Raw genomic sequence first — 230,686 nt, forward strand, 5'->3', positions numbered from 1 at the left:
TTATAATGATCCTGATAACTTTTTTTACACGTTTTTCTCAGAGAAAAATACATTTGCAAGATCTTTCTGCTATAATAACTCAGAAGTCCATGGAAAAATAGAAGAAGTAAGGGCAATGACTGATCAGGATCAGAGAATGAAGTTATATCAAGAGTTAGAAAAAACCATAGTACATGAAGATGCTGCTTGGATACCATTATTCTCTCTTAACAAAATATTTATAGTTCAACCTAGAGTTAAAAATCTTAAGGTTTCATGGAATGGCTGGGGAGATATGCCTTATTATAATGTAGAGATAGTAGAATAAGATATATATTATAAATGTATAATGACTACTGCTTTGCAGTGGTTATTATACATTAGCTATGGAGGTGCCGTATGAGCAGATATATAGTTAAAAAAATACTTCTCGTTATACCGGTATTAATTGGGATATCTTTAATTACATTTATATTATTAAATGTTGTTCCTGGGGATCCTGTTACATTGATGATGAAAGAACATGTGAAACCAGATGTTATTGAAAGAGTAAGACAGCAGATGAATCTTGATGATCCTGCTTATATAAGGTTTTTTAGGTTTTTATGGGGTGCGGTTCAAGGGGATTTTGGAGTTTCATATAAATTAAAACGACCAGTGGCAGATTTGCTATTTGATGCATTTCCTAACACGCTTAAACTAGCTGTGTCAGCAGCAGTTGTATCTTGGATTATTGGAATTCCCGCTGGGATATTTTCCGCAGTAAAACGAAATTCTTTTGTGGATAATATCTTTATGGGATTTTCTCTTCTTGGAGTTTCTATTCCAGTATTTTGGGCGGGATTACTCTTTCAATATATATTTTCTTTAAAACTTGGATTACTACCTGTATCAGGTTTTACCAGTTTTAAGCATTTGGTAATGCCATCTATAGTTCTTGGGTGGAGCTCTGCAGGTACTATTGCAAGATTAACTAGATCTAATCTTCTAGAAGTTATGAGGAATGATTATATAAGAACTGCTAGAGCAAAAGGCAATGCTGATATAAGAGTTATTGTAAAACATGCTTTAAAGAATTCAATGCTTCCAGTAGTTACAGTTATGGCTCTCCAAGTAGCAGGTCTTCTTTCGGGAGCAGTTATAACTGAAAGTGTATTTGGAATACCTGGAATAGGAAGAATTGCTGTTAATGCTATTCAGAACAGAGATATGCCACTACTTCAAGGATCAGTTATTTTTACAACATTTATAGTTATTTTAGGCAATCTTGTTGCAGATATTTTATATTCATTTATAGATCCACGGATAAAATATAACTGATGGAGGCGTTAATATATGGATATTATTAAAGAAGATATTAAAGATATGGAAGAAATTATTGAATCTAATTTATGGAAAGAATTATTTACATCTTTCAAAAAGAACAAGTTAGCAGTAGTTGGTTCTATAGTAATACTAATGTTTATTTTATTGGCTATATTTGCACCAATTATTGTTCGATATGACCCATATAAAGTAGATTTAGATGCTCAATTTTTGAAACCGAGTAGAGAAAATTTAATTGGGACAGATATGTATGGAAGGGATGTCCTAACAAGAATAATTTATGGTTCTAGGATTTCTTTAGTGATAGCCTTAGTTCCCCCTACAATCTCTATGATTATAGGAATTATTATGGGGATATTATCTGGGTATTATGGAGGGAAGACTGATATTATAATTATGACAATTGCAGATATTGTATTATCTTTTCCCTCCATACTTTTGGCAATGGTTGTTATGTATACTTTAGGAGCAAATTTGCTTAATATATTCATTGCATTAAGTGTAGTTGGGTGGGCTGGAACAGCTAGAGTAGTCAGATCACAAACTCTTTCTTTAAAAAACAAAGAATTTGTTGAAGCGGCAAAAGCCATTGGTGTAAAGGATTATATTATTATGTTTAGACATATATTACCAAATTGCATACCCCAGCTTCTTGTATTATTCACTTTAAATATACCAAGTTCTATTCTTTCAGAAGCAAGTTTAAGCTTTCTAGGAGTAGGAGCCCAACCTCCAGCATCAAGTTGGGGATTGATGGTATCTAATGGAAAAGAATATTTATTTAATGCACCATGGGTAACAATTTCTCCAGGAATAGCAATATTGATTATTGTGTTAGCATTTAATTTTTTAGGTGATGGTTTGAGAGATGCTCTAGATCCATATTTAAAACAATAAAGGAGGAATTGTGAAATGGTGGAAAATCAAATTTTGAATATTAGAAATTTAAAAACTTATTTTTATACTGATAAGGGAGTTGTTCCAGCAGTTGATGACGTAAGTATACAGGTAAACAAAGGACAAATAGTAGGTATTGTAGGGGAATCTGGATGTGGTAAAAGTGTGACATCTTTGTCGATATTACAATTAATAGATTTACCTGGAAAAATTGTAGACGGAGAAATTATTTTTAATGGAGAAAATCTTTTAAACTATTCCAAGGGCAAAATGAGATCTATTAGAGGTAATAAGATTTCTATGATATTCCAAGAACCAATGACATCCTTAAATCCTGCATATACTGTAGGAAAACAAGTGGCAGAAGTCATACTTATACATAATAAGAAAATTACAAAAAATGAAGCAAAAAAAATAGTTATTAATATGTTTGAACATGTTGGTATTCCTGAACCAGAAAAAAGATACAATTCCTATCCTCATCAATTATCTGGAGGGTTGAGACAGAGAGTTATGATAGCCATGGCTCTTGTTTGTAGGTCAAGGCTACTAATAGCTGATGAACCTACTACTGCTCTAGATGTAACAATTCAAGCTCAAATATTAAATCTGATGAAAAATTTGCAAAAGCAAATTGACACCTCAATAATTTTAATTACACATAACCTTGGAGTAGTGGCTGATATGTGTGATTATGTATATGTAATGTATGCTGGAAAAGTTATGGAACAAGGAGATGTCTTTGAATTATTTGATAATCCCTTACATCCATATACTGAAGGTCTGTTAAAGTCTATTCCTAGAGCAAATAATAATGATGTAAAATTAGAGAGATTATATAGTATTAAGGGAATTGTGCCAAATTTATTATACTTACCAAAAGGATGTAGATTTAGTCCAAGATGTGATTATGCAATGGACATATGCAGAGAAAAAGAACCTGAACTAGTAGATAGTGGTAACGGTCATTTGGTAAGGTGTTTTAAATATAAATAATAAGGGTGGCGAAAATATGGATAATGTAATTATGAGTGTGAAAAATTTAAAAAAGTATTTTACTGTTGAAAAAAGTGGATTGGGTAAGACTTCTGGAACTATACGTGCTGTTGATGATATAAGTTTTGATATACATGAAAAAGAAACATTAGCACTTGTAGGTGAATCGGGATGTGGGAAAAGTACCCTTGGTAGGACAATTCTTCGTCTATTAGATGCAACTGCAGGAGAAGTTTATTTTGAAGGTAAAAATATTTTTGAGTTAAATAAAAATGAGATGCGTGAGTTGAGAAAAGAGATGCAAATAATTTTTCAAGACCCTTATGCTTCTCTTAACCCTAGAATGAAAGTAGTTGATATAATTGGTGAACCCTTTATAACTCATAATGTAGCCCCAGGTAATGAAAAATTGGAAAGAGTACAAGAATTAATGGAACTTGTAGGATTGAGAAAAGCCTATGCATCAAGATATCCTCATATGTTTAGTGGTGGGCAAAGACAAAGAATAGGCATTGCAAGAGCTATTGCATTAAATCCAAAATTTGTTGTATGCGATGAACCAGTTTCTGCATTAGATGTTTCAATACAATCTCAAATAATTAATCTTTTACTTGATCTTCAAGAGAGAAAGAAATTGACATATTTATTTATTTCTCATGATCTTGATGTAGTTAGGTATTTATCAAATCGAGTTTGTGTAATGTTTTTAGGCAAAGTTATGGAATTAGGAAATACGGATGAAGTGTATAAATATCCATTGCATCCTTATACTAAATTTTTAATTGCAGCATCGCCAGTACCAGATCCTCATACTAGATATAAGGAAAAGCTTATATTAGAAGGTGATATACCAAGTCCAATGAATCCACCTTCAGGTTGTAGATTTCATACAAGATGTCCATATGTAAAGGATTTATGTAAAGGAGAAGAACCAGAAACAAAAAATATAGATGGAAGGCTAGTTACATGTCATTATCCACTTATATAATTAGTTTATTATTAAATAGTTACAAATAGATAAAAAGTTTAACAATTACAAACAAAAACTTTAAATAAGGGGGAAAACTTATGAGGGTATTTATGAGCGTTGATATGGAAGGAATTACTTCTACTGCAAAATGGGATGAGTGTAATCCTGATGAAAAGGATGACATATTTTTTATTATAAAATTATACTAGGAATATCAAAAATAAAATATAAATTTTATCCAAAGAACTCTTTCAAGAGTTCTTTTTTATCTTTTAAAATAATCACCATAAGGGAGGAGATATTAAATTTACTATGGAGAGTTATAAATTTTAGAACATTTTAGTAGTTAACTTGGTGCAATAGATTGTTGACAAAATAAGAAAATTAGTTTAAACTAAAACCAGTTAAACGTTTTACTAAAAATATTTATTAGGGAAACGTATTATTTTAAATGAGCAGTTTATAAAAAATAAAAGATTGGGGGAATTTAACATGAAAAAAATTTTGTCAATTTTACTTGTGTTGGTTTTAATTATGGGAACTCTTACAGGATGTAAATCCGAACCAACATCACCTAATAATGAAAGTAAAGATCCAAAGGACAAACTTAAAGTAGCGTTAGTTTATGCTGGATTTTTAGGGGACAAGTCATTTAATGACTCAGCACATGAAGGTGCAATGAGAGCTGTAAAAGATTTTGGCATTGAATTTAAGGAATTGGAATCTAAAGAGCCTACTGAGTGGGAATCAAATTTTGTTGCAATGGCGGCAGAAGGCTATGATTTAGTTATTGGTGTATCAACTCAGTTTCAAGAGATAATGGCTAAACATTGTCCTGAATTCCCAGATACTAAATTTGCTATTATTGATGGTGTTGTTCCTGGAGACAATATCGTATCTTCTACTTTTGCACAAAATGAAGGTTCATTCCTTGCAGGTGCAGCAGCAGCTATGTTTACTACTAAGACAGATATTACAGGTGTAAACCCTGATAAGGTAATTGGATGGGTAGGTGGAATGGATATTCCAGTTCTTTCTGATTTCTTTGTTGGTTATGAACAAGGTGCAAAATATATAGATCCAGAGATTAAAGTATTACAATCCTTTGCAGGAACATTCAATGACCCGCTTAAAGGAAAGGAACTTACAATTGCTCAATATAGTCAAGGTGCTGATATAGTAATGAATGTAGCTTCTGGCACAGGTAATGGAATACTTGAAGCAGCTAAGGAACAAGGAAAATACGCTATAGGTGTTGATTTGGATCAAGATGGTGTATATCCAGGTTCTATCCTGACCTCTATGTTAAAGAGAGTTGATAATGCAACATATCTTGCAATTGAATCAGTTGTCAACGGAACCTTCGAAGGAAATACAACAACATACCTTGATATAAGTAATGGAGGTGTTGGATTAACTGATATGTCAGTTATGAAAGAAGCTTTAGGAGACAAATTCCCCCAAGATATTGTTGATACTATAGTTGAGTTAGAGAAAAAAGTCAAATCTGGCGAAATCGTAGTTGAGGCTTATGAAGGATTCGGAAGAAAATAGTAAAATATGATAATATTTGAGGTGGTTTGTTGTATAGCAAACCACTTCTTTAAAAATTAAGGATAGTAGGTATTTAATGCTAAGTAGCGGAAAGAGGTGTTTCGATGAACGAGTATATAGTTGAAATGACCAATATATCAAAGCATTTTGGTGATGTAAGAGCCGTTATTGATGGTCAATTCAATCTAAAAAAAGGAGAGATACATTCACTTATTGGTGAAAATGGCGCTGGTAAATCTACTATGATGAAGATGCTTTATGGTATTTATGGAAATGATTCAGGAAGTATCAAAATCAATGGAAAAGAATTTACAGGATTGACCCCTGCAAAGGCTATTGCAAATGGTGTGGGAATGGTTCACCAAGAGTTTATGCTTGTAAAAGAATTAACAGTACTTGAGAATATTATTTTAGGATTTGAACCAAGAAAAAATATTACTATAGACTTTGATAAGGCAAGGAAAGATATACAAGAATATATTGATATTTATAATATGGATATCCAACCTAATAAGAGAATAAATCAGATATCACTTGGAGAAGCACAAAGAGTTGAAATTATTAAAACATTATATAGAGGTGCAGAGATAGTTATCCTTGATGAACCTACTGCAGTACTAACACCTCAAGAATGTGTTAAGTTTTTTGAGATTTTACGAAATATGAAGGCAGACGGAAAATCAATTGTATTTATCTCACATAAATTAAATGAGGTAATGGAGATTTCAGATAGAGTTACTGTTATGCGAAATGGTAAATTTGTATCATCTGTTGAGAAGAAGGATACTAATACAGCTGAGCTTGCTAAAATGATGGTAGGTCGTGAAGTTTTTCTTAAAGTAGAAAAGAAGAAATCTAACATTGGAGATGTAGTTTTAAAGGTTGACGACATTTGGACATCTGGAGAAAAAGAATTATCTAAAATTAGAGGAATTTCAATGGATGTTAAGGCTGGTGAAATTGTAGGAATAGCAGGTATTGATGGAAATGGACAAAGTGAATTAATTGAAGCAATTGCTGGATTAAGAAAAGTAGAGAAAGGAATAGTAAACCTTGATGGAAAAAATATAACCAATCTTACTCCGCTAAAGATTAGAAAATTAGGTTTAGCACATGTACCTGAAGATAGGAATCTTCGTGGTCTAAATAGAGGATTGAGTATTATGGATAATATGGTTGCTGCTAAAATAGATAAAAGACCTTTTGTAAGGGGTATAGCTCTCAACAAAAAAGCCATTGCAAGTTTTTCAAAAGATCTTATAGAAAGATTTGATGTTAGGCCAACAGACCCTAATATATTGACCCAAGCCTTGTCTGGAGGAAATGCTCAAAAGATAGTTGTTGCAAGGGAAGTAGATGCAGATGGGAAACTACTTATTGCTTCCCAACCAACTAGAGGTGTGGATATTGGAGCAATAGAATCTATTAGGAAAATCCTTAATGAAGAAAAAGCAAAGGGCAAGGCTATCTTATTAGTGTCAGCAGATCTTGAAGAAATTTTATCTCTTTCTGATAGAATTGTAGTTATGTATGAAGGGAAAATTACTGGTATTTTAAATGCTGAGGATGCAAATGAAGATAATATTGGTTTATTAATGATGGGTGGAGTTGCAAAGAATAAGGATTCAGCAGAAATGGGAGGGAGCCACTAATATGACAAAATCTACGAATAAATATTTAAATCTGCTCCTAACAACTTTAGTTTCCATATTCATAGGTGCTGTTATTATGCTTTTTCTTGGTCATAATCCTATAGAAGCATATTTCCAGCTTTTTAAAGGAGCTTTTGTTGGTAAATTAAATTTGGGCACAACATTACAAAAGTTTGTACCATTGCTTTTGACATCAATAGCATTTGTAGTATCGTCAAGAGCAGGGGTTTTTAATGTAGGAGTAGAAGGTGAGCTTTATTTAGGTGCAATAGCTGCTGCCTGGGTTGGTTTTACATTTACAAGTTTACCGGGACCACTATTGATTATACTTTGTATTATGGTTGCAGCTCTAATAGGTGCTGCTTGGTCATATATCCCAAGTTCTTTAAAAGCCTATTTAGGAGTAAATGAAGTTTGTGTAACCATACTAATGAACTATGTGGCGAAATATATTACATCCTATCTAGTAAATGGACCATTCAGTGCCAAAACAGGAGTACCACAGACTCCAACAATAGCTAATAGTGCAAAGTTGACTCAATTTTTGAAGCCAAGTCAAGCAAATACTGGACTTTTTATAGCAATTGGATTAGCAATAGTTATTTACTGGATTTTAACTAAATCTAGTTGGGGATATAGATTTACAAGTGTTGGACTAAATCCATTTCACGCTGAGTATATTGGAATTAGTCCAAAAAGGAGTATGATTCATGCAATGTATTTGAGTGGAGCTATTGGTGGAATTGCAGGAGCTCTTGAAGTACTTGGAACTTATGGATATTTTCTTGATAATTTTTCTTCAGGCATTGCTTTTGATGGCATGCTTGCAGCACTAATAGTAAAAAATGATATAAAAATGGTCCCCTTCATGGCATTTTTCCTTGCAGTTCTAAAATCTGGTGCTCTGGGAATGGAAAGATATACTGGAGTACCAAAATCAATAGTTGATACAATAATCGCTATATTTATAATATTTGCAACAATGGAAGCCTTATTTGCCTTTAACAAAAAAAGAAAGGCAAAGAATACACAAACTGTTAAGGAACAAATTTAAAGGAGGGCTAAAAAGTGAATTTTCATTCAATTTTTGATTATACATTGATATATGCTACTATAAGAGCCTCAACTCCTATTTTGTTTGCTGCTTTGGCTGCCGTAATTACAGAACAAGGTGATATTACAAATATAGGAACTGAAGGGATTATGCTTACAGCGTCATTTGTGGCTGTTTTGGTTAGTTATTCAACAGGAAGCTGGGTACTTGCACTATTAATAGCAATGATTGCAGGGATATTGACAGCACTTATTATGGCTGTTGCTCATATAAAATATAAAGCAGATATAACTGCTATTGGTACAGCGATTAACATATTTGCACTTGCTATTACCAAGTTTGGAATAAAGCAATTTCTTGGAACTACTGGGAGCTTTACAAGTCCTGAAATTATTGGAATACCTAGAGTAAATATTCCAATTTTGCAAGGTAACAAGTATCTAGATGGAATATTTAATAATTGGTCGCTGATGGAAATAGTTGGAATAATTATGGTTCTTGTTTTAAGTTTCTTGCTTTATCGCACAGTATGGGGACTTCGACTTCGTTCTGTGGGACGCTTTCCAATGGCAGCAGAAACTGCAGGGATAAATGTAAATAAAATGAAATATCAAGTAATGATAATTTCGGGAATTTTAGGTGGGATGGCTGGTGCTCATCTTTCAATAGGGTATTCTCAGATGTTTATTGAAAATATGACTAATGGAAGAGGTTTTATGGGTGTTGCAGCCATGTTCTTTGGAGGAGCAAACCCTATATTCGCATGGATAGGAAGTTTGCTTTTTGGATTTGTTGATAGTATTGGTGGAAGATTACAAGCATATGGATGGCCTTCCCAATTTGTTCTTATGCTACCTTATATTATTACAGTAGCAGTACTTGCCATTTCCTTATGGAGAAAAGCAAGAAAAGAACAAAAAAGGAAAAGTTCATTAATCTTATAGAATTAAATTATAAAGGAGTACTAATATGGATAAAAGAAAAATTATATTAGACTGTGACCCAGGACATGATGATGCCGTGGCTATTATGATGGCGGCCAAGCACCCGAAGATAAATCTTCTTGGAATTACCGTTGTGGCTGGAAATCAAACTATAGAGAAGACTACTAGAAATGCTTTAAATGTATGCCAATATTTAAATATTAATGTCCCTGTTTATGAAGGTTGTAGTCATCCAATGATAAGGACAAGACAGGTAATTGCAGAAGATATTCATGGAGAAACAGGGCTTGATGGACCAACTTTTGGTTCATTAACAAAAAAATCAGAAGATAAACATGCTGTAAACTATATAATTGATACTCTTATGGAATCAGAAGGAGATATTACTCTTGTGCCAACTGGACCATTAACTAATATTGCAATGGCAATGCGTATGGAGCCTAGGATTGTAGATAAGATTCAAGAAATAGTTCTTATGGGTGGAGCTTACCAATTAGGGAATGTTACCCCTGCTGCAGAATTCAATATTTTAGCAGATGCTGAGGCAGCATATGTAGTATTTACATCAGGAAGACCTATTGTTATGATGGGACTGGATTTAACAAGACAAGCATTATGCTATCCTTCTATAGTTGATAGAATGAAGAATATTGATACAAAGGCTGCTCATCTTTTTACAGATTTAATGAGATTCTTTGGACAACAACAAAAAGAGGTATTTGGTTGGGAGGGTGGACCACTTCATGATCCTACATGCATAGCTTATCTTATTGATCCAAGTTGTATTGAAGTAAAACCTATGTATACAGAAGTGGAAATAAGAAGTGAAAAATGTTATGGGCGTACATTATGTGATTATTTTAATACAACTAAGAAGGAGCCAAATGTATTAGTTGCAGTAAAACTTCATAAGGAAAAATTTTGGGATATAGTTGAAAATTGTATAAGATTGTATAATTAATATTATTTGGGGTGGTGAGAAGAATGATTGAACAATTAAAGATTGCCCTAGAAGAAAATAAGAATAAGTATATTTCTCGTCTTGCAGACCTTGTAGCAATAGATACTCGTGATATTGGGCATGGGATTGATGGAGGATTGGAAAAAGAAGGACAGGACTATCTAATAAATATGTTTAATAATATGGGAGCAACTGTAGTAAAGGATCAAGTAACAGAGGAAGTAATTCAAAAGAGTATTAAAGAATTTAAAGAAGGTAACCCAGGTCATAATTATGATAACAGATATAATGTATATGCAACCTTTAAAGGGAATGGTGGCAAATCAATTATGTTTAATGGACATGTAGATACTATGCCTCCTGGAGATATTAATATGTGGGATACTCCTCCCCATGAACCAACTATAAAAAATGGAAAAATGTATGGGCTTGGGGTATGTGATATGAAAGGTGGACTTGTGGCATCTGCAATGGCAGTTGAGCTTTTGAAGGATGCAGGCATTTCTTTACCTGGTGATGTTATTATTACTTCAGTAATAGATGAGGAAGGTGGAGGAAATGGATCTATAGCAGCAGCTATGAATGGGCAAAAGGCCGATGCTGTTGTGGTTTGTGAACCAACGAATTATGAACTAATTGCAGCACATATGGGTTTTATATTCTTTAAGGTTGAAATAGAAGGATTGGCAGTTCATTCAGGTTCTAAATGGTTAGGAGTAAGTGCAATAGAAAAAGCCATAAAGCTAATGGCAGCAATAGATGAACTTGAACACAGATGGCTAATGAAATACAAACATACACTTCTACCAGCACCAACATCCAATGTTGGAGTAATTGAAGGAGGTACTGCCGGTTCTACTGTAGCTGACTATTGCTCATTTTCCACTTGTGTTCATTATCTGCCTGAAATGAATCATGATGAGGTAGTTAAAGAGTATACAAATGCTATATATAGATGTTGTGAAGGAGATGAATGGCTCAAAGATCATAAACCAAATATCTCCATATATCAAGCAGGGGGATCCTTTGAAATGAACTTAGACCATCTTTTTGTAGATTCATTTAAAAGATCCTTTGAAAGGGCAACAGGCAAAGAACTAAAAATAGTTGGATCTCCTGCGGGATGTGATTCTAGAATATGGAAAAATATTGCTGGAGCTCCTACATTACAATATGGGCCTGGAAGACAAGCTCAATGTCATGCAGTGAATGAATACATTGAGTTAGAACAATATTTAGATTCAATATTAATTTATGCACAATTAATAATAGATTGGTGTAATAGATAAAAGGAGGAATTTTAATGGTAAAGAAAGTACTAATTGCAGGTGAATCCTGGATGAGCTATACTACACATGTTAAGGGGTTTGACACTTTTTATACTACTGTTTATGAAGAAGGAGTAGGTTTTATAAAAAAAGCAATAGAAAATGCTGGATATGAAGTAGATTATATCTCAAACCATTTAGCACCAGAAAAATTTCCTACTACAATGGAGGAAATAAAGGAATATTCATGTGTTATTTTGTCTGATATAGGGTCAAATACCCTATTATTACCACATAAGACATTTACAAAGTCTATTAGAACTCCGAATAGATGTGATCTTATTAAAGATTATGTAAAGGATGGAGGAGCATTTTTAATGGTAGGTGGATATATGTCATTTACTGGTATTGATGCAAAGACAAGATATGGTCAAACTTCAATTAAAGATATTCTTCCAGTTAAATGCCTTGATATGGATGATAGAGCAGAGCACCCAGAAGGGATAGTACCAGTTACAGTAAAGGAACATGATGCGATTAAAGGACTTCCAGCAGAATGGCCTCATTTTCTAGGATACAATAAGACAATAGCAATCCCAGAAGGTGAAGTACTAGCAACAATTGGAGGAGATCCATTTATAGCTGTAGGTAATTTTGGTAAGGGCAAATCAGCTGTATTTACTTCTGACTGTGCACCTCATTGGGGACCACCAGAATTTGTTAATTGGGAATTCTATGATGAATTATGGAAAGGAATTCTTGATTACTTAACAAAGTAAACTCTATTGTCCAAATTGGTAAGGAGGCATAAATGAAAATACTAAACTTTGGATCATTAAATTTAGATTATGTCTACAGTGTAGATCGGTTTGTTCGACCTGGGGAGACAAAATCTTCCAAGTCAATGCAGATTTTTTCAGGAGGAAAGGGTCTGAATCAATCCATTGCTCTAGCAAGATCAGGAGTTGAAGTTTATCATGCAGGTGCTGTTGGCAAATCAGATGGTGGAAAATTGATTGATATTCTTAAAACAAATAATGTAAATATTGATTATATAAAACATTATGATGATGTTTCTACAGGACATGCAATTATTCAAGTTGATGAAGATGGTCAAAATTGTATACTCCTTTACGGGGGAGCAAATCAAATGATAACCGAGAATCATGTAGATAGAGTTTTGGAGAATTTTACGAAGGGTGATTTTCTGATTCTACAAAATGAAATCAATATGCTGAAATATATAGTAGATGAGGGACATAAAAAAGGCCTTCAAATCGTCTTAAATCCCTCTCCAATGGATGAGAAGATATTTAGTTTAAATTTAGAGTATGTTGATTATTTTATGTTGAATGAGGTAGAAGCTGTTGATATTTGCGAAGGAGAAATAAAAGGAGATATATTAGATGCATTGAGAACTAAGTATCCTTCAGCTAAAATTATCTTAACACTGGGAGAAAAGGGAGTACGATTTAAAGATGGAGATACAGTTCTAGAGCATGGAATATTTAAAGTACCTGTGATAGACACCACTGCAGCAGGAGATACATTTACTGGTTATTTTATTGGAAGTCTTGCTAAGGGATATGATATTAGAGAAGCCTTAAGGCTTTCATCTATTGCATCTGCAATTACAGTATCTAGAAAAGGAGCAGAGAGTTCAATTCCTTATATGGAAGAGGTTCAAAATAGTAACTTAACTTTAGTATATGAGTAATAGATAAAAATCTCGGGTATTTTACCCGAGATTTTTTATTGCTAACTAAGTGGTTATAAATTATAGTAGATATCTTATTATGATGAATTTAATTTAGCAGTACTTTTTCGGACAACTAGTTTCGGAGCGTGAGTTGGTATTACGTTATTTTCTACTTCATTTTCGATAAGGTTTATGAGGTAATTAGTTGCTGTTTTACCCATTAACTCTACTGGCTGATGTACGGTAGTAAGGGGGACTTCTAGAATTTCGGATAAGTAAATATCATCATACCCAACAATGGATATATCTTTTGGAACAAATAAACCATGAGTTTGTAAACCTTTAAAAAGTCCATAGGCCATCATATCATTAAATGCAAAAATTGCAGTGAAATCTGTTTTAACTAGCTTATCTACTGCAGAAAGCCCTCCTTCAACTTGGTAATTTCCTTCTATGATTATATTTGGGTCATATGGAATCCCATTTTCTTTTAAGGCCATCTTATAACCTTTTAGACGTTCATTTGAGTCTATCAAATTATTAGGACCTGTTAAACATGCAATTCGTCTATGACCTAAATCTATTAAATGTTTTGTAGCAAGATAGCCACCTTTTAGATGATCCAAACGAGCAGTAATAATATTTGGAAAATCAAAATAACGGTCTAATGCAATAAATTTAATACCAAACCTTTGGAATAGTTCATATTTTTCTTTAAATTTTTTAGCATCACTATCCGAAGACATACAATATAATATTCCATCTACACCTTTCCCAGCAAGTATTTTAATATACTCTAAATCTCTATCATGCATATCATTAGAATTACATAAAAATACAGTCCAGCCTTTATCTCTACATTCATCTTCAATTCCCTTAGCAAGGTTTGAAAAAAAGTCATTTCTGATGTCTGGGACTATTAGACCAAGGGTCTTTGATCTTTTAGTCACAAGAGCCACTGCTAATTGGTTAGGGCTATAATTAAGATCTCTTGCAGCTTTTAGTACTATATCTTTAGTTTTTTGTGGTATATTATCTGCCCTGTTATTTAGTACTAATGAAACGGTTGTTGTGGATAAATTAGTTTTGATAGCTATATCCTTAATAGTTGCCAATAAATCACCTATTTCTATATAATTATTAAAATTACAATGTTGATAATATTATATCATAATATTAATAAATATAGTATAATTCAGATATATAAAATAAAAATAGAGGTATTCTATTATTATACTATTTCAAGAGTTCTTTTTCATCAATATGCACATAATAGTCCTAAAGGAATAAATTATAATATATAATCTTTTTAGGAGGTTTTTATATGGCAAAAATACGAAGAATATTTCCAGGAGGAAATACGTCCAATGGTTTTTATTCTTTTCATGATAATATCATAGGTTTAAATAGAAAGGCATTATATATATTGAAAGGCATGCCAGGAGGTGGGAAATCTTCTTTAATGAAGGAAATAGGTGAAAGAATTTTCCATGAAGGCTATAGTATAGAGTATCACCATTGCCCATCAGATCCCAACTCAATAGATGGGATTGTTATATGTGAACTAGACATAGCTATTGTAGACGGCACTCCACCACATACAATTGAGCCTTTATATCCAGGATTAACAGATAAAATAATAGACTTAGCACAATTTATAGATTCTCACTCTTTAGAATCTAATAAGGCAGAGATAGTTAAGGCTAAAATAAATAATAAATATGCCTATAGAAAGGCATTTAACTATTTTAAGGCTGCGAAAATTATATTTGAGGAAATAGAAGATGATAATAAATTAAAACTAGATATTAAAGGGATAAATGATGAAAGTAGAAAAGTTTTAGAAAAAATTTTTTCTAAAAGAGAGATAAAAATAATATCTAATGGATTTAGAGAAAGACATTTATTCTCTACGGCATATACACCTTATGGATTCGTAGACTATACAAATACCATATTGGAATGGGTAGAAGATATATACTATATAGACGGAACTATAGGAACAGGAAAAGACACTTTATTAAGTAGAATATTAGGAGAAGCAAAATTAAGAAATTATGAAGTAGAAATATATCATAATTCTTTGATACCAGAAAAAATTGAATCTATATTTATTAAGGAATTAGATACAATAATAACATCAAATAAATATGGGGAAAAATTTGCAAAAACAAAGGTAGATTTAAATAAATATTTAGATAATAGTAAATTAAGTAGAGAGGATTATAAGATGTTTAATGCTTTAGTAGATAAAGGAATTGAAAGTTTAAATGGAGCAAAAGAAAATCATTTTATCTTAGAAAAAGCTTACAAACCATCTGTTGATTTTTTAGGAGTGACTAAGGTTAAAGAAGAAATATTTAATGAGATTCTAAGTTATATATAAAATTAAAGGTTAGAGAAATATTTCTCTAACCTTTAATTTTATTTTTTATATTTTCAAAAAATATATTTAGTAAGCTATCTAAGTCATCAAGTGAACATCCACCTTGGATAGTTTGAGGGCTACCGCCGCCTTTAATTTCAAATTCCTCTGATACCTCTTTGAATATATCTTTAAGGTTAATATTTAAGTCTTTTGACACGCTAATTAAAAATTGTCCTTTATTTTCATATTTAGAACCATAAATTTGAATAGATTTCTCTATATTATTTAAGTGAACTGATATTTTATTAATTGTCTTTAAATCTCTATCGTCAAATATTTTAGTTACAAATGAAATTCCATCTATCTTTATAGCATTTTTTAATAAATCTTCTCCTTTATATCTAAGGAGTTCTTCTTGAATGTTTCTGTTGTTTTTTTCTAAATCTTCTTTTTGGTTATAGAGAATTTTAACCTTTTCTAATACATCAGTATCTTTTGAAGATAATAGTAAGCTAATATCTTTAATCATTTTACTTTTCCATCTATAGTCAAACAATGCTCTATTACCACAAACAAATTCAATTCTAATATTACCCTTATATTTTTCCCATTTTCTTATCTTTATAAGTCCTATTTCTCCAGTATTTCTCAAATGAGTACCAGCACAAGGAGAAAAATCTATATTATCAATTTCGACTATACGAATATTAGAATTAACAGTTGGTTGCTTTCTAATTGGAAGTTTATTTATATCATTTTTTTCAATATAATAGGATTTAATCTCGAAATTTGAAAATATTATTCTATTGGCATATATTTCGATTTTCTCAGAATCATCTTCAGATAAATCTGGCAAAGTAATATCAATATATACATAATCTTTTCCTATATGAAATCCAACAGTTTCACCATTGTAAAGTTTATAAAATGCAGCAGATAGCAGATGTTGCCCAGTATGTTGTTGCATGTTATCAAATCTATTTTCCCAATCTATATTCAGGATTACTTTATCACTATAAATATTTTCTTTCGTTACATGGATTATATCAGAATCTTCTTCATATACTTCCAATACTTGAACACCATTTATAGTACCTTTATCTCCAGGTTGTCCTCCAGATAAATGAGGATAAAAGATTGTTCTATTAAGTTTTATATAATATTTTCCATCTTTATATATTTTATCAACTATCCTTGAATCAATTTCTCGTAAATAAGGATTATCTAAATAAAGTCTATTTGTCATTTTGTTATCATTCCCTTCAATATTATATATTATATATTACCATAAAAAAACAAAAACAATAATAAAATATTAGTTCACTATGTTATAATAATATAAAATGAATTGAGGTGGTATGTATGCCAGATGGTAGCATATTGGTTTTATTAGGAGTAATACTTATGATTTGGAGTTTAAATAGGATGCATAGAAAAAAATAAGCTGGAGGGTTTTATGAATAGGCCTTTTGTGTTTATAACAATTCCATTAGCTTTAGGAATAATCATATCTTATTATTTAGAGATTAATAAAATTGTAAGTTTTATTTTACTTGTATTGACCATAGGAATTTATATTTTAAATCTTATAATGGAAAAGTCAAATGCTATAACATTATTTTCAATTCTTAGTTTATTAGGTTTAATATTTGGGAGTTATAGTTTAAATAGCAGTATTCTTGAAACAAAAGTAGATAGAAACATTATGTTAAGTGGTGTTGTTGATGAAATAATTTGCAGTGGTGAAGAACAAGGAAAATATATTGTTAAAGTTAATAAAATATTAGATAATTCAATGGATACCAGAGTAAAAGAAAAAATAGTGCTAAAGGTCATAGGGGACAAAAATATTGAATTAGGTGATGAAATAAGTTTTTTAGGTAAAGTAAAAATTCCACAAAATAATACTAATCCAATGCTTTTTAATTATAGATTAAATTTACTGTCAAACAAAATACATACAATAATGAGTGTAAGGGATTATTCTGTAATAAAAATTAAGAAAGAAGGTAAGACTTTTAGATATAAGTTAAAGGCTAATTTTATAGAAAACATAGAAAATTTATTTGATAGTAATCTAAATGTAAATAATAGTTCAATGATAAAAAGTATAATATTGGGAGAGTCCTCATATTTGGAAGAAGAGAATTTGGAGAAATATAGAAACCTAGGATTAGCCCATATATTGGCTGTATCAGGATTACATATAGGAATAATAGCTGGTTTTTTAAATTATATATTATCTCATTTAGGTATAAAAAGAAAATTAAATATAGTTATAACACTTAGTATTATTTGGATTTATGGATATCTAATAGGATTTCCACCTTCTTTACTTAGAGCTAATATAATGTTTAGTATAATCTTTTATGGGGAGTCTCTAAGAGAGCCCTATGATTCTATCAATACTTTGTTCTTTGCAATGTTTATTCTATTAATAGCAAATCCAATTTGGATTTTTAATATTGGATTTCAGCTTTCATTTATGGCAGCGTTTTCAATAATTTATTTTACACCTAAGATACAAAGAAAATTATACCCCTATAATAACAAAATAGTCTATGGATTATCTGGTATATTAGGAGTTCAGATAGGATTATTGCCAGTACAAGCCTATTATTTTAATAAGATATCAATATTAAGTATACTCTCTAATCTAATTATAGTTCCCATGTTATCTTTATCCTTAATCCTAGGGGGAATTATGGTATGCTTATTTTATACAATACCAATATTGACTTCTTTAATGGGCTGTATATTAGATTTTATTTTATCAATACAGTTTGAATTAGTAAATATATTATATAAGCTACCTATTGGTATATTGAAAGTTCCTTCACCAAACATTTTTGAGATTTTTCTATATTATACCTTTTTGCTTATAGTGTTTAAAATTATAAATATAGATGGATTTAGTTTTAATATTAAAAAATCTATTATATATTATTTGGTTATTTTAATATTATTTAATTTTTTAGTATTGTTTAATGATAAATCTATTGATATAAATTTTATAGATGTAGGTCAAGGAGATTCAGTTTTAATTAATACTAAAAGAGGAAGCTACTTAGTAGACACAGGTGGCAATGTAATGGATTCTTTTGATATAGGAAAAAATATTACACTTCCCTATTTAGAAAAAAATGGTATAAATAAACTTAGGGGTATCTTTATAACTCATTTTGATGATGATCATTGTAAGTCATTGCCGCTTTTAATGGAGAATATAGATATAAGTAATATTTTAATATCCTACAAAGACAATGAAAGTCCAGTGTATAATAAAATAAAGGAAAAAGACATACCTTTAACTATATTAAATGAAAAAGACTTAATATGGTTAGATGACAACACATCTATAGAAGTTTTAAGTCCCAATGAAGATTTAAGGAAAGCAAAATTAAATCCTAATAATTTATCCTTAGTATTTTTACTTTCATATTATAATAAGAAAATACTATTTACTGGTGATATAGAGAAGGAAGCAGAAACTATATTAGCAAATAAACTTAGAGAAAATATTGATATAATAAAAGTACCTCATCACGGAAGCAATACTTCCTCTACAGAAGAATTTTTAAATAATATAAGACCAACAATAGGAGTTATTTCAGTTGGAAGAAATAATTTTTATGGACATCCAAAGGAAGAAGTTCTAGATAGATATAATAAATTAGGTACTAGATTATATAGAACAGATAATATGGGATTGATTACAGTAAAATTAAATAAAGAAAAAATGGATATTATACCATTTATACGTGATAAATTTGAATTAATGGTTTTGTTAAAAGAAAATTTAATGGATATTATTTTATATATAGTATATTATTTAATAGCTTATATTTTAATAAAGATTTATTTACATCTAGAAGAGGGGTTGGCAGTTAATGAATTATAGCGAATTTATGAAGAGCATAAATAAGGAGAGTCTATTATCTGTATATTTATTTGTAGGAGCAGAGGAATATCTTATGAATGAGGCAATAGAATCTTTAAAGGAAAGGTATATTGATGAATCTTTAGAAGCATTAAACTATATGATAATAGATGGTAAGGAAATGAAATTTGACAATATTTTAAATGCATGTGAAACACTACCATTTATGTCATCTAAGAAATTAGTTGTTATAAGAGATATCAGTGAAATTATAGAAAATGAAGGTGATGATTTAGAAGGAAAGCTTAGCTCATATGTAGAAAAACTAGATAGCTACCTTTGCTTAATTATAATGGATAGATCTAATAAACTTAAAAAAACAAGTAAATTGTATAAGGGGATTAATAGATTAAATGGGATAGTAGAATTTAATAAGCTAAAAGGAAAAGAACTAAACATATGGGTAGAAAATAGATTAAAGAATTATAAAAAAAGAATATCTAATGCAAATTTAAACTATTTTATTCAGGAAACAGGATATAGTGATTATACTAGCATTAAAACTCTTTATGACTTAGAAAATGAATTATTAAAATTAATTAACTATGTATCTAATAATGAAATTGTAAAAGAGGATATAGATATGGTTTTAGCTAAGACATTAGATACTAATATATTTAATTTGCTTGCTAGTATAAATAAGAAGGATAGTGACTCAGCTTTAAAGGTATTTAATGAAATGTATATATCAAACGAGCCAGTTCAAAGGATACTTTCTATGATAATAAGGCAATTAAGATTAATGTTAGGATATAAATTATATAGGGAAAAAGGATACTCTGAGGGAGAAACTCAAGAAAAATTACAAGTAAAACCTTATGAATTCAAAAAAATATCTAAAGAATCCTATAACTTTACTGAAAAACAACTTGAGAAAATCTTGAATTACATTTTAGAGCTAGATATAAAACAAAAGACTAGTTCTCATGATGAAAAACTAGCCCTTGAAATGTTAATTATTAAACTAGCTTATTTGACATAAAAAAACTTCGGCCTCCCGAAGTTTTATCTACTTTAATTACATTGCATTATTTAATTTCTTCGTTAAGCGGCTAACTTTTCTAGATGCGTTATTCATATGAATAACATTCTTATGAGCAGCTTTCTTTAATTTCTTATCAATAGCCTTAAGTAATACTTTTGCCTCATCGAAATTTCCGTTATCAATAGCTTTATCAAATTTTTTAATATATGTTTTAATTTCAGATTTTCTAGCTTTATTTATAGCTGTTCTTTTCTCTGTAATAAGAATTCTTTTTTTAGCAGATTTAATATTTGCCAATAGTTTCACCTCCTCTAATCTAACAAAAAACATTTTATCACGAAGAACTATAAAATGCAAGGATATTTAACATTATAATGGATAAAATTATAATAAAAGCTTTTATTGAAGCATTAAAATATTTAAGGAAACTTTTATCAAGAGAGGAGAATTAAATTGTATCAAATTCGTACTGATCTAGCTATAGAAAACAGAGAAATATATAAAAATGAAAGGAATAAAGATTCTAGAGGTATCAATGTAGAAAAAGAAGAAAATGAATCTTATATAGTTACAAGGATAAAAGTATTAAATAAAGAAGGTAGTGAAAATTTAAATAGGCCAATAGGAAATTATATAACCATTGATGTGCCTAAACTAAATAAATCAGATGAAGATTTAAAGGACGAAATATCCCAAGTGGTAGCTAAAGAAATAAAAGGTTTAGGTAAGAACAAGGAAGATAGCAAAATTTTAATTGTAGGACTAGGAAATTGGAATATTACTCCAGATGCTCTAGGACCAAAGGTTGTAGAAAGAGTTTTAGTTACTAGACAATTTTTTGTTAATTATAATAAGGAAATAGATGAAACTGTTGCTAATGTCGCAGCGTTATCTCCAGGAGTTATGGGGATAACAGGTATAGAAACAGGGGAGATAATAAAAGGAGTAGTGGAAAAAGTTAAGCCGGATTTAGTAATAGCTGTAGATGCTTTAGCTTCAAGAAAAATGGATAGAGTGTCTACTACAATACAAATATCTGATACAGGAATAAACCCTGGATCAGGTGTAGGAAATAATAGAATGGAATTTAATGAAAATACTCTTGGAGTTCCAGTAATTGCAATAGGGATACCAACTGTTGTAGATGCAGCTACTATTGTAAATGATACCTTGGATTTAGTAATAGATTCATTAAAATCTGAATCTAAGGAGGGATCAGATTTTTATAATTTATTATCAAAAGTATCATCTGAAGAAAAATATTCTTTAATTCAAGACGTATTAAATCCTTATATGAAAAATGTAGTGGTGACGCCTACTGATATTGACGCATTAGTTGACGATTTATCCATAATAGTAGCGAATGGTTTAAACATTGCCCTACATCCAGGAATAGATTTAAAAGATGTAAATAGATATATCAGATAAATAAATTTTAGTATATTTGCTCCCCAATGAGAATATAATTTTTGTATTGAAAGTATATTAGGGAGTGTTCAACATGAGAAAATCTAGAAAATCTGATTATATTATTTTGGCATTGCTATGTTTAATAATTTTAAATATTGGTGCAATAGGTATTGGATTATATTCATCAAAATTGCATAATGTAAATAAAAAAGAATTTAAGATAACTAATATCCCATTTGAAAAAGTAAAAAATATGCTAAATATAAATATGGAAATAAGAAAAACTATAAATTCTTTTTTTCCCATGACAAAAAAATTAGATAATAAGAGAAATTCCATGGAAGAAAGGATTTCGTTGCCAGAGAATGAAGAATACAATTCGGAAAATGATATAATCATAGAGAACTTACATGAATATGAGTCATTAATAATAGTTAAAGATTCAAATGAATTAAATACAATAGATAGTATTCCAGAACCTTTGACTGCTAAGAAGTTTAAGATAGATAAAGAAAAGCCCTATATTTTAATATATCATACACACGCGACAGAGGCTTATTTGATGGCAAAGTCTAATAATTATAGAAGTCAAGATAAAAAAAATAATATGATAAGTATAGGTAATACAATAGCAACTGTTTTAGAAGCTAATGGTCATAAAGTAGATCATGTTGAAACTGTTCATGATTTACCTTCATATAATAAATCTTATTCTAGGAGCCTCAATACAATAAAAAACAAAATGGCAGAGTCTAGTAATATAAAGGTGTTATTGGATATACATAGAGATGCCATTGTAGATGAAAGCCCTAATATGGAAACTGTAAAAGCAAAATCTAAAACTGATATAGGAGGTAAATCGGTTGCTACTTTTTCTTTAGTAGTAGGTCCGGATTCTGTTAATAAGGAGCAAGTACTAGGATTTGCTAAGTATGTGAAAGCTGTTTCTGATACCTTATATCCCGGATTATGTAGAGGTATATTAATAAAACCTAGAGGAAAGTATAATCAATATTTATCAGACTATTCAGCATTAATAGAAGTAGGATATAATTTTAATACAATAGAGGAAGCAAATGAGGGAGCCAAATTAGTTGGAGAGGTTTTGTCTATGGTAATGAGTGGATTGCTAGAAGAATAGTCTTTTATAATTTTTACAAATCTGATATAATGTAAATTACTTAAGATAGCACTGGGAGGGAATACTTAATGGAAGAAAACAATAAAGATGTAAAAAATGAAACTATAGAATGGATTAAGAGTATTGTAACAGCTGTGGTTATTGCAATTTTAATTAAAGCTTTTATTTTTAATACTACTTATGTATTAGGTAATTCCATGTATCCTACTTTACATGAAAAAGATAGACTTTTTGCAAATAAAGTTTCTTTATATTTCAAAGGACCATCAAGAGGAGATGTAATAGTTCTCAAAGCACCAGATGACCCAGTTAAGGATTATATAAAAAGAGTAATAGGTATAGAGGGTGATTTAGTAGAGATTAAAGACGGTAAGGTATATGTTAATGGTTCTCTGTTAAATGAACCATACTTAGTTAATGATTCATATACCCACATATATGATGAAGATACTTGGAAAGTTCCAAAGGGACAGGTTTTTGTTTTAGGCGATAATAGAGCCGAAGGAGCTTCTAAGGATAGTCGTTATTTTGGATGTGTATCAGTTAAATCTATTAAAGGAATTACAGGATTTAGATATTTTCCAGTAGATAATAGATTTGGAAAAATTAATTAAGTTTTGCATAATATATGCAGAAATTGGATAATCTAATCTGGGTGATAATATGGAAACTAGGTTAGAAAGAAATAAAAGATTGAGAAAAGAAATTCGAAGAAAAAGAGTAAAAAGATTTTATATTTTAATTTTAATTTTATTTTTAATATTAGGCATAGAAATTGTAAATCAAAACATTATAGAATTAAATTGTTTAGATAATCCAAATATTTTTAGAGTTAATATTAGTGCAAGGAGATTAGATGTTTTGGGAGAATCCTATATAATAGATTTGTCTCTTTTGAAAAAAATTATTAAAAGACCAGTTTCTGGTCTTTTAGTTTTACATAATAGTAAATTTCTGCTATAATTGTCTAGAGTTATCTTGAAACTTCATAAGGAGGAAAAATATGCAAAGAATTAAACAAGAAAATATTAGAAATTTTTCGATTATTGCCCATATTGACCATGGAAAATCTACTTTGGCAGATAGATTAATAGAGAGAACGGGAATGTTGACTTCAAGAGAAATGCAAAATCAAGTTTTAGATAATATGGACTTGGAAAGAGAGAGAGGTATAACAATAAAGTTAAAGGCTGTAAGATTGGTTTACAATGCTAAAGATGGAGAAGAATACATATTAAATCTCATAGATACTCCGGGACATGTGGACTTTAACTATGAAGTCTCAAGGTCCCTAGCTGCATGTGAAGGAGCAATACTTGTAATAGATGCTACTCAAGGAATAGAAGCACAGACTTTAGCTAATGTATATTTAGCATTAGATCAAGACTTAGAAATATTACCTGTAATAAATAAAATAGATTTACCAAGTGCAAGACCAGATGAAGTAAAAAAAGAAGTCGAAGATATTATTGGAATAGACTGTGAGGAAGCACCACTTATATCAGCAAAGGAAGGTTTAAATATTGAAGATGTATTGGAAAACATAGTAAAGAATGTACCTGCTCCTAAGGGAGATCCAAAGGCACCTTTAAAGGCATTAATATTTGATTCTTATTATGATAGTTATAAAGGTGTTGTTTGCTATATAAGAGTATTTGAAGGTACAATAAAACCTGGTATGAACATAAAAATGATGTCTACAGGAAAAACCTATGAAGTAGTAGAAGTTGGTGTAAATACTTCAAAGCATATATCACTGGATAAATTGGAACCAGGAGAAGTAGGATTTGTAACTGCTAGTATTAAAAATGTAAAAGATGCAAGGGTTGGAGATACCATAACTGATGATGATAATCCTACTGAGAAGGCTTTGCCTGGATATAAAAAGGTTATTCCTATGGTTTATTGTGGTATTTATCCAGCAGAAGGTGAAGATTTTAATACAGTAAGAGAAGCCTTAGAGAAATTGCAAGTAAATGATGCAGCCTTAGATTTTGAGCCTGAAACTTCTGCTGCATTAGGATTTGGATTCAGATGTGGTTTTTTGGGACTTTTACACATGGAAATTATTCAAGAAAGATTAGAAAGGGAATTTGACTTAAACATAATAACTACAGCACCTTCAGTTATATATAAAGTAACAAAAACTACTGGAGAAGTCCTTCATATACAAAATCCTTCCAATCTTCCTCCCACTACAGAGATAGAGTATATGGAAGAGCCTATTGTAACTGCAAATATTATGACACCTACAGATTATGTTGGTACCATAATGGAGCTTTGTCAAAACAAAAGGGGTACTTTCTTAAATATGGAGTATTTAGAGGAAAAGAGAGTTGTATTACATTATGAACTACCTTTAAATGAAGTTATTTATGATTTTTTTGACGCACTTAAATCAAAAACGAGAGGATATGCTTCCTTAGATTATGATTTAAAGGGATATCAGCAATCAGAGCTGGTAAAAATGGATATATTAATTAATGGAGAATTGGTAGATGCATTCTCTTTAATTGTACACGAGGAAAAAGCATATGAAAGAGGAAGAACTATAGCAGAAAGATTAGTAGATGTAATACCAAGGCATCAATTTGCAGTACCTATACAGGCTGCTATTGGTTCTAAGATAATAGCTAGGGAGACAATAAGGGCTCTTAGGAAAGACGTACTTGCCAAATGTTATGGTGGAGATATTTCAAGAAAGAAAAAGTTATTAGAAAAGCAAAAAGAGGGTAAAAAACGAATGAGACAAATTGGTTCAGTAGAGGTTCCACAGGAAGCTTTCCTAACAGTATTGAAATACGATGAAAAATAATTTGCTTATAAATGACATATCTGTTATTTATATAAAACTGTAGGGAACGACCACTAAGTCGTTCCTATTTTGTTTGGAGGAATAAAATGAAAGACTTATCCTTGTATATTCATATACCTTTTTGCATAAGCAAATGTTATTATTGCGACTTTTCATCTTTTACTAATATAAATCATAAAATTGATGAATATATAAATAGTTTGATAATTGAATTAGATTTATATAAAGATAAAATAAAGGATTATAGTATTAAAACTATATTTATAGGCGGTGGAACTCCTTCCTGTATAAATCCAAGGTATATTAATAGAATATTAGAATTTATATATAGAAATTTTAATACCAGTGATTTAGTAGAAGTAACAATAGAAGCTAATCCTGGTACTTTAGACAAAGAAAAAGTACAGATATATATGGAATCTGGAATAAATAGAGTAAGTATGGGTATGCAAACCTTAGATGACACCCTATTAAAATCTATAGGTAGAATACATAGTACTAAAGATTTTTATAAAAGTTATGAAATATTAAGAAATGGGAATATGAAAAATATCAATGTAGATCTAATATTTGGACTTCCTAATCAAAGTATAGACCAAGTAATAAGCTCATTAAAAAAGGTAGTAGAGTTGGGAGTAGAACATGTATCCTATTATGGACTTATACTAGAAGAAAATACAAAGTTTTATAAATTATACAATGAAGGAAAAATATTTCTACCTGATGAAAATATAGAAAGGATGATGTACCATAAAGCTACTGAATATTTAACTAATCATGGATATAAACATTATGAAATATCTAATTACGCTTTACCTACATACGAATGTAAACATAATTTGGTATATTGGGAAGTAAGACCATATCTTGGAGTAGGTTTGAGTAGCCATTCAAATATGAGAGGAAAAAGATTTTTTAATACATCAGATATAAATATCTATATTGAAAAATTAAATATGAATAAACTTCCTGTAGAAGGTGAAGAAATAATAGATAAAGATACTGAAATGGAAGAATTTTGTATTCTTGGCATAAGAAAGATAGAAGGTTTAAGTAAGATAGAATTTAAAAATAGATTTGAAGTTGAAATAGAAAAGATATATGGTGATATAATAAAAAAACATATAGATAATGGTTTGATATTAAATGATCATAATATTAGGCTAACTAAAAAAGGACTTGATTTATCTAATTTAGTTGAAGTAGATTTTTTAAAATAATAAAAAATTTTCAATAAAGGTATTGACAAAATTTATAAGTAGTGGTAACTTTAAATCGTAAGCATTAGCACTCGATAGCATAGAGTGCTAATAAAAGGATATCTAGTATGTAAAGGATACTGAGGTGATTGAATATGCTAGATGATAGGAAACTTAAAGTTCTCTATGCAATTATTAACTCTTATGTAAGTAGTGCAGAGCCTATAGGCTCTAGAACAATAACTAAACAATATGATTTAGGTGTAAGTTCTGCTACTATAAGAAATGAGATGTCCGATTTAGAAGAGTTGGGATATTTAAATAAACCCCATTCATCTTCCGGTAGAGTACCATCAGATAAGGCATATAGATTATATGTAGATGAAATTTTAAAAAAGAAAAAACCTAAAATAGATTTAATAAAAAAGGATGAAATAAAAAGAATACTAGCTAGGGAATCTAGAGAAATAGAACAGTTAATACAAAATTCGGCAAAGGTTCTATCATCTATAACTAGCTATACGGCACTTGCCATCTCTCCACAATTAAAAGGTTCTAGAATAAAACATATTCAGTTAATACCAATTGACAATTTACAAATACTGATGGTATTAGTTACAAATACTGGAGTAGTTAAAAATTCTATTTTTAAATTAAACAAAGAAATACCAGAGGAACAAACAGTAATAATATCTAATTTTTTAAATGATAAATTAAAAGGATTATCAATAGATGAGATAGGAGATGAGATCTCAGATGGAATTATAAAAGAAATCTATGATTATAAAACTATTATAGATGGAATAATTCCTATTATAAGTCAGTCTATGGATGATGTAGACAATGTTGATTTATATGCTGATGGGATAACAAGGATACTTGATTTTCCAGAATATAGAGATTTAGAAAAAGCTAAATCTTTTATATCTTTTATAGAAGATAAAGATTTAGTAGTAGATCTTTTGTTAAACAACTCTTTATCTCAAGATATAGAGATAACAATAGGTAATGAAAATATTTATGATGCAATAAAGGATTGTAGTTTAATTACAACTACTTATAAATTAGGAGATAAAACCATAGGTAAAATAGGAATAATTGGTCCTACAAGAATGGATTATTTAGCATTGATGAACATTATGCATTTATTTTCTGTAAACATTACAGAAATTATAAATATGTTAATGAGTAAACATATCTCAAAGTAACCATAACATTTAAGAGGTGATGTAATGAGCAACAATAATGAAGGGAATAAAGATAATAAAGATTTAATGGAAGAAGATATTCAAGAGAAAGAAATGGAAAGTAAATCTGAATCATTAGAAGATAATTTGGAATCAAAAGACAAGGAAATTGAAGAGTTAAATAACAAGCTATTAAGACTCCAAGCTGATTTTGTTAATTTTAAGAAAAGAACTGAAAAGGAAAAGGAAAGTACCATTTCCTATGCCTTAGAATCTTTTGTATGTAGTCTATTACCTATAATAGATAATTTTCAGAGAGCTATGGAGTCAGAAGATAACAAAGAAAGTGGTTTTTATCAAGGTATAGAAATGATATATCAACAATTAATGAAAGTTCTTAATGAAAACAATATTGAAGAGATTAAATCTCTAGGAGAAAATTTTGATCCTAATTTTCATCATGCCGTTTTTATGGAAGAATCTGATGAATATGAGGAAGGAAAGATAACAGAAGTTCTACAAAAGGGCTATATGTTAAAGGATAAGGTTATTAGACCATCTATGGTTAAAGTTGCAAAATAAGATTATTTTAAGGAGGAGATTTTATGGGAAAAATAATTGGAATTGATTTAGGTACTACAAACTCATGTGTTGCTGTTATGGAAGGTGGAGAACCTAATATAATATCTAATATAGAAGGAAATAGAACAACACCATCTATAGTTGCTTTTACAAAAGATGGAGAAAGACTTGTTGGGGAAACAGCAAAAAGACAAGCTATTACAAATCCAGATAGGACTATAGCATCAATTAAAAGAAAAATGGGTTCTGATTACAAAGTAAATATAGATGGAAAAAATTATTCGCCAGAAGAAATATCTGCTATGATTTTACAAAAAATAAAAATGGATGTGGAGAGCTACTTAGGTGAAACTGTTACAGAAGCTGTAATTACAGTTCCAGCATATTTTACAGATAGCCAAAGACAAGCAACAAAAGATGCAGGAAAGATTGCAGGGTTAGAAGTAAAAAGAATTATCAACGAACCAACAGCTGCTGCATTGGCTTATGGAATGGATAAAGAAGAAGGGCAGCATAAGATAATGGTATTTGACCTTGGGGGAGGTACCTTTGACGTATCTATTCTAGAATTAGGAGATGGAGTATTTGAAGTATTGGCTACTCGTGGAAATAACCACTTAGGTGGAGATGATTTTGATGAAGCTTTAGTAAATTATATAGCAGATCAATTTAAGAAAGAAAATGGCATTGATTTAAAACAAGATAAAATGAGCTTGCAAAGATTAAAAGAAGCTGCAGAAAAGGCAAAGAAAGAATTATCTTCTACTATGTCAACAAATATAAATCTGCCATTTATTACTGCTACTCAAGCAGGACCATTACATTTAAATATGGATATAACAAGAGCTAAGTTTAATGAATTAACTTCTGATTTAGTAGATAAGACTTTAGAGCCTGTTAAAGAGGCATTAAAAGATGCAGGATTACAAGCTTCAGATATAGAAAAGGTTCTTTTAGTTGGAGGCTCTACAAGAATACCAGCTGTACAAGATGCAGTTAAAAAATTGATTGGAAAAGATCCACAAAAGGATATTAACCCAGATGAGTGTGTTGCTTTGGGAGCATCTATTCAAGGTGGAGTACTTGCAGGAGAAGTAAAAGATATATTATTATTAGATGTTACACCTCTATCTCTTGGTATTGAAACCTTAGGAGGAGTAACTACTAGATTGATTGAAAGAAATACGACAATACCAACGAAGAAGAGCCAAATATTTTCAACTGCAGCAGATAATCAAACATCAGTAGACATTCATGTACTGCAAGGTGAACGTCAAATGGCAAGTGACAATACTACTCTAGGCAGATTCCAATTAACTGGAATACCACCAGCACCAAGAGGAATTCCACAAATAGAGGTAACTTTTGATATAGATGCTAATGGTATTGTAAATGTAAGTGCTAAAGATTTAGGAACAGGGAAAGAACAAAAAATAACTATTACAGCATCGACTAAACTTTCTGATGAAGAAATAGAAAGAAAAGTAAAAGAAGCAGAAAGATTTGAAGAAGAAGATAAGAAGAAAAAAGAAGCCATTGAAATAAGAAATAATGGGGATAACTTGGTTTATCAAACTGAAAAGAGTCTAAAAGAATTAGAAGGAAAAATTTCAGAAGATGAAAAGTCTAAGGTTGAATCTAAGTTGGAAGAACTTAAGAAATCTTTAGAAGGGGATAATCATGATGAAATTAAACAAAAAACTGAAGAATTAACTGAGGTCTTTTATTCAATATCTCAAAAAATGTATGAACAGACTGGAGCAAATCCAAATGAAGGCGGCTCAGGACCAAAAGATGACGTAGTAGATGCGGATTATGAGGTCGTGGATGAAGACTAGATATAAATATAAATTAAGCTAAATCATTTGATTTAGCTTAATTATTTGATATAATTGTATAAGCAAATTTAAAGGTTGGTGAAATGATGAGGGATTATTATGAGATCCTAGGTATAGAAAAAAATGCATCAGATGATGAAATAAAAAAAGCATATAGATCTTTAGCAAAAAAATATCATCCTGATTTGAATCCAGACAATAAAGAAGCAGAGGCGAAATTTAAAGAAGTCAATTCTGCTTATGAAATATTATCTGACCCAGAAAAAAGATCTAGATATGATAGATTTGGTCATGCAGGTGTAGATCCGCAAGCAGGAGGATACAGTGGTGGATTTGGAGGTTTTGGTGATATATTTGAGGATATTTTCGATATATTTGGAGGAGGATTTAGTCAAAGCAGAAGGTCTGGTCCAGTAAGAGGCTCAGATTTAAGATATAACTTAAATTTAGAATTTAAAGAAGCTGTTTTTGGGACAGAAAAAGAAATACAAGTTAGAAGAACTGAAAATTGTCATACATGTGGTGGAACAGGAGCTAAACCAGGAACTGAAAAGGAAACTTGCTCAACATGTAAAGGTAGAGGAGAAGTAAGATACGCTCAGCAAACCCCTTTTGGACAATTTGTTAGGACATCAACTTGTGATGTATGTAATGGGACTGGAGAGGTAATTAAAGATAAATGTACTACTTGTGGTGGTACTGGTAAAGAAATTAAGATAAAAAAGATAAAAGTGAAAATTCCAGCAGGTGTAGATACTGGCTCTATTATTTCCATGAGAGGAGAAGGAGAGGCAGGAGAGAAAGGTGGCCCTAATGGTGATTTGTATATTTATATAAATGTGGCTGAAGATCCAATATTTAAACGCTCAGGCAATGATATATATCTATCAATACCTATTTCCTTTGTAGAAGCAGCACTAGGAGCAGAAATAGAAGTACCGACTTTAGAGGGAATAATAAATTATAGAATTGAAGAAGGAACTCAAACAGGAACAGAATTCAGACTTAGAAATATGGGTGTACCTAATGTTAAAGGTCATGGTAAAGGAGATTTATTTTTTACTGTAGTGGTTCAAGTTCCAACTAAATTAACTGATAAACAGAAAGAGCTTCTAAGGGACTTTGCAAATGAAAAAGGGGAAAATATAAAGGAACATAAAAAAGGTTTTTTTGATAAAGTAAAAGATGCTTTTAATTAACAATCACTCTAAGAGTGATTGTTTTAAAATTAAGGTAGTTTTTCTTTAGTGTTTAGGGTATAATTATTTTAGATTTTGAAAAAGGATGTGTATTTATGAATTGGACGGAGGTTCAAATAAAAACTACTGCCGAATTAGAAGACTTAGTATCAAATGTTTTATATGATGCAGGTGCTACGGGACTTGCTATAGAAGATCCAAGGGATATATTAGAATTATCTAAATCTAAGGAAAGATGGGATTTTGTTGATCCAAGTTTAATAAATTCGGATTTTGATGGTGTATTAATTAAAGCTTATTTTTCAGAAGCTGATGATTTAGAAAACAAAATTGAAGAAATAAAAAATAGAATAAAGAATGATCCTATACTAAATACAGGAAATAATGAAATTAAAATAAATATAATAGATGATAATGACTGGGCTGAAGCTTGGAAAAAATATTATAAGCCAATAAAAATAGGCGAAAGAATTTTAATTAAACCCTCTTGGGAAAAATATGTTTTAGAAGAAAATGATATATTAATTGAATTAGATCCAGGTATGGCTTTTGGAACTGGAACTCATGAAACTACTATGATGTGTACGGAAGCTTTAGAAAAACATGTAAAATCAGGAGATATAGTATATGACATTGGTTGTGGAAGTGGGATACTTAGCATAGTCGCAGCAAAGTTAGGAGCTGAAAAGGTAGTAGGAGTAGATTTAGATGAATTATGTGTAAAAGTATCAAATGAAAATATAAAATTAAATAATGTGAATAAAATTGTTGAAATTAAAGAAGGTAATTTATTAGATGTAGTTGATGGAAAAGCAAATATAATAGTTTCCAATATAATAGCAGAAATAATTGCAGGAATGACAAAAGATTTAAGAGCTTATTTAAAAGATGATGGTATATTTATTACTTCTGGTATTATTGTAGAAAAAATTGAATTAGTAGAAAAAGCATTACTAGAAAATGGGTTTAAAGTACTTGATATCAAAAGGTTAAATGGTTGGGCTTGTATTATAGCTACTAATAATTAGGTGGAAAGATATGCATAGATTTTTTGTTGGAGAAGAACAGATTTTTGATGATATAATAGAGATAATAGGAAGCGATGTAAAGCATATAAGGGATGTACTAAGGCTTAAACCAAATGAAAAAATTGAAATTTCTGCAAATGGAGTTACGTATACTTGTAATATAGAATCTTTATTAAAGAATAAAGTTATTACAAGAATAATAAATAAGACTAAGGGGATTAATGAATCTCAAATTGATATTATATTATATCAAGGGTTGGCTAAGGGTAGCAAGATGGATTTGATTGTACAAAAATGTACAGAAGTAGGAGTAAAAAAATTTTATCCAGTAATAACTCATCGTTCAGTAGTAAAAATAAAAGACATAAAAAAAGAACAATCTAAAGTTGAAAGATGGAATAGTATAGCAGATGAAGCTGCAAAGCAAAGTAAGAGAGATATTTTACCAAAGGTACAAAATATTGTTTCTTTTGATGAAATGATAGATTTATTAAAAGACGAAGATAATATAATAGTTCCATATGAAGATGAAAAAGGAACTGTAATAAAAGAGAAATTGAAGGGAATTAGCGATAAAAAAATACATTTAATAATAGGACCTGAAGGCGGATTTGAACCTAGTGAAATAGAAAAGTTAAAAAATGTAGGAGCTAATATAGTAACTTTAGGGCCACGTATACTGAGAACTGAAACAGCAGGAATTGTTGCAGCTACAATAATACTTTATGAACTTGGAGATTTGGGAGTGATTTAATGGACAAAGTAGCTTTTTATACCTTAGGATGTAAGGTGAATCAATATGAAACAGAAGCTATGGAGGAGATATTTGAAAAAAATGATTATGTTATAGTAAATAGTGATGAAATAGCTGATATATATGTAATAAATACTTGTACTGTTACAAATTTATCTGATAGAAAGTCTAGACAATTTATATCTAGGGCAAAAAAGTTAAATAAAGATGCCATAATTGCAGTTGTAGGATGTTATTCTCAGGTATCTCCTGATGAAGTGGAAAAAATAGAAGGAGTAGATGTTATAATTGGCACCACTGAAAGAAATAGAATTTTAGAACTATGTGAGAAAGCTAAGGCAGAAAATCAAAGGATAAATATCGTTAGAAATATAAAATCACAAAAAGAATTTGAGCCTATAAATATAGATGATATCAAGTCTAAAACAAGAGCTTATATAAAGATACAAGATGGATGTAGTCAGTTTTGTTCTTATTGTATTATTCCATATGCAAGAGGACCAATTAGAAGCAGGTCATTGGATGAGATTGTAGAAGAAACTCAAAAATTGGCTAGTGCTGGATTTAAAGAAGTTGTTTTAACTGGTATTCATGTTGCATCCTATGGGAAAGATACAGATAAAACTCCTTTAGTTAAAGTTTTGGAAGAAGTAGGAAAAGTAAAAGGTATAGACAGAATTAGACTTAGCTCTTTAGAGCCAACACTGATAGATGAAAATTTTATGAAATCAATACTTAAAATAGGTAAAGTATGTGATCATTTCCATCTATCATTACAATCTGGTTCTGATACAGTTTTAAAAAGAATGAATCGAAAATATACAACATCTGAATATAGAAATATTGTAAGCATTATAAGAAAATATATGCCTAATGCAGGAATTACAACTGATATAATCGTAGGATTTCCTGGGGAAACAGAAGATGAATTTAATGAAACATTAGATTTTGTAAAGGAAATTGGGTTTTCTAGAATACATGTATTTAAGTATTCTCCAAGAAAGGGAACTCCAGCATCTAAATATGAAAACCAAGTAGATGGAAATATTAAAAACCAAAGATCGGAATGTCTAATAGCTTTAGGAGAAGAATTAATGTTAAAGTTTAATTCGAAATTTATAAATTCAACGCTATCTGTATTATTTGAAGAAGAAAGCAAAGGAGAAAAAGGTAATATAGAAGGATATACTACTAATTATATTAGAGTTAAGTCTAAAAAAGATATTAATATGATTGGGAAGATAGTAGATGTTAAAATTAATAAAATAAAAAATGATTTTTTATTAGGATAGTAGATGACTTTAATATAATAATATAATAAGATAGTATATAGCAAGGAGGTGGATGAATTGACAAATTGCTTATTTTGTAAAATTGTTAATGGTGAAATACCTAGCAATTTAATATATGAAGATGAAAGAGTAGTAGCATTTGAAGATATTAACCCACAAGCACCTATCCATTACTTAGTAATTCCAAAGAAACATATACAATCAGCAGCTCATTTAGAAGAAAAGGATAAAGAGCTTATAGGACATATTTTTTTTATAGCATCTCAAATAGCAAAAGATAAGGGTTTAGATGAAGGATATAGGATAGTTAATAATTGTGGCATAGATGGAGGTCAAACTGTAGAGCATCTTCATTTTCATATACTAGGAAAAAGGAAAATGTTATGGCCACCAGGCTAAATACTAGTTGAAATATTATATATTATAATGTATAATAGTCTAGTGCAAACCCCTTATTAGGGATAGTATGAAGTACTCTTGCAGTAGAGAGAGGAGGGAGAAGTCGATGTCAGAAATTAAGGTAGGAGAAAACGAATCTCTTGATAATGCGTTAAAAAGATTTAAAAGACAATGTGCACGTGCTGGCATTTTAGGTGAAGCTAGAAAGAGAGAACATTATGAAAAGCCAAGTGTAAAACGTAAAAAGAAATCCGAAGAAGCTAGAAGAAAGAAATTTTCTAAGTTTTAATTGAGAAGGTGAAAGAATGTCCCTTAAAGAAAAACTTATGGAGGATTTAAAAGACTCCATGAAATCTAAAGATACAATAAAAAAGAATACTATCACTATGGTAAGGGCAGCGATAAAGCAAAAAGAGGTTGATGAAAGAATAGAAGTATCAGAAGAAGCCATACTAGACATTATATCAAAACAATTAAAAGAAAAAAGAATGGCGATTGAAGATTTTAAAAAAGGACAACGACAAGATTTAGTTGAACTAACAGAAAAAGAAATAGAAATTCTCTTACAATACTTACCCAAACAGCTTTCTGAAGAGGAAGTAGAAGAAATTGTAATTGAAACTATAAAGGAAATAAATGCTACATCTATGAAAGATATAGGCAGTATAATGAAAGCTGTAATGCCAAAAGTAAAAGGTAGAACTGATGGCAATATTGTAAATAAAATAATAAAAAAAGTATTTGATTAACCTGGGTCAACTCCCAGGTTTTTTGATAAATAAAATTGTTAGTTATTTTACAATTATATGGGTAATAGTATAAATAAAGATATTATCTATAAGGATATATTATATTTTAAATACATATAATTGGAGGTGCTTAAATGAAAAAAACTAAATCAATTATACTATTAATATTTATGGCAATATTAATAGTATCAAGTAATGGATATGCAGATGAAAAAAGAGATGTATATATAGTTCCAATAAAAGGTGAAATTAATAAAGCCACTTATAACTTTTTAAATCATACCATGAATAAATTGATTAAAGAGGACCCTGCAGCAATAATATTTGAAATAGACACATATGGAGGACTAATTAATGAGGCAGAAAAAATAAAGTCTCTAATTATGTATTCTCCCATACCAACTATTTCTTATGTAAATAGTAAGGCAGAATCAGCAGGGGTATTAATTACCATTGCTGCAGAAAAAGTTGTTATGGCAAATTCAGCTACTATAGGATCTGCCGAGACCATACCAAATACAGAAAAAATACTTTCAATGTGGCGAGGTCTTTTGAGGGATACAGCCCAATATCGAAATAGGAATTCGGAAGTTATAGAGGCAATGGCAGATAGAGATATTGAGATTGAAGGGTTAGTAGCTAAAGGTAAATTAGTAAACTTAACTTCGTCAGAGGCAGTTCAGTATGGGATAGCTGACTTAACAACAGATAGCTATTATGAAATGCTTAATTATTTTAATCTAGAAAATGCAAATGTACAAAGAATAGATGAAAGTCTTCAAATAAAATTAGCTAAATATATATCCAATCCTTATATAAGTAGTTTATTGTTAACTTTAGGCTTTATTGGATTGGTAGTTGAAATATTAACACCAGGTTTTGGAATCGGGGGAACAGTTAGTATAATTGGCTTCGGATTATATTTTGGAGGAAATATTTTAGCTGGGAATTCACATTGGACATCATTGGCTTTATTTGTGACAGGACTAATTTTATTAGTCATAGAGGCAATAGTGCCTGGATTTGGATTCCCCGGAATTAGTGGTATAATATTGGTAATAGTAGGTACTATATTAGCTATGGATTCATTAGGAATAGCAATATTTTCTTTAAGCATAGCCATAATAATAACAACAATAGTTACTATAATATTAATAAAGATGGGCTTTAAATCTAAAATGCTCAACAAGATTGTTTTAGATACAGAATATAAAGATGAGAAAGGATATTTATCTGTTGATTCTATGAGTCAATATATGAATAAAAAAGGAACTAGTATAACAGAACTTCGCCCTGCTGGGTTTATAGATATAGAAGGAATAAAATTAGATGCATTGTCAGATGGTGGTTTTATTCCAAAAGGTATATCTATAGAGGTGGTAAGGGTAGAAGGTTCAAAAATATTTGTTAGGAGGTTGTAATATGCCATATTTACCAATAGGGTTCGCCCTAATCATTATTATCCTTGTAATGCTTTTTTTCTCATTCGTACCAGTAGGACTTTGGATTACAGCATTTTTTTCAGGAGTTAAAATTTCTATGTCAACTCTAATAGGAATGAGACTTAGGAGAGTATCTCCGTCTAGAATAGTAAATCCAATGATAAAGGCAACAAAAGCAGGTTTAGTTATTAGAATAAATGAATTAGAAGCACATTATCTAGCAGGAGGAAATGTAAATACCCTAGTAGATGCTTTGATTGCAGCTCAAAGAGCTAATATCCCACTAGAATTTGAAAGAGCAGCAGCAATTGATTTAGCAGGTAGAAATGTACTAGAAGCAGTACAAGTATCTGTTAATCCAAAAGTAATTGAAACCCCACAAATTGCAGCAGTAGCTAAGGATGGTATTGAAGTTATAGCTAAAGCAAGAGTTACTGTTAGAGCTAATATTGAAAGGTTAGTTGGAGGAGCTGGAGAGGAAACCATTATCGCTAGAGTAGGTGAAGGTATTGTAACTACTGTAGGAAGCTCTAATTCACATAAAGATGTATTGGAAAATCCAGACAGCATATCAAAGACTGTTCTTAATAAAGGGTTGGATTCAGGAACAGCATTTGAAATATTATCTATTGATATAGCTGATGTGGACGTTGGTAGAAATATAGGTGCAAAACTATTAATGGAACAAGCAGAAGCTGATAAGAGAATTGCTGAGGCGAAGGCAGAAGAAAGAAGAGCAATGGCAGTAGCTAAAGAGCAGGAAATGAAGGCTGACGTACAGGCTATGAGGGCTAAAGTAGTAGAAGCAGAGGCAGAAGTGCCGCTAGCGTTAGCATCAGCTCTTAAAACAGGTAATTTAGGAGTCATGGATTATTATAATATGAGAAATATATTAGCAGATACAGATATGAGAACATCTATATCAAAAATAGCCGAAGACGATAAGAAACAGAAATAAGGGGGGATAATATGCCCGGTCCTTTATTATTTTTTATAATAATAATATTAGTAGATACAATTTTAAAATCAGTCAAAGATAAACAAAAGATACAAAAAAAACAATCTACAGCTTCTAGACCTTTGGCAGATCTCAAAAAAATATTGGTAGAAGAAATTGAAAAAGAAAAGCAGAGAGAAATAACAAAAAGACAAGAAAATTCTGTTCAGAGAAAAAAATATCCTTCTAATGACAAGAAATCAAAGAATATTAATGAAGAAACAAAAGAAAAAGACTTATCATGGGAAATAATAAAAGAAGAAAAACCTATAAAACAAAATAAAAATATGGATATATCAGTAAAAAATGAAAAAGAAAATCAAGAAAGAGATTTAAGAAAAGATGTGTTAAGGGGAATAATATTTTCCGAGATACTATCAGAACCAAAGAGTTTACAAAATCAAAAAAGAAGTCTGTAAAATTTACAGACTTCTTTTTTGATTGGAATAGTACCTATATTTTGGGCATAGAATTAATTGGAGGGATGAGGATGAAACGACAGATAGAAAATGTAAAATACAATATTTCAGAAGCTTTAGAATTGCCTATAGATATTATGATGGATTTACCAAGATTAACCCTTATAGGAAATGTTGAAGTTTCATTGTTAAATCACAAAGGAATCATAGAATATACAAAAGAAGTAATTAGAATAAATACAAAGGTGGGAATCTTTAAAATAACAGGAGAAGAGTTAGAGATAAAAACCATACTTTCTGAAGAAATTATTATTGTTGGATTAATAAATGATATAGAAATAATAAGCTAGGGAGTGTTGTTATGCTAGCTATAAAAATATGGAATTATTTTAGAGGATATGTTATTATTAGGGTTGAGGGTCTAACTTTGGAAAGATTGTTAAATTTAGCCGCAAATTATAATATATATCTATGGGATATAAAAAGATATAGTAATATTGTTATTGAGATGAAATCTACAACAAAAGGATTTAAAGAACTTAGGGATATAGTAAAGAAAGTTGGATGTAGAATAGAGATAAAAGAAAAAATTGGATTTCCTTTTATAATACTGAAATTAAGAGAAAGAAAAATGTTATTAGCAGGATTTTTATTATTTTTATCAATGATTTTTGTATTAACATCAACTATTTGGAAGATAGAAATAATAGGAAATGAACAAACTCCAAAAGAAGAGATAAATTCCTTACTAAAGGATAATAATATATTTATTGGCAAACTTAAATTTAATATAAATAAAGAATCCATAAAAGATATTTTAATAGATAACTATGATTACTTTTCATTTATTTCGGTAAATATAAAGGGAACAAAGTTAATTATAGAAATTAGAGAACAGGATTTGCCACCAGAAAAGATAGATAAATCCTATCCATGTCATGTAGTAGCAAAGAAAAAGGGTGTAATAGTTAAGGTGATTCCTAAAAACGGAAAGGCAATTGTAGAGAAAGGTCAAGTAGTTAATGAAGGAGAAATCCTAATTACGGGTATACTAAACAATGAAAACACTCAAGAAAACATATTAGTTCATGCAGAAGGGGAAGTATTTGCTTTAACAAGATATAGTAGTATTATTAAAGAGCCTATAATAAAAAATGAAGAAACTTACACAGGAAAAGTTTATAAGCAAAGAGGAATAAAAATTAAAGATAAAGGCATTATTTTCATGAAAGGTAACATTCCTTTTTCTAATTATAAGGAATTTGAAGTAGAAAAAGATTTAATTACTCTTGGAAAATTGGGTATAGAATTTCCTATTAAAAAAGTTGATCATGAATATAAGGAAGTAGAAACAAAAGAAATAAAGCAAAATATAGACTTTCTGAAACAATCTACTCAAATTAAAGCAGTAAAAGAAATAAATAAGGAATTATCAAAAGATGCACAGATACAATCAAAAAATACTAGATATCAAATAGAGGAGAACATATTGATAACACAAGTTGTGGTTGAAACTATAGAAAACATAGGAAGAAAACAAATAATTGGAAATAGGGAGGATTAAATTTGCCAAACAATATAGAAGAAAATAGCATAATAATAGAAAATCACGAGATTATTAGAGAAATATTTGGAGAACTTGATGAGAATATTAATATAATTAAAGAAGAACTAGGTATTAATATTGCTATTAGAGATGATAAAATAAAATTATATGGTAATAAGGTATCTATAGACTTAGGAGAAAAACTGATTTATAATTTAATAGATATAGTAAAAGAACAAGGTAAACTAGATGAACATAATTTAAGATATTCCATAAAGCTTTTGCTTGAGGGACAAAAAGAATATGTAAAAGAGCTACTTAAGGAAGTAATTTGTGTAACATCCTCAGGAAAAAGTATTAAACCTAAAACATTAGGTCAAAAAAGATATTTAGATTCCATAAGAAAAAATGATATAGTTTTTGGTATTGGACCTGCAGGTACTGGGAAAACTTATTTAGCTATGGCTATGGCAGTTCAATCATTTAAAAACAAAGAGGTAAATAGGATAATTCTTACAAGACCAGCAGTTGAAGCAGGAGAGAGTTTAGGGTTTTTGCCGGGAGATTTACAGGAGAAAGTTGATCCATATCTTAGACCAATTTATGATGCTTTATTTGACATACTAGGAGCTGAATCCTATGCAAAATATATGGAAAAAGGTTTAATAGAAGTGGCACCATTAGCTTATATGAGAGGTCGAACCCTAGATTCTTCCTATGTAATATTGGATGAAGCACAGAACACTACTAATGAGCAAATGAAAATGTTTCTAACTAGACTCGGATTTGGTTCAAAAGCAATAATTACAGGTGATATAACTCAAATTGATCTTTCTAAGGGAAAGGAATCTGGTTTAAAAACAATATCAAATATATTAAAGGATGTAAATGGTATAGACTTTATATATCTTTCAAAAAATGATATAGTTAGGCATCCTTTAGTTCAAAGAATAATTGAAGCATATGATAAATACGAAAATACAAATATATAAATCTATGAATAATAAAGAGTTTTACCAGTAAAATCGAAGATTGTATATTGGCTATTGCTTGTACATTTTACAGCAATCCTTTTTTTTATAGTGAATAGAAAAGTTCTATTTTAATTTATTATAAAAAAGAACTTTCTCTGTAAGTAAGTTTATAAATGGGTATTTTATAAATAAAGACTATAAATTGTTGGACAAGATTAAATATAGATAGAAGAAATGGGAAATCGGAGGAATAAAATAATGGATATATATATAGATAATAGGCAGGATAAAGTTCAGATTGAAGAAGAAATCAATATAATAATTGAAAAGGTAGCTAGAGAAGTATTAAGTCTTGAAAATATGTCTTTAGATTATGAAATTAGTGTATCTTTTGTAGATAATAGAGAAATAAGAGAATTAAATAAAGAATATAGAGGAGTAGATAAGGATACAGATGTATTGTCCTTTCCCATAGATGATGAATTTGATTTAGAAGGTCCAATATTATTAGGAGATATAATTATATCTCTTGAAAAAGCTCTAGAACAATCAAAAGATTTTGGACATTCATTGTATAGAGAAGTAGCATATTTAACAGCTCATTCAATTTTTCATTTATTAGGATATGACCATATGGAGGAAGATGAAAAAAATATAATGAGAGAAAAAGAAAAAGAAATAATGAAGAAATTAAGGATTTTTAAAGATAATAAAGGAGAGTAATATAATGAGAAAAAAGACTCTCATTGATAGTTTTAACTATGCAGTATCTGGTATTATAATAGCATTAAAGACTGAAAAAAATATGAGGATACATTATTTAATTGCTATTGGAGTTATAATATTAAGTCTTTTCTTTGACTTCTCAAGGACAGAATTTTTACTTCTTTTATTTTCAATATCTTTAGTAGTAGTGGCAGAAATGGTCAATACTGCTTTGGAAAGAGTAATAGATTTAATTACACAGGATTATCACCCATTAGCAAGATTAGTAAAGGATGTAGCTGCTGGTGCAGTTCTTATTGCAGCTATAAATTCTGTAGTGGTAGGATATCTTTTATTTTTTGATAGATTAAATTCTAGCACAGATATATTATTTTCAAAAATTAGAGGCTCACCTATTCATTTAACATTTGTAGCTCTATTGGTTGTAATATTGCTAACTATAGGATTGAAGGCAAAGTTTTATAAAGGAAGAGGCACACATTTTCAAGGTGGAACAGTAAGTGGTCATGCTGCTATATCGTTTTGTATAGCTACTATAATAGCATTCCTAGCTCATAATATGTTAGTAACGACCTTGGTTTACAGTTTAGCTATTCTTGTTGGAGAAAGTAGGATAGAAGGCAAGATTCATACTCTTACGGAAGTGTTATTAGGGGCTATAGTAGGAACAATAGTAGGAATTTTAGTATTTCAAATCATAGGATAAGGGGGAAAAAAATGAAACTTAAATTTAAAATTATTTTAGTTGCAATTTTTGTAGCATTATTATCTAGTAGTTGTAAAAAAGAAAAAATAGAAGAACCAGTTGCAGTAGAAAATCCTAAAGAGGAAGAAAAAGTAGATGAAGATGATTTAGCAGAAGAGGTTCCAGTAAAGATAGAAATACCTTCTCCTTTAAGTGGAATATATGCAGCAGAAGAAAAGGTGAATAGAAGACCAGTAGCTATTATGTTTGATAACCATCATGGTGCTAGATGGCAAGCTGGATTAAAGGATGCTGAAATAGTCTATGAATTTTTAGTTGAGGCTCCTTATACGAGATATATGGGTATATATTTAATAAATGATCCGGCTTCTATAGGACCCATTAGATCAGCTAGACCATATTTTATAACAACTGCATTAGAATATGATGCTGTTTATGCCCATGTGGGAGGGAGTGAGCAGGCTAAATCTGATATTAAAACATTAAAAATAGCCGATATTGATGGATTGACTAGCTCTAATAAAGTGTTTTGGAGAAAAAAACATAAAAAAATGCCACATAATCTTTATTCTAGTATGGAAGTTCTAAGAACTACCCAAGAAGAGAGAAAATATAAAATGGCTGGAGAATATACCTCATTTAAATTTAGAGAAGATGATTTAGATATAGATGGGGATATGGCCAATAAAATTATAATAGACTATAGAAAAAATAATAATACTGAGTATAATTATGATAATGAAAAGAAAAATTATACTAGAAAAAAAGATGGTAAGCTACATATAGATGAAGTAGATGAAACTCCAATTGTGGCTAAGAATATAATAATTCAAAAGGCAAAGACTAAAGTATTAGATAAAGATGGCAGACTAGAAATTCAATTAGTAGGTGAAGGGCAAGGAAAATATATAACAAATGGTAAGACTATAGATATAAAATGGGTAAAAAAATCAAGAAAGGATAAAACTAAATACTATAATCTAGAAGGAAAAGAAATAATTCTTAACCCAGGGGTAACATGGATTCAAGTAGTAGAACCAACAACTAATATTACTATAGAGTAAAAATTATGGTGCATATTTAAATATAAGTTGATTTTAAGAGGAGGTATTTTGTGGATATAAAAAGATTAATTAGAAAGGCTTTAGAAGCACAAAAAAAAGCATATGTACCCTATTCTAATTTCCATGTTGGTGCAGCATTAATTACAGAAGATGGTGAAGTTTTTACTGGATGCAATATAGAAATATCATCTTACTCACCTACATTATGTGCAGAAAGAACTGCTATCTTTAAAGCAGTATCAGAAGGGCATAAAAAGATTAAAGCTATAGCAATAGTAGGAGATGCAAATTTCACTTATCCTTGCGGAGTTTGTAGGCAAGTCATTAGAGAGTTCGGGAAAGATGCTATTATAATTATAGCTAATTCAGAAGACGAATATAGAGAGTATAAGCTAGATGAATTATTACCACATAGTTTTGGACCAGAGGATTTAGAAGACGGAAATACTAGGGGTGGAGAAAATGTATAAATCAGGATTTGTAACAGTAATAGGAAGACCGAATGTAGGAAAATCAACATTATTAAATCAAGTAATCGGTGAAAAAATATCTATAATATCAGACAAACCTCAGACTACAAGAAATAAAATTCAACTTGTATATACAGAAGAAAATAGTCAGATAGTTTTCTTAGATACACCAGGAATACAGATGCCTAAAAACAAACTTGGTGAATATATGTTAAAAATTTCAAAAAGTACCTTAGAAGAAGTAGATGTTGTTACTTTTATGGTGGACAATAGTATGGAAACTGGTTCTATGGACAATCTTATTATAGAGGATTTAAAATATATATCTACTCCTATAGTATTGCTAATAAATAAAACTGATAAACTTAATGAAGAAGAAATACTGCAGTTAATAGATAAATATGATAAAATGAATATGTTTGAAGAAATAATACCTATATCTGCAATAAATAACACTAATATAGATAAATATATTGAAGTGTTAAAAAGAATCATACCAGAAGGACCCCAATATTTTCCCGATGATATGATAACAGACCAACCTGAGAGATTTATTATAGCCGAAATAATAAGAGAAAAAGCTCTTTTAAGTTTAGAGGAAGAAGTGCCCCATGGAATTTATGTAGAAATAGATGGTATAAAAGAAAGGGAGAATAAAAATATTGTAGATGTATTTGCAAATATTTATTGTGAAAAGGATTCTCATAAAGGAATAGTAATAGGCAAGAATGGTACTAAGTTAAAAGAAATAGGACAAAATGCAAGAGTAGATATAGAGGCTTTATTAGGGAGCAGAGTAAATCTTCAACTTTGGGTTAAAGTAGAAAAGAATTGGAGAGAAAGAGACAATAAAGTAAAATATTTTGGTTATAAATAACTAGGGGAATTTTATGCTAAAAACAGAAGGTATAGTGTTAAAGGAATTAAGATATAGAGATACATCTAAGATATTAAGTGTATATACAAAGAAATATGGAAAGATATCTATTATGGCTAGAGGAGCTTACAGACCTAAATCTCAAATGATAGCAAATAGTCAACCTTTTTCATATAATGATTATCAGTTATATAAGGGCAAAAACTTTTTTTATATTACTCAAGGAGATATATTAGACTCTTTCTATTCAATAAGGGAGAGAATAGAAAGAGTAACTTATGGATATTATATGCTTGAATTAATTGATAAATCCTTACCAGAAGAACAAGAAAATGAAAAAATTTTTAAACTTTTGATAAAAGGTCTAAAGGTTTTATCTTTTTTAGATAAAGACTATTTAAAATTTATTGTAGCCTATGAACTTAAATTCATATCTTTTTTAGGATACAAGCCCTATTTAGATAAATGTGTAGTATGTGGTTCCTTAAATAAGAAGGATATTAAATTTAGTGTATATGAGGGCGGAATAATCTGTGAAAAATGTGTTATTGAAGATCCTTTTAGTATTTCTATAAATGAAGAATTATATAAGGCTATGTATAATTTATTATATACCCCATTAGAGGATATATTTAATATCATTATGTCCAATGATTTAATCTACAAATTACATGATATAGCAGTAGAATATATATTATATAGTATTGATAGAAAAAAATTTAATACATTAGACTTAATAAAAACACTAGAATAGTGGCAGAAATTAAATGATATTAGCTATTTCAGCATAATATTTTAAGTTACATAGGCTTGACAATAAAATCAATTTTTGCTAAATTAATAATCATACAAAATGCATTATTATACGATGATGAAGAAAAGTACTATACACTTCTGAGTATACTTTATAAATGAAATACTCTCTCAAGGGTATTAAATAGGGTGGAACTGCGGAAGTAACCTTTCGTCCTATGAGGGATGTAAGGTTTTTTGTTGCCACTAATTGTAAAAATAAGGAGGTTTTTATATGTATTTTCAGGACTTAATGCTGAAATTACTAGACTACTGGGGAAATAAAGGATGTATAATATTAGAACCTTATGATGTAGAAAAAGGTGCAGGAACTATGAGTCCGCATACTTTCTTAAGAGCATTGGGACCAGAACCGTGGAAAGTAGTATATGTGGAGCCTTCCAGAAGACCCGCAGATGCTAGATATGGAGAAAATCCAAATAGAGTTTATCAGCATCATCAACTTCAAGTTATACTTAAGCCATCACCAGAAGAAGTTCAAGAAATGTATTTAGATAGTTTGAGGGTAATAGGTATAGATCCTCTTAAACATGATATTAGATTTGTTGAAGATAATTGGGAGGCACCTACTTTAGGAGCTTGGGGTCTAGGATGGGAAGTATGGCTAGATGGTATGGAGGTTACCCAATTCACATATTTCCAGCAAGTGGGAGGAATTAACTGCGAATTGGAATCAGCAGAACTAACCTATGGATTAGAAAGAATAGCAATGTATTTGCAAGATGTAGATAATATATTTGATATAAAATGGAATAAAGATTTTACTTATGGCGATATTTTTAATAAGGCAGAATATGAGCATTCAGTATATAGTTTTGAAAAGGCAGATATTGAAATCTTAAGAGGACTATTTAATACCTATGAAGAAGAAGTTAAAAAGATATTAGAATGTGGTCTTGTGTTACCAAGTTATGATTATGTACTTAAATGTTCTCATACATTCAATGTATTAGATGCAAGAGGTGCTATTTCTGTATCAGAGAGAACAAATTATATAGGAAGAGTAAGAAATTTAGCTAGAATAGTTGCAGCAAAGTACATTGAACAAAGAAAAGAAATGGAATATCCTCTAATAAAGAAGGAGGGTCTTATTAATGAATAAGAGTTATTTACTAGAGATAGGTGTAGAAGAATTACCAGCAAGGTTTGTTGGTGATGCTTTAGAACAATTACAAATGAATACTTCAAATTTATTCAAAGAGGAAAGAATAAATTATAACAATATGAGAGTTTACTCTACTCCAAGAAGATTAACTTTAATAATTGATGGATTAGGAGATAAACAAGAAGATTTAAAGGAAACAGTAAAAGGACCAGCTAAAAAAATAGCATTTGATGAAGAAGGAAATCCTACAAAAGCGTTACTAGGTTTTATGAGAGGGCAAGGAATAGATATATCCTCTGTTTATGTAGAAGAATATAATGGAACAGAATATGTTTATGCAAATGTTCTCAAAGAAGGAAATTCTATAGAACAAATAATAAGTAGAGATATGTCAAAAATCATTAAATCTATTAATTTTCCTAAATCTATGAGATGGGGTGGAAAAAACATAAGGTTTGCCAGACCTATTAGATGGCTGGTTTCATTATTAGATGACGAAATAGTGCCTTTTAATTTAGAGGGAATAGAAGCTTCTAATATTACAAAAGGTCATAGATTTTTGGGAAGCAGTAGAATTGTCATAAATCATGTAAATGAATATATTGAATCTTTAAGACAGAACTTTGTAATATTAGATCAGGCGGAACGAAAAGATATAATTAAATATGGTTGTGAGAAACTAGCAAAAGAAAAGGGCGGCAATTTACAACAGGATGAAAATCTTTTAGATGAGGTAACTAATATAGTAGAGTATCCTACACCAATGATTGGTAGGATAAAGGAAGAGTATTTATCTTTGCCCGCAGATGTTATTATAACTCCTATGAAAGAACATCTAAGATTTTTTCCAGTTTTAGATGATAAAAAAAGGTTATTACCTTATTTTATTACTGTAAGAAATGGAAATGAAGATTTCATAGAAACAGTTATAAAGGGAAATGAAAAGGTACTGGGAGCTAGACTAGAGGATGCTAAATTTTTCTATATGGATGATATAAAAAGATCACTGGAATCTTATGTTGAAGACCTTAAAACAATAGTATTCCAAGAAAAACTAGGTACTTTATATGATAAGACAAAGAGAGTACAAAATTTGGCTGTAAAAATAGGTGAATACTTAGAAGTGGGAGAAGAAACTGAGAAGAATATAGAAAGAGCGGGATATTTATCTAAGGCAGATTTAGTTACAAAAATGGTTAGTGAGTTTACAGAACTTCAGGGTAAAATTGGTATGGAATATGCTAAAACTTCTGAAGAAAATGAAATAGTAGGTTTAGCTATTTTTGAACAATATTTACCTAGATTTGCTGGAGATGAACTTCCAACTACTACTGCTGGCTCAGTACTTAGTATAGCTGATAAAATGGACACTATATCTGGACTATTTGCCATAGATATACACCCAACAGGTTCTCAAGATCCATTTGGATTAAGAAGACAAGCATTAGGGATTATAAATATAATATTAGAAAAGAAGTTAAATTTATCTATAAATGAATTAGTAGAAACAGCACTTTATTTTTATGTAGAAATAAATGGATTAGCTTTCGACTATAACAAGGTTAAAGCTGAAATAATTGAATTTTTTAATGGCAGAATAAGAAATATGTTTATGGATATGGGTATTAGATATGATATAGTAGATGCAGTAATCAGTACAAATATTGACGATATATATGATATGAAAATAAGAGCAAATAAGTTAAATGAATGGCTAAAGAAAGACGGATTATCAGAGATGTTATCCGCATTTAATAGAGTATCAAATTTAGCAGAAAAGGCTATTACAAATGAAGTTCAGAGAGATTTATTAACTGAAGATGAAATAGAATTATATGAAAAATTTAACAATATGGAAGAAAAAATAGATGTTTTAATAAATAAAAAAGAATATGATAAAGCATTAGATCAATTGGTAATATTAAAAGAACCAATAGATAATTTCTTCGATAAAGTTATGGTAATGGTAGAAGATGAAAAAATAAGAAATAACAGACTAGGTCTATTGAAGAAAATATATGATAAGATGTTGCAAATCTGTGACTTATCAAAGATAGTTAATAAATAATCTACTACTTATGTATCTAAAGTAGCCGAGATATTGGGGGAGATCATTATTCAATTAAATGAAAGACAAGAAAAGATAATAGATATAGTTAAGAGAAGTCAGCCTATTACCTCTGAAGCTATTGCAAATAAATTGGAACTTACTAGATCAACCCTACGACCAGATCTAGCTATTTTAACCATGTCTGGAATATTAGATGCAAGACCAAAGGTAGGGTATTTTTATACAGGCAAGACTAGCTTATCATATATTTCAGAAAAAATAAGAAATATAAAAGTATCAGAAGTAAAATCAATTCCAATAGTAGTAGATGAGTCCACTAGCATTTATGATGCAATAGTATTAATGTTCTTAGAAGATGTAGGTTCAATATATGTTACATCTAATGGTTTTTTATCAGGTGTAGTATCTAGAAAGGACTTTCTTAGAAATGCCATAGGTGGTATGGATTTGAATAAAGTTCCAATGGGAATGATTATGACAAGAATGCCTAATATTGTATATACGGAATTAGAAGACAGTGTTTTAGATGCTGCAGTGAAATTAATTGACCATGAAATAGATAGTTTGCCTGTCGTTGATATAGATAAAGATAAAAAAAATTACAAAGTAGTTGGTAGAATAACAAAAACAACCATAACAAGATTATTCGTGGAACTAGGTAAAAATGATTAAAGGGGGTAAAATTATGGATAAAAGTTTAACAATTTATGTGTTATCGGACTCCATAGGGGAAACGGGAGAGTTATTATCTCGTGCAGCTTTAAGTCAGTTTAATTCAGGAAAATACGAAGTCAGAAGATTCCCCTTTATTACGGCTGAAGACCAAATAATAGAAATATTTGAAGAGGCTAGAAGAGAACCTAGTGTTGTAATTTACACAATGGTAATAGAGAGATTAAAAAATTTTATAAATCTGAAGGGGGAGGAATTTAATATTCCGACTGTAGATTTAATGACTCCAGCTTTAAATGCAATTGAATCTGTTCTTAAATATCAACCAAAAAGAGAATCAGGATTAATTAGAAGACTTGATGAAAACTATTTTAGAAAGGTTGAAGCAGTTGAATTTGCTGTGAAATATGATGATGGAAAAGACCCGAGAGGTATAAAAAAATCAGATATAGTATTAGTAGGAATTTCAAGAACATCTAAAACACCTTTAAGTATGTATTTAGCTCATAAGAACTTTAAAGTAGCTAATGTACCTTTGGTACCAGAGGTTCCAGCACCAAGTGAATTATTTTTAAAAGATAAAAGAAGAATAATAGGACTTATTGCTAACCCATCTAAATTAAACGAAATTAGACAGGAAAGACTAAAGGCACTAGGATTAGCAGATAATGCAAACTATGCAAATGTAGATAGAATAAATTTAGAATTGGAATATTCTAGGGAGATAATGGAAAAGCTAGGATGTATAGTAATAGATGTATCTTATAAAGCTATAGAAGAAACTGCTGGACTTGTAATAGATCATATGAAGAAAAATTTCGGAGATAAGATCTTTGAATAGAAGTGTTTAGTGAAGCACTTCTATTTTATTTGTTAAATGTTAAAAATCTTAAAAAATTTAGCATAAAAGAAGGATTATTAAAACTTATGTTGTATATATATAATATGAATAATTTAATACTCAATATTATTAACTTAGATAGCTTAACTTTATTTAAAGAGTACGCATAACTCAAAGGGGTATATATATGAATATAAGATTGAGAATTGAAAAAACAGAAAAAGACAGTTTATCTCCATATGCTATGCTTAGTGAAAATTCAAAAGGAAGAAAGCTTTTTGAAAACAAATGTACAATAAGAACTGATTTTCAAAGAGATAGAGATAGGATAATTCATTCTAAATCTTTTCGCAGACTGAAGCATAAAACTCAAGTTTTTATAGCTCCTGAAGGAGATCATTTTAGAACAAGATTAACTCATACATTAGAAGTAGCGCAAATAGGAAGAACATTAGCAAGAGCACTTCTATTGAATGAGGATTTAGTAGAGGCTATAGCATTGGGTCATGATTTGGGACATACACCTTTTGGACATACTGGAGAAAGAGTATTAAATAAATTGCACCCTAAAGGATTTAAACACAATGAACAATCCATAAGGGTAGTTGATTTTCTAGAACATAAAGATGAACGAATAGGTTTAAATCTTACCTATGAGGTAAGAGAGGGTATAATAAATCATTCAGGAGGACAAAAATCTCAGACCTTAGAGGGTCAAGTTGTAAAATATGCAGATAGAATAGCTTATATAAATCATGATATTGATGATGCCATAAGAGCAGGAGTTATTAAAAAAGATGATTTACCTAAAGAATGTATTGAAATTCTAGGAAAAACTCATGGAGAAAGAATAAATACCATGATTTTAGATATAATTGAGAATAGTATAGAAAAAAATTACATTGTAATGAGTGAAGATGTTGGTAAAGCAACAAATAGATTGAGAGATTATATGTTTGAAAATGTATATCTTAATAAAAATGCAAAATCTGAAGAATCAAAGGCAGAATATGTTTTAGAGCAGCTATATATGTATTATTTAAAAAATACAACTGCTTTGCCAGAAGAACATTTAAAAATTTATAAAAACATAGATTGTGAAATAGAGGATATTATTTGTGATTATATTGCAGGAACAACAGATAGATATGCGGTTAATCTTTTTAATAATATTTTCATACCAAAACCTTGGCAAAAATATTAAAAAAAGAAGGATTTTTGATATTTATGTCGAATAATATAATATAGTGAAAAATTATTTAATAAGTTTTGGTAGGTGAGATATTTAGGTGATAATATGACGAGTTATATAAATGATGAAACAATTGAAAAGATACGAGATGCTGCTGATATAGTTGAGATTATTTCAGATTATATCCCATTGAAAAAATCAGGTGGCAACTATGTAGGATTATGCCCTTTTCACAATGAAAAAACTCCCTCTTTTACAGTTTCAGAGACTAAGCAATTTTTTCATTGCTTTGGCTGTGGAGAAGGTGGAGATGCACTAACATTCATAATGAAAAAAGAAAACTTATCTTTTCCTGAAGCTGTTAAGGTTTTAGCTCATAAATTAGGAATTGTTATTGAAGAAGAAAGACCTAAGAATGATAAAATATATCAAGAAAGAGAAAAGGCTTATGAAATAAACAAAGAGGCTGCTAGATTCTTCTTTAATAATTTAGTTAATAATCAAAATTCATTATCCTATTTATATAAGAGAAAAATAAATAATAAGGTTATAAAACAATTTGGTTTGGGATACTCATTAAATAAATGGAATTCTTTGCATAAGTATCTTGAATCTAAGGGATATAAGAATGAAGAAATAGAGAGAGTAGGATTAATTGGCAGAAAAACTGGAAAAGATGAATATTATGATAAGTTTAGAGATAGAATTATGTTTCCTATAATTGATACTAAGGGAAGAATTGTTGGGTTTGGAGGAAGAGTACTGGATAGCTCAATGCCAAAATATCTAAATTCCCAGGAAACTTTTATATTTAATAAGGGAAATCATCTTTATGGTCTAAACTTAGTAAATAAACTTTCAGATAGAAAAAAAATTATACTAGTTGAAGGATATATGGATGTAATCTCATTATTTAATAAAGGAATAAATTATGCAGTAGCAAGCTTGGGAACAGCTTTGACTGAAAGACAAGGTAAATTACTTAAAAGGTATGGAGAAAATATATATATTTGCTATGATTCAGATAAAGCAGGAATAAATGCTACAAATAAGGCGATACAAATATTATTAAAAGAAGGTATTGAGCCTAAAGTAGTAATATTAGGAGACTATAAAGATCCCGATGATTTTTTAAAGGAGAATAATGTAGAAGAGTTTGAGCATAAATTAAATCAGGCCCTTAATCATATAGATTTTAGGATTCATATTAATAAGCAAAAATATAATATTGATGAAGTAGAAGGAAAAATAAAATTTACAATTGAAATAGCTAAAATTATAAAAGAATTAAAATCACCAATAGAAAAGGATGTCTATATAAATAAAATATCTACTGAGATGAATATTTCAAAAGAAGCAATACAGAAGGAGATATTTGGTAATAATATAAAAATCAAGGAAAATAGAAGTTTCAAAGAGAAAATTACTATTTCTCCAATTAAAACAATATTACCATCTGCTAACTTTATTGCTGAAATAGATTTAATAAAGTTGATGATTTTTGATAAAGAATATTTTGATATATTAATTAAGGAAATTCCTTTAGATCAATATGAAAATTTAGAGTGTAGGGAGATCTTAAAAATAATGATAGACCTATATAACAAAGATGAGATTCTAGATGAAAATTTATTATATGAGAAAGTGAAGGAAATACAAGGTGTAGATATTAAATTACTAGATTCAATATTTAAAAGGCGAATAAATTTCTTACCTGAAAATGTAGATCAGATGATAAAAGACTTAACAAATACATTGAAACTTAATAAGTTGGAATCAAAAAGAGATAATATAAAAAAAGAAATTGAAGAATTAGAAAAAAAACAGGATAAACATCCTAATGAAAATGAACGATTTCTTAATCTGTGTATAGAACTAACTAAATTAAATAAAGAACTAAACCTCATGAGAAATGAGGAAGGGAGGTAAACCAGTTGGATCAATTAAATAAAGACAATGAAAAAACAAATATGGCGAGAATGGAAGCAGTTAAGAAATTGATCGCTAAAGGAAAAAAGGATGGAATATTGACATATAGTGAGCTAATAGATAGTCTAGAAGAGATAAACTTAGATGCAGACCAAATAGAAGAAGTTTATCAGGGTTTAGAAAATATGGGAATTGAAGTAGTTGGGGATAAGGATGATTTACTACTGGAGAAAGATGAACTTGATGGGGATATTGATGGAGATATTGACAAGGAGGATTTAGAAGAAGTAGATATAAAAGAGGATTTGTCAGTACCTAAAGGAATTAATGTAGATGATCCTGTCAGAATGTATTTAAAGGAAATAGGAAAGATACCTTTATTAACAGGTGACGAAGAAATTGACCTAGCTAAGAGAATGCAAGAAGGTGATGAAGAGGCAAAAAAACAACTTGCAGAAGCAAACCTTCGATTAGTAGTTAGTATAGCTAAAAGATATGTAGGTCGTGGTATGCTTTTCTTGGATTTAATTCAAGAAGGCAATCTAGGGCTTATGAAAGCAGTAGAAAAGTTTGACTATAAAAAAGGATTTAAATTTAGTACCTATGCAACATGGTGGATTCGTCAAGCTATTACAAGGGCAATAGCAGACCAAGCCAGAACTATAAGAATCCCTGTTCATATGGTTGAAACAATAAATAAGCTAGTTAGGGTACAAAGACAATTAGTACAGGAATTGGGAAGAGATCCTAGTCCAGAAGAGATTGGTAAAGAAATGGGTATGGAAGTTGAGAGAGTTAGAGAAATAATGAAGATAGCACAAGAGCCAGTTTCTCTGGAAACACCTATTGGTGAAGAGGAAGATAGTCATCTAGGGGATTTTATACCTGATGATGAAGTACTAGCTCCTGCTGAGGCTGCTACATTTACTATGCTTAGGGAACAATTAATTGATGTATTAGATACTTTAACACCTAGAGAGCAAAAGGTACTTAGGTTAAGATTTGGATTAGATGACGGTAGGGCTAGAACTTTAGAAGAGGTAGGGAAAGAGTTTGAAGTTACTAGAGAAAGAATACGACAAATAGAAGCTAAAGCTCTAAGAAAATTACGTCATCCAAGCAGATCTAAAAAATTAAAGGATTTTCTAGAATAATTAAGGTTCGCTTAAGCGAACCTTAATTATAACTTTTGGAAAGGAAGAAATGAGTATGAAACTATCAGATAGACTATTAGCTATAGCAAATTTAGTACCTAAAAATTCTATAGTAGGTGATATAGGTACAGATCATGGACATATACCAACATATCTTATAGAAAATAAAATATCTAAAAAAGTAATAGGAACAGATATATCTAAAGGTTCCTTAGAGAAGATAATAGAATATGTAAAAGGGTTAGGCTTGGAAGATAAAATAGATACAAGGTTAGGAGATGGACTAGAGGTCATTAAACCTTATGAAATAGATACTTTAATTATTGCAGGAATGGGTGGACTTTTGATTAGAGATATACTTGAAAAACATAAAGAAACATCAGACTCTATAATTGATTTTATATTACAGCCCATGGTAGCTTCTAAGGAGCTGAGGGAATACTTAATAAATAATAATTTTGAAATAATAAAAGAAGAATTAGTAAAAGAGGAGAATAAGTACTATGAAATAATATATGCAAAAAAAGGTAAGTGTTTTTTAGAAAAAGAAATCTATTATGAAATTAGTCCAATATTACTACATAGTAAGCATCCTTTATTAAAAGAATTTGTGGAGAGTAAAATAATAGCATCAAAAAAGATTATTAAAGAATTAGAGGGGATAAATACAGCTAAATCTAAAGAAAGATATGTAGAATTGAACAGACTTATAAAAGAATATGAGGAGGTGATTGTAGAAATTGAAAGCTAAAGAAATAATGGAATTAATGGATAACTGGGCATCGACAAGATTAATTGAACATTGGGATAATACTGGTTTTCAGATAGGTGATTATAACAAAGAAATAAACAAGGTTTTAGTAGCTTTAGATTTAGATAGAGATGTTTATGAAAAAGCTATAAAAGAAGATTTTAATATGATAATAACTCATCATCCCCTTATATTTAAACCTATTAGTAATGTAACTACATCAACGTATAAAGGGAAACTTATACACGATTTAATTAGAAATGAAATAGTTGTATATAATGCACATACAAATTTAGATCAAGCTATAGAAGGAGTTAATGATGAATTAGCAAGGATTCTAGGTTTAAGTAATACTGAAATATTAAAATTGAGTAATCTAGATTTAAAATTAAGATATGGATATGGTAAAGTAGGAGATATAGAAGAAACAAATTTATCTGATTATATAAAACAAATTAAAGAAAAACTAAATGTTGATTATTTAATAGTATACGGGAAACAGGAAAGAACTGTAAAGAGAGTTGCATTATGTGGTGGTAGTGGTTCGGAATTTATTTATGATGCATATGAAAAGAATGCTTGTATCTATATAACTGGAGACATAAGGTATCATGATGCTCAGCTAGGAAATGAATTGGGATTAACCATTATTGATGCGGGACATTATCATACAGAAAAGATTATATTGCCTGTTATAAAAAGATATTTAGAAAAGAAAGACAATAATCTTCATATAGAGGTATATGAAAAATCAAGCCCTCTGTATAAGATATATTAAAATTAAGGGTGTGAGAATATGGAACAACTAGATTTATTGATGAATTTAGAGGAACACCATAATTCACTTAATCTATATCAAAAGGAATTATCAGATTTACAAAATAATTTAACAATTAATAATACGGAAGAAAAAATAGTATATATAGAAGGGCGATTCAAAAGTCTTAGATATAATCAAGAAAAAATAAAAGAAAGATTAAAAGAATCCAATTTAAGATTAAATGATTATAACTTTAAAATAAAAGAAGTAGAAAAAAGTTTATATAATGGACAAACAACTGATTTAAAACAACTTGAATATTTAATGAATGAAAATAACAAACTAAAAACAATAATAGATACTACAGAAACAGAAATTATAGAATTTATGAATGAAGTAGAAGATATGGACAAAGAATTATTGAAGATGGAAAATGTACTATATGAGATTAAGGATAAAAATAATAAATTAAAAGAAAAATATGAAACTAAAAGAAAAAAATTAGAATCTAAGATTTGTTTAGAAGAAGACAAAATTTTAATATTAGAAAAAAAAGTTGATTTAAATTTATTAAATAAATACAATACAATAAGAAGAAACAAAAAAACTGGAATAGCTGAAGTAAGGGATTCAATATGTTCTGGTTGTAATATGCTAATTCCCATAATATCAATGGATAAGTTAAATAGCCAAGAAGAAATAGTATATTGTGAATCTTGTGGAAGAATATTATGTAAACCATAGTAAATATATCCTTTGCATATTTTGATAATTTATGATATATTATATACGAGTAAGTTGAATGGTCGCGTGCTTAGTGCATGAGGAAAGTCCGTGCTCCGTAGGGCAGGATGCTGGATAACGTCCAGTGGGGGTGACCCTAAGGATAGTGCAACAGAGATATACCGCCAGAACTCTTTCTCAGTTCATAATAAGAATTACTACTGGGTTTGTAGTGAAATAGCTGATGAAATAACTGAAAGATGTGGCTATCTGGTAAGGGTGGAAAGGCGAGGTAAGAGCTCACCAGCATTTAGGTGACTAAATGGCTCTGTAAACCCCATCTGGAGCAAGACCAAAAAGGAACATAAAAGGTGGTAGCCCGCTACCGTTCCAATGGTAGGTCGCATGAACCTATTGGTGACGATAGGTCTTAGATAGATGACCATTTAAACAGAACACGGCTTACAGACTTACTCGTGTACATAATTTAGTGCAACCTATAAAGGTTGCATTTTTTAATTACATTTAAAAAGGTGGTATTAGTTATAGGGGTACGTATAGATTGAATTTTTTAAAAATTTTATAATCCTAAATTTAATTTTTGTATAAGAAATAAAGAAAGATATATTTAAAATTTTTAATAGAAATCATAGGTTGTATTTTACGTGCCATTGGTGCCAGTTTTAGCAAATTATATTCCAATATACAAATTTTCAAAAAAGAAAAAAGGCTGATTTTCAACGTTGTCAGCCTTTACAAAAACATAAAATGGTCGGGATGACTGGATTTGAACCAGCGACCCCAAGTCCCCCAGACTTGTACGCTACCAAACTGCGCCACATCCCGACAGAATTCTACTAATTATAATATAGAACAATTTTATTATACATTAATCTTAATAATATTGCAATTAAAAAATGGTATTTTGATTTCGTAAAGTAGTTTAAAACAGTATATAATTATGTTATACTATTGATATGATTTAGATATTGGAGGTGTGAAGTTGTTGTATTATATGCAAATTATTTTGGTATTATTATTTATATCAAGTATATTTGGATATATATTTGTAATACTTAAAGAAAAGATTTATTTGAAAAATAATATAATCATTATAGATAAAAAGATAGTAACTCAGGAACATTTAAATGAAGTAGATATGAAGGAATTTATTTTAGATGGATTTAGATTGAAAGCTGGAGATGAAATTAAAGTTATAACAAAAGAAAATAAAAAATACAATGGAATTCTTCTCGGTGCTAAGAAAAAGGATAAATCTATAATGATAGTTACACATAAAAATGAAGTAAAGTTTTTTACAATAGACAATATATTAAAATTTAAAATAGTAAGTAAGTATGGAAAGTTCTTTACTTAGAAGGGTGAAACTATGAATTATGATAAAAGGGAAAAAAATAGAAAAAGAAAAAAAGCTTTTCGTACTATAACCATATCTTTTATTCTTTTATATTTAATAATTAGATCTATCCCTTCAATACTTGTAGGTAATGCAAAAACAGTATTACCTGAAAAAGGAATGTTAATTAAAAAGATTCCTACTCAGGGTTTTGTAATAAAACATGAAACAGTAGTTAAGTCAACTGTAAGTGGAAATTTAGAAATTTCCTCTAAGGAAGGTGAAAGAGTAGCCGCTGGGATTCAAGTTGCTAGTATTAACTCTATGAATGATACTTCAACTCTTAAACAAGAACTTCTACAAATAGAAGAATCTATTTCAGCCCTAGAAAAATCTGAGATTGAAACCAAGTTAATTATAAGTGAGAAGGAAAAGGTTCAGGGATTAAAAGAATCCTTAGTTAATAAATTACAAGATACAATTATGGCAGGAAATTTTGATGAAGTATATTTACTAAAAAGTCAATTAGCTATATATGATGAAAAAAATAAAGATATTTCCTCAGCAAATACCTTAGTCGGACAGAGTCTTGAAAATTTAAAATCTAAAAAGGCTAGTATTAGTTCAGAGATTAATAATAATCATATGAAATACTACACCAGTAGTGGAGGAATTATATCGTATTTAATAGATGGATATGAAGAGATTTATATACCTAAGGATTTTGAAAACTATACTTATGATAGTTTAATTCCTAAAAAATTAGAATATACAGAAGTAAAATCCACTATATCCGTAGACGAACCTATTTATAAGATTATAGATAATTTTGAATGGTATATTGCTTTGAAAATAGAGGATTTAAAGGAAATTGAGGGATTAGAAGTTGGAAATAATATTAAAATTGAAATAGAAGGGGACAAGCGAGAATTAGAAGGGAAAATCATTGCTATAAATCCATCAAAAAACAAGGCAGTTATTATAATTAGGCTCAATACTTTCTTACATGAATTATATAATATAAGATTTTCTAAAGTAAATATTATATTATATAAGAAAGAGGGGTATAAGATACCTACTAAGTCTATAGTGGATAAGGATGGAATAAAAGGAGTATACATCAAAGATAAGAGTGGGATAGTAAAGTTTAGACCGATTATAGCTCTTGGAGAAGAAGGTAGTTATACTTTCGTTGATACTGGCGATAATAGTGGAAATATTATTATTGATGGTGAAGAACCTAGAAAAACTATTTCCTTATTTGATGAAATATTTTTAAATACTATTAATGTAAAAGATGGACAAATACTCAACTAAGATGGAGGCGATAAAAATATCTATTCAAGGTAACATAAGCATAATACAAGAAAACATAGAAAAGGCATTAAATAGAGCTGGCAGAGAAGGAGAAAAGGTGGAACTAATAGCTGTTACTAAGACAGTAGATGTTGATAGAATAAATGAAGCTATTGGAACTGGTATTTCCGATATAGGAGAAAACAAAGTACAAGAATTAGAAAAAAAATATGATATAATAGGCGATAAGGTAAATTATCATATGATAGGTCATTTGCAAACAAATAAGGTTAAAAACATTATTGGAAAAACTAAATTGGTACATTCACTAGATAGAATTTCATTAGCAAAGGAGTTAGATAAACGGTCTAGGAGTAATGACATAGTTACAGATGTTCTTATACAAGTTAATGTAGCAGAAGAGGAAAGTAAATTTGGGCTTGAAGTAGATAAGGTTTTATATTTTATAGAAGAGATTTTAGATTTTAAGAATATTAAGATCAGAGGTTTAATGACAATAGCACCTTATACAACTGATACTATGTTGTTGAGAAATGTTTTTAGGACATTATTTAATTTAAAAGAGAATATAATAAACAGAAATTACAATAATCTATCCATGGACTACTTATCCATGGGAATGACAAATGATTATGAGTTAGCAATCGAAGAAGGCTCCAATATTGTTAGGATTGGATCCGCAATTTTCGGTAAAAGAAATTATTAGGAGGGGTACTAATGAGTAATTTTATGGACAAAGTTAAGTATTTTATAGGTGTACAAGATTTAGAGGATGAAGAAATTCAAGATGATTATGACGAGTATGATGATGATTATGATGTAGCTGTGCCTACTAAAACAAAAAAGATAAATAATAAAGTTGTAAATATCCATACTAATAGTAATATGAAAATTGTAGTACATGAACCCCTTAGTTATGATGAGGCACCTAGCATAATAGATGACATAAGCTTAAGAAAGGCAGTTATTGTAAACCTAGAACAATTAGATAGTGGAGTTAAGAGACAGATATTTGATTTTATTAGTGGAGGGTTATATGCTTTAGAGGGAAACATACAAAAGGTTACAAAAGACATATTTATTTTTGCACCAAGTAATGTGGAAATTGATGGATTAAAAGAAGAACTAAAGAATAGAGGTATATTTTCTTGGTAGAAAAAGGAGTAGATTATATTAATGATACTTTTATATAAATCAATAGAAATATTAATCAAACTAATTGAAGGCCTAATTCTTGTAAGAATTGTACTTTCTTTTCTGAATATTTATAGTGAAAACCTTTTTACTAGGTTTGTTTATGAACTTACAGAACCAGTACTTGGACCTGCAAGAGAACTCATTGCTAAATTAAGGATAAATACAGGAATGTTAGATTTTTCACCATTGTTAGCTATTCTTTTTTTAAGAATAATATATGGTCTTATTGGTAAAATATTATTATAGAAGGATATTTGTATGAAAATTGACAGAGATAAATATATTTCTCATATAAGAGATAATGATAAAAAAATTAGTATGAGAAGGATAATAGACAAGGTTGAAATAGTATCAAATAATCATTCCCATGAATTTACAGATTTTTTTGATCCCTATGAAAGATTATTAGCTAGGTCAATTCTTAATAGATTTATGGAAATAGACTATTTGGAAAGTGGTGGGGTTTCACAAGCTGAAAGACAGATAATAGCTATCTATCCTAGCTATTGTAATCCAAATGATATTCAATTAAATATCATTTGCTTAAGAATAAGTGGTGATTTAGAGGGGCTATCTCATAAGGATTTTTTAGGTGCAATACTTAATTTAGGGATAAAAAGAGCAAAAATCGGAGATATTTTAGTACATGAAAATTATACTGATGTTATGGTAAAAAAGGAAATAGGGGATTTTCTCTTAATTAATTTAGAAAAGGTAGCAAATAGAAATATAAAAGTAGAGGAAAGATCTTTGGAATCTATATCAGCTGTGGAATATCTCTATAAAGAGATAAATAAAACATTATCTTCTTATAGACTTGATGTATTTATTAGTTCTAGTTATAATTTATCAAGGCAAGAAAGCATAGCTATAATAAAATCTGGGAATGTAAAGGTTAATTGGGAACCTATAAATAAGTCTGCTAAGGAGATAGCAGTTGGAGATATAATTTCTGTTAGGGGATATGGACGTTCTATTCTTCACTCTGTTGAGGGATTAAGTAAGAAGGGGAAAATAAAAGCTACTATAAGAATATTAATTTAAATGGAGTGAGACAAATGATTACACCATTAGATATACAAAGCAAGCAATTTAAAAGGTCTTTAATGGGATATAATACAAAAGAGGTTGACGATTACTTAGATGCTATAAATGATAACTATGAAATGCTATACAGAGAGAACATTGAGCTTAAAGATAAGATAGGAGTATTAACTGATCAAATTAGACAGTATAATAATTTAGAAGAAACATTAAAAAGCACTTTGGTTATTGCTCAAAGTACAGCTGATGATGTAACAAGTTCTGCAAGAAAAAAAGCAGAGTTAATAATTGAAGATGCAGAACTACAGGCTAAAAATAGAATTGATGAAGCAAAAAATGAAGTTAGGAATATAATGAAAGAATATGATTATTTGAAGAAAGAGATATTCATATTTAAAACTAGATACGAATCTTTTATTAAAGCTCAACTTATTTCTATAAATGAGTTTTATAAAGATTATGAAAACAAAAATCAATCAAATGAAATAAATCTAGATGAAGAGAACATGGATGAAAGTGAAAACTTAAAAGAAATAGACCATTTAGGGGCATAACAGCCTCTTTTTTCTTTAAATTGAAAATTTATAAAAGTAGTTGGAGGAATTTAGATGACGAGAAGTATTAAAATAGATGAGGAAATATCCATTGGAGATGGATCTTTTACTATAATTGCTGGGCCATGTGCAATAGAGAATTATAATCAAATGGATGATATTGGGGAATTTTTATCTAACTTAGGAATTAAAATATTAAGAGGTGGTGTTTTTAAACCAAGGACTAGCCCTAGATCTTTTCAAGGGTTGGGATTAGAAGGTTTTAAAATTTTAAAACAAATTAAATCAAAATATAATTTAAAAGTGATTTCTGAAATAATGGATCCAAGGGATATAGAAGAAGCACTGGAATTTATTGATATTATTCAAATAGGCTCTAGAAATATGCAGAATTTTTCTTTATTAAAAGAAGTAGGAAAGACTAATAAACCAGTTATGTTAAAAAGAGGAATGAGTGCAACTATTAAGGAGTGGATCATGGCTGCAGAGTATATTAAGATGGAAGGCAATAAAGAAATAATATTATGTGAAAGAGGAATTAGAACATTTGAAGATTATACTAGGAATACTTTAGATTTAATGAGCGTTCCAATATTAAAGCAAAAAACAGATTATCCAATATTCGTTGATCCATCTCATGGTACAGGTAAAAGGGAATTAGTGCTTCCGGCTTCAAAGGCTGCAAAAACATTGGAAGCGGATGGCGTGATTATAGAAATACATCCAGAGCCAGATAAAGCTTTATCAGATGGCTTCCAATCCCTTGATTTCAAAGAATTTGAAAAACTATACAAAGATTTAATATAAATCATATTATTTTGAAATAATGTAAATTTATTCTATCTTAAAAATTGAATGTTTATTATCCTACTGGTTATATTATTAATCAAGATATAAATAAGTAAGTATTTAACAGATGGGAGGTAAACATGGATAAAGATAAACTTTATTATTTTAAAAAAAGACTGCTGGAAGAAAAGAAAAGGCTATTGAAAGTATTAAATAATATGAATAATATGAAAGAATTTGGATCTATGGATGTCTATTATAGTGAATTATCTAATTATGATAATCATCCTGCTGATATTGGTACTGAATTATTCATGATGGAACAAGATAATGGATTTAAAAATAGTATGAAAGATACATTAAATGAGATAGATAATTCTTTGGAAGATATAAAAGACGGAAGCTATGGAATCTGCAAAGCCTGCAAGAAAAAAATTAATGAAGAAAGACTTGATCTTATACCTTATTTAAAAAATTGTATGGAATGTGCTGATAGTATTACAATAACACCAGATAGGGAAATGGATACAAGGAAATTTGTCCCCATAGATGAAGAACAAGGGACTTCCTTTAGTGATACTACAGAAGATACAGTAGAATTTGATAGGGAAGATGCATATCAAAAATTAGCTTCGTTTAACATAGTTCCTGACGATCCTTCATTTGCCACAGGTGATGATTTTGGTATTATGGATGAACAGGATGGCGATGGTGGAGATGGAGTTGAAGAAGTTGAGAATATATCCCAAGAATACTATGATGAAACTTTAAAATAAAAATTCTCTGGTGAGTATCCAGAGAATTTTTTTAAATTTCCTACCTATTGATATTAATAGGATAATAATATAAAATAGAATGTATATTCAAAGGACTAGGAGGAATTAAATTTGATATTTATTTTATCTATTATTATTATTTTATTAGATCAATTTAGTAAATATGCTGCTATTAATCATTTAAAAGAATCTGCTTCTCGTGTTATAATTCCTAATTTTTTTAGGTTGACCTATGTTGAAAACTTTGGTGCTGCCTTTGGGATTTTACAAAATAAGAAAGTATTTTTTATCATCATAACCTGTGCAGTTATACTTTCTCTTATTTTATTTTTAACAAAGAATTATTATAAGATAAATATATTTATGAGGATTGCACTTGGAATGTTATTGGGTGGTACCATAGGAAATTTTATAGATAGAATTAGATTTGGTTATGTTGTAGATTTTTTTAGTTTTAGATTATTTAATAGATATGAATTTCCTGTTTTTAATATAGCGGATATAGCTATAGTAGTTGGAACTTCTCTAATATTAATTTTAGTGTTATTTGATAGGTATGAAGTATAGGAGGATATAATGGAAATTGTTGAAATTTATGTTGATGAGGATGATAATGAAAGGTTAGATGCTTATCTTGCTAAAGAACTAAATGAAGTTTCTAGGTCTTATGTACAGAAGTTAATAAAGGAAAACTTGGTCTATGTAAATGATAAAAATATGAAATCTAGTTATTTAGTTAAAGAAGGTGATTTTATAAATGTGAAATTACCTAAACCCAAGAAGCTTGAAATAATACCCGAAAACATACCAATAGATATAGTATATGAAGATGAGGATATAGTTATTATCAATAAATCCCAGGATATGGTGGTTCATCCTGCCCCTGGTAATTATAATGGGACTTTGGTTAACGCATTATTATTCCATATCAAGAATTTGTCTTCTATAAATGGAATTATTAGACCTGGCATAGTTCATAGGTTAGATAAAGATACTTCTGGGTTATTAATTATAGCAAAGAATGACAGAGTACATAGAATATTATCTGAAAATCTAAAGGAAAGAAATATTAAAAGAGTATATATGGCTTTAGTTCATGGCGTATTGTCAATTGATGAAGGTACTATTAATGCTCCAATAGGAAGGCACGGAAATGATAGAAAAAAGATGACAGTAACTTCAAAAAATAGTAAGGAGGCTATAACTCATTATAGGGTTTTAGAAAGATACAATAAATATACACTTATAGAGGTTAAGCTTGAAACTGGAAGGACTCATCAGATAAGAGTACATATGAGTCATATTAATCATCCAGTTGTTGGTGATCCCGTATATTCTAAAGCAAAGAATGAATTTCATCTAAATAAACAAATGCTACATGCTTATAAATTAGGATTCTATCATCCAACAACTGGAGAGTACATGGAGTTTAAAACGGATTTACCTAAATACTTTAGGAATATTTTAGATATCTTAGAAAACAAGAGAAGGTAGGGATAAATATGGATATTAAGGCGGTTATTTTAGATGAAAAAGCTATACAAAGGGCAACTACTAGAATAGCTAATGAAATAATTGAAAGAAATAAAGGAACAAAAGACATTGCTTTAGTTGGAATCAAGACTAGAGGATGTCCCTTTGCTGAAAGACTAGCTAAGAAAATAGAAGAGATTGAAGGTCAGAATGTCCCTGTGTTTTCCCTTGATATAACTTTGTACAGGGATGATTTAACAGAGATTAGTGAACAACCTATAATAAAAGATACTTTTAATGTAAATATTGATGGTAAGATTGTTATACTTGTAGATGATGTCATATATACTGGAAGAACTGTTAGGGCAGCATTAGATGCCTTAGTAGATAAAGGAAGACCTTCTAGGGTGCAATTAGCTGTTTTAATAGATAGAGGTCACAGAGAACTCCCAATTAGGGCGGATTATGTTGGAAAAAATGTACCTACATCTAAGTCTGAAAATGTAAAAGTGAATTTTAAAGAAGTTGATGGAATAGATAGGGTATTTATAATTAATTAAAAAATTAACGAAAAATCTCTCCTGCGAATATAATAATTAGATATTAATATATTCATAGGAGAGATTTATAATGGATAAGATCTGGAAAAAGGAACCTATTATATCAATTAGTTTAGATACTGATTGGGCATCAGAAGATGTATTAAAATATACTTGGAGTCTAATCAGTAAGTATTCAATAAAGCCAACTTTTTTTTTAACTAATCATAGCGAAGTTTTGTTGGATTTAATCAATATAGGTTATATTGATGGAGGAATTCACCCAAATTTCTTATCAAATAGTAGTCAGGGGGGAAATTATCTGGAAGTAATAGATTATTGTAAATCAATACTTCCAGAGAGTATATCTTTTCGGTGTCATAGATATTTTGATGTCAATGATATCACTGAAATTTTTATTAAAAGAGGATTCAAATATGACTCTAATTTATGTACCTATTTACAAAATATAGAACCATTTGTTCATAGATCAGGTTTAATAAGATTTCCAATATACTTTGAAGATGGAGCATATTTATTGCACAAAGGAAATCTTAATTTTAAAAATTCTGGTGAAGGATTGTTTTGTCAGCCAGGTTTGATGGTATTAAACTTTCATCCAATGCATATTGTACTAAATTCCCCTACTTTTGATTATATGAGTAACATTAAATCAAAATTATTAAGGAAAGAATGGAATAATTTAAAATATAAGGAGTTTATGGATTTATCTTATAAAGGTTATGGGATTAGGAATTTTTTTCTTGAGTTATTAGATTTTATTAAAAAAAATGGTATTAAGACCTATACATTAAATGAACTATATACGATTTTCATAAATGGGGAAAAGTAAATATAGGGTTGTAGATAATTGCTTTACAATTATCTACAACCCTATATTTATTATTTAGTATCTTTTTATATAGAAGCTGTAAAGCTTGAGTTTAAATTGTAACAATACTTTTAAAATCATTGGTTTTTTTTATCATAATACAATTTCTCATAAAATTACTTTCGCTAATTTTCCAAGAATGGGTTTCGATATTTGCTCTGCGTATTACAATATGGTTAAATCTATCGGTAGCATATATCTTAATACCCATATTTATGCAATCCATTAAAAATTTTGTATCTTCGCCTCTAGATAAATCACTAAAACTCAAATAATCAAAGATCCTTTTTCTCATAGTTAATGTTGAGCCAGCTACATATTGAGAGTACTGATGTTCTTGATTTGGATATCTTAAGACTAAGGATTTAGAGGCTTCCATATAAGCATATAATGTATTCTTACCTACTACATCAGCATCAGTATATTTAAAGGCATTCATAGTGTCGACTAAATAATTAGGACCATAATAGTCATCATCATCAAACTTTGAAACATAAGGATATTTTGCTCTTTTTATTCCAAAGTTTATACATTTGCCTAAGGAATATTCTTCAGATAGCTTGTATATAGTGATATCGTCATATATTTTGACTATATCTGTCCAATCTTCTATATTTATAAAATCATTGTTTATTATGATAATCAGTTCTTTTTTTATATATGATTGTGAAAGATAATTATCTAAAATATTTTTTAAAGATAATGGTCTATTTGTACAGGTTATAATAGAAACCCCTTCATTTTCAGATTCTGATTTTTTTATATTTAGTTTATCTAATATAGTATTAAATCTATGTCTATATGTGTGGTGGTTAAATACTTCTCTCTGACCTAAGACTGAAAGTTTATCTTTTATATCTTTATTATTTAAGAGTAAATTTAAAAAACTATTAGTATCATCTTGGCTCTTGGATAGCAATACAATATCTTTGAAGAACTGTTCTATTCCCTTAGAATAACTACTTATAGTAGGTGTACCACTAGCCAATAGCTCAAATATTCTCCTTGAAAATGTAGTTGGACTAATATCAGTAGAATTTACATTTAAGAAAACATCATATTTTTTATATTCTGATACCATATTTTTGTAGTTTAAAGAACCTATTATATAAGGAGTATATTCTTTAGGGAATGAGTTCTTCGGGTTGTTTGAAGCTTTAAATCTATCATAGATAGCAAGATTATATTTAAATGCAGGTTTTAATACATTTTCAATATTTTTAGATCTATCAGGGAATTTACTATACCAACCGCCAGCAAAAGCTACCTTCCCTATCTTGACTTTATCTTTTCCAATTGGATTGTGTAATTTAGGTTGAGCTGCAAAGGGTAGAACGAATATATTGTTATGATTTACTATTTGCCTATACCTAAGTATACTATTAGAATCAGTCGTAAATATATAATCAAAATGCTTTGCAGTTTCAATGAAAATATTAAAATCATAAGGATCTTCTTTTGCCCAAAATACAGTGGGAATATTATTTTCATTACAATATCTAATAATAGATAAAATAGTATTATCTTTATATAAATGGAGATTAGCAATTTTATCACCCCACTCCTTGTTATAACCTTCCCAGGCAGCTTCAACAAACAAGAAATGAGGTACAGTATCTATCATTAATTGTTTCCAATTATTTATACCAAGCTGAATGAATTTGGCTTCATATTTGAAACATTCATAGCTAAATTCATCAAGTATACAAGCTACTCTAATACTATCTTGAATATGAAACTTAATAGGATTTTTTGTTTTCATTATATTTTTATCTTCTATCTTTTTTATTACATACTGTTTAAGATGCTTCTTATAAGGATTTTCCATAACGAACCTCCTAAACTTTTGCTTATAATAAACTAAATTTATATATTATTTCTAACTAAAAAAACATATCTATTCTATATTATAGATATGTTTTTTTAGTTTTATTGACACTATTTTCAATATATTTCTTATAATCTTCAGTTCTAGATAAAAAAGAACATTGTTTCATTATATATTCATTACCAATTTTCCATGTATGTTTATTTCTTTTATTTCTTACATATACATAATGATATTTATTTGTGGAGTATATCTTATATCCGATTTTCAAACAATCATTGCAGAATTTAATGTCTTCTCCTAAATTCACATTTTGAAATCGAATTTGTTTAAATAATTCTTTTTTAAACATTAAAGTAGAACCAGCTACTCTAGTTACATATTTATTTTCCATAGACATATTTTTAATACCTATAAGTTTTTTCTCTATAAAATATACAAACGTACAAGATTTTCCTACTATACCCACATTTTCTAAAGATAATGATTTTATAGTATCTGATAGATAAAGAGGAGCATAATAGTCATCATCATCAAATTTAGCTATAATAGGATATTTAGATTTTTCTACACAAAAATTCAGACATTGTCCTAAGGTTTTTTTGTTACCTAAGTTATATAATTGAATATTCTTATGGGGAAGAATTAATTCAAATAAATTATTTAAATTAGCTACATTATAGTTGAGACCAATAATTAATTCTTTCAGTTCATATTCTTGAGATATAAAATTTTCTATTATATTTTCCAGCATTCCAGTTTTATTCGTAGAACATATTACAGAGATACCTAGTTTCATAAAAATCACTCCTTAAAATATACATATTAATCTATTATAAAAAGTGTAACAATTATAGACTAAAGAAAATATTTATATTATAAGGAGGAGGTAATAATATGAACCGTAACTATTATATGGCTGTTTTTCAAACTAAAAATAAAGCGGTTTTTCTATATTCTGTACTTGAATCAATAGGCTATACAAACTTTCAGCTTATCTCTACTCCTTGCACAATAAAGGCAGGGTGCAACTATGCAATAAAATTTATTAATATAAAATATGCAGATATTTTAATCAAGGAAACAAAAGAGTTAGATATTGGGACTCCAGATATATATATTGCTGAAAATAAAGATGGCAGATATAAGTATAAGAAAATTTATATCTAGTTCATTTAAATAATTTACGAAAAAAAGATGTATTTGTTGAATCAATAGAGTTTTGAGTAATAATATTGTCTAGCTTGTGTTGTATATCTTCTTGATTGTACAATATTTGAGATAAAATAGATTCTATATATTTATAACTATCTAATATATTATCAAATTTATCCTCCAGTTCATTTATAAAATCAGATTTGATTTTCATAGATTCTGGAGGTGTTTCTTTTTCTTCTAATTCTGATAAAGAGTTTTTACAAATTATTTGAGGTTCTTTATATAAAAATGAATCTAAAAAGTATAATTTTATATTATCAGAGGGATTACAATAAATATAATTAATTTTATTTATATTTGACTTAATTTTAGCTAATATTATATTTTCATTTAAGTTTTCATGACTTTTTTCGATTAGCCAAGAATTACCATGGTCTAATGAATAGAGAAGTTCCATATTATCTTCAGATATAAATACTAATTTTAATTTATTGTTTTCCTCAAATATTATTGGAGTATATTTAATTAATTTAGTATATGGAAGCTTTATATCTTTCCAGATATATTTTTCTTTTCCACTGGAACTCATTTTTAAATATTTAACTTGTTCTTTATCATCTAATTTTTCCAGCCATAAACCATGTAGATTATCTTGAGAATCTATAAATAAAAAAGGTGGAAAATTAATATAATTATCAGAAGATATTTGTTTTGACAAGGAACTCCAAGATTTAGTATAGGGGCTGTAAAAACTATGATATATCTGAGGGGTATTCATATTACTTCTATATAATAGATGAATATTACCTTGGCTATCTACATCTACAACGAAAGGATCTGGAGTCTTATTTGATATGTATCTAATAGCATTATATTTTTCCTCACTACCATAGATAACATGTTGGATAGTCCAAATATTAGAGTTTATCAAATTAGAATAATTATATAATATATGAAGCTTATTTTTAATCATTAGAATTTCTACTTGATTATAAATATTTGATTTCATATTAAATTTTGCTATTTTAGCTTTTGACCATTCACCATTGATGTATTTATAATAGTTTAATTCTCCAGTATTTATAAGTGCAATAAGGTGTATTATATTATTTTCATCAATAAAAGTAGAATATTTTAATATGTTTTTAGTATATAAATATTCAGATTTTAACATGTTTAGTGATGAATCAAAAATCGTATATAGAATATCTTCATCTTTCGATAATTTGAATATAAATATTTCTTTATTAGAGTTAATAACAATATTAATATTTGGTTGAAACATTTATTTCACCTCCATAATTAATTAGTAGCACATTAGTATATTTATACATAATATGTTAGTGAATATGACTTTATTAAATAAAAGGAGTGAAAATAATGGCTGAATTTAATATTAATCAAGTACAAGAATTAGATTGTGATTGCATTATTGTTGACAAAGTATTTGCAAGCTGTCAGCAAAGAGAATGTTTTCCTGAAGTAGAAGTAGAAATATGCGATAAAACCTTTGGAAGCATAAGATTTAGACCTGGATTTATAGTACCTAATACATTAATAGTTACGGATACAGATACTCCAAATTTTAGAAGGGTAAGATTTACAGTAAGAATTCCTTTTCAAGTTTTAGACCCTAATGGAAATATAATAGAAGAAGGATTTTTGCCAGATATATTTAAAGATATCATATTATATATTCCAGATGCTAGGGATGAATTTGATTTTAGGATAGTAATTGAAACTAGTTCTGAAGTTTTACTTCCTCCAGTACAAACAGAAAAGAAATTAGTTTTTACAGCAGGAGTATTTATTATAATCAAGGTAATAGGTACAGTTCAACTTTTAATACCAACATTTGGTTATTGTCCGCCACCACCTCCATGTGAAGAATTTAGCCCACAAGATGTTTGTGAGCAATTTATTGAATATGCAGAGTTTCCAGATTTTTTCCCACCTCAATTAGATACGGATTGTCCTTAATATTTCCTTAGTGAATAAAGAAGAGCTAAGTTGCTCTTCTTTTTTAATGTAAATTTTTATTTGATATGAATGTTGACAAAAACACTAGGGTATAATATACTTATTAAGGAAAACCAAGGAAACTAGTTGGGAATAAAAGAGGTGAAAAAATGAAATTATCTACAAGGGGAAGATATGGACTAAAGGCTATGTTTCAATTGGCTTTATATCATGGTGATGGACCAATACCCTTAAAACAAATTGCTGATGAACAAAATCTATCTGAAAACTATTTAGAGCAATTATTTTCTACATTAAAAAAAGAAGGATTATTAAATAGTGTTAGAGGTGCTCAGGGTGGGTATATGTTATCAAGAGAACCAAAGGAAATTACAGTGGGCAGTATTCTAAGAGCATTGGAGGGAAATATGGCACCATCTGATTGTGTTATGGATGATGAATTTGAATGTTCTAGGGAAGACAGATGTGTAACCAAATTAGTTTGGGTAAAGATAAAAGATAGTATTGATGAAGTAATCGATTCCATCACATTGCAAGATATGGTGGATGATGAAAATAAATTAAATAGAAAAGAGTAAACTTAGGAGGAAAAGTCGATGGGAAAATATATATATATGGATAATGCTGCTACAACACCAGTAAAAAAAGAAGTATTAGAAGAAATGATACCTTATTTCACTGAAAAATATGGTAATCCATCATCTGTCTATTCTTTAGGCAGCTTATCAAAAAGAGCTGTAGAAGAGGCAAGAGAAAAAGTAGCAAATAGTATTGGTGCCGATAAAAAGGAGATATTCTTTACTGGAGGAGGTTCTGAGGCTGATAACTGGGCTATAAAAGGTATTGCGTATGCAAATAAGAATAAAGGGAATCATATTATAACTACTAAAATTGAGCATCATGCAATATTACACACCTGTGAATATCTACAAAAAAATGGATTTGAAGTAACTTATTTAGATGTTGATGAATACGGGTTAATTGATTTGGAAGAACTTAAAAAGGCTATAACAGATAAAACAATACTTATATCAATTATGTTTGCAAACAATGAAATTGGAACTATACAACCGATTAAGAAAATTGGGGAAATAGCAAAGGAAAAGAATATATATTTCTATACAGATGCAGTTCAAGCAATGGGACATATTAGAATAAATGTAAAAGAATTGAATATAGACCTTTTATCCATGTCAGCTCATAAATTCTATGGACCAAAAGGAATAGGAGCTTTATATATTAGACAAGGAGTGAAAATTGATTCTCTTATATCTGGAGGAGGACAAGAACGAAATAGAAGAGCAGGAACAGAAAATGTACCAGCTATTGTAGGAATGGGCAAAGCCATTGAATTAGCTTATGAAAATTTAGATGAACATAATGATAAATTAATTAAATTAAGAGATAGCTTGATTCAAAAGATACAATCAAACATTTCTTATGTAAGATTAAATGGTCATCCGACTCATAGACTTCCTGGAAATGTAAATATGTGTTTTAGATTTATTGAAGGGGAATCTTTGTTACTTAGTTTAGACATGGAAGGAATTGCTGGCTCAAGCGGTTCAGCTTGTACTTCTGGTTCATTGGATCCTTCTCATGTTTTACTAGCTATTGGACTTCCTCATGAAATCGCTCATGGTTCTCTTAGATTGTCCTTAGGAGATTTTAACACAGAAGAAGAAATAGACTATGTAGTAGAGAAACTTGTAAAAATAGTAGATAGACTAAGGATGATGTCACCATTATATGAAAAGATAAAGGAGGAAAAATAAATGTACTCAGAAAAAGTAATGGACCATTTTCAAAATCCAAGAAATGTTGGTGAAATACTAGATGCAGACGGTATAGGCGAAGTTGGCAATGCTAAATGTGGAGATATAATGAAAATGTATCTTAAAATAGAAAATGGAATTATTGAAGATGTTAAGTTTAAAACATTTGGATGTGGTTCTGCTATTGCATCATCAAGCATGGCCACAGAGTTAATTAAAGGCAAGACTATAGAAGAGGCTATGGAATTAACTAATAAGGCTGTTGCAGAGGCTCTTGATGGACTACCTCCAGTAAAGATGCATTGTTCTGTATTGGCTGAACAAGCTATTAAATCAGCTTTGTTAGATTATTCCAAGAAGAATAACGTTTATATTGAAGGGTTAGAGGATGTGAATTTTGATGATGATCATCATGAGCACGATTTTGAAGAGCTATAAAGAATATAAATATTTTTGCAATAAATTCTAATATTAGATAATACTAACAGAATTATTCTCTCCTTTTAGTGACAATATATATCATATAGATATAAAAAAGGAGATGAATAAATTGTTTAATAATGGATATAAAAACAATGCATTTTGGGGAACTATTATAGGAACATCATTAGGTATAGTTATTAGCTCAGCAATAACACCGATAAATAAGAGGAAAATGATGAAATCTGCAAGAAAAATGAGAGCTAATTTAAAAGATGGAATGAATTCCTTGTGGGGCTAGGCAGCATATGCTGCCTTTTCACAAATTTTAAAGGGGTGAAAACCATGAAGCCGCCGAGCTTTTTTATTAAATTTATTTGGACACTTCTTACTATATTATTAATATTAATCATTTATTATCTTATTAATATTGGGAATAATTTTGTATCCGATAGAAAAAAGATTAAAATTAATGATAAAAAAATTTTACCAGTAATAACAGGATTAATATTTTTGTTTTTGATTTTTAATTTATTTAAAAAATATCCAATATTATCAGAAACTTTTTATACCATAATTTTTTCTGCAATTCTAGCATATCTTTTTAATCCAGTAATTAATTTTTTAGAGTCTAAAAAAGTAAATAGATTAAAAGGAGTTCTTCTTTTGTACCTAGGAATAGTTGCATTATTTTTAATTTTGGCGTTTTTAGTAATACCAAAATCAACTACTGAAATAAAAAGACTTGTAGTATATATGCCCATGTATTTAGAGAAGGCTTCCTCAGTAATAGATGAGTTATATAATAAGTATTATTCTACTTTAGGTGACTTGCCGCCAATGTTTCAAGGAGTTCAACAAGTAGTAATGGAAAACATAGTAGGAATAGAACATATGGTAGTAAATGGACTTAAAAATTTTATTGGAGGAATAATGAATACATTTTCAAAGCTTGTAAGCTTAATATTAACTCCTATATTGACATTTTATTTTCTAGTAGATAAAGATTATTTTAAAAACACTTTAATGGGGTTTATTCCTACAAAATATAAAGAAGATTGTAAAAAACTTTGTTTTGAGATTGATGACTCCTTATCTAAATTTGTTAGAGGTAAAATAATTATGGCTGCATATGTGGGGATTGCAACCTCTATAGTCTTGCTTATTATGGGGATTGATTTTGCAATTGTAATTGGATTTATAACTGGTATTGCTGATATAATACCGTATATAGGACCTTTTTTAGGATTTTTACCAGCAGTGTTTTTTGCATATTTAATTAGTCCATTAAAGGCAATATGGATAGCCTTATTCTTTGTCTTTATACAATGGGCGGAAAATAATATACTTGCACCTAAGGTAATAGGAGAAACAACTGGAATTCATCCATTGATAATTCTTATTTCAATAATAGTTGGAGGAGGTATATTTGGAGTATTGGGAATGATTTTAGCCGTTCCAGTAGTAGCCGTTTTTATGATACTATTTAAATTTATAAGTAATAGAAGACCACCAAATATACAGAATTAAAGGTTCTCGTTATTGACAAATAGGTAATATTAAATTATAATCCAAATATATCGAATAGAGAATTTCGTCCCTAGAATAGGGACGTTTTTGCAATTTACAAAACGGATAAAATTAGATAGCTTCGAATGAACTTGGAGTCTATGGATAATCTTAAATGGAGAGGTGTATATAATGAAAAAGATGGGATTACATGAAATAAGAAAAGAATTTTTAGATTTTTTTAAAGAAAAAGAGCATTTAGTAGCATCAAGTTTTTCACTTGTACCAAAAAACGATAAATCGTTACTATTAATCGGAGCAGGAATGGCACCACTAAAAAAATACTTTACAGGAGAGCAAACACCGCCGAATAAAAGAATGGCAACATGTCAAAAATGTATTAGAACAGGTGATATTGATAATGTAGGTAAAACAGATAGACATGCTACTTTTTTTGAAATGTTGGGGAACTTTTCTTTTGGAGATTATTTTAAGAGAGAAGCTACTGCTTGGGCCTGGGAGTTTCTTACGGAAAGAATGGGAATAAGTAAAGAGGATTTATGGGTAACTATATATTTAGAAGATGACGAAGCTTTCGAAATATGGAATAAGGAGGTAGGTGTTCCAGTAGAGAGAATAGTCAGACTAGGTAAAGAAGACAACTTTTGGGAGTTGGAGGTAGGGCCATCTGGTCCATGTTCTGAGATATATGTTGATAGGGGAGAAAAGCATGGGTGTGGTTCTCCTAATTGCAAACCAGGATGTGAATGTGATAGATTTATTGAAGTTTGGAATTTAGTATTTACCCAATTTGATAAAGATGAGAATGGAGTATATCATTCACTACCAAATCCAAATATTGATACAGGAATGGGATTAGAGAGAATTACTTGCGTAATGGAAGGAACAAAGACTATATTTGACACTGAGGCTATTAGGGAAATTATTAAAAAAGTAGAAGAAGCGGCTAAAGTTAAATATGGAAATGATTCCAAAAAAGATGAATCTATAAGAGTGATTACAGACCATAGTAGAGCCATGACTTTTTTAGTATCGGATGGAGTATTACCTAGTAATGAAGGAAGAGGATATGTATTAAGAAGATTAATTCGTAGAGCAGCTAGACATGGTAAACTTCTTGGTATAGAGGAAGAATTTTTAAGTCAAATTGTTGATGTAGTAATTAATTCATGGAAAGTAGAATATCCAGAAATCAAAGAAAGAGAAGAACAAATCAAAAAAGTAATCAAGGCAGAAGAAGATAAATTCCAAGAAACTATACATCAAGGAATATCTATTTTGGAGGAGTATATAGAAGAAATAAAACTAAATAATCAGAATATTTTATCTGGAGAAAAGGCATTCAAATTATATGATACTTATGGATTTCCTCTTGATTTAACAAAAGAAATTCTTGAAGAAAAAAATTTACAAGTCGATGAAAATGAGTTCAATGCTAATATGGAAGAGCAAAGGAATAGAGCTAGAAAAGCAAGAGATGAAGGAGACAGTGGATGGGCTACAGGTAATGAACAAGACCTTTTTGAAGGATTAGAAACTACTTTTGTAGGATATGAAAAAACCAGTATTGTATCTGAAATAATAGGATTATTTACTAATAATGAAAAAGTAGATAAGTTAAAGACTGAAGAAGAAGGAATTATTATACTAAATGAATCACCATTTTATGGAGAATCAGGAGGGCAAGTAGGAGATACTGGAATAATAGAAGGCTCTGATTTTAAAGCTATAGTATTGGATACCAAACATTCTAAGGGAAACCATTTAATTCATATAGTAAGGATTATAGATGGAGTAGCTAAAGTGGGTACAAAAGTAATAGCTTCTGTAGATGACAATAGGAGGGATTCTATTAGAAGAAATCACTCGGCAACTCATCTTCTTCATAGAGCATTGAAGGATGTACTAGGAGAGCATGTTAATCAAGCAGGTTCTATAGTTATGCCAAATAGACTTAGATTTGATTTTACTCATTTTGAAGGTGTAACTAAAGAGGAATTAAAAGATATAGAAAAAATAGTAAATTCTAAGATCCTTGAGAGTTTAGAAGTTATAACTATAGAAACTTCCCTTAAAAATGCACAAGAGATGGGCGTAGTAGGACTATTTGAAGATAAATATAAGGATGAAGTTAGAGTTTTAACTATGGGTGACTATTCTAAGGAACTATGTGGAGGAACTCATGTTTCCAATACTGCAAATATAGGTTTATTTAAAATACTTTCCGAATCAAGTATTGCATCTGGAGTTAGAAGGATAGAAGCAATAACTGGTGGGTCTGTATATGAGTATATGAACAATATGGAGGATAGTATTGGAGAACTAGCTGATATATTAAAGACAAATAAAAATAATTTATTAGAAAAGGCTAGAACTTTAGTTGATGAAGCAAAAGAGAAGGAGAAGGAAATTGATAGTCTAAAAGCAAAAATGGCATCATCTATTGCTGATGAGATATTGTCATCTAAGCTGGTTGTAAGTGAAGTACCTACAATTGTTTATAAGGTAGATAATATGGATATGAACAGCCTTAGGAATTTAGGTGATGAAATAAAAAATCGTTTAGGTTCAGGAGTTGTAGTACTTGCTAGTGTAAAAGATGATAAAATTTCTTTTGTAGGAATGGTAACAAAGGATATTATAGAAAAAGGTATTCATGCAGGAAATATAATAAAGGAAGTTGCTATGAAAACTGGTGGCGGCGGCGGCGGAAGAGCAGACATGGCTCAAGCTGGTGGCAAAGACATAAATAAGGTAGATGAAGCATTGTCTATTGTTCCAAATTTAATTAAAGAACAAGCAAGATAATATAGGGTTTATATGGTATAATAGCAGTATATTAGGAGGTGTTTCTGTGAATAATAAATTTAATGAAACTATGAAATTTGAACCCCCAATTGAAAAGATTGATTCTGTAGAGGAAATAATATTGTCAGTATTCTATTCTTTGAAAGAGAGAGGCTATGATCCAGTAAATCAAATAATAGGATATATACTATCTGGTGATCCAACATATATTACTAGCCACAATAATGCAAGATCAACTATATGCCGTATAGAAAGAGATGAGCTATTAGAAGAATTATTGAAATATTATCTAATGAATAAAAGATAGTTTAGGAGTGAAATTGTTTGAAAGTAAGGAAGTTTATATGGTGGTTAAGTAGGAGGAACTTTGGATTGCAGGAAAGCAGTCATATATTGAAATATAAATTGAGTTTGATTTTGACTATTTGTTTAATTTTAACTATGCCTATTTCAAAATCCATGGCTTATTGTGATAACATTGAAGATAAAAAGGCTGTTATATTAATACTGGATGAAATTAGTTTGGAAGAAATATTAAATAGTGATACTCCAAATATTGACCTCTTGTTGGAAAATGGATTTATAGGGCTAATGAATACACGTGCAAAGTCGAGTTTATCCAATAGTGGAAGTACTTATCTTAGTTTAGGTATGGGTGTAAGAACTTTGGCTTCAATCCGAGGTGGATTAGCTTTTGAAAGGAACGAAATGTATCCCATCTCGGACTATAACTCAGTACCAGATTATGTTGCAGCCAGTGAGCTTTATAAATTATATACAGGTAAAACTCCTCCTAATGGTGAGATAATAAATATTGCTATAGGAGATATAGAAAGAACTGCTTTAAATGTGACTCCTAATAATCAGATTGGACTTTTAGGTAAAGTAGCGAAGGAAAATGGACTTGTAATTGGTGCTATAGGAAATAGCGATTTAAATAAACCTGCTAGGGAGTTTACAATGTTAGCTATGGATGAAAATGGTATAATTCCTTTTGGCTCTATTGGGGCTGACTTATTAACTGTTGATTCTGATGTTCTAGGGGGTATCAAGTTAAATCAACAAAAGCTCTTAGAGGAAGTAGATCGTATTTTACCAGATGTTAATATATTATTTATAGATTATGGAGATACTGTAAGGATACAGAAAACTAATCAACTGACTACGGATTCTGTTATGGAAGAGCAAAAGGTTAATGCTATTGAGAGAGCAGATTTATTCCTTGGTCAAGTTATGAAAAAAGTGGAATTAGAAAAAACTTTATTCATGATTATAACTCCTAATCCTTCAAAGAAAATGGTTAGTCAAGGTAACTTTGCTTTAACTCCTATAATTATTTCTGATAATAACACGGAAAAAGGATTACTAACTTCAAATACAACTCGTAGAGAAGGTTTAGTTACTAATTTTGATTTTGGACCTACTATTCTAGATTTTTTTGGAATTGCTAAAACTACGAGTTTTATTGGAGAACCAATGCAAAGAATAATCAATGAAAATCCTATAGAAGTTTTGTTTAAAAATCAAATACAAAGTTTATATTTGAGGAAGTATAGAAGTACTTTTCATTGGTCTTTTATTATTTTAGTTGGTATAAGTTTAGTTGCATTGTATTTGCCTAGGTTTACAAAATGGAAAGGGCTGCATAATAAAGTTCTCAATTATTTAAGTCTTACAGTAATAGCAATACCATTAACTATGATGACAGTCTCTTTATTTGGATATAAATCTATAATTTTTGATATTTTTTATGTTCTTATGGGAGCGTTTCTTATATCTTATATTTTAAATAAAATTTTTAGTCGAAGTTTAATAAGTATAGCAGTTTTGGGATTGGCAACGAGTATGTTTCTATTGATAGATATTTTTTTTGTGAACAAATTAATGATTATTTCTCCTTTAGGATCAGATGCTATTGCGGGTGGTAGATTTTATGGTATAGGTAATGATTATATGGGGATATTAATAGGTTCTACTTTGTTAGGCATTTTTTCATTATTTCATTTATATAAAATTAAAAATATTAATATGGCCATATCTACAATTTTTTATATGTTCTTTATAATTTTAGGACTTAGTCCTTTCTTTGGTGCTAATATGGGTGGAACACTTTCTGCTATGTTAATTACCTTATTAATCCTATTAACAATCTTCGATAAAAAACTTTCTTTTAAAAATATAATTTTTATATTTATTGGAGTTATTGTAGGAGTTATTATACTAACTGCATTAGATAGTTTGTTTAATCCAAATCCTACCCATGCAGGAAAGGCTTTGGAGTCCTTAAGGTTAGGTGGACTAAGTAAATTTTTTGAGATAATTGGTTCAAAGCTGAAACAAGTAATTTGGAATCTAACTAATGCTTCGTGGAATATTATATTATTTTCAGAAGTTATTTTAGCAGTTCTATTATATAAATATAAAAGTAAACCTTTAATGAAGATCAAGGAAATCTATCCCAGCTTATTTAAAGGATTTACTGTGATTTTATTAGGTGCAATAGTTATATTTTTATTTAATGATACAGGTACAATAGCTTCAGCTTTAATGTTAATATATTTATTTATTCCACTAGGAATTTTAATGGGGGATATAGACGGTATATAAAAGTAGTTGAATTAAAGGTATATAAGTAAAACCATTATTTATAGATAAATAATGTAATATGATATCTTGAATACGTTAATTTAGGAAGTGAAATAATTGGACAGGATTAAGTTAGGAAACACAAGTATTGAGGTATCTAAACTTTGTTTTGGTTCTCTTACTATGACTCCTTTTCAAGCAGGATTAACTGTTAAAGAAGGAGGACGTCTTATAGAGTATGCATATGATAAAGGGATAAACTTCATTGATACGGCAGAAATTTATGAAAATTATAATTATATAAGAGAGGCGTTAAGGGGTATCAAAAGAGAAGATTACCATATAGCTACAAAGACCTATGCGTATACGGAAGAAATGGCAAGAAATAGTTTGGAATTGGCATTGAAAGAATTAGATACTGATTATATAGATATTTTTTTATTACATGAGCAAGAGAGTATTCATACAGTAAGAGGACATTTTGAAGCAATAGAATATTTTTTAAAGGCAAAACAAGAGGGTAAAGTTCGAGCTATTGGGATATCCACACATAGAATTGCAGGTGCATTAGCAGCTAAAGAAGTAAAAGAAATAGAGATAATTCACCCAATAATAAATAAACACGGCATTGGTATACAAGATGGGAATATAGAAGACATGTTAAAAATTATTGAGGAAATATATAGAATGGGAAAAGGTATTTATGCTATGAAACCTTTAGGAGGAGGACATTTAATAAAGGAGGTAGAATCTGCATTTAACTTTGTAAGGGACATTCCTTTTATTCATTCTATTGCCATTGGAATGCAATCAAAGGAGGAAGTAGACGCTAATATTAATTTACTTAACAATGGTTTTATACCTGATGATTTGAAGGATAAATTAAGAACTAAAAAAAGAAAGTTAATAGTTGCGGATTATTGCATAGGCTGTGGTAGTTGTGTTAGAAGGTGTAAACAGAATGGAATAGAATTAGTGAATGGAGTTGCTACTCCAAATGAAAGATGTATTTTATGTGGATATTGTGCTAAGGTTTGTCCTGAGTTTTGTATAAAAGTAATTTAATATAGGAGTGAATAATGGAAAGAATAATGGGGTTAGATGTAGGAGATAAAACCATAGGAGTTGCTGTATCTGATTTGTTGCAGATAACAGCTCAAGGGATAACGACCATAAGGAGAGAAAGCAAGGATAAAGATTATAAGGCTTTGGAAATTCTTATAAATGAATATAATATAAAAAAAGTTGTAGTTGGACTTCCTAAAAATATGAATGGAACTTTAGGACCTCAAGGAGAGAAGACTATTAAATTTGCAGAAAAACTTAAAAATAAATATAAATTAGAAATTATATATGAAGATGAAAGATTAACGACTCAAGCTGCTGAAAAAATGCTTATATCTGGAGATGTTAGAAGAGATAAAAGGAAAACTGTAATAGATAAAGTTGCAGCTACATTTATCTTACAAACATATTTAGATAGAAAGGGGAGATAATATGATGAACGAAAAGATAATTTTACTTGATGAATTAGGGCAGGAACAGGAATTTGTAATTCTAGCTACTTTTGGGTTAGATGATGAAGATTATGCGGCTTTAATGCCATCAAATGATATAGAGGGACCTACCTATATTCTAAGGATGGATAGAGATGATATGGGGGAGTTACTTTTAGTGGGTATTGATGATGATGAAGAATTACAAGAGGCAATAGATGCTTATGAAGAAATGCAAAAAGAAAATCTTCAATAGTTGACAAAGATGGAAAATAGTAGTATGGTTAATCTAGTATTATAATCGGGTGAAAAAATGGATATTAATATAATAAAAGGGAAACTTCAAAAAGAAGGATATAAACTTACAACTCAAAGAAGAGCTATATTAAATACTATAGTAGATAATTATGAAGAGCATCTAAGCTGTGATGAGATATACAATATTGTAAAGAAAAAATACCCAGACTTAGGTATTGCTACTGTATATAGGACTTTACAGTTATTTGAAAAGCTTAATATAGTCTACAAATTAAACTTCGATGATGGATGCAGTAGATATGAGTTAAGTACGGATTCGGAAAATCATCATCATCATCATTTGGTTTGTTTAAATTGTGGAAAGGTTACAGAGGTGAAACTTGATTTATTAGAGGCTCTAGAAGAAGAAATTGAAAGTGAAGGACAATTTACTATAGTTGATCATAATGTTAAATTCTATGGATATTGTAGTGAGTGTAAAAAATAAATCCCCATGGGGATTTATTTTTTGGGCGAATATTTATTTTTAGTAGATTATAAACTTAGAAAATGGAAAAAATAAAATAAGAAGAGGAGTGATTCAGTGCGAAAACCAAATAAAATTAAAATTATTCCCTTGGGAGGATTAGGGGAAGTAGGAAAAAACATCACAGTTTTTGAGTATAAAGAAGATATTATATTGATAGATTGTGGAATGACTTTTCCTGAGGACGAAATGCTAGGAATTGATGTAGTTATTCCAGATGTGACCTACTTATTAAAAAACAGAGATAAAATAAGAGGTATAGTATTAACTCACGGGCATGAAGACCATATCGGTGCTCTTCCATATGTATTAGCAAAATTAAATTTGCCTATTTATGGTACTAAATTAACTTTAGGTTTAGTAGAGAATAAACTAAAAGAGCATAAATTAGAAAGTGTAAAATTAAATATTGTAAAACATGGAGATACAATAAAACTAGGAAATCTTGATATTGAGTTCATTAAGACCGGTCATAGTATACCTGATAGTGCAGCATTAGCTATTCATAGTCCAGTTGGAACAATAGTTCATACAGGAGATTTTAAGATTGACTATACGCCAATAGATGGGGACGTTATAGATTTAAATCGTTTTGCAGAGTTAGGAAATAAAGGGGTGTTAGCTCTTTTAGCTGATAGTACAAATGCAGAAAGACCAGGATATACTATGAGTGAGAGAACTGTAGGTAATACTTTTAGGGATATTTTTGCGAGACATAAGCATAGAATAATAGTTGCAACTTTTGCCTCTAATGTTCATAGAATTCAACAAATAATAAATGCGTCAGAGCAAAATAATAGAAAAGTAGTTTTGTCAGGTAGATCTATGACTAATACTATTAGTGTGGCTCTTGAATTAGGTTATTTGCATATACAAGAAGGGACTTTAATAGATATTAATGATATGAATAAATATTCAAGTAATGAAATAACTATAATTACAACAGGGAGCCAAGGAGAGCCTATGTCTGCATTGTCTAGAATTGCAGCGGGAGAGCATAAAAAAATAGAAATTCAACCTGAAGATTTAGTTATAATATCTGCTACACCTATTCCAGGCAATGAAAAGACTGTTTCAAAGGTAATAAACAACCTAGTAGAGAGTGGAACTAAGGTTATATTTGAAGCTCTAGCGGACGTGCATGTTTCAGGTCATGCTTGTCAAGAAGAATTAAAGTTGATACACACTTTAGTTAAACCAAAATATTTTATACCTGTACATGGTGAATATAGGCATTTAAAGAAACATGCAGAGATAGCAGAATCTTTAGGACTGTCTAGGGAAAATATATTTATTTTAGAAAATGGGAGAGTTATAGAATTTACCAAAGATTCTGCAGAATTAAATGGATTTGTGCCAGCAGGAAATATTTTAGTTGATGGACTGGGAGTTGGAGATGTTGGAAATATTGTTCTTAGAGATAGAAAGCATTTATCAGAAGATGGTTTAATTGTAATAGTAGTGACTATAAGCAAGAAAGAAGGAGTAGTATTAGCTGGACCTGATATTATCTCTAGAGGATTTGTATATGTAAGGGAATCTGAAGATCTTATGGAAGAAGCTAGAAATGTAGTAAAAGCTGTACTTGATGATTGTGAACAAAAGAATATAACAGATTGGGCAACGTTAAAATCTAGCATTAGAGATACCTTAAGAAATCATTTATATGGAAAAATAAAGAGAAATCCAATGATATTACCAATAATAATGGAAGTTTAATATAATCCCTGGTATAGATTTATACCAGGGATTTTGGTATAATAATTAAGGTTAATAAAGTTCTTTTAATACATAAGATTTTCATTTTTATAGCTAAAATATATAATTAAGAACTTAAATTTTCATTATTAGCTATATTAAAAAGGGGGATATTATATGGGGTTAAGATTGACTTTGTATTTGGGAATACTAGCATTAGGAGGAATAATTGGATATAATGATAAAGTTAGTGAAAGATTGCAAGCTAATTTAAACAAAATTCAAAATTTATGTCTTCTTTTTTTACTATTTATAATGGGAATTACAATTGGAATAAATGATGGAGTTATATCTAATTTAATTTCAATAGGATTTAAGGCAGGAATTATATCTGTTTTCACTGTTTTATTCAGTATTATATTTGTAGGATTTATTAAGAAAACTATAGTATTGGAGGGTGAAGATATTGAGTCTTAGAATATTTATTTCTGTTTTATTGGGTATAGGTGTAGGATATTTTTTCTTACCATCTACTATTTCATCAAGTATGGGTATTATTATAGATATTGGACTTATGATATTATTGTTTTTTGTAGGCATGGATATTGGAAAACAAAAAGATGTATTTGGAAAAATAAAAAAGATGGGGCTAAGGATATTATTAGTACCAATAGCAATAATAATTGGTAGTGTAGTAGGAAGTATATTGGCTGGCTTTTTAATTAAAATGCCAATAAATGAGGCTGGTGCAGTAGGTGCAGGTTTAGGATGGTATACACTAAGTTCTACGATGCTTTTAGCTGATGGATATGTAGAACTTAGTGCTTTAGCTTTTTTATCCAATGTGTTTAGGGAAATAATAGCTTTAATAACTATACCTTTAATTGCCAGATATGTAGGGAAATTAGAATCTGTATCTACTGCTGGAGCAACTGCTATGGATACTTCACTTCCAGTAATATCTAGGGCTACTGATCCTCAAACTACAATAATTGCATTTATTACGGGAGTAATTTGTACTGCTGCAGTACCTATAATATTACCGATTATTTTGAAACTATAAAAGTTAAAAATATTAGTTATTTATGTACTATCGAGGGAGGGAAAGTATGAATACAAAATACTTAACGAAAGCTAGTTTGATTGCCGCAATATATATAGTCTTAGTATTAATACAAATGTTACCAGTTCCATTTATTAATTTAACTTTTGGACCAATACAACTTAGAATAGCAGAGGGGTTGGCTCTACTTCCCTTAGTAGAATCAGCAGCAGTTCCTGGTATTTTTGTTGGATGTTTATTATCTAATTTATTATTATCCTATTTTTCTGGCTTTGGATTAGTAGATATATTAGGTGGTTCATTGGTAACTCTTGTTGCAGCATACATGACTTCTAAAATGAAGAATAAGATATTAGGAATGGTTCCACCAGTAGTATTAAATGGATTAATAGTATCTATTTGGGTATCATATTTTACAAAGGTTCCGTATCTTATTACAGTACTTGGAATAGGCGGAGGAGAGTTATTATCACTTATTATATTTGGAAGCATAATTTTATCTGTTTATGATAAGGCTACAAATTTAAAAGAATATTAAAAACAATTGATAGTGAACAGTAAATATTTCAAAAGGAGTATTAAATTTTACTGGATTTTAATTGTCAACTATTTATTGTATTATAAAGGGAGTTGTTAGAGAAATGGAAAAGACTAAAGTTAGGAATAAAAAAAGGAAAAATAAGTCAAAGGGTTTTTCGTTATTAATGATATTGTTAATTGTTTTGTCAGGAATATTTTTTGCTCAAAGATATTATAAAGAAAGTTTGGGAGCTATGAATATTGACAACCCTTCAGATATAAAGGTTATTATTCCTGAATCCAGTTCAACTACTAAAATAGCCGAAATACTATATAAAGAAGGATTAATTAGAAGTCCACTTATATTTAAATATCAGGTAAGATCTAAGGGTGTAGGAAACAAGTTAAAGGCAGGAGAATATATTTTATCTAATGGAATGACTCTTGATAATATAATAGATAGTGTTATTAAAGGTGGAAAGAGTCAAAATACTGTAAGGTTTACTATACCAGAAGGCTATGAGCTTAGACAAATGGCTGAAAAATTATCAAAGGAAGGTATTGTGGATAAGGAGAGATTTCTTAAATTAGTAAGTGATAAAGTAAATTTTGAGAATGAGTATCCTTTTTTAAAAGAATTAAATGAAAAACAAAGTCTTGAAGGTTTTTTATTTCCATCAACCTATGAAATATTTGTAGATGCAACAGAAGAGGAGATTATAAGTAAGATGTTAAAGGAATTTCAAAAAGTATATGAGAAAGATGTGGAACCAAAACTTAAAGAACTTAATTTAACATTAAATGAGGCGGTTACTTTAGCATCTATAGTAGAGAGAGAAGGAAAAGTAGATGAGGAGAGGCCATTAATGTCTGGGGTATTTCACAATAGGATAAAAAAAGGTATGATGCTTCAATCTTGTGCAACTGTACAATATGTATTAGGAGAAAGAAAAGAAAGGTTAACAAATGAAGATACTAGTATAGAATCTCCATATAATACGTATATTCATGAAGGACTTCCTCCAGCACCAATATCTTCTCCTGGAGAGGCCTCATTAATAGCAGCAGTAAATCCTGCTGATACAGATTATTTGTTTTTTGTATTAACGGGTGATGGTACCCATACATTTAGTAAAACTTATCAAGAACATTTAAATGCAAAACCAAAGAAATAAAAGGGATGATAAATTTGAATCAGATAAACGAAGAATATATTGAAGATTATATAAGGGGGTTATTACCTGATAATAATCTTCATTTAAAGATTATGGAAAAATATGCAGAGGAAAATCATGTTCCTATTGTACAGCCTGAAGTAGCACAGTTTTTGAAAGTTTTATTAAAACTAAAGAAACCAAAAAATATTTTAGAAGTAGGTACTGCTATAGGTTATTCAGCTATTTTGATGGCTGAGTATACAGGAGAACATTGTAATATAACTACTATAGAACGCCGTAATGATATGATTAAGTTAGCAGAGGAAAATATTTCTAATACAATATACAAAAGTAGAATTAAAATTTTAGAAGGAGATGCTGAAGAAGTCCTTCTTACTTTAGATGGAAAATATGATTTTATATTTCTAGATGCTGCCAAAGGTCAGTATATTGATTTTTTTAATAAATGTATTAAATATTTAGAACCTGGAGGAGTTATCGTATCGGATAATGTACTTTATAAAGGTATGGTTGCCACAGATGCTTTAGTAATTAGAAGAAAAAAAACTATAGTGAAGAGACTACGACAATTTTTACAATATATTAATGAAATAGAATGTTATACTTCTAGTATTATACCAATAGGTGATGGAGTAGCAATAACATATAGAGAGGAGTAATATCTTGGATAAAATCGAATTATTAGCACCAGCTGGAGATTTGGAGAAGTTAAAGATGGCCATAAGATATGGAGCAGATGCTGTTTATCTAGGAGGAGATAGTTTTGGTCTTAGAAAGGCATCAAAGAACTTTTCCATTGAAGAAATAGAAGAGGGAATAAAATTTGCCCATGAGAGAGGAAAAAAAGTATATATTACTTTAAATATAGTGCCTCATGATGAGGATATGGAAGGATTAGAAGAATATATAACTAAGCTTTATGAAGCAAATACTGATGCAGTTATAGTATCTGATCCAGGAATGTTTTCAGTAATTAAAAGAACTGTACCAAATCTTCCAATACATTTAAGCACTCAAGCATCCGTGACAAATTATGAAACTATGATGTTTTGGTATAATCTAGGTGTTAGGCGAATAGTATTGGCTCGTGAGTTATCATTTAAAGAAATAGAAAATATGTATAAAAAACTACCTAAGGATTTAGAAATAGAAACCTTTGTTCATGGAGCAATGTGTATGTCCTATTCTGGCAGATGTCTAATAAGTAACTATATGACTGGCAGAGATGCCAATAGAGGAGATTGTGCTCATCCATGTAGGTATAAATATAATCTTGTGGAAGAAAAAAGACCAGGTGAATATTTTCCAGTATTTGAAGATGAAGAAGGAACATTTATAATGAATTCTAAAGATCTTTGTATGATAGAGTATATTCCTGAACTAATAAATGCTGGAATAAAGAGTTTTAAAATAGAAGGAAGAGTTAAGAGTTCCTATTATGTAGCTACAGTTATTAGAGCTTATAGAATGGCAATTGATGAATATTATAATGATCCAGATAATTATAGATTTAATGAAAAATGGCTTAAAGAAATTAAAAAGGCAAGTCATAGAGATTTTACAACTGGGTTTTACTTTGGTAAACCAACTAATGAAGCCCAAGTATATACTACATCTTCTTATGTTAGGGGATATGATTTCGTTGGTCTTATATTGGATTATGATGAAGAAACTAAGATTGCAACAGTGGAGCAGAGAAATAGAATCTTTACAGGTGAAAAAATTGAAATATTTGGATCTAATAAAGATTTTATTACTCAAATAATTCAGAAGATGTGGGATGAGGAAGGGAATGAGATAGATGTTGCACCACATCCTCAGCAAATAATTAAGATGCTTATGGAGAAACCAGTAAGTAGTATGGATATGATTAGAAAAGAGAGGGAGGAATAATAAATGAAAAGACCACTACTTATTGGAATAACAGGTGGGACAGGCTCAGGAAAATCCACAGTTTCTAAAGAAATTTTTAAATCAATCCATGAGAAGAAAATTACAGTGATTGAACAGGATTCTTATTATAAAGATCAAAGTAATTTAACTTTTGAGGAAAGAGTAAAGACTAATTATGATCATCCTTTAGCTTTTGATAATGAATTGCTTGTAAAACATCTAAGGGACTTAATGGATAATAAGGCTATCGAAAAGCCTATATATGATTTTGAAAATCATACTAGAAAAAAAGAAACTATAAGTGTAGAGCCTAAAGATATAATAATATTAGAAGGTATTTTAATATTATTTGAAGAGGAAATAAGAAATTTATTAGATATTAAAGTGTTTGTAGATACTGACTCAGATGTTAGAGTTATTAGGAGAATTCTTAGAGATATTAAGGATAGAGGACGAACTCTTGATTCTGTAATACTACAATATATGGAAACTGTAAGACCAGCTCATTTACAATTTATTGAACCTACTAAAAGGTATGCAGATATAATAATACCAGAAGGTGGTTATAATAAAGTAGCTATAGATATAATAGTTGCAAAGATAAATTCTATATTGAATAATTGAGTTTAATCTCCTTAAAAGTGGAAACACTATTTAGGGAGGTTTTTTTATGTCTAGATATAGAAGAAATACTATTAATTCAAGAATGAAGTTTTATTATTTTTTTTGTATTTTGTTTTTTTCAGGTTTATTAGGGAGATTATATTATATTCAAATTTATGATAATAAGGATCTTAAATTACAATGCTTAAAGCAAAGAAGTGCAGAGATTGAATTAAAATCAAAAAGAGGGACAATATTTGATAGAAATTTAAATTCCTTAACTAATAGAGAAATAAAAAAGATTTTAATAGCTCCAAGAGAAACTATAATTAATAATGAAGAAATATTAAATAAAATAAAAGAGTGCAGCAGTTTATCTACTAAGGAAATAAATAATATATTGCATAGAAATAATAAATTAGTTCAAATTCCTTTAAAGAAAGAAATTCCACTTAAAGATATTAATAATATTTTTATTGTAGATATATTAAAAAGATATTCTAATAATAATATACTTTCTCATGTTATTGGATATATTAATAAGGCGGAAAATAGAGGAGAAGCTGGAATAGAAAAAGTATATGATGAGTTTTTAAATAAATCAGATAAATCATCCTTGTTCATAGAGTATGATAAAGATAGATCCTTAGTATTAGGGAGCTCTTATTATGCAGATAATTCTGTAACCTCAGAAGAACCAGCAGGAGTGAAGTTGACTATTGATTATAATATTCAAAGTGCAGTGGAAGAAATTTTAGATGAAAATCAAACTAAGGGCTCTGTAATAGTAGCAGATGTAGATACAGCAGAAATATTAGCTTTGGCTAGTAGACCTAATTTTAATCAAGAGCATATGGAGAATTATTTTAATAGGGAAGATATGGCTTTATACAATAAGGCTATTCAAGTTTCTTATCCTCCAGGGTCTATTTTTAAAATAGTAGTGCTGTTGACTGCATTGGAAGAAAATCTAGACATCATATATGATGATTTTTATTGTAAAGGTTATGAAAAAATAAATAATGTAAATATAAATTGTAATAGTGTGCATGGGAATATATCATTAAAAAATGGATTTGCTAAGTCTTGTAATTCTGTATTCATACAAATTGGAAAAGAAGTAGGAGCAAAAAAGATTATCGAAATGGCTAAAAAACTAGGATTTGGTGAAAAAATAAACATTGGACTTCTTGAAGAAGTGGGGGGGAATTTACCAGAAGGTGCGGAACTTTTAGGACCAGCTATAGGTAATATTTCAATAGGTCAAGGAAAAATAGAAGCTACTCCATTACAGATTACTAATATGATTTTAACTATTGTAAATGATGGAATTCAAAAAGATATGAGTATAGTTCAAGGAATAACGACAAAGGATGGTAAAGTTATAAAGGAATATAAAAAAATAGATAATAAGAGAATAATATCTGAAAGTTCATCTAAAATAGTTAAAGAATTATTGGAAGAAGTAGTACGCTCTGGAACAGCAAGAAAATCAGTAAGATTAGATGATATAGGAGCTGCAGCAGGAAAGACAGGTTCAGCAGAGGGTTTACTAAAAGGTAAACCTACAATATATGGTTGGTTTGCAGGATATTATCCTAGGGATAATCCTAAATATGTAATTACTGTATTAGTTGAGGAAGCTAATTCAGGTTCTACATCTGCGGCACCTGTGTTTGAAAGAATTTGTAGGAAACTTAAATAGGACTTGCAAGGATTAATGCATCACCACATATATTATATATGTATGGGGAGGTGTATTAGATGAAAAATATAATTTTACTAATATTTAGTGTAATATTAAAACCATTTATAATACTTTGTGGATATATGATAAACTCAAATTCATTTCCAAAACCTCTTTCTAGAGAAGAAGAAGAAAGATATTTAAAGCTTTATTCCCAAGGAGATGAAAATGCTAGGAATGTATTAATAGAAAGAAATTTAAGATTAGTAGCACATATAGTGAAAAAGTATAGTAATACAGGAAAAGATACAGAAGATTTGATTTCTATTGGTACAATAGGTTTGATTAAAGCAATTGCTACATTTAATCCAAGTAAAGGAACAAGGTTAGCTACATATGCTGCGAGATGCATAGAAAATGAAATCCTTATGACTATAAGATCAACAAAGAAAACAAAAATAGAATTATCTTTACACGAACCTATTGGGACAGACAAGGAAGGCAATGAAATAAACCTATTAGATATTTTAGGTTCAGATGTAGATGAGATAATTGATGAAGTAGATTTAAAATTACAAATAAAAAAATTATATACAGCGATAAACCAAGTATTAAAAGACCGAGAAAAAGCAATTATTGAATTAAGATATGGTTTAATAGACGGTAGTTGTAAAACTCAAAGAGAAATTGCATCTATGCTTGGTATATCTAGATCTTATGTATCAAGAATTGAAACAAGAGCTCTTGGTAAACTAAATAAAGCTTTATCAGGTAAATAAATTAATCCAGGTAACCCTGGATTAATTTATTGTAAAATCTATCTAATAGGGGATGTTATTCTTCTAAGGATATCTTCTATATCTCTAGTAAAATTAGATATAGGATGACCATTTCCTATACTAGTACTCATAGTTCTTATTCTACTATAAAGACTAGGGTCCGAGGTTACAGATACCTTCTTTATATTTCTATCTGCAGTTTTTACAGCAGCTTCTACCTTTTGCTTAAGATTAGAGCTTATTGCATTATTTGTATTTCCACGTACATCACATCCAACAATAGCTGTATTTCCATGTACTATTACGGAAGCACCAGTTACTTCAGGTAATGCAGTAACACGTCTTGCTATAGCATCTGCTCTTGTTGATAGTTGACTAATATCGTTAGTTATCATACCACTATCTAAATTAGTTCTGTTTCTCATTATATTATCATTTGTTAAAGTGTTATCTCTAACTACATTATTATTGAGATAATTATTATCTCTTAAAACACCGTCATTTAGATAGCTGTTATTTCTAACCATGCCATTATTAAGATTTGTATTTAGTCTGTCTCTGGCATTAAAAGGTGCATTAGTCATCCAACGATTATTAACATTATTGTCATATAACCTAGTTTGGGTAGACATATTTCTCATATTTGTACCTTTTGGAGTACAACCTGCCATTGCAATTATTAAAGCTATAGATAATCCTAAAGTCATAATTTTATTTTTTTTCAAATTATCCACCTCCTACAAATAGTTTTACACAGAATAGTTTTTTTATTTAAGCTAGTTTTTATGTAATTTGTATAATCTAACCATATTTATTTTTTATTTTAAAATTTTAATTACAGATAATCATAATATTAGGTTCTTAGGTTTTATGATATAATAAAGTTTAACCAAAGGAGGATAATAATGGAAATAAAATGGGATACAAAACTTTATTGTTTAATAGGACAACCAATAAATAAATCTTTATCACCAATAATACATAATAATATTTTTAAACTTTTAAATCAAAACAGTATATATTTGGCATTTAATATAGAAGAAAATGAGATAAAATCTACTATAGATGGATTTAAGGCTATGGGGGTAGAAGGATTTAATGTTACTATCCCATATAAAAAAATTATAATTAAATATTTAGATGATATCAGTAAAGAGGCTAGCGTTATAGGTGCAGTAAATACTGTAAAAAATTACAATGGAAAATTTATTGGATATAATACAGATGCAGATGGCTTTTTACAAACTTTTTATGATAACAATATAGATATAAAGAATAAAAACATTCTCATTATTGGTGCAGGAGGAGCTGCTTATGCAATAGCTTCTTCTATGGCAATAAAAGGTGTAAAGAGTATAAATATAGCTAATAGAACATTAGAAAACAGTATCCAGTTAGGAAAAAGTGTAAGTAAATTAAATAATGAAATATTAATAAATATAGTTAATTTAGATCTTAATAACTTAAATAAAAAAAAGATAGATATTATTATTAATACCACATCTTTAGGGATGTATCCTTTAGAAAATATGGTACCATTAGAATTAAATGGATTTTCTTCAAGTACTATTGTTTATGATATAATATATAAACCATGTGAAACTAGATTGATAAGAGAAGCTAAATTTAAAGGATTTAGAACGTTAAATGGATTATCTATGCTTTTAAATCAGGCAATTTTGAGTCAAAATATTTGGGGTAATTTAGATGGAAAAATAAATATAGAAATATTTAAAAAAATAGAAGGAATTTTACCTAGTTATATAGAATAAGTATTTGAGAAAGAATAATAAATTTAAAGGTGAGCAAATGGAGAAAAAAAGATTGAAACTGGGTGAACTATTACTATATGCTGGAAAAATTAATGAAGAACAATTAAAAGATGCTCTTAATATACAAAAAAAATCCGGTAAAAAACTGGGAGAAGTGTTTGTATGTGAAAACTTTGTGAAAGAAGAAGATATAATAGAGGTGTTAGAATTTCAGCTTGGAATACCTTATGTAGATTTAGATAAATACGAAATAAATCTAAATGTAGCAACAATTATTCCAGAAAGTATAGCAAGAAGATATGAACTTATAGCCATAGATAAAAGGGAAAAACTATTATTGGTAGCCATGGTTGATCCCCTAAATATTTTTGCTTTGGATGATATAAAGCTTTTTGTGAAATGTGAAATCCAACCAGTTATATCTGTAAGAGATAAAATCATTAGAAATATCGATAAATTTTATAGTAAGGAAACCACTAAAAAGGTATTGGAAGAATTTGAGGATAGTTTTTTACCTACAAATAATGAAGAAATGGAAGAAGATGAATTATTACAAGTAACTACTGCTCCTGTAGTCAAGTTATTAAACTCTATAATTGAACAAGCAGTTAGAGAAAGGGCTTCAGATATACATATAGAGCCTTATTCAGAAGATATAAGGGTAAGATTTCGTATAGATGGAGATTTAAGGCAAATTATGATATTATCAAAAAACACTCTTTCTCCTATAACTACTAGGATTAAGATTATTGGAAAAATGAATATAGCAGAAAAGAGAGTGCCCCAGGATGGTAGGGTTGAGATAAAGGTCGATGATAAGGAAATAGATATGAGAATATCCACTTTACCCACAGTATATGGAGAAAAGACCGTAATAAGATTATTAGATAGATCAAGCTTTATATTTACTAAAGAAGCATTAGGGTTTAATAAGAAGGGTTTAGAAACATTTGATAAAATATTAAGTCAACCTTATGGGATGCTTTTAGTTACAGGACCTACTGGTAGTGGAAAGACAACTACTCTATATACCATACTTCAAGAGTTAAATCAAATAGAAAAAAATATAATTACAATAGAAGATCCAGTGGAATATAAATTAAACGGAATTAATCAAGTTCAAGTAAATACAAAAGCGGGTCTTACATTTGCCTCTGGACTTAGATCTGTACTTAGACAAGACCCTGATATAGTCATGGTTGGAGAAATAAGAGATGGTGAAACTGCTGAAATAGCAGTTAGAGCAGCTATTACAGGACATCTTGTATTATCTACCTTACACACTAATGATAGTCCCTCTACTGTAGCTAGACTTATAGATATGGGAATTGAGCCTTATTTAGTATCATCGGCTATTATAGGAGTAGTGTCACAAAGATTGATAAAACTTCTTTGTCCAAAGTGTAAAATAAAGTATGAAGCAGGGTATTTAGAGAAGAAAATTTTAGGTATAGATGAAAAGGAAAAGTTAATCTTATATAAGGCTGGAGGATGTAGTTCTTGTAATAATGGGTATAGAGGAAGAAGAGCGGTACATGAACTTATGCCAATTAATGAAAACATTAGACAACTCATAGATCAAGGAACTAATATAGATGAGTTAAGGAAGCAAGCTATAAAAGATGGCATGACTACTTTACTACAATCAGCAGCGACTTTAGCAATTATTGGAGATACTTCCTATGAAGAAGTATTAAGGGTAGGATTTACATTAGGATAGGGGGAGTTAAATGAACATAATAGAATTAGTAAATTTGGATACATCAAGAAAGGCATCAGATATTCATATAACAGTTGGAATTCCTCCTGTTTTAAGAATCAATGGTCAGCTAGTTATTCTTGAGGAGGAAAGATTAAAACCTGAGGATACAAAGGTATTAGTGTATGAAACATTAAATGAAAATTTGATAAAAGAACTTGAGGAAAAGGGAGAAGTGGATACTTCTTTCTCTAGTCCAGGTATAGGCAGATATAGAGTAAATGCATATAAACAAAGAGGATCTTATGGTATGGCTTTAAGAATAATTCCTCTAGAAGTACCAACAATAGATGATTTAGGACTTCCTAAAGTAGTTAAGGATTTGTCTAGACTTCCTCGAGGGCTTATTTTGGTTACAGGGCCCACTGGAAGTGGAAAATCAACTACTTTAGCTTCTATGATAAATCAAATAAATAATGAGAGAAGATGTCATATACTTACTCTTGAAGACCCTATAGAATATCTGCATAAACATAATCAGAGTATAGTAAATCAAAGAGAAATAGGCTCAGACTCTATGTCCTTTGCAAACAGTTTAAGAGCAGCCCTAAGACAAGATCCAGATGTTATATTAGTTGGAGAGATGAGAGATTTAGAGACAATATCAATAGCTCTTACTGCGGCAGAAACAGGACATTTAGTCCTTTCTACACTTCATACAATAGGTGCTGCAAAAACTATAGATAGAGTTATAGATGTATTTCCTCCACATCAGCAACAACAAGTAAGAATACAGTTTTCATCTGTAATTCAAGCTATTATTTCACAACAATTATTACCAAAGGCAGATGACTCTGGAAGGATTGCAGCATTTGAAATCATGGTAGCAACAACGGCAATAAGAAACCTAATTAGAGAGGAAAAAATTCATCAAATAGATACGGCTATACAAACAGGGGCTAAATTTAATATGCAGACTATGGATAATTCATTATTGGATCTTTATAAAAAGGGATTGATAACTAAAGAAATTACTTTAATGCAATCAATTAATCAAGACAACATAAAAAAATATATTATATAGGTGAAATTTTATGATATATAAATATAAAGCGATATCTCAAAATGGAGAGGTAATAGAGGGATTTTTTGAAGGAAATGAAGAATCTGATGTATTAGCAATGTTGAAAGGAAATAATTATCTTCCTGTGTCAGTAGAAAAGGATATAAGTTCTGAAAATAAGATTGATATCTTTTCCAAGAAAATAAAGAAAAAGGATTTAGCTGTGTTTTGTAGACAATTCTATACAATGTTAGATGCTGGAATAGGAATAGTAAAATGTATAGATATACTAGAAAAACAGTCTGAAAATAAAAATTTAAAGAAGGCATTAGGAACGTTACATGAAAATGTTCAAAAAGGTTTTACTTTATCAGAAGGTATGAAAAAGCATTCAACCGTATTTCCATCTCTTCTTATAAATATGGTTGAAGCAGGAGAAGTTAGTGGGAACTTAGATATAATAATGGAGAGAATGGCAGTACATTTTGAGAAGGAAAACAAGTTAGAGAATAAAATTAAGTCTGCTTTAATATACCCAGTAGTATTAGCAGTAGTTTCAATTGCAGTTGTAATATTTTTGTTAGTAGCTGTCATGCCAACGTTTATAGGAATGTTTGAGTCTAGTGGTCAAGCATTACCAAAACCTACACAAATTTTACTTAATATAAGTAATTGGCTGACAGAGTATTGGTATATATTTATACCAATAGTACTAGCTTTAATTTTTGGATTTGTATTATTTAAACAAACTCCAACAGGGACAAACTTTGTAGATACATTGAAGATTAAGATCCCAGTAATAAAGGATACAAATGTAAAGATAATCACTGCAAGATTTGCAAGAACATTATCTACCCTAATGTCCAGTGGTATACCATTACTTCAATCTATAGAGATAGTATCTAGAGTAGTAGGAAATAAAATAGTTCATGATAGATTAGAAATAGCATCAGAGGATGTAAGAAAAGGAATTTCTTTATCTAGGGCAGTAAATGAAGTTGGAATATTTCCACCAATGGTGGATTCCATGATAAAAATAGGTGAAGAATCGGGCTCTCTTGATGATATTTTATATAAAACAGCAGATTTTTATGACGAAGAAGTAGAAGTAGCATTACAAAGGATGACTAGCCTAATGGAGCCTGTCATGCTAGTTATAATGGCATTAATAATAGGTTTTATAGTTATAGCCATGGCAATGCCAATGTTTGATATGGTAAATACAATACAATGATTGAGAATTATAGGAGGTAATTTTGATATCAACTTATAGTTTTAAACATTTGCGTAGTATTTAAAATTAATGTATAATGTAAAAAATATTGACATTGTAAAAGGATTATTATAGTATAAAATAAATTAAATTATCGAAATATGAATATTTCCTCGGCAAAGCTAGGGAAACCTAGTGACGCAAAGCTTGAGTCTAAAGTTATCTAAAAGGTAATTATGATCGTTCAGCTGCATAAATAGTTTTATTATTTATGCAGTTTTTTTGTACAATAAAAGATTTATACATTAGGTTTAAAGGTATAAATAAAGTAATTTTGAAGTGAAAACTTTAAATTCTTTAATTTAAAATTTACAATTTTAAATTTGTAATTCGTGGACTCCGTCCACATAAAGGTGGTGGTTTTGGGAAATAGGTAAATAAAGTTATTTAATTATATTTATAAAAAGTTAAAATAAGGGGGAATTTTTAATGTTAAAGTGGATTAACAAGAAAAAAAACAAAAAAGGCTTTACTTTAGTAGAATTAGTTGTGGTTATTGCTATATTGGGGATTTTAGCAGCTATTGCAGTGCCTAAGTTAGGAGCATCAAGAAAGAATGCTGCCATTACAGCACATAATGCTAATGTACGAACACTTATGAGTGCTGCAAATATGTATATAGCTGATAAAGGGGTACCGACAGCTAACACAAAGTGGACAAAAACAGCAGGAAACGATGGAACCGAAACGGACTGGAAGCCATACCTTCAAGAATGGCCAAAAGTACCTACAGGAACAGGAGAAGATTTAGATAATGACTATGAAGTTACATTTGATGGAGTTGGAGGAGTCGTTGTCAGTCCAGAAGCAATAGAAAAGTAGTCAAAAATGTCTTAAGGTAGCAACTACCACCAAAATCTTATCAAAATACAATTACAAATCAACAAAGGAGCAACAACATGATTATACTAATTTCTCTATACGGACTACTAATAGGTTCATTTTTAAATGTATGTATATATAGGATACCAAGGGAGGAAAGCATTGTTTTTCCTTCCTCTCATTGTCCTAACTGTGGTGCAAATCTTAAATGGTATGATTTATTACCAGTATTTAGCTTTATAGTCCAAAGAGGGAAATGTAGATATTGTGGGGAGAAAGTCTCCCCTCAGTATCCAATTATTGAACTATTAAACTCTATTATTTATTTAATTATTTATATAAAATTTGGATTTGCATTAGAATTTTTCTTTTATGCAATTATATTTTCATTACTTATTGTTATTACTATAATAGATTTACAACATATGATTATTCCAGACATATTAGTTGTTTTAATTTTAGGTATTACAATTATCTATAAAATACTTTCATACATATTATATAGTAAATCACCAGAATTACTATATAGCATTGGAGGACTAGTTTTAAGCGGAACATTATTTATTCTTATTATTATAGTATCTAAAGGTGGAATGGGTGGAGGAGATGTAGCTTTAATTGGAGCATTAGGATTTATCTTAGGTATCAAAAAAATATTTCTTACTATATTTCTATCTTTCCTACTAGGCGCAATTATTTCCGTCTTTTTATTAATTATGAAAATTAAGGGAAGAAAGGATCCTATACCTTTTGGACCGTTCATTATATTAGGATTTTTTATAGTAGTATTTTGGGGAGAAAAGTTGATTAGTTGGTATGTGAGTTTGTTGTTTTAGGAGAGTTTGAGATGAGACAAAGAAAAGGACTTACTCTTATAGAAGTTATACTTTCAATTATGCTTTTAGGTATAATTGCCATTTCCATTTTACCTATGTTTATTCATGCTATTAAGTTTTCTAAGTGGAATATTATTAGACAAAATGCAATGAGCATGGCTTATGCACAAGTGGAATGGTTAAAGACACTTGATTATAGTACTGAGTTAGAATTAAAAGGAAAATATTTTCCAGTTGGAAAAGATGGGATAAGTTTAGAAGGTGTTGTAAAAGAAGAATTATTTATGAATGATGAAAGTAGTAACCCTAAGATTATAGATGGAGTAGAATATAGATTTTTGACTAATATTTATTGGGAATCAGGGATTTCATCTACAGGAGAAACTGTGGCTAATGCATTAAGAAAAATCGATGTTACTGTTAAGGCAAAGGAGCCTTTTTCAGGTAAAGAAAAGGAATATTCTATCATAGGAACTCTTATAGCTTTTGAGGGGGAAAGAAGTCCTGATAATGCTACTCCTCTTAAGGTGAAGGCGTTTACTGGACATGATTTTACGCAGCTGACAAAAAATGTGAAGATAGAGATTTATAACGAAAGTAAAACAACTCTAAAGGATTGGGGAAGGACAGATGAAAAAGGAGAAGCTATATTTGTGAAGTTACTTGATGGAAAATATCAAGTTAGTGCAAAAGAGTGGGAAAAAGGAGAAATGATGGGCAGACCTAGTAATATCAAAGGAAGCTATCCCAATGAAGAATGGATATCCTACGATTTAATACAGATAAATAAATCAGAGGAACCATATATAGAACACAGTATATTTGTAGATTATCCTGCTTATATAAAATTACATGGGGTTTCAGAATCCATGTTACTAGGTAGTGAATTGAGGTTAGAGCCAATATATAATGCACCTGAGGGTAAGGTATTGAATCTAGATCTTAAAACTAATTTAAACAATTTAGACAATCTAAAGATTTGGAGAGCATGGCAATATAGACATTCTTTAACATATAATGATGTAGAGTATAAATTAATAGATAAAAACACTAGAAAAGTATGGGATGGGGTTTTTTCATATTATAATAATAATTTTACTATTAAGGATTTAACCTTAGGATATGTTTTAGAAAGCAAGTATAATTCTCAAAATATTTATAAATTTGAAGGTAATAATATGATAATTCTTGATATTGTATTTCCTGAGTCAATTAGTTCAGAAAAAATTGAAAGTAAAATAGGAGAACCTGCAAAATTTAAATTTTCTTTATATGATGAAGATGTTAAAATACCTTTTAATCTTCAGATGATACAAAGAGATAAGAACAGCAATACAAATAAATATAAAATTTATTTAAATGCTAATTATATTGCTATGAATGGAAAAGATATTATATTTATGTTGGATGAATCAATTTTAGATGATAACGGTATAGGAATGATAGGTGACATGAATTTTATAACATTAAAACATTCTAAAAATAATAATCAGTAAGGAGTTCTATTATGTTTACAGAAGCTTATAATAATAAAAAATATAATAAAGGTTTTACTTTAATAGAACTGATTATAGTTGTACCACTTATAGCTATTATTTTTCTTATTGCATATAATATAATTTTTGTCAGTAACAAGAGTTTTTTCTCTACTAAAAATAAATTTTCCACATATGAAGACATAAGGATATTTGAAATTAATATTCAAAAAGAGGCTAATCAAGCTAGAAAAGCTACTAAAAATCAAGATGTAATGGAAAAAATAAGTGGAAAAGAGCTTCATATATATACTGATGTTAATGGAGATAATATACCAGAAATTGTCAGATATAGGATTGTAAACAAAGAATTAATAAGAGATGTGAAATACCCAATATTGAAGGCAAATTCTAATGAATTTCCCTATGTTTATAACAGTAGTTGGTCTGATGAAAAAACAGTTCTAAAAAATGTAAAAGATATAGACTTTATAGAAGATATAGAAAACATAAGAAAACAAGATAACAATATAATTACTAAAGACATTAAGGATTATAGGAAAAAAGCTACTTTAAAATTTAGTATAAATGATGATTCTAAAACAGGGAAAATTGATTTAACCATAGTGTTGGTAACAAAGAGTAGGGCTGAAGCATACTAGAGGAGGTACTAAAGTGAAAAAGATATTAAATAATAAAGGTGTTACTCTACCTATAGTATTAATAGCCTTTGTAATCACTACAATCCTAAGTTTTGCATTAATATTTATGATAAATACTCAAATTAAAATAAATTCTGTAGATAAACAAATGAAATCATCCTTTGAATATGCTGAAGCTGGATATAATAAATATCTTTGGCATTTAAATGATAATGTTGAATTTTACTCAACTCAAGAGAGTAAAAATATGATGAATAAAGATATCTCATTTCAGGATGGATTTTATAGATTAGAGGTTAAGAAACCAGAAGATAAAGATAGATTTGTAACGATTAAATCAACAGGATGGACAAGGGAAAATCCTCATATTAAAAGAACAATAGTTGCTAGGGTTAGAAAAAAGCAATTTGTACATCATGTTTATGTAAGTGATGATGATGGCACGGCATGGTGGACATCTGGAGATGAAAGTATTGGTCCACTTCATACTAATAAAGATATTAGAATACAAAAAAAACCAATATTTTATGATACGGTAAGCTATGCTGGAAAGTTGATAAAAGGAACTGATTCAGGGCAAAATTCAACATATAATCCTGATTTTAAAGTAAAGAGTCCTTCTCAGCCGGAAAAAACAAATACTTTAGACTTTCCAGACCATAATAAAGATTTGAGACTATGGGCTGAAAAAGATAATATGGTTTTTAAAGGAAGAACTTGTATATATTTAGATGGGAATAATATTAAAATTAGAAATGGAAATGATCCTATAGATAAAATTAAAATAATTTCAGTATCATCAATAAAAAATAAAGTAATTTATGTTGAGAAAGCTGAAGGTGGTGGTACTGGGAAATTTGATGTTAAAGCAGGAAATATTTTTATATCTGGGGAATTGCAAGGGAAGTTAACAATTGCAGCAGAAAATAACATTTATATTACTTATGATGATCCCACAAATTGGTACGATTACGATGAATCTAGATTAGGAGATAAAGCCTATAAACCACCAAGACCTCCCAATGAACATAAATGGAGCAATGGTAATAAGTATAGTTATCCTGAAAAAGGCGGCATTAAATATATTAGCACTAATTTCTCTCTTTCAAATGATAAAATGACTAGAATGGCAAATGGAGATGATATGCTGGGACTAATTGCTAATAATGAAATATTGATATTACATTATGGTTGGCCAAAAAGAGCATTGGAATTAAATTTAAGTGACAATTATTGGAATTTTGAATGGAATTGGGGAGACTATGGAAAATATGAAAGAAAATATTTATCACGAGGATGGTATTATAATATTCGAATAGATGGGAGAGATTATAATGAAATATATTTATATAGTGGATATTATAATGTTTGGGTGTCAGATGAAAAATGGGGACAAGTTAGTGCAATCTATGACTTAGCACCAAAAGATGTAACAATACATGCTGCTATTTTTTCTGTTAATAATGGGTTTGGTTTTGAAGATTATAATAATGGAAAGCCTAGAGGAAAAATAACATTATGGGGAAATATTACTCAAAGAAAAAGGTTGCCTGTAGGAACATTTAATATAAACACTGGTAATTCAGTAACTGGGTATAAAAAGGAATACGCTCATGATCCTCGTATGTTTTATGATTATCCTCCCCATATATTAGAACCGACTAATGTAGGTTGGGAGATTCATGAGTGGAAAGAGAGCAAAGATTATGTAATAGAGAAACCATAAAAGGAGGTAATGGCATTGAAATTACCATCAATCTCAAGAAAAGTTTTATCCATTGATTTTGGTTCAAAAGAAATCAAAGTAATAGAAGGCAAGTATTCAAAAAATAATATTCGTATATTTAAAGGGTTTACAATATCAGTAGAACCTCATTTCTATAAAGATGGAGAAATTTTAAATAAAGATATACTAGTTACTTTATTAAAGGATAAATTAAAAGAGAATAAGATTTCTACTGACTTAGCTTATGGAATTGTAAATAGCTCTAATATCATAACTAGAGAAATCACTATACCAAAGGTTTCCAGTGAGGAAATAGCTTCTATTATTGGATATCAATTAGATGAATTTTTTCCAGTAGATACTGAAGATTATATAGTTAATCATTTAACTATAGGAAGTAAAATGGAAGATGAAGTAGAAAAGTTAAATATTCTTTTAATAGGCTTACCAAAAGACATGGTTATAAATCATCTAGAGTTAATGAAGGAGTCAGGACTTAAGCCTCAAGTTTTAGATTATCAGAGTAATGCAATTGCAAAATTATTAGGTTTTAATGATAAAGTAAATGATTTCTATAATACTAAAGATTTGGTGATAGCATCTATAGATATAGGCTATAATAGCTCTAAACTTACAATAATAAAAAATGGTAATATGGAAGTATCTAGGATTCTAGATATTGGAGCAGAAACACTATATGAAAATTTAGAAGAACTTTTTGATTATTCTCCAGAGGATATTGAAGAAAAGATAAAAGAAATTGAGGATATATCCATATATAAAGAAGAATATACGGAATACTATAGATTGTTAAATGTTGTAAGAAATACTTTAATTAATCTAATGGAAAAAATCGAAATGATCTTTAGATATTATATGACGAGAGATTCTGGAAATATAATTAATTATATTTTATTAGAAGGTGGTCTTTCTAACATTAACGGATTGGACAATCTATTTTCAAATTATTTCAATATACCTTCTATTAAACTATTATCATTAGATAAAATAAAATGGAATGAAGAACTAAGTAAATTTTCCAACGCAATAGGTGGATTAATTCGCTTTGATAGGGTGTAAATATGAGAGACTTGAACTTTTTTGAAATTTATATAGAAAAGAAAGAAATTAAGGTAGATAAAAAGATTTTATATTTTACAGTATTAATATCTGCAATTATATTATTATTGATATATACCATATACAGTGAAATAGTTATAAGGCGAGAAACTAAAACAATAAAAAATCTTAAAATTATAGCAGAAGATCCCAAGATATTAAAGAAAGTTGATGATATAAGGGAAAAGGAAATCGAAGTAAATCAATTTAGGGAATCTGTAGAAAAACTAAGATTATTAGATATGGCTATTGAAAAAAGGAATATAGTGGATAAAGATTTACTAGATAAAATCAATGACAATATTCCAAAAGAGATATTTCTTACTTCTCTTAGTATTCAAGGAGGGGATATTTACATAGTAGGTATGTCTAAAGATAAATGGGCAATTGCTGAGTTTCAAAAAGGATTGGAATCTTTAGAAGATTGTGATGAAATTTTTGTATCTAATATATCGAAGCAAGAAGAACATTATAATTTTAGTTTAAATATTACATTAGTGGGTGTGAATGATGATGGAGAAGTTGTTGAAGAAGAAAATCAAAATGAGAGAATTAACTAAAAATGAAAAAAGACTTTTAACTATTTTGTCAATTGTTATATTGATTTTAGGAAGCTATAAATTTATTATCACACCATTATCTAGTAAGATAGAAAGTCTAAAAGCACAGAAGCTAGAATATCAATCTAAAATAGACGAGATTAACCATATTCTTAGAAAGGAAAATAATATTAATAAGGAATGGGATGTCTTAAATAAAGAAAAAGCAGATATAATAGCTAAGTATTTTCCAAAACTAGATCAAGCACAGGTAATATATTTATTAAATGAATTATTAAATCAAGAAGCAGTTTCGATTGTAGATATGAGTTTTAGCAGACCTAGTTATGAAGATATAGGTAATTTTCAGGTAAAGAATATGGCTATATCGGTACCATATAATGGTTCTTATAATGGAGTTGTAGATATTATAAAAGCACTGAAAACTAGTCCTAGAAATATATTATTAGAAAGTGTATCTATGGATAGAGATAGTAAAGGAAAGATAAATGGCAATATGACATTAAAGGTATATAGTCTAGATGGCATTGTAGATACAGATAATGATGTAATATATATAGATATAGCAAATGATGAAGTTAAGAACACTCCCTTTATTCCTTATGAGGATTTTAAAGACGAACAAGTTGAAGATAATGAAGATATAAAGGATAATACAGAGTTAAAGCCTTATGTAGAAGAAATTTTATTAGATTTTGAAAATAAAAATACATATTTTTTACCTTCTCAAGAGTTGGTAAAGGGCTCAGTCACTCAATCAGCTAAAGCTAAATCAAAGAAATTTTCTTTAAGATTTGAATATGATATTGTAGCTATTGAAGAAGAAAATCGTGGTTTTATAGATGTTTCTAATGATAATATAATAATTAAATATCCTCCAAATTCTATTGGACTCTGGCTTTATTCATATGATTATTCACCTGCTACAGTTGGAGTTTTATTTCGTGGGCAAATGGGTGAGGAGATATATCTTCCTTTAACCAAGGGTATAGGATGGACTGGTTGGAAGTATATAGAGGCAAATCCTCCAGAGGATCTAAATATTTATCCTATGAGATTAGATAAATTATATGTTGAAATTCCTAAGGATAGAGATAATTGTGGTGTACTCTTGATGGATAAACTTGAAGCAGTATATACTAGAAATATTGATGAAAATGGTAAAGACATGAATGCAGGAGATTATATTTTTCATGTGGTTAAAAGAGGAGATACTATAGAAAAAATAAGTATGGAATATTATAATACCAATAAATATAAAGACGAGATATTAAAGCTTAATGAAATGAAATCTACTGATAGCTTGCCTGCTGGAAAAATTCTTGTATTAAAAAAGCGATAAGAAGGTGAATAAATGAGAAAATATAAATTAGTATCAACTATATTATTTATTGTTATAATTGCAATTAGTATAAATGTATATGCAGATAAAAATAGTCTTGATTATAAAAAAGGCTATGATGATGGTATACAAAAAGGAAGAAGAGATGGAACTTCTACTGGGAAATCTGATGCAAGGGATAAAACTAATACTATGAAAAGAGTTCTAGAATCTAATCTTAGGGACTATAGACGGGAGTTTAATATAAATGGTAAGTCCCAAGATTATATTGATGGATTTAAAGAGGCTTATGAAGATGAATTTGAGGAAGCCTATTATACTGCATATAGGTTAGAAAATGGACAAGATACTATAATTATTTATGGTGCTGAAGATTTTGGAACTATTATGGGTAGAATAGACGGTTATATTGCATACAAGGATGGAAAGAAAAATGATTGGGAGAGATATATTCCTAGTGATAGAAAAATAAAAGATATGTTTGAGCTAGATAAAGAGCTTAGAGAATATAGAGATGGATTTATAGATTTGTTTAAAAAAGCCTATAAGTTATCATTTGAAGCCGCTTTTCAAGTAGCAAAATTAGGTGAAGATGATTACTCATATGAAAAAGGGTTAGAAGATGGAGATGCATATGCTAAGGATTTAGCTACAATTAATGGAAGAAGGGATTATTTATTAGGACGTAGAAATGACTATACAAGAAATATGCCTTCTAATAGAGAAATCGTAGATATGTTTAACTTAAATAATGAGTCTAGGGAATATAGAGAAGCTTTTTTAGCAGGGTTTGAATTTGGACAAAGTAAATCTGGGGGGAAAATTGATGGCGGATATATGGTTTATTATAATGATGCATTTAGAAAGGCTAATAAAGAAACTATAGAAACACCAGACTTAAATGGTGAAGAAGGTGGTAGAGCCATAGGTAAGATGAAGGGGGAATATGCGGCAATTATAGATGTTACATTGGGGAAAACTAATTCTTGGGAGATTCATAAAGTAAGTGATAGTTCTATTTCTAGGGAATATGGTCTTGACTTTCAATCTGATAATTATAGACTAGGGTTTATAATAGGATATTGGGATGAATTTATGAAATCATATAATGAAACCTATAAAAAACTTCAACAGGACAATAATAAGGTTAGAACATATACGGAAAAGATCTCAATTGATGGCAAGAATAATATTGGAATACCTGAAGATGATAAATTTTTAGTAGATATTGAAGCTGGAACTTATTATAATGATGTAATTGTAACAATAGATAGTATACCAACATCCTATATAAATCCTAATTCTACTAGACATACTCAAGCTTCTGGAGTTTATGGACTTAAAATTATGAATGTAGCAGGTACCTTTGATAAGAATAAAAAGATTACTATTAAATTTAAATCCTATGGAAAGGATATTAAATATGGAATATATAAATATCATTATAATAATTGGATATATATCCCATCTAAACAAGAAGGAGATTATTTGGTTGCAGATATAAATTTAAATAATATTAATCGTTTTGGAAATATATATGCTGTTAGGGTGGATAATAAATTACCAATATTTCATGAATCTAGAGGACATTGGGCCAAGGATGAGATAAACACATATGTAAAGAGGGAAATTATCTATGGTTATCCAGATAAATCTTTTAAACCAGATAATACGATTTCAAGGGGAGAATTTGTAACTATGTTAAGTAGATTATATAATTGGTATCCTCCATATGACTCTACAAACATAACTAAGTTTAAAGATTACAATAAATTTGGTTATGCAGAAAAAGCAATATCCTATGCAACTTATTATAAACTAGTAAATGGATATGCCGATAATACCTTTAGACCAAATGCACCTATTACCTACAAGGAAGTTGAAATTATAATGTCTAGAATATTAAATGATAGAAATTTCAAATGGGATTATTTTGCTAATAAAATGCTTTATGAAAAAAAAGTACGATCAAATAGCAAAGATAGCATGAATAATAGAATAACTAGGGCAGAGTTTACTTATCTGTTATATCAATTAAATGAATGGCAATATTAACAATGGAGGATCTAGTATTAAAAAAGGATATACTTTAGTGGAATTAATAGTGACAATAGCACTACTTGTCATTGTCATATCCATAGGTATCCCTAGTATAAAAGTGATATTTAATACTAGAGAAAAGAAAGAATTAATAGAATTTAGAAGGAATATTATCTTTGCTAGAAATAGTGCTATAGTAGAGAATTGTATCTATGCCTTAACTATAGATGTTAATAAAAATAGATATATAATTACTAAAGACAATGGAGCAGGTATTAATATAGTAAAAAACATTAAGTTTTCAAATGGGATAAAAATTAAAGGTAATAATTTTAATGGATATACAAGATTTTATCCAAACGGTGCTCCGAATAATTCAGGAACTATTTTACTTACTAATAAGAAAATGCAAATTATAGAAATAACTATAACACCAGCAACTGGTAAAGTTAATCTTTATGTAAATGGTAGATGAAAAGAGGTATTAACTTGAATAAAAAGGGATTTACTTTAGTTGAAACTATATTAGGGTTATTTCTATTAGGGTTAATTTCAGTTGCGATTTTACCAATAATCAATATATCTTTTATTAGACTTGAAAATCATAAGATAAAAATGGAAATGTTATATATTGGGGAAATGTCAATGGAAAAAATTAAAGCATTTGATGCAAATAGTGAATCTGAATTATTTATCTATGATACTAGTGTATCTGAAATAATAAAGTTGTTTAAAGAATATGATAATATTGAAATAAATATACCTAAAAAAGAAAATGATGATAAATATTACTTAAAAATATGTAAAAGTCAGAAAATGGATTCATTATGGACAGTTTCTATATCCGTATTTCACAACAAAAAGAGGAGTAATATAAGAAATGTGGAATATAAAGGGTACATACCTTCAAAATAAAGGATTTACATTAATAGAAATAATATTATCATTGACAATATGCTCATTAATCATATTGCCTCTTTTTAGTATTTTAAAATTTTCTATGGACGCATGTACTATAGGAGATGAAAAAGATGAATTAATGTTAAATGGCAGATATGCTATTGAATATATTAAGGAAGAAGTTAAATCTGCTGACAAGATAATTTTATCAGATAAGATAGAAGGTCTAAAGAAGAAATTTCCTACTAATATAGGGTTTGTTATTATGATTATAGATGATGACAATGGTTATAATCTGTATAAATATAGTACCTATTATATGAAAAACAATAAAATTATAAGGTTAGCTTGTAATCTTAAAAATAATAAATATCCCTCTTATATTAAGTTTGATGGATATAATGAACTTTGTGGATTTGTAGATAATATAGGAGATACAACAGTTGATATAGAAAATTCTATTATTGGTTTACACTTAAAATTCAAGCATAATCATGAGAAATTAGAATTAAAATCTGATATTTATATTAGATGTCCAATAGATTAATAAATATTTGGAGGTTCTATGAAAGCCAGATGTGGATTTATTTCTGTTGTCTGTTTGATTGTTATGTGTGTACTGATGGTTATGGTGTTATACCTAGAATATATTACTGGATTAGAGAATTTAATATTGAATTCAGCTATAAATAATATTCAATCATATTATTTATCAGAAGGAAAAATATATATGATATTAAATGAAGATAAATACTACCATAACCAGTTATATCCAATTCTTGTAGAATATTTTAAAACAATGCCTTATTCAAAACCACCTAGGGATATTATAATAGAGAAAGAAGATTTAGACCTAGGTGATAGATTGGACAAAGTAGTAGTAGATATTATAGATAGGGAGAATAAAAAAGATTTAAGGCTTAGAGCTAAGAGTAATTTTAATGGTTTAAAAACCATATTAAAATCCGATATAAAATTATTTAATGAAGTTGTAGAAATGGAGATTCCAGTATTAGATACAGACTCCATAGAAACTAGATATAAAGAAAAATTAAAGGATTTATTACTAAATATATCAAATAAAATCAATATAAAGAATTGTAGTAAACCAAATAATATTTATGGTATAGATTTATTGGATTTTAATAATATAGTTCTGGATAATGAAGGTAATGATAATTTTAAGATATCTGCCTTTAGAGATACGATGTTAGTGCCATATACAGAGATATTTAATGATAAAGAAATATTTATAATTTTAAGAAGTTCCAATGACCATCCTACTAATTTCTTTGTTGGATCTACCCATACTCCAAATCAGCTTATAAAGCTTTCAGGTATTATATATGTTGAAGGAAATATAACAATATCTAAGGATTTTCAATTTAATGGTATAATAATAGTAAAAAATGGAGACATAAAAATAGATTATGATGTAAAAATTGATATTAAGGGATTGTCGATTGTTCAAAATATTACTAATAATGATTTTCTAGAAAATCCTAATATGTTTTATAGCAGACATTTTGTTTATAAATATGGTATCTATTTACCTGGATTTATTGAAACAAAAATAAATTTAATAAAAATTGATTAAAATAGGAGGGAAGATAATGAAACTACATAATCTAATAGAAGATGAAGTATTTAATGCAATCGATAGTATAAAAAATGAAGTTCAAGTTAAATGTTTATGTGAAAAATGTAAATTGGATATAGCAGCCATAGCATTGAATAATTTAAGCCCTAAATATATAGTAACTGAAGAAGGGTATGTATATGCCAAGGCAAATAGTATGAATTATCAATTTAATACTGATGTAATAGCTGCTGTAACAGAGGCAATGAAAATCGTAGGTAAAAATCCTAAACATGATTAGGTGGTAAAATTGAAAAATATTGTATTAATAGGTATGAGTGGAGTAGGAAAAACAACCATTGGCAAATCTTTATCAATTGTATTAAACAGAAGATTTGTTGATACTGATAATCTCATTGAAAATAAAAAAGCTATGAAGATTGAAGAGATTTTTAAAACATATGGGGAAGATTATTTTAGAAAACTAGAATTCCAGATTGTTAAAGAATTATATAAGGAAGAAAATTTAATAATATCTACAGGAGGGGGTATAGTATTAAATAGTAACAATATAACCATGCTCAAAGAAAATGGCATAATAATATTTTTGGAATCCTCAATAGATAATCTTGTGAATAATATTAAGAAGTCTACTACTAAAAGACCTTTATTAGATAATGGAAAAGATATATATAATGATATGAAAATTATGTATAACAATAGAAAAAAATTGTACTTATCTTCTTCAGAATTTATAATTTTTGTTGATGGAAAGTCAATTGATGAAATTGTCTATGAAATTTTAAGAAGATGTGTTAAAATTAACTCTTGAGGTAAATAATACAGACTGATATAATAAAGTGGAAAGTGGAGGAAATTTGATTATGAAGGTACTTATTATCCATGGTCCAAATCTAAATCTCTTAGAAAAGCGAGATAATTTTATATATGGTGGTAAATCCTTGGAGCAAATTAATGAACTTATTAGGAATAGAGCCATGGAGTTGGACATGGATGTTGAAATTTTTCAATCAAACCATGAGGGAGAGATTGTGGACAAAATTCAGGATGTTATAATATCTAGATATTCAGGTTTAATTATTAATCCAGGGGGATTTACCCACTATAGCATAGTAATTAGGGATGCTATAGAAATGCTGGAAGTTCCCGTAATAGAGGTTCATCTATCTAATATCTCTGGAAGAGAAAACTTCAGAAGAGAATCTGTTATAGCTCCTGTTTGCACTGGACAAATATCAGGTTTAGGGTCTATTAGTTATTTAATAGCTATGGATGCCTTAAAATTATTGAATAAGTAGAACATAGGAGGGTAAAAATATGATATCAGCAAGTGATTTTAGAAAGGGTATAACATTTGAAATGGATGGAGATGTATATCAAATAGTTGATTTTCAACATGTTAAACCTGGGAAAGGAGCAGCTTTTGTTAGGACAAAGATAAAGTCTGTAATGTCTGGAGGAACTAAAGAGGTAACATTTAATCCAACAGAAAGATTTCCAAAGGCTCAGATTGAAACTAAGGAAATGCAATATTTATATAATGATGGGGAATTGTATTATTTTATGGATACTGAAACCTATGAGCAGCTGCCATTAGAGAAGGAAGCTGTAGAAGATGCAATGGTTTATTTAAAAGAAAATGATAATGCTACTATTAGATTTTATCATGGAAAGGCTTTTGAAGTAAATGCACCAAATTTTGTTGAATTAGAAGTTACTGAAACTGAGCCAGGTGTAAAAGGAGATACTGCTTCAGGTGCTAATAAACCAGCTACTGTAGAAACAGGTGCAGTTATAACTGTTCCTTTATTTGTGAATATAGGAGATATAATAAAGATAGATACAAGAACTGGTGAGTATTTATCAAGAAAATAGGTAATAATGTTTTTAAAATATAAAATTAGGAGGGTTAAGAATGGAATATTTAATACAAAAAGTTTCTTATTTAAGAGGGTTAGCAGATGGTTTAGGAGTTGACGAAAGTTCCAAAGAGGGTAAATTATTACTTCAAATAGTAGATGTATTAGAAGAATTTACTGACGTATTAAATGAAACTATTGAAAATCAAGAAGAATTAGAAGAATATGTAACATTTATTGATGAGGATTTAGCAGATGTAGAAGATGAGATATATGGAACTGACGAAGATTATGATGAAGATTATGATTATGATGATTTTGATTTTGATGATTTTGATGATTTCTGCGATGATGAAGATTGTTGTTGTCATTGTGGAGAAGAAGACGAAGAATAATTTATTAAAAGATTCTAAAGCTAAAAGCTTTAGAATCTTTTTTTTATTTTTTGGAATATATAGATTGTACAATCATAGAATTTATATAAAGGAGGGACAGGTTGTGTTAAAAAATTCTAGGATATATGATTCTGTGATTCAAAATTTATGTGGAGAACTAAATACTGTACTAGCCCAAATTCCTTCTAAATATAAGGGAAAGGTAGAAGAAATAAGACTTCGAAATGGAGGCCCACTGACCATTTCATATGAATCTAAAGATTATTTCATTTCTACAAATGGTAGCGTTAGTCTTACTCCATCTAATGCAATGATTATTAGAGAAGAACATATTAGAAATACATTTCAAATAATTAGCAATTATTCAGTATATGCATATGAGGAGGAAATTAGGAATGGATATATAACTATAAAAGGAGGTCATAGGGTAGGGATTGGCGGCAAGATAATATATGGATCAAATGGACTTGAAACTATAAAGAATATTTCATCCCTAAATATAAGAATAGGAAAAGAAATTCTAGGAGTTTCTGACAGTATTATTCCTTATTTAGTAAAAATCCCTAGAATATTTTATAATACATTAATTGTGTCACCTCCCCAATGTGGAAAAACAACTTTATTACGAGATATAGTTAGAAATTTAAGCAATGGATTTAGTCTACTAAAGGCTAATGGTTTTAAAGTAAGTATAGTAGACGAAAGATCAGAGATAGCAGGAATGTATAAAGGAATAGCACAAAATGATATTGGCATCAGAACTGATGTTTTAGATGGATGCTTAAAATCTGACGGCATTATGATGGCAATTAGAGCCTTATCACCAGATATAATAGCTGTAGATGAAATAGGCAGTAAAAAAGATGTGGAGGCGATTAATGAAGCTTTGAGAGCTGGGATAAAACTTATTGCAACCATTCATGGAAGTAATCTAGAAGAGGTAATGAGGAAATCTAGTATGAAGGAATTATTTGAAGAAAAGGTATTTGAAAGATTTATTATACTTGATAGATCAAAGGGTGTTGGTAGTATAAAAGAGATAATAGATGGTTATAGTTTTAAACCTATTTATGAATTAAAAGGGTGATTTATATGGTTTTATTAAAATTGATATCTACATTTTTTATTTTTTTAACTTCTAGTACAATAGGATATCTTTATGGAAAAACTTTCTCCTCTAGATTTGAAAATTTAATATATTTAGAACAGTGTATTAAGATTTTGGAAACTGAAATTGTATACGCTGCAACTCCATTACCAGAGGCTTTATCTAATGTATTCAATAAAGGTAAAAAAAAAGTATCATATATATTTGATGAAATTAAAGAAAACTTATTTCTAAATAAAGAAGGAGGAGTATATAATAGTTTCTTGTCAGTTGAAAATAAACTATATGAGGAGCTTTATTTACAAAAAGAGGATGTAGAAGTTTTTTTATCTTTAGGTAGGGTTTTAGGAACATCAGATAGGAAGGATCAACAAAAGAACTTCGCATTAATTTTAAATCAAATTGATACCCAAATTTTAGAGGCAAAGATAGAAAGAAATAAAAATGAAAAATTATATAGAAGCTTAGGCATTATAACTGGAGTGGGGATAATAATTTTATTAGTGTAGGGGAGGAAGGATATGGAAGTAGATTTAATTTTTAAGATTGCTGGATTAGGCGTAGTTATAGCTGCTTTAAATATAGTTTTAGATAAGTCAGGAAAAGAAGAATATGCTTTTTTTACTACATTACTGGGTGTAGTTATTGTGCTAGGAATTGTAATTAACTTAATTAGCAAGCTTTTTGACAATGTAAAAGTGTTATTTAGATTATAATACTTTGTTAAGGGGAATGTAAGATGGAAATTATTAAGATAGTAGGCATAGGAATTGTAGCTACAGTACTTATTATTATTTTAAAAGATATAAGACCAGAGTTTTCTTTATTTATAAGTCTATTAACTGGTGTCATTATTTTTTCTATGATTTTAGGTGAATTATCTTATGTAATAGGAACTCTAAATACTTTAGCTAAAAGAGTAAATGTAGAATTTGCATACTTCTCTACAATTCTTAAGATAATTGGCATGGCCTATATAGTAGAATTTGGAGCACAAATATCACGAGATGCTGGAGAAGAAGGCATAGCAATGAAAATTGAGCTAGGAGGGAAAGTACTAATTATGGTTCTTGCTATTCCCATACTCTTAGCTCTTATGGAACTAATTATAAAAATACTTCCTTAAGGGTGAAACATATGAAAAAAATCTATTTTGTTATTCTTATTGTATATCTAATAGTATTTGGAGTTGGAGTTTATGCTGATAACGGCAGCTCATTTATAATAGATGAGCAAATGGATATTTTAAATATTAGTGATTTAGAAAATATTATAGAAAATACCATAAGGGAAAATGAACTTTTACCAGAATTTAATACTAAAGAGTTTCTTAGGAATCTGGTAAAAGGAAATATTTCTTTTAATCCTAAGGACATTGTTAGAAATATATGGTTAGTATTCTTTAAAGAACTAAGACTTTCATTAATTTTATTAGCTAAAATACTTATCATTACATTAATTTCTTCAATACTTACCAATCTTCAATCTACTTTTGAAAATGCTTCTGTTGCAGAATTAGCAAATTATATTTCTTATGTTCTAATAGCAATTTTGGTAATAAGTAGTTTTGACCAAGTTATGGATCTAGCAAGGAATACTGTTGATAATATGGTAGGATTTATGCAGGTAATACTTCCGATTTTACTTACATTACTTACTGCAGCATCTGGACCTAATACCAAAATGTTATTTCATCCAATGATACTTATGACAGTAAATTTTATTGGGATTTTAATAAAGACCATAATTTTACCTTTGATTTATTTCTCATTTATCATAAGTATAATAAGTAATATTTCAAATAGAATGGAGTTTAGTAAATTATCTGAACTGGGAAGACAAGTGATAACATTTATAATATCTGGAGCACTGACTTTATTTATAGGAATAATTACAATATATGGTTTGGGAACTAAAATGGATGGCTTAACCATAAGAACAGCAAAGTTTGCTATAGATAAATTTATTCCCATTGTTGGCGGTTTTTTATCTGATGCTGTTGAGGCAGTAGTAGGTTGTTCTGCAATTCTAAAAAATGGTTTAGGAGTAATTGGGCTTTTAATTTTATTATTTATATGTATTTTACCTATTATTAAGATTTTAGTATTATTATTTGCTTATAAACTAATCTCTGTTGTTATACAACCAATAGGTTCGAGTAATTTAGTGGAATTTTTTAATCAAGTAGGGAAATCACTATTACTCATTTTAGTTAGTCTTATATCCACTGGAACAATGTTTTTTATTACTATAACCATTATTGTAGAAACAGGAAATAATTTACTAATGTTAAGGTAGGTGAATTTATGTACATCATATCTTTTATAAGTACTTGGCTAAAGGATATAGTTGTTTTATTTATACTTATTTCAATTGCAGAACTTATCATGCCTAAGGGCAATATGAAAAAGTATATTAATATGGTAATAGGGTTATTGATCATATTTACAATTATTAGTCCTTTTGCAAAGTTGTTAAAATTAAACTTTAATTTTGAGCAGTCAGTTTTTAACTATTCTAAGCCAAATACATTTAAAGGTATAGAGCATAATGAATTCTATACTCAGCAGGAAAAGCAAATAGAAAAAGTATATAAAGAAAAGATATCCAATGAAATATCAGGACTGATTGAAGAAAAAACTGACTATAGGGTAGTAGATATTATAGTTGAAATAATAGATGGAGAGGAAAACTATGGGGATATAGACTATTTAGATATTAGCATATGTGAAAATGATAAAAATATAGATGAAAATAAAATATTTATCGAAAAAATAAAATCTGTTGAAATTGAGAACAATGTATCAGAACAAGAAATATTAGATACTGAGTATGGGGAGTTAAAAGAGCTGATTTCTGCTAGTTATTCAGTAGATAAAAATAAGATAAATATAAAAATGTATAAAAAGGGGAAAGGTGAATAAAATGAACGAAATCCTAGATAAGATAAAAGATGCCCTTACTAAGATGAATAACAAAAAGTTTATTAATAATTTATTCATAATATTGCTTATATCCATCATATTTTTAATTGTAGCTAATGTTTTTTTTGGATCAAAAACTAAAAGTATAGATAGGGCTACACATAATTATATACAAGATGTTAATAGTAGCTTAGAATCTGACTATAGTAGTTATTTGGAAAAAAAATTAGTTGATATTTTAAGTAAATTAAATGGAGTGGGTAAAGTAAGTGTTATGATAACTTTAGAAAATAGTGTAGAAAAGATTACTGCTACAAACACGACAAAGACTACAGAAAATACTTTAGAGAATGATTCAGAAGGAGGGACTAGAGAGATACATAGAGAAGATTTAACAACCCAAGTGGTAACTAAAGGCAATGATGGCTCATTGCTAGTAGTTAAAGAAATCAAACCTACTGTACAAGGAGTTATTGTAGTAGCAGAAGGTGCTGATGATCCTAAGATAAAGGAGATGCTTTACAATGGTGTAAAGACTGTATTAGGAATAAAGGGTAATAAAGTTCAAGTATATTCAAGTAAATAAGGGGGAATAATTATGTTTAAAATCAAGAGACCTGCTATCATAGGCTTATTAGTTGTATTATTAGTTTTTACTGGATATTTAAATCATCAACTAACACAACAAGCACAAAGAAAATCATCAAAGGATTACCAAAATCACGAACTTATGGAAATGACAAAAAATCAAGAATCTAATGAAGAATTAGAAATAGTTAAAACCGATGACAATATAGATATAATTGATTCTGCTAAAAATGAAGGGAATGAGGCTTTGGAAACAATGTATACAGAGGCAAGTAAAGATGGAAAAAATTACTTTGTTGAATATAGACTTTCTAGAGATAAGTTAAGAGCTTCTTTAATAGATAGATTAGATGTTATCACTAATAATTCAAACACTGCGGAAGATGTAAGGAAAGAAGCACAAAGAGAAATAATGAAGCTTGGAAATAATTCAGAGAAAGAGCTGCAAATTGAGGGATTAATAAAAGGCAAAGGTTTTGAGGATGCAATTGTGTTTTTAACAGATAAGGATATAAAAATAGTTGTATCAACTAATGAGCTAAGTGAGCAAGATATGGTAAAAATTCTTGATATAGTAAAATCAGAAACAAATTATGATAATAATAATATTAAAATAATGAAAAAACAATAGAAATGTTTGTAAATGATATTATCCTCTGATATAATAGCTTTAAGAACTTATAGTTGTATGGAGGTGTTAATTTTGGTAGATAATTATAATGATGAGAATGTTGAACATGGTACTGTAAAGATTTCAGATGATGTTGTTGCGATTATTGCTGGAGTAGCTGCCACTGAAGTTGATGGAGTAGCAGGGATGAGTGGAGGTATTACTGGCGGCATCACAGAAATGTTAGGTATGAAGAATTTATCTAAAGGTGTAAAAGTAGAAGTTGGAGATAAAGAAGCTGCTATAGATTTATATATTATTGTGGAATATGGTTCCAAAATTTCAGAACTTGGTGAAAAGGTACAGGAAAATGTTAAAAATACAGTAGAAACCATGACAGGATTAAACATTGTAGAAGTAAATGTAAATATTCAAGGTGTGAATATTCCAAAGGAGAGAAAAATAGAAACAGAACCTAGAGTAAAATAGTATATTTACCCTCTGTAAGTCAGAGGGTAATTTTAAATACTGAGAGAGGAGATATACTTATGAAAATCATAGATAGATTAATTATTGTATTATTTTCCCTATGTATATTAATATTATCATTTTGTATCATTGTTATCCCTTTTAATATTCCAGGGTTTTTATCAGTGGATAATATTGTTGCTATAGTTAGGAATATAAATAAAAATTATTATTATACTTTAGCAGGTCTAATTTTCTTTATGGCTAGTATAAGAATTATTTTTTCAGGATTTTCTAGAAAAGAAACTAAATCTTTGGATTCATATTTAATTACTAGAAATGAATTTGGTGAAATAGTTATTTATTCCAATACAATAGTTGGATTAGTAGAGAATATAGTTGATAAATTTTCGGGTATGAATAATATTAAAATCAATGTAAATTTACCTGATGGACAAGTTCATATTGAGCTTATTGGTGATGTTTCACCTGATATTAATATTCCAGAGGTTACTAAAGAGTTGCAGGCTATGGTAAAGGAATATGTTGAGAATGCAACTGGAGCTAAAGTTACTGAAGTAAAGGTAAAAGCAAACAATGTATCAAGACCTAATAGGGTGATAAAGTAAAATGGGGTGTTATCTGTGGGGAAACAAATACTACGGGAGCTTTTAGAATTAATTAATGAAAACAGAGGGAAGTTTTTTGGTGCTTTTTTAGGGTTTTTATTGGGCGTTATAATTCTTATCATTGGTTTTTTTAAAACTTTGTTTATTTTTATATGTACTTGTATAGGATATACTATAGGGAATAAATCTTATAAAAACATTAATTTTAGAGAATTGCTGGAAAGGATACTTCCTCCAAGTGGTAGAAATTAATATATTAAAGTTTTATATTTTTAGGAGGGAAAAATGGGAAGAAAACAGGCAAGAGAAGGAACAATGAAAATACTCTATCAAATGGAGGTAAATGATGATTTTTCTGATGAGGCACTAAATATATATTTTAATAATTTTTCTTTTGAAGAGTTGGAAAAAGAATATATATTAGATGCTATGACAAAAATAAAAGAAAATTTAGATTCTATTGACAAATATATTGAGTTATACTCTCAAGGATGGAATTTGAATAGATTAGCAAAAATTGATTTGGCAGTTTTGAGAATTGCTGTATATGAAATTCTTTATAGAAAAGATATACCAGTTGAAGTATCCATTAATGAAGCAATTGAAATTGTAAAGAAATATAGTACAGAGGAATCTTTTAGATTTATCAACGGAGTATTAGGTGGGGTTGTTAGAAACATTGATAAGAAATAAGCATTATGGAGGTAGGATATGGATATAAGACCTCTAAAAGTGAGTGAAGTAAATACTTATATTAAAAGGGTTTTTTTAAGTGATATGATTTTATCTAATTTAAGTATAGAAGGTGAAATATCAAATTTTAAACATCATTATAGTGGTCATATGTATTTTAATCTTAAAGATGAAAAGGGAAAAATTAAGTCAGTAATGTTTAGGACTGATAACGAAAAACTAAAGTTTAATCTTGAGGATGGAATGAAAGTTGTAGCAACTGGATATATTTCCATATATGAAAAAGAAGGGGATTATCAGTTTTATATCAGGCATATTAAAGAGAGTGGATTGGGGGATTTATATAAAGCTTTTGAAGAATTGAAGAAAAAATTAGAGGCTGAAGGGATGTTTTCAGAATCCAATAAAAAGCCCATACCATTTATGCCAAAAAAGATTGGAGTTGTTACTTCCTCTACTGGTGCTGCCATAAGAGATATTATAACTGTTATTAGAAGGAGATTCCCTCCATGCTGTATATTTATATATCCATCTCTAGTACAGGGGTTACAGGCACCTAAGGAAATTTGTGAAGGACTTATTTATTTAGATAGTAGGAATGATATAGATCTAATCATTACTGGCAGAGGTGGAGGCTCTATAGAGGAACTTTTTGCATTTAATGATGAACAACTAGCTAGAACTATTTACAAATTAAAAACTCCAATTATATCTGCCGTAGGCCATGAAGTAGATTTTACTATTGCAGATTTCGTTGCAGATTTAAGAGCTCCAACACCATCAGCAGCTGCAGAACTTTCTGTACCAGACATTGAGCATTTAACTAATGAATTAGAATCTAAATATAAGAGGTTAATTAGAAATATATATAGTACTGTAGATGGATATAGGACACAAATAGATTATTTAAATAGGAACCTTAAATTTTCTAATCCAACGAATCAGCTGAAAGATAAAAGGCAAGAAATTGATAATTTGTTTAAGGATTTAAATTATGTAATGGAAAAGAAAATTGGAGATAAACTAAATCAATTATCAAGTTTGAAAAATAGCCTTAATATGCTAAATCCACGTCTAGCTTTAGATAGGGGATATGGTATTTTGACTGACAATAAAGGCAAACTTGTTAAATCTATAGACAATATTGTAGTAGATGAAGAAATTAATATATTATTAAAGGATGGTAAAATAAAATCCATAGTAAGAGGTGTTGATAAGGGGGAATCATCAGATGAAAAATAAGAAATTAACTTATGAAGAAGCTATTTCTCAGTTAGAAGGTATATTGAAGGAGTTAGAAAGTTATGACTGCACCCTTGATGAGTCCATGGATAAGTTTAAAAAAGGAATTGAATTATATAATTATTGTAATGAATTATTATCTGAAAAAGAAGGAGAAATTAAAATTTTATTAAAGGATAATAATGAAGAGATGACAGAAATGGATTTCCCAGTGGAGGTATAGAAATGAAGGACGAACTAAAAAGCTTAACTAATATTATTGATGTGGAGCTTAATAATATACTTGAAGATAAGAATGGTTATCAGAAAAGAATTTTTGAGGCTATAGACTATAGCTTATTTACTGGAGGAAAAAGGCTAAGACCTATAATGGCTATAAAGTCTTATGAGATGTTTAAAAAAGATATTGAGGAGATAATGCCTTATGCAATAGCTATTGAAATGATACATACATATTCTCTTATACATGATGATCTTCCAGCTATGGATGATGATGATTTTAGAAGAGGCAAGCCAACTAATCACAAGGTATTTGGTGAAGCTATGTCAATATTGGCTGGTGATGGTTTATTGAACCTAGCCTTTGAGACTATATCAAATCATATGGAATGTTCTAAAACAATAAATGAATATAGAAAACATGTTAGAACCCTAAAAGAAATTAGTAGATATTCAGGTATATATGGCATGATTGGAGGGCAAGTTGTTGACCTATTATCTAATCATGATAATATGACAGAAGAAAAGTTAATATTTATGTATAAGACTAAAACTGCTGCCTTAATACAATCAGCTTTAGTTTCAGGTGCTATTATGGGAGAGGCAACAGATATGGAAATTGAATTTATTAGGGAATTTGGATTTAATCTTGGATTAGCTTATCAAATTAGAGACGATATTTTAGATATGGAAGAAGATTCCGATATAAAAAAATTAACTTATTTGACATTTCATGACATTAACAAGGCTAACTCTGCAGTTAATGAATATAGTAAAAGAGCTATTGAATCCTTGAAAAAGCTAAAATACAAAGATATTAGCTTTTTTATTGAATTAACTGAGGAGCTAGTAAATCGAAATAGATAGTAGAATATAAATTGAATTTTGATATTAAATATGCTATAATATTTTTAGCTTGAGTGGTACAGTATTCTAGTCAGCACAACTATTCTAGAGGGCGGGGCTAAAAATCCGTCGAAGGGCATATCGATGAAGTTCCTTGTCTTGGCTTGCGACGCCCAGTCGTGGGTCATCACAGGGAGTAAGAGGGATGGGGCGATCTGCAATGGCATGCAGGCGATGACCCTACTCTCGTGGAGACATAATAGATTTGAAAAAATCTATTATGATAAACCTGCTATGTATATCTTACTAAAAGCAGAGTAGCCTGCCTTGAGTGAAATATGGCGGATGATAAGTTCAACTTAAGATATTGAAGGGCCCGATATATTTTAAGTTCTGTTATCGAAACCTATTTTGCAAAAGAGGCTAAGGAATAGAATGGCTGTTGAGGAAAACTCCTAGACTGTTCTAAAAAAGAGGTAGATTGTGGATTACAGTGCGGACTAAGTGGCAATCCAGTTTTATCTTTGGCGACAAGATAGTAATAAAATTAAAGGGAAACCGCTGTTATGGCGACAGACAGTTTTTATTAGGGAAATCCTGCTGGACCTAAAGCCGTAAGATTTACACAGTTTACTACCACTCTTATAGCTGATAGCTTGTAGCTATCAGCTTTTTGTGTATTACTGTTTATTATTTTGTATAAATAGTCATGGAGGGAATAATTAATATATGAATAAAAAAGAGGATGAGGGGATTTCTGTCAAGTATAATTTAAAATGGGTTTTTTTTATAAGTATATGGACATTTCTTATGTCTATTGTAGTGTCTATTATTACTGAAAATTTAGTAAAAAATTTGGATATTGCAATGGCTTTTATTGTTTTGATAATAATTATTATGATAGGAATTATATTTGACATTATTGGTATAGCTGTAACTACGGCAGAAGAAAAACCATTTCATGCTATGGCGGCGAACAAAGTAGAAGAAGCAAGATTTGCGATAAAACTTGTTAGAAATGCAGGACAAGTATCAAATTTTTGCAATGATGTTATAGGAGATATTAGTGGTATCTTATCTGGTGCAGCAGGTACTACAATAATATATAAATTAATAGATAGATATGATTTGAGAAATGGAACAATATTTACAATAATTATCACCTCATTAATAGCTGCATTTACTGTAGGGGGCAAGGCTTTTGGAAAATCAATAGCCTTATTTAACTATGAGAAAATTATTTATAGTATAGCTAAGATATTAAATTTTATTGAAAAAAGTTTTGGAATAGATATATTTCCCAATAAGAAAAAAAATAAAAAGTAATTAATTTGGAGAGATGATAGGTGAAAAAAAGGGCAGATATAATTCTATATGAAAAAGGATTAGTTGATTCTCGGGAGAAAGGAAAGAGAGTCATAATGGAAGGTTCCGTATTTATTGGAAATATTAGGGTTGATAAACCTGGAGAGAAATTAGATGAAAATGCTCCAATTACTATTAAAGAAAATCCTAATATATATGTTAGTCGTGGTGGTTTAAAGATAGAGAAGGCCATTAATAAATTTAATTTATCTTTACAAGATAAAATAGCTATGGATATTGGTGCTTCTACTGGTGGATTTACAGACTGTATGTTGAAGAACGGAGCTTCTAAAGTCTTTGCTGTTGATGTAGGATATGGACAATTGGATTGGAAACTAAGAACTGATTCCAGAGTAGTTGTTATGGAAAGAACTAATATTAGAAATGTAACAAATGAAGATATCGGGGAAAGTATTGACTTTATTTCAATAGATGTATCCTTTATTTCTCTCCGTTTGGTTTTACCTGTAGCTAAAAGACTATTAAGTGAAAAAGGGGAAATTGTAGCTTTAATAAAGCCACAATTTGAGGCTGGCAAAGATAAAGTGGGAAAGAAAGGAATTATTAGAGATAGTAATATACATTTTGATGTAATAAAAAACATGATGGATTTTTGTCGTGAAATTGATTTAGGTATTTATGGATTAACGTATTCACCCATAACTGGTGCAACGGGAAATATTGAATTTCTTATTTATTTGAAAAACGACTTTAATAGTGTAGTAAATGATGAATCAATTCTTGCAGTTATTGAAGAAGCTCATAGTACTCTTAGTTAAATTCTATTAATTTGGAGGTTTTTTATATGCTAGTTGAGTTAAATATTAAAAATTTTGCAATTATTGAGGAGTTAAAAATAAATTTTACTAAGGGATTAAACATTATTACTGGAGAAACAGGTTCTGGTAAATCTATTTTAATAGAAGCCATTGGAATTATATTAGGATCCAGATCTAATAGAGAATTTATACAATCGGGATATGAAAAGGCCATATTAGAAGGAGTATTTTATATAGAAGAGCCTTCTAATATAATGCCTTTATTAAGAGAATATTCTATAGATATGGATAAGGATAATCTTTTGATTATTTCTAAAGAAATTTATTTAAATGGACCTAGTTTATCTAGAATTAATGGAAGAAATGTTACTTTAAATATGTTAAAAAGCATAACAACGAAGTTAGTTGATATATTTGGTCAACATGAGCATCAATCTTTATTAGACTCTTCTAATCATGAGATTTTGATAGATTCCTTCGGAGATATGGAAATGATGGAATTAAAATCAAGAATAAAGGTATATTATAATGAGTGGTCAAATGAAAGAAAAAAATTAGAAAAATTATCTATGGATAGTAGTGAGAGAGATAGAGAAATAGATATATTGAGATTTCAAGTTCAAGAAATAGAAGAAGCTAAACTTAATAAGAACGATGATTATAATATAGAAAATGAATATAAAAAATTAGCTAATATTAATGAAATTGTTCATTCCATTGGTCAATCATTAACTTGTATAAATAATGAAAGTTTTGGTTCAGCAAGTATTTTTGATTTAATGAATAAAAGTATTTCCCTTATAAACAATGCTAAAAAATTTGATGAAAAGCTTACAGGTTTACATAAACGATTTGAAGGAATTAGTTATGAATTAGAGGATATATATATAGAATTAAAAGATTATTTATATAGTATAGATATAGATACTGAAAGATTGAATTTTTTAAGTGAAAGAATTAATCTTGTAAATAAATTGAAGAAAAAATATGGAAATACTATAGATATGATTTTAGATTTTAGAGATAAATGTCAAGAGAGGTTAGACGAATTACTTAATTTCGAAAAAGAATTTGAAAAAACCAATAATAGAATATTAGAATTAGAAAAAAATCTTGAAATATATTCCACAAAACTATCATATAAAAGAAAAGAAATATCTAAAAAATTAGAAAAGAGCATTAAAGAAGAATTAACAGAATTAAATATGACAAAGGTGGATTTTAAAGTTGATTTTAATAAAAAGTCTGAATTCACTTTATGTGGACAAGATAAAATAGAGTTTCTTATATCTACAAATGTAGGTGAAGATTTAAAACCTTTATCAAAAATTGTATCTGGTGGAGAAATGTCTAGAATAATGTTAGCTTTTAAAAGTATATTAGCCTTTTTTGATAAAATACCTACTATGATATTCGATGAAATTGATACTGGAATTTCTGGTAGGACAGCTCAAATTGTAGGTGAAAAGATATATGCTATATCAAAGGGACATCAAGTTATTTGCATTTCGCATCTACCACAAATTGCTGCCTTAGCAGATGGTCATTACGTTATAAATAAAATAGATTCAAAAGGTAGAACGAAAACAGTTGTTTCTAGATTGTCAGATAAGGAAAGGATCGAAGAAATGGCGAGATTATTAGGAGGTGTGGATCTAACAGATACTACTATTAGACACGCTTCTGAAATGATTGAAATGTCTAAAAAATTTAAAATAAAAAAAGTGTTTTGATTTTAATCAAAACACTTTTTTATTGGTAAAACTTAAATCCATTGACATTTAAAAATTTTTTAATGTAGAATAATTAATCAAAAAAAAGGCTAAATTATATATGAAATTCAAAAATAGGAGGTGAGTTTGATAAAGCCAATTAGGAGAGTGATAGTGGTTGGGTAAATTAAAATTTAGCCGAAAGATTATAATTTCTATCTTAATATTATTTGTACTAAGTTTGAGTATACAAAGCAATAAAATTTTATTTTATCCTTCAAGCATAAATATTGTAAAAGGAGAAAATAAAAGCCTAGATATATCATTTCCATTTTTTTTGGATATTAGTCAAGAAAAAGAAAATGTAATTGAAGCTAGTTATAATGGAACTGAAACTATTGGATTAAAAAAATCTTATAAATTAAATGGAATAGATGCTGGAGAAGCAGAAATTCAGCTTAAACTTTTAGGTTTTATTCCTGTTAAAAATTATAATGTAAATGTGATTAATAGACCTGAGATAATTCCAGGTGGAAATGCTATTGGAGTAAGGTTAAATACTAAAGGTGTTTTAGTTGTAGCTGTAACTGATGTGATTGATACTAAGGGACATAGATTTAGTCCAGCTAGAGATGCAGGATTAAAAGTTGGAGATAGTATTATAGAGATAAATGGAGAAAAAGTTCAAGATGCAGAACATGTTGTTAATATCCTTAATAATATTAAAGATACTAATATTAAAATAGTTGTACAAAGAAATAAAGCAGAATTTGTAACTGAAGCTAAACCTATTCAAAGCATACAAGATAATTGTTATAGGTTGGGTATTTGGGTAAGAGATAAAACTTCAGGGATTGGAACTTTAACATATTATGATAAAAATACAAATGAATTTGGTGCTCTTGGTCATGGTATAGTAGATGTAGATACAGGAGGGCTATTATCTGTAGAAAAGGGAAAGATAATGAATGCTAAAATATCTAAAGTAGAGCAAGGTAAAAAGGGTACTCCTGGAGAAATTAGAGGTGTGTTTTATGAAACAGATAATTTAGTTGGAGATATAGTGGTTAATAGTCCATATGGTATATATGGAACTATAAAAGAGGATAATATAAAGTTTATACAAAATAAACCTATACCAATTGGTTTTAAAGAGGAAGTAAAGGTAGGAAAAGCATATATTTTAACTACTATTGATAATAATAGCATAGAAAAGTTTGAAATTGAAATATTAAAGATACAACCACAATTAAAAGCAGAGCAAAAAAGTATGGTGGTAAAAGTTACAGATCCTAGACTTTTAGACAAAACAGGGGGAATAGTGCAGGGAATGAGTGGAAGTCCTATAATTCAAAATGATAAATTAGTCGGGGCTATTACTCATGTTTTTGTAAATGATCCAACTAAGGGTTATGGTATATATATTGAGTGGATGTTAGAGCAAATGAATACTAAATAAACCATTAATATATTAATATTGAGTGAAAATAATAAATAATAGTTGAATGGTAAAACTTGGTTAATGAAAAAGAGCCTCTTTATAAGCAAAGAGGTTCTTTTTTAATTGGAATAATAAGAAAATTCTAAACAAATATATAAAATAATAAATGCTTTTTTAAAGTAATTATTAATCTTTAAGAAATTTTTATTTTGTAAAGATTTAGCTGTTTTCTAAATGCAATACTAGAAGCATCTCGATTTATTTTTTAATTTTTTTAAAAAAGAAGGAGTTTTAATATATTTGTCGAATTAATATATATTATAACAAACTTTAAAAAAACAGGGGGATTAAGAATGAAAAAAACAAAAATTGTAATTGCAGATGATAATAGGGAGTTTAGTGAAATATTAACTCGCTTTATATCATCTTATGAAGAGTTTCAAATTGTAGGTGTGGCTAAAGATGGGATTGAAGCATTAGATATGATAGATAGAGAAAAACCTGATGTTTTAATTTTAGATATTATTATGCCACATTTAGATGGATTAGAGGTGTTAGAGAGATTACATGATCGAGTAGAATATAACCTTCCTAAGGTAATAATACTATCTGCAGTAGGTCAAGATAAAATTACTCAAAGAGCTATAGAACTTGGAGCTCATTATTATGTAGTTAAACCATTTGATTTTCGAATTTTTATAAAGAGATTAAGACAAATAGCTGGTATTGAAGATAATATAATTAAAATTAAAGAAAATCCAGAAATGTTTATGTCAACTAAACCTGAAACCACAGAGAAAAATTTAGAGGCACAAATAACTAAAATTATTCATGAAATTGGAATCCCAGCTCATATCAAAGGATATTTATATTTAAGGGAAGCTATAGCAATGGTTGTTGAAGATATGGATTTTTTAGGTGCTATTACTAAGTAATTATATCCTAATATAGCAACTAAGTTTAATACAACGCCTTCTAGAGTAGAAAGAGCAATCAGACATGCAATAGAAGTAGCTTGGACTAGAGGAAAAGTAGATACTATAAATAAATTATTTGGATATACAATAAATAATGATAAAGGAAAGCCTACTAACTCAGAGTTTATAGCACTTATTGCAGATAATTTAAGGTTAGAACAAGGCAAAATAGCCACAAATTCATAAAATGAAAAGGGACTATGAAAGTACTTTCTAGTCCCTTCATTATCTCTTGATTTTAATTAAAAGGAATGCTCATAACAAATATTATCATAACTGATAAATTGACTCTTTTATATATATAATATATCATATATAAATCTGGATAAAAATTAGTTGATAAAAATATCTTTTGTTTTATATTTTATATCAACTTATAAAACAAGTGTCTATTGACACATTAATAAGATAGTTATTATGAAACTCATTTTTAAAGAAGGTTCTTTTAAAAGTAAAAGTAGAACTTTCATATTCGTTATAAGAAATAGATTGTGATATAATATATTATATTTTATTTGGTCAATAATATTTATTATATAGATTTATTGAATTTATGGAGGTTATTATGTACATAAAGGGAATTATAAAGAAAGATAAAAAAACAAAGAATTTAGTTAATAGATTACAGCATAGAGATATTGCTATAATATCTCATAAAGATTTAGATGAGATAGCTGCTATTTCGTTGGCAGAAAAGAAAGTTTCATGTATAATAAATACGGAAAAGACTATAAGTGGAAAATATCCAAATAGAGGACCCTCTGTTCTGATGGAAAAGAATATACCTATTTTTGAAGTAGATAATGATGAAATATTTAACTCTTTAAAAGAAGGTGATGAAATTGAAATAATTGATGATACCATAGTATTTAATGGAGAACAAATTGGAAAATGTAATTATATCAGTAATAGTATTATTGAAGAATTGATGAAATTAGGTTATGATAATATTGAAAGCGAATTAGATGCTTTTATTGAAAATACATTGGAATATGCAAAGAAAGAAAAGAATTTAGTTACAGGGAAAATAGAAATTCCAAAGATTGATACTGTTATAAATGGACGACATGTTCTTGTTGTTGTAAGAGGCAAGGATTATAAAGCAGATTTAATAGCTATTAAAAACTATATAGATGAAGTAAAACCAGTGCTAATAGGTGTAGATGGTGGCGGCGACGCATTACTAGAATTTGGATTCATTCCTGATATAATAATTGGAGATATGGATAGTGTGTCAGATAATTGTTTATTAAAAGCCAAGGATGTTATAGTCCATGCATATACAGATGGAAGAGCTCCAGGACTAGAAAGAGTTAAAAGTCTTGGAATAGTGCCTAAATTATTTATATCTCCTGGTACCAGTGAAGATATTGCTCTTTTATTAGCTTATGAAAATGATGCTGATTTAATAGTTGCTGTTGGTACTCATACAAACATGATTGACTTCTTAGAAAAAGGAAGAAAAGGTATGTCTAGTACATTTTTAGTGAGATTAAAAGTAGGAGGTAAATTGGTTGATGCTAGAGGTGTAAATAAACTTTACGGCTCTACTTTTAAGACGAAGTATTTAGCGTTTATTTTAATAGCAGCTTTTATTCCAATTTTTATCCTGATTTTTATTAATCCTATTACTAAATCTTTTTTAACATTATTTAAAATCAGACTTAGATTATTGCTAGGTCTTTAGGGAGGTTTATTATGTTACCTAATATGAAATTTTACATAGTTTCTATTGTTTCTATTTTTGTAGCTTTAGGTATAGGAATATTTATTGGCTTTACTATTGATACTCAAGAATTTGTTATTGATCAAAAGGATATAATAAATAAGATAATGGAATCTCAATTTGAAATATTGATAAATGAAAATAAGGAACTTAAAGCTGATGTTAATGTATTAGAATTAGAGAGTAAATACAAGGATGAATACATATCCCTTAGTCATGAATCTATTATAAAGGATAAATTAGCAGGGCTAAACATAGGTATAATTGCAACGAATGAAGATTATATTACATTTGGAATAGGCAGAGATTTAGAATTAGCTGGTGCTAAGGTAATGAATGTTACTACTTTAAATAATAATATAGAGGATAAGGTGAAATTAAACGATTTATATAAGGAAATGAATATTAATATAGCTAAAAATCCTACTGAAGATATTGTTTCTATAATAACTAAATCTATAATAACTGGTGTAAAAAATCCAATATTTCAAAATCTTGAAAAAGAAGGATTTATTGAAGTTATTGGTAATTATGAAGAACCTATTGATTATTTAATTATTTGTGGTGGAAGTTTTGAAGATAAATCTAAGAGAATTAATCAAGTGGATAGAGTTATTGTTAATGTAGCTAAGAAGCATAGTCTTCCAATATTAGGTGTTGAAAAGTCTAATGTCAACTATTCATATATGACTGGATATAAAGATTTAGATATTTCTACTGTAGACAATGTTGATATGATAATAGGCAAAGTTGCAATGATATTAGCTATGGAAGGTATGGGAGGTCATTATGGTATCAAGGATACTTCTAATGGTGTAATTCCATATATCCATAAAGAATGATTTAGGAGAGATAGTATGCAAAAAAGAGGAAAACTTATATGTGTAGTTCCTGTTTATAATGAAGCAGATTTAATCATTGATACTGTAGAAAATTTAAAAAAGATAAAGGCTATTGATGAAATTGTCATAGTAAATGATGGTTCAAAGGATAATACTTTGGAAGTAGCTAATACATTAAATGTATCTGTCATTGACTTAGGAAATAATTATGGTAAAGGTTATGCAATGAAGAGGGCAATAGATACTTTAGAATATGATTATATTGCCTTCGTTGATGGGGATTTAGGAGAAAGTAGTATACAAGTTGAAAAACTTATTTTGCCAATAATTAATGGAGAAGCTGATGTATCCATAGCTAAATTTCCAAAAAGAAGTACTATGACCCACACTAAGGGAGGAATTGGAGCAGTAAAGGCTTTAGCTAAAAAAGGAGTTTATTTCTTTACTAAGAAAGAAATAGATACTTCTTTATCTGGACAGAGAGTATATAAAAAAGAAGTTATAGATAAAATAGATTATATACCTGATAGATATGGTATAGAAGTCGCCATGACTATTCAAACAATTAATAATGGATTTTCAATAATTGAAGTACCTGTTACTATGAATCATAGATATAGTCAAAGGAATTTAGAAGGCTTCATTCATAGGGGAAAACAGTTTAAAGATATTTTAAAAACATTTATAATAATGTATTTTAGAAGGTGAGCTTATGTATTATTATGGAATAACTAGTTTTATATTATCTTTTATATTATCTTCTATTGCCTTACCAATGTTTATTGATATGTTATTTAAATCTAATGTTGTATGTGAAAATTTTAAATCTAGTTTAATACCTACTTCAATGGGAATAGTATTTGTTTTTGTTCAGGTAATTACTTTAGGAATATTAAAAATATTATTTGATTTTAATGATAATCTTAGTTTAGTATACCTTTTAGGATTTGTTTTTATAGGCTTATTAGGTTTGTTTGATGACTTAACTGGAGAAAAGAAAATAAAAGGATTAAAAGGTCATATAAAAGCTTTTTTTAAGGGTGTACTTACAACAGGAGCTATTAAAGCCTTTTTAGGTTTTTTTATTTCCTTAGTTGTTAGTTCCTATATCTCTAATTCTTTAAAGGATTTTATGATTAATTCTTTTTTAATTGGATTATTTACTAATTTTATAAATCTTTTTGATTTAAGACCTGGCAGAGCCGTTAAAATATTTATGATTATTTCTTTAGTTTTTATATTCAGCAATCTCTTAGGAAATAGTAATTATATTTTATTTTCTTTTTTGGGTATACTTATTCCATATATAATACTGGATTTAAAAGCTAAGGCTATGATGGGTGATGTAGGTTCTAATACTTTAGGATTTACATTAGGATTATATGTTGCCACAAGTTTTAATTTAACTATAAAGAGCATAATTTTAATTTTGCTCATAATTATCCATATTATGGCTGAAAAGGTTTCTTTTTCTAAGGTAATTGATAATAATAAAATTTTAAAGTTTTTAGATAATATTGGAAGGTAGTGAAATAATTTGATTAGTTATAAGAATGGAACTATAAGTTCTATAATTAGGGATGATGAACATTTATCTATAGTTAATGTTAATGTTGAAGGTGAAATATATAAAGCTGTAAATTACAAGGACTTTACAGGTGATGTTAATGTAAATGATGAGGTTGTATTAAATACTACTGCTGTTGATTTAGCATTAGGTACTGGTGGATATCATTTTGTTATGTATAACTATAGAAATAAATCTATGGAAATTAAAGGTTCTGGACATATAATGAAACTACGTTATACTCCTTATCAAATGAAATGCTTAGCAGCAGAGGAGGAGGACAGTCCTTATCATAACTTGTTTAATGAATTTAAATCATTAGAGAATCATATTTTTATTGTAGCAACTTTACATAGTATGCTTGCTCCTATAAGTGCTATGATTAAGTATATAAATAAAGATATAAAAATTAATTATATTATGACTGATGGAGGAGCTTTACCTTTATATTTTAGTAATACAGTTGCTGAATTGAGGGAGAAGAAAATCTTAGATAATACTATTACTATAGGTCATGCATTTGGTGGGGACTTAGAATGTATTAATATATATACAGGATTAATTGCAGCTAAGGAAATACTTAAGGGAGATGTGACTATAATATCTATGGGACCAGGTATTGTAGGAAGTGGTACAAAATATGGATTTACAGGTATAGAACAGGGATATATAGTTGATGCTATAAATAATCTTGGAGGAATAGCTATTTCAGTACCAAGAATTAGCTTTAAAGATAAAAGGAATAGACATTATGGAATTAGTCATCATACTATTACTACATTATCCCAGATAACAAATACTAGATCTAATTTGATTTTGCCCTATTTAGAAAAAGAGAAAGAAGATTATATAGTAGATCAAATTCAAAATTTTAAAATTAAAGAAAAACATAATATTATATTTGAATATGGTGAAGAAATAACTATGGCAATGGATAAATTTAAGTTGAAAACAACTTCTATGGGAAGAAGCATAAAAGATGATAAGGATTACTTTATTAGTTTAGGTTCTGTAGGAACCTATATAGCAAATTTATTTTAAGAAAGGAGGGTTTATATGATATTTGAAGAAAAAACAATGAAATCTGATAAATTATACGAAGGGAAATTACTTAATTTAAGAGTAGATACAGTTGAAATACCAGATAAGAAATACTCTAAAAGAGAAATAGTTGAACATCCTGGGGGAGTTGCTATAATCCCCATAACAAATGATAACTCTATTATATTAGTTAAACAATATAGAAAAGCCATAGAAAGATTTTTATTAGAAATTCCAGCAGGGAAACTGGAAATAAATGAGGAGCCTAGAGAAACTGCAATAAGAGAATTAAAAGAAGAAACGGGATTTGAAGCTAAAAAGTTAGAATATTTGCTTGAGTTCTATACTTCGCCAGGGTTTTCTAATGAAAAGATATATTTATTTTTGGCTACTGATTTAATAGAGGGGGAATCTAATCCAGACGTAGGAGAATTTATTGATATAGAAGAACATAGTATTGATGATCTTGTTAAGATGGTAGAAAGAGGAGAAATAGTTGATAGTAAAACTATTATAGGTATTAATTTTGCAAAAAAATATATAGATAAAAAACAATAAGTGATAATGTCCTCCTTTTGAGCATAATATTTATATGAGGCTTGTATACAAAAGGGGGAAGTAAATTGATATCTACAAAAATGAGAAAGTTAAGTAAAAGACATTTTCAAGAAAGTTTTATTGTATATTTTATATTAATTATTTTCTTTATAGCAGGAATAATTATTGGTGCAATATTTGTAAATAAATTAGATATTAGGGAAAACTTTAAACTTGCTAATAGGTTTAGCTGGATTTTTCAATATATTGAAGGAGAAAGATATAGAGCTATTGATATATTTAAGTTAACTTTAATATCGAATATGAAAATAGTATCTATTATTTGGATTTTGGGATTCATTGGTTTTGGGCTATTAGTTATACCATTAATTTTTTGTTTAAAGGGCTTAACTATAGGTTTTACAGTTGGATTTTTAGTTAAGAAGTTTGGAATGCAAGGTTTTACATTTGCTCTGTTAGGACTTTTACCGAATTATTTAATAGTTATACCCAGTTTTTTAGCTATAGGAGCAATTGGATTGTCTTACTCAGCTTATGGCGTAAAGGGTAAAGGAAGTAGAGCATACCAGAGGGATATGGTTGATTATTCAATTTTAACTCTATTGTTTTTTTTCATTATTATATTTGGATGTTTTATAGAAGGATTTTTTACTTCATATTTTTTAAATTTGATTATATTTAACTTATAGGATTCAAAATAGCTATTACAAAGGAGAAGTATAATGTCGGATAGGATTATGGTAGATTATTTAGAATATATTAAAAATGAAAAGAAATTAAGAAATAATACTCTAGAAGCTTATATTAGGGACATCTTACAGTTTAAAGAGTATTTATTAGAACAGGATATTGAAGAATATAAAGAAACAAATAAAACTATTATTATTACATATTTAATGAATTTGCAAAAAAGGGGTAAAGCAACTTCTACTATTTCTAGAAATTTAGCATCAATTAGATGTTTTTTTCAGTTCCTATTAAATAATAATATAGTCAGTGAAGATCCAACACTAAATTTAAAATCTCCAAAATTAGAAAAGAAGATACCCTCTGTTTTAACAACAGAGGAAGTTAATCTTTTGCTATCACAACCAAAACCAAATAATTTTAAAGGATCAAGAGATAAGGCTATGCTGGAACTGTTGTATGCTGCAGGGCTTAGAGTTTCGGAAATCATATCTCTTAATATTAATGATTTAGATTTGGACTTAGGGTTACTTAATGTTAAGGAAAACAATGATAATCAAAGAGTTATACCTATTGGAAGATTAGCATTAGATGCTTTAACCCATTATATTTCTACATATAGGCCAAATGAAATAGTAGGTGATAAACCTCTTTTTATAAATTATAGTGGTAGTAGATTAACTAGGCAGGGGTTCTGGAAAATAATAAAGCAATATACAAAGGAATCTAATATAGATAAAACAATAACACCTCATACCCTTAGACATTCATTTGCAGTTCATTTATTAGAAAATGGAGCAGATATAAAAATGGTTCAAGAAATGCTTGGACATTCAGATGTATCTACTACACATATTTATTCATTTGCATCAAATGATAAGGAATTAAGAGATGTATATAAAAAATCACATCCAAGAGCATAGGAGGAGAAAAATGGATTATATAAAAAAGGTTAAAGAAGCTGTTGATTTTATAGTGTCAAAAACTGATTATTTACCTAAAATAGGATTAGTTTTGGGATCTGGATTAGGTAGTCTAGCAGATGAAATTCAAAACCCTATAATTATTAAATATGATGAGATACCAGGTTTTCCAAAATCAACAGTAGAAGGACATGCTGGACAGTTAGTTATAGGAGAGTTATCAAATAAAATTGTAGTTGCAATGCAAGGGAGATTTCATTTCTATGAAGGCTATAATCTAAAAGATGTTACATTTCCAATTAGAGTAATGATACAGCTTGGAATAGAAAGTCTTATAGTTACTAATGCAGCTGGTGGCGTAAATACCGAGTTTATTCCTGGGGATTTAATGATCATTAATGATCATATTAATTTTAGTGGTCAAAATCCTTTAATTGGAGAAAACTTGAAAGAGTTTGGACCAAGATTTGTAGATATGTCTAAGGCTTATAATAGAGAATATATAAAAATCGCAAAAAAAACAGGAGAAAAATTAGGCTTGAACCTTAAAGACGGAGTTTATATGTGGTTTACTGGCCCTACCTATGAAACTCCTGCAGAAGTAAAATTAGCTAGAAATTTAGGCGCTGATGCAGTAGGAATGTCTACAGTTCCAGAAGTAATTGTAGCAAATCATCAAGGAATTAAAGTTCTAGGTATATCATGTATAACTAATATGGCATCTGGAATACTAGACCAACCTCTTAATCATGAAGAGGTTATAGAAACATCTATGAAGGTAAAGGATAATTTTGAAAAATTATTAATTGAAATAATTAATAATATTTAATTGAGGTGATATTTATGAGAATGTATGATATTATCAAGAAAAAAAGAGATGGATATTCTCTTACAACGGAAGAAATAAATTATTTTGTTGAAAATTATACTAATGGAAATATTCCTGATTATCAAGCTTCGGCATTGTTAATGGCAATTTACTTTAATAAAATGGATAAGAGGGAAACCCTAGATTTAACAAAGGCCATGATTAATTCTGGAGACACATTTGATCTATCAGCAATAAATGGAATAAAGGTAGACAAGCATTCTACAGGTGGAGTAGGGGATAGTGTAACTTTAATTTTAGGTCCAATGATTGCAGCATGTGGAGTTCCGTTTGTTAAAATGTCTGGTAGAGGGCTAGGACATACAGGAGGAACTTTAGATAAACTAGAAGCAATTAGAGGTTTTAGAGTTGCTTTAAATAATGATGAATTTGTAAATAATACAAATGATATCAATATTTCTATTTGCAGCCAAACTGGAAATATTACTCCTGCAGATAAGAAATTATATGCCTTGAGGGATGTTACAGCTACTGTTGAAAATATATCATTAATTGCAGGTAGTATTATGAGTAAGAAATTGGCTATTAAATCAGACGCTATACTTTTAGATGTTAAAGTTGGTTCTGGAGCTTTTATGAAAAGTATAGATGATGCGATTGCTTTAGCTGAGGAAATGGTTGCTATAGGTAATTCCTATGGTAGAAAAACAATTGCTGTTGTTACTAATATGGATGAACCCCTTGGCAGGGCTGTAGGAAATGTTTTAGAGGTAAAAGAAGCTATAGAAACTTTACAAGGTAAAGGACCAAATGACTTATTTGAATTATGTTTAGTTTTAGGTTCTAAATTATTGATTCTAGCTGGAAAGGTAAAAGATGAAATAGAAGGAAGAAAAATGCTCATTGAGGTTATAGAGTCAGGAAAAGCATATCAAAAACTTATTGAATTAGTTGAACACCAAGATGGTGATATTTCCTATGTAAAAGATATAGAGCTATTACCTAAGGCTAAATATATTTTAGAAGTTAAAAGTGATAGAGAAGGGTACATTAAATCTATTAATGCTGAAGAAGTAGGAAAAGCTGCTTTAGTTTTAGGTGCAGGTAGAGAAACAATAGATTCTAAATTAGATTTATCTGTTGGAATTGTTTTAAATAAAAAAGTAGATGACAAAATTAAGATAAATGAAACTTTAGCTTATATTCATGCAAATGATTTAGAAAAAGCTAAAGATGTAGAAAAAAGATTGAAGAAAATTTTTATTATAGGTGAAAAAAACATTGAAAATAAGCAATTAGTTTATAGGGAGATAAATCACATTTAATTGTTATAACCAATTAATGTTATTAGCCAATATCCTGTATAAATAAGGAATTTTGTGGATAATATAAAAGCAAACACATGAAATGGAGGTAATAGGTTGAAAAGAAGACTTGTATCCATTATATTATTGCTTTTAATATCAACCACTTCTATTCCTTTTAAAGCCTATGCGGATACTGATTTAAATATTAATGCTAAGTCCGCAATACTTATGGATGTTAATACAGGGGCTATAATTTACAAGTTAAATGAACATGATAGATTAGCTCCTGCCAGCATAACTAAGATAATGACTTTATTATTGGGAATGGAAGCAGTAGACTCTGGCAGAATAAAATTGACTGATAAGGTAATGGTTAGTGAACATGCTTCTAAAGTAAAAGGTTCTACTGTTTTTTTACAGGCAGGGGAAACTCAGATTGTAGAAGATTTGTTTAAGGCTATAGCCATTAGATCTGCTAATGATGCTTCTGTTGCATTAGCAGAGCATATTGCTGGTTCTGAGGATATTTTCGTAAAAATGATGAATGAAAAGGCTAAGGATTTGGGTATGGAAAATACCAAATTTCATAATGCTAGTGGTATGCCTAATGATGAACACTATATTTCTGCGTACGATGTAGCTTTGATGTCTAAAGAATTGCTAAAACATGAAAAGGTTCATCCGTGGCTAACTACTTATATGACTGAGATGAAAGTAGGTAAAAATAAATCTAGCACTCAGGTTATGGTAAATACTAACAGATTAATTAAAGAATATGACGGGGCTACTGGAGTTAAAACTGGTTCAACTAATGAGGCTGGATTCTGCTTGTCTGCATCAGCTAAGAGAGGAAATTTAGAGTTGATAGCAGTTGTTATGGGTGTAAATAATTCTAAACTTAGATTTGATGAGGCAAAAAGAATGTTGGACTATGGTTTTGCTAATTATGAATCTATTACTATAGGAAAAAAGGGTGATATTATTGCCACATTGCCTGTAGAAAAGGGTAAATTAAAAGAAGTAGATCTTATGCTTTCTCAAGATTCCCATATATTATTACCAAAAGGAGAGAAAGCTGAATTAATTAAAGACATTATTTTACCTGATGTATTAAATGCACCTATATTAGCTGGTGATGAAGTTGGTGAACTTGTAATTAGTATAGATGGTAAAGAATCCCACAAAGTAAAAATAATTGCCAAAACAAATGTTGAAAAAGCTAATTTGTTTAATATGCTAAATAAGACAATAAAAAATTATTTAAGTATAAGATAAAATTAAGATAAAGAATTTTTATAACCTCGACTTTAGTGAGTCGAGGTTGTATAATGTTATAGTATAGGTTATTAGAAAAGGGGAATCAAAATGAATGTTATTTACAATTTACCAGGTCTTTTTATAGCTATTATATTTCATGAGTTAGCTCATGGACTAATGGCATATTGGCTAGGAGATGACACAGCAAAAAATGCGGGAAGATTAACTCTAAATCCCCTTAAGCATTTGGATTTAGGAGGATTCCTTTGTTTGGTTATATTTAAGTTTGGTTGGGCTAAACCCGTTCCAATAAATCCATTTAATTTCCAAAATAGAAAGAAAGATACTATATTAGTATCTTTAGCAGGACCATTATCTAATTTTATAATTGCAATTATTATTGTATTTGTTTTATCTTTAAATATAATAACTAATGCTGTATTTTTTAAGATTCTTTTTATAACTTTATGGTATAACATTATGCTAGGGATATTTAACTTACTTCCATTTCCTCCGCTAGATGGATCTAAAATAGTTGCATCTTTACTCCCTAATAAGATAGAATATTATTTCTATAAGTATGAAAGGTATTTATATATGGTTCTTATAGTACTTATAGCTACCAATATTATAGATAAAATAATGAGTCCTATTATAGATGTTATATTAAATTTATTAATTTCAATAATAGGATAGGAGTATTTATATGGATTATAAAATAACAGTTGATGCATTTGAGGGACCGATGGATTTATTACTTCATCTTATTGATAAAGCGGAGATAGATATATATGATATACCAATTAATCTTATAGCAGAACAATTTATTGAGTATATTAGACAAATGGAGGAATTGAATTTAGATATAGCCAGTGATTTTCTAGTAATGGCAGCTACATTACTAGAGATTAAATCTAAATTGCTTCTTCCAAATAAAGTTAGTTCTTGTGATACTCAGTTAGAGATGGAAGAAGTAGATCCTAGAGCAGAACTTGTTAGAAGATTAGTTGAGTATAAGAAATATAAAAACATAGTGGAAGAATTCCGAGTGCTTGAAAATATTCAATCTAAGGTTTATTATAAGCCGAAGGAAGATTTAATTGATTTGGAAGATAAAGAATTTGAGCTTGAAGAATTAAATATAGACTTATTATTAAAATCCCTTAGCAATATTATTGAAAAAAGAAACAAGGAAAATAAAGTTTTAGATATTAATGAAATACAAAGAGATGAATTTACATTGGAAGAATGTATAAGAAATATAAAACAAAAGCTTAATATAAATAGAATGTTGAAGTTTAGCTCTTTACTTGATAGAAATAGCACTAAGAAAGAAATTATAACTTATTTTCTATCAGTTTTAGAACTAATTAGAATGAAGCACATAAATGTAATGCAAGAAGAAGATTTTTCTGATTTAATTATTTGTAGAAAAATGGAAGAGGAGCAGTAATTTATGGATAGTAAGGAACTTAAATCTATAATTGAATCTTTATTATTTACTTGGGGTGATCCCCTAGATATTAAGGACATATCATCTATTGTAGAAGTTGATGAAAAAGAAGTATCTAATATTATGCAGGAAATGATAGATGAATTTGATTATAATATGCGGGGAATTAAAATAATAAAGATAAATAATTCTTATCAATTAGGAACAAGACCAGAGAATTTTCAATGGATTAAAAAATTAGCAAACCCAAAGGTAACAAAAAATTTATCTAACGCGGCTTTAGAGACATTATCAATTATTGCTTATAGACAACCCATTATTAAAGTAGATATTGAAGCAATAAGAGGTGTAAGATGTGATAAAGCAATAGAAACATTAATTGAGAGAGGTTTAATTGTAGAGGTTGGACGTCTAGAAAGAGTAGGTAGACCCATATTATATGGAACTACTGATGTTTTTTTAAGGTGTTTTGGTTTAGAAAGCTTAGAGGATTTACCTCCATTAAATGATGTTATAGATGATATAGATAATATAAATACTGAAAAATAATACTAAATTTAGTATTATTTTTCTTTTTTTTGGAAATATATAGATATTAGTCCCAAAGGAAGTGATATTATTATATATGTTTTTCTTTTTCTATTTTTGTTTTTGACAATATTTTTAATACCATTTAAAATCAAAATTTATTATGAGTTTACTAATGGTTCAAAATATAAAATAACTTTTATATATTTACTTGGTATTATTAAAAAGGAGATTGATTCTACAAATAAATATATAGATAAAGATAATGCTAATAAATATAGTGATTTAAAGTTAAATTATATCAATGTTATTCAGCATTTTATTAATAAAGGAAAGATTGAAAAACTGCGTTTTATAGTCAATATTGGTTTCAGTGACGCCAGTTTATTAGGTATATCTATAGGTATTATTTGGGCTATGGTTAATAGTATGTTTATTTATCTTCTTAATGATTATGATATAGAGAAAATTTATAGTAAGGATATACAAGTAAATCCAATATTTAATCAAGATTTTTTTGAGTTGTTTTTTTTATGTATAATTAAAGTAAATTTGGTTTATATTATTATTGAATATATTAAGATATTAAAGATCAGAAAAGGTGGTGAGAGTGTTGCCAGAACATCCAATCGAAGGATTAATGAAAACCACAATGACTAGCTTAAAAGAAATGGTAGACGTAAATACTATTGTAGGTGATGCTGTACACGCAGCAGATGGCTCTGTAATAATACCAGTTTCTAAGATATCATTTGGATTTGCATCAGGTGGAAGTGAGTTTAGTAGAGATAAAAAAAATAATATGGCAGATGGAGATTTTCCATTCGGTGGGGGAAGCGGAGCAGGTGTTTCTGTATCACCAGTAGGATTTATTGTTGTAGGAAATGAACAGATAAAGTTACTAACAGTGGATGAAGGTAGTAGTGCTTTAACAAATCTATTTGGATTTGTTGAGAAAATGGCAGGTAATTTACAGCAGTCCTTTGCTAGTAAAAATAACAATACTAATACTCAAGAAAATATGAATTGTAATGAAATACATTAGAAATTCATAAATTATTTTCCATATTAGGAGCAGGATGTTAATCTTGCTTCTTTTAAATTAAAGTAGATGATTAGGAGGTTACCTCAATGAGAATATATAAATATATAGCTTTAATACTGATAATAATTTTAAGTTCTAGTATAGTATATGGTGAAAATTTAAGTTTAAGTGCTGAATCCTGTATATTAATAGATGGTCAAACAGGAAGAACACTTTATGAAAAAGATGCACATAGAAAAATGCCAATGGCAAGTACTACAAAGATTATGACAGCTTTAGTTGCTCTAGATAAAGGAAGTTTAGATGATAAAGTAGTTATTAAGAAGGAATGTGTAGGAATAGAAGGATCTAGTATATATTTAAAAGAAGGGGAAATTATTACATTAGAGGATATGCTTTATGGTTTGATGTTAAGATCAGGAAATGATGTGGCAGAAGCTATAGCTTTACATATTAGTGGAAGTATGGATAGTTTTGTATCCTTAATGAATGAGAAGGCTAAATCAATAGGAGCATTAAATACAAACTTTGTTAATCCTCATGGTTTGCACAATGATTTACATTATTCAACTGCTTATGACTTAGCTTTAATAACAAAAACAGCTTTTTCATATGATGAATTTGCTAATATTGTTAAATCTAAATCCTATATGGCAGATAGAATGGAGAACAATTATTTTTATAACAAAAATAAAACTTTATGGGAATATAATGGTGGAGATGGTGTAAAAACTGGCTATACAACTAAATCAGGTAGATGTTTAGTTTCATCAGCAAGTAAAAATGGAATGCGTCTTATAGCAGTATCACTTAGGGCTGGTGATTGGTTTAATGATAATTACAAGTTATTAGACTATGGATTTAATAATTATAAACAATCTTTTATATATGATAAAGGTCAATTTTTAAAAAAACTTAATGTAGTTAATGGAGTAAAGGGATATGTTGATTTAGTTACTGAGAAAACTTTTTTTTATCCATTAAAAGAAGGAGAAAGAGAAAAGATAAAGATTAGCGTAGATATTCCTAGTAATGTTGAAGCTCCTATAGAAAAAGGAGATAAAATAGGTTATATTTACACATATTTGGATGGTAATTTAATTGATAAAAGCGATTTAACGGCTAAATCTTCTGTAAGAAGGATTAATTCTATAGAAAAATTTTTTAATAATATTAAGTTTAAATAGAATTATAAGTAATATGAATTTACATTCTAACGGAAAAGGGGTAATATAGTAATACAAGATGTTGAAAGGGGCTTTAAAATGAGATTACAAAAATATATTGCACTATGTGGTGTAACTTCAAGAAGAAAGGCAGAAGAATTAATACTAGAAGGTAAAGTAAAAGTAAATAATAAGATAATTAAAGAGTTAGGTACTACTATAGACCCAGATAAGGATATAGTAAAGGTTAATGATAAACGAATCCAAGCGGAAAGAAAAAAGGTTTATATAATGTTAAACAAACCCATTGGATTTGTAACTACGTTAAAGGATGAGAAAAATAGAAAAATAGTGACAGATTTAATTGAGGGAGTAAAAGAGAGGATTTATCCTGTAGGAAGATTAGATACAGATACTACAGGTCTTTTGATTTTAACTAATGACGGGGATTTGGCTTATAAGCTTACTCATCCAAGTAAAGAAATAGTGAAGAGATATATAGCTATTGTAGATGGCGTGCCAAATAAAAGAGAATTAGAAAAATTTAGAAATGGACTGATAATTGACGGTAGAGTTACTTCTGAGGCTTATATAAAAATAGCCAAGAGATATGAAACTGAATCTATTCTTGACATTTCTATACATGAAGGAAGAAATAGACAAGTAAAAAAAATGTGTGAAGCCATTAACCATCCTGTTAAAAAATTAAAGAGGATTTCCATAGGTGAGTTAGAGCTTGGTGGTTTAGATATAGGAAATTGGAGATTTTTAGAAAATGATGAAATTGAATATCTAAAGAAACTTTAGTTATAGTAGGTGAAGATATGTTATTATTCCGAAATTATAAAATAGATGAGATTGACAAAATAAAAGAAATTTTAAATAAAGAGGGGATTGAGGATTTACTTATAGAAGATATTGTTTATGTTGTTTTAGAGGATAAGGAATTAATTGGAGTGGGGAAAGCAATAGAAAAGGATGAAAAATGGATATTACAATATTTAGTAATTAGACAAGATAAACGAAAACAAAAATTAGGAGATGGACTTTTTAGGGCAATACTAAATAAACTTTATAACCAAGGTGTTGAAAAGATTTATTGTAGTTCCGTTAATACTTATTTGATAAAACAAGGGTTTATCCTAAACTGTGATAATCAATTAGAACTGAATATACATGATTTTTTTAATAAAGGCTGTAGTTGTTGTGGAGGTTATAATGAATTACAATGAAATCATAAATACTTTAAAGATATCTAGAGATATAATTTATAATTGTGTAAAAGAAGGACATACTGTAGTTGATTGTACTGTTGGTAATGGACATGATACAGTTTTATTGGCTGAACTAGTTGGTTCAAATGGAAAAGTCTATGGATTTGATATTCAAAAAAAGGCGTTAGAGATAACATTTGAAAAATTGACTTGTGAAAACCTAAACAATAGGGTAATATTAATAGAGAATGGTCATGAAAATATTGATTTATATATTGATGAAAAAGTAAATTTTGTTATTTATAATTTAGGATACTTACCTAAGGGAAATAAAGATATTAAAACTTCTAAAGATACAACATTAGTATCCTTAGAAAAATCACTTAATTTATTGGAAGATAGTGGAATAATTCTTATTACTTGTTACATAGGTCATGAAGGTGGACTTGAAGAAAAAAATGCAGTAGAAGATTTTTTAAAAGAACTTGATCAAAAAAAATATAATGTAATAAAATATGATTTTATCAATCAAAGGAATTATCCACCTATTTTATATGGAGTGGAGAAAGCTAAAACTAGGAGGGACTAAAATGGCAGGTGTAAAAATCACAGACACAATTTTAAGAGATGCTCATCAATCTTTGATAGCAACAAGAATGAGATTAGAGGATATGCTTCCTATAGCAGAAAAACTTGATAATGTTGGGTTTTATGCATTAGAAGTATGGGGAGGAGCTACATTTGATTCTTGTTTAAGATTTTTAGATGAAGATCCTTGGGAAAGATTAAGGGCGCTTAGAAAGGTGTTTAAAAAGACGAAACTACAAATGTTATTAAGAGGTCAAAATCTTTTAGGATATAGACATTATCCTGATGATGTAGTAGAGGAATTCGTAAAAAAATCAATTGAAAATGGAATAGACATTATTAGAGTTTTTGATGCTTTAAATGATATTAGAAACATAAAGAAATCAATAGAAGCAACGAAAAAATATGGGGGGCATGCTCAAGCAGCAATTTCTTATACAACAAGTCCTATACACAATATAAAGTATTATGTAAACTTAGCTAAAGAGATGGAGAGTTTAGGAGTTGATTCAATATGTATTAAAGATATGGCGGGAATTCTTCTTCCATATCCAGCAAAAGAATTAGTTAAAGAAATGAAGAAAGCAGTAAAAGTACCAATAGAAGTACACTCCCATTTTACAAGTGGAATAGCAAATCAAACCTATATGCAAGCTATAGAAGCTGGAGCAGATATTATAGATACTGCAATATCACCTTTAGGAAATGGTACATCTCAACCTGCAACAGAGCCAATGATTGCATCTTTAGAAGGTTCTCCTTATTATCCTAGTGATATTGATATGAAATTATTGTTAGAAGTATCAGATTATTTTAAAGGATTGAGAGATAAGTATCTAAAAGAAGGATTACTTAATACTAAAGTATTAAATGTAGATGTAAATACATTAATATATCAAGTGCCAGGCGGTATGCTTTCCAACTTAGTATCACAATTAAAAAGTCAGGGTAAAGAGGATAAATTTGATGAGGTTTTAAAAGAAGTTCCTAGAGTAAGGGAAGATTTTGGGTATCCTCCTTTAGTAACTCCAATGAGTCAAATGGTTGGAACACAAGCAGTATTTAATGTAATACTTGGGGAGAGATATAAGATGGTACCTACTGAAGCTAAAAATTATGTGAAGGGCTTATATGGTAAACCAACCTTACCTATATCAGAAGAAATTAAAAATAAAATTATTGGTGATGAAGAAGTATTTACAGGTAGACCTGCTGATTTAATGGAACCTCAGTTAGATGAGTTTAGAAAAGAGATTAAACAATATATTGAACAAGATGAAGATGTTTTGACTTATGCTTTATTTCCACAGGTAGCTATAGAATTCTTTAAGCAAAGACAAGCCAAAAAGTATAAAATAGATACAGAATTATTAAATGAAGAGTTTCAAACATATCCAGTTTAAAATGAGCCTTTAAAGGCTCATTTTTTCTGTAATAAATATTATCAATATGAAGTTAAACTTGCAAAATAAATATTAATCCATTAAAAATGAAATAAAACTTGCAATAAATATTTTGTTTTGATATTATTATATTAAGAAATAAATACATCATAAGGGGGAAATAAAATTGTCGATGAAGACAGAAAAATCTCTTACAGTAGATAAAAATTGGTGTAAAGGATGCGGCATTTGTGTTGCATTTTGTCCTAAAAATGTACTTGAAATAAAGGATGGAAAAGTTAATATTAAAGATTTAGATTCATGTATAAAATGCGGACAATGTGAACTTAGGTGTCCAGATTTTGCTATTTATTTAGGGGGCGAATAAGATGACCGAAAAAAGTATTAAATTGATGCAAGGCAATGAAGCTTGTGTAGAGGGGGCTATTGCTGCAGGTATGAGGTTCTATGCAGGATATCCTATAACACCGTCTACTGAAATCGCAGAGCTTTCAGCTGAAAGATTACCCAAAATTGGTGGAAAGTTCATTCAAATGGAAGATGAAATAGCCAGTATATCTGCTACTATTGGTGCTGCTATATCAGGAACTAAAGCTATGACAGCAACCAGTGGTCCAGGATTTTCTCTTAAGCAAGAAGGCATAGGATATGGGGTAATAACTGAAACACCTTGTGTGATTGTAAACGTTCAAAGAGGTGGTCCAAGTACAGGTTTGCCAACAGCTCCAGCTCAGGGTGAAATTATGCAAGCTAGATGGGGGACTCATGGAGATCATTCAATTATAGCTTTATATCCATGGTCAGTTAAGGAAATTTATAAAACAACTATAAAAGCATTTAATTTAGCGGAAAAATATAGAACGCCAGTTATTCTTTTAATGGATGAAGTAATCGGACATATGAGAGAAAAAATAGAGTTATTTGATGAAGAGAAAATAGAAATATATAATAGAAAAAAACCAAGTTGTTCACCAGAAGAATATAAGCCATATAGAGTATTGGAAGGAGACATTGTTCCTGAAATGGCTGGCTTTGGTGAAGGATATAGATTTCATGTAACAGGGCTAGTACATAGCGAGTCAGGTTTCCCTTCAGGAAACGAAAAAATAGCCGAATCCTTAATTAACAGATTAATAGATAAAATAGAAGATAATGTAGATGATATTGTAGAAGTACAAGAATATTTATTAGATGATGCAGATGTTGCTATAGTTGCTTTTGGTTCTACAGCACGTTCTGCTAAATCAGCTGTAAATGCATTAAGAGAACAGGGAATAAAGGCTGGTCTATTTAGACCTATTACTATTTGGCCTTTAGCAGAAAAACAATTAATTAATTTATCAAATAAAGTTAATCGTATAGTAGTTGTAGAAATGAATATGGGTCAATATTTCTTAGAGGTAGATAGGGTTGCGGGAAAGCAGGCTAAGGTAGAGAAATATGGCAGAATTAATGGAGAACTTATAACTCCAGAAGAAATTATTTCTTTTATTAAGGAGGTTTAAAATGCCAAGTCAATTAGTTAACGAATATTTCAGAACTGAGAATCTGCCACATATTTGGTGCCCAGGATGTGGCAATGGTATAGTTACAAGGTCTATAGTTAAAGCTATTGATAACTTAGGATTAGATAAAGATAAGGTTTGTATAGTATCAGGAATTGGATGTTCTTCAAGAGGCTCTGGATACTTAGATTTTAATACAATACATACTACTCATGGAAGAGCACTTGCTTTTGCTACTGGTATAAAGTTTGCTAATCCAGAGTTACATGTAATTGTTATAACTGGAGATGGAGATTCATCTGCTATTGGCGGAAATCATTTAATTCACTCTGCTAGAAGAAATATAGATATTACTACTATTGTATTTAATAATAATACTTATGGAATGACAGGAGGACAATATTCACCTACAACTCCTACAGGAGATAAAGGTACTACTGCTCCATATGGAAATATTGATGCTAATTTTGATTTGTGTGAACTTGCAAAAGCAGCTGGAGCCACTTATGTCAGTAGAGGGACTATATTTACTGCTAACATGCTAATAAAACAGGTAGAAGAAGGAATAAAGAACAAAGGCTTTTCATTTATTGAAGCTGTAACAATTTGTCCAACTTACTATGGAAGAAAAAATAAAAAGGGCGAAGCAATAGATATGATGAAATATTTAAAAGAAAATGCTATAAATATAGCAGCATATGATAAATTAACTGAAGAACAAAAAATAGGTAAATTTGTTGTAGGAGAATTATATAAGAGTGATAGACCAGAATATACTGAAGAATACCAAAAAATAATTGAGTCTTTTTCAAAGGAGAGATAGATATGGTACGTCAAGAATTAAGATTAACGGGTTCTGGTGGTCAAGGACTTATATTAGCTGGGATTATATTAGCAGAAGCTGCTTTATATGATGGCATGAATGTAGTTCAATCTCAGTCCTATGGACCAGAAGCTAGAGGGGGAGCTAGTAAGGCAGAAGTAATAATTAGCAAGGATACAATTAATTATCCTAAGGTAAATGAATGTGATATAATGCTTACACTTACACAGGTTGCGTGTGATAAATACATAAAATCATTAAAGCCTGGTGGAACACTGATAATAGATAAATCTTTAAACAATATTCCAAGTAGAGATGATATTACTATATATAAAGTCCCTATATTAGAAACGGCAATTAATAAACTAGGAAAGCCTATGGTAGCTAATATTATTGCTTTAGGTAGTATATATGAATTAACTAGAATAGTTACTAAGGACTCTCTTGAGAGGGCAGTATGTGATAGAGTGCCAAGAGGAACAGAAGAATTAAATAAAAAGGCTTTAGAAGAAGGATTTAATCTAATAAAGGCTCATAAGGAAGAGTGTTATGGAGACGTATGTTGATATTATTAAAAACATCCAAAATAATTTCAACAACTTAAGTAAGGGACAAAAACTTATAGCAGAGTTTATTATTAATAATTATGATAAGGCCGCGTTTATGACTGCAGCATCCTTAGGTGAAACTGTTAATGTAAGTGAATCTACTGTTGTAAGGTTTGCTAACACTTTAGGCTATAGAGGATATAGAGAACTTCAAAAAGATTTACACGAATTAATTAAGAATAAACTTACTACTGTACAAAGACTTACGATGGTAAATGAGTATTCAAATAGAGAAAGTGCCCTAAAGAAGGCAATGGAAAAGGATATGGAAAATATTGATAAGACAATAAACGAAATTGGACATAAAACTTTTCAAGAAGCTATTGATTTAATACTTAGTGCAGAAAATATATATATACTTGGGTTGAGATCATCTTCCTTTCTGGCAGGATACTTAGGATTCTATCTTAGTTTTTTAATAAAAGGTGTAAAGGTTATTACATCAGGTCCTAATGATGTGTTTGAACAATTACTAAAAGCAGATTCTAAAGATTTAATAATTGGAATTAGTTATCCTAGATATTCAAAAAGGACATTAGAGGCTTTAGATTTTTGTGTAGAAAAAGGTTGTAAAATTATTAGTATAACAGATAGTTTAATTTCACCAGCGGCAAAGTATGCTGATATTTCTCTAATAGCTAGTAGTGATATGCTTTCATTTGTAGATTCATTAGTTGCCCCTATGAGTTTAATAAATGCTTTAATAGTTGCTATAGGTATGGAGAAAAAGAACGACATTAGATCTTCATTTGAAGATTTAGAAAATATCTGGAAAAAATACAATGTATATGATGCTCATATAAATGGTAAAGATAAATAAAAACGATATTAAAAATATCGTTTTTATTTATCTAAATATATCATAAAAAATCTTATCATAAATGATATACTTTATTATATTATAAATTTGTTATATTATATAAATATATACAAATATTATTGTTAAGAGGTGTTATTATTGACAAGATTATTTTTAATAAGACATGGGCAATCTGAATGGAACAAATTAAACTTAATTCAAGGGCAAAAAAATACTATATTAACTGATTTAGGAAAAAGGCAAGCTATGAGCTTAGGTCATAGGCTTGCATCAGAAAATATAGATACAATATATACTAGTGATTTATCTAGGGCATATACTACAGCTAAAATAATATCCGATATAGTAAATAAACCATTAGTGTCTAGTGAATTTCTTAGGGAAATAAATTTCGGACCATGGGAAGGCTTGAGTATACAAAAAATAAGAGATGATTATAGCTATGAATATTCTATTTGGAATAAGGAACCCCATAAATTAAATATGAATGGAGCTGAAACATTAAAAGCATTACAAGAAAGATCTATGGGTTATATAAATGATATTATATATAACAACAAAGGGAAAAATATTGCTATAGTTTCTCATAGTGCAACATTAAAGGCTATAATTTTAGGATTGTTGAGCATAAATATATCTCATTATAAGAATATTTCTTTAAGCAATGTTTCTCTTAGTATAATTGAATGTAGGACTTATAATAATGTGTTAACATCATTAAACGATGTATCTCATTTAAAGGAGCTGCTATAAATGAATGAAAAGGTTTGTGTAGTAGGAGCTGGACCAGCTGGGATTATTGCAGCTGGTATTGCAGGTTCTAGGGGAAAAGATGTAATATTAATTGATAAGAATGAAAGGATAGGTAAAAAACTCTTTATTACTGGAAAAGGTAGGTGTAATATAACTAATAATGCGCCTATTGAAGATTTCTTTGATAATGTAATGAAGAATAAGAATTTTCTTTACAGTAGTTTTTATAGTTTTTCAAATAGAGATATAATAAATTTACTTGAAACTTATGGACTAAAAACAAAAGTAGAAAGAGGAAATAGGATTTTTCCAGAAAGTGACAAATCATCAGATGTTATTAAAGCTTTTCAAAAATTTTTATCAGATAACAAAGTTAATATACTCCTAAATACTAATGTAAATTCTATTGACATTAAAAATAGAAAGTTTATAGTAAATACAAATAATGATGAAATGACTTTTGATAAGTTAGTAATTGCCACAGGGGGGAAATCGTATCCTAGTACAGGTTCTACTGGTGATGGGTATAAATTTGCTGAAACATTTGGACATAGCATTACTAAAATAAGACCTTCATTAGTACCAATTGAAATTAAGGAAGATTGGATTAAAGATTTACAAGGACTATCTCTTAAAAATGTGACTTTATCTGCTCATTCTAAAAAAAGATTATTATATGAAGAATTTGGAGAAATGATTTTTACTCATTATGGAATTTCAGGACCAATAGTTCTTTCCATAAGCAATTATCTATATAGGTATATTAATGATGGAATTCGCTTATTAATTGATTTAAAACCAGCACTAGACAATAAAAAGTTAGATGACAGAATATTAAGGGATTTCGAATTAAATAATAATAAGAAAATTAAAAATTCCTTAGATGATTTACTGCCTCAAAAGTTAATACCAATTATAATATTTTTAGCAGATATAGATCCTGAAAAAATAGTAAATCAAATTACTAAGGAAGAAAGATTAAAATTGTTAAATTCTATTAAAGAATTTCCTCTTAATTTTAAATCTTTTAGACCCATAGAAGAAGCTATTATTACATCTGGAGGAGTAGTTACGAAGGAAATAAATCCATCTACTATGGAATCAAAATTAGTAGAAGGATTATATTTTGCAGGAGAGGTTATTGATGTAGATGCTTTAACAGGAGGATATAATTTACAAATAGCTTACTCTACTGGGTATCTAGCGGGGAATCATGTATAGTTTAATTTATCTTATTCCTCATTTGTTTTTAATTAAGGTAATAAAACATGGAAATATTGTTTTAATTAAAGTAAAATAGCTTGTTTACTATAAGAATTTAATATATAATTATTAAGGAGTGATGCTATGAATATTGTAACAATTAGGGGAGCTATCACTGTTCCTGAAAATTCCGTATCTAGTATATTAAATAGTACTACAGAATTATTAATTGAAATTGAAAAAGAGAATAACATAGATCGGGAGAAGGTTATTAGCATAATATTTTCTTGTACTAATGATTTAGATAAGGTATATCCTGCTAAAGCAGCTAGAAATCTAGGGTATACAAATGTTGGGTTAATGTGCTTTAATGAGATGTATGTTGAAGGAAGTCTTAATAGGTGTATTAGATTAATGGTGCTTTATAACTCAATAATAAATCAGAAAGATGTTAAACATATTTATTTAAGAGATGCAAAGATTTTAAGACCTGATTTGTCAAACAATGCCTAAGCCACCCAAAGGTGGTTATTATTTTGTATTGGAATGTTTTTTTATTGGAGGGATATTATGTTAGATAAAAATATTACAATTGCTATAGATGGGCCGGCTGGTGCTGGTAAAAGCACCATTGCAAAAAAGGTAGCTGAAGCCTTATCCATTGAATATGTAGATACAGGTGCAATGTATAGAGCTTTAACTTTAAAAGTGTTGAGACTTGGAGTAGATCCTTTGTCTGAAAATAATGTTATTGATGTTTTAAAGAATACTTCTATTGATTTTAAAGGCAATCATATTTATCTTGACGATATTCAAGTAGATGATAAAATAAGAGATTCTCTTATAAATAAGAATGTTTCTTTTGTGGCACAAATTAAAGAGGTAAGAGAAGGTATGGTTAAAATCCAACAAGGGTTGGCTAAAACAAAATCAATTATTATGGATGGCAGGGATATAGGTACTGTAGTTTTGCCAAATGCAGAATTTAAGTTTTTCATTACTGCAAGTGTTGAGGAGAGAGCAAGTAGAAGGTATAAAGAATTAGTAGAAAAGGGAGAAAAAGGAATATCCTATGAGCAGGTAAAATTTGATATAGAAAATAGGGACAGGATAGATAGTACTAGGGAAGTTGCTCCTTTAGTAGAATGCAAAGATGCTTATAGAATTGATACTACCAATAAAACTATAGAACAATCTGTAAAAGAAGTTATTTCTATAGTTAAGGGGAGGTAATTATATGTATCTTTATAGCGTAATAAGGGGAATAGTAGGGATACTATTTAGATTATTATATAGATTAGAGGTTCATGGTAAAGATAATGTACTGGAAGAAGGAAGATTAATATTATGTTCCAATCATATAAGTAATTTAGATCCCATTATTTTATCTATTGTATTTCCACGACAAGTCTGCTGGATGGCGAAAAAACAGCTTTTTAAAAATAAAGTATTATCATGTTTTTTAACTAAACTTGGAGCGTTTCCAGTAGATCGTGAAGAATCAGATTTATCAGCAATAAGAAATGCATTAAAAGTTTTAAAAAAAGAGAGTGTATTAGGTATATTTCCAGAAGGAACTAGAGTAAAAGAAATGAACATAGAGAATGCAAAGCCTGGAGTTGCATTGATAAGTATAAAGGCTAATTCCCCAGTTTTACCAGTATATATAGAAGGGCATTTTAAACCTTTTAGCAAGATAAGAGTTTATTTTGGAAAACCAATTAGTTTTTTTAGTAAGGATGATAAAAAATTGACTACAGAGGATTATCGTTTATTTAGTAAAGAAATCCTTCAATCAATATATTCTATTAAAGATAAAGAGGTGGAAATGTAGTGGAAATAATTATAGCTGATAATGCTGGGTTTTGTTTTGGAGTAAAAAGGGCAGTGGATATAACAACTACTGAACTTTTAAATTCTAACAGCAATATTTATTCACTTGGACCTTTAATTCATAATCCCCAAGTAGTAAAAAGTTTTGAAGAAAAAGGGTTAAAGACTATTGATGAAATAGAGGAAATTAAAAATGGTAGAGTAATTATAAGGTCTCATGGAGTGAGTAAATCTATTATAGACAAGATTAGTGATATGAGTTTAGATATAATAGATAGTACCTGTCCTTATGTAAAATCTGTACATAAGAGGGTTGAAGAATATCAAAATCAAGGATATAATATAGTAATAATTGGAGATGCAAGTCATCCTGAGATAATTGGAATAAATGGCTGGTGCAAAAATCAGGCATTTATTGTAAATTCCTTAGAAGAAGCAAGGAATTTATCTAAAATGGATAAAATATGTGTAGTTTCTCAAACCACAAATACACAAGAAAAATTTGAAACTTTATCAAAGATTATAAAAGAAAAAGGTAATAAGGTTGAAATATTTAATACAATTTGCAATGCTACAAATTTACGTCAAGAATCATGTAAAGAGGTTTCAAGCAAAGTAGACGCTATGATTGTAATAGGAGGATATCATAGTTCAAATACAAACAAATTAGTAGAAATTAGTAAAAAGTATTGTAAAAATGTATATCATATAGAAACTTCTAAAGAATTACCTTTACAAGTACTATCAAAATTTAATAAAATAGGAATAACAGCAGGTGCTTCAACACCTGATTGGATAATTAAGGAGGTAGTTGAAACAATGGACAATATTAACAGCAATGAAATGATGGAGGCAATTGAAAATTCTTTTACTAAAATTCATAGAGGTGATGTATTAAAAGGTGAAGTAATTTATGTTACTAATAATGAAGTTATGGTTAATATAAATTATAAATCTGATGGTATTATTAATAGAGAGGAATTATCTAATGATCCAGATGTAAAACCAAAGGAGCTATATAAGGTTGGAGATGAAATAGATGTTTATGTAGTTAAGTTAGATGATGGTGAAGGTAATGTAGTTCTTTCAGCAAAGAGAGTAAATGATTTTAAAAATTTAGATACTGTTGAAAAGATATTTAATGATAAAGAAAGAGTTGAATGTAAGGTATTAAATAATATTAAAGGTGGACTTTCTGTAATAGTAAATGGAGTTAATGGTTTTATGCCAGCTTCTCAGGTATCTATTAATTTTGTATCTGATTTAAGTGTATATAAAGGTAAAGTTCTAATAGCTAAAATTATTGATTTTGATAGAGAGAAAAAAAGAGTTATTTTATCTAGAAAAGAAGTAGAAAGAGAAGAATTAAATAATAAGAAAAAAGAGTTATGGGCAACTCTTGAAGTAGATCAAGTGGTAGAAGGTACTGTACAAAGATTAACTGACTTTGGTGCTTTCGTAGATTTAGGCGGAGTAGATGGATTAATTCATATATCAGATTTATCTTGGAATAGAGTTAAACATCCTTCAAATGTAGTTAAAGAAGGACAAAAAGTTTTAGTTAAAGTATTAGCTCTAGACAAGGAAAAAGGCAGAATTTCCTTAGGGTTAAAACAAACTGTAGAGGAACCATGGACTGCTTTTTCTAAAAACGTAAGTGTTGGCGATATTGTTGAAGGAACCGTTGTAAATTTATTAGACTTTGGTGCATTTGTTAGATTAAAAGAAGGAGTAGATGGATTACTTCATGTTTCACAAATATCAAAAGAACATATTAATAAACCAGCAGATGTTTTAAAAGTAGGAGAGAAAATTAATATAAAAGTTATTGATATTAATGAAGAAGAGAAGAAAATCAGCTTAAGTTTAAAAGAGGTTAACGAAGTAGTTGAAGAAGATATAATTTTAAATAAAGAACCAGAAATGACTATTGGAGATATTGTAGATAATAATTAATAAATTGCTAAAGACTAAGGGTTTTAATGTAGTGTAATTACATTAAAGCCCTATATTGCATTTTTGCTTAAATACTTTTGGGAGGTAAAAATGGATAAATATGAAGCTTTTAAAAAAAATGTAAATGAATTAATAAATATAGATTTAAATTATTATAAAGAGAAACAAATGAAGAGAAGAATATCATCATTACTAAGTAGAAATAATTTTAAAGATTTTGATGATTATTTTATTGGAATAAAGAAAGATGAAAAATTATTAGAACAATTTATTAACTATTTGACCATAAATGTTTCAGAATTTTATAGAAATCCTTCTCAATGGGATGTATTAGAAAAAGATATAATTCCCTCTTTAATGAAGAAAAACAAAAGAGGACTAAAAGTTTGGAGTGCCGCTTGTTCTACTGGGGAAGAACCATATTCTTTAGTTATGATGCTATCTAATTTTTTTCCTTTAAAAGATATCAAAATATTAGCAACAGATTTAGATGATGAGGCTATGAACAAGGCAAAACTAGGATTATATAGTGAAAAATCCTTGGCAAATCTTCCGAAAGGGTTCAAGGAAAAGTATTTTAATAAAATAGAAAGCTCATATAAAATATCAGATGATATTAAAAAATGTGTTGAATATAAAAAGATGGATTTATTAAAAGATAGATTCCCATCAAATATAGATTTAATAGCTTGTCGTAATGTAATGATTTATTTTACCGAGGATGCAAAGGAGCTTTTATACTCTAAGTTTTATAATTCCTTAAGTGATATTGGCATATTATTTGTAGGAAGTACTGAGCAAATAATTATGCCTGAAAAACATAAATTAAAGGCAGCAAAGACATTTTTTTATGAAAAGATAATTTAATGATTAAAAAATTATAACTAAAAGGAGGAATAGATTTGGATGCCAAGATGTTTTTAGAATTATTAAGTAATGGTAAAGGTATCTCTGGATATGAACATACCTTAAGAGATGCTATAACATCAGCATTTGATGAATATGCAGATGATATTATAGTAGATAAACTTGGAAACATCATAGCAGTGAAAAAGGGAGAACCTAATGAAAATAATATAAAGATAATGCTTGCAGCTCATATGGATGAAATTGGATTAATGGTAAAGGATATTGAAGAGAATGGATTTATTAGATTTACTAATATAGGTGGAATTGATCCTAGAACTATTTTAGGTCAAGAAGTCATTGTACATGGTAAGGAAGATTATTTTGGAGTCATAGGTTCTAAGCCTCCTCATTTACAAGAACAATCAGAGCATGATAAAGCTATAAAGATGGAAGACATGATTATAGATATTGGATTTTCTAAAGAGAAAGTGGATGAATTTATAAATATAGGGAATCCAATAACTATTAGAAGAAAAATGGTTAATCTTCAGGGAACAAGAGTTGCAGGAAAGGCTTTAGATGATAGAGCTGGGATAACTGTTATTTATGAATGTATCAAAGAGTTAAGCAAGATAAAACATGAAGCAGATGTATACTTTATCTCCACAGTACAAGAAGAGGTCAGTATGGCTGGAGCTTTAGTTAGTACCTATAAAGTCAACCCTGATATTGGTATTGCTGTAGATGTTGGATTTGGTACAACTCCAGAACTTTCTAAATCTGATTCTATAGAACTAGGCAAGGGAGTTGGTATTACATTAGGTGGAAATATTCACCCAACACTTCGAAAGAAACTTACAGAAGTGGCTAGAGAATATAATATTCCATTTCAAATGGAAATAACTCCAGGATTAACTGGAACTGATGCAAGGGCTATGATGATAACTAGAGAGGGAATTCCTTCCTTAGTACTGTCAATTCCCTTAAGATATATGCACACATCTGTTGAGGTAGTTGATATGATAGATATAAAGCATACTGGGAAGCTATTAGCATTTTTTATTGCTTCTATTTCTAATGAGAATTTGGAGGGACTATTATGCTATTAAAACAATTAACGGAAGCCTCAGGAGTATCTGGTAATGAAAAAGAAGTTAGAGATTTAATAATTTCTGAAATAAAAGAGTACGTTGATACCTTAAAAATAGACAGGATAGGGAATATAATTGCATATAAGAAAGGTAAAAGTACTGATAAAAGATTAATGATTACAGCACATATGGATGAAGTTGGATTACTCATTAAAGAGATTGATAGTATGGGGCTACTTAAATTTACAACAGTAGGTGGAATAGATAAAAGGATTTTGGTATCTAAACCTGTTTTAGTTGGGAAAGATAAAATTATGGGTGTAATTGGTGCAAAACCAATTCATCTTCAAAAAAAAGAAGAATGGAAAAGAGCCTTAACATTAGATGAATTATACATAGATATAGGTGTAAAATCTAAGGAAGAAGCCGAAAAATTAGTTGCTATTGGTGACTATGTTTCCTTTGCATCTGATTATGTAGAATTTGGTGAGAATTTAGTTAAGGCAAAAGCACTTGATAACAGGGTTGGATGCTCCCTTTTAGTTAATCTAATTAAAGAGGTAAAAGATATTAGCTTTTATGCTGTTTTTACAGTAATGGAAGAAATAGGATTAGTAGGAGCTGGCCCTGCAGCCTATGAAGTTAATCCAGATATTTCATTAATATTAGAAGGAACATTATGCTATGATATGCCGAAGTTGGATACACATTTAGTTCCTACTTATATTAATAAAGGACCTGCAATATCTTTAATAGATAGAACTACAATATATAATCATGAATTTAGAAGAAAAGTAGTTAGTGTTGCAAAAAAAAATAATATCCTATATCAATATAGAAAAACTTCTATGGGAGGAAATGATTCTGGGAAAATTCATACTACTAGAGAAGGCTCACTAACTACTACTATATCAGTTCCTTGTAGATATATACATTCACCAGCATCTGTAATGAGTAAAGAGGATTACAACAATACGTACTTGCTTTTGAAGGCAATTTTATCTGAATATGAAAGGGAGGAATTATAATGAGTATGAACTTTAGCTTGTTAAAAGAATTAGTTGGGGTTTATGGTCCGGCAAGCAATGAAAAATTAATAAGAGAATATATTTTAAATGAAATTAAAGATTATGTAGATGAAATGGAAATAGATGCTCTAGGTAATTTAATTGCTAGAAAAAAGGGCAATGGGAAAAAAGTTATGATTTCTGCCCATATGGATCAAATTGGACTTATGGTAATTGATATAGATGAAAAAGGATTTTTAAGATTTACAAATGTAGGTGGTATTTCTCCAGTAGTTTCTTTAAGTCAGCAAGTTATATTTGAAAATGGCACTATTGGAGTTGTTTATGCTGAACCTATTGAGGATATATCCAAGTTAAAATTAGAAAATATGTATATAGATATTGGTGCTTTTAGTAAAGAAGAAGCAGAGAAAAAAATAAATATAGGTGATATTTGTATATATAAATCTGAGTATATAGAAAATGAAAATGTTGTATTTACTCCTTATTTAGATGATAGGGTTGGATGTTTTATTGCAATTGAAGCTCTAAAATCAATAAAGAATCCAGTCAATGATTTATACTTTGTTTTTTCAGTTCAAGAAGAAGTAGGACTTAGGGGAGCTAAGACTGCGGCATATAGAGTTGAACCTGATATAGGAATTGCCTTAGATGTAACTAGTCATGGTGATACTCCTAAGGCTAAAAGATTTGCCATTGGATTAAATAAAGGAGCTTCAATTAAGGTAAAAGATAATTCTATTATCTGTCATCCAAAAGTAAAAGATTTATTAGTTTCCTTAGCTAAGGATAATAGAATTCCTTATCAAATGGAGGTATTAGAATTTGGTGGTACAGATTCTGGAGTTATCCATATTAACAAAGAAGGAGTTCCGTCTGGAGTAATTTCTATACCTACTAGATATGTTCATTCTACTATAGAAATGGCATCTAAGGATGATATTATTAATTGTACAAAGCTTTTAGTAAAGTTTTTAGAGGATAAGTTAGACATATAAGAACTTGAGTGTAGTATAAGTGATATTAATAGGGCTGCCATTATATATGTTTAACGTATGTAATTGGAGGTTTTATCTTAAAACAAAACTTTTATAATCTAATATTTATATTTATTATCGAAGTAAATGTCAACAAATTACGAATAAAGATTATTGATAATAGTAGATAAGTTTGATATAATTTAGTCAAACCTTGGTAATACTTGGTATTTATTATTCCCCAAAGATAAATCCTAGGAATAACTTTCTATAGGGGAGGAAAGTTATGTTTAATTACTAATGTAAAAATATAAATTATATACAAAAGAAAGGGGCTATATTATATGCTAAAGAAAGATATTAATAAGTACCTATCAGTAGTATTATCAGTATTAATGTTACTTGCAATCTTTCCAGTTAATGTGATTGCAGTGGAGGAAAATAATAGAGAGAATACTTTTTTGAGATCTCTTGATTGTGACTATTGTGGAAAGGGTCAAATTGTAAGCAAAACTAGAACAGATAAATATGTTTTAGAGATTGAACCATGTGGACATTCTGCAAAATGTGATGTAGAGAAGACAAAGGTTGTAACCCAATCGTGGACTCAATGTACCACACGTGGATGTTATCATTCTGATGTTAAGATTGATGAAAAAATAAAGTATATTCATACAAGTTGTGGTAGATAGTAAAAAGCCAATAGTTGGGATTTGTTTCCCAATTATTGGCTTTCATAATAAAATCCATTTTTGCCATAAGCAAGATGGATTTTATTATTTTTCATCGACAATTATATATAAAAAATACTATATATTTTTTATAAAATATTAGGTTTTTGTTTAACTATGAAATAGTATATTGGGTTTTGTATTATTATGAAATAATTTGTATGAAAAAAGTTTTTAAAAAATAAAGGATTTATAATTTGTTTATAGAACTATATAATTAGATAGAGATTGGATTCGAGGGGGATATATTATGTTGGATTTGAATCATGAATACACTATATCGGAAGTATCTGAACTGACTGGATATGCTCCACATGTCCTAAGATATTATGAGAAAGAATTTGAAATTGATATTCCAAGAAATAATTCAAATCATAGGTATTTCACATATAAAGAGATTGAATTAATACAATATATAAAGACTTTACAGGATAAAGGATTTACTAATAAACAGATAAAGCTTATAATACAATCTCCAGAAATTATGGTGAACAATCATGAAGAAACAGATATTGTTGCTGTTGAAGATAATATGTTTTTTGATACATATCAATTAGCAAAAGAAATAAGTATGACTTTGGAAGAAGAATTCTTTGATAAATTATTTAATCATATTAATGAAGGTTCAGAAAAAAATATTAAAGTAATAGAAGAATTAAGAGATGAGGTAGCAATGCTTCGAAATGAATTGAATTCTAAGGAAAGAGATGTTTTGATATGTGAAAATGCCAAGCTTAAAATGAAAATAAAGGAGAAAACTTTTGAAAATATAGAATTGAATGAAAAACTAAAAAAAATTGAAGAAAAAGAAGTAGGGTTTTTTAAGAAGATATTTAAAAAGAAATAGTATAAGGGTATAATAAACTCTTATACTATTTCTATATATTTAGAATGAATTTTACTTTATATTATCTTTGAGCCTCATATTTTCTTAAAAGTTTAACAAATAATTCAGGAACCTTAGCCATGTTTTCAGGTGATTCAACAAAAGAAATTCTGAACTGAGTTTTTCCTGGATTTTCTTCATCATTTTTAACATCATAGAAACCCTTCATTGGTGCTACAAGTAAAGTTGTTTCAACTCCATTCATATCAACTGAACCTTCCCCTGCACAATATAGAACGAAATCAATTGAATCAAATCCTGGCTTTACAACATTTCTTACATCTATTACTGAATAAATTGATGCATCTGGGCTTGAAACAATAAGATTAGGTTCTTGTTCTTTAAGACCATTATAAACCTTTACTATTAAATCTTTATAATAATCTCTTTGTTGTTTACACCATCCAAGAATACTTTCTTTGCTTTCATGAGCTAATGCTCCGAAAATATATTGTCCAATTACATTAGCACAAAGATTAGCTGTATATTCAGCAACTGAACGGTTGTTAAATTCTGCATTATCTGTAATAACTGCACCTATTCTTAGACCACATGCATTCCATACTTTTGAAGCAGTTTCAATACTAATTCTTCTTCCCTCAATCCCTGGGACATCTGCATCTGTTAATCCCCAAATACTTACAAGTTTTTCTTCTTCATTATAATATAATTCACGATAAGCTTCATCACTTACCATCCACATATTATACTTAACACAAAGCTTAGCAAGGTCTTTTAAAATATCATATGTGTAATATTGTCCTGTTGGATTATCATATGGAATTATTAAAAGTGCTCCTGGATTATTTGATTTAATCATTTCTTCAACTTCATCCATATCCGGTAAATTAAACTTTCCATCTTCGCCCATATGACGTTTTATAGTTACAGTTTTACGACCAATTCTTTCTGCAAATGAAATATAGTTTGTATAAGCAGGGTCAATCATCATAAGAGGTCTTTCATCAGTTCCAGCTGGTCCGCAAACCCCTAGAAGTAATAATTCCATACCAGATGAACCACCATCTGTTACTTGAACATAAAGATTACTTGTATCAAAACCTTCACTCTTTAAGATATTTTTAAAAGCATTTTGTGCTTCTACAGTACCTGCTGTTCCTGAATATCTAACAACTCCATTTGCAAAAGGACTTTCAGATGAATTAAGTCCAAACATTCTCTTTTGCATAGCTGGATTTGTTGGTAAAGATACGTTTCCTATTCCAACATTAATTACTGCTTGAGGTTTTACTTTACGTTCGTCATATTTCATTTGAGCTAAACGAACATCTGATGGTTTTCTTGATTCAAAATGTGCTGATAGTATTGGTTTACTCATTATAAATTTCCCCCTCTTTTATATTTTATATGAATTTTTGCCAATAAATTTAATTAGTCTACTTACATCTATTATACACTAATTAAAAAATTTTTCATCCTATTCTTAATTTTTAGGATAAATTATTTACTTTATTGTGAGTTAAAGTTAAATCACTTAGTTTAAACATTTTATAGACTTCTAGTGTATTCTATTAGTTTTATGGTTTTAACAATAGTTATAATTATGCTATAATATATTTAATATAAAAATTAATGAGGTGTAAAAATGAAGGAAAGCAAAAGACAAAAAAAGTATCTCATAAAAACCTATGGTTGTCAGATGAATGAGCATGATTCTGAAAAAATATCATGGATTTTAGAGAGAATGAACTATATTGAAACTGAGAATATAGAAGAGGCAGATTTTATAATATATAATACTTGTTTAGTTAGGGAAAATGCTGAATTCAGAGTATATGGAAACTTAGGTTCATTAAAGCAATTAAAAAGGGAGAAACCTGATTTGATGATTGCAGTTTGCGGTTGTATGATGCAAAGAGAAGAGGTTAGGAAAGTTATATTGTCTAAGCATAGACATGTAGATATAATATTTGGTACTCATAATATTCATAAGTTGCCTCAACTAATTAATAACCATATGAAAACTGGTGAAACTATTGTAGACATACTTGAAGATGGTAGAGAAATAATTGAAGATATAAATTCTAATCGAAAATATTCTTATAAGGCATTTGTTAATATTATGTACGGATGTAATAATTTCTGTACTTATTGTATAGTTCCATATACTAGAGGAAGAGAAAATAGCAGAGAGCCAGAGAATATAATTAAAGAGATAGAGGAACTAGCTAAAAATGGATGTAAGGAAGTTACTTTATTAGGTCAAAATGTAAATTCTTACGGAAAGAATTTACAGAGAAATTATAGCTTTACTGATCTTTTAAAGGATATTAATAAAATAGACGGAATTGAAAGAATTAGGTTTATGACATCCCACCCTAAAGATTTATCTGATGACTTAATTAATTGTTATGCTACTTTAGATAAACTATGTCCTCACTTGCATCTGCCTGTTCAATCTGGTAGCAATAAAGTTTTAAAGGAAATGAATAGAAATTATACTAAGGAAGACTATTTAAAGATTATTGGCAAGTTAAAAGAAGCAGTTCCAGAAATAGCTATTACAACGGATATTATAATTGGATTTCCAGGGGAAACAGATGAGGATTTTAATGAGACATTAGACTTAGTTAAAGAGGTAAAATTTGATTCGGCATTTACCTTCTTGTATTCTATTAGAGAAGGTACTAAAGCCGCTAAAATGGAAAATCAAATAGATGAAAAATTAAAGCATATTAGATTCGAAAGATTAACAGACACATTAAATGAAATTGCCTTAGGTATAAATCAGAAATTATTAGGTAAAACATTAGAAGTCCTAGTGGAAGAAATAAGTAAAAATAATGCTGAAGTTTTAACAGGAAGAACAAGAACTAACAAACTTGTACATTTTAAAGGGGGGAAAGAACTTATAGGTTCTTTAGTTAATATAAAAATTGAAAATGTTAAAACTTTTACACTTGAGGGTAGTATAATTTAATTTTTACTGCTTAGAAGGAGGAAAATTTTTGGAAAATTTAACACCAATGATGCAACAGTATATGAGTATAAAGCAACAATATAAAGATTGTATCCTCTTTTTTAGATTGGGAGATTTTTATGAAATGTTTTTTGAGGATGCAATAACTGCATCGAGAGAATTAGAGATTACCTTAACTCAAAGAGATTGCGGAATGGATGAGAAGGCTCCAATGTGTGGAGTGCCTCATCATGTTTCTGACTCTTATGTATCTAGATTAGTCGAAAAAGGTTATAAAGTAGCTATATGTGAACAAATAGAAGATCCTGCCTTAGCTAAGGGAATTGTAAAAAGGGATGTAATAAAAGTTGTCACTCCAGGGACTATAACGGATCAAGCCATTTTAGATGAAAAGACTAATAATTATTTAGTATCTATTTATTTAGATAATTTAGGAACTGGTATCTCTTATGTTGATAACTCAACAGGAGAAATGTATACTACTGAATTTATAGGAGAAGAGGAAAAAATTAATTCTTTTCTTATAGATGAACTTGGCAAAATACTTCCTTCAGAAATCATATGTAATGAAATATTTAATAAAAATACAAAGGTTTTAAAGGTTTTAAAAAATACTATTAATCCTTATATTAATATTTATAAAGAAAAGGAAGTGGATAAGAAAAATTGGGAAACTATAGTTTTGAATCATTTTAATATATCTACTTTAGAGGAATTAGAATTAAATAATAGAATATATTCTATTATTGCAACTGGAAAGCTAATAGAATATTTATATACGACACAAAAATCCTCATTGGATCATATTAATAACTTATCCTATTATAAACCAAATAATTATATGATATTAGATATAAGCACTAGAGCAAATCTGGAAATACATGAAACAATTATAAAGAAGGACAGAAAAGGAGCTTTAATTGGCTTATTAGATAAAACCTCTACTTCTATGGGGGGAAGACTTCTAAAGAAATGGTTAGAACAGCCTTTAGTAAATATAACTGAAATAGAAAAACGAAATAGTGTAGTGGAGCATTTTTTAGATAATATTGTAACAATGGATGATATTAAGTTTATTTTAAAACAAATATATGATATTGAAAGACTTACCAGTAAAATATCTAATGGAAATTGTAATGCAAGAGATTTAATGTCTTTAAAATCTTCAATTTCTGTTTTGCCAGATTTTAAAAGGATATTAAAATCTTCTAATAATATAGAATTAAGTAATATGGGAACAAACCTTGATACATTAGAAGATATTTATTTGTTATTAGATAAAGGAATTAACGAAAATCCTCCTATATCTTTAAAAGATGGTGGACTAATAAAAGAAGGATACGATGCTGAATTAGATGAAATTAAAGAAGCTTGTACAAGAGGAAAAGAATGGCTCGCAACGTTAGAAACTAAAGAAAGAGAAAAAACTGGTATTAAAAATTTAAAAATAGGATTTAATAAAATTTATGGATATTATTTTGAAGTAACCAAGTCTAATATTTCTTCAGTTCCTGATTATTTTATAAGGAAGCAAACTTTAACTAATTCTGAAAGATACTATACAGAGGAATTAAAAAACATGGAAAATAGAATTTTAGGTGCTGAGGTCAAATCATTAGATTTAGAGTATCAAATTTTTAGTAATATCAGAAATGAAGTTAAAAAGAATATTGAACGAATTCAAAATGCAAGTAGAATAATTTCTCAAGTTGATGTATTAAATGCATTTGCGCAGGTTGCATATAAATTAAATTTTGTTAAACCAAATTTTAATAAAAAAGGAATAATTAATATTAAAGATGGTAGACATCCAGTAGTAGAGAGTAATATTGAAAATAATTTGTTTATACCTAATGATACCTATTTAGATACAAAAAATAATATGGTTCAGATTATTACTGGACCAAATATGGCTGGAAAATCTACTTATATGCGCCAAGTTGCTATTATTACTCTTTTAGCTCATATAGGCTCTTTTGTTCCTGCTAGTAGTGCGGATATATCTATAGTAGATAGAATATTTACTAGAATTGGAGCTGCAGACAATTTATCACAAGGTGAAAGTACCTTTATGGTGGAAATGAATGAAGTGTCTAACATTATAAAATCTGCTACTAATGATAGTTTAATTATTTTAGATGAAGTAGGTAGGGGGACTAGTACCTATGATGGACTGAGTATTGCTTGGGCTATAGTGGAGCATATTGCAAATAATATAAAGGCAAAGACTCTGTTTGCAACCCATTATCATGAATTAACTCAACTTCAAGAAAAAAATAATGGCATAAAGAATTTAACAATAGTTGCTCAAGAAAAGGGAGATCAAATTATTTTTTTAAGAAAGATAGTTGAAGGCAGCACAAATAAAAGTTATGGAATAGAAGTTGCTAAATTAGCAGGAATTAATAGAGAAGTCATTACTAGGGCTAATGAAATATTGTCCTTAATAGAAGGGAACCATCAAATAAATATTAATAGTACACCAAAAGAAGAACCAAAACAGTTAAATTTAGTAGATTATAAAAAGGATTATTATCTTGATAAAATTTTAAATTTAGATATAGATAGTATAACACCAAGGGAGGCTTTAAATATCCTGTATAATTTAAAAGAGGATGCTAAACAGTTAAGGAGAGATAGTGATGGGTAGAATTAAGCTGCTAGATAATACAACTATACAGAAAATAGCTGCAGGTGAAGTTATTGAAAGACCATCATCTATAGTTAAAGAATTAATAGAAAACTCTTTAGACGCTAACTCAAGTAATATAACTGTAGAAATTAAAAATGGTGGTAAATCTTATATTAGAGTTACTGATGATGGAGATGGTATTGAAGCAGATGATTTGAATTTGGCTTTTAAAAGACATTCTACATCAAAATTATCTTCTGTTGAAGATTTATATAGGATACGATCTTTGGGGTTTAGGGGAGAAGCTTTAGCTAGCATATCACATGTTTCTATGGTAGAAGTCATGACTAAGACTAAAAATGGATTTGGAGGTATTCATGCTATAGTAGAAGAAGGAGAAATCATTTCTAAAGAACCTATAGGGTGCCCGAAGGGTACTACTATTATTGTAAAAGATTTATTTTATAATTTGCCTGTTAGAAAAGAATTTTTGAAATCAGATTTAATTGAATCTAATCAAATTTCTGATATAGTATATAGGGTAGCACTGGGAAACTTAAACACTTCTTTTAAATTTATACGAGATAATAAAGTTGTTTTAAAGACTTCAAAAAATAATAATATGGAAGCCCATATATATAGTATTTTAGGAAAAGAATTTTCTAAGAACTTAATTGAGATTGAATTTGATGAACATGGAATTCATCTAAATGGATTTATATCTAATAACAATTTATACAGGAGTAATAGAAATCATCAATATATATATATTAATGGAAGATATATAAATAATATAAATATATCAAATGCTATTGAAGGTCATTATAAATCTATTATTCCATTAAATAGGTTCCCTTGCTTTATCTTATTTATGGAATTGGATCCCAGTAGTATAGATGTAAATATACATCCAACGAAACAAGAAATTAAGTTTGTTAATCAATCTCAGATATTTTCAGTAATAGATAAGGTTATAAAAAATGCATTATATCCTTCAATATCTGTTCCTAAGGTAAATTTCAAACAGACAACGGAAATAATTAAGGAAGAAAATCCTCCATTATTGTTTATGCATAAAAATACTGATATACAAGATGATATCATCGTTAAAGACTTTACTAAAAATAAAATAATTGAAGATAGAACTTTAAATAAATCTGTTGAATTAGATGTAATTCCAAAAAATGAATTTTTAATTAGTGAAAATATTAATCATGAAGAACAGTTTCCTGAGGAAGTTATTATTGAGGATAAAGCTACAGATATTAAAAATATTCTTTCTGATATGGAGCCAATAGGAGTAATATTTAATACGTATATATTAGCTGAAGATAAAGTAAATCAAAAATTATATTTTATTGACCAACATGCTGCACATGAAAGGGTTATGTATGAAAAGTATTTAGAGGAATTTAATAATGAAAATATAATTACTCAACAACTTTTAGTACCTGAAGTTATAGAATTGACAAACTCTGAGATGAATAATTTTATAGAAAATAGATTAATTTTTATAAAGCTAGGATTTGATATTGAAGGATTCGGAAATAATAGTGTAGCCATAAGATCTGTTCCTCTACTCTTTGGAGTACCAAAGATTAAAGAATTATTTTATGATTTATTGGATAATATCAATAATATTAAAAGTAATTATGATACTAGATTAGATAAAATAATGAAGATTGCTTGTACTAAGGCTGTTAAAAGTGGAGATCATATGAGTAAAATTGAAATACTTAGTTTATTTAAACAACTGAAAAGATGTAATAATCCACATAGCTGTCCTCATGGCAGACCAACTATTTTGGAGATGAGTAAAACAGATATAGAAAAAGCTTTTCTAAGAATTATGTAGAAGGATGATTTTATGAAAGATAAAGATAATTTGTTTATTTTAATAGGGCCTACAGCCATAGGAAAAACAGCCTTATCTGTAGAATTAGCTAAAAGAATAAATGGGGAAATTATTTCCGCTGATTCTATGCAAATATATAAATATATGAATATAGGGTCAGCTAAAATTACTAAAGAAGAAATGGAGAACATTCCTCATCATTTAATAGATATAATATTCCCAAATGAAGATTTTACTGTAGCCGATTTTAAAAATAATGCTGTTAAATTAATTAAAGATATTAACAGTAGAGGTAAATTACCAATTGTCGCAGGTGGAACAGGATTATATATTAATTCTTTGGTATATAATCTGAATTTTACTCAAGTTGCTCCAAATGAAGAAATTAGAGTTAAACTTGAATCCTTAGGAGATAAGCATGGCAATGAATATTTACATCAAGAATTAGAAAAAATAGATATAAAAAGTGCAGAGAAAATAAGTGTTAATGACCGAAAAAGAATTATTAGAGCAATAGAGATATTTGAAATAACAGGTAAACCTATGTCCGAACATAATAAAAACTTTAGAGTACCAGTAGAAGATTATAATTTAGTAATGATTGGTCTAAATATGGATAGAAAAGAATTATATAATAGGATTAATCTTAGAGTAGACATAATGATAGAAGAAGGGCTTGTAGAGGAAGTCAATAACCTTTTAAAAATGGGATATAATAAAGAACTTGTGTCTATGCAGGGTATAGGATATAAAGAGATTATAATGTATTTAGAAGGTAATATTTCATTAGAAAAATCTGTAGAGTTAATTAAACAAGGCTCAAGAAATTATGCTAAAAGACAGTTGACATGGTTTAGAAGAGATAATAGAATAAAATGGATGAATGTAGATAAGTTTTCTAATCTTGATGATTTAAGTCAATATATAATTGACTATTCTAAAGATAAGATTATAATTAATAAATAGGGGAGGGGAAAAGTATGAAACAAAATATAAGTTTGCAAGATGTTTTTTTAAATAAATCTCGTAAAGATGGAATAGGAATAACAATATTTTTAGTTAATGGTTATCAGATAAAAGGTCAAGTAAAAGGATTTGATAATTATACTATAATTTTAGAAAGTGAAGGGAAGCAACAATTGATATATAAACATGCTATTTCTACAATAATACCTGTTAAACAGATAGACTTAGATAACTAATTTTAATATATTAGTTTTGCAAATGTCTCTGAAATTATCAGAGGCTTTTGTATTTTAAAAACAATGGAAAGGTGAATTAAATGAATGAGTTAACTATAAATAAATTATGTCAACAATTTAATTTGGATAAAGAGATTATAGAATTTATTAATAAAAAGGAAAAGCTAATTTTAGATAAATTTAATGCAGTTAATGAGATTAAAGAATATAATCAATATAAAGTTATAAATGCAATGCAAAAATGTAGACTATCTTCCACAGACTTTAATTGGACAACAGGTTATGGATATGGTGATATAGGGAGAGATAAAGTAGAGCAAATATACGCCCATGTATTTAATACAGAAGATGCTCTAGTTAGACCGGCAATTGCTTCAGGAACTCATGCTATTACTTTAACTTTATCAGGGCTTTTAAGACCTGGTGATGAACTTATGGCTATATCAGGAGCACCTTATGATACACTTCAAAAAGTAATAGGAGTTAAAGGAGGTATGCTAGGAACTTTAATGGATTATGGGATTATATATAAAGAAATTCCTCTAAAAGGAAATCTTATTAATATTGAAGAAGTGATAAAAAATATATCTAAAGATACTAAAATACTTATGATTCAAAGATCTACTGGATACAGTGACAGAAGAGCGCTAACTATTGAAGAAATTGAAAATGCAATTAAAGCCATCAGAACATATAAAAAAGATGTAATTATTATGGTTGATAATTGTTATGGTGAATTTCTTGAATTTAAAGAACCAACTAATGTTGGAGCTGATATTATGGCTGGGTCATTGATAAAAAACCCAGGTGGAGGAATTGCTCTATCAGGAGGATATGTTGTAGGGAAATCAAATTTAGTAGAACAAATAGCAAATAGATTAACTGCTCCAGGATTGGGAAAAGAATGTGGGCTTACTTTCGGTACTACAAGAAGTACATTACAGGGGTTATTCTTAGCACCTCATATAGTATCTGAAGCAGTTAAAGGAGCTTTATTAGTAGCAATTGTATATAAAGAATTAGGATTTAATGTGGTTCCTGATGTTGATGACTTAAGATCAGATATAATTCAAGGGGTTCAGTTAAATAGTCCAGAAAGGATTATTGAGTTCTGTAGAGGAATTCAAGCTGCTTCTGCAGTGGATTCATATGTTGTTCCTGAAGCTTGGGATATGCCGGGATATGAAGATAAGGTGATTATGGCAGCAGGTGGCTTTATAGAGGGTTCATCTATTGAACTTAGTGCTGATGGACCTATAAGAGAGCCGTATTTTGCATATTATCAAGGTGGTTTAACATATGAGCATTGTAAATTAGGTGTGATGAAATCTTTAAACAATCTATATAGTAGAAAGTTAATTGATGAAATAAAGATATTTGAATAATAAAATAGCAGGATATTAATATCCTGCTATTTTACATTTTTCTAAATAATCCTATGACTTTGCCTAAAATAGATACATCTTTTGCATAGATAGGTTCCATGAATTGATTTTCAGGTTGTAATCTTATTCTATCTTTTTCTTTAAAAAATCTTTTAACTGTAGCTTCATCTTCTAGTAAAGCTACTACTATATCACCATTTAATGCAGATTTTTGTTCTCTGACTAAAACTAAATCCCCATCTAGAATACCTGCATCAATCATACTTTCTCCTTGGATTTTAAGCATAAATACATCATGGCCTTCAACAAGTTCCAGTGGCACAGGATAGGTATCTTCAATATTTTCTACAGCCAATATAGGGGTGCCGGCAGTTACTTTTCCTAGAATAGGGATATCAACAGTTTTCTTAGATATAAGCAGAAAATCATCATTTCTATCAAGGATTTCAATAGCTCTAGGTTTAGTAGGGTCTTTTCTAATGTAACCCTTAGATTCAAGCTTTTCTAAATGACTATGGACAGTTGAAGTAGACTTCAAATTAACGCCTTTACAAATATCTCTTACAGCTGGTGGATAACCTTGTCTTTGAACCTCAGATTTTATATATAATAAAATTTCAATTTGTTTCTGAGTCAAATCTTCATACATAAAACACACCTCTCATTCATAGTATATATTTAATAGTCTAATTTTGCTTTATTATATCATATTATCAAAAATATTTCAAACAAAGGTTCGTTTTATTTCATAAAAACCATTGACAAAGAACCTACGTTTGTGTAAAATGTTCTTAGAACGATTGTTCAGAACTAATGTGCGAGGTGGTATTGTGAAAAAGAGATATAAAATAATTAACAAGAAAAGATTTTTCTTATTTATTACTTCTGTATTTGCTGTTATATCAATTATTTTCTTTACTGTATTGCTAAAAAATAAAGCCTATAGTTCGGTTTATCAAACTAGTTATACGGAAGTTAAAGTTGTAGAAGGGGACACTCTATGGAATATTGCATTAAATTATCTCCCGGAAAAAACCGATGTAAGAAAAATGGTATATGATATTAAAGAATTTAACGAAATGAAAGATTTTTATATTTATCCAGGAGATAGAATAAAAATTCCAGTTATAAGTAAATAACTAGTAAAAAGAGCTAAAAAAAGATTTGATTTTTAGCTCTTTTTACTAGTTCTAGTAGACAAAGGATTACTTTTTACTGCATCTCTAAGCCTTTCATTATCAATATGCGTATATATTTGAGTTGTAGATACTGATTCATGTCCTAAAATCTCTTGTAGTGCTCTGATATCTACGTTTCCATACTTATACATCAGTGTAGCAGCTGTATGTCTTAATTTATGTGTGGAATAAATAGAAGTATCTAATCCAGCTTTTTCCAAGTATTTATCAATCATATGTTGAATAGCACGATTACTCATTCTATTTTTTCTTTTACTTATAAACATGGCTTTTTTATCTGTTGCATTTTCAGGTCTAACTTTAAGATAATCCTGAATGGCTAATATGCATGCATCATTTAAGAAGATAGTTCTTTCTTTATTTCCTTTACCGATTATGGACAAAGTATCATTTCCTTTTATCTTATCTATATCTATACTGGATAATTCTGACAATCGTAGACCGCAATTTAAAAACAGCATGATTATTGCATAGTCTCTTTTACGGTATTCTTCATTACTGTTTTCTAACACTGTATTTAATAGTAGTTCTGACTGCTCTAATGTAAGATAAGCGGGATGCCTATTATCTTTTTTAGGAAATTCTAAAGCTTCGGCCGGGTTTTTTTCTATTATACTTACTATTGAATATAAGTATTCAAAGAAAGATCTAAGGGACGCTACTTTTCTCGATTTAGTAAAATTCTTATTATCTCGTTTTTTATCAGCATATGAGATATAAGCATGTAGATCTTGGATATTTAATTTTTTTATTAATTCTAAATCAATATCAGATATATCAATTTCGTCAAAAGGCTGCTGAGAATCGACAAGCCTATATCTTAACTTAATGAATCTGAAAAATGTTCTTAAATCAAAGAAGTATTCCCTTACCGTATTAGGGGAAGAACCTTTAATTGTTTCCATATAATTTAAGTAATCTTCAAGAATTAATGGTATATTATTCATTATGTACCTCTTTTCATTAGTTATTAGTCACAAAATAACTATTTTGTGACTAATAATATTTTACACTAAAATTATCCAAAAATCAAATTTAATATAATATAAAAAACAAATAATGTTTTTCTGTTTTTTCTTTTGTTTACAAACATGGCTTTTGATCTATTAGATTTTTAGATCTATCTATACACACTATTATTTTAAATCAATATTTTAATGTATTATAAAAATACCAAATTTATCCTCGGAAAACAATATAATCAGCTAATCAAAGTAAAAACTGTAACAAAAATTATAATTAACATCTTAAGATTCACAAGAACAATGTTTAAGCCATATAATGAGCTTGTAATTGGATTTTATCCAATCATTAACAAACCTATTAGCAATTAAAATTAAGCTTCTTAAAATCGATTTTATGAGGTCGTTTTTAAAGTCTGTAGTTAAAAAGGAATCTAATAAATTCCACAATAAGTTTACATAACATCATTATGTAAACTTATTGTGGGGAAAGTCATAGAACTAATAAAAGGTTAACATAATTATAATATGTTAACCTTTTATTAGTTTGGTTTTTTTATTCTTCTACTATTTGTTTTATTCTTTCTAACCCTTTTTTAATATTTTCCATAGAGGTTGCATAAGATAATCTTACATATTTATCATCTCCAAAAGCTATGCCAGGTACTACTGCTACTTTACCTTCTTCAAGTAATAAACTTGCAAAATCCAAAGAAGAATTTATTACTTTACCTTTTATTGTTTTGCCTAATAATTGTGTAAAGTTTATCATTATATAGAAAGCACCCTGAGGTTTTCTACAGCTTAATCCTTTGATTGAATTTATAGTTTCAACCATATAGTTTCTTCTTTCTACAAAATGTTTTTTCATCTCTTCTACACTACTTTGATCTCCTATTAGACCTTCAATACTTGCATATTGAGATATAGAACAAGGATTGGATGTTGCATGACTTTGAATATTACTCATTACTTTAATTATATCTTCGTGAGCAGCTGCATATCCAATTCTCCATCCAGTCATTGCATATGCCTTTGACATACCATTTATAAGTATTGTTAATCTCTTTATATCTTCATTAAATGATGCAATGCAAACATGTTTATTATTATCATATACTAGTTTCTCATATATTTCGTCAGAAATAATAAAGATATTATTTTTAACTGCCCAATCTGCTATTTTTCTTAATTCTTCTTCCGTATAAATAGAGCCTGTTGGATTGCTTGGACTATTTAATATAATAGCTTTAGTTTTATTAGTTAATGCTTTGTTTAAATCATCTATATTAAATTTAAAGTCATTTTCTTCCTTTGTTTCTATGTGAACAGGAACTCCATCAGCAAGTCTTACTAATTCAGGATAACTTACCCAATATGGAACAGCAAATATTACTTCATCACCTGGATTTAATATTGCCATTAAAGCATTATGTATAGAATGCTTTGCACCACTGGATATTATAATATTATTTGTTTTATATTCTAATCCATTATCTTTTTTTAATTTTGCACAAATAGCTTTCTTTAGTTCAAGTATTCCAGAAGCTGGTGTATATCTAGTTAGTCCTTCTTTTATTGCCCTAATACCTTCTTGTTGGATATTCTCAGGAGTATTAAAGTCTGGTTCTCCAGCTCCAAAACTAACAACATCTATTCCAGATTCTTTCATAGCTTTTGCCTTTGCAGTAATCTCCAAAGTAATTGAAGGTGCTATCCTTAAACCTTTTTCTGATAAATTAAAATTCATAAAAATCATACCTCCAAAATAATATTTGTTTTATAGAGTTATATTCTTTCCCCATATATATCTTTTAACACATTTTTAACAATAAGTAAAGAATCTTCGAAAGAAGTTTTATTTTGTAACAATAATATTTTATAATGTTTTTTTCCTTCGTCAGTTATTCTATATCTCCTTATAGACCTTTTATCAGGTTCATCCCACCATCCTTCAATATAACCTTCTCCTTCTAATTCTCTAAGAAGAGGATATATCATTCCGGGACTGGGCTCCCATCTATTATTTAATCTAGCTTTTATTTCATCCTTAATTTTATTTCCATAATAAGACTTTTCATTTAACAGATGTAATATATAAAGTTTAACAAAAGAAGTAGTACTTATTTTTGTAGGAAATTGTCTTTGTCTTTCTCCCTTATATATAGTCAATTATATCCTCTCCTTAAATTGTGGGATTGTATCAATATTAACAAAATATTTTCCCAATATTAATTCTCCATTTACTAGATCACCATGAAAATCAGAACCACCGGTAATTATTAAATTATTTGATTTTGATATATTAATCAAATATTCCATATCTTCTTTACTATGTTTAGAATGTATACACTCTAATCCATCTATACCCAATGAAATACAATGACTTATTATATCCTTATTCTTTAGAATACCTGGATGAGCTAAAATAGCAATGCCTCCAATGTTCTTTATTAAAGATATGGTTTCATCAATGGTTATTCTATATCTTTCAACATATGCTGGCTTACCTCTGTCTAGGTATTTATGAAATGCTTCTTGAATATCTGTCACATAACCATTTTTAATCAATGCTCTAGCTATATGAGGTCTACCAATATATTCTTCTCCAGAAAACTCCCTTACTTCATCTAATGAGATTTCAAGCCCTAATATATTAAGTTTCTTAACCATTTCAATTCCTCTAGTTAATCTTGCATCTTTTAATTTATTTGTTATTTTAATAAGATTATTATCCTGATAATTTATAAAATATCCAAGGATATGTACTTCCTCATCCTTAAATGTACAACCAAATTCAATTCCTGGAATTACCATAAAATTATTATATCTGTTGGCATATTTAATAGCTGATTCAATTCCAGTTATTGTGTCATGATCAGTAAGGGCTATTCCATCTAAATTTACCTTAACTGCTAAATCAACTATCTGTTCTGGTGAAAATATTCCATCTGAATGATTTGTATGTACATGTAAATCAAAAATCATCAAATTCCTCCTTTATACTAAAGTATATTGATGATAGTATGTGCGAAATGAGTTATAAAAAACCTGCCAGTAAGGCAGGTTTTTTATAATATTATCTTGGCTCAATAATCAACTTTATAGCTGTTCTTTCTTCACCATCTATCATTATATCTGTGAAGGCTGGTATACAAATAAGATCGATTCCACTTGGAGCAACAAATCCTCTTGCGATTGCTACTGCTTTTACGGCTTGATTTAAAGCACCGGCTCCTATTGCTTGAATTTCAGCGGCTCCCTTTTCCCTTAATACACCTGCTAATGCTCCTGCAACAGAATTTGGACTTGATTTTGCTGATACTTTTAATACATCCATTAAATTAGCCCCCTCTAACTAAATTTTTTAAATATATTTTTATATTATTTACTTCCACATTTAGTATTTATTTAAAAAATTATTATTTAGCGTATTCAATAGCTCTAGTTTCACGAATTACATTTACTTTAATTTGACCTGGATAATCCAACTCAGATTCTATTCTTTTTACAATATCTCTTGCTGTATGAATTATCTGACTTTCAGAGACTTCATCAGGTTTTACTAAAATTCTAATTTCTCGTCCTGCTTGAATTGCATAAGATCTTTCTACTCCATCGAAGGAATTTGCTATTTCTTCAAGCTTTTGTAATCTTTTGATATAAGCTTCAAGGGTTTCTCTTCTTGCTCCTGGTCTTGCTGCTGAAATAGCATCCGCTGCTTGTACTAAAACAGCTTCAACTGTTTGTGGTTCACAATCACCATGATGAGCAGCAATACCGTGTAAAACTTCTTTAGACTCTTTATATCTTCTAGCTAAGTCTACTCCTATATCCACATGTGGTCCTTCAACTTCATGATCCACAGCTTTTCCTAAATCATGTAATAGACCTGCTCTTTTTGCTATCTTAACATCAGCTCCTAATTCTGCAGCCATTATACCTGCAAGATGTGCTACTTCTACAGAATGTTTTAGTACATTTTGTCCATAACTTGTTCTGTATTTTAATCTACCTAGAAGCCTAATTAATTCTGGATGAATTCCATGAACACCAGCATCAAATGCAGCTTGTTCACCTTCTTCACGGATAATATTATCTACTTCTTTTTTCGCTTTTTCTACCATTTCTTCAATCCTAGCAGGATGTATTCTACCATCAACTATAAGTTTTTCTAAAGCTATTCTAGCAACTTCTCTTCTTACAGGATCAAAACCTGATAGAACTACAGCCTCTGGAGTGTCATCAATAATTAAATCTATTCCAGTTAATGTTTCTAAGGTTCTAATATTTCTTCCTTCTCTTCCAATAATTCTCCCTTTCATTTCATCATTTGGAAGGGCTACAACAGTTACTGTTGTTTCAGCTACATGATCAGCAGCACATTTCTGTATTGCTGTAGATATTACTTCTCTTGCTTTTTTATCAGCTTCTTCTTTAGCTTTGTTTTCCATTTCTTTAATCATAATAGCAGATTCATGGACTATTTCTTTTCTAATTTCATCTAATAATAATTCTTTTGCTTCATCTGAAGTCAAACCAGAAAGCCTTTCCAACTCTAATACTTGATTTTTGCAGATTTCATCAATTAAAGTTTCTTTATCTTCAACTTCTTTAATTTTTTTGGCTAAAAGTTCTTCTTTTCTTTCAATCGCATCACTTTTTCTATCAATACTTTCTTCTTTGTTAAGTATTCGTCTTTCAAGCTTTTGAAGCTCATTTCTTCGTTCGCGATTTTCTTTTTCCGCCTCATTTCTAAGCTTATGGATTTCTTCTTTGACTTCTAGTAAAAGCTCTTTTTTACGAGCTTCTCCATCCCTTTCAGCATCTTCAATGATTTTTTTAGCTAACTCCTCAGCATTATTTATTTTACCTTCTCCGATAGTTTTTCTTATAAAATAACCAACGAGAATTCCAATAATTGCCCCGAGAATTGCAATTAAAATTTCAATAACTAAACACCTCCAATTGTATAAAATTTTCAAGTTCCATACTACATTTTCATTTTCATTAAATATAAGCATATTTTACAAGCTTAATAAATTAAAATAATAAATTGTATAGAATATACCACATAACTCAATTTTATTACTTTTACAATATAATGTCAAGATGTATTAGGAGGTTATCCTTGTTACAGTACTCTCAGAACCCTTTATATCTACCTTATATGCATTATTACCTATGGCTGCTAGATGGTGATTATGAGTTACCATAATTATTTGTCTATTAAATAATTCAGATGTCTGTTTCAAAAAATCTGCAACATTAAAAATATATTCATCACTTACATGTTTTGCAGGTTCATCTAGAATTAAAGGACCTTCTATTTTAGGTTTGTGAATTTGTAAAAAAGCAATTCTTAAAGCCAAAGAAACTATATCGACAACACCACCACCCCTTGATAATTCTGGTTTAGTTTTAATTAATATATCTTCAGCTTTATTAATTACATAAAATTCAGCATTAGACTTTCCACGTTGTTCTTCAATTTCAATTAAAAATTCAATATCAGATTCAAATATAAATTGCAAACATTTAGTAACTAAAGATTCAATTTGATTTTTAGCCTGTTCTCTAGCAAATTCTGAGGTTTTTTGAAATAGTACACTTACTTTAGATAGCAGTTCTATTTCTTTTTCTATATTTTGAAGGTTTTGTTTTTCCATTTTTAATTGTTCTTTGATTTTATCTCTCTTTCCTGATTCCCTTGCAATATATTCTTTTGATTTAATTAAATAATCATCTAATTGTTGTAAATCCTTTAGCATTTTAATCACTTCTTTTCTAATAAATCTTTTGGTAGTAGTTCATTAGCTTCTTTAAACAATCTATCTATTTCTAATGTTAATTTATTAATTTCACTTTCCAATTCTTCTGGTTCAACACCTAGAGTTTTTAACTCTTTTATTATTTCTTCTTCTTGCTGTGTTAACTGCTCTAATCTTGCTTCAGCTTTATATTTTAGATTTTTAGCCTTTTCCAGATTTTCTTTTAAATTATTAAGTTCCTTCTCATAATCCATAATATACCTCCTAATTATAATGACTTATAATATGCTCAATTTTATCATTGTCAATGATACTAAAGCATAAAGGACAAACCTCTTGTTTTAATAATAGCTCTCTATATCTTAATATTTGAGTTTCTACTTCATCTTTATATTTTTTTGTTAAAAGAGTGGTTTTTATAAACTCTTTTTTATGACAGTTATAGTTATTGGATAAAGTTTTTAGTTTTGTTAAAAGATTAATTTTCTTTTGTAAATTTATATAAATTATAGAGATATTATCTACTTCTTGTAATTTTTCAACATATTTAATTCCTATAGCTAAACTCCTCTTTAAGAATAAATACTTTTCCTTTATAATATTAAGCTTACTTAGTTCATAAATTTTATTATCAATTATATTTATATTATCTTGTAATATGTGGATTTTCTTTAATTTAATCGATATATTTTTAAAGTTATTGATTTCATAATGCATTGAATCAAGTTTAAATTTATAATTTATTAATTTGGATTTTAAACTATATGATGAAATCATTTTTAAAATATTATTTTCAGCTATGTTAATATACTTTAAAGAGTTAATAATACTTGTGTTCTTTTCTTTATATAGATATAATTCATTTATAATAATGTTTTGTTTTTTAATATAATTGAGCATATTAATATTAGAAGAAATGCTTCCCAAAATACTGTCTACAGAGGTTGCTTTTTCAAGTTTACCTATATATACACTTAATTTTTTCTTTTCATGTATAATACTTGAAAGCTTATGTAATAGATCTTTATATTTATTTATTGTTCTATCTTTTTCTTGTATTTCATTTTTAATTTTTTCAATTTGATCAATTTTATTTTTTACTTCATCTATATAACTATATTCTAATAATTCTTTTTCTAAGTGAATAACACTGTCTTCTGTATTTTTTTTACTATTAGATAGGTTACGACTATCTCTTAGGGTTTCACGTAAGGCGTCATCAATTATATTAACTCCTACAAGTCTTCCGATGGAGCTTGCCCTAGTAGAAGCTCTTTCTGATAATAGAAAAGCTCCTTCCAATTGATCACTTAAATTAATAGAGTTAGAAAGCTGACTATCTAATAATATTTTTTTAATTCCTATTCTATCAATGATTTCTTGTGGAACTAATGTTCCAAAACCTTCAAATTTAGTTTCATTATCATCAGCATCATAAAGAAAATAAATATTTTTGCTTTTGCTTCTATATCTTTTTATCTTTGTACCATCATTAAATACAAGAGTTACACTACATTCACTAGTTCCTTCTCTAATAAAATAATCTCCAGAGGGTTCATTATAAAGAGCCCATCTAATACCCCTAAGAATTGCAGTTTTACCACTATCTGATGGACCAACAATTACGTTTAATTGGCTGTCAAATTCTATAACTGAATTCTTATGTGATTGAAAATTTTTCAAGATTACCTTTTCAATATATTTCATATTTAATCACCAGCTAAACCTTTCATCTGAATAATTGCAATCCTTCTTAAAGCTTCTACCTTAACTTCATTTTCCACATGTTCTGCGTTAGATACTTCCATTAATACTTCATTTATATCCATTTTTTCAAAATCTAAAGCTGCATCTATAGTCTGTTTAAACTCAAATATTCTTTCACGCTTAAACAGATTATTCTCTATTTCTTTTCTGTCCAATACTTCTTCTCCAGGTAATGCCGTTTTTAAAGGAATTTCCTTTATTATTATACTTTTTTCTAAATCTATTAATACTACTTGTGGAATTCTTTCAATTTCCTTTAAACTATTTGTTATTCTAACTAAGCTTCCTGGATTAATAAAATATTTTCCGTTAATATTTGTAAGTTTAAATCCTGCGTGATAGTGACCGGAAAGAGTAATATCTGCTAAAGTATCTTTTATATCATCTATTAAAGTATAAGGAATTCCTTTTATAAAAGGTCTATCTAATAACATGCCATGAACCATATGTATGGAATAGTTTACATCATCATCCTTTTCTTTTAACAAATAATAATCTAGATGATCAGGTGTATCAATATCATATACATATGGTTGTCCAGTCAATTGTACTTTTATATTATCTTTTTTAAGAATTATTTTTTCACCATTTTTTATTAGCTTAACAACTCCTAGGGTATCTAATAATCCTAACATTGTTCTATTTATTGTTTCTGGATTATGTCCATAGATATCATGATTTCCACTTATTAAATAAAATGGAACAGGTATTTTATCTAAGATCATAGCAAATCTACTTGCAACAGCTATAGATATATCTGGTCTATCAAATAAATCTCCTCCATGAAGAACAAAATCTACATTGTTTTCTTTTATTATATGATTAATTTCTATCAATTTTTGTTCAATTGTATCTACAAATATATCTTTTCTATTTTTAGGAGTAGTTCCTCTAATATGAGTATCAGTAAAAAATAATAACTTCAAATATAACACCTCACAAATAGACCTCCTTTAAGAGGAGGTCTATATTTCTTTATTTATCTTGCTCCTCAGAATTTTTAGATATATCCTTGGAGTTAACATTATCTTCAATTAAACCAAAATGTACACGAACCTTATTTTCAACTTCTAATAATATATCAGGATTTTCCCTTAAGAAATCCTTAGCATTTTCTCTACCTTGACCAAGTTTATGTTCATTATAACTATACCAAGATCCAGATTTGTTGATAATATTAGCATTGACAGCAGAGTCTAAAACATTGCCTTCTTTAGAAATACCAGTACCGTACATAATATCAAATTCTGCTTGTTTAAAAGGTGGCGCTAACTTATTTTTTACAACCTTAATTCTGGTTCTATTTCCAATAATATCATCACCTTGTTTTATTGAATCAATTCTTCTAACATCTAAACGGATACTAGCATAAAATTTTAATGCTCTACCACCTGTTGTTGTTTCAGGACTACCAAACATTACTCCCACTTTTTCCCTAAGCTGATTTATAAATACCACAGTTGAATTGGATTTATTAATGGTACCAGCTAACTTTCTAAGAGCTTGAGACATAAGTCTAGCTTGAAGACCAATATGACTATCACCCATTTCTCCTTCTATTTCTGCTTTTGGTACAAGAGCAGCTACAGAGTCAACTACAACTATATCTACTGCTCCACTTCGCACTAAAGCTTCTGCTATTTCCAAAGCTTGCTCTCCTGTATCTGGTTGTGATATTATAAGATTTTCAATATCTACGCCTAATCTTTTTGCATATGAAGGATCTAAAGCATGTTCAGCATCTATAAAGGCAGCAATGCCACCTAATTTTTGAGATTCTGCAATCATATGAAGTGATACAGTAGTCTTACCTGAGGATTCTGGCCCAAATATTTCAATTATCCTGCCACGTGGAATACCTCCTACTCCTAAAGCAATATCAAGATCTAAGGAACCTGTTGGTATTACATCTATATTTAGTTTTGCATCTTCACCTAGTCGCATAATAGAACCTTTTCCAAATTGTTTTTCAATCTGACTTAAGGTTAAATCTAAAGCCTTTTTTTTCTCTGTATTATCGATCATAGCATTCCAGTAGAACTGGATTCACCCCTTTCTCTTTTCGAACATTCGTTCTAACTATATATTACAACATAATTTAAATTAAGTCAATCATTTATTAATAAAAACTTTCTTAATTCAAAGAATGCTCTTATGGATGCTTTATTTTGTATAGACTCTCTATTTCCATTGAAATTACATTTGATAGGTATAGATATACCTTTATTTGCAATACACATATATACTAGTCCCACTGGTTTTTTGTCAGTTCCACCATCGGGTCCAGCAATTCCTGTTATAGATAATGCTAAATTTAAATTATTTCTAGTTAATAATCCATTAGCCATTTCTATAGCAGTTTCTTCACTTACGGCACCATACTTTTCTAATGTATCAGATTTTACTCCAAGTTCCTCAATTTTTGCATTATTACTATAAGTAACTATACTTCTGTCAAAAACTTCAGATACACCAGGTATACGGCTAAATCTACTACTAATTAATCCTCCTGTACAAGATTCACAAAAACCAACCTTATAACCTTTTTCTTTTAGCAAATTTAAAACTATAGCTTCTATTGGGACATTATCAAAGCCATAGATATACTCATTAAATCTATCTTCTAGTATTTTAATTACATTATTTACTTTGTTTTCAATAATATCTTTATTTTTTCCTTTACCTACTATTTTAATCTCAACTTCTAATTCTTTGGCGAATGTTGCAATTTTAATATCTGGATCTTTGTTTATCAAATCTTTTATTCGCATTTCTAGCTGAGATTCACCTATACCTATTATGTTAATAGATTTATTTATAATATTAAAATCTTCATGAAGAAGAGGTAGCACCTCATTGTTAAACATTAATTCCATCTCCTTTGGAGGTCCAGGTAACATTACTATTGTTCTATTATCTTTAGATAATAATATCCCAGGTGCAGTACCAATAGAGTTTTTTAAAAACTGACTTCCTTTTGGCTTCAAAGCTTGTTTTAAATTATTATTAGACATTGTTTTATTTAATTTATCAAATATACTTTTAATATTATTTTCCATATCTATGTCTTTAACTAGATCTAAACCTAATGCTTCAGTTATAACTTCTTTTGTCAAATCATCGTCTGTAGGACCTAGTCCTCCTGTTGTAATTATAAGATCTGCTCTTTGTAAAGATATTTTTATAATATCCTTAACTCTGGCTTTATTATCATCAACAGAAGTGTGATAATAAGTTTCTATTCCAATCTCTAATAGTTTACCAGAAATGTATTTGCTATGAGTATTTAAAGTACTGCCCATAGTAATTTCTGAGCCTATTGTAATAATTTCTGCTATCATTGTAATCACCTTTTATTTAATCCCCATTTTAAGGGCAGATTTATTTTTATATATATAATCTATTCCAGATATTATTGTAAAAAATAATGAAATATATAGCATAATATAATCAAAGGGAAGATTAATTAAACTAAACGGGAAATTATTTAGCAATAAAGCAATTATAGCTACTAATTGTGTAATAGTTTTTATCTTACCTAATGAACTTGCAGCTATATTTATACCTTCTGAAGCTGCAATTATTCTAAAACCAGTGATAGTAAATTCTCTTGCAATAATCAAAACTACCACCCAACCAGGCACTTTACCTAATTCTACTAAAGAAATCAAAGCAGCTGATACTAAGACCTTGTCAGCTAATGGATCTACAAATTTTCCAAAATTAGTGATCATATTTCTGCTTCTGGCAACATATCCATCTAAGGTATCTGTTAGGGATGCTATTATAAAAATTGCAGCTGCAAAATAAGTATTATATGGAAGAGTAGAATATAATACAAACATGAATATTGGTACTAGAAACACTCTGAAGATAGTTATTTTATTTGCTAGATTCATTGGATTACCTCCCCTATCAAATCATACTCTAAATAATCAGTTATTTTAACTTCTATAAAATCACCTAAAATTAATTCCTTAATAGAGTTAACATAAACAACACCATCAATTTCGGGGCTATCCATATATGTCCTGCCAATATAGGTATTATTGCCACAAAATTCTTCTATTAATACATTAAACTTTTTTCCAACCTTGTTCATCATAATATCCTCAGATATATCTTTCTGAAGTTCCATGATTTTATCTCTTCTACATTCTTTTATTTCTTCTGAAATTTGGTTTGGAAAACTGTAAGCAGGAGTATCTTCTTCTTGTGAATAAGTAAAAACACCTAATCTTTCAAATTTTATATCTTCAACAAAGTCTAATAGATCATTAAAGTACTCCTCAGTTTCTCCAGGAAATCCTACAATAAATGTTGTTCTTATAATTATTTCTGGTATTTCTTTTTTCAACTTATTTATTAATAGTATAATATCTTCCTTATTTGTTTTTCGATTCATTTTCTTTAGAATATTATTATTTACGTGTTGCAATGGAATATCCACATATTTAACTACTTTTTGATTATTTTTAATTGATTTAATTAGGTTATCATCAAAATTATCAGGATATAAGTATAATAATCTAATCCAAGTAATACCTTCTATATTATTTAATCTATCTAACAATTTATATAAGGCATATTCATTATATAAATCAATTCCATAATCAGAAGTATTTTGACCAATTAAAATTATTTCCTTTACTCCATTAGAAGCTAAGTACTTTACCTCTTCTATTATATCATCCATTTTTCTACTTCTATGTTTTCCTCTTAATCTAGGAATAATACAATATGTGCAGAAATTATCACATCCTTCAGAAATCCTTACATATTCCGTAATATTAAAATTAATTCTTTTAACTTCTTCCAGATAAGCTACATCTATATTTCCTGTTTTTTTAATTCTTTTAGATTTTAGTTCTAACTCTTTAATAACTAAGGCGATATCTTTTATATTTCCAGTACCAATAATTGCATCAATATCAGGAATCTCATCCATTAATTCTTTAGAATATCTTTCAGCTAAACAGCCCGCTAATATTAAGTATTTACAATTACCTTCCTCTTTATATTTAGTCATTTCCCAAATAGTTTCTATAGATTCTTCTTTGGCTCTTTCTATAAATCCACATGTATTTACAACAATAACATTTGCTTCCTCTAATGAATCAGATATTATATAATTACTTTCTTTTAATATACTCATCATTAGTTCCGAATCTATTTCATTTTTTGAACAACCTAAAGTAACAATGTAAATTTTTTTTGTTTTCATTCTATCTCTCCTTAAATGTTGACTCTAAATCTTCTGGTGATAATAATACTTTTCTAGGTTTACTACCTTCATATCCTCCTATTACACCTCTTTCTTCCATTTCATCTACAATTCTTGCAGCCCTAGCATATCCAATTTTTAATCTCCTTTGTAATAATGAAATTGAAGCCTGTCCTTCTTCTACAACTAAAGATATTGCAGTTGGTAATAGTTCATCACTATCAGTAAAGGATATTTCTTTTGAATTTTCCACTACTTCAATAATATCTTCATTGTATTCCGTTATATCTTGAGCCTTAAGAGAATTAACTACAGCCTCTACTTCTTCATCAGATATAAAGGCACCTTGCAGCCTAGAAGGTTTTGAATAAAAAGATGGGTAAAATAACATATCACCTTTTCCTAAAAGTTTCTCTGCTCCTGCCATATCTAAAATGGTTCTAGAATCCACTTGAGAAGATACAGCAAATGATATCCTTGAAGGTATATTAGCCTTTATGGTACCAGTTATAACGTCTACAGATGGTCTTTGGGTAGCAACAATGAGATACATTCCTGCAGCTCTAGCCATTTGTGCAAGTCTACAGATATAATCTTCTATTTCTTGAGCTGCAACCATCATTAGATCTGCCAACTCATCAATTATTATAACTATTGTAGGTAATTCTTCTCCTCCAGTATCTTTAGTCTTACTATTATAAGATTTTATGTCCCTAACATTATTTTCAGCAAATAATTTATATCTTTTTTCCATCTCTGTTACAGCCCAATTAAGTGCAAAAGCCGCCTTTTTTGCATCGGTTACTACTGGGATTAATAAATGAGGGATACCATTATATATACTTAATTCTACCATTTTAGGATCTATAAGTAAAAGTTTAACATCTTCCGGAGATGATTTATATAATATACTCATGATTATTGTATTTATACAAACTGATTTTCCTGAACCAGTAGCTCCTGCTATAAGTAAATGTGGCATTTTATCAATAGTAGATACTATTGCATTACCTGATATATCTTTTCCAAGAGCCAATGGTATAGGAGAATCAATAGTATTATATGATTCAGAAGTAATTATTTCTTTTAAAAACACACTGCTTTTTATTTTATTTGGGACTTCAATACCTACAGCTGCCTTACCAGGTATAGGTGCTTCAATTCGAATATCTGATGAAGCCAAACTTAAAGCTATATTATCAGATAAAGATACTATCTTACTAAGTTTGATTCCTGGAGAAGGTTGTAGTTCATAGCAAGTAATAGTTGGACCTTTATTGATTTGTGTAATTGTAGCATCAATGCCAAAATTTTTCATTGTCTCTTCAATTATTTTGGCATTATTTAATATCTCTTTTCTATCATCACCATCTTGATTTGATATTGGAGATTTTAATAATGCCAAGGATGGTATATTATATGTAGAAATATGATTTTTACTTTGTTTGTTCTTTATTTCAGCATCAATATTATTTATTTCTTCAGTACTCATTTCCTTTAAATTTTCTTTTTTTTGATTTTTTACATAATCTAAAATTTTAATATCCTTTTTAATATCTTCCTTATTTAGTTCAGGCTTTATCTCATTTATTATTTTAGGTTTAGCTCTTTGTTTTTTATCTTCATTAGTTTTTTTCATATTTTTAGACTTCAAAAAAATATCTTTCACTTTAATATTGGTTATAATTAACGTGTTTATAATAATAATAAATCCTAAAACAAGATAAGAGCCTATTGAGCCAAATAGTCTGTAAATAAAAAAACCAAAGAAACTACCGATTATGCCTCCGCCTTTCCCAATTTTACTTAAGTTAAGGGAAGTATTAATCCTATCAATAAATTTATAATCAAAAGGATTTATTCCATCAAGCATAACCAATATGCTTAAAAGTATAAACCCCATAGATAAAATCATTCTTCCTTCCATATGTTTATAGTCTTCTAAGAAAAAGATAATTCCTGAAGCTATTATGATTAAAGGAAAAAAATAAGAGCCAAATCCCATTAAAGAAAAAGTAGTACCTTTGATTATAGAGCCTATTATGCCCATATTAGAGCTAAATAGACTTATCATTGATAATATACCTAATGCAATTACAATTATTCCTATAATATCTTTATTATATTTATTTTTTTTTTGAGTTTTTTTAATAGTTTTCTTTTTAAGGTTCAAAAAAAACTCCCCCCTTTAAAGTATATGCTGTAGTTATTATAGCATAATTTGGAATTCTATTCTATTTATTTTTATCCTCTATCATAGTATCAAGTTTTTTTAAAGCTCTTGAAAATCCTCCTACTTCATCTATTAATTTATACTTTACTGCTTCTTCTCCAACTAATATTGTTCCTACATCATTTGCAATTTCATCTGTTGAATACATTAGCTCATTTAATGTTTTGTCATCAATTTCTGAAGTTCTCAATATAAAATTGATTATTCTTTGTTGCATTTTTTGAAAATATCTAAAGGTTTGTGGTACCCCAATAACTAAACCAGTAGTTCTAATAGGATGTATTGTCATAGTTGCAGTAGGAACAATAAATGAATAATCTGTTGAAGTAGCTAAGGGTACTCCAATACTATGTCCCCCACCTAAAACTAAAGATACCTTAGGTTTATCTACTGAATTTATCAATTCGGAAAGTGCTAAACCTGCCTCTACATCTCCACCAACAGTATTTAAAATAATAAAAATTCCTTCGATTTTTGGATCTTGTTGAGCTGCTATTAATAAAGGAATAATATGTTCATATTTAGTAGCTTTTTTGTCGTTAGGGGAAATTGTATGACCTTCTATTTCCCCAATAATAGATATAAATTGAATATTATTTTTTACTTCTGGAATATTGACAGTACCTATTTCTTTAATATTTTCTAGTTTTTCCTCTTGAATTGGAGAATTATCATCTTTATTTTTCTTATTCATATTTTCCTCCTAAAATAATTAATATATATAGCATTTACTTAAAAAACAATAATATTCCTTATATAAAAAAATACATATATCCAAATTTGGATATATGTATTTTTTTATATAATTATTCAATCTCAATGATAATCATATCGTATCCTATTTTTCTAATTGTATTCCACGGTATTTCTATATCATTACTCTCCAAACCCAAAATTCTTAATCCTAATCTTTTTTCTGGTACTAACAAAGAAATGATTTTACCAGTTTCTTCATCAATTAAAAGATCACTATCTATTATCATACCAAGTCTACCACCATTATTTAAGTTTACGATTTCCTTTTGACCTAATTCAGATAAACGCATAAAATCTCCTCCTATTAATTTATATTAAATAATATTATATAGATTTGAATAGTATGCATTATCATTTATGATAATATCTTATAAGATATTAATATCCAGAATGACCAAATCCTCCATTACCTCTAGTAGTTTCATCTAAGTCATCAACTTCTATTAATATAGCCTTTTCATATTTAATAAATACTATTTGTGCTATTCTATCTCCTTTATTAATTATATAGGACTCTTTCCCAAGATTAATTAAAATTACTTTGATTTCTCCTCTATAATCACTATCTATTGTACCTATTCCATTGGCTAATGTTATTCCATGTTTTAAAGCTAATCCCGATCTTCCTCTAATTTGAGCTTCATATCCTTCTGGTATTGAAAGGAATAATCCAGTTGATACTAAAACCCTATCTAATGGTTTTAACTCTATAGGCTCATTAATATTGGCTTGTAAATCTAATCCAGCTGCTCCCTTAGTCTTATATTCTGGTAATTCAAACTCAGATTTATTGATTACATTTATTTTCATCTTAACCACCCTCCATTAAAATAATATATTTTTTATTTTTTGTTCAATTAATTTTTGGTTTTTAATATCTCCTACATAGGCAATATTAATAGTTTCTTTATTGAATATAATTTTTATAATTTCTTCTATATTACTTAAATTTACTTTACTAATTCTATTTAATATTTCATCAGGAGATTGTACTTTATTAAAAATTAATATAGATTTTCCTATTTCATACATTCTACTAAAGGTTCCTTCCATTCCAAGAACATAGCTTCCTTTTAGATGCTCCTTAGATTTATCTAGTTCATCTTTTGAGATTAAATTTTTTCTAATATCATCAATCTCATTACCAATATATTTTACAGTTTTTAATAATTGAGCTGGATGCAATCCTGTATATATACTTAATATACCTGTATCTTTATAAAATGATGGATATGACTCAATTGCATAAGCTAATCCTAAATCTTCTCGTATTTTTTGAAATAATCTGGAACTCATGCTGCCACCAAAAATATTATTTAATACTAATAATGCTTCTATGTTTTCAGAAATAATTGGCAGTCCTTCCATTCCAATGCAAAAATTTAGTTGTTCTGTACTTTTGTTGATACCCTTTAATTTATTGGTAAATCTATAAGTATTCTTAGTTCTGCTATTACATTTATTAGAATCATTAAAATTTCCAAAGTAATGATTTAACATTTTAAAAACTTCTTTGGTATCAATTTTACCAGCTAATGATATAACTATATTTTCAGGTATATAACTATCAAAAAAATAATTGATAATTTTTTCTTTATTTAAATTCTTAATACTTTCTTCTATTCCTAATATAGGATGACCAAGTGATGTATCTTTAAACATTATCTCATTTAATAGTTCACTAACCATATCCTCAGGTGAATCAAGATACATATTTATTTCTTCTATTATCACTGCTTTTTCTTTTTCTATATCTGATTCTGAAAAATTTGAATTAGTTAACATATCAGCTAACACATCTATAGCTATATCTATATGATTATATAAAACCTTAGCATAATAACATGTAGTTTCCTTACCAGTAAAAGCATTTAATTGACCACCTATATTATCTATTGTTTCTGCAATATTTTTAGCTGTTCTCTTTCCAGTTCCTTTAAATAACATATGCTCTATAAAATGAGATACTCCATTATTATGCTTGTCCTCTTTTGCAGAACCATTATCGACTATAACCCCAATGGAAACAGAGTTGACATAGGGAATTCTTTCCATGACAACTCTTATGCCATTATCCAATTTATCTATTATATACATATTCTCCTCCAGTATTACTAATTGTTTTTTATTACATCACTTATTGTACCAATTTTATAACCATTTTGGTATAGGTAATTTATTATTTCTGGTAATGCTTTAACTGTCTCTTCAGTTGGATGCATTAGAACAATTGCAGAATTATGTATTTTAGGAATAACTCTTTTAATAATTACATCTTTTGTACTATCTTTTCGCCAGTCAATTGTATCTATACTCCACATTATAAGTTCATATCCCAAGTCTTTTGCTGCTTTTACAGTATTATCATTGTAAGCACCTGATGGAGGTGCAAAATATTTTGAATCAATATCTAATACTTCCTTAATTATATTATGAGCTTTCACTATTCCTTCTTTATTTTCATTATAAGATAATTTATTATAATCTACATGACTATAACCATGATTTCCAATTTCATGTTTATCATTATAAATCATTTTTAAGATGTCCTTGTTTTTCTCTGCCCATTTACCAGTTACAAAATATGTAATTTTGATATCATTTTTTTTAAATATCTCTAACATATTTGGAATGTTTTCATTTCCCCAGTCTACATTACAAGCAAATGCGATTATTTTTTCATCAATATTTCCTTGATAATATACATCTGAATTAAAAGTTTCTTCTGTTTTATTATAGACCTTTAATATACCTAAAGTTATTATAACTACTATTAAAACAATTAAAATGGTAATTAAAGTCTTTTTACTTACAATAACTAATTTCATATACATCCCTCCAATATATTATATATTTATATATATTCAAAGAGTTATGAAATTATCCTAAAAACTAAATTAGGGAAACCATTTTCATAGATTCCCTTTATTAATTAATTATTTTAATTTTATTTGTTATCATTTATGATAACATCTTATTAGACATCAATATTGAAAATGAACATATATTTATAGGACATAAAAACATGAACCTTATTTTGGTTCATGCATTAGTATTTTATTCTTCTGTTTTAGTCTCTTCTGGAAGCAATACTTTTCTAGATAGATTAACTCGACCTTGATTATCTATTTCCATAACTTTAACTAATATTTCATCTCCTAAAGCTAGTACATCTTCTACCTTATTAACTCTTTCTCTAGCTATATTAGATATATGAAGCAGTCCTTCTTTTCCATTTAAAACATCTACAAAGGCACCGAAGTTAGTTATACGTGTTACTTTTCCTAAGTAAATATCTCCAACTTCAACTTCTTTAACTATTTTATTTATCATATCCATAGCCTTTTCACCATCTTCTTGGGATATGGAAGAAATAAATACCTTGCCACTATCATCAATATCAATTTTTACGCCTGTTTCATCTATTATCTTATTAATCATTTTTCCACCAGGTCCAATAATATCTCTTATTTTATCTGGATTTACTTGCATTGTATACATCTTAGGCGCATATTGTGATAAATTTCCCCGTGGAGTTGAAATAGTTTCAGCCATTTTATCTAAAATATAAAGCCTTCCTTTTCTCGCTTTTTCCAAAGCTTCTTCTAAAATTGGTTTATCTATTCCAGCTATCTTTATATCCATTTGTATAGCTGTAATTCCATCTTTAGTACCAGCTACCTTAAAATCCATATCTCCCAAATGATCTTCCATACCTTGTATATCAGATAGAATAGCTAATTTATCACCTTCTTTTATTAGCCCCATTGCTATCCCTGCTACAGGAGATTTTATAGGTACACCTGCATCAAGTAAAGCTAAAGTACTTCCACAAACACTAGCTTGAGATGAAGAACCATTTGAACTTAAAACTTCGGATACAAGTCTAATAGTATAAGGGAAATTATCCTCTGATGGTATAACTGGTTCAAGGGCTCTCTCTGCCAATGCCCCATGACCTATTTCTCTTCTTCCAGGTCCTCTTAAAGGTCTAGTATCACCTACTGAATATGGCGGGAAGTTATAGTGATGCATGTATCTTTTAGATTCATCTTCTCCTAAACCATCAATAACTTGAGCATCACTAATAGCACCTAAGGTAGCAATAGTAAGAACCTGAGTTTGACCTCTTGTAAATAATCCTGAACCATGGGCTCTTGGAAGTAAACCTACGTCTGTTGTAATAGGACGTATCTCATCAACCTTCCTATTATCTGGTCTTTTTCCTTCCTCAAGGATTAATCTTCTTACTTCTTCTTTTAGCATATCTTCTATTATCTCATTGATATCTTGTTCTGATTCAGGATATTCTTCTAAAAATATTTCTTTAATTTCCTTATTTACTTTATCAATATTATTTAATCTTTCTTGTTTCTCAAAAGTATTAATAGCGTCAATTAATTTTTTTCTACCAAATTCAATAATCTTTTCTCTAATTTCATCACTTGGTTTAAATAAATTATATTCTTCCTTAGTTTTTCCTATTTCCTTTGCAATATCTTCAATAAATTCACATAATTTCACAATTTCACCATGTGCTGTTAAAATACCTTCTAGCATTACTTTCTCTGTAATCTCATTAGCACCTGCTTCTACCATCATTATAGCATCTTTAGTTCCTGCTACTACTAAATGTATTTCAGATTTATCTCTTTCTTCACTAGTTGGATTTATAACAAAATTTCCATCTATTAAGCCAATTAATACTGAACCTGTTGGTCCATTAAATGGTATATCTGATATGGATAATGCTATTGAAGACCCAATCATGGCAACTATTTCTGGTGAATGATCTTGGTCAACTGACAGAACAGTAGCTATGACTTGTACATCATTTCTATATCCATCTGGAAATAATGGTCTAAGAGGTCTATCTATAAGCCTTGAAGTTAAAATTGCTTTTTCACTTGGTCTACCTTCTCTTTTAATAAATCCACCTGGTATTTTACCTACTGAATATAATTTTTCTTCATAGTCAACACTAAGGGGAAAAAAGTCTATACCTTCTCTTGGTTCTTTAGAAGCTGTAGCAGTGGCTAACACTACTGTATCACCATATTGCACCATACAAGCTCCATTAGCCTGTTCAGCTACTTTACCTATGGTTACAGTAAGATCCCTACCAGCTAATCTATACTGGAATTTTCTTTCCATGCAATACCTCCTTAAATTTTAATATATTTATTATATCCTTATTTCATAAAAAATATCTAGAATAAATCAATAGAGCGGGATAATCCCGCTCTTATTAACCTCTGATGCCTAATTTTTCAATTAAAGAACGATATCTTTCAATATCATTATTTTGTAAATATTTTAAAAGACCTCTTCTTTGACCTACCATTTTAAGTAATCCTCTTCTAGAATGGTGATCTTTTTTATGAGCTTTTAAATGCTCATTTACAGAATTGATTCTGTGTGTTAAAATTGCAATTTGTACCTCTGGTGAACCTGTATCACCTTCGTGCAATTTATAATCATTAATTATTTGTTCCTTAACTTCTTTTGTTAACATATAAATACACCTCCAAATTTTAATATACCCCTATAGCTTTGTAAGACGCCGAGGATACGTTAAACATAGCAATAGGTAATGTACCAATATTATAGTATCATAATAAACCTTAAATGTAAATATTATTGTCTTAATTTAATCATTTCAATATCAATTTTCATTTGTTCTATTAATGCTTCTTTATTTTGAAATTTAATATCATTTCTAAGAAAATCTAAAAATTCAATTTCTAATGTATTTCCATATACATCCCCATTAAAATCTAGAATATAAGTTTCTATCTTTAATATATCTTCATTAAAAGTAGGATTATATCCAATATTTGTAGCAGAAACATACTTTTTACCATCTATTATGGTATTAGTCATATATACTCCATTTTTAGGTATTACATAGTTATCAATAGGTTCTATATTAGCTGTGGGAAAACCTAATTTATTACCTCTATTTTTCCCTGGTATAACTCTACCTATAATAGAATATGGTCTACCTAACATTTTTAAACAAAGAGAAATATTTCCATCTGCTATTAAACTTCTAATATTGGAACTACTTATAATATCTTTATCTTTATAAACTGGGTCTAGTACAATTACATCTATATCATAATCTTTACCAAGTTTCATCAAATACTTAGAATCTCCAGAAGCTTTATAGCCAAATCTATAATCAAATCCTACAACAAGTAACTTACCATTCATTTTATTTATGATAATATTTTTAATAAAATCTTCTCCTGATAATTTCATAATTTTATCATCAAAGTCTAATATATAAATAATATCTACACCTAAATCCTTAGCAATCTTAAATTTTTGCTGATTATTGGTTATCATCTTAGGTTTACTATTATCTATTATAGCTTTAGTATGACTTTTAAAAAGTAAAAGAGAAGACTTTATACCTAATTCTTTTGATTTAGATATCATGGTTTTAATTAGTTCCTGATGTCCTATATGAATACCATCAAAATTTCCTAAGGCTATAGCCGTATTAAATCTTGTTTCATTATAATTTGATAGTTCTATAATCTCCATGTATACCACCTTATATTATTAAAACTTTATCCATCTTCAAGTAAAATTTAGAATCTACATTACTAATTTTTCCTATTCCAATAAATATATCTTTACAATATACTCTCAGTAATTTATCAACTTTACTTTCATCCATAAAATCAAATCGTAGTACCACTCCATTTATCAGTTTTGAGTATAAATGCTCTGAAACAATAAGTTCTTCTAGGTGATACAATGCCTTGTCCATGGGAGTAATTATTTTAGAAATCTCTTCCGAACTTAATTTTCTAATATATTCAATGCTATATGAATTATTAATCTTAAAATTTCCTACACCTGTTCTTAATAAATATGACATATATCCATAAGTACCTAAATCTACCCCTATATCGTCACATAATGTTCTAATATAAGTGCCCCTGGAACATTTTGTATAAAATATGATTTTCCTACAATCTTCTATATTCAATATTTTTTGTTCATATATTGTAATATTTCGAGGATTACGTTCAACTGTTTTTCCTTCACGTGCTAATTCATAGAGTTTTTTTCCTTTATGTTTTAATGCGGAGTACATAGGTGGTAACTGAGATATTTTACCAATATATTTAGACATGACGCTTATAATATCTTCTTCTTCAACACAGTTCTTAGAAGAAGATATTATCTTTCCATCCATATCTTGAGTATCTGTTCTATGTCCTAATGTTAGCTCTCCTATATATTCTTTATCACTGTCAAGTAGGTATTCAGAAATCCTAGTACCTTTTCCTATACATAAAGGTAATACTCCAGATGCATTTGGATCCAAAGTTCCAGTGTGTCCGATTTTTTTAGTTTTTAATATCTTTCTCAATAAATTTACAGCATCATGGGAGGTCATTCCCCTAGGCTTAAAGAAGTTTATTACACCATTCATATAATCACCTAAAACACTTTCTTTAGTTCATCTAAAATTAATTTTTCTGCAATATCCATAGGGGAATTAATTGTACAACCTGCTGCTCTTATATGTCCTCCTCCATTAAAACTAGCACAAATAGCAGATACATCTATAAATCTTTTACTTCTCATGCTAACTTTGATTTCATTTTCTTTAAACTCTTTCAGTATAATCCCTACCTCAACAGGAGCAATTTCTCTTATAAATGAAACTATACCTTCAGTGTCTTCCATCTTAGCATTAGCCTTATTAAGCATATCTTGAGTTACCTTTATTAAAGCTACATTATTATTAAAATATAATCTCAAAGTTTCTAAGGACTTTATAAATAGCATAGTTCTCTCTAGGCTTTTATTCTGATATAAATTTATATTTATATTACTTTTATCAATTCCTATATCTATTAATTCGGCAATAATTCTATGAGTTTCTGCACTGGTATTATCATACATAAAACTACCAGTATCTGAACTTATTGCAGTATAAATACAAGAAGCTATATCTTTATCCATGGGAATATTCATTTTCTTTATTAAATTATATACTAATTCACCAGTTGCTGCTGCATTGCTATCCACTATATTTATATGTCCAAAATTTGTGTTACTAATATGATGATCAATATTAATTATAGTTTTAGCTTTATTTAACAATTCTTTATTCTTTCCTAATCTATTTTCATCACTAGTATCTAAAGCAATAAACATATCTATTTTTCCCTCATCATTAAACTCTTTAATTTCATTTACATTTGGAAGAAATAAAAAATCAGAAGGAATATCATCGGTTTTTAGGATAAAAACTTTATCTTTTATCTTTTTAATTGCTATCCATAAAGCCAGGATAGATCCAATATTATCACCATCAGGCTGAACATGAGAAACAATATATATCCTTTCACTTTCTTTGATTTTTTCAATTGCAATATCAAATAAAGATTCAATATTATTCATCATTTTTATCTTCCTCAAGTGAATTAGAATCCTTGTTTACCTCTTTAATTAACTTAGACATATAAATCCCCTGTTCTATTGATTCATCTAAGATAAAAATTGGCTCTGGAGCATATCTTAAATCAATTCTATTGCCTATTTCTTTTCTTATAAATCCTTTTGCACTTTCTAAACCTAACAATGTATTTTCTTTTTCTTCTTTGTTTCCAAATACCGAAACATAAATTTTTGCATATCTTAAATCTCTAGTTACTTCCACCTTTGTTATAGTTGTCATGGAATTAACCCTTGGATCTTTAAGACCATTATAAATTAATTCCGAAACAACTCTTTTTACCTCTTCAGAAATTCGATTAAGTCTTTTGTTATTCATTTCCTCACCTCTATTTCTCAACTTCTTTTAAAACATATGCTTCTAGTAAGTCTCCTTCTTTAATATCATTATAATTTTCCAAACCCAGTCCTGCCTCATATCCTGATAGAACTTCTCTAGCATCATCTTTAAACCTTTTCAAAGACGATACATCTCCTTCAAATATAACAATATCATTTCTAAGAAGTCTAACTTTACCATTTCTAGCTATTTTACCATCCAATACGTAAATACCTGCTATAGTACTTCCATTAGGTAACCTAAAGGTAGCCCTAACTTCAGCTCTACCTATTACTTCTTCAACAATCTTTGGTGCGTGCATACCTTTAATTGCAGCTTGAATATCTTCAATTGCTTCATAAATCACCCTGTATGTTCTAACATCAACCTTTTCCCTTTTAGCCACTTCAATAGCATTTAAATTTGGTCTAACATTAAACCCAACAACAATAGCATTAGAAGCAGAAGCAAGCATAATATCAGATTCAGTAATTCCTCCTACACCACCATGTATAATATTAGTTTTTACTTCCTCAGTATCAAGTTTTTCTAAAGATTGTTTTAATGCCTCAATTGAACCTCTGACATCGCCTTTTATTATAATATTTAAATCCTTGATTTCTCCTAATTTTATTCTTTCAAATAAATCATCTAGTGAAACCTTTTGATCAGATCTCATCTGTTCTGCTCTCACAATTTCTTTATTTTTTTCTGCCAAAGATCTACCTATTTTCTCATCTTCTACAGCATATAATAAATCTCCTGCATTTGGAACCTCAGATAATCCAAGTATTACTACTGGCATTGATGGTCCAGCCTTTTTCACTCTTTTACCCTTGTCATCTAACATAGCCCTAACTCTACCAAAGGAAGAACCAGAAACAACTATATCTCCTACTTGCAATGTACCTTTTTGAACTAATACAGTGGCTAATGGCCCCTTACCTTTATCAAGTTGTGCTTCTACAATAGTACCTACTGCATTTCTATTTGGATTAGCTTTAAGTTCTTGCATTTCTGCAACAAGTAGTATCATTTCAAGCAATTCTTCAATTCCTACACGGTTTTTTGCAGAGACTGGTACTGTTATAGTGTCTCCACCCCAATCTTCTGGAACTAAAGAATTTTCTACTAACTCTTGTTTAATCCTGTCTACATTAGCTGTAGGTTTATCCATTTTATTAATTGCTACAATTATTGGAACATTAGCAGCTTTAGCATGATTTATTGCCTCTATAGTCTGAGGCATAACTCCATCATCTGCTGCCACAACTAATATTGCAATATCCGTTACTTGTGCACCTCTAGCACGCATAGAAGTAAAAGCTTCATGACCTGGTGTGTCTAAGAAACATATCTTTTTATTGTTAATATTTACAGCATAAGCACCTATATGCTGAGTAATTCCTCCAGCTTCTGATTTTGTAACACTAGTTTCCTTAATAGCATCTAATAAAGATGTTTTACCATGGTCAACATGCCCCATTACTGTTACTATAGGTGCTCTAGTTTTTAAATCCTTTGGATCATCTTCATAATCCAGATTAAACTCTTCTTCTAAGGATATATTGTTATCTTCTGAAACTTCTTTTACTTTTAATTCAACACCAAATTCTTCAGCAACTATAATTGCTATATCTGAATCTATTGCTTGATTTTGATTTACCATTACACCTAATCCAATTAATTTAGAAATTATTTGTGATGGACTTACATCTATTTTATCTGCTAAATCTTTTACAATGATATTACTTTCGATTTCTATAACAACCTCATTCCCTTCTTTACCAATTATATTGTTTTCTTTATTCATATTATTATTCTTTAACTTACTTTTATTTGACTGCTTCTTACTCTTATGTTTTTTATTGTTTTTACCTTCAACTGTTTTTACTTTAATATTTTCTTCATTTTCTTTAGTACCTATATTATCGCCTTTACTATGAATCTTTTCATTTGAGTCATCTTTTTTTTCATTATTTGATAATAATGATTTTATTATTTCAGCTTCTTCATTTTCCAAAGTACTCATATGATTACCTACGCTTATATCTAATTCAGAAATCTTTTCAATTAAATCTTTACTACTTATTCCCAATTCCCTTGCTAGTTCATATATTCTAATTTTCTTCATATTACATACCCCCTATTATATTTAAAGGTGATATCTCTTATTTCTCTAATTTCGATTGAATTATATCCTTCAATTCCTCATATATATTAGTTGTTATTTCTACTTCTAAGGCTCTAGAAAATTTTTTACCCTTTTGTGCAAGTTCCAAACACTCAAGATTAGAGCATATATATGCACCTCTACCATTCATTTTCCCTGTTACATCAATATTTACTTCATTCTCATTGCTCTTTACAACTCTTATTAATTCTTTTTTTGGTTTACCTTCACCACAAGCAATACATTTTCTTAAAGGAATTTTTTTCTTTTTCAAAACAATCACCTCTTATTCAATATCTTGATTGTATTGTGATTCCGACTTTATATCTATCTTCCAATTTGTTAATTTTGCTGCTAATCTAGCATTTTGACCTTCCTTACCTATAGCCAAGGAAAGCTGATAATCTGGCACCACAACAATAGCAGATTTTTCTTTTTCATCAACTATTACATTTAATACCTTAGAAGGACTTAAGCTATTAGCAATAAATTCTCCTATATCCTTACTCCAAATTACAATGTCTATTTTTTCACCCTTTAATTCATCTACTATAACTTTTACCCTACTACCTTTAAATCCTACACAAGAACCAAGAGGATCTACATTTGGATCCTTTGAAAAAACTGAAATCTTAGTCCTAGAACCAGCTTCTCTAGAAATAGAATATATTTCAACTATTCCATCATTAATTTCAGGAACTTCTAATTCAAATAATCTCTTTACAAGATTAGGATGGGATCTAGATAATATTATTTGAGGTCCTTTTGTTGTCTTCTTAACTTCAGATATCAATAATTTTAATCTATCACCTTGATTATATTCTTCACCTTCCATTTGTTCAGAAGGTGGCAATATACCTTCAGTCTTACCTAAATCAACATATACATTATTTTTACTAATACGTTGAACTAAGCCAGTAATTATCTCATTCTCCCTATTTATAAAATCATCATAGATTACATCTCTTTCAGCATCTCTTATTCGTTGAATAACAACCTGTTTTGCAGTTTGTGCAGCTATTCGTCCAAAATCTTTTGGTGTAATCTCTATTTTTATAATATCACCAATTTGAAATCTATCATCAATTTCTTTCGCATCATCTAAATCTATTTCAAGATATTCATTCTCTACTATATCTACTACTTCTTTTAATGCTAGTACTTTCACCTTTCCAGTAGTTCTATCCATTTCAACTTCAACATTTTGAGATGCATTAAAATTTTTCTTATAACTGGAAATAAGTGCAGATTCTAGGGCATCAAATATTATATCTTTAGAAATGCCCTTCTCTTTTTCTATTTCATGAAGGGCATCAATAAAATCTCCATTCATTCATTAAACCTCCTTAAAATTTAACTGCCAATTTAATTAAAGCAATGCCTTCTCTTGATATTTTAATAATTTCATCAGTTTCTGTTTTCAATGCAATTACTTTTTCTTCGTATGATTCTAAAGTCCCTTCTATTATCTTTTTACCATTCACTGGCTGATATAATTTAATTTCAATGTCTTTTCCTAAATTTCTTTTTAAATCATTATCAGTTTTTAATGGTCTATCTAGTCCTGGAGATGAAACCTCTAAATAATATGGTACAGTAATAGGATCTTTTTCATCTAATTTATCACTTAATAACTGGCTCATCCTCTGACAATCATCTAAATTTATTCCACCAGGCTTATCTAAATATACTCTAAGAAAATGATTAGAACCCTCTTTTACAAACTCTACATCTACTAATTCATATTTTAATTCTTCTACCAGTTCTTCAGATATTTCTTTGACAACCCCTATAATTCCCTTTTTATTCAATTAATTCACCTCCATAATAGTTTATTTATATCAATAGTTAGTTTAGAATAAAAAATCAAGAGTGGGTTAACCCACTCTTTCCCAGAAAAAATTTATTTTTGTCAAATTAATTATATCACAATTTAAAGAAAAATCAAATATTAAAAAGGCTTATTTGATTACTTAATGGTAAATTACCTAAGCATCCATGATTAGTTAAAACTTCTAATACAGGCTTACTTACTTTACCACGACTAACTAAATCTTCTATAGATATAAATCTAGAGATATTTCTTTCTTCGACAATTTTTCTGGCAACATTTTCCCCAAGACCTTCTAAACTTTTAAGTGGTGGTATCATTCCATTTTCATCAATTATAAATTTATCACTATCTGATCTATAGAGATCCACCTTCTGAAATTTATAACCTCTTGCATACATTTCTAAAACAACTTCTAGAACTGTTAATAAATTTTTTTCCTTTGCTGTTAAATCATTTCCCAATTTTTCTAATTCTTGAATTTTATTTTTTACAAATTCTTTACCTTTTATAACTAAATCTGCATCAAAATCATTTGCTTTAATAGTAAAATAAGTTGCATAAAAAGCTTCAGGAAAATAAACTTTAAAATATGCTATTCTAAAAGACATCATAACATAGGCAACAGCATGAGCCTTTGGAAACATATACTTTATTTTATTACAAGAATCTATATACCACTCTGGTACATTTAAATTTCTCATTTCCTCTTCTTCTTCATCCAATAGTCCCTTACCTTTTCGAACCTTTTCCATAATTTTAAATGATTTTTTCTTATCCATGCCTGCATTAATTAAATATAGCATAATATCTTCTCTAGTAGAAATTACTTTGCTAAGGGTGGCTATATTTTCTTTAACGAGATTTTGAGCATTGTTTATCCATACATCAGTACCATGAGATAAACCACTAATTCTCACTAAGTCAGAAAAAGTGCTAGGTTGAGTGTCAATAAGCATTTGCCTTACAAATTTAGTTCCAAATTCTGGAATTCCTAAAGTTCCTACTTCACAATTAATATCTTCTTTAGTCACTCCCAAAGATTCAGTACTTGTAAATAGTTTCATAGTCTTTGGTTCATCAAGAGGTATCTTAGTAGGATCAACCCCAGTAATATCACCAAGCATTCTTATTATAGTAGGAACATCATGACCAAGAATATCTAGTTTTAATATTCTTCCACTAATAGCATTATAATCAAAATGAGTTGTGATTACTCCAGAACTTTTATCATCAGCTGGGTATTGAATAGGAGTAAAATCTAAAATATCCTTATATTTTGGAACAATCATAACTCCCCCAGGATGTTGTCCTGAAGTTCTTTTGATTCCAGTACATCCTTGAACCAACCTATTAATTTCAGCCAAATTAACACTTATATCTCTTTCTTCAAAATACTTCTTTACAAATCCATAAGCAGTTTTATCTGCAATTGTTCCTATAGTTCCTGCTCTAAAAACATAGCCTTCTCCAAACAATTCTTCTGTATATTTATGTGCTACAGCTTGGTATTCTCCTGCAAAGTTTAAGTCAATATCTGGCTCTTTATCCCCTTCAAATCCTAGAAAAACTTCAAAGGGAATGTCATGACCATCTTTATTTAATTTAGTTTCACATCTGGGACATATCTTATCTGGTAAATCTGCACCAGAGGCTATAGTCCCATCAACAAAAAATTCATTATATTTACAATTAGGGCAAACATAATGTGGCTTCAATGGATTTACCTCTGTAATACCACTCATAGTAGCTACAAAAGATGAGCCTACTGATCCTCTAGAACCTACTAAATAACCATCTTCTAAAGATTTCCAAACTAATTTCTGTGCAATTATATACATAACAGCATAACCATTTTTAATTATAGAGCCAAGTTCTCTTTCCAAACGTTTTTCTACAATTTCTGGTAATGGATTTCCATATACCTCTATTGCTTTTTCATAGGTTATTCTTCTTAACTCTTCCTCAGCACCTTCTATAACTGGCGGGAAAGTTCCATCTGGAATGGGTAATATCTCATCTATCATATCATTTATCAAATTAGTATTTTTTATAACTACTTCTTCTGCAATTTCTTTCCCTAAATATGAAAACTCACTTATCATTTCATCAGTTGTTCTAAAATATAATGGAGGTTGAATATCTGCATCTTTAAATTTTTGTCCAGACATTAATATTCTTCTATATATTTCATCTTCTGGATCTAAAAAATGTACATCCCCAGTTGCTACAACAAGCTTTTTATTTTCTTTCCCTAAATTATATATTTTTCTGTTTATTTGTCTTAACTGCTCTTCATTCTTTAATATTCCTTCCCTAACTAAATACATATTATTTTCAATAGGTTGAATTTCTAAGTAGTCATAAAATTTTACAATTTCTTTTATTTCATTCATACTCTTGTTTTTTATTATTGCTCTATAAAGCTCTCCAGCCTCACAAGCACTTCCTATAATTAGTCCTTCTTTATTTGCTTCTATAAGAGATTTTGGAATCCTTGGTCTTCTATGAAAATACTTTATATGAGATTCTGATATTAATTTATATAAATTTTTAAGTCCAATTAAATTTTTTGCAAGTATTATTATATGAAAACTTTCATCCTTTGAAAGATTCTTATTAGCATTTAAACCATTTATCTGTTTAAAATTTATTATATTTCTTTCCTTCAATATATCTAAAATTCTTAGAAATATTTCAGATGTGGCTGTAGCATCATCTACAGCTCTATGATGATTAACTAAGCTTACATTTAAATGCTTTGCTATAAGATTTAATTTATGACTCTTTAAAGAAGGAAATACAGCCCTAGATAATTCTAAAGTATCTAATACTGGATTATTTAATTCCATATTAACTAATTTAATCTTTTCCCTAATAAAACCAACATCAAAAGTAGCATTATGTGCAACTAAAACATCATCACCAATAAAATTTATAAAGTCTAAAATAACATCTTTAATAGTTGGCTTATCTTTTACCATTTCATCTGTAATACCAGTGATTTTAGTAATTAGTTCAGGTATTGGTCTCTCTGGATTTATCAATTGACTATAAGTATCTATTACCTTTCCATCTTTAATTTTAACAGCACCTATCTCTGTTATCATATCATTTATGGGTGATAAACCAGTGGTTTCTATATCAAAAACTATATAAGTTGAATAATCTTTATTTTCATCAAAATTAGTCACAATTTCCTTTTTATCATTTATTAAATAACCTTCAACTCCATAGATTATTTTTAAGCCTAAAGACTTACCTAGATTCATAGCATCTGGAAAGCTTTGAACAACACCATGATCAGTTATAGCTAATGCCTTATGTCCCCACTCCTTAGCTCTAGTTGCAATCTTTTTCAATGATGAAACTCCATCCATTGAACTCATCTGTGTATGTAGATGTAGTTCTACTCTTTTTTCTTTTGCATTATCCTTTCTTTTCTCTCTTTCAATTTTATTAAGTGATTTTAACATTATAACCGTACTTTTAGAATAGTTATCAAAGACCACATCACCTTCAATTTTTACATAACAATCATTCTCCACATTTGCAAGAAACTCTGATGACTGTTCTTCTGATAAAAAAATTTTTACTGTAATGGAATCACTAAAATCTGAGATACAAAAAGTAACTAAAGTTTTACTATTTTTAATTTTTCTAGTTTCAAGCTGAAAAACTACACCTTCTACTATACAAGAACCTGTCTGCATAGTAATATCTTTTACTTTAATAGGTAATTCTCCTATTTGTGTCCCATAAATATAATATCTATTAAATTTACTTGAAACATTATCAGAAGAGTTAGATTTATGATTTTCAGATATATTTTTAACAGTATTAATAGCAATTTCTTTTTCTTCAATACTCTTTTTATCAAGAAAATTTTCTTCCTCTTTAAAATTATCATCAGATATTTTAATATCTAAATCTAATCTCATTTCTTCTAAAATTATGTTTTTAATCTTCTTTATAATTTCATTTCTTTCTAAGGAGTAATAAGCCACCTTATTTGGTGGAAAAATTACAAGGGAGTCATTGCTGATCTCCCATTTTAAATCTTCAATCCAAGAGCTACTGGATTCAATCTCTGTTTTAATAACATCTAAAATGTTATCTTCATAAAATCTTATTTTTTCCTCTGTATTCCCTGTAATATTATACTGAATTCTTATAACTATTTGAAATCCCGTAAATTTATCTTTGAAGAATTTGTTTATTTTACTGGCCATTACATTATTTATTAAATTAAAAGATTCAAGATGTACTATTAAAGACATTGTTTTTTTAATTATTTCAATTTTATTAATAATAATTTCTAAATCCCTAATATCATTGAACTCTTTTTTTGTAATTAGCTGAGAAAGATATAATCTATTATTATTCATAGGTATTTTATACTCCCTTCTCCTTTAATGGCATAGTAATTATATTAAAGTTTCTCTATTTCATTTAATAATTCATCAAGTAAATCTTCTTCTTTAACTTTTTTTATTATCTCACCTTTTCTAAATATAAGTCCTTCTCCTTTGCCACCAGCTATTCCTATATCTGCTTCTTTAGCTTCTCCAGGACCATTAACAGGACACCCCATTATTGCGACTTTTATATTTTTGTTAATTCCTTCAAGTCTTTTTTCAGCCTCTTCAACTATATCAATTAAGTTAATATTTGTTCTTCCGCAAGTAGGACATGATATTATTTCTAATCCCTCATTCAATAGATTAAGTGATTTAAGAATCTCTCTCCCTACTCTAACTTCTTCTACTGGATCACCAGTCAAAGATATTCTCACCGTATCTCCTATTCCCATTGATAACAAAGAACCTATTCCAACAGAGGATTTTATTGTTCCTCTCCATATAGGCCCAGCTTCAGTAATGCCTAAATGTAGTGGATAATCTACCATATCAGACATTTTTTCATAGGCTTTAATAGTTAAAGGCACATTACTTGCTTTTAAAGAAATCTTTATATCATAAAAATCCATATCTTCTAATAATCTAATTTGTTCTAAAGCACTATAAACCATGGAGTTTTCATTTACTCCATTATATTTTTCTAAAAATTCCTTTTTAATGGAACCAGAGTTTACACCAACCCTAATAGAAATATTATTTTCTTTGCAGGCTTTTACTACTTCCTTCACTCTATCTAGAGAACCAATATTCCCTGGATTTAACCTTAAACCATCAATTCCATATTTAATAGACTCTAAAGCTAATTTATAATCATATTGAATATCAGCAATTATAGGAATACGAATGTCTTTCTTTATATCTTTTATAGCTTTTGCATCTTCTACATCTGTAATTGCAGATCTAACTACATCACAACCCGCATCTTCTAATCTTTTTATTTGGTTAATAGTAGAAACAATATCCTTAGTTAAAGTATTTGTCATAGATTGAACTGAAACAGGATTATCTCCTCCAATTAATACATTACCAACTTTAATTACTTTAGTTTTTTTTCTCAACAATTTTATCACCTACTAAAAATATTAAATTTAATTAAATCTCTATAAGTAACAATCAACATTAGAGATATTAATAGAATGAAACCAACAAAATGTATAAAACCTTCCTTCTCTGGATCTATAGGCTTACCTCTAACTAATTCTACTAATAAAAATACTATTCTACTTCCATCTAAAGCTGGAATAGGTAGCAGATTAAAAAATCCTAAATTCACACTAATAAAACCTAAAATATATAATAAATTATATATTCCAAGCTTTGCCTGAACTCCTACTTCGTGGATTACGCCAACAGGTCCAGATAAATGCTTAATCCCTACCTTACCTTTAAAAATCATTCCTATGAATTCAAACATTAATTTTAAAAACATAAAAGTATTTTCAAAACCACCTTTTATTGCAGATGATATTGATTTTTCATATTTAGGCACTATACCAATTATAGTTTTCCCTTTTTCAGTTATTGGTTTTACCATGATTTTTCTTATTTCATTATCCCTTTTAATCCCTATTTCCATTTCCTTATTAGGATCAGACTTATTTATGGAATCAACAGTAGTGTCCCAGTTATTTATTTCTACACCATTTATATTGATTATAATATCACCTGATATCAAACCACTTTTTTCTGCTGGTGAACCTGGCACTGTGTTATCTATAATATTTGTGGGCATACCAATTCCATAAGAAACAATAGTTAATATAACTATGGCTAAAACAAAATTCATAATTGCTCCGGCAGCTACAACTGCTATTCTTGATAGAGCAGAAACCTTATTGAAACTCCTAGGATCATTGGAAGCTTCATCTTCACCTTCCATTTTCACATATCCACCAATTGGCAACGCTCTTAAGGTATATTCAGTTTCACCCTTCTTCTTTTGAAATAATTTTGGTCCCATGCCTATGGAAAATTCGTTTACTTTAATACCTACTATTTTCGCTACAGAAAAGTGACCAAACTCATGTACTAATATCACTACCAAAAAAACAAATACTGCTGATATTGCTGTTAACATTTAAACACCACCTATATTTTAAATTAAAAACATACTAATATAGTAGTATATTACTGGAGCAGTAAAAATTATACTATCAAATCTATCTAATACACCACCATGTCCAGGCATTATAAAACCATAATCCTTTATTCCACAAACTCTTTTTATTTTTGAAGCTACTAAATCACCTAGTTGAGCTATTATAGAGCAAAATATAGAGAGCAAAATAATTTTCCATATTGGACTTAACTCAAAATATATAGAATATATAATTAACAGGATAATTGTACCAACTATACCACCAATGGAACCTTCTATTGTTTTTTTCGGACTGATTTTAGGACATAACTTTCTTTTGCCAAATAAATTTCCTGATATATATGCAAATGTATCAGTACCAAATGCTATAATAAAAACTAGCCAAATATACTTAGTTTTGTCTAAATATGTTATATGAAAAAGTAAAAACGGAATATATATTATTCCTAAAATGGTTGCAGAAATATCTTCTATTGTTATATCTTTATTAACCATTAACAATATAAGTAAAGTAATAATAATACTACTAAAAAAAAGACCTAAATAATTATTTTGTAAAATTGTATTTATAAATAATCCTGTTGTTCCTAAATAGCCTACAGTAGAAATGGGATTTATATCAATTTCCTCTATTGCCTTATAAAATTCTCTTAAACCAATAATTGAAACTATATAAACAGCAAAAGATAATAAATATCCCCCTTTTGATACAATGAAAATTAACAGGACTAAGCCAATTAGACCACTAAAGAATCTCTTGCTTAAATCTTTCACTTATATTCCTCCAAACCTTCTATTTCTTTTTTGATAATCAATAATAGATAATAATAAATGTTTTTCCGTAAAATCTGGCCATAATACATCAGAAAAATAAAATTCTGTATAAGCAATTTGATATAGCATGAAATTACTAAGCCTAAGCTCTCCACTTGGTCTAATAAGCAAATCAGGATCAGGCTGACCTTTTGTATAGAGATAATTAGAAAAATTAATTTCATTTAACTCATCTATATTAATTTTACCCATTTTTAAATCAATTAAAAGATTTTTAATTCCAAATATTATTTCGTCTCTTCCTCCATAATTTAATCCAATATTTAATATCATTCCAGTATTTTTAAATGTTTTTTCTATAGCCCTTATTACTTCCTCTTTTGCAAATTGGGGTAATTTTTCAATATCTCCCATAACCTGTATTTTAACATTGTTTTTATGTAATTTATCTAATTCTCGTCTTATATATTGGACTAAAATCTTCATCAAACCTTGAACTTCTTCTACAGGCCTTTTCCAATTTTCTGTTGAAAAAGCATATAGAGATAAATGTTTTATTCCCAAACTTGATGCAGCCCCAACAATTTCAACTACTCTTTCCATCCCTTCCTGATGACCAAAATTTCTTGGTAAAAACCTTTTCTTCGCCCATCTACCATTCCCATCCATTATTATTGCAATATGCTTAGGAAGATTTGTCATATCAATTTGTTGTTTTATCTGTTCTATAGTTTGATTAATGTCTGCCATATATATCACCTCATCACTAAAAACCCCTTCCTATTAAGAAGGGGTTTTACTATATTTCCATTAGTTCATCTTCTTTTTTCTTTGTTACATCATCTAGTTCTTCGATGAATTTATCCGTTATTTTTTGTATTTCTACCTCAGCTAATTTCTTATCATCTTCACTAATTTCCTTGTTTTTTTCCATCTTCTTTAACTGTTCATTTAAATCTCTTCTTATATTTCTAATGGCAATTTTAGCGTTCTCTCCATTTTTCTTAACTACCTTTGTCAACTCTTTTCTTCTTTCTTCCGTTAAGGCAGGAATAACCAACCTAATTACTTTGCCATCATTTGAAGGATTTATACCTAAATCAGATTTTAATATTTCTTTTTCAATCACAGGAATCAACTTTACATCCCAGGGTTGAATAACCAATAGCCTTGGCTCTGGTGCTGAAATACTTCCTACTTGTTTTAAAGGTGTTATTTGTCCGTAATAATCCACTGTAATTTTATCAAGCAATGTTGGATTTGCTCTGCCTGCTCTGATACTTTGTAATTCTTCCTTATAAATAGAAATAGTTTTACTCATTTTTTCTTCTGCTTCCTTGTAAAGTCCAGTAAACATAATTAATCCTCCTTTACATGTGTTCCAATTTTTTTACCTAAAACAACATTAATAATATTATTTGGTTCATCAATTCCAAATACAATTAGGGGAATTTTATTATCCATGCATAATGAAGTTGCAGTTGAGTCCATTATTCCCAGTCCTAAGTTTAATATATCTATATATTTTAATATGTCAAACTTTTTGGCATTTTCATTTAAATTTGGATCCGAATCATATACTCCATCTACACCTTTTTTAGCTAATAAAATTACTTCTGCCTCTACCTCAGCAGCTCTTAGAGCAGCTGTAGTATCTGTTGAAAAATAAGGATTACCTGTACCTGCTGCAAATATAACCACTCTACCTTTTTCCAAATGTCTAACAGCTTTTCTTCTTATATACGGCTCAGCTATCTGTCTCATTTCTATGGCAGATTGTACCCTTGTATCTACTCCTAATTGCTCAAGAGCATCTTGTAATGCTAAGGCATTCATAGTTGTTCCAAGCATTCCTATATAATCTGATGTAGTCCTATCCATTTCATTAGTTGACCTACCACGCCAAAAATTTCCTCCACCTACTACTATAGATACTTGTACACCTAAATTGTGTAATTCTTGGACTTCCATAGATATTTGATTAATTGTATCTATATCAATTCCAGTACCCTTAGAACCTGACAAGGCCTCACCACTTATCTTTAAGACTACTCGCTTAAATATTGGGTCCATTTAATTCACTCCTAATATTAAGTTTAGTGTTATTTAAATGGAGAACAATATTTGTTCTCCATTTAATTACATATTAATTTGTTTTGCAACCTCGTCAGCAAAATTTTCTTCTCTCTTTTCGATGCCTTCACCAACTTCAAATCTTGCAAATCTTCTAATTTTTAAATTCTCACCTATTTTAGCAATTTTTTCATTTAATAAATCTTTAATCTTAACATCTGAATCCTTTATGAAATTTTGATCTAATAAACATATTTGTTCAAAGAATTTTTCTAATCTTCCTTCTACCATTTTAGCAGCTACATGCTCAGGTTTACCTTCATTAATAGCTTGTTGTGTAAGTACTTCTTTTTCTCTAGCTATTTCTTCCTCTGGAACTTCTTCTCTTGAAATATATTTAGGATTTGAAGCAGCTATTTGCATAGCTATGTCTTTAACAAATTGTTTAAATTCATCAGTTTTAGCAACAAAGTCAGTTTCAGAGTTAACTTCTACTAAAACTCCAATTCTACCACCATGGATATATGCCTCCACTAGACCTTCCGCTGCTACCCTACCTGATTTCTTTGCAGCCTTTGATAATCCTTTTTCTCTTAATAAATCAATTGCCTTTTCTATATCTCCATTTGTTTCTACCAAAGCATTTTTACAATCCATCATTCCAGCGCCTGTTCTCTCTCTTAATTCTTTTACTGTTGAAGCACTTATATTCATTCTATCCCTCCTATATTGTTAAAAATGGTAAGAGTATAAGGGAACAACCCTTTAAACCCTTACCCTTTTATTTACTCTTCTGTATTTTCTATTTGTTCGCCTTGTCTTCCTTCTAAAACTGCATTAGCCATAGTTTCAGTTAATAGTTTAACCGCTCTTATTGCATCATCATTACCAGGTATAACATAATCAACTTCATCTGGATCGCAGTTAGTATCTACTATAGCAACAACAGGAATTCCAAGAATTTGAGCCTCTTTTACTGCTATTCTCTCTTTTCTTGGATCTACAACAAATAGAACATCTGGTATTCTATTCATATTTTTAATTCCACCTAGGAATTTTTCTAATCTTTCTGCTTCATGTCTCAATTTTATAACTTCTTTTTTAGGTAATAAATCAAAGATACCATCTTCTTCCATTTTAGCTAGTTCATGAAGTCTATCAACTCTATTTCGGATAGTCTTATAGTTTGTTAACATCCCACCAAGCCATCTTTGATTTACAAAGTGCATATTGCATCTTTTAGCTTCACTTTCAATAGCTTCTTGTGCTTGTTTTTTTGTACCTACAAATAGAATTTCTCCACCATTTGCAATAACATCTTTTATAAAGTCATAAGCTTCTTCTACTTTCTTAACTGTTTTTTGCAAGTCAATAATGTAGATACCATTTCTCTCAGTAAAAATATACTGAGCCATCTTAGGATTCCATCTTCTAGTTTGATGTCCAAAATGAACTCCTGCTTCTAATAAGCCTTTCATTGTAATTACTGACATACTGCCACCTCCAAGTTTTTTTCCTCCATTCCCTTCATACATTAAAGGAACCTATCGGCACTACCTCCAACGTCTAGGAATGTGTGTAATCACTATAGTAGTATAACATACGATTAATTTTAAAGCAATCATTTTTATACAAATTTACCTATTTTTTATTTTCATACATTTTCAATATAATCTCTATTTCCCTAATCCCTTTATTTAATTTTCTAGCAATTTCTTCCTTTGTTAATCCAATCCCTTCTAATTCTATTATCTTACTATGGATTGGGTTTATATTAAAATTATTTAAACTATCTTCTTCTTTATTATACAATTGTCTCTCAACACTTTGGACATTTTCTGTATTTATTATTTCTAATTTAGAATGGATTACTTCACTAAATTCTTCAACCATGTTTTCAGTTAAATTATAATACTCTTTTACTCTTTCTTCTATTGAATTTAGATTATCATTATTAATTTTATTATTTACTAAATCTTTCCGTATTATATAAATTGAATAAATAATTAAAATTGAACCAATTGTATTTAAAATGATGGATATCATCTCACACCTCAATTATATGCGTATATCAATTTTATTTCCTATGTTTTTAGGTATATCTTCACTGGAAGATTCTTCTGATTTCTTCCGCTTATTGTCTTGTGAATTTTTTTGTTTTTTAGAACTATTATTATCATAAATCCTAGACTTATTGCTTTTTTCTGTATTCATAACTTTTTTCTTGTTCTTATTTATGGTTTTTTCTTGTTGGACAAACCCACTTTCTACTATATTTCTATTTTTAACATTTTCTATATATTTTGCACTTGATACTTCTTGGGTTTTTGGAAGCATAACATTATAATCAATAGGTTTAATAGACATACTATCACCTCTTAATATGGTCCTATTCTTATATCCCCATCTTCCTTATAAAATGTACATCTTTTCATTTCATCCCTTATATACATAAAACTATTTCCAATAATAATTTTTACCCCAGGATAAATAATATCTGCTACCTTTATTTGTCCCCTTGATAAAGTATTCATTTGATTTCTCAATTCTTCCAACTCTCTATCCATTTTACTAATCTCTAAAGTTAGTGATAATTGAGCTTTACTAAGTTCATTATATAGTTCTTGTTTTTTAATATCAAGCTTATTTGCCCTTTTTAATACTTCTAACACTTTAAGAGATTGATTTATTTTTTCCAAATTCTCTTTAGATACTTTAAACTTTTCGTCTATTTCATCGTATCTTTGTTTAATATATGTATCAATCCCTACTTCCAAAACTGTTGTTGTAGCCATTGTAGAACCAATTACCCTAGCTCTAATTTCATATCTAGCCCTACAGATTCCACCAACTATAAGTCCTTTTTTCCCAAGAACAAGTATATTTGATCTGGAGGATACTTCACTATGCATAATAGCTTCTGCAGTTATATTTGCTCCAACATTCACTACAGAATTTTCAATAAATTTAGTAGATAAGTTTCCTTTAGTATTAATAGTTAGCCTATTATATCCCTGAATCCCTTGACGAATTAATACATCTCCTTCAGATTGAATTAATCCACCTTCTATTGCCCCTTTTACTTCGACAGAGCCTCCTGTAAGTAAAGTAAATCCATTTAAAACATCTTTATTTACTATTACATTGCCTTCAAATCTAATATTTCCAGTACTACCATCAATATTTTCTACAACTAATAATTCAGAAACACTAATCTTTCCGTTTTTAAACTCTATTAATCCATTAATCTCTGATTGTAGAAACATTCCATCAGATGAAACCTTAACATTCTTTCCATATTTAAACTTCGGTGTTCTACCCTTAACATATGGAATTATATCTCCATTAATTTTTATTCCTTCTTCTCCTTCAGTGGGAGGTATAATTTCTGCTAAGATATCATCTTCCTTAGTCGTATTTATGGAATCTAACTCTTTGTAATCAACTGTACCATCATCATTTAATTTAGGTAAGAGTGGTTTTTCTAAATCAAAATGATATTTAATGCTTCCATCTTTTCCAGAAACTGGTTGTTTTCCTTCAGCTATACAAAGTTTTTCACCAGCTATTTTATTTTTTAAAAAACTTATTAATAAACTTTCATTTAAACCGTATTTAATATATTGTCTTACTTTATCTAATACATCTTTAACATCCAAGTCAACTTCAATTTCATTTTCATCTTTCAATAGAGTAATATATCCATATAGTCCATCTTTACTAATTTCCAGTATTATGTTATCACCTATATTGTACATATTCCACCTCCTAAGATCCTTTAACTATGCCTTCTCTTTCCAAAAAATTTTTAATATTTAAAATGGCTTTGCTATGTATTTGTGAAATTCTCGATTCAGATAACCCCATAATATTTCCAATTTCTTTATAGGTTAATTCTTCATAATAATACAAAGAAATTACTAATCTCTCGTTTTTATTTAATGAATCAATTGAAATAGCTAGAATATTTTTTATTTCTTCAGTTTCATAAATTTCTTCTGGAAGATTTGCATTAGCTTGGCTTTCTAAGAAATAATCTCCATTTGTCAATAACAATTCTTCTAAAGAAGAAACATTGAAGGTTGATATATCAGATAATATTAACTCTAATTCATTTAATGAAATATTTAAATGATTTGAAATTTCATCATTTGTTGGACTTCTTCCTAATTTGTTTTCAAGAAAGGATATTGAGTTTTGAATATCCTTAGATTTTTTTCGTAAAGATCTAGGAATCCAATCCAACTTTCTAATATTATCAATAATAGCACCTTTTATTCTTATTTGAGCATAAGTTTCAAATTTAATATTCTTTGTTATATCAAACTTATCAATGCTATCTATTAGTCCAAGAACTCCATATCCCAATAAATCATCATATTCTATTTTACTCCCATAAAAATTATACATCCTTCCAGCAACAATTTTAACCAAATTTATATAATTTTCTATTAATATTTTTTTTAGTTCCTTATCTTTGGTATTATTGTACTTTATCCATAAGTTCTCAATATCCATTTTATTCCCTCCCATGGAAATTATATTGTCTTTTCTCCATGGCCAATAGTTTTTACCTGCAATAATCCATCAATAGAATTCAATATTATAGTTCTACCAAAGTTTCCTCCCGTATCCTCTGAAACAATTTTTATATTTAACTCTTTCAACTTATCTTTTGTTGCAATTACATTTCTTTCACCAATTTTTAAAATATTGTTGTTTGAATTAAAGTTAAACATTTGTGAACCACCAGCTATTTTAGCGACTAAATTATTTTTATTTGCACCAGATTTCAGCATTAAATCTAATAATTCTTCAATTCCCGTATCAGCAAATTTAGCTTTGTTATCATTATTTTTTATTTCTCTACTTGAAGGTAACATAATATGAGCTAGTCCAGCAATTTTGTTAATTTTATCATATAAAGTAATTCCTACACAAGAGCCTAATCCTAATGTAGTTAATAAATTAGGTGCCTTTGCTACATTTAGATCAGCCATTCCAATTTTAATAATTTTAACATCCATTTCATTTTACTCCTAACGCCATTAATATTTTATCGAAGGAGGATAAATCCGGAAGGAAAAATAAATTTCCAGCAACAAGATTTTCTTCTTCTTCAAAAATTGTTTCTATCATCAATGCGTGATCTGACACATGACCATATTGAATTGCTGGCACACTAAGAATAGCACCTGCCATATCTATTGAAATAGATGGAATAGAAATAAATACTTTTAATCCAGTAAGGGCAGACAAAGAATTTGCATAGGAAGATGCTATAATATTACCTACTTCAGATAATGCAGATATATCCATTTCATCAAGTTCTTTATTTTCTTTCTTTCTATTATATAATATATTTGTTAAATTTATTGCTGAATCAATATCTAAAGCAAACATCATATTTCCAACTACATCTTCCATTAACTCAAAATAAATCCCTATTACTAAATTTTCTTCCCCACCTAATATTTCAGCCACATCTTTAAATTCCATTATACGAACATTTGGAACCTTCATATCAATTTTTCTAGATATCATTGAAGCTAAGGCAGTAGCCGCATTTCCAGCTCCTATATTCCCCAACTCTTTAAGTATGTCTATCATGAAATTATTTAAATTATCAACATTTATTGTCATTCTATTGCCCCCTAATTCTCAAAAACCTTTGACAATTCAAGTAATATTACTAATTTATCTTTGATTTTACCAATTCCTTGAATATAATATAAATATTCGTTTTCATAGGAAGTAGGCGGAGCATCAATATCTTCCTTATTTATTTCAATAACTTCAGACGAAGAATCAACTATTAATCCAGCTACAATATCATCATTTGAAACAATTATAATACGAGAATTATTATCCATTTCCTTAGGTTCCATATTAAATTTCAATCTTAAATCAATTAAAGAAATAACCTCGCCTCTTAAGTTAATAACACCTTTAACATAATTTGGAGCATTAGGTATCCTAGTCGATTCTTGCATTTTTTCTATAGATATTACCTTATTAATAGGAACTCCATAATATTCTTTGCATAATTTAAATACTACATATTTATTATCTATTACCTCAGACACTTTAACCCCTCCTTATATTAGTGAATTAATATCTAAAATCAATGAAATATTACCGTTACCAAGAATTGTAGCACCAGATAAATATTTAATACCAGCTAAATATTTTCCTAGACCTTTAATAACTATCTCTTGTTGTCCAATTAGATTATCAACTATCAAACCAGCTTGTTTATCTCCTTTTCTAACAACAACTACGATTAATTCCTCATTTTCTTCATTATGCTCTATACCTAATATATCCTTTAGTCTTATAATTGGTAAAGTCATATTTCTATATAATACAACTTCTTGCCCTTGAACATCAGTTATTTGGTTGCTTGAAATATTGATTATTTCAGTAATAGAACTTAAAGGAATTGCATATATTTCTTCACTTAATTTTATAAGCAAAGCTTGGATTATAGCTAATGTTAATGGAATTCTAATTATAAACTTGCTTCCCTTGCCTTGTATACTTTCTATTTCCACATTTCAATTTATGGATTCTATTTTACTTTTAACAACATCTAATCCAACCCCTCTACCTGAAACATCAGATATAGTGTCTGCTGTACTAAAACCAGGTTTAAATAGTAAATTAATGCTATCTTCTATAGACAAGCCTTCTGCTTCTCTTTCATCTATTACTCCTTTTTCAATTGCCTTTCTTTTAATTAAATTAGGATCCATTCCTTTTCCATCATCTTCTACTTCAACTACAACATTATTACCATCTGGATAGGATTTAAGTATTACTGTTCCAGTTTCAGGCTTTCCTGCCTTTATTCTATCTGCTGGAAGCTCAATTCCATGATCTATGGAATTTCTAATCATGTGAATTAAAGGGTCTCCTATTTCGTCAATAACAGTTCTATCTACTTCAGTCTCCTCTCCGCTCATTTGTAAATCTATTTCTTTTCCTAACTCTTTAGATAAATCCCTAACTAATCTTGGAAACCTATTGAACACCCTTTCAATTGGAACCATTCTAACTTTCATTACTGCATCATGTAAATTAGTAGTTATTCTCTCTAAATACTCAATCGCTTCTGTCATATTTTCACCAGTTGACTTTTCACTTAAATCATCCATTCTGGTTTTTATTATTATTAGTTCACTAACTAAATTCATTAAATTATCTAATCTATCTATATCTACTCTAACTGTTTTACCTATTTTCCCTACATTTCCTTGAGTTGTTTTTTGAGTTTTATCATTATTCTCATTTGACGAAATCTTAGCTTCTCCAGATTTGTCTAAGTCATCAGAAATAGTCTTACTATTAGAATCAATCTTATTATTAGAGTCAATACCAATAAAATCCGATAAATTAATTTTTTCTAATTCAGATATTTGATTTAACTCTTTTAAAATATTTGATTTATCATAACTACTTACTAACACAACAGAAAACTCTAATTCAAATTTCTCGTCCTCAATATCTTCTACTGATGGATTAGAATATATTATCTCTCCAAAGTTTTCTAAAGTGTTAAATATAATAAATGCCCTTGCTGATTTTAACATACATGATTCATTTAAAATAAAATCTATACTATAAATATTTAATCCATCTTCTCTAGCCTTATCAACTACTTCTAATACAAATTTATCCATGTTTAACTCTTTTGTTTCACCATCATTATGTTTTGTGTTCTTCTCCCTATTTAATAAATTTGTTAATTTATCTATCAATATTTGATTAGTATCGTCATCCTCTGCTCCATAATCAATAATATGGTTTACTGAAGAATCTAAAGCGTCAAAGCATTCAAATAAAATATCAATTATATCCTCTGATAATTCTATATCATTACTTCTTGCAGCTTGTAAAACATTTTCCATCTCATGAGTTAAATTAGCCATATTATGAAATCCCATAGTACCTGACATACCCTTTATGGTATGAGCAACCCTAAAAATTTCATTTATATTTCCTAAGTGAGAAGGATTTTTTTCTAATTCTAATAGAACATCGTTCATACTCTGTAAGTGTTCCTTCGCTTCTTCTACAAATATATTTATATATTGACTAATATCTAAATCCATAACTACACCCCCACTTTATCTATTATTTTACTTGCAATTTTATCTATAGGCAATATTATATCTACACAATTTGTAGCAATAGCCGATTTAGGCATTCCATATACAACGGAAGTCGATTCATCTTGAGCTATAGTATAACTGCCAGATTGTCTCATTTTAACTATGCCCTTCGCTCCATCTGAACCCATGCCTGTTAAAATAATTCCAGTCTTAGAATATCCCCTTATTTTTGCTATTGATTCCATCATCTTATCAACAGTTGGTCTCAATCCCATAACTTGAGGTTCTTTATTTAACTTGATTACAAGATCTTTAGACTCCTCAATTACAGTCATATGATAGTCTCCTGGTGCAATATATCCCCATCCTTTTGAAAGTATATCGCCATCTTCCGCTTCCTTTATTCTTATATTTGAAATAGAGTTTAATCTATACAGCCAAAGATTTAGTAAACTTAGGTGGCATATGTTGTACTATAAGAATAGCAGCATTAATATTAGATGGTAATTCTGGTATTAAAGTTTGTAATGCTCTTGGTCCTCCAGTAGAAGTTCCAATAGCTACAATATTGTCAAATTTTTCTTTACTTACAATAGACCTATCCTTAAATTCTTTCACTGCATTTATCTTTTTAATAGGTTGTCTAACAAAGAATTTTGATTTTGCACCTACTTTAATTTTCTCTATAATTTCTTTCTTTATATCTACTTGACTTAGACTAAAAACATTTGTGGGCTTAGATAAGAAATCAACAGCTCCTTCATCTAATGCTTTTAATGTAAGTTCAGCACCTTCTGAAGTTAAAGAACTAATCATAATAACTGGCAACTTACTGTGTTTTGATACAATATGTTTTAATGTCGTTAATCCATCCATTAAGGGCATCTCTATATCTAAGGTTACTATATCAGGTTTCAAAACTTCTATTTTCTCTAAAGCTTCTTGTCCATTTCTTGCAGTACCTACAACTGATATTTCTGTATCTGATGTAAGTATATCTGTTAAAATTTTTCTAATTAAAGCAGAATCATCTACTATTAAAACTTTTATCATTTAAATCAATCCTTTTAATCTTAAGATTCTTTGTTGTTCAAAAATATATTTTATTATTAAATCTCTATCTTCTTCTTTTATTTCTGAAAATGAAATTCCAATACTAAATCTATAATTAAAACTATTTGTTTCTTCGACTCTTACAACTAACGCTTTTGTTCTTACAAAAGAATCTCCTATTTTAAGTGAGCAAATTATTTCATCACCTACCTTATGCTCGTAATTGCAATAAAGTTTCATTCCTCCACCTGAAATATTGTTAGTTTCACAATGCTCTACTAATATTTCAGAATCATTTCCCTTAATAATTGAATGTTCTTTATCCACACTTAATGCTGTTAAAAGTCTATAATAATTTCTTTGCTGAATTTTTCTAACTTCTGATATTCTTGATACTTTTAAAGAATATACTGGAGAATTATTTCTAGATAAAACCTTAGCAATAAAATAATGTTTTCCTATATTTTCAACATTATAACAAATGTCTATTTCTTCACCATTATGTATAAAAACTAAATTGTTTTGTTTAATTGGACCACTAATTATTAGCTCTTGAGAGTCAACTATATCTAAAACTTGTGATGGGTAAGAAATCTCTTTATCACCCCTTACCCTTATAATATCTATCTTTGTGCCTATGCTTAAAAACTTAAAATCAAAATCCATTTAATCACCTCTCTTAAAAAAAACCTCTAATATTCTTTGAGCAAAACTTGTTTTTTCTTTTTCTTCTATAACTCCTTTTCCTAAATAATCCATTGCTATAATATTTATTCTCTTTGAAATAGAATTGTTAGGATGTGAAACTATAAATGGAGTTTGATTTCTAACAGCATAATTAACTAAATCATTTTTTTCTATATATCCTAAATATTCAATTTGAATCTTTAAAAAATTATTTGCTGCATTATATAATCTATCAAAGATTTCTATACCCTCTTTTCTATCTTTAACCATATTGCAAACAACTTTAATCTTCCCATTAAATCCAGTGTAAACTATAGACTTAATTAATGTATAAGAATCCATAAGGGATGTTGGGTCTGGTGTACAAATAACAATTACTTCATTAGAAGTCATAATAAAATCAATTACAGAACTTGAAATACCTGCCCCAGTATCTATTATGATATAATCAGAAGAAACTTGCAACTTTTCAATTTCTTTAATTAATCTTGAGAAGTTTTCATTTTTCAATAAATTCAACTCTTTTAAACCAGAGCCTCCTGAAATAATCTTTATTCCTTCAGGTCCCTTATTCATTATTTCGAATATATCTTTATCTGAATATATTATATCCGATATTCTGTTGCTAACATTAATGCCAGTTAATATTTCTATATTGCTTAATCCTAAATCAGCATCAATTATAACAACCTCGTATCCTAGCCTTTTAAGAGATACTGAAAAATTAACAGCAAAATTTGTCTTACCAACTCCGCCTTTACCACTAGATATTGCAATAACCTTTGCCTTATCTTCAGTTGACATTATAGTTTCCTTATCTAAGTCCCTTGACCTCATAATCTTTCTTAAGTTTTCTGCCTGATCAGTCATTTTTATTCTCCTCAATAAGCTTTTCAGCAATATTTTCAACATTAATAGTTTCAATATCATCTGGCACATTTTGACCTATAGTAAAATATGAAAGTTGCTTATTGGTAATATACTTAATATTTAAAATATTGCCATAACTTTCAGCTTCATCAACTTTAGTAATAATTATTCTATAATCTTCTAAAAAAGCATATTTTTCTATTAGAGTTTTCAAGGCTCTGCAACCTATATTTGCATTAACTAATAAATAAATTTCTTTTGATTTAGTTGTATAGAGTATATCTTTAAGTTCTTGTAACTGTTCTATATCGTTATGATTTCTTCCTGCTGTATCAACTAAAATAATATCTTTACTACTAAAATAATCAATTGCATCAATCATCTCTTTTTTATTATATGCTATTTTTAAAGGTAGTTGCAAAATATCGCTATAGGTTTTTAATTGTTCCACTGCAGCAATTCTATATGTATCAGAGGTAATTAACCCAATATCATATTTATTTTTAAGAACAAAGTTTGCAGCTATTTTAGCTAAAGTTGTAGTTTTTCCTACACCTGTAGGTCCAACGAAAAAAATAGTTTTTTGATTATTCTCTAAGGTAATTGGTTTTGGACTTCCTAAATTTTCAATTAAGTTATATTTTATTATATTTCTAATTGTATCATAATCTTTACCATCTATATCAATTTGATTTTCAATTTTTTTTAGCAACTCTATAGAAATTTTAGAATCTACTCCATTTTCTATAAGTATGTTATGAAATCTATTTAAAATAGGAGGTAGAATTTCTTCCTCTAGTTTATTTATCGGAAAATTCATCATAATCTTTTTTAATTCAACTATCTCTTGATTAATATCATTTAGCTTACTCTCGTAATAATTAGTAAGATTTTTATCTACTAAACTTTTTTCTTCAAAGGCAGCTGTAATTTCAACTAATGGTTTCTTAAAATATCCAAATACACCTTTATGTCTAATTGTTTTTGTATTCAGCACAATTGCATCAGACCCTAATTCCATCTTTAACTTCAACATAGCTTCATGTGCTGTTTTCCCTATATATTTTTTAATTTTCATTATATACCTACCACCCCAACTGATTGAACCTCTACAGAAGATTCAAGCTCATTATAAGATATCACAATTATATCTCTAGTCATTTGCTCCGTTAGTTTTTTAAAATATAATCTAACAATTGGTGCTGTAAGCACTATAGGTTGTTCACCAATAGAAGTAAGGTTTTGAATTGTCTTAAAAGTATTATTTAAAATTGTCTGTGCTTTATTAGGTTCTATTAATAAATAGGATCCTGTCTCTGTTTTATTAATTGAATTCATAATAAGCTCTTCAACCTGATTATCTAAAGTTACTACGTTTAAATTATTGTTCTCAACATATTTATTAGTAATATACCCAGACATTCTTTGTCTAACATACTCTGTAAGTAAATCAGTATCACTAGTAATACTCCCATAATCTGCTAGAGTTTCTAATATTGAAACCATATCTCTTATGCTTATTTGTTCTCTAAGTAAATTAGATAAAACTTTTTGAATCTCACCAAGAGATAAAAGCTTTGGCACTACTTCTTCCACAACGGCAGGATATTCTTCCCTAACATTTTCTATTAAAGTCTTAACATCTTGTCTGCCAATAAGATCATAAGCTTTTTCTTTTATTACCTCTGTTAAATGAGTTGCTATTACTGAAGGAGGATCAACTACAGTATATCCAAAGATTTCTGCCTTTTCTCGCTCTTTTTCTGTAATCCATTTAGCAGGTAAACCAAATGCAGGTTCTATAGTATCTATACCCTCAATATTACCTTCACCTACACCAGAATCCATTGCTAAGTAATGATCAAAATAAACTTCACCTTTGGAAACCTTAACACCTTTTATTTTAATTATATATTCATTTGGATTCAACTGAATATTATCTCTCAGTCTAACTATTGGGACTACTAATCCTAACTCCATGGCAATCTGACGTCTAATCATTACAATTCTATCTAATAAATCTCCACCTTGTTCTACATCAGCCAATGGTATAAGACCATAGCCAAATTCAAGTTCAATATCATCAACTCTTAGTAGCCCCAGTACATTCTCAGGTCTCCTTAACTCTTCTGCCTCTGATGTTTCTATTATAGGCTCAATTGTTTCAGATTTAATAACTTTTTTCGTTTTTAACCCAGCAGCAATAAATATACACCCTAATAAAATATTTGCCAATTTAGGCAAAGGTGTAGATACCCCTAGTATAATCATAACTCCACCAATTATATATAGAATAATTGGATTATTAGAAAATAACTGTTTAATCAGGTCTTGTCCTAAATTTGATTCTGATGCTGACCTAGTAACCACTAAGCCAGTAGCTGTTGAAATTAATAGTGCTGGAATTTGACCTACTAGTCCATCTCCCACTGTAAGTAATGTATATCTTTGAAGTGCTTGGCTAAATGGCATACCTTTCCCAATAATTCCAATAAGAAATCCAGCACCGATGTTTATTATGGTAATGATTATTCCAGCAATGGCATCACCTTTTACAAATTTACTAGCTCCATCCATAGCACCATAAAAATCTGCATATCGTTGTATATCTTTTCTTCTTTGCTTTGCATCTTCTTCAGTAATTAATCCCGAGTTTAAATCAGCATCTATCGCCATTTGTTTACCTGGCATTGCATCTAGGGTAAATCTAGCGGCTACTTCTGAAACACGTTCAGCACCCTTAGTAATTACTAAAAAGTTTATAATTACAATTATAAAAAATATTATAAAACCAACAACATAATTTCCTCCAATTACAAAGTTTCCAAAAGCCTCTATAACTTTACCAGCATTAGCCTGTAAAAGAATACCTCTTGTAGTAGAAATATTGAGAGCAAGCCTAAATAATGTTGTTAATAACAATAAAGATGGAAAAATAGTTATCTGCAATGCATCTTCAGTATACATAGATAATAACAAAATTAATAAAGCTAAAGCAATATTCAAACTTAATAGAAAGTCTAGGAACCCTGTATTTATAGGTATTATAATAATAAGTATTATTCCAATTATAGCTAAAGCTACTAATATATCTCCTAATTTCATTTCCCATCCTCCTAGAATTCATCTTTTAAACTATAAACATAAGCCAGAACTTCAGCAACAGCCTCATAAAGATCCTCAGTTATAACTTGACCTATTTCAATAGAATCATATATAGCACGAGCCAAAGGTTTATTTTCTACAATGGGTACCATGTTTTCTTTAGCTACTTTTTTTATATTTTGAGCTATTATATCTACTCCTTTACCTAAGATATAAGGTGCATCAAATTTATCTTTGTCATATTTTATAGCTACAGCATAATGAGTAGGGTTAGTAATTATTACATCTGCCTTAGGAATATCCTGCATCATCCTACTCATTGCAATTTTCCTTTGTTTCTCTTTTATTTTACCTTTGACAAAAGGATCTCCTTCTGTTTGTTTATACTCTTCTTTTATCTCTTGTTTACTCATCATAAGATTTTTCTCATGTTCTCTCCATTGGAAAAAATAATCCAAAATTGATAGAACTAAAAGCACTCCTAATATTCTCATAATAAAACTATAAATTAAATTAGAAAAATTTATAAATGATTCAATAGTTTCCATTCCAGAATATTTAATCACCCTAGTCATCTGTTTATTTGCGTATTTAAAAGCAATATATCCAACTAAGGTAAGTTTTAAAATAGACTTTACAAGCTCCTTTAAGGCTCTTTTAGAAAATATTTTTTTGAAACCTTCTACAGGATTTAATCTATTCAGTTTTATCTTTAATGTTTTAGTAGTAAATAAAAAACCTACTTGAAAATAGTTGATAATTAAAGCAGATAAAAATGCAACTATTAGAATAGGTGAACTTACTATTATAAAAACCATTGATATTTTTAAAAAATTAATCATTAAATTATTATTATTAAAAAAAGCTTCAATGTTATTTATTTCATTAAACATTTCAATCATAAACTTTTTTAGTTGTGTATTCATTGCCCCACCAAAAAGCTTCAATCCTAAAAAGCAAGAAAAAAGAATTATAACTGTATTAACCTCTTTACTTTGAAGTATTTGTCCTTCTTCCCTCGCATCTCTTCTTTTCTTTGGAGTAGGCTTTTCTGTCTTCTCAGAAAATAATTGTAAATTCACTCTTAATATCATATTATCAACCTTATGTCTTAATAAATTTATAAATATCATTAATCATTAAATCAAAAATACCATTTACAGCAGTGAAGAAAATGGGCATGCTAATTAAAATAATTAACAATCCAATCAAAACCTTTAACGGCATACCAACAACAAACACATTCATCTGAGGAATAGTTTTTGATATAATGCCCAAAACTAAATCCGTAAGAAATATTATAGCTACTATTGGTGTACTTAATTTAAATCCTATTTCAAAGGACTTAGACAAAGTATTTACAAGAATATTCACTATATCTTCTGTATATTTTAATTCTCCTATAGGTAAAAATTTATAACTATCAACTAAGGCTGATATAATAAAATGGTGTCCGTTGATGCTTAATAGCAAAAGAAATGATAGAATGTAGTAAAAATTTCCCATTAAAGGAACTTGTGTCCTGTTTTGAGGATCTATTACATTAGCCATTCCAAATCCAATTTTCATGTCAACAATTTGTCCCATTACATAAAAAGCTGAAAAAAAACCATAGGATATAAACCCTATTATTATTCCAACCATTAATTCTTTTATTATAAATAATATTAATACCTCATTATTAATATTAGCAGGCACTGGTAAAATTGATGTAATTATTAAAGCTGTTGAAAAAGACAGACCTATTTTCATTATATTAGGTATGTTTTGAGAACTAAAGAAAGGCGAGAAAATGAAAATTCCCGATGTTCTTACCATAACTAATAAAAATAACTGATACTGGCTAAAAATCAAATCTATAATCAAATCCATAATAGCCACCTTAATAAATATAGTTGTTAAGATTTGTAAGTAATCCTGATGTAAACTGGATTATTAGTTTAATTATCCATGGTCCAAATAAAAGTAATGATAAAAATACTGCTACGATTTTTGGTACAAATGCAAGAGTTGCCTCTTGTATTTGAGTAACAGCTTGAATAACACTAACTATCAATCCTACAACTAAGCTAATTACCAACATAGGAGCAGACATAAAAAGTACAGTTCTTATAGCATCCTGTGCAAGTTTCAACATATCTACATTGTTCATATAAACACCCCTATTTAAATCCAAGTACTAATGATTTTACAATTAAATTCCATCCATCAACGAGTACAAATAATAATATCTTAAAAGGCAAAGATATTATTACTGGTGGTAACATCATCATTCCCATTGCCATTAAAGTACTGGAAACTACCATGTCAATAACTAAAAAAGGAATATATATAATAAATCCTATTTGAAATGCTGTTTTTAATTCACTAATTATAAAAGCTGGAACTAATACATGTGTTGGTATTTCACTTATATTGCTTATATTTGCAGTTCCCTTCATACTTAGAAATAAACCTAAATCTTTGTCCCTAGTTTGTTTAAACATAAAGTTACGAATTGGATTCATGGCATTATTAATAGCTATATCTTGATTTATTTCTTCCCTAATATAAGGTTGAATAGCTTCATTATTTATTTCAGTTGCAATAGGTGCCATAACAAAAAACGTTAAAAATAATGCTAAGCCTATAATTACATGATTAGGGGGAGTTTGTTGAAGCCCTAGTGCATTTCTGATAAATGATAAAACAATAAGTATTCTGGTAAAACCAGTCATCATTATCAACAAGGATGGTGCTAAGGTAAGAATCGTTAAAATAAAAAGCAATTGAATAGAAAACACATAATTTTCCGGATTATTATTATTTTCTAAAGTAATAGATTTACCAAACAAGGATACAGATGGTTCTGCAAAGGCAACATTCGCAAATATAATTACCAAAATCATAGCTGAAATAATTGTTTTAATGTTTTTTCTCATCTTTCTTGCCTTCCTTATCCTTTAAATTACTAAACAAACTTTCTATTTTTTTATTAATTTTATAAATATTCCCATTTTTATCTAAATAATTATTTAAATATCCGTTAAACTTCTCTTCACGAATAGGAAATTCATCTGCCTCAATTACATCAATAATATTAGTATTGTTATTTGTTACAGCTAAAATATATATCTTTTGATTTATTCTAGTTATAACAATTTTACATCCACTAGAAAGATTCATTACATCTAATAAATCTATGTATTTACTAGATGTAAATCCCTTATAGTTCTTTGCAACAATTTTAGTTCCCCATATTGTAAGAAATATAACCACTGTAAACATAGTTATATAAAATATTAATTGGAAAACTATTTTAATTGGACTACTTTCAACTACTTCAATAGCATGAACAGGTAGTCCATATAAAGTTAAAAAAATTAACACAACTAATATATTGGTCTTTTTATTCATTCCCTAACTCAAAACCTTTTTTACAGCTTCAACAACTCTATCAGCTTGGAATGGTTTGACTATAAAGTCTTTTGCTCCAGCTTGTATCGCTTCTATTACCATTGCCTGTTGACCCATAGCAGAACACATTACAATTTTCGCATTACTATTTATCTTTTTTATCTCTTTAACTGCTTGAATTCCATCCATTTCAGGCATAGTTATATCCATGATAACTAAATCAGGATTTAATTCCTTATATTTTTCTACAGCCTTTAATCCATTCTCTGCTTCACCTAA

The 230,686-nt window shown here is 28.9% G+C and carries 247 protein-coding genes, 1 tRNA gene, 1 other RNA gene, 1 pseudogene and 1 riboswitch (2 of these 251 cut by a window edge); of the genes and pseudogenes, 180 read left to right on the plus strand and 70 right to left on the minus strand.

The window, feature by feature from the left end:
- From BUB33_RS00645 to BUB33_RS00710, 14 genes are all read left to right on the plus strand, one after another.
- Positions 1-307, plus strand: the 3' portion of a protein-coding gene (locus BUB33_RS00645) for an ABC transporter substrate-binding protein (protein WP_200778083.1). 1,322 nt of this gene lie to the left of the window's left edge; only the last 307 of its 1,629 coding nucleotides appear in the window; its start codon lies beyond the left edge, outside the window; the stop codon is at positions 305-307.
- A gap of 71 nt (positions 308-378) precedes the next feature.
- Positions 379-1,299: an ABC transporter permease gene (locus BUB33_RS00650; RefSeq protein ID WP_072971687.1), complete on the plus strand. Its 921-nt coding sequence runs from the start codon at positions 379-381 to the stop codon at positions 1,297-1,299.
- Positions 1,300-1,314: 15 nt separating this feature from the next.
- Complete coding sequence (locus tag BUB33_RS00655) at positions 1,315-2,202, plus strand: ABC transporter permease (RefSeq protein WP_072971691.1); 888 nt, start codon at positions 1,315-1,317, stop codon at positions 2,200-2,202.
- A 15-nt stretch (positions 2,203-2,217) separates the two neighbouring features.
- On the plus strand, positions 2,218-3,198 hold the full coding sequence (locus BUB33_RS00660; RefSeq protein WP_072971695.1) for an ABC transporter ATP-binding protein: 981 nt from the start codon (positions 2,218-2,220) through the stop codon (positions 3,196-3,198).
- 16 nt (positions 3,199-3,214) lie between these two features.
- Positions 3,215-4,186: an ABC transporter ATP-binding protein gene (locus BUB33_RS00665; RefSeq protein ID WP_072971698.1), complete on the plus strand. Its 972-nt coding sequence runs from the start codon at positions 3,215-3,217 to the stop codon at positions 4,184-4,186.
- An 80-nt stretch (positions 4,187-4,266) separates the two neighbouring features.
- A complete protein-coding gene (locus BUB33_RS15780; protein WP_115322165.1) occupies positions 4,267-4,377 on the plus strand; it encodes a M55 family metallopeptidase in 111 nt (36 codons plus the stop codon).
- Positions 4,378-4,660: 283 nt separating this feature from the next.
- Positions 4,661-5,722: a BMP family lipoprotein gene (locus BUB33_RS00675; protein ID WP_072971701.1), complete on the plus strand. Its 1,062-nt coding sequence runs from the start codon at positions 4,661-4,663 to the stop codon at positions 5,720-5,722.
- A gap of 104 nt (positions 5,723-5,826) precedes the next feature.
- Positions 5,827-7,374 carry an ABC transporter ATP-binding protein gene (locus tag BUB33_RS00680; RefSeq protein WP_072971704.1) on the plus strand — a complete coding sequence of 516 codons (1,548 nt, stop codon included), beginning with the start codon at positions 5,827-5,829 and terminating at the stop codon, positions 7,372-7,374.
- A gap of 1 nt (position 7,375) precedes the next feature.
- Entirely contained in the window at positions 7,376-8,428 is a 1,053-nt protein-coding gene (locus tag BUB33_RS00685) for an ABC transporter permease (RefSeq protein WP_072971707.1), read from the plus strand.
- A 14-nt stretch (positions 8,429-8,442) separates the two neighbouring features.
- Positions 8,443-9,372, plus strand: coding sequence for an ABC transporter permease (locus BUB33_RS00690; RefSeq protein ID WP_072971710.1), 930 nt, complete (start codon positions 8,443-8,445; stop codon positions 9,370-9,372).
- A 25-nt stretch (positions 9,373-9,397) separates the two neighbouring features.
- Entirely contained in the window at positions 9,398-10,333 is a 936-nt protein-coding gene (gene rihB, locus BUB33_RS00695) for a ribosylpyrimidine nucleosidase (RefSeq protein ID WP_072971713.1), read from the plus strand.
- A 23-nt stretch (positions 10,334-10,356) separates the two neighbouring features.
- Positions 10,357-11,622, plus strand: coding sequence for a M20 family metallopeptidase (locus BUB33_RS00700; RefSeq protein ID WP_072971717.1), 1,266 nt, complete (start codon positions 10,357-10,359; stop codon positions 11,620-11,622).
- A 14-nt stretch (positions 11,623-11,636) separates the two neighbouring features.
- A complete protein-coding gene (locus tag BUB33_RS00705; protein ID WP_072971720.1) occupies positions 11,637-12,380 on the plus strand; it encodes a glutamine amidotransferase in 744 nt (247 codons plus the stop codon).
- 32 nt (positions 12,381-12,412) lie between these two features.
- The gene (locus BUB33_RS00710; protein ID WP_072971724.1) at positions 12,413-13,318 is read left to right on the plus strand and encodes a ribokinase; all 906 of its coding nucleotides are present in this window, start codon (positions 12,413-12,415) and stop codon (positions 13,316-13,318) included.
- Between the two features lie 77 nt (positions 13,319-13,395).
- Here BUB33_RS00710 and BUB33_RS00715 read toward each other — a convergent pair whose 3' ends face one another.
- A complete protein-coding gene (locus BUB33_RS00715; protein ID WP_072971727.1) occupies positions 13,396-14,415 on the minus strand; it encodes a LacI family DNA-binding transcriptional regulator in 1,020 nt (339 codons plus the stop codon).
- 209 nt (positions 14,416-14,624) lie between these two features.
- Between BUB33_RS00715 and BUB33_RS00720 the strand changes: the two genes are divergently transcribed.
- Complete coding sequence (locus BUB33_RS00720) at positions 14,625-15,686, plus strand: hypothetical protein (protein WP_072971731.1); 1,062 nt, start codon at positions 14,625-14,627, stop codon at positions 15,684-15,686.
- Between the two features lie 25 nt (positions 15,687-15,711).
- Here the strand turns inward: BUB33_RS00720 and BUB33_RS00725 are convergent, their stop codons facing one another.
- Complete coding sequence (locus tag BUB33_RS00725) at positions 15,712-16,914, minus strand: alanyl-tRNA editing protein (protein WP_072971734.1); 1,203 nt, start codon at positions 16,912-16,914, stop codon at positions 15,712-15,714.
- A 210-nt stretch (positions 16,915-17,124) separates the two neighbouring features.
- On the opposite strand from BUB33_RS00725, the gene BUB33_RS00730 reads away from it, so the two are divergent.
- A complete protein-coding gene (locus BUB33_RS00730) occupies positions 17,125-19,569 on the plus strand; it encodes a DNA internalization-related competence protein ComEC/Rec2 (protein ID WP_072971736.1) in 2,445 nt (814 codons plus the stop codon).
- Positions 19,559-20,590, plus strand: coding sequence for a DNA polymerase III subunit delta (gene holA, locus BUB33_RS00735; RefSeq protein WP_072971740.1), 1,032 nt, complete (start codon positions 19,559-19,561; stop codon positions 20,588-20,590). The genes BUB33_RS00730 and holA overlap by 11 nt, the downstream gene beginning before the upstream one ends.
- Positions 20,591-20,626: 36 nt before the next feature.
- On the opposite strand, the gene rpsT is transcribed toward holA, so the two are convergent.
- Positions 20,627-20,890, minus strand: a complete 264-nt coding sequence (rpsT, locus tag BUB33_RS00740) for a 30S ribosomal protein S20 (RefSeq protein ID WP_072971742.1) — start codon at positions 20,888-20,890, stop codon at positions 20,627-20,629.
- A gap of 156 nt (positions 20,891-21,046) precedes the next feature.
- Between rpsT and gpr the strand changes: the two genes are divergently transcribed.
- From gpr to rnpB, 39 genes are all read left to right on the plus strand, one after another.
- Complete coding sequence (gene gpr / locus BUB33_RS00745; RefSeq protein ID WP_072971744.1) at positions 21,047-22,021, plus strand: GPR endopeptidase; 975 nt, start codon at positions 21,047-21,049, stop codon at positions 22,019-22,021.
- 73 nt (positions 22,022-22,094) lie between these two features.
- A complete protein-coding gene (gene spoIIP, locus BUB33_RS00750; RefSeq protein ID WP_072971748.1) occupies positions 22,095-23,144 on the plus strand; it encodes a stage II sporulation protein P in 1,050 nt (349 codons plus the stop codon).
- 68 nt (positions 23,145-23,212) lie between these two features.
- Positions 23,213-23,758, plus strand: coding sequence for a signal peptidase I (gene lepB, locus BUB33_RS00755; protein ID WP_072971750.1), 546 nt, complete (start codon positions 23,213-23,215; stop codon positions 23,756-23,758).
- A 49-nt stretch (positions 23,759-23,807) separates the two neighbouring features.
- A complete protein-coding gene (locus BUB33_RS00760; RefSeq protein ID WP_072971753.1) occupies positions 23,808-24,107 on the plus strand; it encodes a hypothetical protein in 300 nt (99 codons plus the stop codon).
- A 40-nt stretch (positions 24,108-24,147) separates the two neighbouring features.
- Positions 24,148-25,959 (plus strand): translation elongation factor 4, encoded by a 1,812-nt coding sequence (gene lepA / locus BUB33_RS00765; protein WP_072971755.1) that lies wholly within the window; start codon positions 24,148-24,150, stop codon positions 25,957-25,959.
- 86 nt (positions 25,960-26,045) lie between these two features.
- The gene (gene hemW, locus BUB33_RS00770; protein ID WP_072971758.1) at positions 26,046-27,179 is read left to right on the plus strand and encodes a radical SAM family heme chaperone HemW; all 1,134 of its coding nucleotides are present in this window, start codon (positions 26,046-26,048) and stop codon (positions 27,177-27,179) included.
- Positions 27,180-27,313: 134 nt separating this feature from the next.
- The gene (hrcA, locus tag BUB33_RS00775; protein WP_072971761.1) at positions 27,314-28,366 is read left to right on the plus strand and encodes a heat-inducible transcriptional repressor HrcA; all 1,053 of its coding nucleotides are present in this window, start codon (positions 27,314-27,316) and stop codon (positions 28,364-28,366) included.
- Between the two features lie 24 nt (positions 28,367-28,390).
- Positions 28,391-28,927, plus strand: coding sequence for a nucleotide exchange factor GrpE (gene grpE / locus BUB33_RS00780; RefSeq protein ID WP_072971764.1), 537 nt, complete (start codon positions 28,391-28,393; stop codon positions 28,925-28,927).
- A 23-nt stretch (positions 28,928-28,950) separates the two neighbouring features.
- A complete protein-coding gene (dnaK, locus tag BUB33_RS00785; RefSeq protein ID WP_072971767.1) occupies positions 28,951-30,765 on the plus strand; it encodes a molecular chaperone DnaK in 1,815 nt (604 codons plus the stop codon).
- A gap of 86 nt (positions 30,766-30,851) precedes the next feature.
- Positions 30,852-31,964: a molecular chaperone DnaJ gene (gene dnaJ / locus BUB33_RS00790; RefSeq protein ID WP_072971770.1), complete on the plus strand. Its 1,113-nt coding sequence runs from the start codon at positions 30,852-30,854 to the stop codon at positions 31,962-31,964.
- Positions 31,965-32,059: 95 nt separating this feature from the next.
- Positions 32,060-32,992 carry a 50S ribosomal protein L11 methyltransferase gene (gene prmA / locus BUB33_RS00795; RefSeq protein WP_072971773.1) on the plus strand — a complete coding sequence of 311 codons (933 nt, stop codon included), beginning with the start codon at positions 32,060-32,062 and terminating at the stop codon, positions 32,990-32,992.
- A gap of 10 nt (positions 32,993-33,002) precedes the next feature.
- On the plus strand, positions 33,003-33,746 hold the full coding sequence (locus tag BUB33_RS00800; RefSeq protein ID WP_072971776.1) for an RsmE family RNA methyltransferase: 744 nt from the start codon (positions 33,003-33,005) through the stop codon (positions 33,744-33,746).
- Positions 33,746-35,038 (plus strand): tRNA (N(6)-L-threonylcarbamoyladenosine(37)-C(2))-methylthiotransferase MtaB, encoded by a 1,293-nt coding sequence (gene mtaB, locus BUB33_RS00805; protein ID WP_072971779.1) that lies wholly within the window; start codon positions 33,746-33,748, stop codon positions 35,036-35,038. The genes BUB33_RS00800 and mtaB overlap by 1 nt, the downstream gene beginning before the upstream one ends.
- 57 nt (positions 35,039-35,095) lie before the next feature.
- Entirely contained in the window at positions 35,096-35,437 is a 342-nt protein-coding gene (locus tag BUB33_RS00810) for a histidine triad nucleotide-binding protein (protein ID WP_072971782.1), read from the plus strand.
- A 106-nt stretch (positions 35,438-35,543) separates the two neighbouring features.
- Positions 35,544-35,726, plus strand: coding sequence for a 30S ribosomal protein S21 (gene rpsU, locus BUB33_RS00815; protein WP_072971785.1), 183 nt, complete (start codon positions 35,544-35,546; stop codon positions 35,724-35,726).
- 16 nt (positions 35,727-35,742) lie between these two features.
- Positions 35,743-36,186 carry a GatB/YqeY domain-containing protein gene (locus tag BUB33_RS00820; RefSeq protein ID WP_072971788.1) on the plus strand — a complete coding sequence of 148 codons (444 nt, stop codon included), beginning with the start codon at positions 35,743-35,745 and terminating at the stop codon, positions 36,184-36,186.
- A 134-nt stretch (positions 36,187-36,320) separates the two neighbouring features.
- Positions 36,321-37,607, plus strand: a complete 1,287-nt coding sequence (locus tag BUB33_RS00825) for an NfeD family protein (protein ID WP_072971791.1) — start codon at positions 36,321-36,323, stop codon at positions 37,605-37,607.
- 1 nt (position 37,608) lies between these two features.
- Entirely contained in the window at positions 37,609-38,586 is a 978-nt protein-coding gene (gene floA / locus BUB33_RS00830) for a flotillin-like protein FloA (protein ID WP_072971794.1), read from the plus strand.
- 11 nt (positions 38,587-38,597) lie between these two features.
- Complete coding sequence (locus tag BUB33_RS00835) at positions 38,598-39,044, plus strand: hypothetical protein (RefSeq protein ID WP_072971797.1); 447 nt, start codon at positions 38,598-38,600, stop codon at positions 39,042-39,044.
- A 71-nt stretch (positions 39,045-39,115) separates the two neighbouring features.
- Complete coding sequence (yqfC, locus tag BUB33_RS00840) at positions 39,116-39,394, plus strand: sporulation protein YqfC (RefSeq protein WP_072971800.1); 279 nt, start codon at positions 39,116-39,118, stop codon at positions 39,392-39,394.
- A gap of 11 nt (positions 39,395-39,405) precedes the next feature.
- Positions 39,406-40,608 (plus strand): sporulation protein YqfD, encoded by a 1,203-nt coding sequence (gene yqfD / locus BUB33_RS00845; RefSeq protein WP_072971803.1) that lies wholly within the window; start codon positions 39,406-39,408, stop codon positions 40,606-40,608.
- 2 nt (positions 40,609-40,610) lie between these two features.
- Complete coding sequence (locus tag BUB33_RS00850; RefSeq protein WP_200778084.1) at positions 40,611-41,582, plus strand: PhoH family protein; 972 nt, start codon at positions 40,611-40,613, stop codon at positions 41,580-41,582.
- Between the two features lie 240 nt (positions 41,583-41,822).
- Complete coding sequence (gene ybeY / locus BUB33_RS00855; protein ID WP_072971806.1) at positions 41,823-42,287, plus strand: rRNA maturation RNase YbeY; 465 nt, start codon at positions 41,823-41,825, stop codon at positions 42,285-42,287.
- 4 nt (positions 42,288-42,291) lie between these two features.
- Positions 42,292-42,996, plus strand: a complete 705-nt coding sequence (locus BUB33_RS00860) for a diacylglycerol kinase (RefSeq protein WP_072971809.1) — start codon at positions 42,292-42,294, stop codon at positions 42,994-42,996.
- A gap of 11 nt (positions 42,997-43,007) precedes the next feature.
- The gene (locus BUB33_RS00865; RefSeq protein ID WP_072971812.1) at positions 43,008-44,060 is read left to right on the plus strand and encodes a DUF3048 domain-containing protein; all 1,053 of its coding nucleotides are present in this window, start codon (positions 43,008-43,010) and stop codon (positions 44,058-44,060) included.
- A gap of 50 nt (positions 44,061-44,110) precedes the next feature.
- The gene (locus BUB33_RS00870; protein WP_072971816.1) at positions 44,111-44,530 is read left to right on the plus strand and encodes a cytidine deaminase; all 420 of its coding nucleotides are present in this window, start codon (positions 44,111-44,113) and stop codon (positions 44,528-44,530) included.
- Entirely contained in the window at positions 44,523-45,407 is an 885-nt protein-coding gene (era, locus tag BUB33_RS00875) for a GTPase Era (protein ID WP_072971819.1), read from the plus strand. The genes BUB33_RS00870 and era overlap by 8 nt, the downstream gene beginning before the upstream one ends.
- A gap of 13 nt (positions 45,408-45,420) precedes the next feature.
- Positions 45,421-46,161, plus strand: coding sequence for a DNA repair protein RecO (gene recO / locus BUB33_RS00880; protein WP_072971822.1), 741 nt, complete (start codon positions 45,421-45,423; stop codon positions 46,159-46,161).
- 273 nt (positions 46,162-46,434) lie between these two features.
- Positions 46,435-47,322, plus strand: coding sequence for a glycine--tRNA ligase subunit alpha (gene glyQ, locus BUB33_RS00885; RefSeq protein ID WP_072971825.1), 888 nt, complete (start codon positions 46,435-46,437; stop codon positions 47,320-47,322).
- Positions 47,315-49,393 (plus strand): glycine--tRNA ligase subunit beta, encoded by a 2,079-nt coding sequence (glyS, locus tag BUB33_RS00890; protein WP_072971829.1) that lies wholly within the window; start codon positions 47,315-47,317, stop codon positions 49,391-49,393. Before glyQ ends, glyS begins: the two co-directional genes overlap by 8 nt.
- A 33-nt stretch (positions 49,394-49,426) precedes the next feature.
- A complete protein-coding gene (gene ccpN / locus BUB33_RS00895) occupies positions 49,427-50,068 on the plus strand; it encodes a transcriptional regulator CcpN (protein WP_244969130.1) in 642 nt (213 codons plus the stop codon).
- Positions 50,069-50,081: 13 nt separating this feature from the next.
- On the plus strand, positions 50,082-50,909 hold the full coding sequence (locus tag BUB33_RS00900) for a pyruvate, water dikinase regulatory protein (RefSeq protein WP_084725016.1): 828 nt from the start codon (positions 50,082-50,084) through the stop codon (positions 50,907-50,909).
- A gap of 187 nt (positions 50,910-51,096) precedes the next feature.
- Positions 51,097-52,113 carry a deoxyguanosinetriphosphate triphosphohydrolase gene (locus BUB33_RS00905; RefSeq protein ID WP_072971835.1) on the plus strand — a complete coding sequence of 339 codons (1,017 nt, stop codon included), beginning with the start codon at positions 51,097-51,099 and terminating at the stop codon, positions 52,111-52,113.
- 93 nt (positions 52,114-52,206) lie between these two features.
- Positions 52,207-54,030: a DNA primase gene (gene dnaG / locus BUB33_RS00910; protein ID WP_072971838.1), complete on the plus strand. Its 1,824-nt coding sequence runs from the start codon at positions 52,207-52,209 to the stop codon at positions 54,028-54,030.
- A gap of 5 nt (positions 54,031-54,035) precedes the next feature.
- Positions 54,036-55,184, plus strand: coding sequence for an RNA polymerase sigma factor RpoD (gene rpoD, locus BUB33_RS00915; protein ID WP_072971841.1), 1,149 nt, complete (start codon positions 54,036-54,038; stop codon positions 55,182-55,184).
- A 49-nt stretch (positions 55,185-55,233) separates the two neighbouring features.
- Complete coding sequence (locus tag BUB33_RS00920; RefSeq protein ID WP_234949958.1) at positions 55,234-55,935, plus strand: tRNA (adenine(22)-N(1))-methyltransferase; 702 nt, start codon at positions 55,234-55,236, stop codon at positions 55,933-55,935.
- Complete coding sequence (locus tag BUB33_RS00925; RefSeq protein WP_084725018.1) at positions 55,925-56,713, plus strand: Nif3-like dinuclear metal center hexameric protein; 789 nt, start codon at positions 55,925-55,927, stop codon at positions 56,711-56,713. The genes BUB33_RS00920 and BUB33_RS00925 overlap by 11 nt, the downstream gene beginning before the upstream one ends.
- An 18-nt stretch (positions 56,714-56,731) precedes the next feature.
- A complete protein-coding gene (locus BUB33_RS00930; protein WP_072971847.1) occupies positions 56,732-57,439 on the plus strand; it encodes a zinc ribbon domain-containing protein in 708 nt (235 codons plus the stop codon).
- 46 nt (positions 57,440-57,485) lie between these two features.
- Positions 57,486-57,899, plus strand: an RNA gene (gene rnpB, locus BUB33_RS00935) — RNase P RNA component class A.
- A gap of 288 nt (positions 57,900-58,187) precedes the next feature.
- On the opposite strand, the gene BUB33_RS00940 is transcribed toward rnpB, so the two are convergent.
- Positions 58,188-58,264 (minus strand) — tRNA-Pro (locus BUB33_RS00940).
- 157 nt (positions 58,265-58,421) lie between these two features.
- Here BUB33_RS00940 and BUB33_RS00945 point away from each other — a divergent pair.
- From BUB33_RS00945 to BUB33_RS01005, 13 genes are all read left to right on the plus strand, one after another.
- The gene (locus BUB33_RS00945) at positions 58,422-58,796 is read left to right on the plus strand and encodes a hypothetical protein (RefSeq protein WP_084725020.1); all 375 of its coding nucleotides are present in this window, start codon (positions 58,422-58,424) and stop codon (positions 58,794-58,796) included.
- Between the two features lie 12 nt (positions 58,797-58,808).
- Positions 58,809-60,092 (plus strand): biotin/lipoyl attachment domain-containing protein, encoded by a 1,284-nt coding sequence (locus BUB33_RS00950; RefSeq protein WP_072971850.1) that lies wholly within the window; start codon positions 58,809-58,811, stop codon positions 60,090-60,092.
- Between the two features lie 16 nt (positions 60,093-60,108).
- Positions 60,109-60,798 carry a YggS family pyridoxal phosphate-dependent enzyme gene (locus BUB33_RS00955; protein ID WP_072972863.1) on the plus strand — a complete coding sequence of 230 codons (690 nt, stop codon included), beginning with the start codon at positions 60,109-60,111 and terminating at the stop codon, positions 60,796-60,798.
- Between the two features lie 11 nt (positions 60,799-60,809).
- The gene (locus BUB33_RS00960) at positions 60,810-61,247 is read left to right on the plus strand and encodes a cell division protein SepF (protein WP_072971853.1); all 438 of its coding nucleotides are present in this window, start codon (positions 60,810-60,812) and stop codon (positions 61,245-61,247) included.
- A 21-nt stretch (positions 61,248-61,268) separates the two neighbouring features.
- The gene (locus BUB33_RS00965) at positions 61,269-61,535 is read left to right on the plus strand and encodes a YggT family protein (protein WP_072971856.1); all 267 of its coding nucleotides are present in this window, start codon (positions 61,269-61,271) and stop codon (positions 61,533-61,535) included.
- A 12-nt stretch (positions 61,536-61,547) separates the two neighbouring features.
- Positions 61,548-62,333: a YlmH family RNA-binding protein gene (locus BUB33_RS00970; protein WP_084725022.1), complete on the plus strand. Its 786-nt coding sequence runs from the start codon at positions 61,548-61,550 to the stop codon at positions 62,331-62,333.
- 14 nt (positions 62,334-62,347) lie between these two features.
- Entirely contained in the window at positions 62,348-62,887 is a 540-nt protein-coding gene (locus BUB33_RS00975) for a DivIVA domain-containing protein (protein ID WP_072971860.1), read from the plus strand.
- Between the two features lie 54 nt (positions 62,888-62,941).
- Positions 62,942-63,694, plus strand: a complete 753-nt coding sequence (locus BUB33_RS00980) for a bifunctional 3-deoxy-7-phosphoheptulonate synthase/chorismate mutase (RefSeq protein ID WP_072971862.1) — start codon at positions 62,942-62,944, stop codon at positions 63,692-63,694.
- 122 nt (positions 63,695-63,816) lie between these two features.
- Entirely contained in the window at positions 63,817-64,452 is a 636-nt protein-coding gene (locus BUB33_RS00985; RefSeq protein WP_072971866.1) for a TraR/DksA C4-type zinc finger protein, read from the plus strand.
- A gap of 111 nt (positions 64,453-64,563) precedes the next feature.
- Complete coding sequence (gene lspA, locus BUB33_RS00990) at positions 64,564-65,019, plus strand: signal peptidase II (protein WP_072971869.1); 456 nt, start codon at positions 64,564-64,566, stop codon at positions 65,017-65,019.
- A gap of 9 nt (positions 65,020-65,028) precedes the next feature.
- Entirely contained in the window at positions 65,029-65,946 is a 918-nt protein-coding gene (locus BUB33_RS00995; protein ID WP_072971872.1) for an RluA family pseudouridine synthase, read from the plus strand.
- 8 nt (positions 65,947-65,954) lie between these two features.
- Positions 65,955-66,485 (plus strand): bifunctional pyr operon transcriptional regulator/uracil phosphoribosyltransferase PyrR, encoded by a 531-nt coding sequence (gene pyrR, locus BUB33_RS01000; protein ID WP_072971875.1) that lies wholly within the window; start codon positions 65,955-65,957, stop codon positions 66,483-66,485.
- A 70-nt stretch (positions 66,486-66,555) separates the two neighbouring features.
- Positions 66,556-67,317 carry a polysaccharide deacetylase WbmS family protein gene (locus BUB33_RS01005; RefSeq protein ID WP_072971879.1) on the plus strand — a complete coding sequence of 254 codons (762 nt, stop codon included), beginning with the start codon at positions 66,556-66,558 and terminating at the stop codon, positions 67,315-67,317.
- A gap of 91 nt (positions 67,318-67,408) precedes the next feature.
- Here BUB33_RS01005 and BUB33_RS01010 read toward each other — a convergent pair whose 3' ends face one another.
- Both BUB33_RS01010 and BUB33_RS01015 read right to left on the minus strand, forming a co-directional pair.
- Positions 67,409-69,184 (minus strand): glycosyltransferase family protein, encoded by a 1,776-nt coding sequence (locus BUB33_RS01010; protein WP_084725024.1) that lies wholly within the window; start codon positions 69,182-69,184, stop codon positions 67,409-67,411.
- A gap of 79 nt (positions 69,185-69,263) precedes the next feature.
- Entirely contained in the window at positions 69,264-69,983 is a 720-nt protein-coding gene (locus tag BUB33_RS01015) for a glycosyltransferase family 2 protein (protein WP_072971882.1), read from the minus strand.
- A 98-nt stretch (positions 69,984-70,081) separates the two neighbouring features.
- Here BUB33_RS01015 and BUB33_RS01020 point away from each other — a divergent pair, with 98 nt between their 5' ends.
- Positions 70,082-70,354, plus strand: a complete 273-nt coding sequence (locus BUB33_RS01020; protein WP_072971885.1) for a putative Se/S carrier-like protein — start codon at positions 70,082-70,084, stop codon at positions 70,352-70,354.
- A 1-nt stretch (position 70,355) separates the two neighbouring features.
- On the opposite strand, the gene BUB33_RS01025 is transcribed toward BUB33_RS01020, so the two are convergent.
- Positions 70,356-71,627, minus strand: coding sequence for a hypothetical protein (locus BUB33_RS01025; protein WP_072971887.1), 1,272 nt, complete (start codon positions 71,625-71,627; stop codon positions 70,356-70,358).
- Between the two features lie 95 nt (positions 71,628-71,722).
- On the opposite strand from BUB33_RS01025, the gene BUB33_RS01030 reads away from it, so the two are divergent.
- The 23 genes from BUB33_RS01030 to sigK all read left to right on the plus strand — a co-directional run bounded on the left by BUB33_RS01030 (position 71,723) and on the right by sigK (position 93,141).
- A complete protein-coding gene (locus BUB33_RS01030) occupies positions 71,723-72,322 on the plus strand; it encodes a hypothetical protein (protein ID WP_072971890.1) in 600 nt (199 codons plus the stop codon).
- 149 nt (positions 72,323-72,471) lie between these two features.
- Entirely contained in the window at positions 72,472-72,900 is a 429-nt protein-coding gene (locus BUB33_RS01035) for an RrF2 family transcriptional regulator (RefSeq protein WP_072971893.1), read from the plus strand.
- Positions 72,901-72,918: 18 nt separating this feature from the next.
- Complete coding sequence (gene nifS, locus BUB33_RS01040; protein ID WP_072971896.1) at positions 72,919-74,097, plus strand: cysteine desulfurase NifS; 1,179 nt, start codon at positions 72,919-72,921, stop codon at positions 74,095-74,097.
- Positions 74,098-74,535, plus strand: a complete 438-nt coding sequence (gene nifU, locus BUB33_RS01045) for a Fe-S cluster assembly scaffold protein NifU (protein WP_072971897.1) — start codon at positions 74,098-74,100, stop codon at positions 74,533-74,535.
- A 112-nt stretch (positions 74,536-74,647) separates the two neighbouring features.
- Positions 74,648-74,818: a hypothetical protein gene (locus BUB33_RS15950; protein ID WP_159429146.1), complete on the plus strand. Its 171-nt coding sequence runs from the start codon at positions 74,648-74,650 to the stop codon at positions 74,816-74,818.
- Positions 74,819-74,862: 44 nt separating this feature from the next.
- Positions 74,863-76,047, plus strand: coding sequence for an AI-2E family transporter (locus BUB33_RS01050; RefSeq protein ID WP_072971900.1), 1,185 nt, complete (start codon positions 74,863-74,865; stop codon positions 76,045-76,047).
- Between the two features lie 171 nt (positions 76,048-76,218).
- Positions 76,219-78,855 (plus strand): alanine--tRNA ligase, encoded by a 2,637-nt coding sequence (gene alaS / locus BUB33_RS01055; RefSeq protein WP_072971903.1) that lies wholly within the window; start codon positions 76,219-76,221, stop codon positions 78,853-78,855.
- Between the two features lie 70 nt (positions 78,856-78,925).
- Positions 78,926-79,162, plus strand: a complete 237-nt coding sequence (locus BUB33_RS01060) for an IreB family regulatory phosphoprotein (RefSeq protein ID WP_115322220.1) — start codon at positions 78,926-78,928, stop codon at positions 79,160-79,162.
- A 17-nt stretch (positions 79,163-79,179) separates the two neighbouring features.
- Positions 79,180-81,462, plus strand: a complete 2,283-nt coding sequence (locus tag BUB33_RS01065; protein ID WP_143154877.1) for an alkaline phosphatase family protein — start codon at positions 79,180-79,182, stop codon at positions 81,460-81,462.
- 96 nt (positions 81,463-81,558) lie between these two features.
- On the plus strand, positions 81,559-82,506 hold the full coding sequence (locus BUB33_RS01070) for an aldo/keto reductase (RefSeq protein ID WP_072971910.1): 948 nt from the start codon (positions 81,559-81,561) through the stop codon (positions 82,504-82,506).
- A gap of 14 nt (positions 82,507-82,520) precedes the next feature.
- Positions 82,521-82,937 (plus strand): Holliday junction resolvase RuvX, encoded by a 417-nt coding sequence (ruvX, locus tag BUB33_RS01075; RefSeq protein ID WP_072971913.1) that lies wholly within the window; start codon positions 82,521-82,523, stop codon positions 82,935-82,937.
- 4 nt (positions 82,938-82,941) lie between these two features.
- Entirely contained in the window at positions 82,942-83,193 is a 252-nt protein-coding gene (locus tag BUB33_RS01080) for a DUF1292 domain-containing protein (RefSeq protein ID WP_115322221.1), read from the plus strand.
- A 57-nt stretch (positions 83,194-83,250) separates the two neighbouring features.
- A complete protein-coding gene (locus tag BUB33_RS01085; RefSeq protein WP_072971920.1) occupies positions 83,251-83,682 on the plus strand; it encodes a Fur family transcriptional regulator in 432 nt (143 codons plus the stop codon).
- Positions 83,683-83,778: 96 nt separating this feature from the next.
- A complete protein-coding gene (locus BUB33_RS01090; protein WP_072971923.1) occupies positions 83,779-85,440 on the plus strand; it encodes a ribonuclease J in 1,662 nt (553 codons plus the stop codon).
- A 156-nt stretch (positions 85,441-85,596) separates the two neighbouring features.
- Positions 85,597-85,896 carry a LysO family transporter gene (locus BUB33_RS01095; protein ID WP_072971925.1) on the plus strand — a complete coding sequence of 100 codons (300 nt, stop codon included), beginning with the start codon at positions 85,597-85,599 and terminating at the stop codon, positions 85,894-85,896.
- Complete coding sequence (locus tag BUB33_RS01100) at positions 85,886-86,482, plus strand: LysO family transporter (RefSeq protein ID WP_072971928.1); 597 nt, start codon at positions 85,886-85,888, stop codon at positions 86,480-86,482. Before BUB33_RS01095 ends, BUB33_RS01100 begins: the two co-directional genes overlap by 11 nt.
- Before the next feature lie 46 nt (positions 86,483-86,528).
- The gene (locus BUB33_RS01105; protein WP_084725026.1) at positions 86,529-87,020 is read left to right on the plus strand and encodes a QueT transporter family protein; all 492 of its coding nucleotides are present in this window, start codon (positions 86,529-86,531) and stop codon (positions 87,018-87,020) included.
- Between the two features lie 103 nt (positions 87,021-87,123).
- Positions 87,124-88,176 (plus strand): endolytic transglycosylase MltG, encoded by a 1,053-nt coding sequence (mltG, locus tag BUB33_RS01110; RefSeq protein ID WP_072972869.1) that lies wholly within the window; start codon positions 87,124-87,126, stop codon positions 88,174-88,176.
- A 5-nt stretch (positions 88,177-88,181) separates the two neighbouring features.
- Complete coding sequence (locus BUB33_RS01115; protein WP_234949959.1) at positions 88,182-88,838, plus strand: O-methyltransferase; 657 nt, start codon at positions 88,182-88,184, stop codon at positions 88,836-88,838.
- Between the two features lie 4 nt (positions 88,839-88,842).
- Positions 88,843-90,072, plus strand: a complete 1,230-nt coding sequence (locus tag BUB33_RS01120) for a peptidase U32 family protein (protein WP_072971937.1) — start codon at positions 88,843-88,845, stop codon at positions 90,070-90,072.
- A 3-nt stretch (positions 90,073-90,075) separates the two neighbouring features.
- Positions 90,076-90,696, plus strand: a complete 621-nt coding sequence (udk, locus tag BUB33_RS01125; RefSeq protein WP_072971939.1) for a uridine kinase — start codon at positions 90,076-90,078, stop codon at positions 90,694-90,696.
- Between the two features lie 46 nt (positions 90,697-90,742).
- Positions 90,743-92,380: a peptidoglycan D,D-transpeptidase FtsI family protein gene (locus BUB33_RS01130; protein ID WP_072971941.1), complete on the plus strand. Its 1,638-nt coding sequence runs from the start codon at positions 90,743-90,745 to the stop codon at positions 92,378-92,380.
- Positions 92,381-92,439: 59 nt separating this feature from the next.
- Positions 92,440-93,141 (plus strand): RNA polymerase sporulation sigma factor SigK, encoded by a 702-nt coding sequence (gene sigK, locus BUB33_RS01135; protein ID WP_072971943.1) that lies wholly within the window; start codon positions 92,440-92,442, stop codon positions 93,139-93,141.
- Between the two features lie 38 nt (positions 93,142-93,179).
- Here the strand turns inward: sigK and BUB33_RS01140 are convergent, their stop codons facing one another.
- The gene (locus BUB33_RS01140; RefSeq protein ID WP_072971945.1) at positions 93,180-93,866 is read right to left on the minus strand and encodes a YhcN/YlaJ family sporulation lipoprotein; all 687 of its coding nucleotides are present in this window, start codon (positions 93,864-93,866) and stop codon (positions 93,180-93,182) included.
- Between the two features lie 180 nt (positions 93,867-94,046).
- Between BUB33_RS01140 and aroE the strand changes: the two genes are divergently transcribed.
- The 80 genes and pseudogenes from aroE (at position 94,047) to BUB33_RS01540 (ending at position 163,043) form a co-directional block, all read left to right on the plus strand.
- Positions 94,047-94,913, plus strand: coding sequence for a shikimate dehydrogenase (aroE, locus tag BUB33_RS01145; RefSeq protein ID WP_072971947.1), 867 nt, complete (start codon positions 94,047-94,049; stop codon positions 94,911-94,913).
- A gap of 37 nt (positions 94,914-94,950) precedes the next feature.
- Positions 94,951-96,633, plus strand: coding sequence for a GspE/PulE family protein (locus BUB33_RS01150; protein WP_072971949.1), 1,683 nt, complete (start codon positions 94,951-94,953; stop codon positions 96,631-96,633).
- A gap of 10 nt (positions 96,634-96,643) precedes the next feature.
- Positions 96,644-97,696: a type IV pilus twitching motility protein PilT gene (locus BUB33_RS01155; protein ID WP_072971952.1), complete on the plus strand. Its 1,053-nt coding sequence runs from the start codon at positions 96,644-96,646 to the stop codon at positions 97,694-97,696.
- A 10-nt stretch (positions 97,697-97,706) separates the two neighbouring features.
- Positions 97,707-98,909: a type II secretion system F family protein gene (locus tag BUB33_RS01160; protein ID WP_072971954.1), complete on the plus strand. Its 1,203-nt coding sequence runs from the start codon at positions 97,707-97,709 to the stop codon at positions 98,907-98,909.
- A gap of 144 nt (positions 98,910-99,053) precedes the next feature.
- Positions 99,054-99,144: riboswitch (cyclic di-GMP riboswitch) on the plus strand.
- 233 nt (positions 99,145-99,377) lie between these two features.
- A complete protein-coding gene (locus tag BUB33_RS01165; protein WP_072971957.1) occupies positions 99,378-99,770 on the plus strand; it encodes a type II secretion system protein in 393 nt (130 codons plus the stop codon).
- A gap of 77 nt (positions 99,771-99,847) precedes the next feature.
- Positions 99,848-100,606 carry a prepilin peptidase gene (locus BUB33_RS01170; protein WP_072971960.1) on the plus strand — a complete coding sequence of 253 codons (759 nt, stop codon included), beginning with the start codon at positions 99,848-99,850 and terminating at the stop codon, positions 100,604-100,606.
- A gap of 11 nt (positions 100,607-100,617) precedes the next feature.
- Positions 100,618-102,102 carry a type IV pilus modification PilV family protein gene (locus BUB33_RS01175; protein WP_072971962.1) on the plus strand — a complete coding sequence of 495 codons (1,485 nt, stop codon included), beginning with the start codon at positions 100,618-100,620 and terminating at the stop codon, positions 102,100-102,102.
- 11 nt (positions 102,103-102,113) lie between these two features.
- Positions 102,114-102,743 carry a type IV pilin protein gene (locus tag BUB33_RS01180; protein ID WP_072971966.1) on the plus strand — a complete coding sequence of 210 codons (630 nt, stop codon included), beginning with the start codon at positions 102,114-102,116 and terminating at the stop codon, positions 102,741-102,743.
- A 13-nt stretch (positions 102,744-102,756) separates the two neighbouring features.
- Positions 102,757-104,469, plus strand: coding sequence for a hypothetical protein (locus BUB33_RS01185; RefSeq protein ID WP_072971969.1), 1,713 nt, complete (start codon positions 102,757-102,759; stop codon positions 104,467-104,469).
- A gap of 15 nt (positions 104,470-104,484) precedes the next feature.
- A complete protein-coding gene (gene pilM, locus BUB33_RS01190; protein ID WP_072971972.1) occupies positions 104,485-105,549 on the plus strand; it encodes a pilus assembly protein PilM in 1,065 nt (354 codons plus the stop codon).
- A gap of 2 nt (positions 105,550-105,551) precedes the next feature.
- Positions 105,552-106,148: a PilN domain-containing protein gene (locus tag BUB33_RS01195; RefSeq protein WP_072971975.1), complete on the plus strand. Its 597-nt coding sequence runs from the start codon at positions 105,552-105,554 to the stop codon at positions 106,146-106,148.
- Complete coding sequence (locus BUB33_RS01200) at positions 106,102-107,490, plus strand: LysM peptidoglycan-binding domain-containing protein (protein WP_159429147.1); 1,389 nt, start codon at positions 106,102-106,104, stop codon at positions 107,488-107,490. Before BUB33_RS01195 ends, BUB33_RS01200 begins: the two co-directional genes overlap by 47 nt.
- Positions 107,491-107,502: 12 nt before the next feature.
- Positions 107,503-109,545, plus strand: coding sequence for an S-layer homology domain-containing protein (locus tag BUB33_RS01205; RefSeq protein WP_072971981.1), 2,043 nt, complete (start codon positions 107,503-107,505; stop codon positions 109,543-109,545).
- On the plus strand, positions 109,529-110,005 hold the full coding sequence (locus tag BUB33_RS01210) for a GspH/FimT family pseudopilin (protein WP_072971985.1): 477 nt from the start codon (positions 109,529-109,531) through the stop codon (positions 110,003-110,005). The genes BUB33_RS01205 and BUB33_RS01210 overlap by 17 nt, the downstream gene beginning before the upstream one ends.
- Positions 110,006-110,019: 14 nt before the next feature.
- Positions 110,020-110,445: a prepilin-type N-terminal cleavage/methylation domain-containing protein gene (locus BUB33_RS01215; protein ID WP_072971990.1), complete on the plus strand. Its 426-nt coding sequence runs from the start codon at positions 110,020-110,022 to the stop codon at positions 110,443-110,445.
- The gene (locus BUB33_RS01220) at positions 110,411-110,977 is read left to right on the plus strand and encodes a PilW family protein (protein WP_072971993.1); all 567 of its coding nucleotides are present in this window, start codon (positions 110,411-110,413) and stop codon (positions 110,975-110,977) included. Before BUB33_RS01215 ends, BUB33_RS01220 begins: the two co-directional genes overlap by 35 nt.
- Before the next feature lie 18 nt (positions 110,978-110,995).
- Positions 110,996-112,027 carry a hypothetical protein gene (locus tag BUB33_RS01225; RefSeq protein WP_072971996.1) on the plus strand — a complete coding sequence of 344 codons (1,032 nt, stop codon included), beginning with the start codon at positions 110,996-110,998 and terminating at the stop codon, positions 112,025-112,027.
- A gap of 16 nt (positions 112,028-112,043) precedes the next feature.
- Complete coding sequence (locus BUB33_RS01230) at positions 112,044-112,310, plus strand: late competence development ComFB family protein (protein ID WP_084725034.1); 267 nt, start codon at positions 112,044-112,046, stop codon at positions 112,308-112,310.
- Positions 112,311-112,319: 9 nt separating this feature from the next.
- Complete coding sequence (locus tag BUB33_RS01235) at positions 112,320-112,841, plus strand: shikimate kinase (RefSeq protein ID WP_084725036.1); 522 nt, start codon at positions 112,320-112,322, stop codon at positions 112,839-112,841.
- 52 nt (positions 112,842-112,893) lie between these two features.
- Complete coding sequence (aroQ, locus tag BUB33_RS01240) at positions 112,894-113,328, plus strand: type II 3-dehydroquinate dehydratase (protein WP_072971999.1); 435 nt, start codon at positions 112,894-112,896, stop codon at positions 113,326-113,328.
- Between the two features lie 19 nt (positions 113,329-113,347).
- A complete protein-coding gene (gene efp / locus BUB33_RS01245) occupies positions 113,348-113,905 on the plus strand; it encodes an elongation factor P (protein ID WP_072972002.1) in 558 nt (185 codons plus the stop codon).
- A 40-nt stretch (positions 113,906-113,945) separates the two neighbouring features.
- Positions 113,946-114,284: a CD1247 N-terminal domain-containing protein gene (locus BUB33_RS01250; RefSeq protein ID WP_072972004.1), complete on the plus strand. Its 339-nt coding sequence runs from the start codon at positions 113,946-113,948 to the stop codon at positions 114,282-114,284.
- A gap of 103 nt (positions 114,285-114,387) precedes the next feature.
- Positions 114,388-115,371 carry a stage III sporulation protein AA gene (spoIIIAA, locus tag BUB33_RS01255; protein ID WP_072972008.1) on the plus strand — a complete coding sequence of 328 codons (984 nt, stop codon included), beginning with the start codon at positions 114,388-114,390 and terminating at the stop codon, positions 115,369-115,371.
- Between the two features lie 5 nt (positions 115,372-115,376).
- The gene (locus BUB33_RS01260) at positions 115,377-115,901 is read left to right on the plus strand and encodes a stage III sporulation protein AB (RefSeq protein ID WP_072972011.1); all 525 of its coding nucleotides are present in this window, start codon (positions 115,377-115,379) and stop codon (positions 115,899-115,901) included.
- Between the two features lie 12 nt (positions 115,902-115,913).
- Positions 115,914-116,108 (plus strand): stage III sporulation protein AC, encoded by a 195-nt coding sequence (gene spoIIIAC, locus BUB33_RS01265; RefSeq protein ID WP_072972014.1) that lies wholly within the window; start codon positions 115,914-115,916, stop codon positions 116,106-116,108.
- A 23-nt stretch (positions 116,109-116,131) separates the two neighbouring features.
- Entirely contained in the window at positions 116,132-116,518 is a 387-nt protein-coding gene (gene spoIIIAD / locus BUB33_RS01270; protein ID WP_072972018.1) for a stage III sporulation protein AD, read from the plus strand.
- 11 nt (positions 116,519-116,529) lie between these two features.
- Positions 116,530-117,690: a stage III sporulation protein AE gene (gene spoIIIAE / locus BUB33_RS01275; RefSeq protein ID WP_072972021.1), complete on the plus strand. Its 1,161-nt coding sequence runs from the start codon at positions 116,530-116,532 to the stop codon at positions 117,688-117,690.
- A gap of 8 nt (positions 117,691-117,698) precedes the next feature.
- Entirely contained in the window at positions 117,699-118,316 is a 618-nt protein-coding gene (spoIIIAF, locus tag BUB33_RS01280; protein ID WP_072972023.1) for a stage III sporulation protein AF, read from the plus strand.
- A 1-nt stretch (position 118,317) separates the two neighbouring features.
- Positions 118,318-118,902 (plus strand): sporulation stage III protein AG, encoded by a 585-nt coding sequence (locus BUB33_RS01285; RefSeq protein ID WP_072972026.1) that lies wholly within the window; start codon positions 118,318-118,320, stop codon positions 118,900-118,902.
- Between the two features lie 12 nt (positions 118,903-118,914).
- Positions 118,915-119,535 (plus strand): SpoIIIAH-like family protein, encoded by a 621-nt coding sequence (locus tag BUB33_RS01290; protein WP_072972030.1) that lies wholly within the window; start codon positions 118,915-118,917, stop codon positions 119,533-119,535.
- A 63-nt stretch (positions 119,536-119,598) separates the two neighbouring features.
- The gene (locus BUB33_RS01295; RefSeq protein ID WP_312906942.1) at positions 119,599-120,003 is read left to right on the plus strand and encodes an Asp23/Gls24 family envelope stress response protein; all 405 of its coding nucleotides are present in this window, start codon (positions 119,599-119,601) and stop codon (positions 120,001-120,003) included.
- A gap of 59 nt (positions 120,004-120,062) precedes the next feature.
- Entirely contained in the window at positions 120,063-120,611 is a 549-nt protein-coding gene (amaP, locus tag BUB33_RS01300; RefSeq protein WP_072972035.1) for an alkaline shock response membrane anchor protein AmaP, read from the plus strand.
- A gap of 15 nt (positions 120,612-120,626) precedes the next feature.
- Positions 120,627-120,863: a DUF2273 domain-containing protein gene (locus BUB33_RS01305; protein ID WP_072972037.1), complete on the plus strand. Its 237-nt coding sequence runs from the start codon at positions 120,627-120,629 to the stop codon at positions 120,861-120,863.
- 33 nt (positions 120,864-120,896) lie between these two features.
- Positions 120,897-121,304: a transcription antitermination factor NusB gene (gene nusB / locus BUB33_RS01310; protein ID WP_072972040.1), complete on the plus strand. Its 408-nt coding sequence runs from the start codon at positions 120,897-120,899 to the stop codon at positions 121,302-121,304.
- An 18-nt stretch (positions 121,305-121,322) separates the two neighbouring features.
- A complete protein-coding gene (gene xseA / locus BUB33_RS01315; protein WP_072972044.1) occupies positions 121,323-122,546 on the plus strand; it encodes an exodeoxyribonuclease VII large subunit in 1,224 nt (407 codons plus the stop codon).
- Positions 122,536-122,769, plus strand: coding sequence for an exodeoxyribonuclease VII small subunit (gene xseB / locus BUB33_RS01320; RefSeq protein WP_072972047.1), 234 nt, complete (start codon positions 122,536-122,538; stop codon positions 122,767-122,769). Before xseA ends, xseB begins: the two co-directional genes overlap by 11 nt.
- Positions 122,770-122,771: 2 nt before the next feature.
- A complete protein-coding gene (locus BUB33_RS01325; protein ID WP_072972050.1) occupies positions 122,772-123,632 on the plus strand; it encodes a polyprenyl synthetase family protein in 861 nt (286 codons plus the stop codon).
- A 708-nt stretch (positions 123,633-124,340) separates the two neighbouring features.
- Positions 124,341-124,937, plus strand: a complete 597-nt coding sequence (locus tag BUB33_RS01330; RefSeq protein ID WP_072972054.1) for a hypothetical protein — start codon at positions 124,341-124,343, stop codon at positions 124,935-124,937.
- Between the two features lie 20 nt (positions 124,938-124,957).
- Positions 124,958-125,755, plus strand: a complete 798-nt coding sequence (locus tag BUB33_RS01335) for a TlyA family RNA methyltransferase (RefSeq protein WP_072972058.1) — start codon at positions 124,958-124,960, stop codon at positions 125,753-125,755.
- A gap of 26 nt (positions 125,756-125,781) precedes the next feature.
- Positions 125,782-127,488, plus strand: coding sequence for a DNA repair protein RecN (gene recN, locus BUB33_RS01340; RefSeq protein WP_072972061.1), 1,707 nt, complete (start codon positions 125,782-125,784; stop codon positions 127,486-127,488).
- 157 nt (positions 127,489-127,645) lie between these two features.
- On the plus strand, positions 127,646-128,926 hold the full coding sequence (gene spoIVB, locus BUB33_RS01345; RefSeq protein ID WP_072972064.1) for a SpoIVB peptidase: 1,281 nt from the start codon (positions 127,646-127,648) through the stop codon (positions 128,924-128,926).
- Positions 128,927-129,261: 335 nt separating this feature from the next.
- Positions 129,262-130,071: pseudogene (spo0A, locus tag BUB33_RS01350) on the plus strand (sporulation transcription factor Spo0A).
- A 379-nt stretch (positions 130,072-130,450) separates the two neighbouring features.
- Positions 130,451-131,572, plus strand: coding sequence for a putative cytokinetic ring protein SteA (gene steA, locus BUB33_RS01355; protein ID WP_072972067.1), 1,122 nt, complete (start codon positions 130,451-130,453; stop codon positions 131,570-131,572).
- Positions 131,573-131,583: 11 nt separating this feature from the next.
- Complete coding sequence (locus tag BUB33_RS01360) at positions 131,584-132,453, plus strand: copper transporter (protein WP_072972070.1); 870 nt, start codon at positions 131,584-131,586, stop codon at positions 132,451-132,453.
- 15 nt (positions 132,454-132,468) lie between these two features.
- Positions 132,469-133,161: a glycosyltransferase family 2 protein gene (locus BUB33_RS01365; RefSeq protein ID WP_072972073.1), complete on the plus strand. Its 693-nt coding sequence runs from the start codon at positions 132,469-132,471 to the stop codon at positions 133,159-133,161.
- A gap of 4 nt (positions 133,162-133,165) precedes the next feature.
- On the plus strand, positions 133,166-133,981 hold the full coding sequence (locus BUB33_RS01370; protein WP_072972076.1) for a phospho-N-acetylmuramoyl-pentapeptide-transferase: 816 nt from the start codon (positions 133,166-133,168) through the stop codon (positions 133,979-133,981).
- A gap of 9 nt (positions 133,982-133,990) precedes the next feature.
- Positions 133,991-135,061 (plus strand): DUF3866 family protein, encoded by a 1,071-nt coding sequence (locus BUB33_RS01375; RefSeq protein WP_072972079.1) that lies wholly within the window; start codon positions 133,991-133,993, stop codon positions 135,059-135,061.
- A gap of 15 nt (positions 135,062-135,076) precedes the next feature.
- On the plus strand, positions 135,077-135,619 hold the full coding sequence (locus tag BUB33_RS01380; RefSeq protein ID WP_072972082.1) for an NUDIX hydrolase: 543 nt from the start codon (positions 135,077-135,079) through the stop codon (positions 135,617-135,619).
- A 65-nt stretch (positions 135,620-135,684) separates the two neighbouring features.
- A complete protein-coding gene (spoIIM, locus tag BUB33_RS01385; RefSeq protein WP_072972086.1) occupies positions 135,685-136,308 on the plus strand; it encodes a stage II sporulation protein M in 624 nt (207 codons plus the stop codon).
- A gap of 33 nt (positions 136,309-136,341) precedes the next feature.
- Positions 136,342-137,229, plus strand: coding sequence for a site-specific tyrosine recombinase XerD (xerD, locus tag BUB33_RS01390; RefSeq protein ID WP_072972090.1), 888 nt, complete (start codon positions 136,342-136,344; stop codon positions 137,227-137,229).
- 10 nt (positions 137,230-137,239) lie between these two features.
- Entirely contained in the window at positions 137,240-138,058 is an 819-nt protein-coding gene (locus BUB33_RS01395; RefSeq protein WP_072972094.1) for a purine-nucleoside phosphorylase, read from the plus strand.
- 14 nt (positions 138,059-138,072) lie between these two features.
- Positions 138,073-139,383 carry a pyrimidine-nucleoside phosphorylase gene (locus BUB33_RS01400; RefSeq protein WP_072972098.1) on the plus strand — a complete coding sequence of 437 codons (1,311 nt, stop codon included), beginning with the start codon at positions 138,073-138,075 and terminating at the stop codon, positions 139,381-139,383.
- Positions 139,384-139,479: 96 nt separating this feature from the next.
- Positions 139,480-140,640 carry a D-alanyl-D-alanine carboxypeptidase family protein gene (locus tag BUB33_RS01405; RefSeq protein ID WP_072972102.1) on the plus strand — a complete coding sequence of 387 codons (1,161 nt, stop codon included), beginning with the start codon at positions 139,480-139,482 and terminating at the stop codon, positions 140,638-140,640.
- Positions 140,641-140,730: 90 nt separating this feature from the next.
- Positions 140,731-141,318 carry a site-2 protease family protein gene (locus BUB33_RS01410; RefSeq protein WP_072972105.1) on the plus strand — a complete coding sequence of 196 codons (588 nt, stop codon included), beginning with the start codon at positions 140,731-140,733 and terminating at the stop codon, positions 141,316-141,318.
- 10 nt (positions 141,319-141,328) lie between these two features.
- Complete coding sequence (locus tag BUB33_RS01415; RefSeq protein ID WP_072972109.1) at positions 141,329-142,075, plus strand: segregation and condensation protein A; 747 nt, start codon at positions 141,329-141,331, stop codon at positions 142,073-142,075.
- Positions 142,076-142,078: 3 nt separating this feature from the next.
- A complete protein-coding gene (gene scpB, locus BUB33_RS01420; protein ID WP_072972113.1) occupies positions 142,079-142,624 on the plus strand; it encodes an SMC-Scp complex subunit ScpB in 546 nt (181 codons plus the stop codon).
- Positions 142,625-142,720: 96 nt separating this feature from the next.
- Positions 142,721-143,263, plus strand: a complete 543-nt coding sequence (locus BUB33_RS01425; protein ID WP_072972116.1) for a DUF2953 domain-containing protein — start codon at positions 142,721-142,723, stop codon at positions 143,261-143,263.
- Complete coding sequence (gene ytfJ, locus BUB33_RS01430; RefSeq protein WP_234949961.1) at positions 143,244-143,648, plus strand: GerW family sporulation protein; 405 nt, start codon at positions 143,244-143,246, stop codon at positions 143,646-143,648. Before BUB33_RS01425 ends, ytfJ begins: the two co-directional genes overlap by 20 nt.
- Before the next feature lie 86 nt (positions 143,649-143,734).
- The gene (locus BUB33_RS01435; RefSeq protein WP_072972122.1) at positions 143,735-144,835 is read left to right on the plus strand and encodes a D-alanyl-D-alanine carboxypeptidase family protein; all 1,101 of its coding nucleotides are present in this window, start codon (positions 143,735-143,737) and stop codon (positions 144,833-144,835) included.
- Between the two features lie 78 nt (positions 144,836-144,913).
- Complete coding sequence (locus tag BUB33_RS01440; RefSeq protein WP_072972125.1) at positions 144,914-145,621, plus strand: pseudouridine synthase; 708 nt, start codon at positions 144,914-144,916, stop codon at positions 145,619-145,621.
- A 17-nt stretch (positions 145,622-145,638) separates the two neighbouring features.
- Positions 145,639-146,046, plus strand: a complete 408-nt coding sequence (locus BUB33_RS01445) for a GNAT family N-acetyltransferase (protein WP_072972128.1) — start codon at positions 145,639-145,641, stop codon at positions 146,044-146,046.
- Positions 146,033-146,617 (plus strand): tRNA 5-(aminomethyl)-2-thiouridylate-methyltransferase MnmM, encoded by a 585-nt coding sequence (mnmM, locus tag BUB33_RS01450; RefSeq protein WP_072972133.1) that lies wholly within the window; start codon positions 146,033-146,035, stop codon positions 146,615-146,617. Before BUB33_RS01445 ends, mnmM begins: the two co-directional genes overlap by 14 nt.
- Before the next feature lies 1 nt (position 146,618).
- Positions 146,619-148,019, plus strand: a complete 1,401-nt coding sequence (locus BUB33_RS01455) for an oxaloacetate decarboxylase subunit alpha (protein ID WP_072972136.1) — start codon at positions 146,619-146,621, stop codon at positions 148,017-148,019.
- A gap of 172 nt (positions 148,020-148,191) precedes the next feature.
- Complete coding sequence (locus BUB33_RS01460) at positions 148,192-148,386, plus strand: 4Fe-4S binding protein (protein ID WP_072972878.1); 195 nt, start codon at positions 148,192-148,194, stop codon at positions 148,384-148,386.
- Between the two features lies 1 nt (position 148,387).
- The gene (locus tag BUB33_RS01465) at positions 148,388-149,524 is read left to right on the plus strand and encodes a 2-oxoacid:acceptor oxidoreductase subunit alpha (protein ID WP_072972141.1); all 1,137 of its coding nucleotides are present in this window, start codon (positions 148,388-148,390) and stop codon (positions 149,522-149,524) included.
- Position 149,525: 1 nt separating this feature from the next.
- Positions 149,526-150,347 carry a 2-oxoacid:ferredoxin oxidoreductase subunit beta gene (locus tag BUB33_RS01470; RefSeq protein WP_072972144.1) on the plus strand — a complete coding sequence of 274 codons (822 nt, stop codon included), beginning with the start codon at positions 149,526-149,528 and terminating at the stop codon, positions 150,345-150,347.
- A gap of 2 nt (positions 150,348-150,349) precedes the next feature.
- Positions 150,350-150,913 carry a 2-oxoacid:acceptor oxidoreductase family protein gene (locus BUB33_RS01475; protein ID WP_072972148.1) on the plus strand — a complete coding sequence of 188 codons (564 nt, stop codon included), beginning with the start codon at positions 150,350-150,352 and terminating at the stop codon, positions 150,911-150,913.
- Positions 150,897-151,775 carry a MurR/RpiR family transcriptional regulator gene (locus tag BUB33_RS01480; protein ID WP_072972151.1) on the plus strand — a complete coding sequence of 293 codons (879 nt, stop codon included), beginning with the start codon at positions 150,897-150,899 and terminating at the stop codon, positions 151,773-151,775. Before BUB33_RS01475 ends, BUB33_RS01480 begins: the two co-directional genes overlap by 17 nt.
- A 138-nt stretch (positions 151,776-151,913) precedes the next feature.
- The gene (locus tag BUB33_RS01485) at positions 151,914-152,528 is read left to right on the plus strand and encodes a histidine phosphatase family protein (protein ID WP_072972156.1); all 615 of its coding nucleotides are present in this window, start codon (positions 151,914-151,916) and stop codon (positions 152,526-152,528) included.
- Complete coding sequence (locus BUB33_RS01490; RefSeq protein ID WP_072972160.1) at positions 152,529-153,749, plus strand: BaiN/RdsA family NAD(P)/FAD-dependent oxidoreductase; 1,221 nt, start codon at positions 152,529-152,531, stop codon at positions 153,747-153,749.
- Positions 153,750-153,875: 126 nt separating this feature from the next.
- A complete protein-coding gene (aroH, locus tag BUB33_RS01495) occupies positions 153,876-154,244 on the plus strand; it encodes a chorismate mutase (RefSeq protein ID WP_072972163.1) in 369 nt (122 codons plus the stop codon).
- A 57-nt stretch (positions 154,245-154,301) separates the two neighbouring features.
- The gene (cmk, locus tag BUB33_RS01500) at positions 154,302-154,964 is read left to right on the plus strand and encodes a (d)CMP kinase (RefSeq protein ID WP_072972166.1); all 663 of its coding nucleotides are present in this window, start codon (positions 154,302-154,304) and stop codon (positions 154,962-154,964) included.
- Between the two features lie 4 nt (positions 154,965-154,968).
- A complete protein-coding gene (locus BUB33_RS01505) occupies positions 154,969-155,565 on the plus strand; it encodes a lysophospholipid acyltransferase family protein (RefSeq protein WP_072972169.1) in 597 nt (198 codons plus the stop codon).
- Positions 155,565-157,520: a bifunctional 4-hydroxy-3-methylbut-2-enyl diphosphate reductase/30S ribosomal protein S1 gene (locus BUB33_RS01510; RefSeq protein ID WP_072972172.1), complete on the plus strand. Its 1,956-nt coding sequence runs from the start codon at positions 155,565-155,567 to the stop codon at positions 157,518-157,520. Before BUB33_RS01505 ends, BUB33_RS01510 begins: the two co-directional genes overlap by 1 nt.
- Before the next feature lie 90 nt (positions 157,521-157,610).
- On the plus strand, positions 157,611-158,387 hold the full coding sequence (locus BUB33_RS01515; RefSeq protein WP_072972176.1) for a CheR family methyltransferase: 777 nt from the start codon (positions 157,611-157,613) through the stop codon (positions 158,385-158,387).
- A 35-nt stretch (positions 158,388-158,422) separates the two neighbouring features.
- Positions 158,423-159,478, plus strand: coding sequence for a M42 family metallopeptidase (locus BUB33_RS01520; protein WP_072972179.1), 1,056 nt, complete (start codon positions 158,423-158,425; stop codon positions 159,476-159,478).
- A complete protein-coding gene (locus tag BUB33_RS01525; RefSeq protein WP_072972182.1) occupies positions 159,469-160,488 on the plus strand; it encodes a M42 family metallopeptidase in 1,020 nt (339 codons plus the stop codon). The genes BUB33_RS01520 and BUB33_RS01525 overlap by 10 nt, the downstream gene beginning before the upstream one ends.
- Positions 160,488-161,486, plus strand: coding sequence for a M42 family metallopeptidase (locus BUB33_RS01530; protein ID WP_072972186.1), 999 nt, complete (start codon positions 160,488-160,490; stop codon positions 161,484-161,486). The genes BUB33_RS01525 and BUB33_RS01530 overlap by 1 nt, the downstream gene beginning before the upstream one ends.
- Positions 161,487-161,809: 323 nt before the next feature.
- Positions 161,810-162,157, plus strand: a complete 348-nt coding sequence (locus BUB33_RS01535; RefSeq protein ID WP_072972190.1) for a hypothetical protein — start codon at positions 161,810-161,812, stop codon at positions 162,155-162,157.
- Positions 162,158-162,446: 289 nt separating this feature from the next.
- Positions 162,447-163,043, plus strand: coding sequence for a MerR family transcriptional regulator (locus BUB33_RS01540; RefSeq protein WP_072972194.1), 597 nt, complete (start codon positions 162,447-162,449; stop codon positions 163,041-163,043).
- A 61-nt stretch (positions 163,044-163,104) separates the two neighbouring features.
- On the opposite strand, the gene BUB33_RS01545 is transcribed toward BUB33_RS01540, so the two are convergent.
- A complete protein-coding gene (locus BUB33_RS01545) occupies positions 163,105-164,421 on the minus strand; it encodes a pyridoxal phosphate-dependent aminotransferase (RefSeq protein ID WP_072972197.1) in 1,317 nt (438 codons plus the stop codon).
- 267 nt (positions 164,422-164,688) lie between these two features.
- Here BUB33_RS01545 and miaB point away from each other — a divergent pair, with 267 nt between their 5' ends.
- From miaB to BUB33_RS01575, 6 genes are all read left to right on the plus strand, one after another.
- Positions 164,689-166,023 carry a tRNA (N6-isopentenyl adenosine(37)-C2)-methylthiotransferase MiaB gene (gene miaB / locus BUB33_RS01550; protein ID WP_072972200.1) on the plus strand — a complete coding sequence of 445 codons (1,335 nt, stop codon included), beginning with the start codon at positions 164,689-164,691 and terminating at the stop codon, positions 166,021-166,023.
- A 28-nt stretch (positions 166,024-166,051) separates the two neighbouring features.
- Positions 166,052-168,673: a DNA mismatch repair protein MutS gene (gene mutS / locus BUB33_RS01555; protein ID WP_072972203.1), complete on the plus strand. Its 2,622-nt coding sequence runs from the start codon at positions 166,052-166,054 to the stop codon at positions 168,671-168,673.
- On the plus strand, positions 168,666-170,510 hold the full coding sequence (mutL, locus tag BUB33_RS01560; RefSeq protein WP_072972208.1) for a DNA mismatch repair endonuclease MutL: 1,845 nt from the start codon (positions 168,666-168,668) through the stop codon (positions 170,508-170,510). The genes mutS and mutL overlap by 8 nt, the downstream gene beginning before the upstream one ends.
- Positions 170,511-170,522: 12 nt before the next feature.
- Positions 170,523-171,476: a tRNA (adenosine(37)-N6)-dimethylallyltransferase MiaA gene (gene miaA, locus BUB33_RS01565; protein ID WP_072972211.1), complete on the plus strand. Its 954-nt coding sequence runs from the start codon at positions 170,523-170,525 to the stop codon at positions 171,474-171,476.
- 14 nt (positions 171,477-171,490) lie between these two features.
- Complete coding sequence (gene hfq / locus BUB33_RS01570; RefSeq protein WP_072972215.1) at positions 171,491-171,712, plus strand: RNA chaperone Hfq; 222 nt, start codon at positions 171,491-171,493, stop codon at positions 171,710-171,712.
- Between the two features lie 80 nt (positions 171,713-171,792).
- Positions 171,793-173,097 (plus strand): methionine gamma-lyase family protein, encoded by a 1,305-nt coding sequence (locus tag BUB33_RS01575; RefSeq protein WP_072972219.1) that lies wholly within the window; start codon positions 171,793-171,795, stop codon positions 173,095-173,097.
- A gap of 31 nt (positions 173,098-173,128) precedes the next feature.
- On the opposite strand, the gene lexA is transcribed toward BUB33_RS01575, so the two are convergent.
- A complete protein-coding gene (gene lexA / locus BUB33_RS01580; RefSeq protein WP_072972222.1) occupies positions 173,129-173,746 on the minus strand; it encodes a transcriptional repressor LexA in 618 nt (205 codons plus the stop codon).
- 181 nt (positions 173,747-173,927) lie between these two features.
- On the opposite strand from lexA, the gene yneA reads away from it, so the two are divergent.
- Entirely contained in the window at positions 173,928-174,236 is a 309-nt protein-coding gene (gene yneA, locus BUB33_RS01585; RefSeq protein ID WP_072972226.1) for a cell division suppressor protein YneA, read from the plus strand.
- Positions 174,237-174,268: 32 nt separating this feature from the next.
- Here yneA and BUB33_RS01590 read toward each other — a convergent pair whose 3' ends face one another.
- The 60 genes from BUB33_RS01590 to BUB33_RS01875 all read right to left on the minus strand — a co-directional run.
- Positions 174,269-175,243 (minus strand): tyrosine recombinase XerC, encoded by a 975-nt coding sequence (locus BUB33_RS01590; protein WP_072972230.1) that lies wholly within the window; start codon positions 175,241-175,243, stop codon positions 174,269-174,271.
- Positions 175,244-175,814: 571 nt separating this feature from the next.
- On the minus strand, positions 175,815-177,008 hold the full coding sequence (locus tag BUB33_RS01595; RefSeq protein ID WP_072972233.1) for a pyridoxal phosphate-dependent aminotransferase: 1,194 nt from the start codon (positions 177,006-177,008) through the stop codon (positions 175,815-175,817).
- 38 nt (positions 177,009-177,046) lie between these two features.
- On the minus strand, positions 177,047-177,430 hold the full coding sequence (locus tag BUB33_RS01600; protein WP_072972236.1) for a PadR family transcriptional regulator: 384 nt from the start codon (positions 177,428-177,430) through the stop codon (positions 177,047-177,049).
- Complete coding sequence (locus BUB33_RS01605; RefSeq protein ID WP_072972244.1) at positions 177,431-178,246, minus strand: PHP domain-containing protein; 816 nt, start codon at positions 178,244-178,246, stop codon at positions 177,431-177,433. It lies immediately after the preceding gene.
- Positions 178,247-178,337: 91 nt separating this feature from the next.
- Positions 178,338-178,598 (minus strand): stage V sporulation protein S, encoded by a 261-nt coding sequence (locus BUB33_RS01610; RefSeq protein ID WP_072972247.1) that lies wholly within the window; start codon positions 178,596-178,598, stop codon positions 178,338-178,340.
- An 82-nt stretch (positions 178,599-178,680) separates the two neighbouring features.
- Positions 178,681-180,237: a ribonuclease Y gene (gene rny, locus BUB33_RS01615; protein ID WP_072972881.1), complete on the minus strand. Its 1,557-nt coding sequence runs from the start codon at positions 180,235-180,237 to the stop codon at positions 178,681-178,683.
- A gap of 138 nt (positions 180,238-180,375) precedes the next feature.
- Positions 180,376-181,029: a DNA repair protein RecN gene (locus tag BUB33_RS01620; RefSeq protein WP_072972250.1), complete on the minus strand. Its 654-nt coding sequence runs from the start codon at positions 181,027-181,029 to the stop codon at positions 180,376-180,378.
- Positions 181,030-181,034: 5 nt separating this feature from the next.
- A complete protein-coding gene (locus BUB33_RS01625) occupies positions 181,035-181,283 on the minus strand; it encodes a hypothetical protein (RefSeq protein WP_072972253.1) in 249 nt (82 codons plus the stop codon).
- 10 nt (positions 181,284-181,293) lie between these two features.
- A complete protein-coding gene (locus tag BUB33_RS01630; protein ID WP_072972256.1) occupies positions 181,294-182,736 on the minus strand; it encodes an AAA family ATPase in 1,443 nt (480 codons plus the stop codon).
- Positions 182,737-182,738: 2 nt separating this feature from the next.
- Complete coding sequence (locus tag BUB33_RS01635) at positions 182,739-183,731, minus strand: metallophosphoesterase family protein (RefSeq protein WP_327191960.1); 993 nt, start codon at positions 183,729-183,731, stop codon at positions 182,739-182,741.
- Positions 183,732-183,771: 40 nt separating this feature from the next.
- A complete protein-coding gene (recA, locus tag BUB33_RS01640; RefSeq protein WP_072972259.1) occupies positions 183,772-184,821 on the minus strand; it encodes a recombinase RecA in 1,050 nt (349 codons plus the stop codon).
- Between the two features lie 83 nt (positions 184,822-184,904).
- Positions 184,905-186,137 (minus strand): competence/damage-inducible protein A, encoded by a 1,233-nt coding sequence (locus tag BUB33_RS01645; RefSeq protein ID WP_072972263.1) that lies wholly within the window; start codon positions 186,135-186,137, stop codon positions 184,905-184,907.
- A 12-nt stretch (positions 186,138-186,149) separates the two neighbouring features.
- The gene (gene pgsA, locus BUB33_RS01650; RefSeq protein WP_072972268.1) at positions 186,150-186,695 is read right to left on the minus strand and encodes a CDP-diacylglycerol--glycerol-3-phosphate 3-phosphatidyltransferase; all 546 of its coding nucleotides are present in this window, start codon (positions 186,693-186,695) and stop codon (positions 186,150-186,152) included.
- Positions 186,692-188,020 carry a 30S ribosomal protein S12 methylthiotransferase RimO gene (gene rimO / locus BUB33_RS01655; RefSeq protein ID WP_072972273.1) on the minus strand — a complete coding sequence of 443 codons (1,329 nt, stop codon included), beginning with the start codon at positions 188,018-188,020 and terminating at the stop codon, positions 186,692-186,694. Before rimO ends, pgsA begins: the two co-directional genes overlap by 4 nt.
- 1 nt (position 188,021) lies before the next feature.
- Entirely contained in the window at positions 188,022-190,193 is a 2,172-nt protein-coding gene (locus BUB33_RS01660) for an FtsK/SpoIIIE family DNA translocase (RefSeq protein ID WP_072972277.1), read from the minus strand.
- 61 nt (positions 190,194-190,254) lie between these two features.
- A complete protein-coding gene (locus tag BUB33_RS01665) occupies positions 190,255-190,947 on the minus strand; it encodes a ClpP family protease (RefSeq protein ID WP_072972282.1) in 693 nt (230 codons plus the stop codon).
- Positions 190,948-191,059: 112 nt separating this feature from the next.
- The gene (locus BUB33_RS01670; protein WP_072972285.1) at positions 191,060-191,299 is read right to left on the minus strand and encodes a YlmC/YmxH family sporulation protein; all 240 of its coding nucleotides are present in this window, start codon (positions 191,297-191,299) and stop codon (positions 191,060-191,062) included.
- 88 nt (positions 191,300-191,387) lie between these two features.
- Positions 191,388-191,819 carry a dUTP diphosphatase gene (dut, locus tag BUB33_RS01675; protein WP_072972288.1) on the minus strand — a complete coding sequence of 144 codons (432 nt, stop codon included), beginning with the start codon at positions 191,817-191,819 and terminating at the stop codon, positions 191,388-191,390.
- Positions 191,820-191,834: 15 nt separating this feature from the next.
- Entirely contained in the window at positions 191,835-193,106 is a 1,272-nt protein-coding gene (locus BUB33_RS01680) for a M16 family metallopeptidase (RefSeq protein WP_072972292.1), read from the minus strand.
- 17 nt (positions 193,107-193,123) lie between these two features.
- Complete coding sequence (locus BUB33_RS01685; RefSeq protein ID WP_072972294.1) at positions 193,124-193,837, minus strand: polysaccharide deacetylase family protein; 714 nt, start codon at positions 193,835-193,837, stop codon at positions 193,124-193,126.
- A gap of 229 nt (positions 193,838-194,066) precedes the next feature.
- Entirely contained in the window at positions 194,067-196,163 is a 2,097-nt protein-coding gene (locus tag BUB33_RS01690) for a polyribonucleotide nucleotidyltransferase (RefSeq protein ID WP_072972296.1), read from the minus strand.
- A 94-nt stretch (positions 196,164-196,257) separates the two neighbouring features.
- A complete protein-coding gene (gene rpsO / locus BUB33_RS01695) occupies positions 196,258-196,524 on the minus strand; it encodes a 30S ribosomal protein S15 (protein ID WP_072972299.1) in 267 nt (88 codons plus the stop codon).
- Between the two features lie 122 nt (positions 196,525-196,646).
- On the minus strand, positions 196,647-197,561 hold the full coding sequence (locus BUB33_RS01700) for a bifunctional riboflavin kinase/FAD synthetase (protein ID WP_072972303.1): 915 nt from the start codon (positions 197,559-197,561) through the stop codon (positions 196,647-196,649).
- 10 nt (positions 197,562-197,571) lie between these two features.
- Positions 197,572-198,462: a tRNA pseudouridine(55) synthase TruB gene (gene truB, locus BUB33_RS01705; protein ID WP_072972306.1), complete on the minus strand. Its 891-nt coding sequence runs from the start codon at positions 198,460-198,462 to the stop codon at positions 197,572-197,574.
- Between the two features lie 8 nt (positions 198,463-198,470).
- Positions 198,471-199,439 carry a DHH family phosphoesterase gene (locus BUB33_RS01710; RefSeq protein WP_072972887.1) on the minus strand — a complete coding sequence of 323 codons (969 nt, stop codon included), beginning with the start codon at positions 199,437-199,439 and terminating at the stop codon, positions 198,471-198,473.
- The gene (gene rbfA / locus BUB33_RS01715) at positions 199,432-199,812 is read right to left on the minus strand and encodes a 30S ribosome-binding factor RbfA (RefSeq protein ID WP_072972884.1); all 381 of its coding nucleotides are present in this window, start codon (positions 199,810-199,812) and stop codon (positions 199,432-199,434) included. Before rbfA ends, BUB33_RS01710 begins: the two co-directional genes overlap by 8 nt.
- 10 nt (positions 199,813-199,822) lie before the next feature.
- Entirely contained in the window at positions 199,823-201,946 is a 2,124-nt protein-coding gene (infB, locus tag BUB33_RS01720) for a translation initiation factor IF-2 (protein WP_072972311.1), read from the minus strand.
- 37 nt (positions 201,947-201,983) lie between these two features.
- Positions 201,984-202,268, minus strand: a complete 285-nt coding sequence (gene rnpM, locus BUB33_RS01725; RefSeq protein WP_376750513.1) for an RNase P modulator RnpM — start codon at positions 202,266-202,268, stop codon at positions 201,984-201,986.
- 3 nt (positions 202,269-202,271) lie between these two features.
- Positions 202,272-203,318: a transcription termination factor NusA gene (nusA, locus tag BUB33_RS01730; protein WP_072972317.1), complete on the minus strand. Its 1,047-nt coding sequence runs from the start codon at positions 203,316-203,318 to the stop codon at positions 202,272-202,274.
- Positions 203,319-203,331: 13 nt separating this feature from the next.
- The gene (rimP, locus tag BUB33_RS01735) at positions 203,332-203,796 is read right to left on the minus strand and encodes a ribosome maturation factor RimP (RefSeq protein ID WP_072972321.1); all 465 of its coding nucleotides are present in this window, start codon (positions 203,794-203,796) and stop codon (positions 203,332-203,334) included.
- A 133-nt stretch (positions 203,797-203,929) separates the two neighbouring features.
- Complete coding sequence (locus BUB33_RS01740) at positions 203,930-208,204, minus strand: PolC-type DNA polymerase III (protein ID WP_072972325.1); 4,275 nt, start codon at positions 208,202-208,204, stop codon at positions 203,930-203,932.
- 44 nt (positions 208,205-208,248) lie between these two features.
- Entirely contained in the window at positions 208,249-209,298 is a 1,050-nt protein-coding gene (gene ispG / locus BUB33_RS01745; RefSeq protein WP_072972329.1) for a flavodoxin-dependent (E)-4-hydroxy-3-methylbut-2-enyl-diphosphate synthase, read from the minus strand.
- A 5-nt stretch (positions 209,299-209,303) separates the two neighbouring features.
- Positions 209,304-210,314 (minus strand): RIP metalloprotease RseP, encoded by a 1,011-nt coding sequence (gene rseP / locus BUB33_RS01750; protein WP_072972334.1) that lies wholly within the window; start codon positions 210,312-210,314, stop codon positions 209,304-209,306.
- A gap of 18 nt (positions 210,315-210,332) precedes the next feature.
- Positions 210,333-211,109, minus strand: a complete 777-nt coding sequence (locus BUB33_RS01755; RefSeq protein ID WP_072972337.1) for a phosphatidate cytidylyltransferase — start codon at positions 211,107-211,109, stop codon at positions 210,333-210,335.
- Positions 211,110-211,859 (minus strand): isoprenyl transferase, encoded by a 750-nt coding sequence (locus BUB33_RS01760; protein ID WP_072972341.1) that lies wholly within the window; start codon positions 211,857-211,859, stop codon positions 211,110-211,112.
- 49 nt (positions 211,860-211,908) lie between these two features.
- On the minus strand, positions 211,909-212,466 hold the full coding sequence (gene frr / locus BUB33_RS01765) for a ribosome recycling factor (RefSeq protein ID WP_072972344.1): 558 nt from the start codon (positions 212,464-212,466) through the stop codon (positions 211,909-211,911).
- Positions 212,467-212,468: 2 nt separating this feature from the next.
- The gene (gene pyrH, locus BUB33_RS01770) at positions 212,469-213,182 is read right to left on the minus strand and encodes a UMP kinase (RefSeq protein WP_072972347.1); all 714 of its coding nucleotides are present in this window, start codon (positions 213,180-213,182) and stop codon (positions 212,469-212,471) included.
- Positions 213,183-213,248: 66 nt separating this feature from the next.
- Positions 213,249-213,896, minus strand: coding sequence for a translation elongation factor Ts (gene tsf / locus BUB33_RS01775; protein WP_072972350.1), 648 nt, complete (start codon positions 213,894-213,896; stop codon positions 213,249-213,251).
- A 71-nt stretch (positions 213,897-213,967) separates the two neighbouring features.
- A complete protein-coding gene (rpsB, locus tag BUB33_RS01780; protein ID WP_072972889.1) occupies positions 213,968-214,675 on the minus strand; it encodes a 30S ribosomal protein S2 in 708 nt (235 codons plus the stop codon).
- A 148-nt stretch (positions 214,676-214,823) separates the two neighbouring features.
- A complete protein-coding gene (locus BUB33_RS01785; RefSeq protein ID WP_072972353.1) occupies positions 214,824-215,228 on the minus strand; it encodes a DUF6115 domain-containing protein in 405 nt (134 codons plus the stop codon).
- Positions 215,229-215,240: 12 nt separating this feature from the next.
- On the minus strand, positions 215,241-215,549 hold the full coding sequence (locus tag BUB33_RS01790) for a hypothetical protein (protein WP_072972356.1): 309 nt from the start codon (positions 215,547-215,549) through the stop codon (positions 215,241-215,243).
- Positions 215,550-215,560: 11 nt separating this feature from the next.
- Entirely contained in the window at positions 215,561-216,940 is a 1,380-nt protein-coding gene (locus BUB33_RS01795; RefSeq protein WP_072972360.1) for a DUF342 domain-containing protein, read from the minus strand.
- Between the two features lie 10 nt (positions 216,941-216,950).
- A complete protein-coding gene (locus tag BUB33_RS01800; RefSeq protein WP_072972362.1) occupies positions 216,951-217,700 on the minus strand; it encodes a FliA/WhiG family RNA polymerase sigma factor in 750 nt (249 codons plus the stop codon).
- 20 nt (positions 217,701-217,720) lie between these two features.
- Positions 217,721-218,209 (minus strand): chemotaxis protein CheD, encoded by a 489-nt coding sequence (locus BUB33_RS01805; RefSeq protein WP_072972365.1) that lies wholly within the window; start codon positions 218,207-218,209, stop codon positions 217,721-217,723.
- A gap of 1 nt (position 218,210) precedes the next feature.
- A complete protein-coding gene (locus tag BUB33_RS01810; RefSeq protein ID WP_172463209.1) occupies positions 218,211-218,825 on the minus strand; it encodes a chemotaxis protein CheC in 615 nt (204 codons plus the stop codon).
- An 11-nt stretch (positions 218,826-218,836) separates the two neighbouring features.
- The gene (locus tag BUB33_RS01815; protein WP_072972368.1) at positions 218,837-219,268 is read right to left on the minus strand and encodes a chemotaxis protein CheW; all 432 of its coding nucleotides are present in this window, start codon (positions 219,266-219,268) and stop codon (positions 218,837-218,839) included.
- Between the two features lie 12 nt (positions 219,269-219,280).
- On the minus strand, positions 219,281-219,736 hold the full coding sequence (locus BUB33_RS16505; RefSeq protein WP_234949962.1) for a chemotaxis protein CheW: 456 nt from the start codon (positions 219,734-219,736) through the stop codon (positions 219,281-219,283).
- Positions 219,737-219,739: 3 nt separating this feature from the next.
- Positions 219,740-221,296, minus strand: a complete 1,557-nt coding sequence (locus BUB33_RS01820) for a chemotaxis protein CheA (protein ID WP_234949963.1) — start codon at positions 221,294-221,296, stop codon at positions 219,740-219,742.
- Positions 221,297-221,298: 2 nt separating this feature from the next.
- The gene (locus tag BUB33_RS16705; RefSeq protein WP_200778098.1) at positions 221,299-221,763 is read right to left on the minus strand and encodes a CheB methylesterase domain-containing protein; all 465 of its coding nucleotides are present in this window, start codon (positions 221,761-221,763) and stop codon (positions 221,299-221,301) included.
- Entirely contained in the window at positions 221,726-222,349 is a 624-nt protein-coding gene (locus BUB33_RS16710; protein WP_200778086.1) for a response regulator, read from the minus strand. The genes BUB33_RS16705 and BUB33_RS16710 overlap by 38 nt, the downstream gene beginning before the upstream one ends.
- On the minus strand, positions 222,350-223,015 hold the full coding sequence (locus BUB33_RS01830; RefSeq protein ID WP_072972371.1) for a flagellar brake protein: 666 nt from the start codon (positions 223,013-223,015) through the stop codon (positions 222,350-222,352).
- A complete protein-coding gene (locus BUB33_RS01835) occupies positions 223,016-223,906 on the minus strand; it encodes a MinD/ParA family protein (protein WP_072972374.1) in 891 nt (296 codons plus the stop codon). It abuts the gene before it with no gap.
- Complete coding sequence (locus BUB33_RS01840; protein ID WP_072972377.1) at positions 223,899-224,984, minus strand: flagellar biosynthesis protein FlhF; 1,086 nt, start codon at positions 224,982-224,984, stop codon at positions 223,899-223,901. Before BUB33_RS01840 ends, BUB33_RS01835 begins: the two co-directional genes overlap by 8 nt.
- Positions 224,984-227,011, minus strand: coding sequence for a flagellar biosynthesis protein FlhA (gene flhA, locus BUB33_RS01845; protein ID WP_072972382.1), 2,028 nt, complete (start codon positions 227,009-227,011; stop codon positions 224,984-224,986). Before flhA ends, BUB33_RS01840 begins: the two co-directional genes overlap by 1 nt.
- 11 nt (positions 227,012-227,022) lie before the next feature.
- Positions 227,023-228,093, minus strand: a complete 1,071-nt coding sequence (flhB, locus tag BUB33_RS01850) for a flagellar biosynthesis protein FlhB (protein WP_234949964.1) — start codon at positions 228,091-228,093, stop codon at positions 227,023-227,025.
- 22 nt (positions 228,094-228,115) lie between these two features.
- The gene (gene fliR, locus BUB33_RS01855; protein ID WP_072972389.1) at positions 228,116-228,883 is read right to left on the minus strand and encodes a flagellar biosynthetic protein FliR; all 768 of its coding nucleotides are present in this window, start codon (positions 228,881-228,883) and stop codon (positions 228,116-228,118) included.
- Positions 228,884-228,893: 10 nt separating this feature from the next.
- Complete coding sequence (gene fliQ, locus BUB33_RS01860) at positions 228,894-229,163, minus strand: flagellar biosynthesis protein FliQ (protein WP_072972394.1); 270 nt, start codon at positions 229,161-229,163, stop codon at positions 228,894-228,896.
- A gap of 10 nt (positions 229,164-229,173) precedes the next feature.
- Entirely contained in the window at positions 229,174-229,932 is a 759-nt protein-coding gene (gene fliP / locus BUB33_RS01865; RefSeq protein ID WP_084725049.1) for a flagellar type III secretion system pore protein FliP, read from the minus strand.
- Positions 229,916-230,407 (minus strand): flagellar biosynthetic protein FliO, encoded by a 492-nt coding sequence (locus BUB33_RS01870; protein WP_072972398.1) that lies wholly within the window; start codon positions 230,405-230,407, stop codon positions 229,916-229,918. Before BUB33_RS01870 ends, fliP begins: the two co-directional genes overlap by 17 nt.
- A 3-nt stretch (positions 230,408-230,410) precedes the next feature.
- Positions 230,411-230,686, minus strand: partial view of a response regulator gene (locus BUB33_RS01875; protein WP_072972402.1) — the 3' portion only. 87 nt of this gene lie beyond the right edge of the window; the window shows 276 of its 363 coding nt (coding positions 88-363); its start codon lies beyond the right edge, outside the window; its stop codon occupies positions 230,411-230,413.

This window comes from Tissierella praeacuta DSM 18095, from assembly GCF_900128955.1.
Taxonomy (GTDB): Bacteria; Bacillota; Clostridia; order Tissierellales; family Tissierellaceae; genus Tissierella; species Tissierella praeacuta.

Bases quoted from the DNA above. Each gene is read 5' to 3' on its own strand.
- BUB33_RS00650 (WP_072971687.1), top strand. From the start codon at position 379: ATGAGCAGATATATAGTTAAAAAAATACTTCTCGTTATACCGGTATTA.
- BUB33_RS00655 (WP_072971691.1), top strand. From the start codon at position 1,315: ATGGATATTATTAAAGAAGATATTAAAGATATGGAAGAAATTATTGAA.
- BUB33_RS00660 (WP_072971695.1), top strand. From the start codon at position 2,218: ATGGTGGAAAATCAAATTTTGAATATTAGAAATTTAAAAACTTATTTT.
- BUB33_RS00665 (WP_072971698.1), top strand. From the start codon at position 3,215: ATGGATAATGTAATTATGAGTGTGAAAAATTTAAAAAAGTATTTTACT.
- BUB33_RS15780 (WP_115322165.1), top strand. From the start codon at position 4,267: ATGAGGGTATTTATGAGCGTTGATATGGAAGGAATTACTTCTACTGCA.
- BUB33_RS00675 (WP_072971701.1), top strand. From the start codon at position 4,661: ATGAAAAAAATTTTGTCAATTTTACTTGTGTTGGTTTTAATTATGGGA.
- BUB33_RS00680 (WP_072971704.1), top strand. From the start codon at position 5,827: ATGAACGAGTATATAGTTGAAATGACCAATATATCAAAGCATTTTGGT.
- BUB33_RS00685 (WP_072971707.1), top strand. From the start codon at position 7,376: ATGACAAAATCTACGAATAAATATTTAAATCTGCTCCTAACAACTTTA.
- rihB (WP_072971713.1), top strand. From the start codon at position 9,398: ATGGATAAAAGAAAAATTATATTAGACTGTGACCCAGGACATGATGAT.
- BUB33_RS00700 (WP_072971717.1), top strand. From the start codon at position 10,357: ATGATTGAACAATTAAAGATTGCCCTAGAAGAAAATAAGAATAAGTAT.
- BUB33_RS00705 (WP_072971720.1), top strand. From the start codon at position 11,637: ATGGTAAAGAAAGTACTAATTGCAGGTGAATCCTGGATGAGCTATACT.
- BUB33_RS00710 (WP_072971724.1), top strand. From the start codon at position 12,413: ATGAAAATACTAAACTTTGGATCATTAAATTTAGATTATGTCTACAGT.
- BUB33_RS00720 (WP_072971731.1), top strand. From the start codon at position 14,625: ATGGCAAAAATACGAAGAATATTTCCAGGAGGAAATACGTCCAATGGT.
- BUB33_RS00725 (WP_072971734.1), bottom strand. From the start codon at position 16,914: ATGACAAATAGACTTTATTTAGATAATCCTTATTTACGAGAAATTGAT.
- BUB33_RS00730 (WP_072971736.1), top strand. From the start codon at position 17,125: ATGAATAGGCCTTTTGTGTTTATAACAATTCCATTAGCTTTAGGAATA.
- holA (WP_072971740.1), top strand. From the start codon at position 19,559: ATGAATTATAGCGAATTTATGAAGAGCATAAATAAGGAGAGTCTATTA.
- spoIIP (WP_072971748.1), top strand. From the start codon at position 22,095: ATGAGAAAATCTAGAAAATCTGATTATATTATTTTGGCATTGCTATGT.
- lepB (WP_072971750.1), top strand. From the start codon at position 23,213: ATGGAAGAAAACAATAAAGATGTAAAAAATGAAACTATAGAATGGATT.
- BUB33_RS00760 (WP_072971753.1), top strand. From the start codon at position 23,808: ATGGAAACTAGGTTAGAAAGAAATAAAAGATTGAGAAAAGAAATTCGA.
- lepA (WP_072971755.1), top strand. From the start codon at position 24,148: ATGCAAAGAATTAAACAAGAAAATATTAGAAATTTTTCGATTATTGCC.
- hemW (WP_072971758.1), top strand. From the start codon at position 26,046: ATGAAAGACTTATCCTTGTATATTCATATACCTTTTTGCATAAGCAAA.
- hrcA (WP_072971761.1), top strand. From the start codon at position 27,314: ATGCTAGATGATAGGAAACTTAAAGTTCTCTATGCAATTATTAACTCT.
- grpE (WP_072971764.1), top strand. From the start codon at position 28,391: ATGAGCAACAATAATGAAGGGAATAAAGATAATAAAGATTTAATGGAA.
- dnaK (WP_072971767.1), top strand. From the start codon at position 28,951: ATGGGAAAAATAATTGGAATTGATTTAGGTACTACAAACTCATGTGTT.
- dnaJ (WP_072971770.1), top strand. From the start codon at position 30,852: ATGAGGGATTATTATGAGATCCTAGGTATAGAAAAAAATGCATCAGAT.
- prmA (WP_072971773.1), top strand. From the start codon at position 32,060: ATGAATTGGACGGAGGTTCAAATAAAAACTACTGCCGAATTAGAAGAC.
- BUB33_RS00800 (WP_072971776.1), top strand. From the start codon at position 33,003: ATGCATAGATTTTTTGTTGGAGAAGAACAGATTTTTGATGATATAATA.
- mtaB (WP_072971779.1), top strand. From the start codon at position 33,746: ATGGACAAAGTAGCTTTTTATACCTTAGGATGTAAGGTGAATCAATAT.
- rpsU (WP_072971785.1), top strand. From the start codon at position 35,544: ATGTCAGAAATTAAGGTAGGAGAAAACGAATCTCTTGATAATGCGTTA.
- BUB33_RS00820 (WP_072971788.1), top strand. From the start codon at position 35,743: ATGTCCCTTAAAGAAAAACTTATGGAGGATTTAAAAGACTCCATGAAA.
- BUB33_RS00825 (WP_072971791.1), top strand. From the start codon at position 36,321: ATGAAAAAAACTAAATCAATTATACTATTAATATTTATGGCAATATTA.
- floA (WP_072971794.1), top strand. From the start codon at position 37,609: ATGCCATATTTACCAATAGGGTTCGCCCTAATCATTATTATCCTTGTA.
- BUB33_RS00835 (WP_072971797.1), top strand. From the start codon at position 38,598: ATGCCCGGTCCTTTATTATTTTTTATAATAATAATATTAGTAGATACA.
- yqfC (WP_072971800.1), top strand. From the start codon at position 39,116: ATGAAACGACAGATAGAAAATGTAAAATACAATATTTCAGAAGCTTTA.
- yqfD (WP_072971803.1), top strand. From the start codon at position 39,406: ATGCTAGCTATAAAAATATGGAATTATTTTAGAGGATATGTTATTATT.
- ybeY (WP_072971806.1), top strand. From the start codon at position 41,823: ATGGATATATATATAGATAATAGGCAGGATAAAGTTCAGATTGAAGAA.
- BUB33_RS00860 (WP_072971809.1), top strand. From the start codon at position 42,292: ATGAGAAAAAAGACTCTCATTGATAGTTTTAACTATGCAGTATCTGGT.
- BUB33_RS00865 (WP_072971812.1), top strand. From the start codon at position 43,008: ATGAAACTTAAATTTAAAATTATTTTAGTTGCAATTTTTGTAGCATTA.
- era (WP_072971819.1), top strand. From the start codon at position 44,523: ATGTATAAATCAGGATTTGTAACAGTAATAGGAAGACCGAATGTAGGA.
- recO (WP_072971822.1), top strand. From the start codon at position 45,421: ATGCTAAAAACAGAAGGTATAGTGTTAAAGGAATTAAGATATAGAGAT.
- glyQ (WP_072971825.1), top strand. From the start codon at position 46,435: ATGTATTTTCAGGACTTAATGCTGAAATTACTAGACTACTGGGGAAAT.
- glyS (WP_072971829.1), top strand. From the start codon at position 47,315: ATGAATAAGAGTTATTTACTAGAGATAGGTGTAGAAGAATTACCAGCA.
- BUB33_RS00900 (WP_084725016.1), top strand. From the start codon at position 50,082: ATGGATAAAAGTTTAACAATTTATGTGTTATCGGACTCCATAGGGGAA.
- BUB33_RS00905 (WP_072971835.1), top strand. From the start codon at position 51,097: ATGAATATAAGATTGAGAATTGAAAAAACAGAAAAAGACAGTTTATCT.
- dnaG (WP_072971838.1), top strand. From the start codon at position 52,207: ATGACGAGTTATATAAATGATGAAACAATTGAAAAGATACGAGATGCT.
- BUB33_RS00920 (WP_234949958.1), top strand. From the start codon at position 55,234: ATGAGTATGAAACTATCAGATAGACTATTAGCTATAGCAAATTTAGTA.
- BUB33_RS00930 (WP_072971847.1), top strand. From the start codon at position 56,732: ATGGAACAACTAGATTTATTGATGAATTTAGAGGAACACCATAATTCA.
- BUB33_RS00950 (WP_072971850.1), top strand. From the start codon at position 58,809: ATGAATTATGATAAAAGGGAAAAAAATAGAAAAAGAAAAAAAGCTTTT.
- BUB33_RS00960 (WP_072971853.1), top strand. From the start codon at position 60,810: ATGAGTAATTTTATGGACAAAGTTAAGTATTTTATAGGTGTACAAGAT.
- BUB33_RS00965 (WP_072971856.1), top strand. From the start codon at position 61,269: ATGATACTTTTATATAAATCAATAGAAATATTAATCAAACTAATTGAA.
- BUB33_RS00970 (WP_084725022.1), top strand. From the start codon at position 61,548: ATGAAAATTGACAGAGATAAATATATTTCTCATATAAGAGATAATGAT.
- BUB33_RS00975 (WP_072971860.1), top strand. From the start codon at position 62,348: ATGATTACACCATTAGATATACAAAGCAAGCAATTTAAAAGGTCTTTA.
- BUB33_RS00980 (WP_072971862.1), top strand. From the start codon at position 62,942: ATGACGAGAAGTATTAAAATAGATGAGGAAATATCCATTGGAGATGGA.
- BUB33_RS00985 (WP_072971866.1), top strand. From the start codon at position 63,817: ATGGATAAAGATAAACTTTATTATTTTAAAAAAAGACTGCTGGAAGAA.
- BUB33_RS00995 (WP_072971872.1), top strand. From the start codon at position 65,029: ATGGAAATTGTTGAAATTTATGTTGATGAGGATGATAATGAAAGGTTA.
- pyrR (WP_072971875.1), top strand. From the start codon at position 65,955: ATGGATATTAAGGCGGTTATTTTAGATGAAAAAGCTATACAAAGGGCA.
- BUB33_RS01005 (WP_072971879.1), top strand. From the start codon at position 66,556: ATGGATAAGATCTGGAAAAAGGAACCTATTATATCAATTAGTTTAGAT.
- BUB33_RS01010 (WP_084725024.1), bottom strand. From the start codon at position 69,184: ATGGAAAATCCTTATAAGAAGCATCTTAAACAGTATGTAATAAAAAAG.
- BUB33_RS01015 (WP_072971882.1), bottom strand. From the start codon at position 69,983: ATGAAACTAGGTATCTCTGTAATATGTTCTACGAATAAAACTGGAATG.
- BUB33_RS01020 (WP_072971885.1), top strand. From the start codon at position 70,082: ATGAACCGTAACTATTATATGGCTGTTTTTCAAACTAAAAATAAAGCG.
- BUB33_RS01025 (WP_072971887.1), bottom strand. From the start codon at position 71,627: ATGTTTCAACCAAATATTAATATTGTTATTAACTCTAATAAAGAAATA.
- BUB33_RS01030 (WP_072971890.1), top strand. From the start codon at position 71,723: ATGGCTGAATTTAATATTAATCAAGTACAAGAATTAGATTGTGATTGC.
- BUB33_RS01035 (WP_072971893.1), top strand. From the start codon at position 72,472: ATGAAATTATCTACAAGGGGAAGATATGGACTAAAGGCTATGTTTCAA.
- nifS (WP_072971896.1), top strand. From the start codon at position 72,919: ATGGGAAAATATATATATATGGATAATGCTGCTACAACACCAGTAAAA.
- nifU (WP_072971897.1), top strand. From the start codon at position 74,098: ATGTACTCAGAAAAAGTAATGGACCATTTTCAAAATCCAAGAAATGTT.
- BUB33_RS01050 (WP_072971900.1), top strand. From the start codon at position 74,863: ATGAAGCCGCCGAGCTTTTTTATTAAATTTATTTGGACACTTCTTACT.
- alaS (WP_072971903.1), top strand. From the start codon at position 76,219: ATGAAAAAGATGGGATTACATGAAATAAGAAAAGAATTTTTAGATTTT.
- BUB33_RS01060 (WP_115322220.1), top strand. From the start codon at position 78,926: ATGAAATTTGAACCCCCAATTGAAAAGATTGATTCTGTAGAGGAAATA.
- ruvX (WP_072971913.1), top strand. From the start codon at position 82,521: ATGGAAAGAATAATGGGGTTAGATGTAGGAGATAAAACCATAGGAGTT.
- BUB33_RS01080 (WP_115322221.1), top strand. From the start codon at position 82,942: ATGAACGAAAAGATAATTTTACTTGATGAATTAGGGCAGGAACAGGAA.
- BUB33_RS01085 (WP_072971920.1), top strand. From the start codon at position 83,251: ATGGATATTAATATAATAAAAGGGAAACTTCAAAAAGAAGGATATAAA.
- BUB33_RS01095 (WP_072971925.1), top strand. From the start codon at position 85,597: ATGGGGTTAAGATTGACTTTGTATTTGGGAATACTAGCATTAGGAGGA.
- BUB33_RS01105 (WP_084725026.1), top strand. From the start codon at position 86,529: ATGAATACAAAATACTTAACGAAAGCTAGTTTGATTGCCGCAATATAT.
- mltG (WP_072972869.1), top strand. From the start codon at position 87,124: ATGGAAAAGACTAAAGTTAGGAATAAAAAAAGGAAAAATAAGTCAAAG.
- BUB33_RS01115 (WP_234949959.1), top strand. From the start codon at position 88,182: ATGATAAATTTGAATCAGATAAACGAAGAATATATTGAAGATTATATA.
- udk (WP_072971939.1), top strand. From the start codon at position 90,076: ATGAAAAGACCACTACTTATTGGAATAACAGGTGGGACAGGCTCAGGA.
- BUB33_RS01130 (WP_072971941.1), top strand. From the start codon at position 90,743: ATGTCTAGATATAGAAGAAATACTATTAATTCAAGAATGAAGTTTTAT.
- sigK (WP_072971943.1), top strand. From the start codon at position 92,440: ATGAAAAATATAATTTTACTAATATTTAGTGTAATATTAAAACCATTT.
- aroE (WP_072971947.1), top strand. From the start codon at position 94,047: ATGGAAATAAAATGGGATACAAAACTTTATTGTTTAATAGGACAACCA.
- BUB33_RS01150 (WP_072971949.1), top strand. From the start codon at position 94,951: ATGGAGAAAAAAAGATTGAAACTGGGTGAACTATTACTATATGCTGGA.
- BUB33_RS01155 (WP_072971952.1), top strand. From the start codon at position 96,644: ATGAACATAATAGAATTAGTAAATTTGGATACATCAAGAAAGGCATCA.
- BUB33_RS01160 (WP_072971954.1), top strand. From the start codon at position 97,707: ATGATATATAAATATAAAGCGATATCTCAAAATGGAGAGGTAATAGAG.
- BUB33_RS01165 (WP_072971957.1), top strand. From the start codon at position 99,378: ATGTTAAAGTGGATTAACAAGAAAAAAAACAAAAAAGGCTTTACTTTA.
- BUB33_RS01170 (WP_072971960.1), top strand. From the start codon at position 99,848: ATGATTATACTAATTTCTCTATACGGACTACTAATAGGTTCATTTTTA.
- BUB33_RS01175 (WP_072971962.1), top strand. From the start codon at position 100,618: ATGAGACAAAGAAAAGGACTTACTCTTATAGAAGTTATACTTTCAATT.
- BUB33_RS01180 (WP_072971966.1), top strand. From the start codon at position 102,114: ATGTTTACAGAAGCTTATAATAATAAAAAATATAATAAAGGTTTTACT.
- BUB33_RS01195 (WP_072971975.1), top strand. From the start codon at position 105,552: ATGAGAGACTTGAACTTTTTTGAAATTTATATAGAAAAGAAAGAAATT.
- BUB33_RS01200 (WP_159429147.1), top strand. From the start codon at position 106,102: ATGGAGAAGTTGTTGAAGAAGAAAATCAAAATGAGAGAATTAACTAAA.
- BUB33_RS01205 (WP_072971981.1), top strand. From the start codon at position 107,503: ATGAGAAAATATAAATTAGTATCAACTATATTATTTATTGTTATAATT.
- BUB33_RS01210 (WP_072971985.1), top strand. From the start codon at position 109,529: ATGAATGGCAATATTAACAATGGAGGATCTAGTATTAAAAAAGGATAT.
- BUB33_RS01220 (WP_072971993.1), top strand. From the start codon at position 110,411: ATGTGGAATATAAAGGGTACATACCTTCAAAATAAAGGATTTACATTA.
- BUB33_RS01225 (WP_072971996.1), top strand. From the start codon at position 110,996: ATGAAAGCCAGATGTGGATTTATTTCTGTTGTCTGTTTGATTGTTATG.
- BUB33_RS01230 (WP_084725034.1), top strand. From the start codon at position 112,044: ATGAAACTACATAATCTAATAGAAGATGAAGTATTTAATGCAATCGAT.
- aroQ (WP_072971999.1), top strand. From the start codon at position 112,894: ATGAAGGTACTTATTATCCATGGTCCAAATCTAAATCTCTTAGAAAAG.
- efp (WP_072972002.1), top strand. From the start codon at position 113,348: ATGATATCAGCAAGTGATTTTAGAAAGGGTATAACATTTGAAATGGAT.
- BUB33_RS01250 (WP_072972004.1), top strand. From the start codon at position 113,946: ATGGAATATTTAATACAAAAAGTTTCTTATTTAAGAGGGTTAGCAGAT.
- BUB33_RS01260 (WP_072972011.1), top strand. From the start codon at position 115,377: ATGGTTTTATTAAAATTGATATCTACATTTTTTATTTTTTTAACTTCT.
- spoIIIAC (WP_072972014.1), top strand. From the start codon at position 115,914: ATGGAAGTAGATTTAATTTTTAAGATTGCTGGATTAGGCGTAGTTATA.
- spoIIIAD (WP_072972018.1), top strand. From the start codon at position 116,132: ATGGAAATTATTAAGATAGTAGGCATAGGAATTGTAGCTACAGTACTT.
- spoIIIAE (WP_072972021.1), top strand. From the start codon at position 116,530: ATGAAAAAAATCTATTTTGTTATTCTTATTGTATATCTAATAGTATTT.
- spoIIIAF (WP_072972023.1), top strand. From the start codon at position 117,699: ATGTACATCATATCTTTTATAAGTACTTGGCTAAAGGATATAGTTGTT.
- BUB33_RS01285 (WP_072972026.1), top strand. From the start codon at position 118,318: ATGAACGAAATCCTAGATAAGATAAAAGATGCCCTTACTAAGATGAAT.
- BUB33_RS01290 (WP_072972030.1), top strand. From the start codon at position 118,915: ATGTTTAAAATCAAGAGACCTGCTATCATAGGCTTATTAGTTGTATTA.
- amaP (WP_072972035.1), top strand. From the start codon at position 120,063: ATGAAAATCATAGATAGATTAATTATTGTATTATTTTCCCTATGTATA.
- nusB (WP_072972040.1), top strand. From the start codon at position 120,897: ATGGGAAGAAAACAGGCAAGAGAAGGAACAATGAAAATACTCTATCAA.
- xseA (WP_072972044.1), top strand. From the start codon at position 121,323: ATGGATATAAGACCTCTAAAAGTGAGTGAAGTAAATACTTATATTAAA.
- xseB (WP_072972047.1), top strand. From the start codon at position 122,536: ATGAAAAATAAGAAATTAACTTATGAAGAAGCTATTTCTCAGTTAGAA.
- BUB33_RS01325 (WP_072972050.1), top strand. From the start codon at position 122,772: ATGAAGGACGAACTAAAAAGCTTAACTAATATTATTGATGTGGAGCTT.
- BUB33_RS01330 (WP_072972054.1), top strand. From the start codon at position 124,341: ATGAATAAAAAAGAGGATGAGGGGATTTCTGTCAAGTATAATTTAAAA.
- recN (WP_072972061.1), top strand. From the start codon at position 125,782: ATGCTAGTTGAGTTAAATATTAAAAATTTTGCAATTATTGAGGAGTTA.
- steA (WP_072972067.1), top strand. From the start codon at position 130,451: ATGTACATAAAGGGAATTATAAAGAAAGATAAAAAAACAAAGAATTTA.
- BUB33_RS01360 (WP_072972070.1), top strand. From the start codon at position 131,584: ATGTTACCTAATATGAAATTTTACATAGTTTCTATTGTTTCTATTTTT.
- BUB33_RS01365 (WP_072972073.1), top strand. From the start codon at position 132,469: ATGCAAAAAAGAGGAAAACTTATATGTGTAGTTCCTGTTTATAATGAA.
- BUB33_RS01370 (WP_072972076.1), top strand. From the start codon at position 133,166: ATGTATTATTATGGAATAACTAGTTTTATATTATCTTTTATATTATCT.
- BUB33_RS01380 (WP_072972082.1), top strand. From the start codon at position 135,077: ATGATATTTGAAGAAAAAACAATGAAATCTGATAAATTATACGAAGGG.
- xerD (WP_072972090.1), top strand. From the start codon at position 136,342: ATGTCGGATAGGATTATGGTAGATTATTTAGAATATATTAAAAATGAA.
- BUB33_RS01395 (WP_072972094.1), top strand. From the start codon at position 137,240: ATGGATTATATAAAAAAGGTTAAAGAAGCTGTTGATTTTATAGTGTCA.
- BUB33_RS01400 (WP_072972098.1), top strand. From the start codon at position 138,073: ATGAGAATGTATGATATTATCAAGAAAAAAAGAGATGGATATTCTCTT.
- BUB33_RS01410 (WP_072972105.1), top strand. From the start codon at position 140,731: ATGAATGTTATTTACAATTTACCAGGTCTTTTTATAGCTATTATATTT.
- BUB33_RS01415 (WP_072972109.1), top strand. From the start codon at position 141,329: ATGGATTATAAAATAACAGTTGATGCATTTGAGGGACCGATGGATTTA.
- scpB (WP_072972113.1), top strand. From the start codon at position 142,079: ATGGATAGTAAGGAACTTAAATCTATAATTGAATCTTTATTATTTACT.
- ytfJ (WP_234949961.1), top strand. From the start codon at position 143,244: ATGAAAACCACAATGACTAGCTTAAAAGAAATGGTAGACGTAAATACT.
- BUB33_RS01435 (WP_072972122.1), top strand. From the start codon at position 143,735: ATGAGAATATATAAATATATAGCTTTAATACTGATAATAATTTTAAGT.
- BUB33_RS01440 (WP_072972125.1), top strand. From the start codon at position 144,914: ATGAGATTACAAAAATATATTGCACTATGTGGTGTAACTTCAAGAAGA.
- BUB33_RS01445 (WP_072972128.1), top strand. From the start codon at position 145,639: ATGTTATTATTCCGAAATTATAAAATAGATGAGATTGACAAAATAAAA.
- mnmM (WP_072972133.1), top strand. From the start codon at position 146,033: ATGAATTACAATGAAATCATAAATACTTTAAAGATATCTAGAGATATA.
- BUB33_RS01455 (WP_072972136.1), top strand. From the start codon at position 146,619: ATGGCAGGTGTAAAAATCACAGACACAATTTTAAGAGATGCTCATCAA.
- BUB33_RS01460 (WP_072972878.1), top strand. From the start codon at position 148,192: ATGAAGACAGAAAAATCTCTTACAGTAGATAAAAATTGGTGTAAAGGA.
- BUB33_RS01465 (WP_072972141.1), top strand. From the start codon at position 148,388: ATGACCGAAAAAAGTATTAAATTGATGCAAGGCAATGAAGCTTGTGTA.
- BUB33_RS01470 (WP_072972144.1), top strand. From the start codon at position 149,526: ATGCCAAGTCAATTAGTTAACGAATATTTCAGAACTGAGAATCTGCCA.
- BUB33_RS01475 (WP_072972148.1), top strand. From the start codon at position 150,350: ATGGTACGTCAAGAATTAAGATTAACGGGTTCTGGTGGTCAAGGACTT.
- BUB33_RS01480 (WP_072972151.1), top strand. From the start codon at position 150,897: ATGGAGACGTATGTTGATATTATTAAAAACATCCAAAATAATTTCAAC.
- BUB33_RS01490 (WP_072972160.1), top strand. From the start codon at position 152,529: ATGAATGAAAAGGTTTGTGTAGTAGGAGCTGGACCAGCTGGGATTATT.
- aroH (WP_072972163.1), top strand. From the start codon at position 153,876: ATGAATATTGTAACAATTAGGGGAGCTATCACTGTTCCTGAAAATTCC.
- cmk (WP_072972166.1), top strand. From the start codon at position 154,302: ATGTTAGATAAAAATATTACAATTGCTATAGATGGGCCGGCTGGTGCT.
- BUB33_RS01505 (WP_072972169.1), top strand. From the start codon at position 154,969: ATGTATCTTTATAGCGTAATAAGGGGAATAGTAGGGATACTATTTAGA.
- BUB33_RS01515 (WP_072972176.1), top strand. From the start codon at position 157,611: ATGGATAAATATGAAGCTTTTAAAAAAAATGTAAATGAATTAATAAAT.
- BUB33_RS01525 (WP_072972182.1), top strand. From the start codon at position 159,469: ATGCTATTAAAACAATTAACGGAAGCCTCAGGAGTATCTGGTAATGAA.
- BUB33_RS01530 (WP_072972186.1), top strand. From the start codon at position 160,488: ATGAGTATGAACTTTAGCTTGTTAAAAGAATTAGTTGGGGTTTATGGT.
- BUB33_RS01535 (WP_072972190.1), top strand. From the start codon at position 161,810: ATGCTAAAGAAAGATATTAATAAGTACCTATCAGTAGTATTATCAGTA.
- BUB33_RS01540 (WP_072972194.1), top strand. From the start codon at position 162,447: ATGTTGGATTTGAATCATGAATACACTATATCGGAAGTATCTGAACTG.
- BUB33_RS01545 (WP_072972197.1), bottom strand. From the start codon at position 164,421: ATGAGTAAACCAATACTATCAGCACATTTTGAATCAAGAAAACCATCA.
- miaB (WP_072972200.1), top strand. From the start codon at position 164,689: ATGAAGGAAAGCAAAAGACAAAAAAAGTATCTCATAAAAACCTATGGT.
- mutL (WP_072972208.1), top strand. From the start codon at position 168,666: ATGGGTAGAATTAAGCTGCTAGATAATACAACTATACAGAAAATAGCT.
- miaA (WP_072972211.1), top strand. From the start codon at position 170,523: ATGAAAGATAAAGATAATTTGTTTATTTTAATAGGGCCTACAGCCATA.
- hfq (WP_072972215.1), top strand. From the start codon at position 171,491: ATGAAACAAAATATAAGTTTGCAAGATGTTTTTTTAAATAAATCTCGT.
- BUB33_RS01575 (WP_072972219.1), top strand. From the start codon at position 171,793: ATGAATGAGTTAACTATAAATAAATTATGTCAACAATTTAATTTGGAT.
- lexA (WP_072972222.1), bottom strand. From the start codon at position 173,746: ATGTATGAAGATTTGACTCAGAAACAAATTGAAATTTTATTATATATA.
- BUB33_RS01590 (WP_072972230.1), bottom strand. From the start codon at position 175,243: ATGAATAATATACCATTAATTCTTGAAGATTACTTAAATTATATGGAA.
- BUB33_RS01595 (WP_072972233.1), bottom strand. From the start codon at position 177,008: ATGAATTTTAATTTATCAGAAAAAGGTTTAAGGATAGCACCTTCAATT.
- BUB33_RS01605 (WP_072972244.1), bottom strand. From the start codon at position 178,246: ATGATTTTTGATTTACATGTACATACAAATCATTCAGATGGAATATTT.
- BUB33_RS01610 (WP_072972247.1), bottom strand. From the start codon at position 178,598: ATGGATGTATTAAAAGTATCAGCAAAATCAAGTCCAAATTCTGTTGCA.
- BUB33_RS01620 (WP_072972250.1), bottom strand. From the start codon at position 181,029: ATGCTAAAGGATTTACAACAATTAGATGATTATTTAATTAAATCAAAA.
- BUB33_RS01625 (WP_072972253.1), bottom strand. From the start codon at position 181,283: ATGGATTATGAGAAGGAACTTAATAATTTAAAAGAAAATCTGGAAAAG.
- BUB33_RS01630 (WP_072972256.1), bottom strand. From the start codon at position 182,736: ATGAAATATATTGAAAAGGTAATCTTGAAAAATTTTCAATCACATAAG.
- recA (WP_072972259.1), bottom strand. From the start codon at position 184,821: ATGATCGATAATACAGAGAAAAAAAAGGCTTTAGATTTAACCTTAAGT.
- BUB33_RS01645 (WP_072972263.1), bottom strand. From the start codon at position 186,137: ATGATAGCAGAAATTATTACAATAGGCTCAGAAATTACTATGGGCAGT.
- pgsA (WP_072972268.1), bottom strand. From the start codon at position 186,695: ATGAATCTAGCAAATAAAATAACTATCTTCAGAGTGTTTCTAGTACCA.
- rimO (WP_072972273.1), bottom strand. From the start codon at position 188,020: ATGAAAACAAAAAAAATTTACATTGTTACTTTAGGTTGTTCAAAAAAT.
- BUB33_RS01665 (WP_072972282.1), bottom strand. From the start codon at position 190,947: ATGAATAAGAAAAATAAAGATGATAATTCTCCAATTCAAGAGGAAAAA.
- BUB33_RS01670 (WP_072972285.1), bottom strand. From the start codon at position 191,299: ATGCGTTTATCTGAATTAGGTCAAAAGGAAATCGTAAACTTAAATAAT.
- dut (WP_072972288.1), bottom strand. From the start codon at position 191,819: ATGAAAATAAATGTAATCAATAAATCTGAGTTTGAATTACCAGAATAT.
- BUB33_RS01680 (WP_072972292.1), bottom strand. From the start codon at position 193,106: ATGTATATAATAGATAAATTGGATAATGGCATAAGAGTTGTCATGGAA.
- BUB33_RS01685 (WP_072972294.1), bottom strand. From the start codon at position 193,837: ATGAAATTAGTTATTGTAAGTAAAAAGACTTTAATTACCATTTTAATT.
- BUB33_RS01690 (WP_072972296.1), bottom strand. From the start codon at position 196,163: ATGGAAAGAAAATTCCAGTATAGATTAGCTGGTAGGGATCTTACTGTA.
- rpsO (WP_072972299.1), bottom strand. From the start codon at position 196,524: ATGTTAACAAAAGAAGTTAAGGAACAAATAATTAATGATTATAAATTG.
- BUB33_RS01700 (WP_072972303.1), bottom strand. From the start codon at position 197,561: ATGGAGATTATAGAACTATCAAATTATAATGAAACAAGATTTAATACG.
- truB (WP_072972306.1), bottom strand. From the start codon at position 198,462: ATGAATGGTGTAATAAACTTCTTTAAGCCTAGGGGAATGACCTCCCAT.
- BUB33_RS01710 (WP_072972887.1), bottom strand. From the start codon at position 199,439: ATGAATAATATTGAATCTTTATTTGATATTGCAATTGAAAAAATCAAA.
- rbfA (WP_072972884.1), bottom strand. From the start codon at position 199,812: ATGAATAACAAAAGACTTAATCGAATTTCTGAAGAGGTAAAAAGAGTT.
- infB (WP_072972311.1), bottom strand. From the start codon at position 201,946: ATGAAGAAAATTAGAATATATGAACTAGCAAGGGAATTGGGAATAAGT.
- nusA (WP_072972317.1), bottom strand. From the start codon at position 203,318: ATGAATGGAGATTTTATTGATGCCCTTCATGAAATAGAAAAAGAGAAG.
- BUB33_RS01740 (WP_072972325.1), bottom strand. From the start codon at position 208,204: ATGAATAATAATAGATTATATCTTTCTCAGCTAATTACAAAAAAAGAG.
- rseP (WP_072972334.1), bottom strand. From the start codon at position 210,314: ATGTTAACAGCAATATCAGCAGTATTTGTTTTTTTGGTAGTGATATTA.
- BUB33_RS01760 (WP_072972341.1), bottom strand. From the start codon at position 211,859: ATGGCAGACATTAATCAAACTATAGAACAGATAAAACAACAAATTGAT.
- frr (WP_072972344.1), bottom strand. From the start codon at position 212,466: ATGTTTACTGGACTTTACAAGGAAGCAGAAGAAAAAATGAGTAAAACT.
- pyrH (WP_072972347.1), bottom strand. From the start codon at position 213,182: ATGGACCCAATATTTAAGCGAGTAGTCTTAAAGATAAGTGGTGAGGCC.
- tsf (WP_072972350.1), bottom strand. From the start codon at position 213,896: ATGAATATAAGTGCTTCAACAGTAAAAGAATTAAGAGAGAGAACAGGC.
- rpsB (WP_072972889.1), bottom strand. From the start codon at position 214,675: ATGTCAGTAATTACAATGAAAGGCTTATTAGAAGCAGGAGTTCATTTT.
- BUB33_RS01785 (WP_072972353.1), bottom strand. From the start codon at position 215,228: ATGATATCCATCATTTTAAATACAATTGGTTCAATTTTAATTATTTAT.
- BUB33_RS01790 (WP_072972356.1), bottom strand. From the start codon at position 215,549: ATGTCTATTAAACCTATTGATTATAATGTTATGCTTCCAAAAACCCAA.
- BUB33_RS01795 (WP_072972360.1), bottom strand. From the start codon at position 216,940: ATGTACAATATAGGTGATAACATAATACTGGAAATTAGTAAAGATGGA.
- BUB33_RS01800 (WP_072972362.1), bottom strand. From the start codon at position 217,700: ATGGATATTGAGAACTTATGGATAAAGTACAATAATACCAAAGATAAG.
- BUB33_RS01805 (WP_072972365.1), bottom strand. From the start codon at position 218,209: ATGGATGTTAAAATTATTAAAATTGGAATGGCTGATCTAAATGTAGCA.
- BUB33_RS01810 (WP_172463209.1), bottom strand. From the start codon at position 218,825: ATGACAATAAATGTTGATAATTTAAATAATTTCATGATAGACATACTT.
- BUB33_RS01820 (WP_234949963.1), bottom strand. From the start codon at position 221,296: ATGGATTTAGATATTAGTCAATATATAAATATATTTGTAGAAGAAGCG.
- BUB33_RS16710 (WP_200778086.1), bottom strand. From the start codon at position 222,349: ATGATAAAAGTTTTAATAGTAGATGATTCTGCTTTAATTAGAAAAATT.
- BUB33_RS01830 (WP_072972371.1), bottom strand. From the start codon at position 223,015: ATGGATTTTGATTTTAAGTTTTTAAGCATAGGCACAAAGATAGATATT.
- BUB33_RS01835 (WP_072972374.1), bottom strand. From the start codon at position 223,906: ATGACTGATCAGGCAGAAAACTTAAGAAAGATTATGAGGTCAAGGGAC.
- BUB33_RS01840 (WP_072972377.1), bottom strand. From the start codon at position 224,984: ATGAAAATTAAAAAATATATAGGGAAAACAGCACATGAAGCTATGTTG.
- flhA (WP_072972382.1), bottom strand. From the start codon at position 227,011: ATGAAATTAGGAGATATATTAGTAGCTTTAGCTATAATTGGAATAATA.
- fliR (WP_072972389.1), bottom strand. From the start codon at position 228,883: ATGGATTTGATTATAGATTTGATTTTTAGCCAGTATCAGTTATTTTTA.
- fliQ (WP_072972394.1), bottom strand. From the start codon at position 229,163: ATGAACAATGTAGATATGTTGAAACTTGCACAGGATGCTATAAGAACT.
- fliP (WP_084725049.1), bottom strand. From the start codon at position 229,932: ATGAGAAAAAACATTAAAACAATTATTTCAGCTATGATTTTGGTAATT.
- BUB33_RS01870 (WP_072972398.1), bottom strand. From the start codon at position 230,407: ATGAATAAAAAGACCAATATATTAGTTGTGTTAATTTTTTTAACTTTA.